This is a genomic window from Ketobacter sp. (genome assembly GCF_003671495.1).
Taxonomy (GTDB): domain Bacteria; phylum Pseudomonadota; class Gammaproteobacteria; order Pseudomonadales; family Ketobacteraceae; genus Ketobacter.
Genome location: NZ_RCHN01000034.1, coordinates 1 through 177,216, shown reverse-complemented (window position 1 = coordinate 177,216; position 177,216 = coordinate 1). Strand labels below are relative to the sequence as shown.

The window sequence follows — 177,216 nt, the reverse complement described above, 5'->3', positions numbered from 1 at the left end:
TGTTGCGTCGCAGTACGGTACCGGTAATCACGGATCAGATGCGCGTCGCCGATCTCATTCTGGATTTGCCGCGACATCGGGCTATGCGTGCGGGTCGTAAAATTAACCTAAGCCACAAAGAGTTTTGTCTGCTGGAGCTGCTTGTCCGTCGACAGGGTGAAGTGCTACCGCGTTCGCTGATTGCCTCGCAAGTGTGGGACATGAACTTTGATTCCGATACTAATGTGATCGATGTGGCCATCCGTCGCCTGCGCTCCAAGATAGATGACGATTTTGAGCCTAAATTGATTCACACGGTAAGGGGGATGGGCTACAAGCTGGAAGTGGATGACGAGCATGATGTGGAGTAGTCGTCTTGGCAAGCATCCACTATCGCTAACCGCCCGGGTGATGGCCTTTGTTGCCCTTGCCATTGGGCTAAGTCTTCTGGTGATTGGTTATCTGGTGGACAACGCGGTCAAGCGCCATTTCGCCGAACAGGACGCTGACGAGTTGGAGGTCATGACAAGGGCTGTGGATCGAGCCTTACGCAAAACGGGTGACGGCTCTTCACACTTGGGTGAGGCGTTGTCGCACGCGATATCGGGTCATCACGGTGTCTATTTTCAGGTCTGGGATAAGGAAAAGCGCCTGATTTACGGCCCCTCAGCGAACGATTTTGCAAAACCTATTAATACCTTTGCCCCGGTGTCCAGTATTCAGGTTGGCAACGTATATCACTGGCAGGGAGATGGGAAAACCTACCGGGGAACCATCACGCAAACCCAGGTGGGTGGCCAAGAATACTACATCGTTACCGCCATTGACATGGATGCTCATATCCAATTTCTGGAGAATTTTCGTCGTAGCTTATGGCTTATCATGTTACTCGCAGGCATGGTGACGCTATTGGCGGCCTGGTATGGTGTGCATCAGGGGCATGCGCCACTGCGCGGGTTGAGCGAAGCCATGCGTGAAATACAGGCTGATCGCCTGCATGTTCGACTTGATTCCGAGGCGGTGCCTGGGGAACTTCAAAATCTCGTTTCTTCATTCAATTTTATGCTTGGCCGATTGGAAGACAGTTTTGCCCGCTTGTCCCATTTCTCCGCCGACATCGCCCACGAATTGCGCACGCCTCTTACCAATATCATCACCCAGACTCAGGTCGTTCTGGGAAAGTCACGAGGCCTGGTTGAATACCGCGAACTGCACTATTCAAACCTGGAAGAATTGGAACGCTTGGCAAAAATGGTCAACGACATGCTCTGGCTGGCTCAAAGCGAGCATGGACTGCTTAAGCCGGTATGGGAGTCACTGGATATGGCTCAGGAAGTCCGTAAGCTATTTGATTTTTTTGAGGCGCTGGCAGAGGAAAAGCACATACAGTTAATGCTGGAAGGACAGGCGCCGAAAATTAAGGGTGATCGTGCCATGCTGCGGCGCGCCATGTCCAATCTGTTATCCAATGCGATACGCCACTCACCCGAGGGAGAAAGCGTGAAGGTTCGTCTGGATGTGTCGGACGAAGGGCAGGTTTTACTCAGCGTACAGAATACGGGGCCGGAAATTCCCGCAGAACATTTGCCCAGAATTTTCGACCGTTTCTACCGGGTTGATCCTTCACGTCAGCGCCAGAGTGAAGGGGCTGGATTGGGCTTGGCGATTGTTAAGTCCATCGTGGAAGCACACTACGGCAGTATCGACGTGTCTTCAGATTACGGTATGACCTCCTTTTCGATCTGCTTTCCACAAGCGGCTATTAATTGGGACTGCGAAGAAGGGGCTTTGCCATGAGTCTATTTTCCATCGGAAAATTAGCGCAAGCTGCACAAGTCAGCGTCGAAACCATCCGCTACTACGAACGCCGTGGCCTCATCACTCAGCCTCCAAAACCGGCTCAAGGATACCGCACTTATACCAAGGCCACCTTGGCACGGATTTTATTCATCAAACGTGCCCAGGAACTGGGCTTTACTCTGGAGGAGATCGAAAACCTCTTGGTACTGGGCGAATCCCATTGCTCGGAAGTCCAGGAGTTGGCGGAAAGTAAACTGGTCAGCGTGCGGTCAAAAATCAACGATTTGTGCCGCCTGGAGCGTGTTTTAGAGGGTTTAGTCACCCAGTGCCGCTCCAATCCCGACAACACAGCCTGTCCGATTGTGGAGTCGTTACAACCTGACAAAGACCTCTCCTGAGTCGGACTTGACTCCGTACCGAAGTACGGCGTTTACACTGGCTTCATTGAATGCATTCCATGGAGTCCGCCATGCCCGCAAACGACGAGTTCGCCAAAAATAATCTACCCCTGATCGGCGGGGTGCTGGCTGCTGTTGGCGCCAGCCTTTGCTGCATCGGCCCGTTCGTTTTACTCACACTGGGGATCAGCGGGGCCTGGATCGGGAGCCTGACTCTGCTGGAGCCCTATCGTCCCGTCTTTATCGCCATCGTGATGATGCTATTGGGTTGGGCGGGCTGGCAGATCCACCGGCCAGTTGAGGGCTGCGAGCCGGGCACCGCCTGCGCCGTACCGCAAACGCGAAAACGCCGACGGGTTATTTTCTGGATCATGGCCATCATCGCGTTGGTTCTTGTCACCAGCAGCTACTGGATTCCCCTGATGGTTTAAAAATGCGTTGCCCAAGACTGGAGTGAATCATGCACAAAATCACAATAGCCCTTGTATTCACCATCACCAGCCTGTCTGCCTGGGCTAAACCTCAGATTGTCACTCTGAACCTGCCAACCATGAACTGCGCCATGTGTCCGATCACGGTCAAGAAGGCCCTTAGCAAAGTAAAAGGCGTCACCAAGGCCGAGGTCAGTTTTGAACACAAGCAGGCGGTGGTCACTTTTGAGGATACTCAGACCAGCGCAGAGAAACTCATTGAAGCAACCACCAATGCCGGTTATCCATCAACCCTTGTGAAAACAGAAACGCCATGACCTCAAATGTGATTTTACAGTCGGAATTGACCTGCCCGGAATGTGGCCACAAGAAGATCGAGACTATGCCGACGGATGCCTGCCAGTGGTTCTATGAGTGCGAAAGTTGTCGCGCCGTGCTCAAACCAAAACCCGGTGATTGTTGTGTGTATTGTTCTTACGGTTCGGTACCATGCCCGCCTGTTCAACAAGAGGGGCGTTGCTGTTCTTAAAGAAGAACTCACATTGACATTGAACGGTTCAGGTCGGTTTGTTCGCGATGAAATCCCAACTGTCGTACCCCATGCCCAATGCGGTCATTAGCCAGATAATTATCACCACTCCGGCAGCCCATCGATTTTTGGGTACCTGAAATGGCGTTCGTTCTGTACACAACAGGCAGTTAAACCACACATCAACGGAATGTCGACAAACCAGCCAGAGGCTTGACTCTATAGCTACCATAGGGATTACTATTGAGATCGATTATCATTAGTAACAATCCCAAAAGAGATTTAGTCAATGCAGGCTCGTTGGATATTCCGTTTTACAGGCCCAAAGTTTTTTGTTCTGAACGTCACAGTAGTATTGCTGGCCTTGTCGTGGTTATATCCAAAGGCCAGTCAGGCGGAGATAAGCGACAGCAGCGTCGAAATGCGTCAATTGGCTCAGCTGGCCGAATACATTGCTGTGGATTACATGGAAGCCGTCAGGGATGGACAGGTGGTCAATGACGGTGAATATCAGGAAATGCTGGAGTTCTCCCAGCTCATTGTGACGAATATTTCTGAGGTTCAGGATAAATCAGCCGACGTTGGCGACCTGACAGGTCAGGCAAAGGCTTTACAAGCAGCTATCCAGAACAAACAGGCTATTGAAACAATTCGACAAATGAGTGGCAGCCTGCGGGGTACGTTGTTGGCACTGATGCCTCGGTCGTCCTTACCGCTTCACCTGTTGTCGAAAGCGACCGTCAAAGGGTTGTATGAGAGCCAGTGCGCTTCTTGTCATGGCGCAGCCGGTGGGGGCGATGGTGTGATGGCCGCACAGCTGGAGCCCGCTCCAACCGATTTCACCAGCAAAGAGCGAGCCTTGAATCGATCACTTCTGGGCCTGTACGATGCCATATCCAATGGCATAGACGATACCGCAATGCCGGCATTTACCCAACTGACGGAAGAGCAACGCTGGTCCCTGGCGTTCCACGTCGGCGGATTGGCATTTCAATCCGGCTCTGAGTTTACAGGCGAGGCACCCAGCGTCACCTTGTCACAGATGGTCAACCACACGCCGGCGCAACTCGCTGCAGAACATCCGGAGATGACGCAGCAGGCGATCGAACGGTTGCGCGCAAAGCCAGAACTGTTATTCCGGGAAACGACCAATCCTCTGAAAATCACCCGAGACCAACTGCTGCTAGCACAAGAGGCGCACCAGCGCGGCGATTATCAGAAAGCACAAGCACTGGCGGTCAGTGCTTATCTGGATGGCTTTGAATTGGTCGAAAACAGCCTGGATGCGCAGGATAAAGCGCTCCGCCAGACACTCGAAGCCGATATGATGGCTATAAGGCAATTATTGAAGCAGGCACAGCCTGAAGGCGTGGTGGAAAGTGCTGTGAGCCGGACACTGGCGCGGTTGGAGGATGCGGATCGATTGCTTTCAGAATCTACCTTGTCCAATGTGACCCTGTTCAGTGCCAGCTTGGTCATCCTGTTGCGGGAGGGGCTTGAAGCCTTGCTCGTGGTCATTGCCCTGGTTACTGTGCTAGTGCGAACCGGTCGGCGTGACGGACTTCGGTATGTGCATTTGGGTTGGGTAACGGCATTGGCGGCCGGTGTTGCGACCTGGGCTGCAGCGCAGTCCCTGGTCAGTATTAGCGGTGCCAGCCGCGAAGTCATGGAAGGGGTTGCGGCCTTTTTGGCGGCGGTTGTGTTGCTCTATGTCGGCATCTGGATGCACAGTAAAACCCATGCTGCCCAGTGGCAAGCCTATATTCAGCAGCACATCAACGCCCACCTGACTGCGGGTACCCTGTGGGGCCTTGCGCTGCTGGCATTTATTGCGGTTTATCGTGAAGTGTTTGAAACAGTCTTGTTTTATCAGTCCCTGCTGACCCAGGCTGCAGCCGCTCAATATTCATCCGTATTCAGCGGCTTTGTAGCCGGTACTGCTTTCCTGGCGATATTGGCCTGGTTATTGGTGCGTTATTCAGTGAAACTACCCATTGCCAGATTCTTTTCCGTCACCACCTACCTGCTGCTGGCCTTGGCATTTATCCTCATGGGTAAAGCGGTGTCGGCACTTCAGGAAGCGGATCTTGTTGGTATAACCCCATTGCCTGTCAGCTTTGACATTGATTGGGTCGGCGTAAAGTCCACCTGGCAGGGGATCTTGGCGCAATTGTCGGTACTGGGTGTTTTCCTGGTCTTTCTGGGGCTGGGAAGAAGGCAGCGGAAAAATGCCCCTGTTGCAGAACGTCCAGAAGATTTGTTGGACCCAGGTGTCAGCCGATCGAAACCGAAGTAGCCGACAAATTTCGCAATATGCCGCACTGCTCCACTGTCCGACGGTTTGTGCAGCTGCGGCGCAGCATTCTCAGTTGCTCGTTCAGCTTGGTGAGTTCCTGTATACGCGTCTCCACCTGCTCGATATGCCTATCCATCATCCGATTTACATCATCACATTGCGAACCGGGCGAACGGTTTAACGCCAACAACTGCCGGATCTCCGGCAAGCTGAGATCGAGGCTACGGCAGTGCTTGATAAACAGCAATCGCTCAACGGCAGATTCATCGTACAGACGAAAATTGCCTTCACTGCGTTCTGCTGAGGCAATCAAATGTTCCTTTTCATAATGCCGGATGGTTTGCACGGAGCAGCCAGTCACTTTCGACAGTTCGCCGATTTTCTTCATCTCTCAATATTCCGGTTGACTCTATTGTTATTATAGAGTTTATAGTTACCGTCCGTACATCCACAAGGGTTTTTTTGATGTCTGACCGGTGTAACGACGACTGCCAGGGTAGCAAGGCTACCAATGTATCTAGCGCTCGAATAGCGACCCCTGGCCCGTCAGTTCAACATGGCTATGTCAGTGAGTACCGGGTACCGAAAATGGACTGCCCCTCAGAAGAGGGCATGATCCGCATGGCGTTGGACGGCATTGAACCTCGTGTTCTGCTGGAGTTCGACACGCCCAACCGCAAGGTGCGTGTCTTCCATGGCGATAACGCAGCAGCCATCGAGGAGCGGCTGTGCGGCCTGGGGCTGGGCGCCACACGGGAAACGACCATCCTCGTTGCGGCAGAAGAGGTCGCTCAGGTACGTGCAGCGGAAGAAGCAACGGCTCAGGCCGAGTCCGGTATTCTGAAGTGGTTGCTGGCTATTAATGGCGTTATGTTCGTGGTTGAACTTACGGTAGGTTGGCTGGCGCAATCCACCGGCTTGATTGCCGATTCCCTGGATATGTTCGCTGATGCTGCGGTCTATGGCGTTGCACTCTATGCGGTGGGGCGCAGTCTTCGCACCAAGCTGCGAACGGCACATTTTTCCGGCTGGCTGCAGTTGATTCTGGCGCTAGGGGTCTTGGCTGAAGTCGGGCGGCGATTTGTCTTCGGCAGCGAACCCGTCTCCATTCTGATGATGGGATTTGGCGTGGTGGCCCTGGCAGCCAACGTCTGGTGTCTGTTGCTTATCGCAAAGAATCGGCATAGTGGTACACACATGAAAGCGAGCTGGATTTTTTCCGCCAACGATGTCATCGCCAATTCCGGGGTCATTCTCGCGGGTGTGCTGGTCGCCTGGACGGGGTCCCGTTATCCTGACTTGGTCATTGGTTTAATAATCGGCTCGATCGTGCTGAATGGTGCGCGGCGTATTCTGCAGTTGCGACATTAGTGGCGGACTCTGGTTTTTGCCTGTTGCTCGGTGTCATCCCGGCAAGTTCTTTTTAAGTTCAGTTCTGCGAGTGGTGTGAACGAGCCCTTTTTGTTTCAGTGCCTCAACCATGGCGTCCTTGATGACGCCATATTCGTCAGCGTAAAAGCCGTCATAAACCAAAATGTACGCCGTTGGTATGATGCAAACCATTAAGCGATCAGCCAAGCAGGTTTTGACAGAGCTGAAATAGCATTCTCTGCCAACGGTTCTTGCCGAGAACCTTTTCCTAACCATGCCCATAGGTCTGGGCGTCCTTGTGGAGGTGGTCGGGGTGTTCGAATTCCAGTGTTGAATGATTTATGTTGAATTCTTTATCTAGAGTCTTCTTGATCCGGTATTTAATGCTCTCAAGCTGATTCCAGGCGCTTTCCACAATGACTACATGGGCATCCAGTGAGGCATCGTGTTCGCCCATTTGCCAAAAATGTACGTGGTGAAGGTCAGCAACACCTTCGATGTTTGACAGGGTCCGAATGACGGCATCTGTATCGATATCCACAGGGCTGCCCAACATGAGTGTTCTGATGGTTCCGCCGATCTCTGTCAGACCCAGGTAAAGAATATAACCCGCGATCCCTATGGTGATTGCAGGATCAACCCACCGCATGTCGTAGAGTAGAATAAGAGCCCCGCCGATCACTACGGCGACTGACGCGAGTGCATCAGAAAGATTATGTAAAAACAGCGCACGGATGTTGACACTGTCTTTCTGCATCGAGTAGGTGAGCAAAGCTGTCAACGCATCTACTGCCAAGGCGATACCGCCAAGCCAGACGACCCACCAGCCCTTGATTTGGGGAGGATCAATTATCCGCAAGCCCCCTTCGTAGATCAGGTATATCCCAATAATGATCAACGTCGTGTAGTTAATGAGAGCCGCAACAACCTCGATACGTCCGTAGCCAAAAGTCATCTTTGAGTCGGCGGGGCGGCGCGCGATTTTTTGCGCAGCGAAAGCGATGACGAGCGAAGCCATGTCTGAGAAGTTATGCAAGGCGTCGGCGATCAGGGCGAGGCTGCCCGAAAAGATGCCACCCCCAATCTGAGCCAAGGTCAGGACACCGTTCGCCCAGATGGCTATGGCAACGCGTTTATCCTTGGTCTTGGCGGGCATATGTACATGTTCGTGGCTCACTGGATTTACCTCGTTGGGTGGTTATTCATGTAGATTGATATGCTTCATTTCACTCCGCGTTTGGTCATCGCGTTAATTTTCTTGATACTTTTTAGAAATTCCAAAAGGTTTTCTTCTGCATCTTTCCTGGTCGGGAACGGCCCGATATTTTGACCTTCCCGGGTTAAAAAATACCATTCACTGTTAATGGAGTGGATGCGATGCGTTCTAAAGAGTGGTACCGCCTTCGAGTCAGTTTTTCGATGATCGGGTGAATCACTCATAATCTTGTCCTGCCGTCATGACCTTGCCCAGTAATGCCATCCAAAACGGGTGGAAGTGGCTGTACAAGGTCATGAGTCACAGCGCCTGTTGGAGATGAATCATCAGGTGTAGAGGGAGCGAAAACTAAAAAAGAACCCGCCCGCATGAAGAAAGCGGGTTCTTTTTTCAGACAACCGTACTGTCCTCGGCACCGTCCTCGATCCGGATTGCACGATTGATATCGCTGATAAAAATGCGACCATCGCCGCGCAGTCCGGTATGAGCCTCGGTTTTCAGTACCCGGACGACCTCGTCCACGTACTGATCGTGACACACGATTTCCACCTTCACGTGCTTAACAAAATCCCCCGCGCCCTCAATTGGATTGGCAGCGCTGGTATTGACTTTGCTCCGTCCGAAGCCAAGAACATTGGCAACACTCATTCCGGTGACGCCCTGCACACGGTGCAGGGCCAAGGTCACGGCTTCCAGTTTGCGGTGTTTAATATAGGCTTTGATCTCTTGCATGACAGTCACTCCGGGTTAATGGGATTCGCTCATATCAGCGGGTTTGTCGGCAAACCAGTGATACAGTGCGGGTATTACTAACAGGGTCAGGATGGTGGCCGTCACCAGGCCGCCGACAACGACGGTGGCCAGTGGCCGCTGCACTTCGCTACCGGTGCCGGTGGCGAACAGGAGCGGGAAAAGACCCAAGGCGGTTGTGACGGCGGTCATAATCACCGCCCGTAATCTCGCACAGGCCGCCCGCACACTGGCTTCTGCAATAGACACCCCGTCCTTGACCAGCTCATTCAGGTAACTCACCAACACCAGCCCATTTTCCAGGGCGATACCAAACAGGGCGATAAACCCTACCGAAGCCGGCACCGAGAGGCTCTGACCACTTAGCCACAGACCGACAATACCGCCCACCAGTGCCAGCGGGATATTGAGCATGATCAGCAAGGCATTTCGCAGGGACCTGAAGTTGACGAACAGCATCAGAAACACCAACGCCAGGGTAATGGGCACTACGATCATCAGGCGCTTGTTGGCTTGCTGCTGGAGCTCGAACTGTCCGCCCCATTTGAGAAAATAGCCTGGCGGCAAATCCACCTGTTTGGCAATAGCGGCATCGGCTTCAGCCACGAAGGAGCCAATATCCCGGTCGCGGACATTGGTCTGGATGGTGATAAAGCGCTGGTTGTTTTCCCGGGTGATCTGGCGCGGCCCTACAACTTCCTCGATGGCAGCCAGTTCCTCTAGGGGAATACGCTGCCCGGCGGCATTTTCGATAATGAGCTGCCCGATGACATCGACTCGATTGCGTGCGGGCTCCTTAAGCCGCACATAGATGTCAAAGCGGCGGATACCCTCGAACACCTGTCCGGCCTCGCTGCCGCCAACGGCGACGCTCAGGGTGCGCTGTACATCGCTGACATTGAGTCCGTAGCGGGCGATCGCTTCCCTGTTTAGCGTAATGCGCAGTTGCGGTGTGCCACCGATTTGATCACGCTGTACATCCCGGGCACCCTGCACGGTGCGCATCACCTGTTCGATGGCCTGAGCCTTCTCCACCAGCACATCCAGGTCATCGCCAAAGAGTTTGGCGGCCAGTTCTGCCTTGGTGCCGGTCAGGAGTTCATCCACGGCTGCGGCAATGGGTTGTGTGAAGTTGAATTGCGCGCCGGGGAAATCCGCGAATTTTTCACTCATGGCCGCATACAGGCCATCCAGAGTCTCCGCGCTTTGCCATTCATCCTGGGGTTTGAGTGCAACGAATATCTCGGCGTTGTTCACCGGGTCGGCGTGGGCGCCGACTTCACCGCGGCCTATGCGCGATACCACCTGGGTGACCTCGGGAAATGCCTCGATCAACTGACGCTCGAAGACGCTGATAGTCGTTTCGGCTTTTTCCAGCGAGATAGAGGGCGCCATGGTGGCGCGGATCAGCAGATCCCCTTCATTGAAGCGTGGCACAAACTCGGATCCCAGTCTCGGGGCGATGATAATGCCGATGACGAGGACCACCGCTGCCAAGGTCACCGCAATCCAACGGCGGGCCACCATGGCCTGGACCAGGGGTTGGTAGCCTTTCAGCAGCACGCTGACAATGTCCTTGCGAGGCTTGTCAGGGTCTGTCTTGGGGCGTTTCATCAGTAGGGACGAGACCACCGGTGCCACGATCAAGGCAAAAAACAGCGAACCGAGCATCGCCACTGCCACCGTATAGGCCAGTGGCCGGAAAGTCGCGCCTTCCACCCCTTGCAGGGTGAACAACGGCAAGAACACGATAATGATAATGCTGATGGCAAACAGAATAGGGCGCGCCACTGTCTGACAGGCCCGCGCCACCAGGTGTAGGCGCGACTCGTCCGGGGAGGATTCCCGCAGCATCCGGTCGATATTCTCCACCACGACCACCGCGCCATCCACCATCATGCCGATGGCGATGGCGATTCCGCCCAGCGACATCAGGTTGGCGGAGATGTCGAAGAATTTCATGGCGAGAAAGGTGAAGCCGACGGAAAACGGAATCGAGAGTGCCACCACCAGGCTGGGCCGTAGGCCACCCATAAACGCCAACAGTACTAGGGCCACCAGAATAATGCCCTGCAACAGGGCATTGATCACCGTGCTCACCGCCGCTTTGACCAGTGTCGCCTGGTCGTAATAGGGTTGTACTTCGATACCGTCGGGTAGGTTGGCGTTGATCGTGGCCAGTTCTTCTTTGACGGCACCGATCACTTGGGAAGTGTTACTGCCGATCAGCTTCAATACCATGCCCACGACCACTTCGCCCTGACCGTCCTTGGTAGTGAGTCCGCGTCGAATTTCTCCGCCAATGTCCAGCTCACCCAGTTGATGGAGGTAGACGGGCGTGCCATCGATGGTTTTCACCACGATGTTGCGCAGCGCATCCAGGTCCGTGGCCAAACCCACGGAGCGTACGATGTACTCCTCGTCGTTTTTGACGATGAACTGTGCCCCCGCGTTGGCATTGTTGGCCTCGATGCGCTCTTTGATGTCGGGCAGCGACACGTCGTAGCGGATCAGCGCATCGGGGTCGATACGCACCTGGAACTGCTTGACCTCACCGCCGATGGAAAGGACTTCAGTGACGCCTTTCACCGTCTGCAGGTTGAACTTGACAATCCAGTCCTGGATCTCCCGCAACTCGGTGTTGCTGTACTGTCCACTGGTGTCCTCCAGCACATAGAAAAGGATCTGGCCGAGCCCGGTGGTGATGGGGCCCATCACCGGTTCGCCGAAGCCATCGGGAATGGCTTCCCGGGCCACCTGCAATCGTTCCCCCACCAGCTGGCGGGCGAAGTAGATATCGGTGCCGTCCTCGAAGTAGATATTGACCACCGATAAGCCGAAGTTGGAGATCGACCGCACATGATCCAGTTGCGGCAGGCCATTCATGGCGCTTTCGATGGGGTAGGTAACGTACTTCTCGACTTCCTCCGGCGCCAGGCCTTCCGTTTCCACAAAGACCTGCACCAACGCGGGTGAAATATCCGGGTAGGCGTCAACCGGTAAAGTCCGATAGGCGAAGTAACCGCCGATCAGCATTGCCAGAGAGATCACGACCACTAACAGCCGGTTCTCCAGCGCAAAACGAATAAGAGTTTGCATACTGTTCTCCCGCGATTAGTGGTTGTGACCGGATTCGAATTCACTTTTCTGCAGCTGTGCCTTGAGCACGAATCCCCCCTTGGCAACATAACGTTCGCCCGATTCCAGGCCAGTCAGGATTTCCACCGAGTCGCTGTCCCCGCGACCCAGCTTGGCCGGGCGAGGTTCCCAGTTGCCGTCGTGCTGCACGAATATCGTTGACTGGCCTTCAAGGTCGATAATGGCGGTTCTGGGGACCACGACCGCAGCGGAAAATTCACCTAGGGTGATTTGGCCTTCAACGAACATGCCCGGCTTCCAGTCATTATCCGTATTGGCCAGGAAGACCCGTGCCAAACCCGTACGCGTGGCCTCGTCCACCAAGGGAGCCACATAGTCCAGGCTGGTCTCCACAGGTGATGGACCGTGGCTGGTGGTTACCCGCACCGGCTGCCCTGTTTTTACCAGAGGTACCTGCTTGGGATAGAGGGCGATATCCACCCACAATGTGGACAGATCCGCCACCACAAAAGCGGTATCGTCGGGTGCCAGGTGTTCCCCCAAGGTGACGTGGCGTTTGATTACCACCCCGTCGATCAGGGATTTCAGCGGGAAGCGGGACAGGGTCTCGGAACTTTCGGCCACGGCGAGAATATCGTCGGCCTTGACCCGGTCACCGGTTTTTGCCCGCACCTCGACGATCTTGGCCGGAAAGCGGGGTGTGATATGGGCCACGGCTTCCTCGTTGAGTTTTACCTCGCCGGGCAGCGAGACTTGTTGGCGAATCACACCGGCTTCAGCGGTGGCGATTTCACCGCCAAATTCACGTAACAGGTCAGCGTTAAAGGTCAGCTCGGGCTCTTCCTCCTCATGACCTTCATGACTGGTGTCTTCGACATGATCGCCTTTATCCTCAGCATGATCTTCCTCGGCATGTTCCTCTTTCGAGTGTTGCTTTTCATCTGTGTGCTGAGCGCCTGCTTCAGTGTGAGAGGCTTGATCTGATGGGGCGGCGATTGTGCTTTGAGATGCCATGGCGGCTAGTAGAAGGCCGCCAATTAAATAATTCAGTAACTTGTTCATTGTGATTCATCCTGTGGCGAAAGAGACCCTTCATCATTGATGCTGTCCAGCGTAGGCAGGCGCAGATCGGACCGGAAATTACTGGCTCTGTCGGTGGGGTAGAGCGACTGGCGCTCCCCCGTGAGTGGCTGGCCGGTCAAGGTCTCCAGGGTGATAAGGGTTTGGTGAAAGTCAGTGGCGGCGGCAATGGCCTCGGTTTCGAAGGCCAGCAACTGGCGCCGGGCTTCCACCAGCTCCAGATAGGAGAAACGCCCGTCGCCGTAGCCTTCCTGAATCAGCGCGAGTGCCTGCTGGGACTCGGGCAGTATCTGCTCACGTAACAAGGTAGCCCGCTCACGGGCCTGATCCAGCCGGGCGAAGGCATTGCGCAGTTCCGTGAAAACCCTCACCCGGGTGGCCTTCTCTTCGAGATCCAGTTTTGTCAGGTTTTCCCGCGCGGCAGTGATGTTGCCTTGGTTTCGGTTAGAGACGCCAAGGGGCATGGAGAATGAAAAAACCAGACCGGTATCGCCGGTTCCCTCGCCCCGCCTGATGCCGGCGCCGACTTCGATGTCCTGCCGGCCCCGGGCAATGGCCAGATCCAGTTCAGCCTCGCGTAGCCTTTCGATGGTCATAAACCGTTGCAGCTGCGGTGCCTGTTCCAGCTGTCGCTGGATGCTGGCAAACTCAGGTGTCGGCGCCAAGGCGAAGAGTTCGGCCTCAACGTCAGTAAAATCCGCCGAGTTTTCGCCCCACAGGCTCGCCAACCGCCGTTTGGTGTTCTCCAGGCGCACGGTGAGATTGCTCACCGCCAGTTTGGCCTGCATCAAGTCCGTACGAGCGCGGCTCAGTTCGGCCCGACTGGCGCTGCCAGCATTAAACCGCCTTTGGGCAACGTTTTCTGCAGTGCTTGTATAGTCGACGACTTGCCGGGCAAAGACCAGCAAGCGCTGGGTTTGCGCCACTTCCAGGTAACGACTGGCCGCCGCTGACAATGCGTCCAGACGGGCAAGTTCGTAGTCGCGCTCAAGGGTTTGGCGGCGCCATTGGCCAACATCACGGCGCAGGGGGCGCTTTCCACCCATTTCAATGACCTGGCTGAGCGCCAGGGTGGTTTCCATGGTGTCGGTCCCTGAAAATTCGCCATTACCAGCGATATTCTCTACGTCGAGGGAAATCTGCGGGTTGGGCCGGAATCCGGCCTGGAGGGCCCGTGCCTCGGCCGCGCGAATATCGTAGGGATAGATCGCCAATTCGGGGTTGTCACTGAGCACCCGAGCGAACGCTTCAGAAAGTGTCAATGTCGTAGGGTCGCGGTCAGCGGCATGGGTAAGCCCGGATAGGCTTAGTAGCGCGCTGCAAAGCAGCAGGCGCGCTGTCCGGATTATCAGGCTTCGGCCTGAATCCGGACGCAAACGGATTAGCATGAACATGAATTACCTCACGTAAAGATTTTTGAAAAATCCTGGTGCCGGTCGAGAACCGGGAAGTGAGGTCAGGCTATGGGCGGGCGGAGTATCGCAGCGATGGGGGGGGAGGGGTGGTCGACGATGTAGGGTAGTGTAGCCCGGTTAGAAGACACGGTAGGCAGCGTGGGCAACTGCATCGACAGCAGCATATGGGAGCCATGACAATGGCAGGAGTGGCAATGGCCGGGCGGGGTATTGTGGTCTGAGCCCGGTGATAGGTTTGCCGCCTGAGTTGACTCACCGTCCCCTAAAATATCTGCCAACTCATGGGGTTCATGATCTGAATGGATGGGCAATACATCAGCGGTGATGGATAGTGATTGCACTACCATCAGCACGGCAAATAGTATTAGTGTCCAGTTTTTTGCCATTCGGCCATCAAGCGAGCTATGTGAAACGAAGCGCAGAGTCTAGCCCAAATAGGGCGATTCAATCAACCAGGGGGATTGTCGTTGTCAATAACGGGACTGGTTAATGGTCAGAAATGTTTGCTTTATCATGCCGCTTACTGGGGCCGTCTGTATTTTTGAGCAGGTGTGGCAGCCAGCGTAGATATGTGATCATGCCGAACAGTTCCACCAAAGACTGGAAGACAATGACCACGACGGCGGCACGCCAGGCTTCCGGCAATGACAGCGCCAGCGGCAGCATTACAAAAGAGTTGCGGGTGCCGAGGCTGAATGTAAGGGTGCGGCTGATAGTGGGTGTGAACCCGAATAGCTCACTGAGCCCCTTCCCGATGGTAGCGGCAGCAACCAGGTAAAGTACAAAGACCACGAGCACCGACCACAGACGGGCGTCGTTGCCGATAACCAGGCTGACCTGCGAGCCAGCGATCAAAAACACTACCAGTGCCAGCAGCGGCACGGGCAGCCATCCGAGCCAGTCTACAAGCCTATGCACCCGCCGGTGCATTTCCGACAACCGTTCGGTAATCCAGGCCAGGATCAGCGGGGTAACAATCAATCCGAAGAAAGCTGGCAGCAAGTGGCTGCTGACCGCTAACTCAATGGCGAAAGTGCCCATGAAAAGCCAGATATAAACCGGTAGCAAAATGAGCTGGACAATCAGGAGGATCGGTGCGGCCGCGATGGCCCGGGCACCGTCACCACCACCCAGATGGGTAAAGCTGATAAACCAGTCCGTACAGGGTACCAGCAGTACCAATAGTACACCGAGGCGAATAGCGGGATCGGCCGGTAACAGCCACAATAAAAGACCAACGACCATCGGTATCAGGATAAAATTGCCCGTCAGCAAAGCGGCCAAAAAGCGGCCATCACGAAATGCCAACCTGAGATGTATCAGTGGCACCTGAGTGAAAGTGGTGTACAGGAGAACGCCCAGGACTGGCCAGAGCAACAGCTCCCAATCTCGGGTCTGTTCTGGTGAGCTCCAGCCGATGGCCATGCCGGACAGGATGGCTACCAGATAAAGCCACACCTGATGTCGCTCCAGTTGTTCGTGCATTTTAAGCTGTTCTTGATGTTTTTCGAGGACACGATAATATCACTGGTGCGCAATGAACTCCCGGCATTCGCCCTGAGCACTTCGGCAGGCTCATTAAGGAGAACTGGAATCTCTTTAGGCGGTGTCGGGAGAGATTCGGTAGAATAGTCAGTGCCAGAATTTGACCTTTTTTGCCGGCAGTAGAGGGGATGGGCGCCTACACAGGATTGGTGGTTCTTTTACCCGGTTTGGTTTGGCTCAGACCCTGTTGAACGGGGCTATCGGTAAAAAAAAGAAATTATTTCCAAGTTATTTCTGAGCATGGTATTTTTCGTGGTATATGGAATTCGTCGATTTGTAACTATATGAAAAATAAGAAAAATAAATGATTATTTACAATCGAGTGGGAGTAAATTGAACGGGAGTATACCGTCGGCTATCTGATAACAGTTGTCCAAACCTGGGGGCGCAGGTATTGTTGCTGAATCTTTGATCCCGGTTCAGTCCACCCTTGAGGATACGTTCGATGAGCAGGCTCCCTCTCTCCCTGATAGTTGTGCTGGTTCTGGCGGCAAGTGGTTGTGGTGACAGTGACGATTCGACCCAGGCCGCGCAGACCGCAGCGGCGCCAAAAGCCGAAGCGCCCGCACCCAAGCCTGCGAAGGCGGCTACGGCCTCCCAGTATGCCGGGCCAGATATAGCCGGTCTGTACCTGGGGATGAGCCCGGATGAGGTGAAGGCCGTTCTGTCAGCCTACGACCCCGCCATGCGGGTTCAGGAAAGCAGCCAGTTCTTCGAATACAGCGCACTGGGAAAACGCTATAAAACCGAGCGCTTCCTGGTGCTCACCCAGGGGCAGATGCCTGGTGGCAGTGTGGTGCTCAGCGCAGGCTACACCTTTCCGCCGGAAGCGCCCCGTGTAGTGGCCATCACCCGAACTCACCGTCAAACCTCAGAACCCCTGACCCAGGCCGACTATGCCAAGGCACTGATCGAGAAGTACGGCACCCCGGTTGAAGATGTAAAGAACGACAGGGCCGGTGCGCAGGCAGAACGCATTCTGAAATGGAAACTGCCCGGCAGTGGCAACATCGATTGCGTACACAGTGCCTCCATCGGCAACGGGGTGCTGGATCGCTTTGTGAAAGACGGCAGGAAGATGGCAGTGGAAACGGTGACGCCGGCCTACGCAGCGCAATGCAATGGTGTATTCGAGTACACCCTGCGCGGTGAGCCGGTTACCCAGGCCAATGGAACCCTCTTCGATGTGCGGGCACTGGCCAAGTCTGAATTTGAGACGCAAGCCTGGGTGCAGCAACAGGTGGCAGAAAAATCCAAAACCGGTACCCAGGCGCCGAAACTGTGATGGCCAAACGGCAACTCTACAGCATCGGCTACGCCACCAAACCCATTGCGGTGTTTTTAGCGCAATTGCAGCAATATGGGATCAGTGCAGTGGCCGATGTGCGCTCCGTTCCCTATAGTAAAGCCTTCCATGACTATCATCAGGAAGCGTTTGCTGCCACTCTGAAGTCCAACGGCATCCATTACGTTTATCTCGGTGCCGAGTTGGGCCCCCGTTCCAGGGACGACCATCACTATGATGCCTGTGGTCAGGTGCAGTTTGATCGACTGGCTCAATCGCCGCTCTACCTGCAAGGGGTAGAGCGGTTGCAGAATGGCTTGGATAAGGGCTTGAATATCGCGCTGATGTGTGCGGAAAAAGACCCTGCCGATTGTCACCGCAGTTTATTGATCGGTTTCGACCTGAAGCGGCGCCTGGGGCTGGAGCTGGCCCACATCACCCACGACGGTGGTATCGAAACCCAACCACAATTGGAGCAGCGCATGGCGGAAACCCATGGTGCCGCTCAGGATCTGTTTGCATCGCCGGAGCAGTTGGTTGAGCTGGGTTGCCGGGCGCAGTCGAAACTGAAAGCCTATCGGAGACCCGAGTGAGCCACCAGGAGCAGGAAGATATACGCTGGATGCGACGTGCGTTGGAATTGGCGCGGCAGGCGGAACAGGAACAGGAGGTTCCGGTGGGGGCGGTCATCGTGCGCGATGGTGTGGTGTTGGGGGAAGGGTTCAACCAGCCCATCGCGCGTTGCGATCCTACCTGCCACGCCGAGATTGTTGCCCTGCGGCAAGCCTGTGCCAATGAGCGCAACTACCGCATTCCCGGGGCAACCCTGTACGTGACCGTGGAGCCTTGCTCCATGTGTGCCGGCGCGATTCTGCATGCTCGCATTGATCGGGTCGTGTTTGGGGCGGACGAACCCAAAGCCGGTGCGCTGATCAGTGCCCAGCGTTTCTTTGATCAACCCTTTGTGAATTACGCGGTGGCCTACGAGGGCGGTTGTCTGGCACAGGAATGCAGTGCCCTGATGAGTGATTTTTTTGCCGCGCGCCGTAAGCTGAAGCGTCAGTTAAAAGCAGACCCGCCGGCAGATCCCAAGCCCTAGTGCACCAGCCCAACGCGCATGGCCACCACGCTCTGTGGGGTGGGGGTGTGGCGGTGGTAATCCCGCTCCGTTGCCCACACCAGAGCCTCGTAATAACGGCGAATGTTACGCACGTACACCACCGACTGCGCTCCGGAACGGGCGCGCCCGTGGCGGGTCTGGCTGTAGACTTCGCGCCGCAGCAATAAAGGCAGTTTCTGGCGCACATCAAACCAGTTGTCCGGGTTCATGCCGTCTTTCTTGGCCAGGCGGCGGGCGTCCATCAGGTGTCCGTAACCCACATTGTAGGCGGCAAGGGCAAACCAGGTGCGATTGGGCTCGGCAATGGAGGCCGGCAGGCGCTGATAGAGTTTGTTGAAGTAGTGGGCGCCCCCCAGAATGCTCTGCTCCGCATCCCGCCGGTTGGTTACGCCCATCTCTTTGGCGGTGCGCTGGGTCAGCATCATCAGGCCGCGTACCCCGGTGGGCGAGATGGCGTTGGGGTTCCACAGGGACTCCTGGTAGCCAATGGCCGCCAGCAGTCGCCAATCCATATTCAACTCCTTCGCCACGGTTTTGAATGTATCTTCGTATTTCACCAGACGCGAATCCAGGTGCGCCAAAAAGGTACGCGCGCCCACGTAATCAAATGCCCGATGGCCAAAAAAGCGGATGCGTAGTTCTTCCAGCGCACCGCTCTCATTGACCTCATTGAAGAACAGTTCAGCGGAGGTGAACAGCGAGGCGTCCGTGGCGCTGGAGAAGGCCCAGGCCAGTGGCTCCGGGTCTTTGAGTTCGAACGAGCTGCTTAATTCAGGAAACACTGAGCGATAGGTGTTGAAGACATTGGAATCCACCACCGCGAAATCCGCCTGGCCGTCGTTGACCATGTTCAACAGGGTGAGGGCGGAGCTGTTGTGTTTTTCTTCCCAGGTTAATTCCGGGTAGTCCTGCTGCAATCGGGACAGGTTTTCCGAGTGGCTGCTGTTGGCGATCACCACCAGCTTTTTGCCCAGCAGGTCTTCCACCACCTTGGGAGTGGGCTGGTCCGAGTGAAAAATCAGTTGCTGGGTGATTTGCTGATAAGGGGAGGAAAAGCGGAACTCCCGGCTGCGTTGGGGGGTGACCGTCAGGCCGGCCGCGGCCATGTGGACCTCGCCCCGGCGCACGGCCTGCAACAGATCCCCCAGATCCGGGTAGGTGCGGACTTTCAGCTCAACGCCCAGAAATTCGGCATAGGCTTTGGCCAGCTCGAACTCAAACCCGGTGGGGCGATCCATCTCCTGATAATAGGTGGTGGGCCCTTCCTGGGTGGCCACGATCAGCTCTCCCGCCTGCTGAACCTGTTCCAGCAGCGGCAGATTGGGCTGGCACGCCGGAACCAGCAGGAATCCTGCAGCCAGCGCGGCGCCCATGATTGTTCTGATCAGCCATGTAATCGAGTTCATAATCCGAGTTCGTGTTGCTACTGAATCCCTGTCGCGTCGTTAGACGCTTGTCTGTCCCAATGGTGCCCAATGCAGTCAATGTTGACCCTGTTCCGCACATCCTGCGGGGTGAGCTAAATGCCTGTTTTATCCCGGTCCGCAAGGACAGGGGTCACAAAAGAGCAGTTAAACTGCTCAAAATTTGTATAAAAAGTGAACGAATTATATAGGCATCCCGGCCTGAAGTCGACTTCATTATGTAACAGATCGCATAAAGAGCCTGCTTTATATACAAATTGCGAATTTAAATGTGATGTATTTTACACTTGATCGGTTTTGCAGCCTTATCGGTCCTTGCCTACGCTTAAGTGATGGACTGAATCGACTGTGAGGGGCGTGATAAATGGCTGCCAATGTAAAGAACGTGGGCGCTTTGGCCGGTTTCGGCGTGGTACAGCTGGGCTACCTGGCCTGGGCTGTGGCGGGCTCAGACGGCATGATGGCAACCTTGGGCGGGGCGGTGGTGCTGGCGCTGATATCCGGTGCCGTGGCGCTGGCCGCGTTAAACCAGGGCGCGCGGGGTGAAGATAGCGTCAGTGCGTTCCTGCGGGAGGTGTTGTCCGGCAAAAAACGGCTGGATAGCCGTCTGGAGGAAGAGGGGCCGGTTGCCCTGGCCGTTAACGAAACCATGGCCCATTTTCAGGAAGTGTTTGAACGGGTGTCCGGCAATCTGGACCGCATCAAGGTGATGAGCCGTGAATTGAGCAAACTATCCGGTTCCGGCAGCACCAATATAGACCGTGAGATCCAGGAGGTGCTGGAGGCCACTTCCACCATGGGGGCCGCCGTACACGATGCCTCCCAGAATGCCGCCACCGCGGCCCAGGCCGCCCGGGATGCCAGCTCGGAGGCCGACAGTGGCCAACAGGTGGTGAACAACGTCACCAACGCCATCCATTCTCTGGCCGATGAGGTTGAGCGTGCTGCCACCGCCATTCAAAAGCTGGAAGCGGATACCGAATCCATCGGTGCCATCCTGGAAGTGATTCGGGGGATTGCGGACCAGACCAACCTGCTGGCGTTGAATGCCGCCATTGAAGCCGCCCGGGCCGGAGAACAGGGCCGTGGTTTTGCCGTGGTGGCCGATGAGGTGCGGACCCTGGCCCAGCGCACCCAGGAGGCGACCCAGGAAATCAATGACATGATCGCCCGGCTGCAGGATGGTTCGAAAAACGCGGTGGGCGTCATGGCGGAAGGGCGCAAGCAGGCCGAGCGCAGTGTGGAGCAGGCGTTAAAGGCCGGTGAATCGCTGCAGGCCATCACCGGGGCCATTGCCTCCATCAGTGCCATGAACGAGCAGATTGCGGCAGCCGTAGAGCAGCAGACCGCGGCCGCGGATGCCATCAACCGGACGCTCCACACCATGGGCGATGTGACAGCCGGCAAGGCCAACCACGGCCAGGAGCTGGGTCGGCTGAAGCAGGAGATCGAAAGCACCGCCGGCGAATTGGAAAACATCGTCAATCGCTACGTGGGTTAAGCCCATGGGGAAGCACTCCGGCCGCGGGGTGCTTCCTGTTCTCATTTCCCCGCCGTCCCGACTCTGCCGTCGATTGGCAGCACCAGGAAAAGCCGTTGCGCCTTTCTCCCCCCTGACACTTCCTTTATAATCCCGCCTTTCCGAATTCCACACCTATGACCAGCCGAGACCCTGATGTTACAACTTCGTGGTGCCCCCGCTTTATCGTCTTTCCGTCACGCCAAACTGCTCGCCGAGCTTCAGGCTCAAGTGCCTGAAATAAAAGATGTTTATGCTGAGTATGTGCACTTTGCCGAAGTCCTGGAGCCGTTGACCGCCCCCGAAAATGAAGTGCTGCAGACGATTCTTCAGTACGGGCCCAGCGCACGCGTACAGGAGCCAGCGGGCCAGTTGGTGCTGGTAGTGCCCCGCCCCGGAACCATTTCCCCCTGGTCATCCAAGGCCACCGACATTGCCCACAACTGCGGTTTGAGCAAGGTGCAGCGGCTGGAGCGCGGGGTGGCGTACTATCTGAGCGGGTCGCTGAGTGCCGAGCAGGTGCAAGCGGCGGCCACAGTGCTGCACGATCGCATGGTGGAAGCGGTGCTGACCGATCTGGATCAGGCCCAGGCGTTGTTCCGTCACGATCAACCGGCCCCCATGACCCAGGTGGACATTTTAAGCGGCGGCCGCGATGCCCTGGCGAAGGCCAACGTCGAGCTGGGTCTGGCCCTGGCGGACGACGAAATCGATTACCTGGTAGAAAGCTTCAACGAACTGAAGCGCAACCCCACCGACGTGGAGCTGATGATGTTCGCCCAGGCGAACTCCGAGCACTGCCGTCACAAGATCTTCAACGCTGACTGGGTGGTGGATGGCGAAGCCCAAAGCCATTCCCTGTTCAAAATGATCAAGAACACCTACCAGTGTGGGGGCGAGGGCGTGCTGTCGGCCTACGCCGATAACGCGGCGGTGATCGAAGGCCCGGTGGCGGGGCGGTTCTACCCCAATCCCCAATCCAAAGCCTACGAGTTCCATCAGGAGCCCGTGCACATCCTGATGAAGGTCGAGACCCACAACCACCCCACGGCCATCGCGCCGTTCCCCGGTGCCTCCACCGGTGCCGGGGGTGAGATTCGCGATGAAGGCGCCACCGGCCGGGGTTCGCGCCCGAAAGCGGGTCTGACCGGTTTTACCGTGTCCAACCTGAACATTCCCGGCTTCACGCAGCCGTGGGAAGGCAATTACGGCAAGCCCGGCCGCATCGTGTCCGCACTGGACATCATGATCGAAGGCCCCTTGGGCGGTGCCGGTTTCAACAATGAATTCGGCCGCCCCAACATCAACGGCTACTTCCGCACCTATGAGCAGAACGTCACCACGGTGAACGGGCAAGAAGTGCGCGGTTACCACAAGCCCATCATGATCGCGGGCGGTTACGGCAACATCAAAGCCGAGCACGTCGAAAAAGGCGGCATTCCCGTGGGCGCCAAACTGATCGTGCTGGGTGGCCCGGCCATGTTGATCGGCCTGGGCGGTGGCGCGGCCTCCTCCATGGCCACTGGCGCCAGTGCCGAGGATCTGGATTTTGCCTCGGTGCAGCGGGACAACCCCGAAATCGAGCGCCGTTGTCAGGAGGTCATCGACCAGTGCTGGCAGCGGGGCGAGGCCAACCCCATCAGTTTTATTCATGACGTGGGCGCGGGCGGTTTGAGTAACGCCATGCCCGAGCTGGTGAAAGACGGCGGCCGCGGCGGCAAGTTCGAGCTGCGCAACGTGCCCAACGACGAACCCGGCATGTCTCCGCTGGCGATCTGGTGCAACGAATCCCAGGAACGCTATGTGCTGGCGGTGGCCCCCGAGAACCTGGCGGAATTCGATGCCATCTGTAAGCGGGAGCGTTGCCCCTATGCCGTGATCGGTGAGGCCACCGCAGAAATGCACCTCACCGTGCATGACGACCACTTCGGCAACAACCCGGTGGATCTGCCCATGCCGGTGTTGTTCGGCAAGCCGCCCAAAATGCTGCGGGAATACAACCAGCAAACGGCAGAACTGCCCGCGCTGGATCTGTCGGGCGTGGATGTGAAAGACGCCGCCTACCGCGTGCTGCGTCTGCCCGCCGTGGCCAGTAAAAAGTTCCTCATCACCATTGGCGACCGCACGGTAACCGGCCTGGTAACCCGCGATCAGTTTGTGGGCCCCTGGCAGGTGCCGGTGTCCGATCTGGCGGTGACCACCACCACCCTGGACACCTACACCGGCGAAGCCATGGCCATGGGGGAACGCACCCCGGCTGCCTTGATCAACGCGCCCGCCTCTGGCCGCATGGCCATCGGTGAGGCCATCACCAACATCGCCTGCGCCCGCATCGGCAAGCTGTCAGACGTGCGCCTGTCGGCCAACTGGATGTGCGCCGCCGGTTACCCTGGTGAAGACCAGGCCCTGTTCGAGACGGTGAAAACCGTGGGCATGGAGCTGTGCCCCGAGCTGGGCATCACCATCCCTGTGGGCAAGGATTCCATGTCCATGCGCACCGTATGGGAAGACGCCGGCGAGCAGAAGAGCGTGACCGCGCCCCTGTCGCTGATCATCTCGGCGTTCTCACCCGTGTTGGACGTGCGCAAAACCGTCACACCGCAATTGCAAACCGGCACCGACAGCCGCCTGCTGTTGATCGACTTAGGCAACGGTAAGAACCGCCTGGGCGCCACGGCGTTGGCGCAGGTGTACAACCAGCTGGGTAACGATTGCGCCGACGTGGACAGCGGCGCACAGCTGAAAGCCTTCTTCAATCTGATTCAAGCCCTGTTGCAGGATGACAAACTGCTGGCCTACCACGACCGTTCCGACGGCGGCCTGCTGGCCACCCTGTGCGAGATGGCGTTCGCCGGTCACAGCGGCCTGAGTGTCGACGTGTCGGCACTGGGTGACGTGGTGCCCGCCCTGTTCAACGAAGAACTGGGTGCGGTGATTCAAGTGAGTTCGGCCGATGCAGCGGTCATCCTGGCGCAAGCCCAGCAAGCCGGGTTGAGCGCCTTTGACTTGGGTGCACCGGTGGATGGCGAGCAGGTCACCATCGCTCACAACGGCCAAACCGTACTGGCGGAATCGCGCATTGCGCTGGAGCAGGCCTGGGCCGAAACCAGCTTCCGCATTCAAAGCCTGCGGGACAACAGTGCCTGTGCCCAGCAGGAGTTTGATCAGATCGCCCGCGCCGATGACCCGGGCTTTTCACCCAGGCTGAGCTTTGATCCACAAGACAACGTGGCGGCCCCCATGATCAACACTGGGGTGAAGCCGAAGGTGGCTGTGCTGCGGGAGCAGGGCGTAAACGGCCACATCGAAATGGCCGGTGCCTTCCATGCGGCGGGCTTTACGCCCATCGACGTGCACATGAGCGACATCCTGACCGGCAAGATCACCCTGGATGACTTCCACGGCCTGGTGGCCTGTGGTGGTTTCTCTTACGGTGACGTGCTCGGCGCCGGTGAAGGCTGGGCCAAGTCCATCCTGTTCAACAGCCTGGCGCGGGATCAGTTTGCTGCGTTCTTCCAGCGCGACAACGCCTTTGCGCTGGGGGTGTGTAACGGCTGTCAGATGATGAGCAACCTGCATTCGCTGATTCCCGGTGCCGACTACTGGCCCCACTTTGTGCGCAACCAGTCCGAGCGCTTTGAAGCGCGGGTGAGCATGGTGGAGGTGCAGCAATCCAACTCCATTTTGCTGCAAGGCATGGAAGGCTCCCAGCTGCCCATCGCCGTGGCCCATGGCGAAGGCCGTGCTGAGTTCAAGGCAGCGGATCAAATCGCCCAGGCGCAGCAAGCGGGCGGCATCGCCCTGCGCTATGTGGACAACTGGGGCAGCGTGACCGAAACCTACCCGGCCAACCCCAACGGCTCGCCGCAGGGCATCACCGGCCTCACCAACGCCGATGGCCGCGTCACCATCATGATGCCGCATCCGGAGCGGGTGTACCGCACGGTGCAAAACTCCTGGTATCCAAAAGAATGGGGACAAGACGGCGTTTGGCTGCGATTATTCCGTAACGGACGCAAGTGGTTGGGGTAAGTTTAAACGCAATCTCCAGGTTTGAAGTGCAGGGTTCGCCTTGCACTTCTCCAACCCCGAATGGTGTCAAACCCAAGTCATGCTATAAAAATAACAAGAAGAGGTATCCAAGAATGCGCAGCCAGTTCTCTGTCGCCCTCCTGCTCTCATCAACATTTCTGCTCAGCGCCTGTGGCAACGATGCCCAGCGCCAGCAACTGGCGCAAGATCATGTGCGCAAACTCAACAAGGCCTCCGAATTCTTTTATGTCGAACACAAAAAGTGCCCCGAATCCCCCAATGATCTGGCGCGCCTGTTTACCGGCAAGGATGAGAACAGCACCGATTTCTCCAAAGACCCTTGGGGTAACGACTTTGTAATGTACAAGGCCCACAACGGCAAAGCCTGCCATTTCAAATCCCTGGGTGCCGATGGCAAAGAGGGTGGCGCCGGCATGGCGGCTGATATCCTGCAAACGGAAGTGGCAGGCTGATGTACAAACTGGTTTTCTTTGTTCCAGAGGAGCACAAAGAAGCGGTAAAAGCTGCAGTGTTTGCCACCGGTGCCGGGAAAATGGGCGACTACGAGGCCTGTTGCTGGGAAGTGCCGGGGCAGGGCCAGTTTCGCCCGTTGGCAGGTGCCAACCCGTTCATCGGTGCAACCGGTAACCTGGAAACCGTTGCAGAGTATCGCGTGGAACTGGTGTGCCACGATGATTTGATTCGCAAGGCGGTGGCGGCCCTGAAATCCGCTCACCCTTATGAAGAGCCGGCCTACGATGTGATCAGGCTGGAAAAGCTTTAGTGGGAATCTGCAGAACCCGGTTCCGTGCTTACATGGCGGCCCGGGTTTGGCTGGGGCGGTTGGCCCAGTAAATCACTTTTCGATTCAGGATCTGCGCATCAATGGGCTTGCACAGGTAGTCGTTCATGCCCGCCTGAATACACAGATGGCGGTCTTCTGACATGGCGTTGGCGGTCACTGCGATGATGGGAATGTTGTGGTAGTCCGCATCGGAATTGCGAATGCGGCGGGTGGCTTCAAAACCATCCATGATCGGCATCTGGCAATCCATTAACACCAGATTGATTCTGTGACGCTCCAGTTTCTCCAGGGCTTCGGCGCCATTGCTGGCGCTGACCACCTCATAGCCGTATTTTTTCAGCAGACCTTTTACCACCAGTTGGTTCACCGGGTTGTCTTCGACTACCAGCACTGTGAGGGTTTTCAGCTGAGGCTGACGGGCTTTGAAATGTTCGTTGTAGCGCTCGGTGAGTTCGTTGGTCTGGTAGTGGCAGGGGAGGGAAATGGTAAAGGTGGAACCGATGCCAGGTTGGGACACAAAGCTTATGCTGCCGCCCATTTTGTCCAGCAGGGATTTCACCACGCTCAAGCCAATGCCCAAGCCCCCGTAGCCTCGCTTGATGTTGCCATCACCGCGCCGAAAGGTTTCAAAAATCTGCTCCTGTTTGTCGGCTTCAACCCCAATGCCGGTATCCGAAACGCGGACTTCCAGTTGCAGCAGTCGGCTTTCAGGTTGGATGGCACTGCTGCTCAGCTGCACGTCGATCTGGCCTTCATGGGTGAATTTTACTGCGTTATCCAGCAGATTATTCAGCACCTGGCTTAAGCGTTCAGGATCGCCAAACAGAATCAGTGGGGTGTTCTCATCGATACTGACCGAAAGCTGAATGCCCTTTTTCTTGCAGCTGTCGATGAATAGCTTGTGTGAGCGGTCCACCAGTTCGTGAATCTTCAGCGGTTCGTTCTGAATGCTGAGTTTGCCAGACTGCAACTCGGTGTAGGCCAGCAGGCTGTCCACCATCATCATCATCTGGCGAGCCGAACGATCGGCAAAATTCAGGTAGGGGTTGGTGGATTCCGCATGGCCCCCGTACTGCAGATGCTGGAGGCAGCCGAGGACACCGTTCATGGGGGTGCGCAGCTCGTGGCTGATGGTGGCCAGGAACTCATCCTTCAGCAGGTTGGTTTGCCTCAGGTAGTCGTTCATTTCCTGCAGGTAGTGTTTGGCTTCCCGTTCACTTTTGGCCTTTTCCTTGTTGATCTGGTTCAGGCGCTCTGCCAGTGCAAACGACAGCACCACTATTTCCACAGCGGAACCGATCATAAACGAATTGGTGGTGAGGAAATTGGCCGGTATCCAACCCATCGAGGCAAAGGCCAGGGCAACACCGCCCCCCAACAGGGTGAAGTACGCCAACAGGAACAATTTTGCCGTGGAGTTACCTTTCAGGCTCTCCTGCACCGATGTGACCAACATGATCGCAGACACAAACAGTGCCAGCGCAATCACCGTGCGGATCACCACCTCGTAGGGCAGCACCAGGCTCACCAGAGCCGAGGCGGCTTCCAGCACCAGTAGTATGCAACACAGGTAGTACATCAATTGCGAGTTGCGTTGCAGATCCATCACTCGAATGCCAAATGCCACGATGAACAAACCAACGGCACTGACGGAAAACGGCAGCATGAATTCATTGATGCGGGGGTGTTCCGGCCAGATGTACTCGAACCCGTAGCCGGTCATACACAGTTGGAATGTCCCCAGGGAAAAGATGTAGGCAATGTAGTAGAAATAGGAGATGTCCCGCACCGTCGCCAGCAGGCAGAAATTGTAGAAGAACATCAAAAACAGGATGCCGAAATAGGTGCCCTCGGTGAGCAGGCGCGGCCGTTGCTGGTCATAGAAGGCAGAGGGCTCCCAGATCCGGATGGGCATGCGCAGGGAGCTTGTGCTTTTCACCCGGATGTAAATGTCCAGTTGATCCGCAGGTTGGAAGTCAACGGGAAAGATGAACCAGGTGTGGTCCATGGGCCGGGTATCAAAATGGCGGGCATCACCGGTCAGCCATTGCTGCACCAGTTTGCCGTTGCGCACCACGTAAAATTCCACTTCATCCAGCAGTGAATATTCCAATGCAAAAAAGCGCGTGGATTGGGGAGCATCGGCCGCCAGGTGAAAGCGCCCGTGTAACCAGAACGCCGAGCTGGAGTAACCCTTATTCAGAGCTTCATCAGAGCCTGGAGTGAACAGGTCGTCGTAGGTTTGCTCCAGCAGGCCGTCGATGGTCAGACTGGAAGAAGCGTCTTCCAGGTGGGAGAAATAACGATCACTGTGATCGACCGAGCCCAATTCCGCCAGGTCTACCGACGGGGAGGCATAACTGACTGAAACCAGCAGAAGAGTCAGTAGAAAACTAAGTGATTTCAGAAAAATTCCTGTGCCCAACATGCGCCCCGAAAACCCAGTACAGCTTCTTTATTGAGTGTAGCAGCGGCCTGCAGGGGTGGCCGCCGACGGGGGCAAAAAATTCGTGCTCAGGGTTTACGGTAGGGGGGTACCAGGTCCTCGCTGCGTACGGGATAAACGTCGCTTTTGCGATCTTCAAAATAGTGCTTGAGGGTGCGCTGAATGGTGGGAAAGGCCAGCTCCTGCCAGGGAATCTCATGTTCTTCAAAGAGTTGGGTCTCGAGGCTTTCCACTCCGACGCCGTATTGCCCGTCAATCACCTCGGCCCGGTAGAACAGATAGACCTGGCTGATGTGCGGTAAATTGAACACGGTGTACAGGCCGTGGATGTTCACCCTGGCCTCGGCCTCTTCGATGGTTTCCCGGGCCGCAGCTTGCGCGCTGGTTTCCCCGTTTTCCATGAACCCGGCTGGCAGGGTCCAGTAGCCTTTGCGTGGTTCAATGGCACGGCGGCACAGCAATACTTTGCCGTCATAGGTGGGCAAGGTGCCGGCGATAATGCGGGGGTTGATGTAGTGAATGATGCCACACTCGTTGCACACGTGGCGTTCCCGGTTGTCGCCTTCCGGGATGGTAAAAGACACTTCAGACCCGCACTCACTACAATATTTCATCTGTCTACTGACCACCATTGAACACGGTGGCCAGTATAAAGCTTCTGTCAGCGGAATCCCAATGGATAACGGAGGCTATCAGGCCCGGCGGAACGGTAAGACCTTGCCTTCCTCCACTTCCCGGGAAGGGGTATTCAGATACCCGGGGGTCGCGTTGCCAGCGGCTTCGTTCAGGGTCTGGCGCAAGCGATCAAAGGAGTCGTGCATCATGCCGGAAATGGCGATGCAGGCTGCCATGGGGCTCTTGGCGCGACGGCGTTCCATATCCACACGGAATTGCAGGCCGCGCAGCTTGCGACGGTATTTTTCGGGTGCTTCCTGAATCACGCGGTCGCACAGTTCAACTCGCAATCGTTCCAAAGCTTCTGGATCACGCTGTGCCATTTCCCTAAGCTTGTCGAACTCCGGTAAATCGTAGCTCATGGGTCGTACCTCTTTCAGCTAACCAATCACGCCTGGGTGTATTGGCTTCCTGCCCCCAATGTGAAAATTGTAAGAATGCGTGGGATGCCCAATAACTAATTAAGTTATAAAAATTTGCAATCCCTGAATCCTATACTACCCTTATCCGCCCGCTTGTATAGGCTTGAACTTTCCCCCCAACTCTGCCCGGCAGGCTGTTATTAACAGAATCTGTTTATAACCTTGGCAACTAAGGCTGAAAAATCAGCCATTTAAATTCACCCTGTATGCTTTGTTTCAGTGCGTAGTGATTTTGTGATGGTATAGATTATTTCGTTCTCAAATGGGCGGGTTTGCCACTTGAAACCGTTCACATTTCCCGGCATGTTGGAATAATTGTTGATCAATTTCAGATACCTGCGAATGCCCCGTCGATGCAGGCATCGACGGGTGGGTCGGCGGACCGGTTTGTACCCGCCCGGTCAGGTCAGATGAAGTAATCCAGGTCAGCTTGAATTAAGTCAGGTCAGTTTCAGAAAAAGGAGTCCCGATGGACTGGTTGTCCCGCATTCGCAGTCAGGCGCCGTTGCATCATCCTGGTGAACGAGCGCTGTCCGAGGCCGAAGCGGCGGTGTTGATTGCCATCACCGACCACGGCAACGCGCCGGAGGTGGTGCTGACCCGGCGTGCCGATCACCTGAGCAGCCATGCCGGGGAGGTGGCGTTTCCCGGTGGCAAGTGTGATCCCGAAGATGAGTCCGTATTCGCCACGGCGCTCAGGGAGAGCTACGAAGAGGTGCAGCTGCCGCCGGACCAGGTGGAACTGGTGGGCCCCATGCCGTTTTCCGTATCCAAAATGGGACTGAAAGTTGTGCCCGTAATCGGTATCATTCCCCACCAATTGGAGCTGGTGGCCAGCGAAGATGAAATCCACAGCATTTTTCGGGTGCCGTTACAGTATTTTCTGGAAACCCCGCCACCGGACTTCACCGAAAAAGAATATCAGGGCGTGCGCTACCGTATCCCCTGTTACAACTACGACGGCTATGTGATCTGGGGGCTGACCGCCTACTTCATCACGGATTGTTTCAACCGGATCTTTGATACCGGCTTCGAATTGAGAATGCCGCAGCTACAAACACCAAATGCAACACAATGAGGGGCGTGCATGATTTATCGTCTGGGTGACAAACAGGTGGAAATTCGGGGCGAGGATTACTTCGTCGCCCACAATGCCACGGTGATCGGCTCTGTGATTCTGGAAAACAACGCCAGTGTCTGGTTCAACTGTGTGGTGCGGGGGGATAACGACCCCATCACCATTGGTGCCGGTACCAACATCCAGGACGGATCGGTACTGCACACCGATGCCGGGGTGCCGTTGACCATCGGCAGCAATGTGACCGTGGGCCACAAGGTCATGCTGCACGGTTGCGAAATCGGCGACAACACCCTGATCGGCATTAATGCGGTGGTGTTGAACAACGCCAAGATCGGTAAAAACTGCATTATTGGCGCCAATGCCCTGGTGCCTGAAGGCAAGGTGATCCCCGATAACAGCATGGTGCTGGGATCCCCGGGCAAGGTAGTGAAAGAGCTGACGGAAAAGCATGAAATGATCATCCGCATGAGCGCTCTGCACTACGTGGAAAATTTCAAACGGTACAAACGGGACTTTCAGGTTGATGAGCGATTCCAGTAGTAAAGTGAAACCCGACATTGTGATGTCTCCCTGCGTGGGGGTCTGCGCCCTGGACGATGACGACGTCTGCATTGGCTGCCTGCGCTCCGGCCAGGAGATCACCCAGTGGGGCTATGTGGATAACGACGGCAAGCGGGCGATTCTGCGTAATGTGGAAGCGCGCCTGCGCCAGAGCAAATTTTAAGGAACCCCTATGACGACCATTGGTACGCCTTTATCGGACAGCGCCACCCGGGTGTTGATGTGTGGCTGTGGCGAGCTTGGCAAAGAGGTGGTGATTGAGCTGCAGCGCCTGGGGTGCGAAGTCATCGCCGTAGATCGTTACCCCAATGCCCCCGCCATGCAGGTGGCCCATCGCAGTCATGTGATCTCCATGCTGGACGGGGCGGCCTTGCGGGCAGTCATTGAGCAGGAAAAGCCCCACTACATTGTGCCGGAGATCGAAGCCATCGCCACCGCCACGTTGGTGGAGTTGGAGCAGGAAGGCTTCACGGTGGTCCCCACCGCCCGCGCGGCGCAGTTGACCATGAACCGGGAGGGCATCCGCCGCCTGGCTGCCGAAGAGCTGGGCCTGAAAACCTCACCCTATCGTTTTGCTGCCAGTAAAGACGAGTATCTGGCCGCCATCGACAGCATCGGACTGCCCTGCGTGGTGAAACCCATCATGAGCTCCTCTGGTAAAGGCCAGAGCACGGTCAAGACCAGCGCGGATGTGGAAGCGGCCTGGACTTATGCTCAGGAGGGCGGTCGTGCCGGTGCCGGTAAAGTGATCGTGGAAGGCTTTGTGGATTTTGATTTCGAAATCACGCTGCTAACGGTGCGTCACGAAGGGGGCACCACATTCTGCGAGCCCATCGGGCATCGTCAGCAGGACGGTGACTATCGGGAATCCTGGCAACCACAGCCCATGAGTGAGTCGGCGTTGCAGAAAGCGCAGCAGGTGGGGGCGGCCGTCACCGAAGCCCTCGGTGGGCGCGGCCTGTTCGGGGTGGAGCTGTTTGTGAAAGGGGATGAGGTGATCTTCAGCGAGGTCTCCCCACGCCCACACGACACCGGTTTGGTGACCCTTATTTCCCAGGATCTGTCTGAATTTGCCTTGCACGCCCGTGCCATTCTGGGCCTGCCCATCCCGGTGATTCGTCAGTTCGGCCCGGCGGCCTCGGCGGTGATCCTGAAGCAGGGCAAGTCCACGTGCATGCGTTATGGGAACCTGGCGGCGGCCCTGCGCCAGCCGGATACCCAGCTGCGCCTGTTCGGCAAGCCTGAGATCAACGGCAGCCGTCGGCTGGGTGTAGCGTTGGCTCTGGCGGAGGATGTACCGTCTGCCGTGACCAAAGCCTGCCAGGCGGCAGACGCAGTGGACGTGAGTTTTTAGCGCACACACCCAACAACGGTTTCCGCACAATCTGCTTTCGGGAGACGGTATGAATCCATCTGCAAATCCTCCAATGAAAATCGGTGTGGCGTTGGGCAGTGGTTCGGCCCGGGGTTGGGCCCATATCGGTGTGCTCAAACAGCTGCACGCCATGGGCATCGAGCCCCATGTGGTGGTGGGGACCAGTATCGGAGCCTTGGTAGGAGGCTGTTACGCTGCGGGCAAGCTGCAGCAGTTGGAAGACTGGGTGGTGAGCCTGGGCTGGCGGGACGTGGTGAGCCTGTTGGACGTCAAGCTCAGCGGCGGTCTGATCGAGGGGCGCAAGGTATTCCAGTTCTTCGATGAGCACATGCCGGACCTGAAGTTTGAGCAGCTGCAGAAAACCTTTGCCGCGGTCGCCACGGATCTGGAAACCGGGCGTGAGATCTGGCTGCAGCATGGCCATCTGGCGGAAGCCATTCGGTCATCCATCTCCCTGCCGGGATTATTTACCCCCTACAAGGCCCAGAACGGTCGCTTTCTGGTGGATGGTGGTCTGGTCAACCCGGTGCCGGTGTCCCTGTGCCGGGCCATGGGGGCGGACCTGGTGATTGCAGTCAACCTGAATGCGGAAATCGTGGGTAAGCACCTGCGGAATTCCCGCCGCCCCAGCGATGAGTTCGTGGAACAGACTCAGGATTCCGGTGCAGAGGAAAGCACCGAGCAAAAGCAGATTCGCCGGGCAGAGTCCGACTTCTTCCAGAAAGTATCGCAACTGTTCAGCGATGGTCAGCGGGATACCTCAGCCAATACCGAATCCGCCCCCGGGGTGATGGAGGTGGTGGCCACGTCCCTGAATATCATGCAGGATCGAATTACCCGCAGCCGCATGGCCGGCGACCCGGCGGACCTGGTGATTACCCCGCGACTGGCACATATTGGGTTGATGGAATTCTACCGGGCCGAGGAAGCCATCAAAGAGGGGGAGAACACCGTCCGTCTGGCTGAACGTCAGTTGCAGAATCTCCTGGGCGAGGAGCTTCATGAAGCGCAATGAGACCTGCTTCCCTGTTTTCCCGGGACGGTTAAACAGTTTATCGAACCCGACAGACAGCGCCTGCCCCTGACCGCCTTTGCAATCCGGGCAGTCAATCTATACTGTTGTTATTATTCATGGAATTACCCTATCTTTAGTCAGCCGGTAACAGGGGAGCCGCAGAGGTTATGTTAAAGCTGCAATTCAAGGATCAGCGTCAGCCACCGGTTTGGCTGGTGGAATCTGTGACCACCATCGGCTCAGACCCCAAAAATCACATTGTCATCAAAGAAGAGGGTGTTGAGCCCCAGCACGCTGAAATCCGCAAGGACGGCGACGCGCTCTACCTCACCGACCTGGGCAGCTTCCGTGGCACCAGTGTCAACGGCAGCAAGATCAAGGCGAATTTCCAGCTGCGCTCCGGCGATGCCATCCAGGTGGCCAGTGTGGAATTGATGATTCTGGACCCGCAGCAGGGCGCTACCGACAAAAAAGAGGCGCTGAGCCCCCGCAGCGAATGGACCATTATGGCGTTGTCGGGCCCTTTGAAAGGCAAGAGCATACCCATTCACGGTTCCATGGTGTTCGGTCGTTCCAGCAGTTGCGATATTCAGATCAGTGATGCCCACATGTCCCGTCGCCATGCCGAGATCAATCTCAAGCAGGGCGTGTTACGCCTGGTGGACCTGCAGTCCTCCAATGGCACCTGTGTCAATGGCAAAACCATTGGCGAACAGGTGCTGAAGCCGGGGGACAAGATCAGCTTTGATCATCTTACCTTTCTGGTGGCCGGCCCCTTGGGAGCCGGTGCGGCGGTACCGGAAGAGGAAGACGATGATGAGGCCACCGTATTCCGTGCAGCCCCGATTCCCCGGGCGCCAACGCCTCCCAAACCGGCCGCCACCAGTCTGCCCAAGACCAACGCCAAGGTGGAGCAGGCGGTGTCCGCTCCGCCCCCCAAGAGCAATGTCGGGATGATCATCGGCGGTATTGTGCTGGTGCTGGCCATCGCCGGCGGCGGCGTGTTTATGTTGCTGCAGGGGTAGCTTTCTTGCGGGCGGGCTTCATGTTCGTCACCCGGGCGGTTTTCACCAGATTGTCTTTGATCTGTATGGTTTCAAAGCGGTAGTTACCGATGGTGAAGCACAGGTTGTGTTCGGGAATGGTTTCCAGGTGCTCGGTGATCAGGCCGTTCACCGTCTTGGGCCCCTTGGTGGGCAGGTGCCATTTCAGGGCCTTGTTGACGTCGCGGATCGTGGCCAGACCATCAATAATGAAGGAGCCGTCTTCCTGGGGGTGGATATCCTGGCTGCTGGCGGCGTAATCGGTGGTGAATTCCCCCACAATCTCTTCCAGGATGTCTTCCAGGGTCACGATGCCCTGCACGTCACCGTATTCATCCACCACAAAACCCATACGGCGTTTCACTTTCTGAAAGTTCACCAGCTGGACGTGGAGCGGGGTGCCCTCTGGCACAAAATAGGGCTCCACCGCCTGCTGCATGATTTTGGCCTTGTTCAGGTCGTCGTCCATCAGCAGGCGACTGATCTTGCGCAGGTGCAACACCCCTACCGGAGAGTTGAGATCCGATTTGAAGACCGGCAACCGGGTGTGCTGGGTGGACTGCAGGGCCTTGATTATGTCGTCGGTATCCTCATCCAGGTCGATGCCAATGACCTCATGCTTGGGGATCATGATGTCGTCCACCGTGACCTCTTCCAGGTCAAGGATGCTGAGCAGCATCCCTTTGTGGCGGGTGGGCAGAATCGCGCCGGATTCCGTCACCACGGTGCGCAGTTCCTCCCGGCTCAGGTGATCCGAGCCAATTTCCTCCGCTTTCACCCCGACCATACGCAGCAGGCCGTTACTGATGGCGTTCACCAGCCAGACAAAAGGATAAAGCACCACCAGCAGGGGGCGCAGAATCAGACTGGCAGGAAAGGCAATCGCTTCCGGTTTGAGGGCCGCCAGGGTCTTGGGGGTCACCTCTGCGAACACCAGGATGACCAGGGTCAGCACGGCGGTGGCAATGGCGATTCCGCTGTCTCCCCACAGGCGTATGGCAATGATGGTGGCGATGGATGAGGCCAGAATGTTGACAAAATTGTTACCAATCAGGATCACGCCGATCAGTCGGTCCGGCCGGTTCAGCAGGTTATCCACCCGCAGGGCTGCACGGTCCTTGCTTTTCACCAGGTGGCGCAGCCGGTAGCGGTTGAGGGACATCATCCCGGTTTCCGAGCTGGAAAAGAAGGCGGACATCAGGATCAGGACGCCGAGGATGCCGAACAATATGGAGATAGGGATGTCGTTCAAAAGGTAAGCCCGTTATACGCGGTCCAAAATCACTTCCAGTACCACCTTGGAACCGAAGTAGCCCAGGGTGAGCAAGACAAAACCGGTCATGGTCCACTTGACCGCCACCATGCCACGCCAGCCCCACAGGTTGCGACCAAACAGCAGCAGCCAGAGAACCGCCCAGGCACCCAGGGCAAACACGGTTTTATGCAGCAGGTGCTGGGCAAAAAAATCGCTGACAAAGATAAAGCCGGTGCCGATGGCTAGGGTCAGCAGCACCATGCAGATGGAAATCAGATCGAACAGGGTGCTTTCCATGGTTTGCAGGGGTGGCAGCAGGGTCAGCAGGTCGTGCAGGTGGCGGTGCTTCAGTTGATAGTTCTGAATCCACAACAGGATGGATTGGGAGAGCGCCAGTGCCAGCACACAATAGGCCGAAATGGACAGCAGGATATGGGCGATGACCCCGGTGTTCAGGTGGGGGTTGGGGAGCCCGTGATCGGTGAACAGCAGCGCGATACAAAGGCCGACGATGGCCACCGGATAGGCGGGCGCCAGCAGGGATTCGATGTGGCGGTAATAGGCAACGATGGTGCCGGTGGCCGCCAGGACCAGGGAAAACAGCGCAGCCATGGTGGTGACGCCCAGCTGGACTCCGGCCTCCTGGAACAGCGCGTCAAACAGAAAGTAAAGGTGCAGAAGCCCACCCGCTGTGGCCATTCCCAAGAGCAAAGCGCGGTTTACCTGAACATCCGTCTTGAGGCTTTTTATGATTAGTACGGTGGACATGCCGTAGCACAGACAAGCCAGAATGCCTGCAAAGATCGCCAAATTCACGGCGTGCTTTAGCTCCTTACCCGTTTCGTGTAGGGGCTAAGTTTCTCACAAGGCTGTCAATAATGAAACTGGCTGCGTTATACTTGCCGTTTCAAGTTTTTAGTACGCGATGAAGATACCGTTATGTTTGATAACCTGACCGAACGACTCAGTAACAGCCTGCGCAGCGTCACCGGCAAGGCCCGGCTCACTGAGGACAATATAAAAGAAACTCTGCGGGAAGTCAGAATGGCCCTGCTGGAGGCGGATGTCGCCCTGCCGGTGGTCAAGGAATTCGTCGACAAAGTGAAAGAGCGGGCCGTTGGGCAGGAGGTCATGAAGAGCCTGAGCCCCGGTCAGGTCTTCATCAAGATTGTGAACCAGGAGCTGGTGCACATGATGGGGGATGCCAATGACGCCCTCAGGCTGAATGTGCAGCCCCCGGCAGTGGTGCTGATGGCCGGTCTGCAGGGGGCGGGTAAAACCACCACCGTAGGCAAGCTGGCCAAGTACCTCAAGGAGCGGGAGAAGAAAAAGGTTCTGGTGACCAGTGCTGACGTCTATCGCCCGGCGGCCATCAAGCAGCTGGAGACCCTGGCCGGTGATGTGGGGGCATTGTTCGTTCCCTCCAGCACTGAGGAAAAGCCCGTCGACATTGCCAACCGCGCCATTGCGGAGGCCCGCAAGCTGCATGCGGATGTGGTGATCATCGATACCGCCGGCCGTCTCGCCATCGATGAAGATATGATGAACGAGATCAAGGCCCTGCACAGTGCCATCAGCCCGGTGGAAACCCTGTTCGTGGTGGATTCCATGACCGGTCAGGATGCCGCCAATACCGCCAAGGCCTTTAACGATGCGCTGCCGCTCACCGGTGTGGTGCTGACCAAGGCCGATGGTGATGCCCGGGGTGGTGCGGCCCTGTCCGTGCGCCACATCACTGGCAAGCCCATCAAGTTCATCGGTGTGGGTGAGAAGACCGATGCCCTGGAGCCCTTCCACCCGGATCGAATCGCCTCGCGGATTCTGGGGATGGGGGACGTGCTCAGCCTGGTGGAGGAAGCCGAGCGCAAACTGGACAAGGACAAGGCCGACAAGCTGGCCAAGAAGCTGAAGAAAGGCAAGGGCTTCGATCTGGAAGACCTGCTGGAGCAGTTCCAGCAGATGAAGAAGCTGGGCGGCATGGCTGGCATGCTGGACAAACTGCCCGGTATGGGCGGTATGGCCCAGATGGCCCAGCAGGGCGGGGTGGCGGATAAAGAGTTGAAGAAGATGGAAGCCATCATCTATTCCATGACACCCCATGAGCGGCGCTTCCCGGATGTGATCAATGGCTCCCGCAAGAAGCGCATTGCCGCCGGTTCCGGCACCCAGATCCCGGATATCAACCGGGTGCTGAAGCAGCACAAGCAGATGCAGAAAATGATGAAGAAACTCACCGGCAAGGGCGCCAAGAACATGATGCGGGGCATGAAAGGCATGATGGGCGGCGGCGGTATGCCCGGTGGCGGTATGCCTCCGTTCAAGATGTAATCCGGCCAGCTGGCCGTTGCCTGGCGGGGTCTGCGGGCTCCGCTGTGGCATCCCGCGTAAAACCCTTTCATTTCCCCCCGAATTCCCTTAAAATCACGCGCCTCCCATGTCCTGCACACCCTCAATTTCCGGCAGTGGCACGGGCGAGAGCCTGTGGATTTAGCCCCTCTTGGCTCGAAAAGACGAAATAATTCAGTAGGTTACTGAACGCCAAAGGGCGCATTCAGGAGCCTGCTTTTACGTTGTAAAACGCTGAACAGATTGATTGTAAGAAGGAAAACGATACATGGTAACCATTCGATTGACTCGTGGCGGCTCCAAAAAGCGTCCTTTCTACCACCTGGTTGTAACCGATAGCCGTAATGCCCGTGATGGTCGTTACATCGAGCGAGTCGGCTTCTTCAACCCGCTGGCCAAGGGCCAGGAAGAGCGTGTACGCCTGGATCTGGCCCGTATTGAACACTGGGTAGGTCAGGGTGCACAGACTTCCGATCGTGTCGCTGCCCTGGTAAAAGACGCCAAGAAAGCCGCTGCTGCCGCTTAAGCAGTGGTGGATATGTCCGAATGGGTGGTGGTAGGCAAGCTGCTTGGGCCTTATGGCATCAAGGGCTGGATGAAAGTCTACTCGCACACTGAGCCCATGGACAATCTCGCAAACTACAACCCTCTCTGGCTGCATCGGGAGGGCAACTGGCAGCCCATTAACGTTGAGCGTGTTCAGCGGCATGGAAAGGGGCTGGTGGCCAAGATCGAAGGTTGTGACAATCGCGATCAGGTGCCGGCTTTCACTGGGTGTGAATTAGCTATCAAGCGTGAACAGCTGCCAGATCTCCAGGATGAGGACTTTTATTGGTCCGACCTGGAGGGGTTAACGGTGAAAACCCTGAGTGGTGACTGTCTGGGTAAAGTCAGTCACCTGTTCGAAACCGGCGCCAATGATGTGCTGGTGGTGCAAGGGGATGCCGACAGTCTGGATCGTCAGGAGCGCCTGATTCCCTATATCTGGGAAGAGGTGGTTCAGCAGGTGGATCTGGCAAAAGGCGAAATCACCGTGGACTGGGACAAGGATTTTTAGTGACCTGTTTGGCCAGGTACGAAATCGTCACCCTGTTCCCGGAGATGTTCTCCGCCATTACCGACTACGGGGTAACCGGTCGGGCCGTGAAGAACGGTTTGGTGGCGCTGGGGTATACCAACCCCAGGGATTTTACCCAGGATGTGCACCGCACGGTGGATGACCGCCCCTATGGCGGCGGGCCGGGAATGCTGATGTTGGTGGAGCCGCTGTTGGCCGCCATTGCCAGTGCCAGGGCCCGGTTGCAGGGGGTCGGTGTGGAGCAGCCGAAAGTGGTGTATGTGTCGCCCCAGGGCAAGCCTTTCAATCAGGCCGCTGCCGGGGAATTCAGTGCACGGCAGGGGGTGGTGTTCCTGTGCGGTCGCTATGAAGGCATTGATGAGCGTGTTATTGAAATGGCGGTGGATGAAGAGTGGTCCATCGGCGATTACGTGCTCAGCGGCGGTGAGCTGCCGGTGATGTCGATGATCGACGCCACCGTGAGACTGTTGCCCGGGGTGTTGGGGCACAAGGATTCGGCAGCGGAGGATTCATTCTTCCAGGGCTTGCTGGATTGCCCGCATTATACGCGGCCAGAAGTGTGCGATGGGCGCGAAGTACCGAAGGTGTTGTTGAGCGGGCACCACGGTGAAATCAGGCGCTGGCGATTAAAGCAATCGCTGGGGCGGACGTGGCAACGACGTCCGGATCTGTTGGAAGGCAGAGTGCTTTCCAAAGAGGAGCAAACGCTGTTGCAGGAATATTTGGATGAGCACGACTTGTCCTGAACGGTTTTATTAACGACGTGTATGTAGCGTCCCGTGATTCACACTCCGGACCCTACCTCTGGCGCGAACACTGAGGAAACTCTCATGAGCGGTAAAAACAAAATCATCCAGGCTATCGAAAATGAGCAGATGAAACAGGATCTGCCCACGTTCAGCGTAGGCGACACTGTGATCGTCAACGTTAAGGTAACTGAGGGTGATCGTACTCGTCTGCAGGCCTATGAAGGCGTTGTGATTGGCAAGCGTAACCGTGGTTTGAACTCCGGTTTCACTGTGCGCAAGATCTCCAACGGTGTTGGTGTTGAGCGTACTTTCCAGACTCACAGCCCTCTGGTGGACAGCATCACTGTTAAGCGTCGTGGTGCCGTGCGTCGTGCCAAGCTGTACTTCCTGCGTGAGCGTACTGGTAAGTCTGCCCGTATTCGCGAAAAGCTCAATTAATACGAGCCACTCGCAGATCAAAGCGCCTTTCGGGGCGCTTTTTTTATGCCTGCAAGAGGGGGAATGCCTTCGATTGGGGGGCGCTATTCCGCGGTGGCCTGGCGGTACAGTACTTTAACCCGGTTTAGTTGCTCTTCATCCGGTTGTACCAGATAGCCGATGGCATAGGTGGAGCTGACAATGGAGTCGATAACGGCCTGGGGTGATTCCACCATAAAAGGAATCTTGCCTTTGCCGCTGAACAGGTAGTAGGCGCGGTAACGTTTGAGTTTGGGCTGCGAGATGCCAATTACCGTGTCATAGAACTCCCGATAAGCATCGCTGCCCTGGGGCAGGTCAATGGCCAGGGGCTCGTGTTCAGTGCCCGGGTACAGGTGCAGGCGCCCCAGGAACACCCGGCGTACTTCCTTGTTGCTGAGGCTGGTCACCGGGTTGTCAAGATTGGTGATCACCACGATGTCGGCATGGCAGCGGACCGCCATCAGCAATAGGGCGGTCCCCAGCAGGAAAGTGAGTTGTCTGATTGGCCGAATCATCAAAACACCACATCCATCACAATCGTCATCAGGGTGGCGTTGTCCGGTGGGTCGGCATCGTTGAGGGGAAAGCCCTGGCCGGTGGAGCCCGCCAGGAAATCGAAATACTGGACCTCAAACTTGATGCAGGTGTTGGCCATGAAATCATAACGAACCCCCAGCGTGATGCTGCGCTCCTTGGCTTTGAAGCTTTGGATGCCGGCGCGGGTTTGCTCCAGCAGAGGCGCAGCAAACGGGTATTGGGCGGCGGCTTCATCAATCAGGGGCAGGGTGTCTTTATCCAGCGTGTTGTCGTAGGCGCTGAGGACGGTATAGGGGGTGAACTCGTTGTAGTGATAGAGCAGGGACACATACCAGCCGTCGGAATCATTGGCGAATCCGGAGTCCGGTGCCAGTACCCAGTACTTTTCCGCAATGATGCCCCAACTGTTGAAATCCCACTGGCCGCCGATGGCATGATACTGGTAATTGGTGCCCTCTGCGTACAGGGCGCTGCCGATCTCGTTGAAAATGGGGTCGCCGGTCAGTTCGCTGAGGTCCTCGTAATAGTCGACCGCGGTTTGCAGGCCTTCTGACCTGATATCCGTATGTTCAATGTGGAAACTGTAGCGCAACAGCCAGTCCAGGGATCTCAGGGTAAACGTGGCGCCGTAGGTGGGGTTGGACTCCACGGTGACGTCCCGGATTTCGCCTTCCACTTCTCCCACAAACAGCAGGATGTCCAGCTCCAGGTCATTGCTCATGTCCAGGGTGTACTGCAGGTCGGCACCATCGATGTTGCCCAGGGGTTGCAGCAGGTAGGTGTACACGTCAATGGGCGGGCGGGCCCAGGGGTAGGAATAGCCCACATCGCGGGTGCCGGAATAAATGTAATAGGAAGAGCGCAGGCGGCCCAGGCGCAGCTGCAGGTCCGGTGTGGCCTGATAGCTGAGGAACAGCCATTGCAGCTTGGGGTTGTAGGACTCCTCCCCACCCAGGGCCAGGCCGGAGCTGGAGACCTGGGTGGTGAACGCCAGGCGCTCAGTGAGGTTGCCCTGCAGCTGGATGCCCAGGCGGGTGTCGTTGTCGAAATCCCAGTTGTTGTCCGCTTCCCCGAACTGGTAGTCCTCGCGATTGACTTTGCCGACGCCGAGGGAGCCAAAGCCGGAGAACTGCCAGTTGTGGTCTCCATAGCTTGAGCAGGCAGTGAAAATGAGAATGAGGCCCAGCAGTATCCGCACGAGGGGTCCTGTTTTGCAGTGGTGATCTAACAAGAATAGACAAGGCCAGCGGTGCTGTCGTGATTCTGGCCCCGAAATCGGCATAAGGATCAACGGGCTGCTAGACTTAGGAGGGTAAACAGGCGGCGGGCCTGGGTTTTTCGGTGTGCGTAATGAAATTCAATCAAAACGCCAAAATTCGCCTACATATTCTTTCCATCGCGCTGATTGGTGGCCTGGGGTTTCTGTGCTATCTGCTGGCCAATGTGTTCATGGCCAGCCAGAACGAGCGCAGGTTGGATGAGTTGTTGAATCGACAGCACCCGGTCATCGAGCAGGTGCAGGCCCTGAAGCGGGATATCCAGGTCATTCGGGAGACCATGACCTCGGCGGTGGCGCTGGAAGACCCCTTCCTGGTGGAGGACTCTGAGGCGTTGTCCCGGCAGGTGGAGGCCCGCTTGCAGGCCATTGCGGAGATTGATCCTGAATTGCAGGTTTTTACCGCGAACCTGGGTGGGGTGTACCGGAATTATTATGATATCTCCCGCCAGTTGGCGGTGGACCTGATTGAGCATCCCGGGGAGTTGCAGCGTTATCAGTTGCGCATCGACCGTTCCCACCAGATATACGATGGCCTGATGGATGTGCTCGATCGAACCCTGGTGGAGCGGCAGACCAACTTCGCTCTGTTGCTCCGTCAAACCGACGCGGCGGTGAAAGAGGCCAATCTGTTCGGGGCGTTGCTGGGGGGCTTTGTGATTCTGGCCCTGTTACTCCTGGCCTGGATTATCTCGGTGCGGGTGTTGCGGGAGATCAACCGCACCAACCGCCTGAAGGATGAATTTCTCGGCACCATCAGCCACGAAATGCGCACCCCCATGAACGGCATTATTGGTTCGCTGAACCTGTTGTCGAAGGTGGACCTGACCGAGGATCAGCGGGTCTGGCTGGACGCCGCCACCCGCTCTGCGGGGGCTATGATGCTGTCCATTGATGATATTCTGGAACTCAGTGAAATCATGTCCGGGCGGGAGCAGGTGGAGGTGGCGGCCGTGCGTCTGCGACCGCTGCTGGACAAGCTCCTCGTCACCTACCGCCCGGAGCTGGAGAGCAAGGGGCTAACGCTTGAATGCCGCTTCGAGGAGGTGGTGGACCAGTTGCTGGAGTGTGACGAGAAGAAAGTGGGGCATGTGATTCGCCATTTGCTCAGCAACGCCATCAAGTTTTCACCGGAGGGGGAGATCGTGGTCTCGGTGTCCAGGATTCCGGCGTATCGCGGTTCGGCAGAGCGGGTCAGCGTTGTGATTCAGGACTCCGGCCCGGGCATTGATCCCCTCTTGATCAAAGAATTGTTCAAGCCCTTCCAGCAGGCGGATGGCTCGTCCCGGCGGCAGTTCCAGGGGATGGGGATCGGCCTCTCCATCTGTCGGGCCATTGCTCAGCTGTTGGGTGGGCATATTTATCTGGAGAACCGGGTGGGGGGCGGCCTGTCGGTGGAGTTTTGTTTTCCCCTGCGGTCTTCGCGGGTGTCGGCGCCGGCGCCGGATAAGACGCAGCCCCGGGTTGCGGTGCTGGATCGTGTGCCGTTGGTGCTGGTGGTGGAGGACAATCCGGTCAACCAGATGGTCATCAAGGGCTATCTCAAGCGCCTGGGTTGTGAGGTGATCACGGCCAACAATGGCAAAGAGGCGTTGGAGCTGGTGGGGCAACGTCCAGTGGATCTGGTGTTCATGGATTGTCAGATGCCGGTGATGGACGGTTTTGAGGCCACCCGCAAAATGCGGGAGATGGCCGAACCGGTGCGCAGTTTGCCGATTATTGCCGTCACCGCCAATGCCATGGATGCGGACCGGCGCCTGTGCCTGCAGTCCGGTATGGATGGTTACCTGAAAAAGCCAGTGGCCATGGACGACATCGAGTCGGAATTGAAGGCTTACGTCTCCCATGCTGCCTGAGCCCCGGGTGTGATGCCGTCCTATTTTCAGGGGCATCCGGTTTCAGGGCTATCTGGCTTCAGAGCCGTCAGGATTCAAACCGATACGGTAAAAATTCCCGCTCATTTTCATTGATGTGAATGCGCTTGCCGATGGGTGGGAAGGCCCGCTGCGGGCATTCCGTGCGTTCACACACCCGACAGCTCACCCCGATGGGCACAGCGGCTTCTTTGTCGTTGAGGTCGATGCCGGCGGCATAAATCAACTGCGGCGCGTGGGCAATCTCGCAGCCCAGTCCCACGGCGAAATTTTTCTGTGGCATCAGAAAGCCCCCTTCGGTGCGGCTGACGGTGCGGGCGATGCAGAAGTAGGTTTTGCCATCGGGCATCTGGGCCACCTGGCGCAAAATCTTGCCCGGTTGGGCAAAGGCCTCATGGACATTCCAGAGGGGGCAGGCGCCCCCCACCCGGGCGAAGTGAAAGCTGCTGGCGCTCTGCCGTTTGGAGATGTTGCCGGCGGCGTCCACCCGCAGAAAATAAAAGGGAATGCCCTTGGCGGTGGGCCGTTGCAGGGTGCTGAGGCGATGGCAGACCTGCTCGAAGCTGACGTTGAACAGGATCTGCAGGCGCTCGATGTCGTAGCGTTCCTGCTGGGCTTTGCGCAGGAAATCCTCATAGGGCATGAGCAGTGCGCCAGCGTAGTAGTTGGCCAGTCCCACCCGGCAGACGGCGTTGGATTCCGGGTTGGTGAAGCGGGCCTTGGCGATGATCTGGTCCAGCAGCGCCCCCTGTTCCAGCAGGCAGATCTGGTGGGCCAGGTGGAAGATCCGCTGCCGCAGGGACAGCAGCTTGGACAGGGTCAGACGGCGGCTGCGGGTATCAAACTGGCGCAGGCGGTCACTGTCCGCATCCACGATCACCTGAATGCCGTGTTGCTGCTTCAGGTACGCTATAAACTGGTTTTCTCCGCCGCCCCGGCTCATGCCCGCAGTGGTGAAGAGGGTTTCTGCGGCTCGATCCAGACCATCAAAATAATTGTTCTGATAGTAGAAAAAATCCCGGGTCTCCTCGTAGGGAAACTGAGGGCCTTCGATGGAGCGCACTGCCTCGTCGCCGGTGACGTCCTCCGCCAGCCCCACGTAGTTCTGCTGGGATTGGTGGTAGGACTGATAAAGGCTAAGGAAGTGGCGGGCGAACGCCGGAGAGCGGGTGACGATCTCCTTCAGTTCTGTCAGGGGCAATTTTTCATTTTCAAACAGGGGGTCCTCCAGGCAGTCCTTGATCTCCGCCACCAGGCGGTCATCTTCCTCTTCGGAAAAATGCGACAGGTCCACATCGAACACCCCCGCCAGCTTCAGCAGCACCTGAACCGTGAGCGGACGCTGGTCGTTCTCAATCTGGTTCAGATAGCTGGCGGAAAGCCCCAGCCGGCTGGCCAGTTCCGCCTGGCTCAGCGCAGTCTGCTCCCGCAGGCGGCGGATCTTGCTACCGAGGAACAGTTTACGTTTGCGCGGACTCATATGCGGGGTCTCATTTGCGGTTTCTGTTAATTTTGCGAATTCACAAAGTTTGCAAAAATTAATGAAGGTTTGCAAAGGGATTTGCAGGTGGGCACGTTTTTGGGTGGTTTTCTTTGCAATAGATCGGGCAGATTCCAATAATTTGCGGAAATGGTTGTTTGCAAAATTAACAAACTGACGGTGGAGAGGTGACTATGCCCGGATATGAGGCCCCCTTGCAGGATATGGAGTTTCTCTTGTTTGATGTGTTCGAGGCGCCCCGGTACTGGGCTCAGTGGCCGGCGCTGGCCGGCCAGCTGGACCCGGACACGGCCCGGGCCATGTTGGCGGAGGCCGGCAAACTGGCGGCCTCCACCCTGGCGCCCCTGAATCGCACCGGCGATGAGCAGGGTGTGCAGTGGGATAACGGCCGGGTGACCACGCCGCACGGTTTTGCCGCCGCCTATGAGGCATTCTGCGCTGCCGGGTTGACCGCGCTCACCGGCAATCCGAGCTACGGTGGCCTCGGCATGCCGAAATCCCTGTCGGTGCTGGTGGATGAAATGATGTATGCCGCCAACAGCGCGTTCAACCTGTACCCGGCGCTGTCTGCCGGCGCCTGTCTGGCCCTGGATGCCCACGGTTCCGAGACGCTCAAACAACGCTTTCTGCCCCATCTGTACAGCGGGCGCTGGAGTGGCACCATGTGCCTGACTGAGCCCCATGCCGGCAGTGACCTGGGGCTGATTCGCACCCGGGCTGAGCCGCAGGAGGATGGAACCTACGCCATCACCGGCACCAAAATTTTCATTACCGGTGGGGACCATGATCTGGCGGACAACATCATCCATCTGGTGCTGGCCAAGCTGCCGGATGCGCCGGCCGGTTCCCGCGGGATCTCCCTCTTCCTGGTGCCGAAATATGCGCTGCTGGATGGGGAGGAATTGGGTCCGCTGAACGGGGTGACCTGTGGTTCGGTGGAACACAAAATGGGCATCAAGGGCTCTGCCACCTGTGTCATGAATTTTGATGGGGCCCGTGGCTATCTGGTCGGAGAGGTCAATCGCGGGCTGCAGTGCATGTTCACCATGATGAACTGCGAGCGTTTGTCCATCGGCATTCAGGGGCTCGGCTGTGGCGATGCCTCCTATCAAACCGCCCGCGACTATGCCCGGGAGCGGCTGCAGGGGCGTGACAGCCGGCCGGGTCAGCCGCCAACCGCAGCAGAGCCAATCATCGTGCATCCGGACGTGCGCCGCATGCTGCTCACCATGAAGTCTTTGACGGAAGCGGGGCGGGCGTTTGCGGTTTATCTGGGCTTACAGCTGGACGCAGCGAAACATGGCCCGACGGATGAGCAAAAAGCATTGGCGGATGCCCGGGTGGCGTTGTTGACGCCGTTGGCCAAGGCGTTTTTTACCGACATGGGACTGGAGTGCACGGTGCTGGGACAACAGGTGCTGGGCGGCCACGGTTACATCCGCGAGTGGGGGCAGGAGCAGTTGGTGCGGGATGCCCGCATTGCCCAGATCTACGAGGGCACCAATGGTATCCAGGCCCTGGATCTGCTGCAGCGCAAGGTATTCAGCAACGACGGCGAATGGATGGAAGCCTATCTGGAGGAGATCCGTCGCTGTGCGGACGCGGTCCAGCAGGGCTCGGATGCGGGTTCTCTGCAGGGCGCGGCACACGCACTGCGCACCCGGGTGGCGCAGCTGCAGCAGCTTACCCGTCGCCTGCTGGAGCGGGGCAAGGCTTCCCCGCGGGAGCTGGGTGCCGCCGCCTGCGACTATCTGCATGTGGCAGGCTATGTGTCCTATGGGTATATGTGGCTGCGGATGATGGAGCGGGCTGAGGAGAGCAGCGCGAAATTCAAAACCGGGCTGTTCTATTTCAATCGCGTTCTGCCGCAGGTGGAAGGATTATTGGCCACACTGCAGACTGAGGCTTCGGATCTGTTCACGCTCGGTGCGGATGAATTCTAGGGGCGGGCTCAGAGTGCTTGCTTACAGTCCTTTGAGCAGCACACTGCCGCGGGGCTCTTTGTCCCGGGTCAGCGCCAGGCTTTTGATTTCCCCTTCCGACAAATTGATTTCCAGGGGGTCAAACCCGGGGATCAGCAGAAAGCCCTTGGCGGCTTCGCTCGGGTTCTCCAATTCAAATTTAACGGTATCGGAGCCGAAGTCGAACATGATCAGCTGATAGCGGCTGGAGGCGATGTTGGCAATGTAGCTGGGGATGACATTGCCGCGGTCGCTGCGGATCTGCACCAGGGTGTTGGCAGGCCAGGTGACCCGGGCCGTGCGGGACTGTCGGGATTGCACCCGGGCCAGGCTCTCCGAGAAATTCAACAGGTCGTTGGTGGCCAGGATGCGGTGAGGTGAAAAATCCTTGCTCTTGATGCGGAAGGTGTCGCCGTTGCCCACGATGTACACAGGGTGGTCGAAGCCGGCGGAGTCGATGGTGATTTCCAGGTTTTCGTCCGGAGCGGAGCCATCCATCATGTAGGCCAGCACGAATTCCGGCGTCGTATCCAGCATTTTGATGCTGCCACTGATCTTTTTCGGGGGCACGCCGCCGTTCTTGCCGGCGGCCGTTTGTTTGGCCTCTGCGGGGGTGGCTGGCTTGGTCAGGGGCAGGGCAGCGAACAGTTCGCTGACATGGCTGCGGGTGGTTTCCAGACAACGGTTGAGTTTGCCTAATTTGTCGTCGATCTGGCGGGCTTTCGGAGTGCTTTGGTTACCCTGGTAAGACTGGCTTTTGTTGAGGGCCGTGCGTACTGCGTTGCGCGTCTGCACGGCGGATTCGTACTGCCCACGGGCAACGGCGTACGTTTCCTGTGTCACCTGGGCGACGGTTTGGCTTTGTGCCGAGCGGCACTGTTCGATGCCCTTGGAAAGTCGGCTGTCGTATTCATTCAACTCCACCAGGGCCTGTTGCAGGCTGGCCTCGCTGACATCCACCCTCTGCTGCAGGCTGGTCATGCAGCGGTCGCCTGCCGCCAGGTTTTGGTCGGATCGGGATTTTTCCGGCCGGTTCGGGTTGGCCTCCAGCTCTGCCAGCGCCAGGGTCTCGGTCATGACCGCAGCGCGATGTTGGCGGGCGCTGCCCAGGGCGGCTTTGGCATCGTCCAGGGAGCGGCGATCACCGGGGTTGGCGGTGAGTCCCTGCAATGCGTTCTGGCACACAGCATTGTACGCTTCGCTTTCCTCCACCACGGTGTCGATGGCCGCAGTCAGGGCTTCCTGTTTCTGGCTGAAGCCGGTGATCTTTTTCTCCAGGCGCTCGCATCGACTGATCTGGTTGCGGGTGCTGAATTGGTCGGTCAGGCGTGGGGAGGTGGTCAGTGCCTCCTGCTTGAGTTCAACGAATTGCTGATAGCTGACTTTGGCCTGCTCCGGTTGCTTGGCCCTTAACTGTGCCTGGGCCTGATCGCAGGCGGCGATGGCGCGGTTGAGGATGGGGGTGCCCAGCTCAATTTCGATATCCTTGGACACCCGCTCGCAGAACTTCAGGTTGCTGTCCATGCCGCGTTTGTTGGTGGACAGAATGGTGTTGTTGATGCCAACCGCCCGTGCTTTCAGGGTTTCATATTGTTGCAGGGCGCGGCTGGCCTGGCTCAGGTTGCCTGCGGTAAGGGCATCCTTGGCTTCTGTGCAGTGATCAAACCCCTTCAGATACAGCGCAACCGCATCGTCAAAGGTGTCGGCCATGGCAGTGCTGCGTGCGATGGCCAATCCCAAGCCCAATCCCAAGCCGAGGAAGAAGACGGTCTTATTCAGCATGCTGATGAGTTACCTAATCCGGTTTAAAAAAAAGTGAAAACGTATGGATTAAGGTTAGACCAAGATGAGGGTGGCAAGCCCCAGGAACAGGAAAAAGCCCATGCTGTCGGTGGCAAATGTCAGCACTACCGAGGAGCCCATGGCAGGATCTTTGTGCAGACGGTCCAGCAGCAGGGGGACGCTGATGCCGATCAGAGCTGCCAGCAGCAGGTTGAGGGTGACCGCGGCCATCATCACCGCCCCCAGCAGGGGATTGCCATACAACAGCCAGGCGAACACACCCAGCAGGGAGCCCCACAGGGTGCCGTTGAGCAGGCTGATGACCAGTTCCTTGCGATACACATAGCCCAGGTTGCCCGCTTGAATCTGTTCCATGGCCAGGCCCCGGATCACCAGCGCCGCGGTCTGGTTGCCGGTGTTGCCGCCGACACTGGCCACGATGGGCATGAGGGTGGCCAGTGCCACCAGCTGTTCAATGGTGCCTTCGAACAGGCTGATAAAACGGGTGGCCAGAAAGGCGGTGAACAGGTTGATCACCAGCCAGGGCCAACGCTCCCGGGCGCCTTCCAGGATGGGGCCAAACAGGTCGGTATCGGCCTTCAAACCTTCCTTGGCCAGGGCCTGGCTTTCCGCCACTTCCCGCAGATAATCCATGATGGTTTCCACTCGCAGGCGACCGATCAGGCGGCGTTGCTCGTCCACCACCGGGGCCGAGATCAGGTCATAGCGCTCGAAGGCCTGTCCCGCATCCTCGGCGTCGTCGTTGGGGGCGAAGCTCACTACGTCGGTGTCCATGCAGTCGCGGATCATTACCTCACCGGGGTGGCGCATCAGTTCCACCAGCGGCACGATGCCCACCAGTTGCCGATGTCGGTTGATTACAAACAGCTTGTCGGTCTGGGGTGGCAGCTCCGGGGCGGAGCGCACCCGCTCAATGGCCTCATTGATGGTGGCCTGCTCAGCGATGGTGAGGCTGTCCCGGCTCATGTTGTCGCCCACGGTGCCTTCCGGGTAGGCAATGGTCTGAGTCACCCAGCGGCGTTCATTGGCTTCCAGGGCGTTGATAGCCTGTTGCAGGATGGCGGCAGGAATCAGGTCGTCAATCTCGGTGAGTTCGTCGCTGTCCAGGCATTCCAGGATGCTGAGGAGGCGTGGCACAGCGGTGAGATCAATCAGGTCTTCGGCCACCGCGTCGTTCAGCTCCAGCAGAACCCCGGCCGCGGTGGCATTGGGCAGTTCCGCCCACACGGTATGCCGTTTGTCCGCGGGCAGCATATTCAGCAGGTGGCCGATGTCGGCTTTGTTGAGTTTGTTCAATTCCCGCACCAGTGCCGCCCGTTGCTGCCGCTGCACCAGGTTTTCGATCAGGTCGGCACGTTGCTGTTGCTGGCGATGGGTGACGCTCTCCACCACGGTCTGGCGTTGGAGTTGCTCCAGCACCGGGGCTAATCGCGTGGCCAGTTTTTTCGGGCGCTCATCCGGTTGGGTCATACTGCTCGCCGACAGTGGTTGAGGTGTGCCTGATTGTACATCAGGCAGGATGACAGCATAGGGTTGCGCCCATAAAAAAGGCCGCGAGATGCGGCCTTGGGCTGGGTTCTGGGTGGCTTAGAAACGCCATTTACCCGACAGGCTCAGGCCTTCCAGCTCATAATCACTTTTATCCTGCAGCATCATCCATTCCAGGCCAACGCTAAAATCCCCCAGAGCCACATCGGCGCCCACACCGTAGGATAGATCCGATTCGGTGTAATCCAGGGGCTCGCCCCAGAATTCCAGATCCACTTTGGTGTAACCCAGAATCACATAGGGGAATACCATATCCGCGAACGTCATGCCGCCTTTAACGTAGAATCCCACCAGCTCGTCCACCTTCAGTGCTGCGCCAGGGACGTTGTCGTCACTCAGGCTGCGTCCAAAGCGACCTTCCAGCTGGAAGTTCTCATTCAGGCTGCCGCCAATGATGAAGGCCAGGCCATCCGGTTCCAGATCATCCAGGTCAGACGTGCTGAAAGTGTAAAGGTTGTATTGAGCACCGATATACAAATCATCAGCCAGAGCCTGATGGGAGCCACATACCAGCCCCGTGGCCATGGCTGCGGCGATCAGCGTTTTTTTCATGGGGAGTTCCTCGCTACCTTATGCCTTTTATTGTTCTGCAGTTGCGTGAGTTGTTCTGTGTGGCGTGCCTGATGTTGCAGCGGGATGTGCCGGTCGGCGCGCGTTACATGGGAATATAGTGGACTTATTGGAATAGGGCAAAAAGTTATTGACGGTTATAAGGACAAAAAGGGGCTAAATTGCCGCAACGACCGGGATGGGGTGATCGTTGCAGCTAGGTATGGGGGTCACTGGCGTGTGTTTTTTTCGTTTTCATCCATCACTTTGGATATATGTTGTCCATCCTCCAGGGTTTCGAACATATCAGAGGCCAGCTCACCCACTTTCTGGTTTATTTCGCGGATTTTCTCGTACACCATGCCGATGGTCTGCTGGTTTTTGTCGCGCAGCTTTTGGCGGTCCTCGTCCAGCAGGCCTGACCGCTCCAGCGCTTCAAAGGGCATGTCGGCGATGGACTTGTGGACATCCTCCACGGTGCGGGCGCCATTGTCGATGGCGGTTTGAATCATGTCCTTCAGCAGTTCGACTTTGTTCAATAATCCCATGTTGCAGCTTCCTGTGTTCCGGTTGTTCCCCATTCATATAGCATTAATGGGGAACAACCGGAAGGCATCATTTTGCTTTGGTGGGAAAAGAGTATTTCCAGACCCGCTGCAACACGGTGCCGTATTGCTTCCAGAACGGGCCGGTGTTGTAGGGCAGGCCGTATTTTTCGCAGATCGCCTGTACTCTGGGGCCCATTTCCTCGTAGCGGTTGGCCGGAATGTCGGGGAACAGGTGGTGCTCGATCTGGTAACTCAGGTGGCCACTCATGATGTGCAGCAGTTTGCCACCTTCCAGGTTGCTGGAGCCCAGCAGTTGACGGTAATACCATTCCCCTTTGGTTTCATTCTCGCACTCTTCTTCGGTGAACGCCTGGGCCTGTTCGGTGAAGTGGCCGCAAAAAATGATGGCCGAAGCCCACAGGTTGCGACCCAGGTTGGCCAGCGCATTTCCCAGCATGACTTTCCAGAAGAAAGGGCCGGCCAGGGCGGGGAAGAATACGTAGTCCTTGAATATCTGCTTGGCACCTTTGCGGAACAGGCCTTTCAGATAGGGCTTTTTTTCCTCCAGATCGAACGTGCCGTCACGTAAACGCTCGCTCTCCAGCTCGTGCAGTGCCACACCCCACTGGAAGAAAATACTCAAAGCCGCGAAGTACACCATCTGGATGCTGCGCAGTGGGTGCCAGGGGGTGTCGTCGGAGAGGCGCAACACGGCATAACCATAGTCACGGTCCTTGCCGATGATGTTGGTGAACGTGTGATGTTCGTAGTTGTGGGTGCGCTTCCAGGAGCCGGCATCGCAGGCCGTATCCCACTCAAAATTGCGGGAGTGCAGTTTGGGATCGTTGGTCCAGTCGAACTGGCCATGCATGACGTTGTGGCCGATCTCCATGTTGTCCATGATTTTGGAAACCGACAGCGCCGCCACGCCCAGCATGAAAGGCACGGGGGTAAAACTGAAATGGATCAGGGTGCGTCCGGCGATTTCCAGATAGCGTTGTACTCGAATGATGTTCTTCATGTAGTCCACGTCGGACTGCCCCAGGTCCGCCACGATCTCGGCGCGCAGATCGTCGAAATCTTTCTGCAGGCTGGCGAATTGCTCCTGGGTGAGGCGTTGGTTGCCTTGCGCTGCGTTGAAGCTGATGTTCTCGGGTCGTAATTGTTCTACGTTCGGTTGCGTCGCGGTGGTCATGTTGGCTACCTCGTCCTTATAGTTCGATGTCGACGTTGCTGACAGGAGTGGAGATGCAGATGCGGATGTCTTCCTCTGCATTGCCGGAGAGCTCTCCGGTCACCACGTTGCGCACCTGTCCTGATTTTTTCTTGCACTTGCAGGTGTAGCAGATGCCCATGCGGCAACCGGCGGTTGGGCTCAGGCCTGCATTCTCAGCCATGTCCAGCAGAGTGGCTGGCTGATCGGTAGTGGTTTCGGTGGCGCTGTCAGTGAAGCGCACGGTAACCGGTGCCCCGGCTTCCACTTTCAGGGGCGGCAGGCCAAAGGCTTCCTCGTGGACCCGGCAGAGGTCAAAGCCCGCCTCCTGCAGCAGGGATTTGGCGATCTCGCGGAATGGATGCGGGCCACACAGGTAAATGTTGCGGGGCTGGCTCTCCAGCAGCGCGGCAATGTGCTCGGCGCAGATGGGGGCTTGCGGCAGTTTGTGTTGGCTGTCGCTGTCGTCATAACTGGCGATCAGATGGCTGGACAGCCGCTGGTTGGTCTGGGTGAGCGCAAGGATCTCGCTGCCAAAGATAAAATCCTGGCGGGTGTTGGCGAAGTACAACAGTTTGGCCGCAACGGGCATCTGATTGGCGCTCAGCCAGCGCAATTGCGACATGATGGGGGTGATGCCGGAGCCGGCGGCAATGTATCCCACGCTGCCGTCCATCTCCTGCTCCAGGACAAAATCCCCGGCGGCCTGACTGATGCTGATGACGTCATTGGTGCCCAGGTGTTCGTGCATCCAGCCGGTGACTTTGCCGTTGGGGACTTTCTTGACGGTGATGGACAGGGTGCCATCGGTGCGCCACTGATAGGGAGAGGACGAAATGGTGAAGGTGCGGGTGCTGAGCACGCCGTTGATGCTCAGTGTGATGTGGATGTGCTGGCCCGCCCGGAACCCCTGCCAGTCGTCTGTGGGTTGCAGGGTCCAGGTTTTGGTGTCGGCGGTTTCCTGTTTGACGCCCACCACTTTGGCCTTGCACTCCAGGGCAGACCACATGGGGTCGACCCCTTCCAGCAAATATTCGAAATACTCACCGGCCCGGTTGGTATTGAACAGACTGCTGTTGATCCAGGTGCGGGCCTGTTTCAGGAATTTGCTTGTCGTTGAGTGCATGCTTGTGCCTCCCTCTCGGTAACTGTGTACAAGTGTGCACTATAAGAAAAACGAGTGTCAACAGGGATTGTGTTGAAATTATCATTATGGATAATAAATGCATATAAAACAGATATATATGATTTGTAAAATAGTGTTCATGTGTAAACCTAAAAAGGTTTTATGGAGCTTTTTGTAGCCGGTGAAGCGGATAATCGGAGGCGGAAATCTGGTCATGTTGGTGTGCTTCGGCGTACAATTGCGCACTGACATGAGGTGGGCTTATAAGAATGAAGAACCGTCAGGAACGGAAGTTACAGACCCGGCAGTCCTTAATGAATGCGGCGCTGGAGTGGGTTGAGGAAGGTCAGCATTTTTCCAGTTTGAGTATTCGGGAGGTCGCCAAGCGGGCCGGCGTGGTGCCCACCGCGTTCTATCGGCATTTCAAGGATCTGGATGATCTGGCCCTGAACCTGGTGGATGAGCTGAGCCTGGTGCTGCGGCAGTTGATGCGGGAGGTGCGCCAAAACCGCGTTAACCCCCAACATATCATCCGCGACTCCGTGCAGCAGTACTGTCAGTATGTGGTGACCCAGCGGGTGTTCTTTATGTTCATGTCCCAGTCCATGACCGGGGGCTCAATGATCATCCGCCAGGCGGTGCGCAGCGAGCTGCAATACTTCGCCAAGGAGCTGGTGGCGGATCTGCAGCGCTTCAATCTGCTCCCGCATCTGGACCCCACCATGATGGATGTGCTGGCGGACCTCACCATCTCGGTGATGGCGTTTGCCACGGTGCAATTGCTGGATCTGGCGGATGTCAGCTCTCAGGCCCGCCAGGATTTTGAAAACAAACTGGCGCGCCAACTGCAGCTTATTTATGTTGGGGCGGAGCACTGGAAGCCAGAGTCGTAGGGGGATTGTCCCCTCCGCGCTGATACAGTGTGACCCGATTGCGGCCGTCGGCTTTGGATTGATAGAGCGCCTCATCCGCCCGTGACAGCATGCTGGTAAAATGGTCGTCTGTTGTGGGAACGGTGACCATCACCCCGATGCTGACCGTCACCGGTACCGGCGCGTCTTTCACTGTGAATTCCATGGTTGCCACACATTCGCGAATTCTTTCCGCCACGGTGAGGGCACCTTCCTCGTCGGTCTCCGGTAACAACACGCAAAATTCCTCACCGCCGTAACGGGTGGGGCGGTCACTGGGCCAGCGCAGACCGCGGCGGATGGCCTGGGCCACTTCCCGCAGGCATTCGTCGCCGATCAGGTGGCCATAGGTGTCGTTAAATTGCTTGAAGTGGTCGATGTCCATCAGCAGGACGGCGATGGAGTGCTGGTAGCGACAGCAGCGCGCGTATTCCTCTTCCAGTACCCGATCCAGAAAGCGCCGGTTTTTGAGCCCGGTGAGCTGGTCGGTATCGCTTAACTCTTCCAGCTTGCGGTTCAGTTGCTCCAGTTCCCGGGTGCGTTCCTGCACCCGTTGTTCCAGCGAGTCGGTGGCCTGTTTCTGGATTTCCAGTGCCTGTTCCCGGGCGTGACGCAGTTCCCGTTCGGTGTTCAGCGCATCCTGCTGGGCTTCAAAGCGCATGCGCCTTTCCTGGTTGATGCGTTCAGCCAGCGCGAAGGATAACAGGGTGACTTCCAGGGCGGAGCCAATCTGGGTGGCGTAATCCGTCAACAGGTTCTTGGGTAGAAAATTGTATTTGCTGAGGGCCAGGAGGATGCCGCCGCCCAGCAGAGAGCTCCAGGCAATGGTGTAATACTTCGCTGACAGGCCACCGCTGTACCAACGAAACACCCCGCTGGAAAACACATAACAACAGACCACGCCGGCAAAGGGGATCAGGGTGCGAATCACAATGTTGTAGGGCAGCAGCAGTGCCATGATGATGATGACGCAGGCACCCCCGGCACACACGTATCCCAGGTAGCGGATGGGCCCACGCAGTTCATACAGACGCAGGAAGTTATGGGTGAACAGGGAGCCGAAGGCCACCGCCGCCGACAAGGTCACCAGGATGGCCTGATCGTTCCATTGGGTATAGTTGGGCCACAGGTACTGAAAGGCAAAACCACTGAGGCTGGCCAGAAACAAAGGCATGCTGCAGACGAATAAAACGTAATACAGGTAGTTGCGTTCGCCCACTGCCAGATACACGAACAGGTTGTACATGACCATCACAAACATGATGCCGTAATAGACACCGTGGATCAGGGTTTGGGTGCGGTCATAGTTGAAGAACGCGTGCTCTTCCCACAGGGTCAGTGGCACCTGAATAGAGCTGGAGCTGCGCACACTCAGGTACAGGGTCAGGGTTTCCTGTGCCTGCCATTGCAGGGGGATTACAAAATTGCGGTGATTGATGGGGCGCTGGTCGAACGGTAGCTTGTCGCCCAGATGCAGCACCTGCTGCTGTTGTTGGTCGATGATGAACACCGTCAGATAGTCCAGTACCGGGTAACTGATTTCCAGCAGACGGTTTATGCGCTCGTTGTCCCGGTTGCTGATGGTGACTCGCAGCCACCAGGTGGCGTCATTGTAACCGTGGTTGAACGCCTGCCGGGTGTTATGCTGCCAGGCTTCTGCCGGCAGGTTTTTTACATCCTCAATGGTGAGGGCGCTTGCCGTATCCTGGACATAATACAGATAACCCGCCAACGGCTGTTGCTGAACGGTGGCTTGCAGTTGGAACGCTTCGGCCGCCGGTGTGGTGCCCGGCAGGATCCACATCAGCAATAGCAATACCGTACACCATAGTCCGGCACCGGTTTGGTTGGCGATCCGCCCTGATCTGTTCATTATTCCCTATCCCAGCCTTCTGCCGTGGTGGCAGCCTGTTGTCGGTTTGGCAGCGGATGTTCTGTTGTCCGCCAGCACGGTGCAATTGCGTCCGTTTTGTTTGGCCTGATACAGCGCGGAATCGGCCTGCGCGATCAGTTGTTCCGGTGTGGGCTCCTGGTCCGGGTGCACCTCGGTGACACCCAGGCTGATCGAAACAGTGACCTGCGTGTCCCGCACCTTGAATGGCATGTTGTAGACCCCCTGCCGCAGTCGCTCTGCCACCGCCTGTGCGCAAGTCAGGGATGTTTCCGGCAGCAGGATGCAAAACTCCTCACCGCCGTAACGGGCGACCCAATCCACGCCCTCCCGCACACTCTCCGCCAATACACTCGCCACTGCTTTCAGGCAATCGTCTCCCACCATGTGCCCGTATTGATCGTTAAACTGCTTGAAGTGATCGATATCCAGCAGGATGACGGACAAGCCTCGCCCATAGCGCCTGCAGCGGGTGAGTTCCTCCAGCAGGACGCGGTCAAGGTAACGTCGGTTTTTCAAACCGGTCAATTGATCGGTGTCGCTCAACTCAGACAGCTGCCGGTTAAGATGTTCCAGCTCTGTGGTGCGTTCCTGCACTTTGAATTCCAGTTCTTCCGTGGCCTGCCGTTGAATCTGCAGGGCCTGCTCCCGCGCCATCCGGGTTTCCCGTTCCCCGCGTAACGCTTCACTCTGTGCTTCGGAGCGCAGGCGTCGCTCCTCATTGATGCTTGCCGCCAGCGCGAATGACAGCAGGATAACCTCCACCCCGGATCCCACCTGTAAGGTGTTTTCGGTGAAGACATTGGTGGGGACCAGGCCCAGTTTGTTGAGGCCCAGCACCAGGCCACCGCTGAGGAAGGCACACCAGCCCACGGTGTAGTAGCGGGCAGCCAGGCCGCCCCGATTCCACATCAGCAGGCCGAACACCAGGCCCAGGCAGCAGGACAGAATTGCCATGGGAATGAGCAACCGGATGACGCTTGGGTAACTCACCACCAGCGACACCAGCAACATGACCAGGATGCTGATCTGCTGGATACGAAACAGGGTCACGGCCCACTGACCCAGTTGTCTGACCTTAAGAAAGCTCTCCGTGAACACGGCGCCGAAAAACAGCGCCAGGCACAGTGGCACCACGATGGCGTGATCGTTCAGTTGCGGATGGTTGGGCCAGAAATACTCGAAACTGAAGCCTTTCAATCCGGCAATGAACAACGGCAGTGAGGAGACGAAGCACACGTACAGGATGAAGTTGCGTTCCCGTACCGCCAGAAAGACGAACAGGTTGTACAGGGTCATCACCGCCATCACACCGAAATAAAAGCCCTGCAACAGGCTCTCCACCCGCGTCCAGTCATAGTAGTGCTGCTTCTCCCACAGTGTCAGCGGAACCTGCACCGCGCTGTCGCTGCGAATGCGTAGATACACATCCTGCCGGCTGTCGGGCGGAAAGCGGAGTGGAATCACAAAATGGTTGGATTTGATGGGACGCTGGTGAAAGGGCAGTTTGTCCCCCAGGTTGAATGTCGTGGTGTGTTCGCCGGCCACTACAAATACCTGAACTTGATCCAGGTTGGGGTAGGCAATCTCCAGATACCGGGTGAACGTAGCCGGGGCTGAGTTCGACAGGGGAACCTTTAGCCACCAGGCGGAGCGGCTGTAACCCTGGGAGAAGTGCTGCCCGTTATTGCGCTTCCAGTCGTTGTCCGGAATGGTGAGGATGTCCTGCAACCGGAGCTGACCCGGGGCATCCTCCAGAAAGCGAATGGAGCTGGTGACCGCCGCCGAACCGAAGGCTGTCCCGCCAACATCCACGTTGGCCAGTGCCGGGTCAGACAACATAAAAAGCAGCACAACTAGAAGGGGCATGGTTTCCTGGTTCGGTTCCTTGAATCTATCTTATTGAAAGTGTAGTTCAGGGGGAGGAAATGTAACTTGATCCTATAAATTGTTGCCCGACTGTGTGGTTGCGCTGTAATGCTGTGTCGCGGCATTGTAGTTATATCAAGCGGGCGTATTATGGAGTTACAACAATAAGAAACGCAGTAGGTGGTCCTCTATGAAAGCTGTAACACTCGTGATTCTGGTTTCCGCACTGGTCGTAATTCTTGTTCGTGGCGCATTCAATCTCCTGATTTCTCCTTTTTTATCCGCGGTTTGCGAGGCGGATTAGCCCTTGTGGGCCCAGTTCCTGGGCCCCGTTTTTTCTTAGTACCCTCTGTTATGAAGCCCGGTATTTGATATGCTTTTGATCATACTTTTGATCAAGGTTGACTGCATTTATGGGCCTGACCGATTCCACCAGCCTGGTGAATCAGTACCTGGACGCCTGTTGGCTGGAACGGGGACTCAGTGACAACACCCTCAATTCCTATCGGCAGGACCTCATGGCCTACGCCAAATGGTTGGACGCGCAAGGGGAAATCAACATACTCAAGGCGTCCCACGGGGATCTGAACCGCTATCTGGCCCATCGCTATGAGCAGCAGTTCAATGCCCGCTCTACTGCCCGCTTCCTGTCTGCGGTGCGGGGACTGTATCAGTATTGCCTGCGGGAATCCCTGGTAGCGGTGGACCCCACCCTGCGGGTTGAAATGCCCAAATTGGGCAAACCCCTCCCCAAAACCCTGAGTGAAGCGGACGTGGAAGCCCTGTTGGCGGCGCCGGATCTGGAACAGCCCATCGGCTTGCGGGACAAGGCCATGCTGGAGTTGCTATACGCCTGTGGACTGCGGGTTAGCGAGCTGGTGTCGCTGACCACCTACGATCTCAACCTGCGCCAAGGGGTGATTCGCCTGATGGGCAAAGGCAGCAAGGAACGCCTGGTGCCCATGGGGGAGGAGGCGATCCGCTGGTTGCTGCAATACGCAAAGGAAGCCCGGCCGGAGCTGCTGCGCAACCCCGAAAGCGACGTCCTTTTCCCCAGCAACCGCGGTGACCAGATGACGCGGCAAACGTTTTGGCATCGGATCAAGCATTATGTCACGCTGGCGGGCGTGCAGGCGGCGGTGTCTCCACACACGCTGCGTCATGCTTTTGCCACCCATTTGCTGAATCATGGGGCGGATCTGCGGGTGGTGCAGTTACTGCTTGGACACAGCGATCTGTCCACCACCCAGATCTACACCCATGTGGCCCGGCATCGGTTGCAGGAGCTGCATCGGGAGCACCACCCCAGGGGGTGACCCTGTCCGGTGGGGTATTTTCATTACCCCTGGCTGGAACTTGTGGTCTATCTTGGGTCTAATGAAGCTGAAACCCAGCGCGACGAAACCCAGTACAGAGAGATGTGAATGTTTAAAGTAATGATGATGGTCGTCACCGTGGCGTTGTCACTGCCGGCGACCCTGTGGGCTGCAACCGATCAGGAAGTGATCAAAGGCACCTTTTCCATACGCTTTCCCCAAGTGCAGATCAGCAAGATCGAGAAAACCGCGGTGAACGGGATCTACCAGGTGGAGACCAGCAGCGGCGAGTTGCTCTATGTGTCAGGGGACAGCAAATACATCTTCACCGGGGATCTGCTGGATATCGGTGGCAATGCGACGGTCAATCTGAGCGAAAATTACCGCAGTCACCAACGGGTGGATGCCCTGAACAGCCTGCAGGATGCCGATCTGGTGGTGTATCCGGCGAAAGACGAAAAAAGCGAGGTGCTGGTATTCACCGACACCAGTTGTGGTTACTGCCGCAAGTTCCACACCGAAGTGGCCCAGATGAACCAGCTGGGGATCACGGTGAAATACGTAGCCTGGCCCCGCTATGGCCTGCAGTCGCCGGCCGGGCAGACCATGGTGAACGTCTGGTGCGCCAACGACCGCACCGATGCCATGACCAAAGCCAAATCCAATGAGTCTGTCGCGGCGCCCGCGGGCAAGGTTTGTGAGCAGAATACCATCCAGGACCAGATCAACCTCGGTCAGCAGATCGGGGTGCGAGGCACTCCTGCCGTGTACTCTATGGATGGGCGCCAACTGGGTGGTTACATGAAAGCAGGGCAGTTGGCCCAGCAGCTGGGAATCCAGTAAACACCCGGGGGCCTGCGTTGCCCCTTCCCGGGTGAGCGGGGCGCTGCCGCTCACCCAAAACCCTCCCTGCCTCCATTGACGATTCCCTGCCACATCAGTATTGTTCACACTCTTTGCTTCCCAGCTCCAAGTTAGTAACCATTTACACTCCATCGAAGGTGTTCTGTGACCGAATTTTCCCGAATCAAGCGGCTGCCGCCCTATGTGTTCAACATCGTCGGCGAGTTGAAGAAGCAGGCGCGCGCCCGCGGGGAAGACATCATCGATTTCGGCATGGGCAATCCGGATCAACCCACCCCCCAGCACATCGTCAATAAGCTGGTGGAGACGGTGCAGCGGGGGGATACCCACCGTTACTCCCAGTCCAAGGGCATTCCGCGTCTGCGCAAGGCGATCTGTGACTGGTATCAGCGCCGCTACGATGTGGCGCTGGACCCGGTGGAAGAGGCCATTGTCACCATCGGCTCCAAAGAAGGGCTGGCGCACCTGGCCCTGGCCACCATGAGCACAGGGGATACGGTTCTGGTGCCCAATCCGTCGTATCCGATCCACCCTTACGGGTTCGTCATTGCCGGCGCGGATATACGCCATGTTTCCATGCGGCCGGATGTGGATTTTTTTGAAGAGCTGGAAAAGGCGATCCGTGAAAGCTGGCCCAAGCCGAAAATGCTGGTGCTGAATTTCCCGGGGAACCCCACGGCTCAATGTGTTGATCTGGCGTTCTTTGAGCGGGCAGTGGAGATCTGCCGGGAGAACCATATCTGGCTGGTGCACGACCTGGCCTATGCGGACATCGTCTTTGACGGCTATCAGGCGCCTTCGGTGATGCAGGTGCCCGGCGCCAAAGACATTGCCGTTGAGTTTTTTAGTTTGTCGAAAAGTTATAATATGCCCGGCTGGCGCGTGGGCTTCTGTGTTGGCAACCCCACCCTGATCGGGGCGCTGGCCCGCATCAAGTCCTATATGGATTACGGCACCTTCACCCCGATTCAGGTGGCCGCCATCAGCGCCCTGGAAGGGGATCAGCAGTGTGTGGCGGAGATCCGGGACATGTACCAGCGCCGGCGGGACGTGCTCTGCGAAGGGCTGAATGCCATCGGCTGGCCGGTAGCGTATCCCAAAGCCACCATGTTTGTGTGGGCGCAGATTCCCGAGAAGTTCCGGGCTCTGGGCTCGCTGGAATTCAGTAAGCTGTTGTTGCAGGAAGCCAAAGTCGCGGTTTCGCCGGGGCTGGGTTTCGGAGAATACGGGGACGATCATGTGCGCTTTGCACTGATTGAGAATGAGCAGCGTATCCGGCAGGCGGTGCGGGGCATCAAGCGCCTGATGCAGTCGGCTTAACGTATAAATATAAATGAAGAGGTAAGTCAGTTGAAACCGGTTAACGTGGGTATCGTCGGTCTGGGCACCGTAGGAAGTGGAACCTTCAACGTGCTGTATCGCAACGCGGAAGATATTGCCCGCCGGGCGGGGCGTGACATCGTGGTGACCCATGTGGGTGCCCGGCGTGACAACCCCAATGCGGATACCAGCGGCGTCACCGTATCCCGCGACATTTTCGCGGTGGTGAACGACCCCAGCGTGGACATCCTGGTGGAGTTGATCGGTGGCACTACCGTCGCGTTTGAACTGGTGATGAAAGCCATCGAGAACGGCAAGCATATTGTCACGGCCAACAAGGCATTGATCGCCGAGCACGGTAACGAGATTTTTGCCGCGGCCCAGGAAAAGGGCGTCAATGTGGCGTTCGAAGCCGCGGTGGCCGGTGGTATTCCCATTATCAAAGCCATTCGTGAAGGCCTGTCTGCGAACCGCATCGACTGGGTGGCCGGCATCATCAATGGCACCGGTAACTTCATCCTGACCGAGATGGCCGAGAAAGGCCGCGATTTTGATGACGTGCTGAAAGAAGCCCAGGCGCTGGGTTATGCCGAAGCGGACCCCACCTTCGATGTGGAAGGCATCGACGCCGCCCACAAACTGACGATACTGGCTTCCATCGCCTTTGGTATTCCCCTGCAATTCCCCAAAATCTACACCGAAGGCATCACCCGGATCACCCGGGAAGACGTGTCCTACGCGGAAGAGCTGGGATATCGCATCAAACATCTGGGTGTAACCCGCCAGACGGAAAATGGGGTGGAACTGCGGGTGCATCCCACTTTGATTCCGGAAAGCCGCCTCATCGCCAACGTCAACGGCGTAATGAACGCGGTAATGGTGCAGAGTGACGCAGTGGGCCCGACCCTGTATTACGGCCCTGGTGCTGGCTCTGAACCGACGGCTTCGGCCGTGGTGGCGGACGTGGTGGACGTGGCCCGGGCCCTGACCACCGACCCCAACAACCGGGTGCCGCACCTGGCGTTCCAGGCGGATACCCTGTCCGACACCCCGATTCTGCCCATCGAAGACGTGGTGACCGGGTTCTACCTGCGTATGCATGTGAAGGATCAACCGGGCGTCCTGGCCAAGATCGCCGCTGCCCTGAGCGATTCGGACATCAATATTGAAGCCATCATCCAGAAAGACCAGGCGGATGAAAGCAGCCCGGTGCCGTTGATCATGATCGTGCGTCAGGTAGTGGAAAGCAAAATGAATAATGCGCTGGATAAGATCCGGGCCCTGGATGTGCTGGCAGACGACGTGGTGCGCATCCGGCTGGAAACCCTGGACTGCTGACCTGCGCCCCGAAATTTTAATGAGAGAATGTGTGGAACTGAATCATGAGTAAACGCTACACCGGACTGATTGATAACTATCGTGACTATCTGCCTGTTCAAGACGATACCCGTTTGATCAGTCTGGGCGAGGGCAAAACCCCGTTAATCCGCCTCAACAATATTCCGCGCCTGATCGGCAAGAACGTGGATTTCTACGTCAAGTACGAAGGCCTGAACCCCACGGGTTCCTTTAAGGACCGGGGCATGACCATGGCGGTGACCAAAGCAGTGGAAGAGGGCAGCAAAGCCATTATCTGCGCCTCCACCGGCAACACCTCCGCCGCCGCCGCTGCCTATGCCGCCCGTGCCGGGATCACGGCTTTTGTGTTGATTCCTGAAGGCAAGATCGCCATGGGCAAGCTGGCCCAGGCCATGATGTACGGCGCCGTTACCCTGCAGATCCGCGGCAACTTTGATGAAGGCATGCAGTTGGTGAAAGAAGTGGCTGCAGAAGCGCCGGTCACCATCGTGAATTCCATCAACCCCTTCCGCTTGCAGGGCCAGAAAACCGCGGCCTTTGAAATTGTGGAAGAGCTGGGTGCGGCCCCGGATTACCACTGTCTGCCGGTGGGCAATGCAGGGAACATCACGGCCCACTGGATGGGGTACACCGAATTCCACAAGGCCGGCATCTCCAACAGCCTGCCGAAAATGGTGGGTTATCAAGCCGCCGGCGCTGCCCCCTTCATGCGGGGTACCATGGTGGACAACCCGGAAACTGTGGCCACAGCGATCCGCATCGGACATCCCCAGAGCTGGGATAAAGCCTGGAATGTGCAGAAAGAATCCGGTGGCTGGTTCGATGAGCTGAGCGACCAGGAAATCCTGCAAACCCAGCGTCTGCTGGCGCAAAATGAAGGGGTGTTCTGTGAACCGGCTTCAGCGGCCTCCCTGGGGGGCGCCATTCGGGATGTGAAGAGTGGCAAAATCCCCGAAGGCAGCAAGATCGTCTGTACCCTCACCGGCAACGGCCTGAAAGACCCGGATACCGCCATTTCCCAATGCCAGAACGCCATCATGGAAACCATCGACGCCAAGCTGGCTTCCGTGAAGGAAAGCATTCTGCGGAACATGCAGTAACCTGCCCTGGGGGGAGAGAACACCTCCCCCCGGATTCCTGCCATGAAACAGATCAAACGCCGTAGCGCAACCACACCCCCGCAGTTTTCCTCTGAGATTCCCACCCTATTGCAGCGCATCTATGCCCATCGCGGTCTGTTGGCCGACAGCGATGTGGATCTGGCACTGAAAAACCTGTTGCCGGCCGCGGAATTGAAAGGCCTGGATGCCGCCTTGGATTTGCTGGTGGAGGCATTGGAGCAGCGACACAAGATCCTGGTGGTGGGGGATTTCGATGCCGATGGGGCCACCAGCAGTGCCTTGAGCGTACTGGCATTGCGTCGCCTGGGGGCGGCTGCGGTGGACTATCTGGTACCCAACCGTTTTGAGTACGGCTATGGCCTCACCCCTGAAATCGTGGCGGTGGCGCAACAGCAAGGCCCGGATCTGATCATGACGGTGGACAACGGCATCTCCAGTATTGAGGGGGTGCAGGCGGCCCGTGCCGCTGGCATCAAGGTCCTGGTGACGGACCACCACCTGCCGGGCCATCAATTGCCGCCGGCGGATGCCATCGTCAACCCCAATCAGCCCGGGTGTCCGTTCCCCAGCAAGAACCTGGCGGGGGTGGGCGTGGCGTTTTACCTGATGACGGCCCTGCGCACCCGGCTCAAGCAGTTGAACTGGTTCGAACGCCAGGGAATCAGTGAACCCAACATGGCGGATTACCTGGATATTGTGGCCCTGGGGACGGTGGCGGATGTGGTGCCCCTGGACCGCAATAACCGGATTCTGGTGCAGCACGGCCTGGCCCGCATGCGGGCAGGGCGCTGTCGCCCCGGTATCAAGGCGCTGGTGGAGGTGGCCAAGCGCCGCCTGTCCGGGCTGGTGGCCTCGGATCTGGGTTTTGCCGTGGGGCCGCGCTTGAACGCAGCCGGTCGGCTGACGGACATGTCCAAAGGCATTGAATGCCTGTTGCAGGAGGACCCCCGGCTGGCGGCCCGCTACGCTGCCGAACTGGATCAGCTCAATCATGAGCGCAAGGGCATTGAGGGGGACATGCAGCAACAGGCCCTCACCGCCCTTAAGCAACTGCACCTGGGCAAAGACGCGGATCTGCCCTGGGGCCTCTGCATCTACAAGCGGGACTGGCACCAGGGGGTGATCGGCATACTGGCGTCCCGCATCAAGGAACGCTTCCATCGCCCCACCATCGCCTTTGCCCCGGCGGATGGTGGTGAAATCAAGGGGTCAGCCCGCTCCATACCCGGCTTTCATATTCGGGACGCCCTGGACGCGGTGGCCAGCCGGCACCCCGGCCTCATCGTGAAATTCGGTGGCCACGCCATGGCCGCAGGGCTCAGCATCCGCGAGGAAAATCTACCGGCGTTCCAACAGGCCTTCGATGCTGAAGCCCGGCGGGTGCTGGTGTTGGAGGACCTGACCGGGGAGCTGCACAGTGACGGCGAGCTGTCTGAGCCGGAAATCGATCTGCCGGTGGCCCGCCTGTTGCGGGAAGCAGGGCCCTGGGGCCAGGGCTTTCCGGAACCTTTGTTTGATGGCTGCTTCGAGCTGCTGGATCAACGGATCGTGGGTGAAAAACACCTGAAACTGTCCATTGGTCTGCCCTCCAGCAAGCGCGTGGTGGACGCCATCGCCTTTAACGTGGATCTGGAGAAGTGGCCCAATCACAACCTCAAACAGGTCTACCTGGCTTACCGGCTGGATGTGAACGAGTTTCGGGGCGTGCAGAATGCTCAGCTGATGGTGGAGCACCTGGAGCCGGTGGCCAGCGGGAATGCCCCCAGGGGGCGTTGACCGGTTCAAATGTGCGACGCTAAACACGGGTTTTGTGGGAAATTACCAAAACCATAAAAAGAGTAGGAACTTTTTCACAATCTGCCATTTGCAGCCTGTTCAATTCGCGAACAGCACTTACACTGACTAAGGTAACAGTTTGTAACGAAAGTCTGTGCTTTGTAACAACACGCGAAAGGATTGCAAAAATGAATAAGCTGGTCAGTATTCGTAGTTTTTTGGTTGTCATCCTGGGGCTGGTATCCACCCTGTCTTCAGCCCGTACCATCAGTGACCTGGACGCCGTGCACAAGGCGGCAGAACAGCGCACTCTGGTGATGCGCATCGCCCGGGATCATGTGCAAATGGCAGCCAATGTGGATTACCAGGCCGCGAAAGCGGATCTGGAGTCCAGTCTGGAAGCCTTCGAACTGCTGTTGGGCCAGTTGGAGCATAATTCCCCCAATTCGACGATCAATCAGCGGGTGATGGACATCAAACAGCAATGGCTGTCGTTCCGCAGTACCGCTTTGGCCAGCCCCGATGCGGATTCCGTCTTGACCCTGATTGAAGAAAGCAACGAGCTGTTGCTGAGCACCGACATTCTGATGCGCGATTGGCAGGCCCGCCTGCCGCACCACTATGGCCATCGCATCGACCTGGCGCAGCAACAAAGCATGCTGTCCGAACGTATCAATCTGCTGTACCTGGCCAAGTACATCGACGTTAATGCCGACTGGATTGAAGAGGAGATGGGGCACACTGTCGCGGCCTATGAAGCCGGTATGGCCGAGCTGCGCATGGACTCCCAGGATGCTGCAGTGGACCCTCTGATCGTGTCGCAACTGTCCAGCAACTGGGAATACGCCAAACTGGGCCTGGAACAGTTTTCCAACGGCAAGTATGTGCCGGTGGTGATGAGCGTGACCCTGACCAGCATGATTCAGCAGACCAATACCCTGGCGGACGCCTATCATATTCGTGACCGCATCGCCATGAACGGTGGACGGGTACTGGCAGAATCCAGCCTGGCGGCGAACATCGCCCACTGATTCCGCACCGGTTTCCTCAGCAAAACAAAAAGCCCCGCCATGGATGAGCGGGGCTTTTTGTTTGTTGCACTAGTGGTGTGCTGCGGCAGGGTGTTTGGAGCGTGCAGGGCGTTGAACTAACGGCCTTTGAACACCGCTTCCCGACGTTCCACGAAGGAGTTGACCCCTTCCGCTGCATCCTCGCTCTGCATCACCGGCTTCAGGTCCGCCATGAACTGCTTGACGCAGGCATCCTGGTCGTGAGGGTTTGCGGCGCTGAAGCGGGTGGCCTTCAATACGCCCTGAACCCCCAGCGGGGCGGCCTTGGCCACGCTGGTGGCGATTTCCATGGCTTTGTTGAATTGCTCGCCGGGTTCCACCAGCTCCTGGATCATGCCCCAGCGATAGGCTTCTTCGGCGCTCCAGCGTTCACCGGTCAGCAACACCCGTTGGGCGTTGCCCCAACCGGCTTCCACGGGCAGGCGCAGGGTGGCACCGCCACAGGGATACAGGCCCCGTTGCACTTCCAGCATCTGGAATTGGGTGTCGCGGGCGGCCACACGGATTTCAGTGTTCAGCAGTATTTCCACACCCCAGGTGAAGCAGTAACCCTGCACGGCAATGATCACCGGCTTGCTGTGACGATCACCGGTCAGGCCCATGGGGTCGATCTCATCGGGGCCCACCGGGAAGGCATTGCCACTGCCGAAAATGGGTGCCCATTTATCCAGCTCCACGCCGGCGGTGAAATGCTTGCCTTCTGCATAGAGTACGGCAACCCGCAGCTCCGGGTCATCGTTCAGGCGTTTCAGTGCCTTGCCCATGTCATGGTACATCTCCGGTGACAAGGCGTTGTACTTCTCCGCACGGTTGATGCGAATCAGCAGAATGTGTCCCTCAGTTGTGGTCTCTATGTGTGCCATAGCGTCCTCGTGTCAGTTGTCGTTATTGGATCAGAAAAATTCGTTCTGCATGGTGCGGCAGGTGTCGTCAGCGTTCTGCAGCAGGGTGCTCCAGTGCTGGATTTTGGGCAGCTCCCAGCGGAAGAAGAAGCGGCAGGCGTGCAGTTTGCCTTGATAGAATCCAGAGCTTGAGCCGGTCTGCAGGCCTTTCATCGCTGCGCTAGCTTGCCACAGCCAGAGCCAGGCCACAACGACGTGGCCGGCCAGGCTTAAAAAGGCGGAGGCGTTGGCCAGGCCGATGTCCGGCCCTGCTTTTTGTAGCTGGCTACCCAGGTTCTGGATGGTGGTCTGCATCAGCTGCAGCGCTGCCTGCAATTGCTCACAGTACTCATTCAGCTCGGCAAATTCTGCGGCCTGCTGCAAGGTGTTATTGATTTCACCCAACAGGGTCTGCAGCCCCAGGCTGCCGGACTGCCACAGTTTGCGCCCCAGCAGGTCCATGGCCTGGATGCCATGGGTGCCTTCGTGAATGGGGTTCAGGCGATTGTCGCGATAGAACTGCTCCACCGGGTATTCCCGGATGTAACCGGCTCCCCCCAGGATCTGGATGGCCAGGGAGTTGGCCTTGGGGCCGAATTCAGACGGCCAGGATTTGACGATGGGGGTCAGCAGGTCCAGCAGTTCCTGCAGCGGTTTGCGCTGCTGCGGGTCGTTGCAGATATCGATGCGGTCGATCAGGTGATTGGCATACAGACACAGGGCGATCGCCGCCTCGGCATAGGCCTTCTGGGCCAGCAGCATGCGTTTTACATCGGCGTGCTCAATGATGGCAATGGGCGGCGAGGCCGGGTCCTTGTTGCTGGGGTGGCGCCCCTGGGGACGCTCCCGGGCATAATTCAGGGATTCCACATAACCCCGATAACCGATCACAGCGGCACCCAGGCCCACACCCACCCGGGCTTCGTTCATCATCATGAACATGTATTTCAGGCCCTGGTGGGGCTCGCCGATCAGGTAGCCCACACATTGGTTTTGCTCACCGAAATTGAGCACGGTGGAAGTGGTGCCGCGATAACCCATCTTGTGCAGCAGGCCCGCCAGCTGGACGTCGTTGCGCTGCCGGGGGCGGCCCTGTTCGTCCACCTGCCATTTGGGTACCAGGAACAGGGAGATGCCCTTCACGCCGGTGGGGGCCCCTTTGATCTTGGCCAGCACCAGATGCACGATATTGTCGGTGATGTCCTGATCCCCACCGGAGATGTACATCTTGTTGCCCTTCACCAGGTAGTGCCCCTGATCGGTGGGGGTGGCAGTGGTTTTGATGTCCGCCAGGGACGAACCGGTGTCCGGCTCCGTCAGCGCCATGGTGCCCGCCGCCTGACCGCTGCGCAGCAGGGGCAGATAGGTGTTTTTCAGTTCTTCGCTGGCAAAATGCTGGATTAAATTGGAGGCGGCCAGGGTCAGGAACGGATAAGCGGAGCTGGAAGGATTGGCGGCGGTGACGTAGCCGGTGCAGGCGGCGGCCACCACGTGGGGCAATTGCATGCCTCCGTCTTCAAAGTCCAGCCGCGCCGTGAGCAACCCGGCGTTGACAAAATGATGGAAGGCCGCTTTGACTTCGGGAATGGTGTGCACCTTCTCCCCGTCAAACCAGGGCTCTTTTGCGTCCGCCAATTGGTTGTGGGGGGCGAAGTATTTCTCCGCCACCTGCTCCGCGGTGTCCAGGGTCTGGCTAAAGGTTTCGCGATTGTGATCGGAGTAGCGGGGGCTCTTCAGCAGACTTTCTGTGTCCAGCATTTCATAGAGGCAGAATTCCAGATCCTGGCGTGATAACAGGGGCATGTGTTCCTCCCGGCGTTGGTCGGTTTGAATGGGGCGTAGCTCGGCGCTGATCAGCAGGCCGTTTCACAGGCCGACTCGAATTAATTGTAGGAAAAAGGGGGATCATATTTGCATTGTCCTGTGGAGTGTGTAATTGTCATTTATGACTAATTCAAGGCTAAATTCGACAGTTATGATCAAAGTACGCATTCTCGGGTTCGACTACGCTTTTGCCACCGCCATCACGGGTGTCATTGACCTGCTCTCCACTGCAGGCACCGCCTGGAACTATTTTGCCGGCCGCAATATGGAGCCCAAGTTCGACGTGCAACTGGCGACCCGTGAGGGCCGCGCCATCCGTTGCCTGAACAATATCGTGATTCAGGCGCACTGCGGATTTGAGCAGATTGGTGCAGCGGATGTGATCCTGGTGCCGTCCATCGGTGGTGACGTGGACAAAGCCCTGGACACCAACCGCGATCTGATTGAGGTGCTGAAAGCATACGCCAGTGGGGGCACCCAGATCATCAGCAATTGCACCGGAGCGTTCTTTCTGGCCGAGGCGGGTATTCTGGATGGCCGCAAAGCCACTACCCATTGGGCCCATGCTGAGCGTTTCAAAGCCCGTTACCCCGGTGTGCAACTGGTGCCGGAGCAGTTGATCACCACCGACGGCCAGGTGTTCTGTTCCGGTGGCGGCACTGCCTGGTTTGATATGGCGTTGTATCTGATCGAACTGTACATCGACCATGAAACCGCCATCGAATCCGCCAAGGCCATGGTGCTGGACACCGGGCGCCATTCCCAATTGAGTTACTTTGCCACCCATCACAATAAGTATCACAGTGATGAAACCGTCAAGGCGGTGCAGGAGTGGATCGACGAGCACTATGCGGAGGATTTCTCCCTGGCCTGGTTGGCAGAGCAGTATGCCATGAGCCCCCGCACCCTCATCCGCCGCTTCAAAACCGCTACCGGGGAGTCGCCACTGGCGTACCTGCAAACCGTACGCATCGAGGTGGCCAAGAAGTTCCTGGAAGTCAGCGCCCAGACCATCGCCGAGATTACCCAGCGGGTGGGCTACGAAGACGTATCGTCTTTCTCCAAGATGTTCAAGCGCAAGGTGGGGCTGTCACCGCGGGAATATCGTGGCCGGTTCAGCAAAGCCACCCTATAGTCAGGGTACAGGCACCCGCGCCATTTTGTTTATCCGATGGAGTGGTGTTGGGCTATAGTTAGTGCGTATCGTTTTGATTGGGGCTTCAATGTTCACCGTATCCAGCGCTGGGGCGCTGCGCTACTGCTTGGTGTTTGTGTGGGTGCTGATGGGGCACTGCGCACTGGCGACGGCCGCGCTTAACATCACTGATCCTGACTTCGAGTCCGTGCCCATCGGCGGTGATCATGTGAAGATCGAGTATTGGCGGGATGCCCATGGCGGATTGGCGCTGGAGGATGTCCGTCGCGGCAGTGGGTGGGCGCCCTGGCACGGTGGAATACCGCACTTCGGCTTTGACGCTGCCGCTTACTGGCTGCGATTTTCCCTCACCAATGCGACCCGCTCCGACATTGATGGCATTCTGGATGTGGCGTTTGCCTCGCTGGATAGCATCGAAATTTTTGTCATACCCGGATTGTCACAGCAGGATTCCCGGCACTCTATCCGGCACTATGTGATGGGGGATCGCCTGCCGTTTTCCCAACGCCCCATTCTGAATCGCTATTTCTCGGTGCCGCTTCCGCTGCTGGCCAACGCCAGAACCGAAGTGATCTTACGGGTGCAATCCGATAACACCCTGATGCTGCCCATGACCCTTTACCAGCGCCCGGCCTTCTATCAACAGCGGCAGCGGGAACTGATGGGCCATGGCCTGTACTTCGGCGTGCTGCTGGTGATGGTGTTGTACAACCTGTTTATTTATCTGAGCGTGCGGCATACCGCGTATTTGTACTATGCCGGGTCGGTGGTGGGGGTGGCATTGTTTATGGCGGCCCTGGAAGGGGTGGGCTTCCAGTACCTGTGGCCTGCGTTCCCGTCCATGAACCAATGGATGCTGTTGGTGAGCGTGGGGTTGTACGGCGTCTGCGCCATGGCGTTCACCCAATCCCTCCTGCATCTGCGTTCGGCCAATCCCCGCTGCAATCAATCGGTGCTGATACTGGCGGTGGCCTTTGCCTTTGCTGGTGTCAGTGTGTTTTGGGTGCCGTTCCAGTGGGCCGCATTGCTCTGTGCCGCCGTTTGTGTGGCCAGCGCCGTAGTGGGGGTGATGGTGGGGATAACGACTTTGCGGCGCGGGCAGATCGAAGCCCGCTACCATATTCTGGCCAATCTGGTGATATTGGTGGGTGGACTGGTGTTCCTGGCCCACAAGCAGGGGTGGCTGCCGCTCACCCGGTTGACCGATAACGTACTGCAGATCGGCTTTATGTTTCTGGTGGTGTTGTTTTCCTTCGCTCTGGCGGATCGCATCAACCAGGAACGGCGCCAGCGTTTTGCGGCCCGTCGCCAGGCGCTGCGCAATGAACAGCGGGCCCATGATGAGCATGAACGGTTTTTGCAGGCGGAATACGAGGCCAAAGTGCATGAGCTGAATGCCCAGCAGCGATTATTTGAAGAGCAGGCGGAAAGCCGTGCCAAGAGCGAGTTTCTCGCCACCATGAGTCATGAGATCCGGACCCCCATGAACGGCGTGCTGGGAATGGCGGATCTGCTCACGGACACCCGGCTGGACCCGCAGCAGAAACAATACCTGGATGTTATTCGCAAGTCGGGCAAGGCCTTACTCAAAACCATCAATGACATCCTCGATTACTCGAAGATCTCTGCCGGCAAAATGGAGTTGGAGATCATTGAACTGAACATGGTTTCCCTGTGTGAAGAGGTGGCGTCTGAATTTCTGGCACGAGCCAAACGCAAGCAACTGGAATTCTATGTGACCCTGGCACCGGAACTTCCCTCCGGAGTGCGCGGTGACCCCACCCGGCTCAAGCAGATCCTGCGTAACCTGCTGAACAATGCGTTCAAATTCACCCAACAGGGGCGGGTGCGTTTGCATGTCAGGCTGGAACGGGAGACCGAGAACCCGGAGCAGCGACGCCTGGTCTTTGAGGTTCAGGACACAGGGACAGGCATTGCAGCGGATAAATTGGACACGCTGTTCAAGCCCTTTGTGGAGGAGGAGGTGTCCTATACCCGGCAGGCTGGGGGAACCGGATTGGGGCTCACCATCAGTCAATATCTGGCAGGGTTGATGAACGGCGAAATCCAGGTGGAGAGTGTCCCCGGGTGGGGCAGTTGCTTCCGGCTGGTGGTGGCCTGCGAGGCCGACCCGGGGCCGCTCCTGGGGCATAAGCTGCCACAATCCCTGCGGGGCCAGCGTATTCTGATGACCGGTGGCGCCCATCAGTACCAAGAAGACATGGCAGAATTCCTCCGCTACTGTGGCGCCCTGGTACAGGTGGAAACCCGCACCGAAACGGCCCTCAACCGGCTGCAGGTTCTTGCAGAACCGGCGTTCGACCTGGCCATTGTCGACCTGGCCTTCGCCAAACGGGTGCAGCACAGTGGTCTGACCGAGCTTGCCCCCATGTTGTGCCTGACGCCCTTTGGCTGGGCCCCAGTGGGGGAGGAACTCGACCAGTTCATCAGCTGGCACTGGATGACCCGGCCCCTGGTGATTCAGCAGGTTCACCCCATTGTTGTGGGCCTGATTCAGGGTACCCATCAAACGGTGGCCCCAAAGCCATTATCCCCCAGGTCCAGCGTTGGACGTTTTGAAGGGCGGCGCGTGCTGGTGGCTGAGGATAATCACGTCAACCAGTTGGTGGTGTCCAAGATGCTGGACAAACTGGGGGTTGCCCACGATCTGGTGTCCCACGGGCGGGAGGCGCTGGAACGCCTGACCCGGGACTACCAGGCCTATGATCTGGTGCTGATGGACTGTGAGATGCCGGTGATGGACGGATTCGATGCTACCCGGGGCTTCCGACAGCAGGAATCCAAGCTGCATCGGGCCCACAAGCCGGTGATCGCCCTTACGGCCCATGTGCTGCAGGAGGAGCGCCAGAAAGCCCGCAATGCCGGGATGGATGAGGTGCTCAGCAAACCCCTGGAATTCCGGGCTCTGGAAGCGCTGATGGAGCGATATTTCACGGCAACCGGTAAAGCTGTTTAGATTGGCTGGATACTGGGTCCATTGCCCGGTAAAATACGCGCCTTTCGACCTCAATAGCGTATTTTCCCGGAAAGCCGAAGCCCATGGAAATCAATCCAATACTCAATAAAATCAAAGACCTTCAAACGCGCGGTGACGCGTTGAGGGGGTATCTTTGACTTCGATCTGAAATGTGAACGTTTGGATGAAGTCAATCGCGAACTGGAAGACCCCAACATTTGGAACGACCCGGAGCGGGCCCAGGAGTTGGGGCGGGAGCGGGTCTCCCTCGATCAAACCGTTACCATACTGAAGAATCTCAAATCCGGTGTCATTGATCTGGCGGAATTGCTGGAGATGGCCGTGGAAGAGAACGACGAAGCCTCGGTGCAGGAAGTGGAAACCGAGCTGGACAAGCTGGAAGCGGATGTGGCCCGTCTGGAGTTCCTGCGCATGTTCTCCGGCCAGATGGACGCCAACAATTGTTATCTCGACATCCAGGCCGGCTCTGGCGGCACCGAAGCCCAGGACTGGGCCAATATCCTGCTGCGCATGTACCTGCGTTGGGGCGAGCGTTCCGGCTTCAAAACCGAGTTGATTGAAGTCTCCGATGGGGAAGTGGCGGGCATCAAAAGTGCCACTATCCATTTTCAGGGCGAATACGCCTACGGTTGGCTGAAGACCGAAACCGGTGTGCACCGACTGGTGCGTAAATCCCCCTTTGATTCCGGTAACCGCCGCCATACTTCGTTTGCCTCCGTATTCGTTTCGCCGGAGATCGACGACAACATCGACATCGAGATCAACCCGGCGGATCTGCGCATCGACGTCTATCGCGCCAGCGGTGCCGGTGGTCAGCACGTAAACCGGACCGAATCGGCGGTGCGCATCACGCACCTGCCCTCGGGCATCGTCACCCAGTGCCAGAACGATCGTTCCCAGCACAAAAACAAAGATCAGGCCATGAAACAGTTGCGGGCGAAACTGTACGAAATGGAAATCCAGAAACAGAACGCGGAAAAGCAAGCCATGGAGGACGCCAAGTCCGACATCGGCTGGGGCAGCCAGATCCGTTCATATGTACTGGACCAGTCCCGCATCAAGGACCTGCGCACCGGTGTGGAAAGCTCCAACCCCAACGCCGTGCTGGATGGGGATCTGGATCAGTTTATCGAAGCCAGTTTGAAAGCTGGGCTGTAACCAATTTAAGGCATCACCATGACAGACAAGCAAAAGCAAGCACCTGTGGAGCAGGATGAAAACAAACTCATCGCCGAGCGTCGGGCCAAACTGGCCAGCAAGCGGGAGAAAGGGAATGCCTTCCCCAACGGGTTCCGCCGTGAGCATTATTGCGGTGACCTGCAGGCAGCCTATGGCGACAAAACCAAACCGGAGCTGGAAGAACTGGCGGTGCCGGTGAAGGTGGCGGGTCGCGTCATGTTGAACCGCGGCGCCTTCATCGTGATTCAGGATATGAGTGGCCGTATCCAGTTGTATGTGGATCGTAAAAGCCTGGCCAAAGACGTATTGGACGATATCAAAACCTGGGATCTGGGTGACATCGTAGGCGTTACCGGCACCCTGCAGAAATCCGGCAAAGGGGATCTGTATGTGCACATTGAAACCTGCGAGCACCTGGTAAAATCCCTGCGCCCGCTACCAGACAAGCACAAGGGGCTGGCGGACCAGGAGATGCGCTATCGCCAGCGCTATGTGGATCTGATTGTGAACGAAGACGTGCGCGAAACCTTCCGCGTGCGTTCTGCCGTGGTGGAAGGCATTCGTGACTATCTGCGTACCCGCGGCTACCTGGAAGTGGAAACCCCCATGATGCAGGTGATTCCCGGTGGTGCTTCGGCGCGTCCGTTTGTGACCTTCCACAACTCCCTGGATATGGAACTGTTCCTGCGTATCGCCCCGGAACTGTACCTGAAGCGACTGGTGGTGGGTGGTTTCGAGCGTGTGTTCGAAATCAACCGCAACTTCCGCAACGAAGGCCTCTCCACTCGCCATAACCCGGAATTCACCATGGTGGAGTTCTATCAGGCCTACGCTGATTACAAAGACCTGATGGATCTCACCGAGGACATGCTGCGCACCATCGCCCTGGACGTGCTGGGCAAAACCGACGTGGAATACCAGGGTGAAACCTATGACTTTGGTTCGCCGTTCACCCGTATGTCGGTGTTTGATTCCATCCTGCATTACAATCCGGATCTGACCGCCGCGGATCTGCAAACCATCGAAGCGGCGACCGCCGTGTGCAAGAAGCTCAACATCGATGTCAAACCCAGCTACGGTCTGGGCAAACTGCAGATCGAGATCTTTGAGGAAACGGTGGAGCACCGATTGAAGAACCCCACCTTCATCACCGAATACCCTACAGAAGTGTCTCCGTTGGCCCGTCGCAGCGACGCCAACCCCTTTGTGACCGACCGCTTCGAGTTTTTTGTGGGCGGGCGTGAGCTGGCCAATGGCTTTTCGGAACTGAATGACCCCGAAGATCAGGCTGAGCGCTTCCGCAAGCAGGTGGAGGAGAAAGACGCCGGTGACGATGAAGCCATGCACTTCGACGCGGACTACATCGCGGCGCTGGAGTACGGTATGCCGCCCACCGCCGGGGAAGGCATCGGCATTGACCGTCTGGTGATGTTGTTCACTGACTCGCCTTCCATTCGCGATGTCATCCTGTTCCCCCATATGCGTCCCCAGGGTTAACCACGGCTCGCCTGCGGGCTTTGCCGAGCACTCTCCTGACCTTTTTCTGCTACCCTTAAGGCATGAGAGAGCTCCGGCAAAACCCGCTTATACCCGCCATCCTCACCCAGTTGCGTCGTAACCTGCACACCGCGCCAGCGACGCCTTTCGGCATTCACCACCTGTTGGCCAGCCTGTCCCGGCACCCTTGTCTGGCGGCGCTGGATGATCGCAGTGAGCTCAGTCTGTTCAAGAAAAACTTCCTGTTGATGAACGGCCTGTATCAACTGCAGGGCTCATTGTGGGATGAAGAGCAACTGCGGCTACAGATCGCCCCCTTGGATATACGCCTTCACAGTGCGCAGCCGACACAATCAAGCCAACGTCTTCCAGAGCCAGAGGATCCCATGCGGGAATACTATCTGGACTGGGGCCACTATCATGAGACCACTCGAGAGGATGTGGTGGCGCTGTTGCAAGGGTTCTGGCGCCGACTGGACCGCGGGGAACGCCGGCAGGCCCTGGTCACACTGGCGTTGGGGGAGGGGGCCTCTGCCACGGACATCAAGCAGCGCTATCAACGGCTGGCCCGCCAGCATCATCCGGACCGGGGGGGCGATCAGGCCCGCTTTATGGAAATCCGGGCAGCGTATGAGCTGTTGCGGCCCTGAAGGGCGCCTGCCACCCCAATTCATATCAGCAGGCGCGTTTAGCAGGCATAAAAAAAGCAGGCTCAGGAGCCTGCTTTTCTGGATCTGATTCTAGAAGACTAGATTAGATCGCAACGATGTTCTCAGCCTGAGGACCTTTCTGGCCCTGAGTTACTGTGAACTGAACGCGCTGACCTTCAGTCAGGGTACGGAAACCGGAACCTTGAATAGCGCTGAAGTGTGCGAACACGTCGGGGCCGTTATCCTGTTCGATGAAGCCGAAACCTTTGCTTTCGTTGAACCATTTAACGGTACCAGTAGTAGTTGACATAGTCTTATCCTATTTAAACATTTCTAGATTTGCCTTATCAGGGCGGTTTAGCTGAGAAGAGATGGTGTTACTTATGATTAAAAGGACGAGGTTCTACTGATGGGACTTCGTAACGATTGAACATAAATATCTAGCCGTACTTTCCTAGCTACCGTTGAGCATATACGGATTAGGGGGAATGTCAACGATTCAATTCAGGGGCAGGGCAGCACTCCAGTGGTGCATATATGAAAGTGCTGTAACATAGGCAGAAATACGATAGCAATCAACAGGATGAGCGCACCATGAAGGGTCTTGAAAACCCCTATGACCAGCTTGGCAGTCGCGTGCTGACGGCGTCCGGGTTGAATATGCAGGCCGTGTTCCCGGTGGATGCCCTGCCGCACGCCCTGCGCCAGTCTCTGGCAGGCTTCCTGGACGACGATGCGGACACCGGTTCATTGTTGCTGTTGGGCAATGGCGGTGCTGATTTCTGGCGGGCCTTACCCCCTGACTCATGGGTCCACCCTGATCCATTGGATCATCGTTCACAGCAGGTGGCCATCGCCTATCTGGAACAGGCCTATCCCGGGCGGCGATATCGCGTGCTTTACCCTTCCAGCCTGGCCGTAGGGTTGCAGCAGCTGGGCCGGCTAGCGGGATGGCACGGGGATTCGCCTCTCAAATTGGGAATCAATCCGGTCTTTGGGTTGTGGTACGCCTATAGGGCCCTAATGTGGGTGGAGGGGGCACTGCCGGTGACGACGTCCCCGGTGTTCGATTCACCCTGTGGCCAGTGTGTCAGCCGCGAATGTATCCAGCACTGTCCGGCGGACGCGCTGTCGGATTCCAGCCGCTACCTGCAGCGCTGTGTCGATTACCGCCTGGCGGCTGAGTCCGCTTGTCAATCCAATTGTCTGGCGCGCCTGCATTGCCCGGTGGCACCCGAGCAGCGTTATTGCGCAGAGCAGATCCGTTATCACTACGCCCAGTCCTACGAAACGCTGGTGCGTTGGCGCCAATGAGGGCTTTTTGTTTCATTGCCCCAACGCTGTTAAAATGGACCAAATTCCGCGGGCTCGCGGTAATTGCGAGGTTTGATGTGACTTCCCCAGTTGTTTCAGGCGTCGAAAATTCATTGATTGAAAGAGAGGAATGAGTATGGAGATCCAGAAAGGCCGGGTAGTCGGAATGCATTACACATTGCGCAATGAAGAAGGTGAAATCATTGACACCTCGGAAGGGCGTGAGCCGCTGATGTTCCTGCAGGGGTTTGGCAACATCATCCCCGGTTTGGAATCTGAGCTGGAAGGCAAGCAACTGGGTGATGCACTGGACGTGGTGGTGGAGCCGGAAAACGGCTACGGTGTGCGTCACGAGCAGTTGATCCAGAAGGTGCCCCGCGAAGCGTTCCAGGTGGACGAGCTTCAGGTAGGTATGCAATTCCAGGCGCAAACCGAGCAAGGTCCGGTTCCGATCCGTGTGGTCGAGATCGAAGGCCAGGAAGTGACAATTGACGGCAATCATGAACTGGCGGGCGTACGTCTGCACTTTTCCGTCAGCATTGAGTCTGTGCGGGACGCTTCTGAAGAGGAGCTGGCTCACGGCCACGTGCACTGATCCATTGCCCTGAGTGTTGAAAAAGCCCGGCCATTGCGTCGGGCTTTTTTGTGCTGACAGCAGCAACTCATAATCCTCAGTTATAGCCTTAGAGAAACATGCTCTAGCGAAACGCCCCGCCTCAACCTTCGTTATCTCATTCAGAATCTATACTCACAAGATCCACCTGCGGTTCTCGCCGCTCTTATTTTACCGGGCAAAGTCCGCAGTGCAGGTTGTGCAAAGCAGTACCGTAAGTATTAATTGAATTGGTGTAGTGTTATGAGTGCGCGGGCAAAAGCGCTGCTGCTGTGCGCTTGGGTGTGGTCGCAACCGGTCTGGTCCTTGGACTGGTGTGGCACACTGCTAATCATCCCCGGACAGATCCAGTCCAACTTCATGATTGTGGATGGGGTACTGCGTGGGTACGGCCTGTTTGTGCCGCGGAACGTAAAACAGGACATGCCGTTGATTCTGGATTTTCATGGCTTCGGTTCCAATCATCGGCTGGAGGCGCAGAATTCCTGCTGGCGCTCGCTAGCGGAAAGAGAAGGAGCGGTCGTGGCCTATCCCCAGGGGCGTCATCTGGTGCCGGCCTGGGCGTCCGGTGACTATTGCTGCCCTGGCGGTGATGCAGGCGACGCGGCATTTGCGCGGATGTTGGCGTCCTGTTTAAGCCGGAACCTTGCCAAGGTGCTGGGCACCACACCGGATGCCGGTAAAGTCTACGCCGTGGGGTTATCCAACGGTGGAGCCATGGCCGGACGCCTGGCCTGCGAGTCATCGGACGTTTTTTCCGGTGTGGCGGTCACCTCGCAGAGCTTCCCGTTCAGAGACGTGGGGCAGTGTCGGCAGGTAAGCGCAGATGGTACAGACAAGCCGGCAGTACCGGTAGTGGAAGCCAGGGGCACGATGGATGTGATTGTGCCCTATGTGTATAGCTGGGGCTTTTCTGTTCCGGCCCGGCACAGTGTGGAGCGCTGGCGTCGTGCCATGGGATGTCTGGATCAACCGGTATTTGAAGACCTCTGCGATCGGCCCGGCAGCGGCCCGGATTGCGAGTTCGGCCACAGCGGGTGCCAAAGCTACTATCAGTGTGAGCACAACGCAGTAGTGTCGCAATGCACGTTAATCGATGGTCACCTGCTTTATAAAAATAACCACGATTACAGCCCCTGCGACGATGCCTGGTTTGAATTCCAACGCTATCATCTGGTCAAACCCCGGTGGCTTCAATATAGTAGGGAGCACTGATTCTCTCAGGGTGTTCCGTTTTGTTGCAACGTTCCCGTAATCTGGTGGCGGCCCTGGCGCCGTTCGGACTGATTCTGGCATTGGCGATCTGGTCCATGTCTCCGCTGGGAATGTCGTTGGAACAACGCCTGGGCCTGGATGTGCTATTCAAAATTCGCGGCGCCGAACCGCCACCGGACAGCGTAGTGGTGGTGGCGATCACGCGCAACAGTGCTCGGGCCTTGGGGTTGTCGGAGAAACTGTACCAATGGTCCCGCCAGTCCCACGGGGATCTGGTGCAGCATCTGGCGCAAGCGGGCGCGCGTCATATTGTGTTCGACGTGTTTTTCGAAACCGGGCGTGAACCTCAGGGTGATGACGCTTTCCGCCGCAGCATCGCCAGGGCCGGTAATGTGCTGCTATTCTCCCGTTCGGAAAAAGAGCAGGTAGCCGGCGTTACCAAAGAAACCTTTATCGATCCCTATACCCCCTTTCAACAAGCTGCGCTGGACACTGCGCCACTGATTCTGCCCAAGGTGCCGGCGCGGGTCAGTCGATTTTTTCTGCGCCATCCTTCCTTTTCCAATGTGCCGACGCTACCGGCCCGGGTCTGGCTATTGCAACAGAGTGATCCGGCAGCGGCAGAGCAACGGCTCCTGGCCATGCGGCCGGACCCGCTGTTGAATCTCTTTGGCCCGCCGCGCACCATCACCACACTGGAGTTTTCTGACATCATCAATCAGGTGCCCGCGGCCCTCAATCAGGTGCGGGGGAAAACCGTGTTTGTCGGGTACTCGGCAGAGGATCAGCCGGATCAGCGGGATGGTTTCTATACCTCGTTCACCAGCGGAGAGGGATTGGATCTGGGGGGCGTGGAGCTGGCGGCCACCGCCTATGCCAATCTGGTTACCGATACCTGGCTGCGGGAATGGCTGCCATGGAAGAATGGGCTCCTGGTGCTGTTGGTGGGGGCCATCAGTTATGTGCTGGCACGCTTTACTGCACCGTTGTTGGCGGCATTGTGCGTGGGTGGGGTGGCGAGTGCGATGACCCTGATGATCTGTTTGGCGTTCTCTCGCTTGCACCTCTGGTTGCCCTGGTTTCACACGGTGGTGTTGGCCGTGCCCTTGTGTGGTGGCCTGGGTATGTGGTTGCGCAGTCGGGAATTGTTCAGTCAGAAGCAACGCCTGCAATGGGCGTTTGGCAAATACCTGCCCCGAGATGAACTGGAGCGCCTGGTGTCCCAACAAGGTTTGCCGGCCGTGCGCGATTATCACAATAGTGTGTGTATGGTGACGGACGCAGAGGGGTATTCACGGCTATCGGAGACGCTGACCCCGGTGGCGTTGGCGGAATTGATGCAGTCCTACTACCAGGCGATTATTCCCCCCATTCGCCGTTCTGGCGGCATCATATCCGATGTGGCCGGCGACGGGGTCATTGCCCTGTGGTTGCATCTGGAGCGTCACACTGCATGGCGCACGTTGCAACCGGTGGTGGAGGAAATCAATCGCAATATCGAACAATTCAACGCACAACATGAAGGCAAGGCGTTGCCCACCCGGCTGGGTATTCATTGTGGTGAAATCGCCATGGGCCATTTTGGGGCCATGGACCATCACGAATTCCGGGCTATGGGGGACATTATCAATACCACGTCACGCTTGGAAGGCGCTAACAAGCAGCTGGGAACCAAAGTGCTGGTCAGTGAATCCTGCCTGGATGTGGAGGATGATACCCTGCGCTACCTTGGGCGCTTTCAGTTTGTGGGCAAGCAGACACCTTTGCGTATCTTCACTCTCAAACAAAACCCTGACCCGGTGTTGCTAAAGCAATATCAATTGGCGGTCATGAAGTTGGAAGCCGGTCATCAGGCAGCGGCTGAAAAGCTGTTTGAATCCATTGTGCGTTATTATCCTGAGGACGGCCCCACACAATTTGTTGTGCAAAATATAAGCAAGGTTGGCGAGCAGGGTATCATTCCGTTTTCGTCAAAATAGTTTTTGCCAAATTGGTTCGTTTCTCTCCGGTAATATTCACAGCTGCCTAGATTTGGATAACGAAAGCCATCACAATGGGCCAGGGTTTTAAGAGTGTGGCTGACTTCCCTGCCGGTTGGGGAACCTCTCAGAATACCTTTCGCCGAACTTCTTTGTAATGTGACCGTGTTGGACTGCAGTGATGGTTCGAACCTGCTGTCAGATGCAGAATGGTCGCGATCTGCTATACCTGCGAGTGGGGAGACTTGCGTGCGAACTTCAATATTTGTGTTTCTGTGGTCTTTGGCGACCCTACCCGCTGTGGCAAATGCCTGTGAGGAATGGGCGGCCATGGTGGTCTCCGCAAACGGTTATGTGGTGGTAAAGAGCGGTGGGGCGACTGCATCGTCGCCAGACCCGAACGCAGTAAGCCCTGCCCGCGCGGATAGCGTGGTCTGCCCGGGGCAGCAACTTGAAGTGGGACGCAACAGCCGTGCGGCCATTTATCTCAGCAATAATAGCTTTGTCAGGCTCAGCGAAAACACCGTGATGTCCTTTCCGGCGACGCAAAACGAAGGCAGTTTCTGGGTGGAGCTGAAGCAGGGTGTGAGCCATTTCATCAGTCGCATCACCCTGCGTTTCGGCGTCAAAACCGCGTACACCAACGCCGTGGTGGATGGTACCGAATTTTTAGTGAGCGCCCATTCCGATCGCACCCAGGTCAGTGTGGTGGAAGGTTCGGTTTCTGTGACCATCGGCCAGCAGGGCATCCAGGTGCCGGTGGCGGCGGGAGAAGGCGTGGTGGTGGACGGCAGTCCCCAGTTCAAACGCATTCAACTGTCCGCCACTGAGTCGGTGGATTGGGCTGTGTATTTTCCACCGCTGGTAGTAGTGGATGAGCTGACTACGTCACAGCATTCCACTGCGCTGCAACAAGCGAAGCAACACTTAAGTCAAAGCCGCCCTGATCTGGCCATACAAACATTGGAAGCCATTACCGAGCCGGATTCAGCCATTGCCGTTGCCTTGGCCGCGAGCTATTTGTCCGTGGGCCATGTTGCCCGCGCTGAGCAGGCCATCAGCCAGGTGCAGTCAGCCCAGGCCCAGGCGTTGCGTAGCCTGATGGCGGTGTTAACCAATCAGCCACAACAGGCAGTGGCCATTGCTGCCGGGTCAGAGGCCCGTACACTCTCCCAGCACTTGGCGCGCTCCTATGCCTATCAGGCCAATCTGGAAATGCCGAGAGCCCTGCAAGCTGCCCGTGAGGCCAGTGCCCAATACCCGGATCAGTCTGCCGCCTGGGTGCGGCTAAGTGAACTGCAAGTGGCCATGGGGGATGTGGGTGCCGCAGCGGATTCCATTGCCAAGGCCAGGCAACTTACGCCGCAAGATCCTGCGGTGCTGGTGCAGTCCGCCTATGTGGATCTGTTCAATAACCGCTTCCAGGAGGCCGAGGCACAGTTCCGCCAGGCGATCGCCCGGCATTCAGAAGATCCACAGGCCCGCTTGGGTTTGGGCCTGGTGCTGTTGCGCCAGGGCGATCTGGAAGCCGGCCGCAAACAGCTGGAATTTGCAGTCAGCCTGGACCCTGCCCGCAGCGTGTTGCGCAGCTATCTGGGGCGGGCCTATTTCGAAGAGAAGCGGGATGACGAAGCCTCGGTACAATGGGCATTGGCAAAGCAATTGGACCCGGAAGATCCGACGGCGTATTTTTATGAGGGGGTGCGCAAGCTTTATAGCAATGATCCCATTGCGGCCATTGAGGAACTGGAAAAATCCCGTCAGTTGAATGATGAGCGAGCCTTGTATCGCTCCGAAACGTTGCTGCAGAGCGATGAGGCGAGTCGCAGTGCGGTGTTGGCGCGGGCGTATGATGAGGTGGGGTATGATCATGAGGTTCTGAGAGAGGGGCGGAGATCACTCAAGAAAGATCCAACCAACTCTGACGGCCATCGGCTACTGGCTGACGATTATCGTGATAATAGTCGATATGAGTCGGCACGGGGCTCTGAAACATTACAATCCCAGTTGCTGCAGCCGCTTACCGCATTCCCGTTGCAGCCGCAACTTAGTGAGACCGGGATTTCTTATGTTGAAGGCACCGGCCCCCAAAAACCTGGATATAACGAGTTTCATTCGCTGTTTACCAGAGATGGACCTTACGGAGCTGTTAACGGTTTTGTTGGTAGCGATGGTACCTGGGCAGATGACCTCGTAGGTTCCTTTATCGCTGGGCCACTGGCGATAAGTCTTGGCCAGTATCATTTTGAGTCTGATGGCTGGCGGGACAACACATCTCAAGAGCAAGATATATATGATGCGTTCGTTCAATGGCAAGCAACGGATAAGCTTAGTATGCAGGCGGAGTATAGGTCTTTAAGTTGGGATTTTGGGGACTTGACTCCGGAGCTACAATCTACTTCGGGGGAAAACGAAGGTGAGCGATTAGATCGAAAAACCTCTAGGTTTGGTTTGAACTACCAGTTCAGTACAAAGGATGTCATTCTCCTTTCGTTATCCAACAGAGAATTGGACGATAATACTGATTCTTCACTATCGTTTCTCTCTCGCGAGGAAAGAAATGAAAGTGAACTGGATTCTGTAGAGTTACAATATATTAAAGTTTTGCATCGACATAAACTCATTGTCGGAGCATCTTACTTTGAGCTTGAGGATTCAATTGACATTTGGGACAGTGCAAGTGCACCAGCAATGCCGGGCGTAACAGCCGTGTTTGACCGGCAGAATGACACAAGCACGTCCCCAGAAGTGGTCAATGTCTACGCATACTATTCATACGTTTTCTCAAATTTCGAAATTGATTTTGGCCTAACATACGCAGAGCTAGGAAGAGAGATTAATGCTCAAGTTGACCAGAGTTTTCTATTTGTGGATGCCAACGGTTCGGTAGTGGGAAGCATTCCACAACCAAGCGGCTCCGATTCTATGAACTCGGATGTGGAAAAACTCTCTCCTAAAATAGGGTTGTCCTGGGTATCAAACCCCATAGAATTTAAGTTTGCGGCGTATCGTGGATTTCGGTACTTACCAAAGTTGGATCAATCGATAGAGCCAACTCTGTTTTCTGGATTCTACCAATTGTTCGATGATCCGCTGGCATCAACTTCTGAAACTATAGCGGCTGAACTTAATTACAGCTCTGCGGATAACTGGGTGTCGGGGATAAGTGTGTTAAGGCGATTTGTTGATTATGACGAGATCTATCTCTCTCCCGCTATCGCTCTGGAACATGAGAATATCGAGTTCGACGAAAACCTCGCAAATCTCTACTTCGTGATTACCCCGGTCCAGGCTTTGTCGCTAAGTGCTCAATTGGATTGGGAGCGCCGAGATTATGAGGATTTTGGGTTCGCTGTAAGTCGTGTGGACTTTATTGATCTTTATTCGGTTCCGATTGCTATTAACCTGTTTAACGCTCAGAAAACCTCATTTAAGATCGAGCAGGTGTATTACAAGCAAAGATATAAGGAGAATGACTTCACTTCAATGACCGAAGATAATACCTGGGTTACCAATATGTCCATTCGTAGAACGTTCGAAGGTTTGAGGGGGGATGTTTCCTTTGGTGTTAGAAATTTGTTGGATGAAAAAACTGAATTTGTGAATTTTGATGCATCGACATTGCAATTTTATCCTTCCCGGTTTTGGTACGCGGCAGTAAACATTAATTTATAGGAGATAAATATGAAAATTCCCGTCAACAGATCAGCCTCTATTGCGACCGTGTTGCTTTCGTCTTTAGTGACAAGCTGTGTGACAGCGGAAAGCATAGTGGTAAATCAACCGAAGACAAATCCATCCGTCAAGCCTATTAAGGAAGCTAGTACCGACGAATACATGCCATTTTTCGTGGCTTTCAAGAAGGATGGTACGCCCGTAATCTATTCACGCGATGGTGTGGCGTTAGAAAACCGACCCCTTAAGTTCCCTTTGACAACATCCAAAGTCTATAACGTAAAAACCTATACGTTCGGTGCAGTAGAGGGATCTTGCGACGTATTTTGGATGTACGGCTCAGCCGGAGGAATTACCGGTTTTACGCCTGAGGTGTGTAAATACTTTGTTAATACTCCCAAGTAGCCAGTTGGAGGGGCGGGCTTAAATGTGTCGTTCCCGTTCCCTCCGTCATCCTGCGTCGTAAATCAACTTAGTTCCGATCTGCCAATTCTTATCGATTCAAAACAGCAAGATCCGCCGGGTAGTGTTAACGCATTCCCCATCACACTCGCCGTCTCCACACACACCATCTCGCGATAACTCTCCTCCCCAAATTGACTTAACCCCCGCCCTTTTTCGATCCACGGATTCCATACCACGGCGGATTTCGCCGTACTCGACGATACCTGGATCTCGCGGTTCCACTGCCGGTCGCGGACCACAATCAACTCCGGCGTGTCCACATAAATTCGATCCGTCTCTTGCCCGATCTGAATGGGGGTGTCCTCGGCTTTTTCCCGCCAATCGTCCAGGGTGTCAATGAACGTCACACCCTCAAGCTGGCCGATTTCCGTTTGGTTCACATCGCTGATGGCAAAATAGCTGTGCAGGGCCTGGCTGAAATGGAGAGTTTGATCTGAATTGTTCCTCGTAGTGAGGGTGAGCTGCAGTTCAGCGCCGACGACCATTTCCAGGCTCAGCTCCACTCCATTGGGAAAGGGCGCAGGCCACGTGTTGGTGGGGAATTGAAATCTCAGGGTCACGCCGTCTTCGTTGCTGGCCACTGAATCCAATAGCCAGGGTTTATCCCGCACCCAGCCGTGGGCGGGAAGCGTTCCCGCGGGCAAATGTTGTTGCACGGCGCTTGGATTGCGGCGGGGGCCTCCGAACCAGGGCCAGCATACGGGGATGCCGCCGCGTACTGACGTGCCGCGTTTGAATTCCGCCAGTGGACTTAACCAGATGATGGGCTTGTCTCCGGTTGGGGTGTATTCCAATAGTTGTGCGCCCTGCAGGGCCACCAGGGCAGTGGCCTTGGGGTGTTGGATGCGGATGCAGGGCAGCTCGTCGATCTGGCACAGAATTGCGGTTTGGTTTTCCATAGAGACACATCAAAGCAGGGTTTGGCGTTCAGTCTATCACTCAATGGCGGACTGTTAAATTCGTACAAGTCCTGGCGCAGTGTTGGCTTTATTGTGGAGACGACCAACCAATAACAAGAAGAGTCAAACAATATGAAACCGATACGATCTGTGTGCGGCCTGGTTGTCGTGCTGTTGGTGTTGATGCTGTCTGCCTGTGGTGGTGGCGTCTCGGGTGTGGAGGGGCTGTACGTGGCCAAAACCGAGGATGGGTTGAATATCAAAATGCGCCGTTATCGGCCTTCTACCGATCATCGCTTCCGGTCCTCGCAACCGGTGCTGTTGTTTCCGGGGATCGTGAACAACTTGAATCAATTCGATGTGCGTTCCCCGCTCTGGTTAAACAGTTACCACTATCGATTGCCGGCGGATGCACCCCAATGGGCACTGAACGATCCCACCATTCAAAAGGATAACCTCAAGCTGTACAGTCTGGCCCATTACCTGTATTTGCGGGGATACGATGTGTGGCTGGCCAATTTTCGTGGTACCGGGCGGGGTGATTTTCAGAGTGACGACGGCCACCCCAATACTACGCTGGATGTGTGGTGCAGTCTGGACTATCCCGCCGCGGTGGACAAAGTGCGGGCCGTCACCGGTAAGAAGCCGGTGATCGGTGGCTTCAGCACCGGCGCCATGTGTGCTTATCAATACCTGCAGGGTTCCACCATGGATGCCCGAGTGGTGAAAGCCGGGGACTACCTGCCCCACGTTAAGAGTGACCCGCTGTTGGCGGCGCAACGGAATCGGCAGGTGGCGGGCTTTTTGGGGTTGGACCCGGCCGGAGCACCGGACTTCGCCTATAACTTCCTGGTAGACAGTCCGCTGGGTTGGGATCTGCTGGCGTTGGAAGCGAAGATGGATCTGGATGCGGTTCTACCGGTGGTGTTGTCGTTGTTGCCGCCGGTGATTGTGTCCGGAGCGACGGATCTGATCTTCAAAACCATTGCCAATATGGCGAATGCTTTCCCGGTGTTGCTGCCCAACTGGATGGATCTGTTTGGCGCGATTCAGGTTTGGAACACATCGAACACCAATGGCTATGTGGAAGACTTTATGGTTCGCCTGGGCTTGTCCGGGTTTTATGTGGGTAACTTCGCGCAGTTTGCGGATTGGGGGGTGAACGGTTTCGAGGTCCGGGAGCACTGGCAGAACGGATATGAAAACCGCCGGAAGCGGATGGCTGAAGATCGCGCGCAAGGGGATGGCTATCATTACTACAACGATTATATGCACTTGTTGACAGTGCCGGCCTATGCAGTGTTTTCGGAAAGCAATGGTGGGGTCAATTCAGCCCGCATGACGGAGTTACTGTTTGGCGGTAAAACCTATCACCCCCTGGACGGCTACAAAATTATTCCCGGTACCGCTCACCTGGATGTGGTGGTGGGGAATACAGCGCCGACCCTGGTGTTCCCTGCGCTGGCGGATTGGTTGGATTCACTGCAGCTGTAACGCTCCGCTCATGCCGCATTCATGCTCTATTTTACACCACCACGAATGAGAAGGGCCTGAACACTCAGGCCCTTCTCATTGGCTTCCGCCACCCAAGATCCTGAGTCGTTCCGAGCGTTGAAAGACAAACGATGGCGTCATCCCCAGCATACTGCGAAAGGTATGATTCAGATGGGATGAGTCGGTAAAGCCGGCGGCGTGGGCTGCCTCTGTCAGACTGTTCCCCTGTGCCATTAAGTTAGCGGTGACAAACAGCCGATGCCACAGGCGATAACGTCGAAGGGGAACACCGGTAAACCGTTTGAACCAGCGATTCATTTGCGATGGACTGAGGTCAACCTGCTGTGCCAGCCAGTGCGCGGGGAGGTTGGCCAGGGGGTCATCGCGGATCAATTGAATCAGCCTGCAGACCTTTTGCTGCGCCGCCTGCTGAGCGTTGCTCTTAAATGTTTGCTCCTTGCTGGCAAAGACGGTGTGCAGTAGCACGCCATAGGCATCTTCCGGTACAAACTCTTCCATAAATATCGACTTGAACAGGCGGATCTGCTCTGCCTCGATTCGGCTGTCCAGAAAAATATCACCCAACTTGTTCTGCATCTGCGGCATCAGAAACGCAAGGTCATGGCCCATTGGGTCAAGATAGCAGTTCACCATCGTCTGTTCCTGAGGGTAGGCACCAAAGTGCGTACCGGCGGGAATCAGTGCCGAGCGTGTGAGCGTGGTCTGGCCGCTGGCATAGTCGTGAATCCGGAACGGCTTTTCCAGGCCGATGAGCAGGGTGGTCGCCGCGGGTGTGAGGTCCGGCACCGGAGGCAGCTCACCCAGATAGAGGGTACGTTGGGTCCATAGATACAGCAGGATGGGGTCAGTGGGCATTGAGGGCGTCATTGGGCGATATTTTTGTTGTTGTTATGGGGCATCTCCGAACCTTCAGAAGCGACAAGGCTCGTATACGAACATGGATGATGCTTGTTTTGGAGCAATTATAAGTTTGTATGATCGAATTTGTTCGAATCTCTAAATATAGTAACAATTTTAATAGGTCTAGAAATGGGTGCGTCTCTCAGGGTATACATTTATAGAACTCGTGGGTTCTTGTCAGATGGTCAACCTTTTGCTACTGTTTTTCGAAACCCAATAGTCACAACCCACCGGTGCAGTTATGCCTACCCCACAAGAATTAGAACGCATCAAGCAAGGCCCTCAAACACCCCAACAACGTGTGTGGTGGGATCGATATTCACACCAGAAACTTCAACAATGGCGCCAGGTCTGCGATGAGCAGGCGGATGCCTGTACGGCATTGATCAAGCGCGGCCGCCCCTCCGATATGCTGGATCAGGTGGAAACCCGCGCCGCCAGTGAAGGCGATGTCTTTCAGGTGTTCCTGGATCATTGCAACCGGGTTCCCGGCTGGGTGGACTTTGACATCATGGAAGACGCGGCCCGCATTTTTAAACGTTATGCGCCGCTGCAAGGCCTGGTGTTGCTGTGCAGCAGCCTGGTTGAAGGCTACGCCTTCAACAAGCCTTCTCAGGTGTTGGTGGCCACCGGCCGGTTGCAGAAAGACGTGACCCGCCGCATTTATGAAACCGGGCAATTGCTCCATAACATGGTGGGCGAAGGCAATGTGGCTCCGGGGTCCGCGGGTCATCGCACGCTGATGGAAGTGCGCCTTATTCATTCATCGGTGCGCCAGTTCCTGTGGAATTCAGGTAAATGGGACGCGGAAAAATACGATCAACCCATCAACCAGGAAGACATGGCGGGCACAGTGCTGGAGTTCGATTTCATGGTGGCCCGCGGCATCGAGCGGCTCGGTGTGAAACTGAGTTATGAGGAAAAGTGCCTGATGCAGTACTTCTGGCGTTACGCCGGCCATGTGTTGGGCGTAAAGGAAGCCTTGCTGCCCGCCAGTCTGGAAGAACAGGAGATGCTGGCCCTGCAGCTGGTGACGCATCTCTACAACCCGACACCGGACAGCGAAAAGCTGGCCAAAGCATTGTTGCGGGATATGGCAAAAGAGCCGCCGTTCCATCTGCCGGAGGGGTTGTTAATTGCCTTCAGTGAGTTTCTGGTGGGGCCTGTCGTGGCCAATGATATCAACATGCACGCCACACCGGCGGACCGCTTGAAAGTGCGACTGATCCGGGAGGCCATCAGTGTCGCGGCCAAGGGGCGTCATGTGGCACCCAATGCATTGCAGAAGGTGTTAGAGCAGCTGAACCACCGCATGCGCCGCAAAAATATCTTTGATGGCCTGGGGGGTGACCCGTCCCAGTTTGCCTTTCGCAGCCTGGCCTGACGAAATTGGTCATGTTTTGACCTGTGGCTTCAGCCGCAGAACAGTATTAGGTTTTGAAGAATAGGATTTAATTTAATAAAAACAGCAGGATATTGGATTGGTGAAAGTTGGCAGGGCCATTGCAATACCTATATCAGCAGCGAAACAGACCATAACGCTGTCCAACTTCTTGCTGGGAGCCCTATCCTACATCCCCCGTAGGTGGGGCTTTTTTTTATCCCCCTGTTTAAAAAATGATACAAAAACAACGCGTTAACCGGACATTCATCATGAATTGACGGGCGCTTTCGCGTATTATGGCGGGCCATATCAATGGACCGGTTGTCTGCCCCATGTCAGAAGAGAACTCGATCAACTATCGTGGCCGCAAAGCCTCCCGCGCCCGCAGCGAGCAGCGCCGCAAGGCGATTCTGGAAGCCGCCCTGCGTATTGTGGTGAGTGATGGGGTGCGAGGGGTGCGTCACCGTGCGGTGGCCAAAGAGGCGGATGTACCGCTTTCCGCCACCACTTACTATTTCAAAGACATCTCCGATCTGATTGCCGACACCTTCACCCTGTTTGCGGAAAACGCCATGAGTGACGTGGTGCAACCCATTTACCAGCATGTGGGTGAGTTCCTGCAGCAGCACAAAGGGGAGGTGGGGCACAGCGCCGAGGTCACCAATCAATTGCTGGAAAGCCTGTCGCGGTTGATTGTGGGTTTCCTGAAGCTGGAGCTCACCGAGAAGCGCGATCATATGATTGCCGAGCAGGCCTTCAAGCACGAGTGTCTGCGGGATGCCCGCCTGCGCAGTATTGCGCAAACCTATTTCGATCACCTGATGAATGAGATGGTGGAGTTGTGTCGGGTGATCGGTGTGGAGGATCCGGAGATTGCCGGAGAGCTGCTGATGGGCACGATCTTCCGCATTGAGCACGAGGCACTGATGGTGCCCGCTGACCAGTTTGATGAAGACAAAGCCTGCAAGATGATCAAGCGGCAACTGGCCGCGTTCCTGCCACAACCTTGACACCATTCGCATGGCCACGGGGGATAACATGTCACCAGAACAAGTGAAAATGGAGCCCAGTTGGAAGCAGCATTTGTTGCCACAGTTCCAGGCGGATTACATGCAGCAATTACGTCAGTTTCTGCTGCAGCAAAAGCAAGCGGGCAAGGTGATCTACCCTAAAGGTGACGAATATTTCAATGCCTTCAACCTGACGCCTTTCGATCAGGTGAAAGTGGTGATCATCGGGCAGGACCCCTACCACGGCCCCGGCCAGGCCCATGGCCTGTGTTTCTCCGTGCAGCAAGGGGTGGCGTTTCCTCCGTCACTGCAGAATATTTTCAAGGAAATCCACGCCGACCTGGGATTGCCGATACCCAAAAACGGGTGTTTGACTCATTGGGCGGAGCAGGGTGTGCTGCTGTTGAATGCGGTACTGACAGTGGAGCAATCCAAAGCGGCGGCGCACCAGGGTAAAGGCTGGGAACAATTCACCGACGCGGCGATTAAAGCGCTGAATGATCAGCGCGAAGGCATTATGTTTCTGCTGTGGGGCAGCTACGCCCAAAAGAAAGGCCAGATCATCGACACGCGCAAACATTGTGTATTGAAAGCGCCTCACCCATCCCCTTTATCTGCCCATCGCGGCTTTTTCGGCTGCCGCCATTTCTCCAAAGCCAATCAGTATCTGGAATCCATCGGCCAACCCCCCATCGACTGGTCGGTGCCAGCATAATTCCAGTCAGCCTTTATCCAGCTGACGATATTGCCGTGGCGACAATCCGGTGACTTTTTTGAACAAGCGGGAAAAGTACTGGGGGTCTGCGTAGCCCAATTCACTGGCCACATGACTGACGGGCTGGTTGCCGATATCCAACAGATAGCAGGCCCGTTCCATCTTCAGATGAATAAAGTGCTGAATGGGTGAGTAACCGGTGAGTGCTTTGTAGCGTTTGGAAAAATGAAACTTGGACAGGTGGGCGGCGTCGGCCAGGGCGTCCAGATCCAGCTCCCCTGACAGGTTGGCCATCATCAGGGTCTGAATGGTTTCCAGGTTAATGGGTTGGCGGGCTTGCAGGGACTGGCCGGAGGTCAGCAGGGCCAGGTAGGTGAGGGCCTGCTTGAGGGTCTGGGAGGCATGAATCAGGGCTTTCATGTTGTAGCCGGTTTCCCGCACGCTGAACAGGGCATCAAAATCGCTGATGATTTTGGGGTGCAGACCCACATTCACCACACACATTCCCTCCGTTAGCCCTAAATTCGCAATATAGTCCAGAGCCTTGCTGCCGGCGAAGTGCACCCAGCGCAGGCTCCAGGGTTGGCTGTCTGCCGCTCGGTAGTGGTGGCGGATGCCCCTGGGCAGCACAATCAAATCCCCCGGGTTCACCGCAGAAACACTGTCGCCGACGTGGACTTCACCGCGCCCATCGCTGCAATACATCAGCAGGTTATCTTCGTGCTCCTGGCGCGACATGGTGTGGCCCGACGCGCTTGGGTATAGTCCCATGCCATTGATATACAAGGCTTCGGTCAGGGGGTGGCGGGCCAGTTGCACACTGGCGAAGAGAGGCACAAAGAAGCGGATGGCCCCGGGCTGGAGGGGCCATCCTGAGGAAACCGGCATTGTATTCTCCTGCTATGAGGGGTAAGTGTAAAAAGCAATATAGTCCATGTTGTAAGCAATATCGTCAATGGTAAGCGACCCTGGGCTATGCTACAACTACAGGATTGAATGCAGCTCAGAATGACAGCCCAGAATAAAAAGGAATCGTTATGTCCACCTCAGTGTCCCGCCCGGTAAGTCCAGTAAAAGTCCAGCAACTGATTAATGGTGAATTTCATCTAAGCCAGGCCAAGGACTGGATTGATGTCACCAACCCCGCCACCCAGGACGTGATCGCCCAGGTGCCCTGTACTACCGCCGCTGAAATGCAGCAGGCCATCGCGTCAGCCAAGGCTGCCTTCAAGGTCTGGAAAGAAACTCCGGTGCCGGCGCGGGCCCGTATCATGCTGAAGTACCAGGATCTGTTGAAAACCCATCACGATGAACTGGCGGAGATTCTGGCGAAGGAGACCGGCAAAACCTTTGAAGACGCCAAAGGTGATGTGTGGCGGGGCATTGAAGTGGTGGAGCACGCGGCCAACATTCCTTCCCTGATGATGGGGGAAACGGTGGAAAACGTGGCCACCAAGATCGACACCTATTCTTACACACAACCCTTGGGGGTGTGTGCCGGAATCACGCCGTTCAACTTTCCCGCCATGATTCCCCTGTGGATGTTCCCGCTTGCCATCGCCTGCGGCAATACATTTATCCTCAAGCCTTCGGAGCAGGACCCCATGACCCCCATGCGCCTGGCGGAGCTGTTCCTTGAAGCCGGGGCACCGAAAGATGTATTGCAGGTGGTGCACGGCCGCAAGGAACAGGTGGACGCATTGTTGACGGACCCGGAAATCAAGGCGATTTCCTTCGTGGGTTCGGTTCCCGTTGGGCAGTATATTTACCAGACCGGTACCGCCAATATGAAGCGGGTGCAGGCCTTTGCCGGTGCCAAGAACCACATGGTGGTGATGCCCGACGCCAATCGCGACCAGGTGGTGAATAATATTGTGGGCGCATCCTGTGGTGCCGCCGGTCAGCGTTGCATGGCCATCAGTGTGGCGGTGTTGGTTGGGGCCGCCAAAGAGTGGATTGGCGACATCAAAGACGCGTTATCCAATGTCCGCCCCGGTGCCTGGAACGATCCACAAGCAGCCTATGGCCCGTTGATCAGTCCGCAGGCCCGGGATCGTGTCCTGAGCCTGATTGCCAAGGGCAAGTCGGAAGGTGCCACCTGTCTGCTGGATGGCAGTGAATGTGTGGTGGAGGGGTTTCCGGATGGCAACTGGGTTGGCCCCACATTGTTCACCGATGTGACGCCACAAATGAGCATTTACAGTGAAGAAATTTTTGGCCCGGTGTTGTGTGTGCTGTGCGTGGATACCCTGGAGGACGCCATTGCGCTGATCAACGAGCACCCCTGCGGTAACGGCACCTCCATTTTTACCGCCAGTGGTGCTGCGGCCCGCAAATACCAGCACGAAATAGAAGTGGGGCAGGTGGGTATCAACGTGCCGATTCCGGTACCGCTGCCGTTCTTCTCCTTCACCGGTTGGAAAGCCTCGTTCTACGGCGATCAACACGCCTACGGTAAGCAGGCGGTGCGCTTCTATACCGAAACCAAAACCATTACCGCCCGTTGGTTTGAATCGGATATCGAAGCCAGCGGCCCGAACATGACCATCCACTTGAAATAATCGACTATGGATTTCGATCTCAACGACGATCAGCGGGCATTTCAGGAGGCGGCCAGGCAGTTTGCCGCCACCGAGCTGGCGCCCCATGCGGCGCAATGGGATGCAGACGCGTTCTTTCCCGTGGAGGTGATCCGCAAAGCAGGTGAGCTGGGCTTTTGCGGGATCTATTCTCCAGAAGCCGCCGGTGGTATGGGGCTGTCCCGGCTGGATGCCCATCTGATTTTTGAGCAGCTTGCTTACGGCTGCACCTCAACGGCAGCGTTCATCACCATTCACAATATGGCCACCTGGATGGTGACCTCTTTTGGTCATGAGGCCTTGGTTCAGGCGTGGGGCAGTGCACTGTGCAGCGGCGAGAAAATCGCTTCCTACTGCTTGACGGAACCCAATGCCGGTTCCGATGCGGCCTCTCTCAAAACCAGTGCGCAGTTGGCAGGGGATTACTATCTTCTGAACGGCAGCAAGTGTTTTATCTCCGGAGCGGGGTCCACGGATGTCTTGGTGGTGATGGCGCGCACCGGCGAGCCCGGTGCCAAAGGCGTGTCCTGTTTTTTGGTGGAAGCCAATTCAGAGGGCATCAGCTACGGCCGTAAAGAAGAAAAAATGGGTTGGAATTGCCAGCCCACCCGAACCATTTCTTTCGATCAGGTTAAGGTGCCGCGCGCCCATCTGATTGGCCAGGAGGGGGATGGTTTCAAGTTCGCAATGAAGGGCTTGGACGGCGGTCGCATTAACATCGCCACCTGTTCCCTGGGCACCGCGCAAGCGGCACTGGACGCGGCGCAACGCTATATGCATGAGCGCAAACAGTTCGGTAAATCCCTGGCGGAATTTCAGGGTCTGCAATTCAAGCTGGCGGACATGCTCACGGAATTGGTGGCGGCTCGGCAGATGGTACGGCTGGCGGCGGTGAAACTGGATCAGGGTGATCCGGAGGCCACGGTCTATTCCGCCATGGCGAAACGGTTCGCCACCGATGTGGGGTTTGCGGTGTGCAATGATGCCCTGCAGATTCACGGTGGTTACGGTTATATCAAAGAGTATCCCCTGGAGCGTCACGTGCGCGACACCCGGGTGCATCAGATCCTGGAAGGCACCAACGAAATCATGCGCGTCATCATCGCGCGCAGGGCGTTGATGGAAGGGGCAACGGAGGTAATTCAGTGACAGACAGTGTTGTATTTGAAACTCTGGCAGCGGGCAATGGCCAGTCCATTGGTGTGGCCACACTCAATGTGGAAAAGAAACTGAACTCCCTCAATCAGGATATGGTGGCGCTGTTAACAGAACAGTTCACCCACTGGCAGCAGGATGACAAGATTGCCTGTGTCTGGTTGCAGGGAGCGGGGGAGAAAGCCTTTTGTGCCGGTGGTGATGTGAAATGCCTGCGGGATCGCATCGACGCAGTGGGGCCAAAGGACGCCTTGCCTTACGTGCAGGCCTTCTTTGAAAACGAATATCGGTTGGACTACCTGATCCACCGTTACGCCAAACCCATCATCTGTTGGGGCCACGGCATTGTGATGGGCGGGGGAATCGGGTTGATGTCCGGTGCGTCCCATCGGGTGGTGACGGAAACCTCGCGTATGGCCATGCCGGAAATCACCATAGGCCTGTATCCGGATGTGGGGGGCACCTGGTTTTTGAATCATGCTCCCGGCCGCACCGGATTATTCCTGGGATTGACCGGCGCCAATTTCAACGCCGCCGATGCACTCTTTGTCGGGATGGCGGATCGCTTTGTTCCGAGTGCGCAAAAAGCTGCGGTATTGGCGGCTCTGCAGCAACAGGAGTGGAGTCAATCGGCTGTTGAAAACAGCGCCCGGGTGAGCGCGGTCTTGCGGGAGTTTGAAGCGCTGTCCCAGTTGCCTGCTGGCAACGTGCGTAAGCACTACGACCTGATTCAGGCGGTCACCGATGGCGATACCACGGCTCAGGTGGTGCACAATATTCTCGCCATTGAATCCGAAGAAAAATGGCTGCAGAAAGCGGTGGCCACCCTCAAGGCCGGTTGCCCTACCACCGCGCACCTGGTGTTTGAGCAATTGCGGCGCGGTAAGAAATTATCGCTGGAGGGCGTGTTCCAGATGGAATTGGTGATGTCCCTGCAATGTTCGTTGCATCCGGATTTTCCCGAAGGTGTGCGGGCCTTGCTGGTGGACAAAGATGGCGCGCCCAAGTGGCAACATGAGTCGGTGGATGCCGTGAGTGCTCAGTGGATAGCGGAGCACTTCGAGATGCCCTGGGCGCAAGGTGGGAATCCGTTGGCGGATTTGTCGTGAGCAAAAACGGGTTCGTGGGAACAGGATTAGGAGCAAGCTAATGGCAACAATCGGTTTTATCGGCGTGGGCAATATGGGTGGACCCATGGCCATCAATTTGGTGAAGGCCGGCCACCAGGTCAAGGTATTTGATCTGTCAGCGGAGTTGAAGGCCAAGGTAGTGTCTCAGGGAGCGGAAGGGGTGGACTCACCCCAGGCAGCGGTGGCCAACGCGGAGTTCGTGATCAGCATGCTGCCCTCCGGCCCCATTGTGGAGAGCCTCTACATCCACCAGGACAAGCTGCTGGATGCCATCAGCGATACGGCTTTGGTCATCGACTGCTCCACCATCGCGCCGGAGAACGCCATCAATCTGTTCAAAGCGGCCGATGCGAAAGGCATCACCACTTTGGATGCGCCGGTGTCCGGTGGGGTGGGTGGTGCCACAGCCGGTACCCTGACCTTCATTGTGGGGGGCGATGACGATGCCTTCGCACGGGCCAAGCCGATTCTGTCCGCCATGGGTAAGAACGTGTTCCATGCCGGCGGCCACGGCGCCGGGCAAACGGCGAAAATCTGCAATAACATGTTGCTGGCCATTCACATGGTGGGCACTGCGGAGGCCCTGCAATTGGGCGTGGACAACGGCCTGGACCCGAAAGTGCTGTCGGACATCATGCTGCAAAGCTCAGGCCGTAACTGGTCGCTGGAACTCTACAACCCTTATCCCGGGGTGATGGAAACGGCTCCCGCCAGTCAGGACTATGCCGGTGGATTTCAGGTGAATCTGATGAACAAGGATCTGGGGCTGGCCATGGAGGCGGCGCTGAAGAGCCAATCCACGACGCCTATGGGCACGCTGGCCAAGAGCCTGTATTCCCAGCACGGCCGCAATGGCTGGGGGATGAAGGATTTTTCCAGCATCCAGCGTTGGTTCGACAAGGCGGAGTGAGTATAGCGCGGCCTCCCAGCCACCTAACCCGGCGCCATAAAAAAGGGGGCCAAATGGGCCCCCGAGCTTTCGAGTCGTAAATCGTTAGCTGGCCTGCAGCATGGCCATGGCGGCCTCCATCTCGGCATTCAGATCCTCATCGGCGCTGTCGCCGATGTTGGGGTCCAGCCCCACCCGGCCAAAGGCGGTAACGTCCGCCCAGTTCAATTTGGTGATGTAGGGGTGATCCGGTTTGTTCAGGTAGGTCTGCAGATTGGCCACCATCACAATGTCCACGTAATCCGGTTTGTCGCTGCCGGTATCGCGGTTGAACTTGCGGTAGTTGGCGGGTACGTCCACCAGCTCTTTCGGGAACTCCCAGGATTGCAGGATCTTGACCCCCACCTTGGGGTGGATGGAATGAATCACCTTTTGCAGGGTGATGGGATCATTCAGGCGGTCGGATTCTTCTGCATAGGTGAGAATGGGCAGTACGCCGATCTCATGCACCAGCCCGGCCAGGGTGGCCTGATCCGGTTTCAGGTTGGTGTAGTGCTTACAGATGACGTTGGCAATACCGGCCACTTCGGTGCTGTGATGCCAGGATTCCCGCATGGTTTTGTCAATCAGATCCGAGGTGGCCTGGAACATCTGCTCCATGGCCAATCCGGTCACCAGGTTGGAAATGCAGGTGATGCCCAGGCGGGCGATGGCCATCTGCACGTCTTCAATCTCGCGGGAACCGCGCATGATCGGGCTGTTGGCCACCTTGATGATGCGGGCCGTCATGGCGGCATCGTTATTGATCACCTTGGCCAGGTCACTGGCGGAGGCGTTGGCATCTTCTGCCACTTCCCTGGCTTTCAGAGCCACTTCCGGCAGGGTGGGCAGCACCAGCCGATCGTTGTCGATAAGTTCGTTGATCTCCTGCAGGGTGACTTCTTCAATACTCGCCATCAGCAGCTCCACATCCTATGCCATAAACAGATTTCGTTTGAACCTATTTAAGTTATAGCATAGGGCAGCGGAAGCACTCGGATTTCACAGCCATCATTTTGTTCTAACTGCAGATTTTCTGATTCCGATCGCTCGGTTTTCAGAGTGGTAAGCACTTTGAGTGTGCGGTCACTCACCTTTGCCACGCTGAGTACGGTGCCCTGGTAGCCAGCACTGAGGATTTTATCGCCCACCCTGACCTGCTCACAGCCGTGAATTTCCAGGGGGAACACTCTCACTTTGGTCTGGCCGCGGTAGTGGATGCGGGCCACGATCTCCTGGCCTTTGTAACAGCCTTTTTTGAAGTTGATGCCCTGTATCAGGTCGTAATTGATTTCCTGGGGAATCCACTGCTCCGACTGGTTGGCGGTAATGTGAACAACTCCTGCGTTGATCTGGCTCAGCATCCAGGCGTTGTCACCCACCACCGTTACCGATTTCTCCTGCGCTCCCTGCAATAGCGCCTGTGCCGCCGCGGGCTCAAGAATGCCTAATGTGCCTAGCTCCGGAAGGGTAAACACCGTGGCGATCAATGGGCTCAGTTCGGGCGCTGAGCCACCACCCAGGGCGCACAGCAACAGGTTAGGCTCCGGGCTGACGTCAGCCTTGGAAAACATGGCAAATTTGGAGAGTACCTGTACCGTGCCGGCCACCTGGTCTGAGGGCAACAGCAACAGATAGTCGGCGTCCTGTTTTACGCAGATGAACGTGGCCTGGGCTCGGCCTTTGGCGTTACAGTGCGCACCCAGTACCGCCTGTTGATCACCCATCTGGTTGATATCGCAGGTGACCTGCCCCTGCAGAAAACTGCCGGCTTCCTCACCACTGACCCGGATCAGCGCCAGGCAGTCCAGCAGGGCAAGATAGGGTTCCCCGCTTTCGACGACGCGGGCTTCCTGTTCCAAATCATGGATATAGGTTCCACCGGGAACCTGATGTTCGATGCTTGTATACTCCGACCACATGGATTGAATCCCCCTGAACTGCGTGTTGGTGCGGCTGTGCATGCCATGATACGGCTGCCGGGGGCAAATGTCAGTGCTAGTTGAATGGGTATGGTTTATTTATAATGCGCCACTTGATTGGAGTGGTTATCAATGTCTGAACAGAATTTGAATGCAGAAGAACATATCCGCCGCCTGCGCTGGCATTGCCGCCGTGGGATCAAGGAAGTAGAGGTGTTGTTGGTGCCGTTTTTTGAAGAGCGCTACACCCAGCTCAACCCGCAAGATCAGCAACGGTTTGAGCTGCTGCTGGAGCAACATGACGTGGATATGTTCGAGTGGTTCACCCATCGCTCCAAACCGGAGGACCCCGACCTGGCACATATTGTGTCACTGGTGTTGAGCCGTGTGGGTTCCTGATCTGGAGCTGACGCCGTCGCCGTCGTTTGTGCTGGTGCTGGTTGCCCTGCATGGCAGTGTGATCGCAGCGTTGTTACTGCTGCCGCCGGTATTTCTGTTATTGCTGCCGATCCTCATCCTGTCCGGTCTGGTGAGTGTGGCCAAGTATGGTCTGTTGCTGCTCCGACGTTCGGTGCGACAGGTCTGGTTGACAGAGCAGGGCTGGTTCATTCGTTATCACGATCAAGGGGAGGCGGGGCCATTCGAACTCACCGCCAATTCCCGTCTGGGACAACGCTTTATCCGTGTCAGTCTGAAGGCCAGTCCGCAAGGTTCAGCGGTGCGTCATGTGCTGCTGACGCCGGGCATGGTGGGGCCAGAACACTTTCGCCGTCTGCAGGTGTTTCTGCGCTGGGCACCGGACAAACAATCCCTCCCAGCGGCGCAGACGACCAATCAATAAAAATCCACGCTCAGACAACACTTCAGTGCCGGTAGCTACCCGGCGACAACCCGGTCCAGCGGCGAAATGCCCGATGGAATGTGCTGTCATCAGCGAAGCCAGTGCGCGATGCGATCTGGGTGATGGGCAAAGTGGTTTTGCACAACAACTCTATGGCCATGTCCTTGCGTACATAATCCAACAGCATTTGATAACTCAGGTTACGCTCCGCCAGCCGACGCTGTAATGTGCGGCCGGAGCAGTTCATGCGCTTGGCCACTTCATTGATGCCCGGTGCGCCATCGATCAGCATCTGGGTCACATGGGTACAGATTTCCCGGGCGATGCGATCCTCGGAACGCAACTGCATCAACAGATTCACCGCGCGACTTTCCGACAGGTTAAACAGGTTCTGATCCGTCAGGTTGGAATGATAACTCAAACTGTCCAGTCGTAAATCAAACCGATCCTCGGGCTGGTTGAAGAGCAGTTTGGTGGATTGGAAAATTTCATTCACCACTGCATCCCCACAACACTGCTCATTCTGCAGATAAAGTGTGCGCGGTACATTGTTGGTGTTGAAGGTCATCTGGTCGGCCACACTGTACCAATAAGCAGTCATGTATTCGATCACATGGCGATGGGGGCGCGGGCCCTGGTAGCGAAACACCGTACGCAGGCATTCCTCGTCGGTTTCCATTTCCAGGCGAATGAAGTCGAACGACAGCGGCAGAAACTTGCTGACGGAATCCATCACCTGGTTAACGTCTTTCGCTGTCATGGACAGAAAATAGTACACACCAATGTGAGCAGGAAAACCTGATCCACCCATGCGCATGCCAAAGGCTGGATCTTGCGTGATCTGTTCTCCGGCAATGAGCGCCCGTTCGTACAAAGACAGTGGTATGCGACCATTGATCCGGTAGTCCTGGCTGGACCGTACATTAAGATGTTCGCAGAGTGTTTCCGTCGGGTATCCGAGTTTTTCCAGATACTGAAACACCGCGTTGTAAATTTCAAATGCGACTGTTGGGGCAGGCATAATACATCCCTCAAGCGCAGCCAATAACCTTCCATGACTGCAAAAAAATGACTCGCTTTACGCGCTTTGAATGGTTGGCGCGCTTTACTTCGTGACCAAACTTCTCAGCTGGGTCAGTTGTTTTTGGTTCGTGGTTCAGTATGGCACGACCGTGTCGTAATTGGCCAGTCGAAATCTTGAAACACTTCCTATTGCCGCTGTAACCTGCCTGCCATCGTCGCCTCACTCTGTTGTTGGATTTTGATCCAGTGATGAGCACACGAAAATAAAAAGAAAGTCGAGGAGAGGGAATGTGATTGCAAGTGCAGAAAAATCATTTAGGTTGAAGATATTGCTGATGACCGTGGGCTTGCTTGGTTTGCAAGTCAGCGGTTGCGGTGGAGACTACAGTGGTGAAGACGGTGCTGATGGGGATGTGTCCGCAGCCCTGAATCCAACCACCTCGCCAGTGGAGTCCAGCGATAATTCAGGTGCTTTAGAACAGTATTTTGAGCAGTACATCGAACCGCAAATGAGTTACTGCGGAGTCTGCCACACCCCCGGTGGGGTGGCCGACACCGACGAAGGCGATCGCTTCCTGTTGCTGGGCAGCCAGAGCCACTACAACAGCTTCGAGCAGGCCTGGATGGATCTGGGCGGTGGTGTCGAAAGCAATTTGTTGCTGGTGGAAAACGCCCTGGCGTCCGAGCCTCATTCCGGTGGTAAAACCTGGCCCCAGGGCAGCGAGATTTACGGCCGGGTGGCCACCTTGCTGAGTTGCTGGGATCAACCGGAAAGCTGCCCGCTGACCACCACCGATCCTACGGACCCAACCGATCCTGCGGACCCGCCCACCACGCCCAATGGTTTCCCCTTGCTGGGCAGTTCCCATGGTAACCATGTCTGGAACGCATTCTGTGAAACCGCAGCGGATGATGCAGCCCTGCCCGCCGACCCGCGCACTTTGATTGTGGAAGGGGTCAATGAGGAGAAAGCGGTTTATTTCAATTCCTTCTATCAGGACTGCCACGTCAATTTGCCGGAGAAAGATCAGGCTCCGAAAACCTGTGGCGATTACAAAGCTCGTGTGGCGGCGGGGGATTACTTTGCTAATCAGCGCGCAGCCATGACGAACCTTTCCGTGCCCTCCAATGTGCTCAATAACCTCTGGAAAGCCTGGGGCCTGAAAGAGCGGCCAGCGAATTTTGATCAGCTGTTGACGGAGCGCTACGGTTTCAACCCGGCACCCTATCCCAACCCTTATCCGCTGCCCGGTGAAGATCCGGTTAACAGCAACGGCGGCAGTGGCCAGTTACCCATGGGTTTGATCCAGGGGCGTGATGATGACGGCAACTACAACGGGCGCATCAGCATGAACTGCTACATCTGCCATGGTGGACAAATTGGTCACCAGTCTGATGGTGAAGGTTTGGGCCCGATCCCGGGCATGGGCAATACCAACACCGACATGATGATTTTAATGCGGGATATTTCCCGGGGATTGGTCGGTGGTCTGCTGCCTATTTCCCTGAACAATACCCGTGGCACGTCCAACGCGGTGGGTGCATTCGACATGCTCACCCTGGTGTGGGATGTGGATACCCTGTCGCTGGCCCCCAACCCCATCAAGTTGCCGTTCAATCATTCCTATCACGGCAATCAGGACATGCCCAACTGGTGGAACTCCAGTCACCGACCGCGCAAATTCTTTGATGGTGGTTTGTCGGTGGATGCCACCCGTATCGATATGGCCGCAGCCGATCAGGTGAATCTGTTGCAAAGCGGTGCCAAGCGCCGGGCTGTGACGGAGGAGTGGGATCAGTTCCTGCAGGCTTATGTGGATGCCCAGGTGGCACCGGCGTTCCCCGGTGAGATTGACGAAGCGCTGGCCAGCCAGGGCGCTATTATTTTCCATCAGCGGGATCTGTGGGCAGGCACCGACAACGCGGCCATTCCCCGGCCGGAAGGTAACGGTTCCTGTGCCGGTTGCCATGGCGCCTATTCCCCCCGTTTCGTGAACGACCCTGCGTTTCTGGAGGACCCGGCCCTGGAAGGTGTTGCCTCATACCTGGTGCCCCTGGACATCATCGGTACGGATCCGGCGCGGGCGTTGTCCATTTCGCCCGAAGTGCGTGAAGTGTTCAAGAGTACCTGGTGGGGCTACCCCGATGGTGTGGATGGATATGTGCCTCCCGGTGAAAAAGGTGCGTTGAAGGAATACCTGGATGACTTTGCCTATCCCATCATTAATCCGGAAGGACGACCTGTGCAGGGCCTGTGTGGCTGGGAAGAAAAGGTCGGCTATCTGGCACCGCCGCTGTATGGGGTGTGGGCGTCATCCCCATATTTCCATAATGGTTCCGTTCCCACCCTGCGCCAGGTGTTGAAACCGGAGGAGCGTCCTGCGATCTGGAAACGTATGGATTCTCCGGTGGAAGGCCGGGTGAAAGGCTACGACATGAGTCTGGCAGCCTATGATCTGGAAGAGCAGGTGGGCTGGAAGTATGAGGAGTTTTGCAGTCGCCTGGACACACCTGCGGAAGAATGCAGTGGCGATAACCGGGTGATCAACAATCTTCTGTACCGGTGGCTGGACAGCGTAAAAGACGATATCTGGATCTTTGGGTTCCTGAGCAAACCCTATGGCACCCAAAGTCAGATTGATCGACGCAAGATCTTCAACACCCACGATTTCAGCAACAGCAATACGGGGCATGAATTCACCGGTGTGTTGTCAGAAGCCGAGACCCGCGCGGTGATCGAGTATCTGAAAACCCTGTGATGATGTTGCGATCTGCATTCACTGTATTGTGCTTGGCCGTTGTCTTCCTGTGGAAGGCAACGGCCTTCGCCCAACCCATCCCTAACTTTGATTTGCCCCTGCTGGATAGGGCTGGAACCCTGAGCCTGGCAGACGTCAAAGGCAAGGTTGTGTATCTGGACTTCTGGGCCTCATGGTGCGGGCCCTGTGCGGTGTCCCTGCCGGAGTTGGAAAAGTTGCGGCGCCGGTTTCATCCCCAGGGATTCGAAGTGGTGGCCATCAACCTGGACAATTCGCAGGAAGATGCGCGGCGTTTTCTCCGGGATAAACAAATCAGCTATCCCATTTTATTTGACCGTCAACAGCGGACCCCCGAACAGTTCGGCGTGGCGGGCATGCCCACGGCGTTCCTGCTGGACCGGCAGGGTCGCTTGAGGGAAACCCATACCGGATTCAAACCGGGGGATACGGAAAAACTCACGAAGATGATTCAGCAACTATTGCAGGAAGAGGGGAGTTAATGACGAGACATTATCGTTGGCTAGTGGCCTGTTGTGTCAGCGCCGGTTTATTAGCCGGGTGTGAAACCGCGCCGGTAAAAGCCTGGCAGCGGGGTGACCTGGCCCGTACCGAAATGGCCTGGCAACCGGACCCTATGGAGTCTGCGTTTCGGGATCACGTATATACGTCTAAAGAGGGCGCTTCCGGCGGTGTGGGCACCGGCGGTGGTGGTTGTGGTTGTTACTAGTAAAGAGAACGCATGAATAACAATAAAAGAAATCCCGGGGCATTGGCTGCGTTGACTGGGGCGGCGCTGGCGTTGCCGGCCATTGCGCAACTGGCACAGGCGGCGGAAATGCCCACCAAAACAGAAATCGGCTATCGCTATTCCGATTACCAGGAAGACGATGTGGACGCCGACAAGGTGCTGGTGGGCAGCACAGAACGCTACGACATCAATACTCATCAGTTTAAACTGGTGGCGCCGCTGGGGGAGCGTACCTCGCTCACTGTGGATGCCATGTATGAAACCATGACCGGTGCTTCGGCCATGAGTGTGGTGCAAACACCCCAGGGTGAATCCATGCTGATCATGACCGGAGCCAGCATCAAGGAAGAGCGCACCGATGTGTCGGCTGAGTTACGTCGCTACGACAATGCGGGCAGCAAAGCCGTCGCTTTCGGCTACTCCACCGAGGACGATTATGAGGCCATCAATGGCAGCCTGGATATGGAGCGGGATAGCGCCGATGGCGTCACCACCTGGTCCGGAGGGCTCGGGTTCTCCTATGATGAGTTGGAGCCGGTCCAGGAACCGGGCATCAACCGGGTCACCTCGGAAGACCGCTGGTTTATCAATGGTTATGTGGCGCGGGCCAAAGTGCACAGCCCGGTGTGGCAAACCCAGGTGGGTCTCTATCTTGGACTGTACGACGGCTATCTGGATGACCCCTATCGCAGCCGCGATATCCGCCCCGACAGCCGGCAGCAGGTGGCGATATCCGCCCGTTCCCGTTATTTTCTCACCGGCATAAAGGCGGCCCTGCACGCCGATTACCGCTATTACTCCGATGACTGGGGCGTTGCCGCCCATACCCTGGAGTTGGCCTGGCATCAGACCATCACCACCGGGTTGCGGGTTTCACCCCGAATCCGCTACTACTCACAAAGCCAGGCGGATTTTTATGTGGAAGCGGACAGTGGAACCCGGGACGGGGATCAGTCATCGGACTATCGCCTGTCGCCCTATGGTGCCATCGCCTATGGCTTGGGATTGGGATACTATCAACCCAATTACAGCCTGCTGCTGTATGTTGAGCAGTACGACAGTGATGCTGATTACGCGTTGAAGTCGGTGTCCACTGCCAATCCGTTCCTGGTGGATTACACCTTGATGACCGTTGGAATGGATTATCGTTTTTAAGTTCCGCCAATAAAGTGATCATCAGCAAGAGGGGGTACAGGTGCCGAAGCGGGAATACCACAAGCATGCCTTCCACGCCATGGGCTCCCCCTGCACCCTGCACCTGTACCTGGACGCGACCGCCAACGCGGATGCCGTGATCCAGACCGTGGAGTGTGAGGTGCTGCGCCTGGAACAGAAATTCTCCCGCTATCGTAACGACAGCCTGGCGGCTGACATCATGCAGGCCGCCGCCCGCGGTGGGTCCATCGAAGTGGATGCCGAATCCGCGGGCTTACTGGATTATGCGGCCACGCTTTGGCAGCAGAGCGACGGTTTGTTTGATATCACCTCCGGCCTGTTGCGGCGGGTGTGGGATTTCAAGTCCGGGCGCGTTCCCAGCGCGCAGGCAGTGTCAGACATTCTGCCCCACATCGGCTGGGACAAGCTGGACTGGAACAATCCAGTACTGGGCTTTCCCCACGCCGGCATGGAAGTGGACTTCGGTGGCTACGTGAAGGAATACGCGGCCGACAGTGCGGCGGCGGTGGCCCGGCAGCAAGGGGTGGAGCATGGCCTGATTGAATTGGGCGGCGATATCCGGGTGATCGGGCCCCATCCGGATGGCAGACCCTGGCAAGTGGGGGTGCGGCATCCCCGACTGGAAGGGGCGGTGTTGGCGCAGGTGGCCCTGGAGCAGGGCGCTGTGGCCAGCAGTGGGGATTATGAGCGGGCCATGGTGGTGGATGGCAAGCGTTATGGCCACATCCTCAACCCCAAGACCGGTTGGCCGGTGCGGGGGTTGATGGCGGTCACGGTGCTGGCAGAGCACTGCCTGCTGGCAGGCACGGCCTGTACCGTTGCCATGTTAAAAGGTGAAGAAGGCCCGCCCTGGCTGGATCAGCTGGGGCTAACCTGGATGGCCATGGATGAGCACGGCGCGGTGCTGGGGAATCTGGCCTGAATCAGGGTGAGTCGGCCCAGGCATCCGCCGCGTAATTGCCGGGCACCAGTAGCGTATCCCGCGCTTCAGCGGCGGTGTCGGGGTAATCCAGGGTGTAGTGCAGACCACGACTTTCTTTACGGGCAAGGGCGCAGCGGATGATGAGTTCGGCAATCTGCACCAGGTTGCGCAATTCGATCAGGTCGTTACTCACCTTGAAGTTGCCGTAATATTCCAGGATCTCCTGCTTCAGCAGATTGACCCGGTGAGTGGCCCGTTGCAGGCGTTTGTCGGTGCGCACAATGCCAACATAGTCCCACATGAAGCGTCGCAGCTCTTCCCAGTTGTGGGAGATCACCACCGCTTCATCGGAGTCGGTCACCTGGCTTTCATCCCAGCTGGGAATGGCGGGCATATCTGGCGCCGATCCCAACAAATCCCCGATATCCTTGCTGGCGGAAATGGCAAATACCATGCATTCCAGCAACGAGTTGCTGGCCATGCGGTTGGCGCCGTGCAGCCCGGTGAAAGCAGTCTCGCCGATGGCATACAAGCCGCCCAGGTCGGTGCGGCCGCGCAGGTCCGTCAGCACCCCGCCGCAGGTGTAATGGGCTGCCGGCACCACCGGGATGGGTTCCTGGCAGATGTCGATACCCAGGCTTTTGCAGCGATCGTAGACCGTGGGAAAGTGACTGCGGATGAAGTCCTTGGGCTTGTGGCTGATGTCCAGATACAGGCAATCCACCCCCAGCCGTTTCATCTCATGGTCAATGGCGCGGGCCACAATGTCCCGGGGAGCCAGTTCGCCCATCTCATGGAATCGATCCATAAAGCGTTCGCCGCTGGGCAACCGAAGCAGGCCGCCTTCACCACGAATGGCTTCAGTGATGAGGAAGGAGCGCGCTTCCGGGTGGTAAAGGCAGGTGGGGTGGAACTGGTTGAACTCCATATTGCCCACCCGACAACCGGCGCGCCAGGCCATGGCAATGCCGTCGCCGGTGGCTACGTCGGGGTTGGAGGTATATAAATAGGCCTTGCTGGCACCGCCGGTGGCCAGCAGCACGAACTTGGCTTCGTGCACTTCCACCTCGAGGGTTTCATTGTTCAGCACATAAGCCCCAAATACCCGTTTGCCCCGCAACCCCAGCTTCTGGCTGGTGATCAGGTCGATGGCGACACGGGATTCGAACAGGCTGACGTTCTCCTGCTGCTGGACCTTCTCGATCAGGGTACTGGAGATGGCAAAGCCGGTGGCGTCTGCCGCATGGATCACCCGCCGGTGACTGTGGCCACCTTCCCGGGTCAGGTGGTATTCGCGCCGGCCGTCGTCGTGGATTTCCCGGGTGAAGCCCACGCCCTGGCGGATCAGCCAGCGAATGGCGTCGGGACCGTTCTCCACGGTAAAGCGTACGGCATTCTCCCGGCATAAGCCGCCCCCCGCTATCAGGGTGTCATTGATGTGGGCCTCCACGGAATCCCCTTCATCCAGCACCGCCGCCACGCCGCCCTGGGCATAAAAAGTGTTGGCGGCGGTGAGTGGCCCCTTGCTGAGTACCCCCACCTTGCTGAAGGGGGCCAGGTGCAGGGCGGCTGTCAAACCGGCAGCGCCACTGCCGATGATCAGAATATCGTGCTTGAATCGAGTCATGGAGGTCTTTCCGGCGGATCACCGCCAAATACTGTTATAAAGGCTGCCTGTTGGGCCGCGAAAAGGGCTATTATAGCGCCACAACCCCGGTGGCGCGCCAGTTTATACACGGAGAGTCCACGCCAAGCGGGCATTCCGCCCAGATGCGGAAAACACAACCCGGGCGGCAGGGTCGCGGAACTTTGCCCGCTGCTACGGGTCTTTATACATATGCTCCCGTAAATCGTAGTTGGGGGCCGGAATGGGGAGTTTTGATAAATGGCTGAGCGTCATCCCGATCAGCTGTTGGTAGAGCGTGTACAGAAAGGTGATAAAAGAGCCTTTGACTTACTGGTAAAGAAATATCAACACAAGGTTCTGGCCGTGATCAGCCGCTTTGTGAGAGACCCGGACGAGGCCATGGATGTGGCACAGGACGCCTTTGTAAAAGCGTATCGGGCTCTGGATCGTTTTCGCGGAGACAGCGCGTTTTATACCTGGATCTACCGCATTGCCGTGAACACGGCCAAGAACCATTTGGTATCGAAGGGGCGCAGGCCACCGGACACGGATGTGGAAGTCAGTGACGCAGAATACTACAGCGGTGGCGATGCCTTGCATGAATCCGCCGATCCCGAGAAAGAGTTGATGCGGGATCAGCTGGAGCAGGTTGTGTACGAGGCATTGCGTGAATTACCTGATGATTTGCGAACTGCGGTGACATTACGCGAATTTGATGGTCTTAGTTATGAAGAAATTGCGGAAGTCATGGATTGCCCGGTAGGGACAGTCCGATCCCGGATCTTCCGGGGGCGGGAAGCAATCGATAAGCGTATCCAGGCCATGCGGGTGTGAACCTGTACTGCCCGGGTCATAAAGTCACAAAGTAAGTATCAAGCAGGCTAAAGAGCAGGTTAAAAGGTTATGAGTATGGGTAACAAAGACCTGGACAGGAACGCGGAAGAACTCTCGGCGTTGATGGATGGTGAAGTCAGTGAGCTGGAATTGCGACGGGTGCTGAACAGCATCGAACAGGACCAGGCATTATGCCGGAAGTGGAGTCGCTACCAGTTGGCCAGTGCGGTGATACGCCGTCAGACCGGCGGTCAGGCGCAATCCTGGATGGATGTGGACATCTCCGCCCGGGTCCAAATGGCCCTGGAGCAGGAGCCCGAGCTCTCCACCCCCAAAGCAGGGCGCAATGCTGTCGCCACCTTTTTAAGTAAGCCTCTGGCCAATGTGGCGGTGGCCGCGTCGGTGTCGGCGGCGGTGATCCTGGGTTGGCAGAATTTTGCGGCAGGGCCGTCCGTGCAGCAGGTGCCCGCGGTGGCGTCCTCATCCGTCACCCTGACCCCGCGGGCCCTCACCAGCAACAGCCCCATTATGGCGGTTTCCCAAAGCAACGCCGGAGCCAGCGTTAACCGCGTCATGCAGCCGGAGATGATTCGCTACAACCCTGAGCTGGATGATCGTCTGAACTACTACCTCCTATCCCATTCCAGTAATGCGGCCGTCAATACCGCGGCTGGCGTCACACCCTATGCCCGAGTAGTGACCATCAAACCGTCCCAGAAGAGCGCGCCTGCGGTTAATGCGGGGCAGTAGCGGCATGATCAGCTGGTGCTTCAGGTTGTCCCCCCTGATACTGATGGGGGCGTTGCTGGTTCCGGTGGTTTATGCGGCGGACCAGTCGGCACAGGACTGGTTGATTGCCAAGCTGGAAACCGGCAAGCAATCCAGTTTCAGTGGCCACTCCGTGTTGTTGTCCGGCGGCCAGCTGGTGTCTCTCAAGGTCTACCATGCGCCCATTGAAGGTGAGGTGTGGGAGCGGGTGGTGCACATGAGTGGTGAGCCAGCCGAAATCATCCGCAAGGGCAGTTCGGTTTACTGCCTGCATCCCCAGCAGTCCACAGGTATGGCGGTGAACTCCCCCATTCGCCGCTGGAATGCCCTGGAGAAGGGTATGCAGTCGGTCTCCCGGTATTATCGCTTCGAACGCTCCGGTATGGAGCGGGTGGCGGGCCGGGAGGCGATGCGCCTGAACCTGGAGCCCATGGACAGCCATCGTTACGGCTACAGCCTGTGGGTGGATGCCGAATCCGGTGTGCTGTTGCGCACCCAGACGTTGCCCCCCAGCGGTGATCCGCTGGAGGTGTTTGAATTCGTCAACATTGAGCTGGACCAAACCCTCAGCGCTGGGGATTTTGAGCCCGGGGCAGGCCTGAACCGCAACCTGGCGGAGGGTGATATGCCCGTCCAGGGCAGCCAGACGCCGGCCCAGCACTGGACTCCGCAGTGGTTGCCAGAGGGTTTCGTGGAATCCCAGCGGGTAGCCCGCTTCCAGGGGCAGGGTGAGGTCACTACCCGGGCCTATACCGACGGTCTGGCCTCCTTTACGGTGTTCCATGAGCCCCGCCAGCAACCCATCAACGAGAATTCCAGCATGCGAGGCGCCACGGTGGCCGTGCATCGCAACCTGCCCGGAGCCATGATCACCGTGGTGGGGGAAATCCCCCTGGACACTGCTGAGCGCATCGCTGCCAGTGTAAAACCCTTGGCTGATGCCCACTGATTGGATACAGTGAGGCTTCATTCTCTCCCTGTGGCGAAGTCATGATTGAAGAAACCGGCCGGGTGGTGGCCACAGACCCAGGATTCGCCTGGGTCGAAACAATCCGTCAGTCTGCCTGTGACAGTTGCTCGGCGAAAGCAGGGTGCGGTCACAGCTCGTTGGCCAAGCTGGGACGAAACGCCATTCATATGCAGGCACTGTGCGACATCGATGTGGCCATTGGCGACCAGGTGATTGTGGGCGTGCCGGAAGAAATCATGGTGAAGAGCTCCCTGCTGGCTTACCTCATGCCCTTGCTGGCCATGTTGGTGGCGGTGCTGCTGGCAGACGCCGGTTGGGGGGAGGATCTGATTACTGCCCTGGCAGGATTGGCCGGGCTGGCGCTGGGCTTTGTTGCGCTGCGCTGGCATTTCCACCGCAATCGACACGATGAACGCTATCAACCTGTGGTACTGCGCCGACTCTGCGGCGGGCCTCAATAGCCGGGATTATTTCCTTATTTGTCAGACAGTTAATGCGGCGGTATTCATCTAATGCAAGGATGAGTGAAAATCGGTAGAATTGCCGCAGTTTTTCCCTATGACCCCTTTATTTGAAGTACACCGCGCCTGTGACAGACATCAGCCACATCAGAAACTTTTCCATTATTGCCCACATCGACCACGGCAAATCCACATTGGCAGACCGCTTTATCCAGGAATGCGGCGGCCTGACTGAGCGGGAGATGGCGGCACAAGTGCTTGATTCCATGGATATTGAGCGCGAGCGTGGGATCACCATCAAAGCCCAGAGCGTGACCCTGTATTACAAAGCCCGCAACGGCGAAAAGTACCAGCTGAACTTCATTGATACGCCCGGGCACGTGGATTTCTCCTACGAGGTGTCCCGCTCCCTGTCGGCCTGTGAAGGCGCCCTGTTGGTGGTGGACGCCGGTCAAGGGGTGGAGGCCCAGTCGGTGGCCAACTGCTATACCGCCATCGATCAGGGGCTGGAGGTCATGCCCGTACTGAACAAAATCGACCTGCCCCAGGCGGAACCGGAGCGGGTGAGCCAGGAGATTGAAGAGATCATTGGCATCGAAGCCACGGACGCCGCCCAGGTGAGCGCCAAGACCGGAATCGGGGTGCCTGATCTGCTGGAGCGCCTGGTGCATACCATCCCCGCTCCCCAGGGTGACCGCGATGGTAAATTGCAGTGCCTGATCATCGATTCCTGGTTCGATAACTACCTGGGCGTGGTGTCGTTGATCCGGGTAGTGCACGGCCGCATTCGTAAAGGCGAGAAGATTCTGGTGAAATCCACCCGCCGTGACCATGTGGTGGATGCCGTGGGAGTGTTTACCCCCAAGCAGCTGGAAACCGACGTGTTGGAAGCCGGCGAAGTGGGCTTTGTGGTGGCCGGCATCAAAGACATTCACGGAGCGCCGGTGGGGGATACCCTGACCCATTCGAAAACGCCGGATGTGCCCAGCTTGGCCGGGTTCAAGCGGGTCAAGCCGCAGGTTTATGCGGGCCTGTTCCCGGTCAGCTCTGATGATTATGAGCATTTCCGGGATGCCCTGGGCAAGTTGAGCCTGAATGACGCCTCCCTGCAGTACGAACCTGAAACTTCGGATGCATTGGGCTTTGGCTTCCGTTGCGGGTTCCTGGGCATGCTCCATATGGAGATCATTCAGGAGCGCCTGGAGCGGGAATACGACCTTGACCTGATCACCACTGCCCCCACAGTGGTCTATGAGCTGATGCTCAAAAGTGGTGAAGTGGTGCTGGTGGACAATCCCTCCGACCTGCCGGACCCGTCTAAGGTGGAGGAGTTCCGCGAACCCATTGCCGACGTGAATATCCTGGTGCCTCAGGAGTTTCTGGGCAACGTCATCACGCTCTGCGTGGAAAAGCGAGGGGTGCAGAAGAATATGCAGTTCATGGGCAAGCAGGTGGCGCTGCATTATGAGATTCCCATGAGTGAGGTGGTGCTGGATTTCTTTGATAAGCTGAAATCCACCAGTCGCGGCTATGCGTCGCTGGATTACACCTTCAAGCGCTTTGAGCCCAGCAATCTGGTGCGGGTGGATGTGATGATCAACGGCGAAAAAGTCGATGCCCTGGCCATCATCTGTCACCGGGATCAGGCTGAATACCGCGGCCGGGCCCTGACCGAGCGCATGAAGGAGCTGATTCCCCGCCAAATGTTTGATGTGGCCATTCAGGCCGCCATCGGCAGCAAAATCATCGCCCGCCAAACTGTGAAGGCCCTGCGCAAGAACGTACTGGCCAAGTGTTACGGTGGTGACGTCAGCCGCAAGCGCAAACTGCTGGAGAAGCAAAAAGAAGGTAAGAAGCGCATGAAACAGGTCGGCCGGGTGGAAATTCCCCAGGATGCGTTCCTGGCAGTGTTAAAGGTGGATAAGTAAAGAATGGATTTTGATTTTGCAATTGTTCTGGTGGCGTTGGTTGCCTTCACGGGGTTTTTCTATTTACTGGATCTGCTGGTACTGAAACGCAAGCGCAGTGCTGAAGAGGCCGCGCCCCAGTGGGTGGAGTTTCCGGCCTCTTTTTTTCCTGTGCTGGTGATTGTGCTGGTGCTGCGCTCGTTTCTGGTGGAGCCGTTCAAAATCCCCACCGGTTCCATGATCCCCACCTTGCTGGTAGGGGACTACATCCTGGTGAACAAGTTTGCTTATGGCCTTCGGTTGCCCATACTGGGCACGGAAATCATCCCCATTGGTGAGCCAAAAACCGGCGACATTATGGTGTTCAAATACCCCGAAAACCCCAGTATCAACTACATAAAGAGGGTGGTGGGTGTGCCCGGTGATGAAGTTCGTTATGAGAACAAGGTCATCTATTTGAACGGAGAGCCCGTCAATCAGCTGCTGGAAGCCCAACTTCCACCCGCTCAACCGCAAATTAAAATCTATAATGAGACACTGGGTGGCATTGAACACGACATTATGATCACCCTGGAACGGCCCGCTGAACGCGCCAAAACCTGGACTGTGCCGGAAGGGCACTACTTTGTGCTGGGAGATAACCGCGATAACAGCCGGGACAGCCGCTTCTGGGGGTTCGTGCCCGATAAGTATGTGGTCGGCAGGGCCTTTGCCATCTGGATGAGTATGCCGGGGTGGGTGCCCAGCTTTGAACGCAACCGTTTTGTGGAATAGACAGCGGGCTTCCGTTAGAGGTTATCACCATGCGCATGGACAAAAACAAGCAGATCGGCTCCTCAATGTACGCAACCATGTTCATCATTCTGGTGCTGATTTTCATTGCCGTCACGGCCATGAAACTGTGGGCGCCTTATTTTGATGATATGGCGGTGAAAACAGCGCTCAAGAATATCGCTGAGGAAGATACCACCCGCAGCATGGGCCCCAAGGAAATCCGGACCACCTTCAACAAGCGCCTTCAGGTCAATGGGGTGGAGCTGTCGAAGGATGAAATCATCATTCAGAAAGAAGACGGTGAGGTCACCATTCAGATCGTGTACGAACGCCGTGTTCCCCTGTACGGCAACATAGATGCCGTGCTGAGTTTCGATCACAGTGCCACCGTGCAATCCAAGCGTTGATGGACAAACACCTCACAGAGCTCTGCCGCACCATCGACTACCAGTTTCAGCGCCCGGAGCTGCTGGAACTGGCACTGACCCACCGCAGTTGTAACGGATCACACAATAACGAACGTCTGGAATTCCTGGGGGATTCCATCCTGAATTTCGTCATTGGCGAAGCGCTCTTTCAGAAGTTTCCCCAGGCCAGAGAAGGTCAGCTCAGTCGTTTGCGGGCCAGTCTGGTGAAGGGCGTAACCCTGACCAAAGTAGCCAAGCAGCTGCAGTTGGGGCCTTGCCTGCAATTGGGGCCGGGGGAGATGAAATCCGGCGGTCATCGTCGGGATTCCATTCTGGCAGATGCGGTGGAAGCCATTATCGGTGCGGTGTATCTGGACAGTGGCATGGTGCAGGCCAGGCAACTGGTGTTGAACTGGTTCCAGCAGCGTCTGGACGACATCACGCTGGAAGATACCACCAAAGACAACAAGACCCGCTTGCAGGAGCTGCTGCAGGCGCGCAAGTTGGGCTTGCCGGATTACGATATCGTGGATGTGTCGGGCAAATCCCATGCCCAGAATTTTGTTGTGAGTTGCAACGTGACTGAACTGTCTTTGTCCGCAGTGGCGGAAGGGCAGAGTCGACGCCAGGCCGAGCAGATTGCCGCTGGCAAGGTCCTGGCTGAACTGGAAGGTGATGAACATGTCGGATAATACGCGCTGTGGCTACGTGGCCATTGTGGGGCGGCCCAATGTGGGCAAATCCACCCTGATGAATCATCTGTTGGGGCAGAAAATCAGTATCACCTCCCGCAAACCCCAGACCACCCGTCACCGTGTCCTGGGCATTAAAACCGAAGGCAATGTGCAGGCAATCTATGTGGATACACCCGGCATCCACCAACAGGAACCGCGGGCCATTAACCGTATGATGAACCGTGCTGCCACCGGCTCGGTGAAAGACGTGGATGTGATTGTGATGGTGGTGGATGCCCTCAAGTGGAACGAGGGGGATGATCACGTGCTGCAGAAGCTGCGTTCCAACCGGGCGCCGGTGATTCTGGCCATCAATAAGCTGGATTCCATCGAGGACAAAGCCGCGTTGCTGCCCCATATTGAATCCCTGTCGCAAAAGCGGGACTTTGCTGCCATCGTTCCGATCTCGGCCCTGCGTAATCGCCAGCTGGAACAGTTGGAAGCCGAAATACACCAGCGCCTGCCGGAAAGCGAGTTCTTCTATCCCGAAGACCAGATCACGGACCGCTCCATGCGTTTTCTGGCGGCTGAAGCGGTGCGGGAGAAACTCATGCGGCAACTGGGCAAGGAGTTGCCTTACTCCTGCTCGGTGGAAATTGAAGAATTCGAATGCGAAAACAATGTCTGGCACATCAGCGCCCTGATCCTGGTGGAAAAAGCCAGCCAGAAGCGCATTGTGATTGGTGATAAAGGCGACCGCTTGCGCAAGGTAGGCACCGAGGCGCGACAGGACATCGAAACCCTGATGGATGCCAAGGTCATGCTCAAGCTGTGGGTGAAGGTCAAGAGCGGATGGTCGGACGACGAACGAGCCCTGCGTAGCCTGGGCTACGACGATGGCCAATACTGATCTGGGCTATCTGCTGCACAGTCGTCCCTACCGGGACAGCAGTGTCATCGGCGATTTTCTGCTGCAACATCATGGTCGGGTTTCGTTGCTGTACAAAGGCGTACGCAAAGCCGGTAAGCAGGGCGCCAAAGGCCGCCTGCTGCAGCCTTTTTCGCCTCTAGCGGTGGGGTTTGAGGGGCGCAATGAGCTGAAATCCGGTCGCCTGTTGGAAGCAGCCGGACCATCGGTGTTTCTGGTGGGAGCCCAGTTGTACAGCGGCCTGTATATCAATGAATTGCTGGTCCGTCTGCTGCATCGGGAAGAGGCCAGCGCCCCGTTATTTGCCTTTTACCAGCAGGTGATTCAGGCGTTGCGGACGGAACCCATCGAACCCATTCTGCGCCGCTTCGAACGGCAGTTGCTCGCCGAGCTGGGATACGAGCTGACCCTGCTGTGGGATGCTGAGGGCGAGGCCATTCGCTCACAACAGCATTACCTTTATGTGCCGGACCAGGGGTTTGTCCCCACCTCGCCGTTGACCCTGGAGCAACCGCTGCGTACCCGCTGCTTCAGTGGTGAGCACTTGCTTGCCATCGAGCGTCACGCTTATCATGATTCGGAGGTGGCGCAAGCGGCGAAAAGGTTGAGCCGGCTGGCGTTGGCGCCTCATTTGGGGGACAAACCCTTGCATAGCCGCGAGTTGTTCAAGCAGCTGTCACCCTGACATCAACGATCATTCATCCTGAACCAGGCGATAAAGCTTAAATATTCCAATTCAGGCATTACAGTTCAGTCATCAACATGCAAAGGTTATCTTCGTGCAGAATCAACACAAGCGAATTCTATTGGGTGTGAACGTGGATCATATTGCCACCTTGCGGCAGGCCCGAGGTACGCGCTATCCGGACCCGGTCCAGGCAGCCATGGTGGCCGAAGAAGCCGGAGCCGACGGCATCACCGTGCACCTGCGGGAAGATCGGCGGCACATCCAGGAACGGGATGTGCGGGTGATGATGGAGACATTGCAGACCCGCATGAATCTGGAAATGGCGGTGACTGAGGAAATGATTGAATTTGCCTTGTCGGTGGCGCCCGCCCACTGTTGCCTGGTGCCGGAAAAGCGGGAAGAACTGACCACCGAGGGTGGCCTGGACGTGGCCGGGCAGCTGGACCGGATTCAGGATGCGGTCTCCCGTCTGGCGGCAGCAGGCATCGAAGTATCCTTGTTCATTGACGCTGACGAAGAGCAAATCAGGGCGGCCAAACAATCCGGTGCTCCGGTCATCGAGATCCACACCGGCGCCTACGCGGATGCTGAAACCGAACAGGCCCAGTTGGCAGAGCTGGAGCGGATTAAAAAAGGAGTGGCATTGGGCAGTCGCCTGGGGTTGGTGGTGAACGCCGGTCACGGGTTGCATTACCACAACGTGGAGCCCATCGCCGCCATTGCCGATATTAACGAGCTGAACATTGGCCACGGGATTGTGGCGCGTGCGCTGTTCAGTGGGTTGGGTGAGGCGGTGAGAGAGATGAAACGGCTCATGTTGCAGGCCAGTCGATGATTGTCGGCATCGGCACCGATATTGTGACCATCAGCCGCATGGACGACAAGTTGTCCAGCAATGGCAACCGCTTTGCCCAGCGCTTGCTGACCGAGTCGGAGTATGCGGAGTTTGAAAGCAAGCAGAATGGTGCGGCCTATCTGGCTAAACGCTTTGCCGCCAAGGAAGCCGTGGTGAAAGCCATGGGCACCGGGTTTGCCGATGGCATCACCTGGAAGCAGATCACCGTATGCAATGATGAAAAGGGCGCACCTTTCATTGAGCTCACGGGCCCGGCCCATGAAAAAGCCAAGGCGCTGGGGGTGGCGCGGGTGCATTTAAGCCTGTCGGATGAAAAAGAACACGCCGTGGCGTTTGTGATTCTGGAGTCCTAGCCCGCGATCAGTGGGCCGCCATATCCCGATTCTGTTCACACCATTCAATCACCCGGTCCACTTCGTTGAGCAGGGAGCTGGCCAGTACCCGAACCGCGTCGAAGTTCTCCAGCTTGAGATTTTCTTCCAGGGCCTGGGAGGCCTCCTGCAGGTAGGGCACGCCGGTATAGCGGGTGGCGCCATGCAGTTTGTGGACGACCTCCTGCAGGGTTTCAAAATCCTCATCCTCCAGCAGTACCCGGATGCTGTCTTTATCCTTCAGCAGGGATGCAAACAGCATCTCCAGCATTTCCTCCGCCAGGTCCTCTTTGTTGTTGGCCAGCTTCAGGCCCAATGCCATATCCACCGGTTCGTGAGCGGCGGGGCTGGCGGGTGTTTCCGGCTCCGCCTCTTCCTCGGCCTGCAGATTGACACCGGTCCACTTGTGGATGATGTGCATTAACTGGGCTTCGTTGATGGGCTTGGTGACGTAGTCGTCCATCCCGGAATTGAGCAGGGCATGCTTCTCACTGGCCAGGGCGTGGGCGGTTACGGCGATGATGGGGGTGTGGGTCTCCCGGGCCTCCATAGCGCGAATACGACGGGCCGTTTCGACACCGTCCATCACCGGCATCTGAATGTCCATCAATACCAGGTCGAAGCTGCGTTGCTCGATCTGGTGCAGGGCCTTCATGCCACTGTCGCAGGCGGTGACCGATACGTTCAGGTCTTCCAGCAGGGCGCACAGCAGTTTCAGGTTGGCCGGGTTGTCGTCCACGGCGATGATGTTCAGGTCGGCGGCGGTCAGCGCCTCCAGGGACGCCGTGACTTTGTCGCTTTCCCGGGCACCGGTATCGAAGGCATCGGATTCCAGCAGGGCTCCCAGTACCTCATAGGCTTTTTGCTGGCACAGGGGTTTGGTAATCAGGGGCAGCTGCTTGCCTTCCAGCAGCTCCGCCAGGGTGGTCTGGTCCGCCGGGTTGCCATGCAGCACGATGGGAATGCCATGGTGGTTCAGTTTGCACAATTGGGTGACATCGGTGTACTGGGGTTTCTGGGCGTTGACCCCCAGGATCACCGCATGGGGCAGGGTGCTGTCCCGGGAACGCAGCAGGTTGGTCAGTGCCCCGATATCAGAGTACTCCAGCACCTCGATCTTGCGTTTTTGCAGGGTGTTGCGCAGGTTGGCCCGCACCGTGGCGTTGGCGTCGCAGATGGCGATCTTGCAGCTTTGGTTGATGATCAGCGGTACGTAGGCGGCATCCTTGTTGTGGACCTTGGCGCGGAAGGTGAACCAGAATGTGGAGCCTTGGCCCGGTTCGCTCTCCAGGCCGATTTCCCCCCGCATCTGCTCCACCAGGTGTTTGGAGATCACCAGCCCCAGACCGGTACCCCCAAAACGGCGGGCGGTGGTGGTGTCGGCCTGGCGGAAGGCGCTGAACAGGGCCCGCTGCTGTTCCTTGGTCAGGCCGATGCCGGTGTCGGACACGGTGACCTTGATGGTGGCCATGTCGTCCTTCTGGTCGTCCAGCATTACCCGGATCACCACTTCCCCATGTTCGGTGAACTTGATGGCATTGTTCACCAGGTTGGTCAGGATCTGCTTCAGGCGCAGGGGGTCGCCGATGACCCCGGTGGGCACGTCGGAATAGAACAGGCTGACCTGTTCCAGGTGCTTTTCGTAGGCCAGGGGGGCCAGCATGGTGAGCACGTCCTCCACCACCTCCTGGAAGTTCAGGGGAATCTGGTCCAGCACCAGTTTGCCGGCCTCGATTTTGGAGAAGTCCAGGATGTCGTTGATGATGGAGAGCAGGCTTTCTGAGGACTTTTGGATAGTGTCCAGATAATCCCGTTGGGTCAGGGAAATATCGCTTTTCAACAATAGGTTGGTGAAGCCGATGATGCCGTTCAATGGGGTGCGGATTTCATGGGACATGTTGGCCAGGAACTCGGACTTGATGCGGCTGGCCTCCAGTGCCTCTTTGCGGGCTAGGTCCAGCTCGATGTTCTGGATTTCGATGGTTTCCAGGGTTTCCCGCAGGTCTTCGGTGGCCTGGTCCACGTTTTGTTGCAGCTCCTGCTGGCCTTCCAGGATGGAGGACCCCAGCTGGTTGAGCGCAGACTGCAGGGCCCGCAATTCACCGTAGGCATCCTCTTTCAGCCTTACTTCGAGGTTGCCGCTGCCCATATCCGTAAGCGCATTATTGATGCCTTCCACCACCCGGCCAATGCCGTTGGCAAAGCGCAGGGCCACGGCGCCGCTGACCGCCAGGGCCAGGATCAAAAGCACGACGGTGTACAGCAGGCTGCGGTATTTGGCGATGACCAGGTTGGAGCGGTCAATCTCCACTTCCAGCCAACCGGCATTGGCTTCGCCTCCTGCCAGGGGATGGTAGGAGGAGGCCGGGAAAATGGGATGAATGACCCGCAGGGTGGTGTCGGTGAGTCGGTGGGTGGCATGTTTGTAGCCCGGGTCTGGCAGCAGGGCGACGCCTTCCGGCAGGGGGCGCATTTTGGGGCCGGCGCGGGTGATCAGGGTGCCGTCCACTTCATGAATCGCCACCGAGCGTACGTTGTCCTCTTCCAGAATGCGTTGGGCGTAGAACGGCAGGGTGTGGCCCTGACGCTGGGTCATGCTTTCAAAAATGCCATGGGAAAACGCGGCGGCGATCATTTCGCCCTGGTTCTCCAGGGATTCGTCCAGTTCACTGAAACGCTGCAGGGTGAACAGGCTCGCCAGCACCAGGCCGATGACCAACACCGGCACCAGACTGATGGTCAGTGCTCGGGAGCGTAATCCCATGCCTTTCAATAGGTTAAATCGTTCTTTTGGCTTCACGTTGTGCGACCGATGGCTTTCTGATCAGTATAGCCATCTTCTCCTTATCCAGTCCCTGTGCTGTGGCGGCGCGGTAATAAAAAATCAGTAATATTATGCGTCTTGCACCCGTGCAGGGTACAATAAGGCCCCGCTTAAACAAACAGTTAATCGGAACAATGCATTATCCCACGATTGAAGATTTTGTAGGAAATACGCCACTGGTGCGTTTGCAGCGCCTGCCGGGGGACACCAGCAATACCATTTTGGTCAAGCTGGAGGGGAATAACCCCGCTGGTTCCGTAAAAGACCGGCCGGCCCTGAGCATGATCCAGCACGCAGAAGAGCGGGGGCACATCAAGCCCGGCGATACCCTGATTGAGGCCACCAGTGGCAACACCGGGATTGCCCTGGCCATGGCGGCGGCCATCAAGGGCTATCGCATGGTCCTGATTATGCCGGACAACATGAGCGCAGAGCGTCGGGCGGCCATGTCCGCTTACGGTGCTGAGCTGATTCTGGTGTCCAAAGAGCAAAGTATGGAAGGTGCACGGGATCTGGCGGACCAAATGCAGCGGGAAGGCAAAGGTCTGGTGTTGGACCAGTTCGCCAATCAGGATAACCCCCTGGCCCACTACGACAGCACCGGCCCCGAGATCTGGCGGGACACCGAAGGCTCAATTACCCACTTTGTCAGCGCCATGGGCACCACGGGCACCATTATGGGCACGTCCCGCTACCTGAAGGAAATGAATCCAGACATCCAGATCGTTGGCCTGCAGCCCCGGGAAGGCGCTTCCATTCCCGGAATTCGCCGTTGGCCGCAAGAGTACCTGCCCAAGATTTTCGACGCGTCCCGGGTGGATCAGGTGATTGATATCGGCCAGCAGGACGCCGAAGTCACCATGCGTCGCCTGGCCAGCGAGGAGGGCATCCTGTGTGGCGTATCTTCCGGTGGGGCAGTGGCCGGGGCGTTACAGTTATCCAGCCAGTTGGAGAACGCCGTCATCGTGGCCATCATCTGCGATCGTGGCGATCGCTACCTCTCCACGGGCGTGTTTGACCCGGCCTGATCATGAATGTACTGGTCTTTGATATAGAAACCGTTCCGGATGTCGAGGGCGGCAGGCGTGTCTTCGGTCTTGACGGCCTGGAGGATGCGGCTGCGGCGGAAGCCCTGTTCAATCTGCGGCGCCAGGAAACCGGTAACGATTTTCTGCGTCACCACCTGCAGCGCATTGTCGCCATCTCCGCTGTGTTCCGCTCCCGCGACCAGATTGCGGTCTGGAGCCTGGGGGATGAACAGGCGGATGAAAAAACCATTCTGGAAAAGTTCTTCGCCATCATCGAGCGTTATTCCCCCACCCTGGTGAGTTGGAATGGTTCCGGCTTTGACCTGCCAGTGCTGCATTACCGGTCTCTGCTGCATGGGGTGGCCAGTCCGCGCTATTGGGATCAGGGCCAGGATGACCGCGATTTCAAATGGAACAATTATTTAAGCCGCTATCACGATCGCCATACCGACTTGATGGACCTGCTGGCACTGTACAACAACCGGGCCTTTGTACCCCTGGACCAGATGGCGGCGTTGCTGGGCTTTCCCGGCAAGATGGGTATGAGCGGCGCCAAGGTCTGGGATGCGTTCCAGGCTGGGGATATTGAGGGCATCCGCAATTACTGTGAGACGGACGTGCTCAACACCTGGTTGGTGTACCTGCGTTTCCAATTGATCCGCGGGGTCATCATGGAGGAAGGTTACCGGATGGAGCTGACGTTGGTGCAGGACTACCTGCAGCGGGAAGAGCGCCCGCATTTCAAAGAATTTTTGCAACAATGGCAGGCTGCGGGCGTCACACCCCGGAGCCCAGGCCCGGCGGCGCAATAACCCGCGGTCATCGGTGCAACCGGTTGCAATAAGCAAGATGAATTAAGATTAGTTAAGGTTCTGCTGTACATGGCCAGAAGAAAACGCAAACAATCCCTGCCCGTCGACCCGGTGACCATCGACATCACCGCCTTGAGTCATGACGGCCGGGGTATCGGTCGCATTGAGGGCAAGACTACCTTTGTGGACAGTGCCCTGCCGGGCGAAACCGTTCGCTTCGTGTATACGCAGAAGCGCGGCAAGTTCGATGAAGGTCGCGCCGTGGAAGTGCTCCAGGCCAGCCACGACCGGGTTGCGCCCCGTTGTGCCCAGGCGGATATTTGTGGCGGCTGTAGCCTGCAGCACATGAGCCCGCAGGCCCAGATTGAGATGAAGCAGGGCGTGCTGCTGGAACAGTTGCAGCACTTCGGTGCGCTGCAGCCGCAGGAAGTGTTGCCGCCTATGACCGGCCCTATTTACGGTTACCGCCGTAAAGCCCGTCTGGGGGTGAAGTTCGTCATCAAGAAAGAGGCGGTACTGGTGGGCTTCCGGGAAAAACGCAACAGCTTTCTGGCGCAGATCGATCAGTGTCATGTGCTGGCGCAAGAGGTGGGCCTGCGGTTCCCGGAACTGAAGGCGCTCATCATGTCCCTGGACGCAAAGAATGCGCTGCCCCAGATCGAAGTGGCGAAGGGGGATGATAGCGTTGCCCTCATCGTGCGGCATCTGGAACCATTGAGCGAAGCGGACCAGCAGCGCTTGCAGGCCTTCTGTGAGCAGCATGCATTGCAGCTTTATTTGCAGCCCGGCGGCAACCACACTGTGCACAAGGTGTGGCCTCAGGGAGAGGAACGCCTGCACTACCGCCTGCCCCAGTTTGATCTGGAAATGAAATTCCATCCCACGGATTTCACCCAGGTAAACCAGGAGATCAACCAGGACATGATTGCCCGGGCGCTGGAGTTCATGGACGTGCAGCCGGGCGAGCGTATCCTGGATCTGTTTTGTGGCCTGGGGAATTTCACTCTGCCACTGGCCACCCGGGCGGCGCAGGTGGTGGGCGTGGAAGGGGATGACGCCATGGTGGTGCGGGGGCGGGAGAACGCTGCGCACAATGGCTTGGATAATGTGGCGTTTTACGGGGCTGACCTGACCCAGCCGTTCGATGACCAGCCCTGGGGGCAAGGTGGCTTCGACAAAATCTTGATTGACCCGCCGCGTTCCGGCGCGTTGGAGATCGTCTCGAAGATGACGGTGTTCAAACCCCGGCGCATCGTGTATGTGTCCTGCAATCCCGCCACCCTGGCGCGGGATGCCGGTGAGTTGAAGAAGCAGGGTTACAAATTACTCAAGGCGGGTGTGATGGATATGTTCCCCCACACCACCCACGTGGAATCCATCGCCGTATTTGAACCGGAATAATCTATGGTAACGGTACGCAATCAACAGGTAATTCGTGAAGACGGCAGCGTTGATCTGGATGCCTGGATCAGCCGTCTCAAAGACAAGGTGGAGATCAGTGACGAAGCCGGTCTGCGGGCGGTGGTGTTGTACGCCCAGGAGCTGGAAAACGCCGCCGTGGCGCGCGATGACGCCCGCTGGGAGAGCAGTAACAGTTTTCACACCGGGTTGGAGATAGCGGAGATCCTGGCGGAACTGCACCTGGATACTGATGCCCTGAAAGCAGCGGTGATCTATCGGGCGGTGCGTGAGGGCAAGGCTTCCCTGGGGGATGTGAGTAAACGGGCTGGCGGCAACATTGCGAAACTGATTGAAGGGGTGTTGCGCATGGCGGCCATCAGTGCCGTTATGAATCCGGAAAACGCGGTGGTGTTGGGACAGGCAACCGACCAGCTGGACAACCTGCGTAAAATGCTGGTGGCCATGGTGGACGATGTCCGGGTGGCGTTGATCAAGCTGGCGGAACGGACCTGCGCCATTCGGGCGGTTAAAAACGCGCCGGAGGAACGTAAACAGAAGGTGGCGCGGGAGGTGTTTGATATCTACGCGCCCCTGGCCCATCGCCTGGGTATCGGTCATTTGAAGTGGGAGCTGGAGGATCTTTCCTTCCGTTACCTGCAGCCGGATGCCTATATGCGCATCGCCAAACTGCTGGATGAAAAACGGCTGGACCGGGAAGACTACATCCGCAAGGTGGTGGACCAGTTGCATGGCGCGCTGGCCCGGGTGGGCGTGGAATCGGACATCAGTGGGCGTGCCAAGCACATCTACAGCATCTGGCGCAAAATGAAGCGCAAGAACATCGACTTTTATCAGGTTTACGATATCCGTGCCGTGCGGGTGCTGGTGCCGGACATTCGTGATTGTTACGCCGCCTTGGGCGTGGTGCACAACATCTGGCAGCATATTCCCCGTGAATTCGATGATTACATCGCCACGCCCAAAGAGAACGGCTATCGTTCGCTACACACCGCTGTACTCGGTCCGGAAGGCAAGGTGCTGGAAGTGCAGATCCGCACCCACGATATGCACGATGAGGCGGAACTCGGCGTATGCGCCCACTGGCGTTACAAAGAAGGCAGTACCGGCAAGAGCGACAGCTATGACGGCAAAATCGCCTGGCTGCGGCAGGTACTGGAATGGCAGGAGGAACTGGGGGACAGCGCGGTCAGCAGTGTGTTGTCCCAGTTCAGCGAAGACATCATCGACGAGCGGGTCTATGTGTTCACCCCTGAAGGTCATGTGGTGGATCTGGCACAGGGGGCGACGCCCCTGGATTTTGCCTATCACATCCATACCGAAGTGGGGCACCGCTGCCGTGGCGCCAAAGTCAACGGGCGCATCGTGCCGCTGAATTACCAGTTGCGTACCGGCGAGCAGGTGGAAGTACTGAAAGGCAATGAATCCCGCCCCAGCCGCGACTGGTTGCAACCAACCCTCGGCTTTTTGGGCACCAACCGGGCCCGGGCCAAGGTGGTTCACTGGTTCAAACTGCAGGACCGGGATCGCAATATCGAAGGCGGCCGGGATCTGCTGGAAAAAGAATTCAAGCGTCTGGATGTGGGCAAGCTCAACCTGGACCGGGTGGCGCAATCCCTCAACCTGAAAACGGCAGACGACATCTATGCGGCGGTTGGCGCCGGCGATCTGCGGGTCAGCCAGGTGTTGAACAGCATTCAGGAGTTCGATAACGAGGGTGGTCAGCAGGAATTGCTGCCGTTGGATATCCGCAAGCCGCGGGTCAATCCCATCACCTCCGAATTCAGCATCAACGGGGTGGACAATCTGATGACGTCCATTGCCGGCTGCTGCAAGCCGGTGCCGGGCGATGAGGTCGTGGGTTACATCTCGGTGGGGCGCGGTGTCACGGTACACCGCAAACACTGTAAGGAACTGCAGCGATTGATGGAAATCCACGGTGACCGGGTGGTGGATGTCACCTGGTCGGCGGAAGCCGGCCGCACCTATCCGGTGGAAGTGTTCATCAAGGCCTACGACCGCCAGGGACTGTTACGGGACATCACCCTGGTGTTGGCCAATGAGCGGGTTAACGTGACGGCCATCAATACCAAATCCAACCCTGCGGATAACACCGCTACCATGCAGGTGACCATGGAAATCAACAGTCTTGCCGGGTTGGGGGATGTGCTGGGTCGTATCAATCAACTTTCAAATGTCATCGAGGTGCGCCGGTCGCACCAGGGGCCAGCCAGCAATGAGAAGTCCAGACATTGATCTTCGCACCGCCACCCCCCTGGAGCGGGTGCGCTATCTGATGGCCCGCCTGCGGGAGCCGGAATACGGCTGCCCGTGGGATCTCAAACAGACCTACGAAACCATCGTGCCCTTCACCATCGAAGAAGCCTATGAAGTGGCGGACACCATCGCCCGGGGGGACTTCGACCACCTGCGGGAAGAGCTGGGCGATCTGCTGTTCCAGGTGGTGTTTTACACCCAAATGGCTGAGGAAGAAGGCCGCTTTGAGTTTGATGAGGTGCTGGCCGAACTGGAACAAAAGCTGGTGCGCAGGCACCCTCACGTATTCCCGCAAGGCACTCTGGAAAGCAGAATAGAGCCGGGCCAGACCATCTCTGAACAGGCCATCAAAGCCAACTGGGACAGCATCAAGCAACAGGAAAAGGCGGCCAAGAACCAGTTGGGGGAATCCATCCTGGACACCATGCCTGGCGGTATGTCGCCCTTGAAACGGGCGCACAAACTGCAAACCGTGGTGGCGAAAAAAGGTTTTGACTGGCAGGAACCGGAACGGGTGATGGCCAAGCTGGAAGAGGAACTCGGTGAACTGGGGGCGGAGGTATACGGTCATGCTCCCACGCGCCTGGTCGCGGACGAGTTAGGGGATCTGATGTTTTGTTGTGTGAACCTGGCGCGGCACTACAAACTGGACCCGGAAGTGGTCATGATGAAGGCCAACCAAAAGTTCGAGCAACGCTTTCGCGCCCTGGAACACGCCCTTAAACAACAGGGCGTGTCTCTGGAAGAGGCCAGCCTGGAACAGATGGAATTGGAGTGGCAGCGGGCAAAGTTGACCGAAGGAGATGCCGATGACTGAACTGGTGGATAAATTCGGTCGCCGGGTTAACTACCTGAGAATTTCCGTCACCGACCGTTGTGATTTTCGCTGCGTGTACTGCATGGCGGAGGAAATGACGTTCCTGCCCCGCAATCAGATTCTGTCCCTGGAGGAAATCCAGCGCATCGCGCGGGTGTTCGTGGCGCTGGGTGTCCGCAAAATTCGCCTCACCGGTGGGGAGCCGCTGGTGCGACGTAATGTGATGTCCCTGGTGCAGCAATTGGGGCAACTGCCCGGATTGGATCAGTTGGTGATGACCACCAACGGCTCCCAGCTGGCCACCTCGGCACCATTGCTGAAACAGGCCGGGGTAAAACGGATCAATGTCAGCCTGGACAGCCTCAACCCGGAGCGCTTTCGCAACCTGACCCGCACCGGCGACCTGTCCCGGGTATTGGCGGGATTGGAGGCGGCACTGGCGCAGGGGTTTGAGAGCGTCAAGATCAATGCGGTGATCCTGAAAGGCCGCAATGATGACGAGATCGTGCCGCTGGTGGCGTTTGCCCGGGATAACGGAATCGACATTACCTTCATCGAGGAAATGCCACTGGGGCACATTTCCGAGCATCAGCGTGATGAATGTTTTATGCCTTCGGATGAAGTGCGTAGCCGCATCGAGGCCCATTACCAACTGCACCCCACCACCCACAACAGCGGCGGCCCGGCCCGTTATTACCGCTTTGAAGACAGCCCCAGCAAGGTGGGTTTCATCTCCCCCCACAGCCACAATTTTTGTGGTGACTGCAACCGGGTGCGCCTGACCGCCGAAGGCCGACTGTTGCTGTGTCTGGGGAACGAGCATTCTGTCGACTTGCGTCAAGTGGTGCGCAGTACCGATGACGATACCCTATTGAGACAGGCCATTGTGGATGCCATGGGGCTGAAACCCGAGCAGCATTATTTTGACCTGCAGGACGAACCACAGATCGTTCGTTTTATGAATATGACCGGGGGCTGACAACGCCTCTGATTTTCTTTGAAAGAGACAACAGGACTCGCGTGACCATGACTGCAGCAGCCGAATTTATTCCCGTAAAAGTCGCCGTATTGACCGTGTCGGATACTCGCACAGAAGCAACCGATACCTCCGGCAATCTGTTGGTGGAGAGCGTCACCGGTGCCGGCCATGAAGTAACGGACAAACAAATCTCCCTGGATGATGTGTATCAAATCAGAGCCATTGTGTCGGGCTGGATTGCGTCGCCGGAAGTGGAGGCGATTTTGATTACCGGGGGCACCGGATTCTCCGGTCGCGACACCACACCGGAGGCGGTCGCGCCGCTGTTTGATAAGCAGATCGAGGGCTTCGGCGAAGTGTTTCGGCACATCTCCTTCAACGAGATCGGTACTTCCACTGTGCAATCCCGGGCCTTGGGGGGCTTGGCCAACAACACTGTGATTTTCTGCATGCCGGGCTCCACCAATGCCTGCCGCACGGCTTGGAATGGCATTATCCAGCAGCAACTGGACGCCACCCACAAGCCCTGTAATTTCGTCAAACTCATTACCGAGCGCCGGCTCAGCGTCGACGCCTGTGAGACCCGCGGATGAGTCATTGTGACAAACCGGGCTTGATGCCCATGGAGGAGGCTCTTGAGCGCCTTCTGCAATCTGCCGTTCCCACTGACGCCACCCAGCAGATTCCCCTGGCACAGGCGCTGGGCCGGGTTTTGGCGCAGGATGTGGTGTCGGATGTGCAGGTGCCCCCGGCCGATAACAGCGCGATGGACGGCTACTGCCTTAGGCATGCGGATTGGATTGCCGGTACAGAATATCCTGTATCCCAGCGCATCGCCGCTGGCCAGGCACCAGCGCCACTGCAGCCTGGCACCGTGGCACGTATTTTTACCGGGGCGGAGCTGCCCGCGAACGCCGACACCGTTGTCATGCAGGAGGATGTGACCGCCACCGCGGCCGGCGTCAGCGTCCATGTCACGCCCAACGCCGGGGACAATGTGCGTCCGGCCGGCCAGGACATCCAGCAGGGTCAGCGGGTGCTGGCCGCGGGAACCCGTTTGCGCCCCCAGGAGTTAGGCCTGCTGGCCTCCGTGGGAGTGGCTCATGTGGAAGTGTATCGGCCTCTGAAAGTGGCGGTGTTGTCCACCGGGGATGAACTGGTTGAGCCCGGTACCCCGTTGGCTGCCGGCCAGATCTATAACTCCAACCGTTACACCTTGATTGGGTTGGTGCAGGCTCTGGGCATGGAGATCCTTGATCTGGGCGTGGTGCCCGATGGGGCCGCTGCAACAGAATCGGCGTTCGTGCGTGCTGCCACGGAAGCCGATGTGGTGATTTCCAGCGGCGGGGTTTCCGTGGGTGAAGAGGATCATGTCAGGGCGGCACTGGAAAAACTGGGGCGTCTGTCCTTCTGGAAGCTGGCCATCAAGCCCGGCAAACCGTTCACGTCCGGTGCCATCATGGATACCCCGTTTGCGGGTTTGCCCGGTAACCCCGCGGCGGTATTTGTAACGTTTGCTTTGTTGGTGCGGCCCTGGTTGCTTAAACTGCAGGGAGCCAACTCGGTTTTGCCCACGGAAGTGCAGGTGCCTGCCGCGTTCAGCACGCGCAAGCCCGGCAACCGCCAGGACTACTTGCGTGCCCGCCTGGTAACAAACGGGCAGGGGCCGCAGGTGGAAATCTATCCTAATCAGAGCTCAGGCGTATTGACCTCTGCCTGCTGGGGCAACGGGTTCGCAGTGATCCCGCCCGGTACGGTGGTACAGGAAGGGGATTCCGTGCGCTTTCTGCTATATGACTCCGTATTGTTCTAGTCGTACAGGCTGCCCGCGCACGGATTGTCGATGGGATTACTTACGGAACTGGGCCAACTTGCTGATGTAGGTTTCCATGGCCTGGTCAGAGGACATGCCCTTGAGTTTTTCCCAGGCGCCGTACTTGGCGCGGCCGACAAAGTCGGTAAGACCCGGTTTCTTGCCTTTGACATCCCCTTCGGTAGCCTGTTTGAACAGGGCATAGAACTCCAGTTTTAGGTTGTTATCCGGCTTGAAGTCGCCTTTGCCGGATTGAACAAAATCCACTGCGTCTTGAAATTGTTGTTTAAGTTCGCTCATGAAAATGGTCACCTGTTGTCGTTGTTGTGGCCATCATTATAGGGATTCCCCTGCGGGATGCATCCGTCAATGGTGTGGTGCGGTGGTCAACCAGTGGGTTCATGTCCATTGGCAATGGTGGCGTAAACGGTTATGGGGAATTTGTCTAAGAGAAAACTGGCGCAATGGGCCGGCAACGTGCAGGATGTAATGAGAAACACAGCCAGTTGGAGCGTATCTTATGGATTCCGTGTACTACTCAATGTGTAACTTATTCAAGCAGTTAGGATTACCCAATGAGCCGGAAAACATTGACGAATTTATCAGTCGGCATCGGGCGCTGTCCGATGGCGTGCGCATTGAGCAGGCTCCTTTCTGGAGCGACTCCCAGGCTCAATTCCTGAAAAGCGCCATTGAAGAGGATTCAGAGTGGTGCGAAGCCGTAGATCAACTGGATGCCAGGCTGCGTTACTGATCGGTGGTGAGCCCCGGCATTTATCATTTTCTTTCCATCTTTCATTAAAATTGTGGCTGGATGGCCGGTCATGACCATTTTGTCGTGTGCGCTTGTGGACGTCCTACACTCGGGCAATTAGCATTAAGCGTTTTGAAAGACCGCAGCCCCACAGCACCACTAGAAGTGTGAAATATGAAACAACTACTGCAACTCAAACTTGGCGACCTCAATTTAGGCTCGCTCAATACCGCTCCGCTCAAACGCCCCTATGTGGCCCTGATGATGGATGTCATCGGCCGGGGTCTCGAAGCCTCCAGTCAGGTGGATGCCAATATCAAGAGGGAAGTTCAAAAGCTGCCGGATGGGTTCATGTTCGATATGCGTGCATTGCCCAGTGGCCCCTGTTTTGTGATGGAAAAAAACGCTGATGGCAACCTGAGCTATATTGGCAGTGAAGCCCCCCGCAAACCCGATGTGTCCCTGAAATTCAAGCACCTCAATCACGCGTTTCTGGTGTTGTCCTTCCAGGAGGGCACCGCCCGGGCCTTTGCCAACGATCGCATACTGGTGGACGGTGAAATCGCCCATGCCATGAAGCTGGTGCGTTGCCTCAACCGAATGGAAAGCCTGATTCTGCCGAAATTTGTGGCCGTCAGGGCACTGAAACGATACCCGCAACTGTCGCTGAAACAGAAACTGGCCGGCGGTGGCAAAATTTACTCGCGCTTAGCAAAGAATCTGGTTTGGGGTTAATACCATGACAAAATCCTATTATGAATTTTTCTGTCCGGTCAAAATTGTGGCCGGCAACGCCGCTCTTGAGCACATCCCCCACGAGTTGCGGACTCTGGCTGCTGCACGGCCTATGATCATTACCGACAAAGGCGTGCGCGGTGCGGGTTTGATTGACCATGTGCTCGGTGCCTTCGCAGAAAGTGGCATGGATGTGGTGGAAATCTACGATGACGTGCCACCGGATTCGTCCACCACGGTAGTCACTCAAATCGCCAAGCTGTATCGCGACAGCGGTTGTGATTCCATCATTGCCGTGGGCGGTGGTTCGGTGATTGATACCAGTAAAGGCGTGAATATCCTGGTGTCGGAAGACGGGGAAGACCTGACGGCGTTTTCCGGAGTGGGGGTGTTGACCAAACCACTGAAGCCCTTCTTTGTGGTGCCCACCACGGCGGGTACCGGGTCTGAAGTGACGCTGGTGGCGGTGATTGCCGATCCGGAGAAGGGCGTGAAGCTGCCCTTTACCTCCTATTTCCTGCTGCCCAACGCCGCGGTTCTGGATCCCCGCATGACCCTCACCCTGCCGGCCCACATCACGGCCATGACTGCCATGGATGCCATGACCCACGCGGTGGAGGCATTCACCGGCATGGGCAAGAATCCCATCAGTGATGCCTATGCAGTGTCCGCCATCAAAAAAATCAGTGAAAACCTGATGCAGGTGCTGAACACGCCGGACGACGCCGACGCGCGGCTGGAGCTGGCCCAGGCCTCCACCATGGCAGGCATTGCCTTCTCCAACTCCATGGTGGGCTTGGTGCATTCCCTGGGGCATTCCCTGGGTGCGCTCTGCCATCTGCCCCACGGCCTGTGCATGAATCTGTTCCTGCCCTATGTGCTGGAGTACAACCTGGCGGAGCGGGGGGACGTCATTGGTGAGTTGCTGCTGCCGTTGGCGGGTGCGGAGGTCTATGCCCGTACTCCGGCCGCTGATCGTGGCCGGGCGGCCATCAATACCCTGCGCGAGATCCGCGACGAGCTGTACCGCCGTTGCAAGCTGCCCCGCAGTCTGTCAGAAACCGGCAAGGTAAGCCGGGACCAGATTCAGAAACTGGCCGAGATGGCCCTGGACGACGGGTCGATCATTTTCAATCCGGTGGAAGTGGATCTGGATGATGCAATTTCAGTGCTGGAGAAAGCCTGGTAAGGCGCTGGACTGGAGAGGTGTCGTTGGTAGGAGCCCGTTCAGCATCCATAACCTGATCTGGACGGGCATCCTCTGATGATTGCGTGGAGCGCTGCGATGATTGCGTGAAGCGCTGCGGCTCAATCGAGCACAACGGCAAGCCGGGGCTTACAGCGCGCTTTCAAACTCCTGGCGGTTCAGGGTGGGGCCCTGGAAATTGGCCTTGCGGGTTTGGGTGCCAGGCTTGTACTCCGCCAGTTTGCGCTGGATATCTTCCTTGTTCACCATGACCACCTGCTTTGGCATTGATGCCCGGGCTTGAATCTTTTTCTTCTTCAAGTGAGTCTGAATCAGTTTGATCATGCTGAGTAACCTCGATTAACCTCAATTAACCGCTCGTATAACCGTACAACTAGCCTTATCAGCCTCAGGGGATACCCGAATGGGTTTGGTATGCTGAGCGCTGTTTGTTTTTTTCGTTTAGCGGTTTGTTGTAGTTAGTGTAAATTGCGCTGTCGAAGTGGAGTAGCGGCAACCTTCAAAAGTGTTAAGAGTGTCAAAATCTGACAGGGGTGGTCGCCAACAACTGTGAACCCGGTAGCAAAAGCGCCTGGATACGGCACTGATTGACGAATTTTGACAGTCTGTTCATTAAACAATATTGGTTAGGGGGGGGCTGGTTTTTGGCTATGGATCGCAATTTCGATGACCTGGCGTTGCAGTTTTCCCAGCGGATCTACAGCGGCACCAAAGGCAGTGTTCGGCTGGCGGTTCTGGAGCGGGATCTGCAGGAGGTCATGGGTGACCGCCTGGCGCAGCCGCTGAGGGTGCTCGATGCCGGAGGGGGTGAGGGGCAGTTCTCCCGCAAACTGGCGCAAGCCGGCCATCAGATCACACTTTGTGATCACTCCCGTGTCATGGTGGATAATGCCCGGCAGGCGGCGCAGGCTGAACAGCTGGACCAGCATTACACCTTTATCTGCGATGCCATCCAGCGGTTGCCGGCACCGGCTCACCCGTACGACCTGATTCTGTGTCACGCGGTGTTGGAGTGGGTGCAGGATTGGCAGGGTCTGCTGGCCATTCTGCAGGGCTGGCTGACACCCGGAGGCTATCTCTCCCTGATGTTTTATAATCGCCATTCCACGGTGTTCCGCAGTCTGGTGCGGGGTTATTTTGATCGCGTGAGCAACGACCAGGTGCAGGGCAGTGGCAAGGGGTTGACACCGCTCTATCCGCTGGAGCCTGACCGCGTGGTGGGTTTCCTGGCGGAGCAGGGTTGGCAGATAGATTGCCAAAGCGGGGTGCGGGTGTTTCATGATTATATGCACAAAGACATCCAGAGCCGGCGTTCTGCGGAAGACATTATCGCCTTGGAAAAGCGCTTTTCCCGGCAGGAACCCTATCGTTCCCTGGGGCGCTACTACCATGTCATGGCACGGCAGGCGGAATCGTCTTGAGCCACAGGCCAGCACTCAAACCATCCATCATCAGGGGGCAAAATGGATAAATTCATGAAACTGGTACCGGTTCTGTTGCCGCTGGCGGTCGTGGTGGCGCTCAGTTTTCCGGTGCTCGCACTCGGTGTGCGCTTTGGCTGGTGGGGCCTGGCACTGGCACTGCCGCTGTTGGCAGGGGCGGCACTCACGGCAGCGATCATGCTGGCGTTGGCCGGGGTGGCTGTACTCCTGGCGTTGCGCCGGCAATACCGGCAGGCCACCCAACAGGGTATCTGGGTAATCCTGGTACTGGCGGTACCGGTGGCCATGGTCTTCCATTTTGGCCTGAAGGCCAGCCAGGTACCGGTGTTGTATGACATCGCCACCACCTGGGATAACCCGCCGCCGATCTCATCGCAACGCCCGCCGGGGGCTAATCCGCCGCAGTCCGCTGCGTCGAATCGTGAGCCCCAGCAGGCGTTCTATCCTGACCTGGGGCCACTCACGCTGGCGGAGGACAAGGCCAAGGTTGTGGCCAGAATCCAGCAGGTCGCCGCTGAGCTGGGTTGGCAGGTTGTGGCAGTGGACGCCGATCTTGGCCTGGTGGAAGCCACCGACACCACGTTCTGGTTCGGCTTTGTGGACGATATCACCGTTCGCGCTACCGGGTTGGCGCAAGGCGGCACGCAGGTGGATGTGCGTTCCGTGAGCCGGGTTGGCAAGAGTGATCTGGGTAAGAACGCAGAGCGAATTCGCGCCTTTTTAGCTGCATTACGTGTCTAACCTATTGATGTTGTGCAATAAATTGTAATCGGGCCTGTCCCGGGCCTGGTTCTAAGCTATGATTTAATGAACTTGGGGCCTTGCTTAGTATGATCATTTGACCGTTTTTTTATGAAGCCAATCCGTTACAGCAGGTTGCCTGGAAGCAGGCGCAATACCCGTTGCTGCACAATCGTATCGGGGATGATGGCGTTATTGATGACGCTGCTGTTCGGTTGCGGCGCCGCCTATGGCCTGCCCCAGTCCCCCTCCAGCCAATCCCATTTTCCCATCGTGTTGCCCGCCAAACTGTTGCATGACCCCACCGGCCGTCTGCAGATTGAGGATCTGTTGCAACGACCCATGGATGATGCCTGGCAGCCGGTGGGCGCGCCCATTGTTAACCTGGGATTCAACACCGACGCGGTCTGGATTCATGTGCGGATTCCGTCTTTTGTGCAGGGCGATCAGTATCTGCTGGAAGTGGGCTATCCCCTGCTGGATCAACTGGATCTCTATTTCCTGAACCAGGGAGTGGTGGTGAACCGAACCAGCACCGGCGATCAGCGTTCGTTCTGGCAGCGACCGATCTGGCACCGAAATTTTGTGATGGAGATGCCGGCGGTGGAACACGGCTCGCTGGAACTGTATCTGCGGGTGCAAAGCGAAGGTTCAGTGGAAATCCCATTGCGGGTCTGGAGCCGGGATGCCTTCTGGAATGTGGAACAGGGAACCTTGCTGATGAAGGGCGCCTTTGTGGGGGTGCTGTTGGTGATGATCCTGTACAACACCTTCGTGTTTCTGGTGGTGCGGGATCAAAGTTATCTGTATTATGTGGGGTATGGTGCGGCCATCCTGTTGTTTCAGGCCTCTATGGATGGTCTGGCCTATCAGTATCTGTGGCCTGAGCTGAAAGGTTGGCACCAAACCAGCCTGATTCTGTTCATCGCCTTTGCCGCCGTGTTCCGCTGCATGTTCACCCTCTCGTTCCTGGACCTGTCACGGCGTTGGCCGGCGGCGGCCTGGTTGTTGGCGGGCGTGGTGGCGGTGGCATTACTGCTGTGTTCGGTCTCCCTGTTTGTGCCCTATAACCTGGCGGTTAAGCTGGCCACGATCCTGGTTTTGCCGAGCACCCTGATCTGTCTGGTCATCGGTTCGGTATTGCTGTACCGAGGTTTGCGCAGGGCGCGCTACTTTGTGGCCGGTTGGCTGGTGTATTTTGTGGGGGCCGCTCTGTTCTCCCTGTCGAAAATGGGGCTGATCCCCGTCACCATCTTGACGGAATATCTGCTGCAATTCGGCGTTACCCTGGAAATCGTGCTGTTCTCCATGGCGTTGGCGGACAGCATCAACCTGGAACGGCATGCCAAGCAGAAAGCCCAACGGCAATCCATCCAGAACCTGGAGCGTTATCGATCACTGTACGAGAACGCAGCCGAAGGCATTTACCAAAGCGACCTGGAAGGTCAGTTGATTGCCGTAAACCCGGCCATGGCCGCCATGCTGGGATACACCAACCCTCAGGAGCTGATTGAAGATTTCGCCCGTCGTGAAGTGACGGATTTTCTCAGCGAATCCGATTACCGTGGTCTGACGCACAACATCATGGAGAAGGGGCGGGTACATCACTTTGAGATGAAAGGCTTTCGTCGGGATGGCCAGGTCTGCTGGCTGTCGGTGTCGGCAAAAGTGATCTCAGGAGCGGAGTGGGGCCGCGACGCCATAGTGGAAGGGTTTGTTTTCGACATTACCCAACGCAAGCGCAATGAAGAGCAATTGATGTTTTTGTCCCGCCACGACCCCCTCACCGGGCTGGTGAACCGACGGGAGTTTGAAAGCCGTTTGCACCAGGCCCTGGAGGAGGTTCACCACCAGGGTGAACACCATACCTTGCTGCTGCTGGACCTGGATCAATTCAAACTGGTCAACGATACCTGTGGCCACGTGGCCGGTGATGAGCTGTTGCGTCAGGTGACCCTGATCCTGCGTCAGCTCACCCGTGGCGGCGATGTTCTGGCCCGGTTGGGGGGCGATGAGTTTGCCATCCTGCTCACCAACTGTGAGGAGGCCAACGCCCTTAACGTGGCGGAAAAAATTCGGGCCCAGATCCAGGCCATGCGCTTTGATTGGGATGGTCGGGTATTCAACCCGGCGGCCAGTGTGGGGCTGGTGCACCTGGTGCCCGAGTTGGAAACCGTGAAAGATGTGATGAATATGGCAGACGCCGCCTGCTTAACTGCTAAGAATTCCGGCCGTAACCGGGTTCACGTTTATGATCCCAAGGATACCCAGCTGGCATCCCACCAGACGCAACTGGAATGGGCCTCCCGCATCTCCGAGTCCATCGAACATGACCGGTTCCAGCTTTACGTACAGCCTATCGTGGCGTTGTCCGGTGATGCATTTGGCGGCAAAAGTTATGAGGTCTTGCTGCGGCTGCAATATGACAAGGAAATCGTCTTCCCCGGAACCTTCCTGCCAGCGGCGGAACGCTACAATCTTATGCCCCAGGTGGATCGCTGGGTGGTAAGGACCCTGTTCCGCTGGTTGAACGAAAACCCATTGAAGCAGCACAGCATTGGCGATATTTCGGTGAACCTTTCCGGGCTTACTCTGGGTGACAAGGAGTTTCCGGGGTATTTGCGGGAACAGTTCAAACGCTATGACATTCCGCCGGAAAAAATCTGCTTCGAGATCACCGAAACCATCGCGGTGACCAATTTGTCCTCCACCCTGAAATTCATTGAGGAGTTCCGTGCCATCGGTTGCAGTTTCTCCCTGGATGATTTCGGCAGCGGTTTTTCGTCTTACGGGTATCTGAAAAATCTGCCGGTGGACTACCTGAAAATTGATGGCGCGTTCATCAAGGATATGGTGGGCAGTGAGATTGATCGTGCCATGGTGGAGTCCATCAATCGCATCGGGCATGTGATGGGCAAGAAAACCATCGCCGAGTTTGTTGAGAATGACGATATCGCGGAACTCCTGCAGCGCATCGGCGTGGACTATGCCCAGGGCTATGGCATATCCAGGCCGTTTCCCATTGATGAGATCGAAGCCATCAAATCCGCCGGTTAATCACCAAGTTCATCAATGATGTACCTCAATCACTCATACTGAGATCCTCCATCACCGCTTTCAGAAACCGGGCTGCCTCGCCGCCGGTAATCACCCGATGGTCAAAGCTCAGGCTCAGCGGCAGGAAGCGATGACTGGCAAACGCGATGCCGGTATCCACCACGTTGCTGTAGATTTTGCCCGCGCCGAGGATGGCCACCATGGGGGGGACCACGATGGGGTTGCCATAGCGGCCGGCGATGGTGCCGTAGTTGGACAGGGTGATGGTGGCGCCACTCATTTCACTGGGGGGAATGGTGCGCTTTTTTACATCCTGGCGCAGGTGGTTCATACCGTCACGCAAGTCACCCGCTTCCCGCGTTGCCACATCCCGCAGGACCGGGACGAACAAACCATCCGGTGTATCCACTGCGATGCCCAGGTCCACCTTTTCAATGACCCGGAAGGTATCGTTGCTGCTGTCGTACCAGGCATTGAGATTGGGTTCCTGTTTACAGGCATTGGCGATGGCCCGCACCAGTCGCAGAGTAATGTCTTCCTGCGCCTGCCAGTGATCAATGTCCACGTCGTCGTTGATGGTGACTCGCACCACTTCCGCGTGGGCCTTGGCCATGTTGCGCGCCATGCTGCGGCGCACACCCTTCAGGCTCTGGGCTTCCCCCAGGTCCTGGGTCAGGCGGGCGGCCCGCTCCACGTCATCACTGGTGATCATGTGATGGTTGCCGCTGCCGGAGATCTTGCTCAGATCCACGTTCAGGCGTTTGGCCAGGGCACGAATCGCTGGCGTCGCCAGGGGCACCGTGGGGCCGGGCCGATAAGGGCTGCCGATGACAAACTGTTCGCGCTCGGAATGCTCGCTGGCGGACTCCATCTTTCCGACGACGGTGCCGGTATCTTCCTGCTGTTCCCCGACAAACTCCAGCAGGGGTTCGCCGGTGTGAATCAGGTCGCCTGCGTCCCCGAAGCAGGCGGCGATGACGCCATCCTGAGGCGCAGGAATGTCGACGATGGCTTTGGCGGTTTCCACCGAAACGATGATCTGGCCGGTGCTGACCTGGTCCCCGGGTTGGATGTGCCATTCGACGATTTCCGCTTCCTGCAGGCCTTCTCCCAGGTCCGGTAGTTTGAAGTATTTCATGCGACCTCCAGAGTGTGGATGGCGGCGTCCACAATGTCGCTGGCGCTGTTCATGTAGACGTTTTCCCGCTGCAGATAGGGCATGGGAGTGTCGAAACCGGTGACCCTGGCGATGGGGGCCTGCAGGCTATGGAATGCCTGCTCCTGAATGGCGGCACAGATTTCCGCAGCCACGCCACAGTGTCGTGCCGCCTCCTGGATGATGACGCAGCGTCCGGTTTTCTGCACTGAGGCCACCAGGGTGTCGATGTCCAACGGGCTGATGGTGGCCACGTCTATGACTTCGGCGGAGACACCTTGTTGATGCAGTTTGTCGGCGGCCTGCAGGGTTTCGTGCACCATGGCGCCCCAGCTGATCAGGGTGATGTGTTCGCCCTGGCGCAGGGTGTAGCAGGTATCCAGGGGCAGGCCCACGCCATCGTCATAGATTTCCTGCTTCACCATGCGGTAAATGCGCTTGGGTTCCAGAAAGATCACCGGGTCCGGATCTTCAATGGCGCTCAGCAACAGCCCATAGGCGCGCGTGGGCGAGGAGGGGATCACCACCCGGATACCGGGAATGTGGGCGAACAGGGCTTCGGTGCTTTCCGAGTGATGTTCTGGTGCGTGGATGCCGCCACCGTAGGGCGCCCGCAACACCATAGGACAGGTGAGGCGGCCCCGGGTCCGGTTACGCAGGCGTGCAGCATGGGACACAATGTGTTCCATGGTTGCATAGATAAATCCCATGAACTGGATTTCCGCCACCGGGCGCAGTTGCTGTGCCGCCATGCCAACGCTGATGCCGGCAATCAGGGTTTCCGCCAGCGGCGTATCCATTACCCGCTTATGGCCGAAGCGATCCTTGAGGCCCACGGTAGCGCGGAACACACCGCCGTTGGTGGCCACGTCCTCTCCCAGTACCACCACATTGGGGTCGGCGTCCATGGCCCGGTGCAGGGCCATATTGATGGCTTCAATCATGGTGACCACATGAGGTGTCTTGGTGTCCACCGGTTTGTGTTTTTGGTTCAGGTCGGCAATTTTTTCGTGCATGCCCATGATCATTTACCTCCCAGTCGGGCCATTTTTTCCAGCGCCCGTTGTTTTTGTAATGCCAGGTGAGCAGGGGTCTCTTCAAACAAATAGTCGAACAGATCCGCCACCGGCTGGGCCGGTTGCGACAGATAGGTTTTCACCGCTTGCTCTACTTCCTGCTTGCAGTGTTCCTGCAGTGCCTGTTCCTGATCTTCATCCCACAAGTCGCTTGCGTGCAGATAGGTCTGCAGGCGTTTGATGGGTTCCCGTTTCCAGGCCTCGTTCACTTCCTCGTGGGAACGGTAGCGGGTGGCGTCGTCGGCGGTGGTGTGATCCCCCAGGCGGTAGCTCACCGCCTCGATCAGTGTGCCACCTTTACCGCTGTGGGCTTTGTTCACCGCGTAACGCACCGCATCATAGACGGCACACACATCGTTGCCGTCCACCTGAAAACCCTCGATGCCGGCGGCGACGGCTTTCTGGGCAATGGTTTCCGCGCCGGTCTGGATGTTGCGAGGCACGGAAATGGCCCACTGGTTGTTGTTCACCACCATCACCATGGGCAATTGCCACACGCCCACCAGGTTCATGGCTTCGTAAAAATCGCCGCGAGAGGTGGCGCCTTCACCGCAGGTCACCAGGCTACAGCGCTTTTCGCCGCGGATTTTCATGGCGCTGGCCACCCCGGCGGCGTGGGTGACTTGCGTAGCAATGGGAACGCAATTGGGAAAATCCTGTTGTGCAATTCCGGAGAAGTGGTTGGCCCATTCGTTGCCACCCCAGTATTGCATTTGCTGATGGAGGGGAATGTCGCGCAGGTACTGGGTGGCCTGATCCCGATAGTAAGGCAGAAATACGTCATCTTTTTTCAGTGCCAAGCCGATTCCGGTGCCTATGGCCTCCTGACCCAGGCACGAGGCGTAGGTGCCCATTTGGCCGGTGCGTTGCAGGGCAACCACCCGTTGATCGAAGGTGCGGATCATCACCATGGTGCGATAGCTTTTCAGCAACAGTTCATCGCTCACAGATTCGGGTAACGAGCCCACCACAGCACCGTTCGCGTCGATCATTTGTTTTTGTTGGTAAGGTGTTTTCGTGTACTGCATGGCTTAGGCCCCTCCGTGTGTTTCGTATAGAATCTCTTCCGCCATCAGGTCGGCCACGGTGGACGGCGGCAGGTTTTCAACGCAGGATCGGCTGAAAATGTCGTAGAGTGTTTCGCTGATACCCCAGGTCTTGTTGGCGATAGTCTGTTGGGAGGCATGGTGTTTTGCCGTGCCCATACCCATCCCCATACTCATGCCAAGGGAAACCTGAATCAGTCCACCGGCATTGATCACGTAGTCCGGTGCGTACAGGATGCCCAGGTCGTGCAGGCGTTGACCAAGCTCCGGTGCAGCCAATTGATTGTTGGCAGAACCGGCGATGATGTCGCAATTCAGTTCTTGGATGCTGTGCTCGTTGATCACCCCACCCAGGCCGCAGGGCGCCAGAATATGGCAGTGGGCGGAACAAAACTGATCCGGTGCCAGGGGCTCGGCGTGAAACGCATTGCGTGCCTGATTGACTTTTTTCTCATCCAGATCCGCCACCAACAATTTGGCGCCTTCCTCGTACAGCAGGGAAGCCAGATGGAATCCCACGTTGCCGATGCCCTGAATGGCCACCGTCAGCCCCTTCAGTCTGGCGCTGCCGTAACGTTGCAGGGCGGCGGCTTTCATGCCGGCGAGCACACCCAGAGCCGTGTTGGGGGAGGGGTCAAGGCCGTCGCTCAGATTGCCGGAGACATAAGGCGTAACCCGGCCCACTTCATCCAGGTCTTCCAGTGTGGTACCGCTGTCGATGGCGGTGATGTAACGGCCACCCAGCTCATTCACAAAACGGCCGAAGGCGTTATACAGCGTGCGGCGATTAAAGGGCTCTTTGGGTTTCAGGATCACCGCTTTGCCTCCACCCTGGGGCACTTTGGCCAGCGCTGATTTATAACTCATGCCGCGAGCCAGGCGGATGACGTCGTGAATCGCGTCCTCATCGGTGGCGTATTCAAGGCAACGACAGCCACCCAAAGCGGGGCCGAGTTTGGTGTTGTGGATGGCGATAATGGCTTTGAGCCCGTTGGCGGGATCGGATTTGAAATGCAGTTCACCCAGGTGTGCCTGCTCGATGATGTCGAACATACCTTGCTCCTTCCAAACGTGAGTGGGGTAGCACTCGTGGTTTTTCCGGTGCGTATTGCTGACTGGATCGCAGCGCGCAATACGAACAACGATGTGGTGTTACTGAAAAATATAATGTATTTGCGGAAGGTTGCCGAGGTAAAAAAGTCGGTATTTGTGGCGCTATGGTTGTTGGGGCTCTCTAACTTGTTGAAAAGCTTTGGGAACCATCACAAACTGATTTTGTACAAAAAATGTGAAGAGGAGGAAGCAACGAAAGTGCAGCAGGATTTTAATAACTGCGCCCGATTAAAGAAAACATTCATATAACCGGGCGTCTGGTTTTTCAGGCAGGGTTTCAGTAGTCGAAATCGGTTTTCAGGTCCACTTCCGGATAACCGGGGATGGTGATCGACGTGCGGGATATACCCAGTTGTTCGCCTTTGGTTTCCGGTTCGCCAAAACGATAGATGGATGCCGGAATTGCCGTCAGCACATCATCGTGATACTTCCGTTGTGCCGCCTGTACCGCTTCCTGGCGTTGTTGATAAGCCGACCAGTCTTTGGCTCCGTGGCGTTTCTGCAGGAAGGTCTCGCACCACTGGGGAGACAGCATCACGCCACTGGCATTGTTGCCGCCGAAACCTTTGGCATTGATCAGTGCCCCCTGGAAGTGTCGCGCACCATAGTCACGATGCTGATTGCTGAGGGACAGATTAGAGCGTTGTACGTCATCGGCAAAACCTTGCACTGTGGTAATACCCGGCAGGATCTGGTGATCGAAAACCCCCAGTGCCGCCGCGATCTGGTCGCCACCGGCCACACCGATGGAATGCCCCAGAAAACACTTCACCGCTGCCAGCGGCCATTCTGCAATGCCAAAGGCTTCGGCCAGGGTGTTGAGAATATGGGATTCAGTTTGCCGGTTTTGCGGCGTGCCGGTGCCGTGGGCCATGGCAAAGGTCTGGTTAAGGGCAGCGTTGGAGCCCAGGGCCTGGCTCAGGCAATCCAGCGCCCGTCCGACGGTAAGATAATTACCAATGCCGGGTGCGGAAATAGAACGCTTGATGCCGTCGGCGTGGATAAATACTTCGGGCACTGCCGCGTAGATTGAAGCACCCAACTCCAGGGCCAGGCGGTCACTGCACAGCACCACAAACTGTGATGCTTCTGCAATGGTGAAGCCGCAATTGTTGCCGAAGGGGCGACAGGCCCGGCGATAATCCACTTCGCCTTCTGCTACGCCGTCCAGTTTGCGCAGACCTTCATCGTCCGCCAGCGCGCTCATGGCGCGGTAACCTTCCATGACTTCCGGCAGGATCGGGGCTTCGCTGGCACCCACCAAGGCAATTTCCGCGCGGCCGCTTTGGATGTCCTGAATACCCATGCGCAGGTTGTAGAGGAATGTGGCACAGGCCCCGGCCATGGCGCCGGTATTACCCACGTTGCCCAGCACGTAGGCGTTGACGAAGTCTGCCGTCATATCCGAGAAGCCCATGGGGCATTGTTTGGAGCTGACCCGCTTACCCTGAAGATTGCTGCGCAGCATGCCACCGGTGCCGTATTCGTCCAGCTGCCCCATGGCACTGCTGGCGTAAACGCTGATCTTTTGCGGGTCCACTTTCTGTTGAATCAGGTCCCAGGGGATGCCGGTGGAACGCAGCGCGTCGGACACCGCATAGGTGGCCAATTGCAAACCGCGGGGATGGTTGCGGGAACTGTAGGTGTCGCCCGGTTCAAAACCACTGGGGATTTGACCGGCCGCCCGCACCGGGTAGGGTTGGGTATCTTCCAGCAAAATGCGCGTGGCGTCGTCACAGACCACGGTGGCTTCGTCCCCGTTCAGGGTTACGTGCCAGTTGTCCGGGATGGCATTGGGCAGATCTTTCTTGCGCAGTTTGAAAATCAGCTCTTTATTCTGGCCATCCATTTTTACCGGCTTTTGCAGGCTTACCCGCTCCACATCGAAATGGCTTTTTTCAATTTTTCGAATCAGGGTGCCCGCCAGAATCTCGTCCTGGCTCAGGGTTTTCTCGCCACCGTTTTTCATCAACACGGCAAGGCTTTGCAGGCATTCGGCTTGGCGGGCCTGATCAAGACTGTCGAACACCATGCGCTGATAGCCATGATGGAACGACGACCGTCCAGCGGCATTAATGCCACCAAATCCGATGATTAAGGGTAACGCTTTCAAAGTGTGACTCCATGTGCCTGCGGGAATGTATAGCCTGTCTATTGTAGGGAGTGTGAAAATCCCCGCTAGACCAAGCGGTCACAATTGTTTGTCTAAAGTGAAACCATTTGTAAAAGTGTAAAAAGGTATGTCTGGGCGGGGTTGCGAGGCGCTGAATCAGCGCCTCGCTAATGCGCTTAGAGGGACTGGATTACAGAGGATCTGGGTCAGAGGATCTCGATGGCCATGGAGGTGGCTTCTCCTCCGCCGATGCAGAGGGAGGCAACGCCTTTCTTGCCGCCACGTTGCTTCAGCGCATGAATCAGGCTCAGGATGATGCGGGAGCCGGTTGAGCCCACCGGGTGACCCAGGGCGCAGGCACCACCGTGCACATTCACTTTCTCGTGGGGAATATTGTGCTTCTGCATGGCCAGCATGGTGACCATGGCAAAGGCTTCATTGATTTCAAACAGATCCACATCCGCTGCACTCCAGCCGGTTTTCTCAAACAGGGATTGCAGGGAACCGATGGGGGCCAGCGTGAACTCGGACGGGTGCTGGGATTGGGTGGAGTGGGCCACGATGCGGGCCAGTGGCTGCAGACCTTTGGCTTTGGCCACCGATTCACGCATCAACACCAGTGCCGAGGCACCATCGGAAATGGAGGAGGCGTTGGCGGCGGTCACGGTGCCGTCTTTGGCAAAGGCTGGGCGCAAGGTGGGGATTTTTTCCAGATTGGCGTTGCCCGGCTGTTCGTCCTCAGACACCACGACTTCACCTTTGCGAGTCTGCACGGTAACCGGCACGATTTCATCTTTGAAATTGCCGTTGGCGATGGCCTGTTGGGCCCGCTGCAGGGAGGCAATGGCAAACTCGTCCATGGCTTCCCGGGACAAGCCCTCCTTGTCCGCTACTTCCTGGGCGAAGGAACCCATCAAGCGACCGGTTTTGGCATCTTCCAGGCCGTCCAGGAACATGTGATCCTTGATCTCGCCGTGACCCATGCGGTAGCCGGCGCGGGCTTTTTCCAATACATAGGGCGCGTTGGACATGCTTTCCATGCCGCCGCTCACCATGATGTCGTTGGTGCCGGCTTTGATCAGGTCGTGGGCCAGCATGGTGGCTTTCATGCCGGATCCGCACAGCTTGTTGATGGTGGTGCAACCGGTGGCTGCCGGCAGGCCGGCATCCAGGGCCGCCTGGCGGGCAGGGCCCTGCTTCAAGCCGGCGGGCAACACACAGCCCATGATCACTTCCTGCACGTCTTCCGGGGCGATACCGGCACGGGCAACGGCCTCACGAATGGTTATTGCCCCCAGCTCGGTGGCGGTGACGGAAGCAAGTGAACCCTGAAAGCCACCCATCGGGGTGCGGGCGCCGTTAACAATGACAACTGCATCTTCGCTCATGGTGTGTAGTCCTAATTCGTCTAGTGAAGTCGATACGACAAAGCAGGCATTTTACCCAGAAACGGCAGGTGGTGCGAATGATCAAATACGCCAAATGGAGTAGAGGGTCAGCTGGATTTATTCAATACGGGACTTGTGGATTTGGCTGCGCGCTGGGTGGCGCTCTTGACCTGGCTGCGCTGGTGGCTGAGGAAAGTGAGGAATGAATCCTCCCGGATGGGCTGGCTGTAGTAGTAACCCTGTGCCACGTCGCATTCGCATTCCTGCAGGTATTTGATCTGGTCCAGGGTTTCGGTGCCTTCGGCGATAACCGACAGGCCCAGGCTGTGCCCCAGTTGGATGATGGCGTCCACAATGGTGCCGTTGTCCGGGTCCTCCAGCATGTCCTGGACGAAGGCGCGGTCAATTTTTACTTCATCCATGGGCATTTTTTTCAGATAGCTGAGAGAGGAATAGCCGGTTCCAAAATCGTCGATGGCCAGTTGTACTCCGATCTCTTTCATCTGTTTCAGCAGGCGGATGGCCAGATCCACATTTTCCATGACTGCGGTTTCGGTAATCTCCAGCATCAGGTGTTGCGGAGGGATGCCGGTTTCCCGCACCAGTCGTTTCACCGTGTTGACCAGGTCGGACTGGTGGAGCTGAATGGCACTGACGTTCACGGAAATGGTGAGGTTGTGGAAGCCCGCTTCCAACCAGCGCCGCAGGGCATGGCAGGATTGTTTCAAAACCCATTCGCCGATGGCGACGATGGCGCCGGTGCGCTCGGCCAGGGGAATAAATTCAATCGGGGAGATCATGCCCCGCTCCGGATGATGCCAGCGTACCAGCGCCTCAGCACCGCGTACGTCGCCCGTCACCAGGTTGACCTGGGGCTGAAACACCAGTTGCAGTTCGTTGTCTTCCGCCGCCGTGGCCAGTTGGCGTTCCAGCACTTTGGTTTCCCGAATGCGTTGATCCACATTGGCCACATAAAACTGATAATTGTTGCCGCCCTGGGATTTGGCCAGCTGCATCACGTTCTCTGCATTCTTCAGCAGTTGATCGGCGGTGGCGGCGTCGTGGGGGTAGATAGTGATGCCAATGGTGGCCGACAGACTGATGTTGTGATTATCCAGGCGGAATGGGCGCCGCACACTGTCCAATACTTTCTGCGCCACATCCGCTGCCTGGTAGTGGTTATCCAGGTTGGGAATCACCATGGCGAAGACATCACCGCCCACCCGCGCAATGGTGTGGGTGGGGTCCAGGTCTGCCCGGAAACGATCCGCCAGCGTCAGCAGTAATTTGTCACCGGCGTGATAAGAATGCAGCAGGTTAACGGATTTGAAATCATCCAGCGCGCAATAGAGCACTGCGAACATATCGTCCTGGTGATTGGCGTCCTGGATGGATTGTTCGATTCGGCGCAGCAACATGTTGCGGTTGGGCAGTTCGGTCAGCATGTCGTAATTGCTGAGCCGCTCCACGTGGGCTTCCGCCACCCGACGTTTGCTGTTGTACTTCTCGATGGCTTTGAACAGGTCGTTGATCTTCTGAACCCAGGCCCCCAGCTCGTCATCTTCATGTCCCCGTGGCGCATCCAACTGGTTTTGCGCCGGACGCATGGGGTCAATCTCCTCCAGCGAACTCAGCAGCGAGGTCATGGGGCGGGCAATCAAACCCTGGAATATCAGGTATAAAACGGAGCCGAATACAATGGCCTGGGTCAGTCCGGAGAGGATGATGGTTTTGCTGCGCTCGATAAATTCATGGGCTGCGCCGGAAGGATCCAGGCTCACTTCCAGGTTGCCGAACAGCTCATTGCGCCCCTGGTTTTCGGCGCCCGGGGCGATGCCCCGCAGTTCCAGGGTATAACTCAGCTCCTGCCCGAAAATCGAGGAAATCAGAGAACGATAGGGAATGATGTTTTTATTGCGGAATTCTGACGCCAGGGGCGGTTTTTCGGGAATGGATACAGCCGCGTAAAAGACAGCGTTGTTGCGGAACAGACCCTGCACCACCTGCTCCGCCAGAATCTCATCCTTGTTGTAGGCAGCCTGGGTGGCCGGTTCTTTCATCATGGCCAGGATTTGCTGGGCTTCGGTTTCCAGGCTTTTACGGGCCTGACGTGCATCCAGCATGATTTGTACGATACTGAGAAGAAGACCCATGAGCAGGGCAGTGCCCATGACGGCAAAGAAGAGTTTGTTGGAAAGTCGGCTATTAAGTTTACCCTGCATGGATCGCTTCCAAGTCGAGTGGCCGTTTATTATTCTAGTGTTATTAGGAAGAGTATTAATTATAACCAGTTAGAAAGTCAAAGGTTTGCATGGGCTTTTTAACGATATTTTAAGAGACGAGGGATGTGAGGTCGTACCTATACATACTGTTTGCCCTGCTGGCGCTGTTGGGATCGCCCTGGTGCTCTGCTGAAGGGGCCATGGGTGAAAGCCCGCCACCGGATCCTACCGAAGCCTCAGAGCCCAGTGCGGGGCCTGGCGGTGTCAGTCAGCCGCCGGTGTCCTCCAAAATCGCCCGCCGGGAACTGCAAACTTTGCTGGATGAGGGGCTGCGCATGCTGGCGCCGGAATTGGTGGAGCAGGGCACTTTTTTTCCCTTTGTTGCCATGCTGGGACACGATAATGAAATTCGCCTGATCGGTACACCGGTCTCATTGCGGGACGGTCACCCTGAACGCGCGATGGAATCCCTGGTGAAAAAAACCCACCAGTTGGCCAGTGAGCGTCGTATACGGGCGGCAGGCTTTTTCATGGATTATCTGGCCACCCGCACCGATACTGAAACCTCGCAGCCGGGTATACGGGTGGAGCTGAATCATATCCATCCCGATACCCTTTCGGTGTTCATTCCGTATATGATTACCTCCGATAAAAAGCTCCGGCTGTTGACGCCGCAATACAAGAAAGGAAAAAACCTTGTCTTTGCGAATCCCTGAACATTCGCCACAACCTGTCTCGTCATGATCAAACATTCCCTGGATCGGGTGCAAACCAGCTTGCGCAAAGGCCTGTTCACCGGCTTGCGCTGGGCAGGCCACCGCCCTGGCAAGGTCATTCAGAACCTGCATTACGGGCGGGATGCCGGGCAGTCCCTGGATATTTACCTGCCGCGGGATTCGCTGCGCGGTACCCAGATGGTGTTCCTGCACGGCGGTGGCTGGCATTCCGGCAATAAAGCGGAGTATGCCTATCTGGGCTCGGCCATGGCAGCCTATGGCATCACCTGCGCGGTGGTGGGTTATCGCCTGTACCCGGCGGTGCGCTATCCGCTGTTCATAGAAGATGTAGCCCACGCCATTGCCTGGTTGCGACGGGAGGGACCCCGTTATGGATTCGGCGCGGCACCGCTCTACCTGATGGGGCATTCCGCCGGCGCTCACATCGCCTGCATGGTGGCTTTGGATGAACGTTACCGGGCCCTGGCCGGGCTGGCGCAAGCCGATATCGGCGGGGTCATCGGATTATCCGGTGTGTACCGTTTCCGGCCCGAGGTTTCTCCGGTGTATTCCGATATCTTTGCGCCGGCACAACCGGGCTTCGAAGCGGTCAAACCCATCAACTATGTGGGTGAAGGCAAGGTGCCGATCCTCATGTTGCACGGTGATCGGGACAAGGTGATTGGTTCTCGCAATGCCCAGCAGATGTTGCAGGCGGCGCAGGCGGTGGGGCAGCCGGTACAACTGCACCTGCAAGCGGGTTATGGCCACGTGCGGCCGATCTTTGATTTTCTGCCCTTTATGCCCAATCACCAGCGCACCATGTCCCTGTTGCTCTCGTTTATGGCGGGAACCTCGCAATGAAAATTCTGATCACCGGGGGCACCGGTTTTATCGGCAGCCATTATGTGCGCCACCTGAGCCAGACCCGGCCGGACGTGAAAGTATTTTTCAGCGGTCGCAACCTGGTGTTGGGCAATCAACTGGCAGCCGCCACCGGCGCCCATTATTACCGCGGAGATTTGCAGGACGTGCCCCTGGTCAAGCTCATCTGCAAGGATATGGATGTGGTAGTGCATTGCGCCGGCCGCTCCGGTGTGTGGGGCGAGTACGTGGATTACTACCATGCCAATGTCCAGTCCACGGAGCATGTGCTGGCAGCCGCAGTGGATGCCGGAGTGCAGCGGTTTGTGAATCTGGGCACGCCCAGTGTCTACTTCGATTTCAATGACCACCTTAACGTGACAGAAGATTTTCTGCCGCCGCGATTTGCCGATCATTACGCCCGCACCAAATACCAGGCGGAAACCCGGGTCATGCGCGCTCACAGCGAACAGATGAAAACCCTGTCGCTGCGGCCCCGTTTTGTGGTGGGGCCCGGCGATCACAGCATTCTGCCCAGACTGATCCGCAGCCATCAGGCCGGACGCCTGACCCAGGTGGGGGAAGGCCGCAACATCATCAGTATGACCAGCATCGGCAATCTGATGTTGGGGTTGGATTGCGCCGTGTTCGGCCCCGATGATGTCTGTGGTGATGTCTATAACCTGAGTGACCCCCAGGCGGTGAACTTTTGGGATCTGGTGAACCAGCTGATGCCGCAGGTGGGCTTGCCCACGGTCACCCGCAAGGTAACCTATGGCGTGGCGTTTACCCTGGCGTCCGCGGTGGAGGCGTTCTACCGGTTGCGGCGCTCGGAGCAGGAGCCCGACCTGATGCGCCACAAGGTCGCCGTCATGGGCAATTCCTTCACCCTGAACATCGAGCGTGCCCGCCGCAAGCTGGACTATGAGCCCCAAACCGACATCAGCGAAACCCTGGCGGCGTTTGCCCAATGGTGGAATAGCCGATCAGCCTAGGAGAGAGAGCGGATATATCTGTATAATGTCCGCCATGTTCAAGACCACTGGATATCCAAAACATGACGAATGATCCGCTCGGCGACCTCAGTATGAAGCCTGCCCGCGATGAGTTGGCACAACGACAGAGCTCTCGGGGCAAACCCGCGAAAACCCATTCCCCGAAACCTTCCCGCCCGGCAGCCGGTGCAGCCCCATCCAGCCAGGCAGGACTATGGTCTGTTTTAATCGTGTTGATCGTGTTCAGTGCCGGGGGCGGCTGGTTCCTGTGGGACAAAATCGAGCGCCTGCAAAGCAGCCTGAAAGCCTCCACCGCCAATCTGGCAACCGCGGAGCAGGCGTTGTCCCAGCTGCAGTCGAACCTGGAAAACCGGGACAACACTCTCAGCAAATCCGGCGACCAGATGGTGGCCGATATCAAATTGCTGGACAGCGAGGTGCGCAAGCTGTGGGATCTCTCCAACAAAAAGAACCGCCCCGAAATTGAAGGCTTGGTCAAGGATGTGAAGGCGTTGCAGGGCGAGTTGAAGTCCAGCAGCAGTTCCATTGGCAGTCTCAGCAAAAAGGTCAGTGCCTCTGAGGAACAGCACGCAGCGTTGAAAAAGCAACTGGGTGAGATCAAGGAAAGCAGTGCGACCCTGGCCAAGACTTCGGAGACGTTGAAGAAAGACCTGCAACAGATGAAATCCATCCTGGGCAATGCCGCGGATTTTGATGACCGGATCACCAGCCTGGAAGTGGCCATCAAAGCCATTGATGCCCATCGCAGCCAGCTTAACGGGCGTCTGGAAAAGCTGGATAAAGAAGTGGGTGCATTGATGAGCGGCGCTTCCGGCACCTGAGTGCCTGAACTGTGATCAGCTTCTCAGATGTCATGGGTTCCTAACTCGGTTAATCTACCCAAAGGTCCATTACTGTCTATAGTGAAGGTAATCCTTTCGTTCCGCCGGGAGCCCTAAATCCATGTCCGAAGCCGTCGAAAATCAGATGGATGCCGATTCTGAGAGCCAAACCCGAATCCTGCTCATCGATGATTCCAAGGTGATGAGAAAGTCCGCCGTCAAGATGCTGGGGGCGGACTTCGATGTGGTGGTGGCTGAGGATGGCCAACAGGGCCTGGATATGATTCACGACGATTCCAGCATCCAGGTGGTGTTCACCGACCTCAACATGCCGAAGATGAACGGCTATCAGTTGCTGGAAGCCATCCGTACCTCCCAGGATGAAGGCATTCGAAACCTGCCGGTGATCGTGGTCACCGGCGCTGAGAACGATGATGAAGCCAAGGAACAGGCCCTGCAGCAGGGCGCGACGGATTTCATCACCAAGCCGTTCAACTCTACTGACCTGAAAGCCCGGGCCCATGCCCATGCCACCTACCAGCGCAACACCCGAACGTTGCAGGAAGTGGCCAGTGTAGACACCCTGACCGGCCTCAGCAATGAACGCAGCTTCAAGGAACACCTGGAAAAAGACCTGTCCTTTGTGGCCCGCCATAATCACGATATCGCCGTGATGCTGGTGGAAGTGGATCGCTTCAACGACCTGTTCCTTAAGATCGGCCGCAAGGGGGCCGACAGCCTGGTTCAACAGATCTCGAAAGTGCTGCTTAAAAATGTGCGCAAGGAAGACGGGGTTGGCCGCATTGGCCTGTCGCGCTTTGCCATTTCCCTGCCCACTGCCGGCCCGGATGGCGCATCCCGTCTGGCGGAAAGAATCTGCCAGACCATCGCCGGCTTTAAAGCCAAGTTACGGGGCGAGGTACTGGAAATCAGCGTGTCCATCGGGCTCTATGTGCCCGGTGACAAGGGCTCCGACCTGTACGCCCAGTGCATGGCGAAAACCGAGCAGGCGTTGCAGCAAGCGGCCTCTGCCGGTGGTAACCGGGTGCACGCCTTGATTGAATCCGCTGACCGGGTCAAGGACAGTGGGCTGCAGGATGTCACTGACTTTTCCCTTGATGGCCTGTTGGCGACTCTCACGGCGGAAGGCGCGGAGGCCATCGAAGATCAAATTCCCCTGGCCATGCAGCGTTTACTGCCCTTGTGGCAAGCCCTGTCGGTGGAACAGCGGGCGGCTCTCCTGTCGCAGATCGAGAGCGCGTAAACGGTCTAAACACCCCTCTGTTCGTGCTCCGCAAAAGCGTTTCACATCGCCGGAAAACTTGCTAGAATGCGCGCCTCTCAACATCATGCGCTAGTGGTGAAATTGGTAGACACGCCAGATTTAGGTTCTGGTGCCGAGAGGCGTGGGGGTTCAAGTCCCTCCTGGCGCACCATCTGTTCCTCCTATTTTCCCTGTCGTATGATAAAGCATAAAGTGGCAAAAACTGCCATTATATGATTTATGTTAACCATGAAATGGCAGTGTATAACCATATCTTATTGTTTTTAATAAAAATTTCTAGCCAGACAGCGTTGCGCAGCTCTTTCAAGAGTCGGCCTAGAAAGTCCCGACGTTTTCATAAGCGTTCGTGCGGCCCTATGCACCATGTCTCTGGGGATGACTGCGAAGCTACTTTCACGGGTGCATATTGGATTGCAGTTTTCGATTGGGGTAGTGACTTCGGGGTTGGGTCGTTGGTGGTGCAGGTTTGAAATCCGACGCTAACGCTAAGTTGTTTTCTGAGTGCTGGAGTGTCAATTTGTTATTGTATTTGTTGTTGTTTTTGTGGTTTTCTGGCTTGGGTGGTGATGTCTCTAGCACGAAACTTAAGCCAACAGAAAATACCTTTTATTGGGGCGATGAATTAGTTGGGCTAGTTTGCACGTTGGCTAAGGTTCAAATACCAAATGAGGCCCTTAATTATTGATTTTGTTGATTAAAGGCCATATCTGTAATAAGCTAAGAAAGCCCTTTAGCGTTTTAGACTACCAAGAATCTAGTCTAGTCGGGCGTTTAGCCAGACTCAAAATTATTGCGTGGCATTGCTGTTGCGGAAGATGATTTTATATTTTCCCCACTCCTTTCGCTTTGCAGCTCCAGTCGCGGAGAAAATATAAAATCATCTTCCGCGGCATCTTAGTAAAGGGCAAATTTAGTGTTGGAATTTCCATGCATTTGGCGCATTTCTTATCAACTTCGTTATCCATATCTAATCAAGAAATAATTACCTTTTCGTCTTCGGCTCCTAATCGCTACAAAGTCTACAGCATACCCAAAAGAACTTCTGGCAAAAGAACGATTGCTCATCCGGCAAAGAAGCTCAAATTAGTGCAAAGATTGTTATCTAATCACCTATCAACAATTCTCCCTGTTCATGAATCTGCATTTGCATATAGAAAAGGTTTAGGCATCAAAGATAACGCCCAATATCATATGAATGGGCGATATCTACTGAAGATGGACTTCCAAAACTTTTTCCTAAGCATTGTTCCTGAGCTTCTGTTCATTACTCTAAAAAAGAACGCTATCGAATTTTCAGAAGAAGACGAATTTTTAATGAGCCGGCTTTTGTTCTGGCGGCCAAGTAAGTCGAGTTCTGGGAAGCTGGTATTGAGTATAGGTGCTCCAAGTTCGCCACTAATTTCAAATTTTATTATGTTTCAGTTCGATCAAGAGATGGCTGCAAAATGTAAATCAAAAGGTGTTAGGTATTCCCGATATGCAGATGATTTAACATTTTCAACGAATGTAAAGGGAGCGCTTTTTGATTTGACTTCACTAGTTAAAGAATTGCTTGAAAAGCATCTTTTAGGATATATCGCCATAAACGAAACCAAAACTGTATTTTCGTCGAAGGCACACAATCGGCACGTAACAGGGGTGACATTAACTAATGATGGCCAGCTTTCCATAGGCCGTCAGAGAAAGCGATTTATTTCAAGTTTAATACACCAGTATTCCCTTGGAAAACTTCCTGCTGAAGACCTGAGTTATTTGCAGGGTCTGATTGCGTATGCGAATGACATAGAGCCGGTGTTCGTCAAGCGAATGTCTAAGAAATACTCTCCTCAAACTATGGATCAGCTAATCAAGGGTGTGAAATGAATGCTCGTAAGAATAGTTCAATCAGAGCACTGGAAAGAAGGGCTTCTTCTGGTGAGCTCAAATCCACTTTCCAGCTTTACGAGTATTACAGAGAGGGAAAGTATGTCGAAAAAGACTCTGAAAAAGCTAACTACTATGCAGAGAGTGCGTTATCCCTGTTTGATAGCGGCGAGCTGACCATTGAATCTATGAAGATGGTTAGCTTTCGGGGTTTTGAATCCGAAACCATTCATTTTAATGACAAAGACTCCGGTAAGCTTACAGCTATTGTGGGCGTTAATGGTGCGGGGAAGACTGCAATTCTTGATGCCTTGCAAAAAGGTATGAGTTGGTTGGCCAAAAGGGTTTCCACTCAAGGAGGTACTGGGGACCTAATAGAAGAATCCGATATCAAGATTTCGTCAGAATATACATCGGTCATCGTCCGTTTTTCTATCTCCTGTGGTACTACGTTTGAACTCGAAATGTCCAGAGCGATTGAGGGAAGCAATACATCAAGGAAAAATTCGTTAACAGAAATTAATCTACTGGCCGATATGTATAAACTGGCCAGTGATAAAAATAGTGGATTTGGGTTGCCAATTTTGGCCTGTTATTCAGTTGAGCGGGCTACCGAGATAAAGTCGAAGGATATAGGGCAGTTTGGGCAAATATCAAATTGGACGCGAAGCTCAAAGGTCAGCGGGTTAAAGGGTTCCTTGAATGGTGCGGCGGATTTTAAGTTGTTCTTTTCATGGTTTAAAGAGTTGGATGATATAAAAAATGCCAATACTTCGCGTGAGCTGGAGTTGCTTGTATCAAAAGTAAAGAAGGCATTTGATGAAAGAGTGAATGATGATCCGGATGCAGCTAAAGATGAATCTGGCGAAGCACTTCTCACTTTGAAGAGTCAGTTAGAATCATTGCGATCGGGTTTGGGTGAAGATGGAAAGCTCAAAGCGGAAAAAATTCTAAGCACAGTATGTGATGCAATATATGCCTTCCTTCCAGGCGTTGGAAATTTGAGAATTCAACGAGAGCCAACACTCGATATGCGGATAGATAAGAATGGAACTAATTTAAGTGTCCTTCAGCTGTCTCAGGGTGAAAAGTCAATGTTGGCTTTGGTTGCCGATATTTCGCGTCGCTTAGTGTTGTTAAATCCAGGTCATAGCAGCCCTTTAGAAGGAGGCGGTGTTGTATTAATTGATGAAATAGATTTGCATCTTCACCCCGAATGGCAGCAACAGATCATCCCTAAACTGACATCTACATTTCCCAATATTCAATTTATTGTAACAACACATAGCCCTCAGGTTCTCACGACCGTTGATTCAGAATCCATACGGGTTCTTGATAATGGCAAAATTTATAGCGCCCCTCATGGTACAAAGGGTGCAGACTCTGCGCGATTATTAAAAAGGGTGCTGGGTGTAGACCCTCGGCCAGTTGATGATGAGAATGTGAGAGACCTGAAAGAATATAGAGATTTGGTTTACAAAGACAAGTGGGGTGAAGAAGAAGCTGTGAAGTTACGAAGGAAGTTGGATGCAGCTTTTAATGGTGAAGAGCCTGAATTGACAGAGCTCGATCTGTATATTGAAAACCGAGAATGGGAAATGGGAATTGAAAAAGATATTTAAGTCCCCTGGTCCAAACGCGTTGACTGAATTTGCAGGTAGAAATCCTAATGAAAACTGGGACTCTTTCAGAGCGGAGAATGCTGGCAATTCGTATAAAGAGATATTAATGCGGGCCTTGGGAGATCAAGGGTTTATTTGTGGCTATTGTGAATTGGAACTAAATGTCGAAAGTTTTCCTAGACCAAAAATCGAACACTTTCATCCAAAGTGTGATACCAGCAACGCCGAAAAAAACTGGAGCTTGGATTGGAATAATGTTTTTGTTGTTTGCGCTGGAGGAGAGCAAGCAGATAAAAAATTATATCCAACTCCAGCGAACTTAAGCTGTGATGCACATAAAAATTATTTGGATACTTTGCGAAAAATACTGATTCCTCCCGAAGGCCAATTGCTGAACCCCTTAGACATGTTGGAATGCCCATGTCTTTTTTCGTTTAATAAGGGTACTGGTGAGCTTGGAGTCGCAGAGTTTCTCACTATGGAGGATGAGCGTTATGATTTGGTCGACAATACGCTCAAAATATTGAATCTGAATTGTGAAAGGCTCAAATCTCACCGGCGGGAAGTTTTGAAGTCGTATAATCGGGAAATTAAGAAAGCAAGAATGAGTGGAGATGCAGATTTCCATTCTAAGCTAGCGGAAAGATGGTTCAGGAAAAAGTGGCCTAGTTTTTTTACTACTAGAAGGTTGTTGCTGGGTAAGCATGCAGAAGAATTTCTTTATCACAATGAGTGATTGGCTTGGGAGATAAAGGATAGTGGTATACGGTGCTTTTTATGAGGACATAAAGATAACGGTATGAGCGGCGGTGTATGTTAGGCAGACATTATGCCACCGTAATTGAAAATGAACTGGGTTAAAGCCGCTTTTCAGTCCCTCATGTGTAGGATCTCCGAAACGACAATCAGCGCTTCATAAAAAATTAGTCGTAGGGAAGCTACTTGTTAATGTAATTTGTTGATGTTTATTGATATTGACACTTTATGCTTTCCCCCACACCCGTCGTCTCCATTGACTGGCGAGCCCGCTGCCCGCTCACCAAGGTCACTGACTGCGTCATCCCATACAGTACACTGCGCTCCTGAATCCAGGAGAGTCATCCATGTTAAGACGCATTCAGCCGAAACGAGTCAAGCACCTGATTGCCAACGTGGGGGAGCGGGTCCTGCGCCCCCATACCCTGATTACTGCGGGGAAAACCCCCTATAATGTGGTGGCTGACAACGGGCTGGTGCGTCTGCGCCACTATCGCCGCAGTGGAGAGCCGGCAGCCAGGTACCCTGTTCCCCTGGTGATCGTGCCGCCACTGGCGGTCAATATGCTGATTTACGATTGGTTCCCGGAGCGCAGTTTTGTGCGGTATTTCCTGGAACAGGGCTTCGATGTTTATCTGATCGACTGGGGCAGCCCCGATCGCCGCCATGCCCGTTATACCCTGGCCACTTACGTCACCAAACTGTTGCCGGAATGCCTGCAGCAGGTTCGCCAACACAGCGGTCAGCGGACGCTGTCTCTGCACGGCTGGAGCATGGGGGGTGGATTTGCCCTCTGTTACCAGGCATTCAGTGGCGATACGGACATTCGCAACATTGTGACCGTGGGCACGGCGCTGGATGGCCACGCCAACGGACAGATCGGGCGCCAGTATGCGGCCCTGAACCGGGCATTGAAGGCCGTGGGGGTGAATTTTCGCCGCCTGCCGTCCAGTGTCACCTATGCACCGGCCTGGATAAACGCCATCGGCTTCAAGCTGTCGGACCCCATCAGCAGCGTGCAGGGTTACGTGGACCTGATCCGCAACCTGGATGATCGGGAGTTTGTCATCCAGCACGCCAACCAGAGCGCCTTCATGGATAACCTGGAAGCGTATCCGGGAGGGGTGATCCGGGACTGGATGTACAGCATCTGGCTGGAAAACGAGGCGGCCCGGGGTTATGTCAGCCTCGGCCACCGGCGTGTCTACCTCAAGGATGTGTCCGCTAACCTGCTGGCCCTGGCGGGCACCAGCGACAAACTGGCCAATGAACACTGTTGCCGGCCCATTATGGAACTGGTGGGGAGTGCGGATAAAACCTTCCTGCGTTGCCCGGGCGGGCACACCGGCATTCTGAGTGGCAGCCGTGCCCCTGAACAGGCCTGGCCACAAACTGCAGAATGGTTGGCCGCCCGAAGTTGTGTAATTGACGACCATCAATAACACTAAATAATGTTACATTAATTCTGTTAAAATCCCTGTACCTGGATTCTGTTTTATATTACATTGATTGGTGTAACATAAAACAATGAAACAGAGGGAAACCTATGACAGCTGCGATTCTTCCTGTACGCCGCAACCTTCAGTTCTTTTTGCCCAAAGACCGAATCAACGACTGGAACGGTGGCGGTGCCCACTGGACCCAGTTTATGAACACCCTCTCTCTATTTTTCCCGGCTGGCGAGCGCTTCTTCATCCAGAGCGTGCGTAATTACCGCAATGATGTGAAGGACGCGGAGCTGAAAAAAGCCGTGTCTGCGTTCATTGGCCAGGAGGCCTTCCACACCCGCGAGCACGAGGAATACAACGAAGCCATGGTCGAGGCAGGTATTCCGCTGCAGGAGATGGAAGCCAGCGTGCAGAAACTGCTGGATTTTCTGCATGAGCGCGCACCGCGCCCCATCCAGTTGGCAGTGACGGTTGCCCTGGAACACCTCACGGCCATGCTGGCCAATATCGTAATGGAAGACGATCGCTTTATTAAAAACTCCGATCCCCATTATGAAGCCCTGTGGAAGTGGCACGCCATGGAAGAGACGGAGCACAAAGGTGTCTGTTACGACGTCTACGAAGAGGTGGTGGGTAAAGGCCCGGCGGCGTATGCCCTGCGATCAGTGGTGTTCGTGGCCGCCAACGTGATTTTCTGGAGCCTGTTCTATCGCTATTACTACCGGGTGGTGAAAAGCCGTGGTGAGCACAAGAACCTGTCCGGCTGGATGAAATCCTTCCGCTACCAGTTCGGCAAGCGTGGTGTGTTTCCGTCCCTGATCGGCGAATGGCTGAGCTTCTTCAAGCCCGGTTTCCACCCTTGGGACATCGACAACAGCCACCTGCTGGATGAAGCTGAAGACCTGATGCGGCTGGTGGATGGCTTTGCAGAGCAAGCCAACCTGGTGCCCAACAAAGGCAGTGCGGCAGCCGCCTGATCCCGGTTTCAACACCGGTATCGACGGACCTTAATAAAAGCCCTCCCAGGCCGTGCCGGGAGGGTTTTTATTTGCCGTCCTTTTCTCGGGCGATGCGTTCGATGATTTTTTCCAAACGGTCTGAAAGCAGGCGGCTGGCAGCGTTCTCCATGGCCCGGGCCAGCTCCGCATGGACCGCCATTTCCGCCAGGGGGCGCAGCCGCCACACCAGATCCGCCAGCTTGGGAAATTCCTCCTTGGGGGGCAGGTCCTCGGTCTCGTAGTTCGACAGTACATGGTCGCCCACCAGGCGGACCAATTCGTTCGCCACCCGTTCCACGTTGCCCCGCAGCATGCGCACGATGTCCAACAGTTCTTCCAGGGGAATCCCAGTGGCCACCAGCTCTGCACCGGCCCGCAGTGTCCGCATGCTGCGAACCCGCACCATGGTGCCCTCCGGCCGCATCAGATCCAGGTCAGCCGCTCGGGCCAGAGCCTCCGGTGTCAGGTAGGCCCCGAACATCTTGATCAGTTCCGTCATGGGCACCAGCTGCTGCTCCTCGTCGGTCCAGGGGCTGGTCATGGCCGATTCCAGGCCCATCAAATGGCGCAGGTCGATGCCGTTTTCCAGGGCATCGATCAGGTCTTTGATGCTGTTGAGGGAGTAGCCCCGGTCCAACAAGCCGGCGATGACCCGCAGACGGGCCAGGTGGCTGGTAAAGTAGTAGCCCTTGCGGCCCCGCAGCTCCGGTGGTGGCAGCAGCCCCCGATCCTGATAGGCGCGGATGTTGCGCACCGTGGTATCGGAGGCCCGGGCCAGTTCGTCAATGGTGAATTCCTTATCCTGGGGCAGCTCAGTGGTTTTTTTGGCCGGAGCTGCCAGTCCGGGAAGGTGCTGTGCAATGTAGTTAAGCGTCTTGTGTGGCAGTTTCATTCTTGTCCTGGTGCCAGCCTTTATCAAATCAGTCCGGGATTATGCCACAGATCGGTATGGGCTTCAGTTCAGGGTGATTTCACCATTGTCACCGAGGCTCAATGCCACGTTCTTGCGTCCGGCCACGGGGAAGTCCAACACTTCATCCTGTTCCGGGTCATCCAGCAGGCCATCACAGGTAAAGGCAAAGGTGTACGCGCCCGGGTCTACGGGGCCCACATAGAAACGCTGGGATTCGTCAACGTACACCGAGGTCACCGGCTCTACGGACGCGTCTTCCTGGTCCATGTCGTCAGGGATCACATTGCTGCCGCTGTACACGTATACCACGGGGACATCATCGTCATCGCCGAGTCCATCGGTATCGCACAGGTTGTAAAGGGCCGTGGCCACAATGCCGTTCACATAGGCGTGCTGGTCGTCGCGTTTGATGTGCAGCACCGGTTTCAGTTTGTACTGATTCACGGCGTGCTGGACGATGGATTTGCGCAGGTCCCAATCGATGATGTACGCCACGGAGCCGTTGGCGTCTACTCTGAAACTGCCGCTGGTTTTCAACTCATTTTTGTTGGCAGGCAGCTCCAGGTCCGAGGTGGAGTCGTCCTCCCAGACGATGTAGGCGCTGTCGTTCACCAGGCTGAAACGGACCCACTGGTAGTCTCCGGAGGTGACGCTGTCGCTGTGAAACAACTGGGACAGTTGGCCGCCGCTGAGGGAGAGCAGGTCTACGGTGAGGGTGCCGTCCACGGGGTCCACCTCGGGGCCGCTCAACTCGATGCGCTTTTCGTCGCTGCCGGAGCGTTTCAGGTGCAGGCCGTCGATGGTGATCCAGACGGCCTTGGCACCATCCACGGGTGCATCGGTAATGCTGAGGGTGAGGGCGCCTTTGCCGGCATAGGCATTGTCGTTATCACTATTGCTGCCGCCGCCACCGCAGGCGATCAGGCCGCTGATCAGTGCCAGTGCACCTATGAATCTGACTGAGTTGTACATGTTGTTGCTTCCCCACGTGCCGGGCACGCTTCCTTTGGTCTGATAACAGTGTGATTTTCTGATTTATGGAATTCAGGAGGCCGGGCTTGCGGCCAGCCTTTTGTCGTTCATGCGCACCACGTTTTTTTCCACTTTAATGGTGCTGACAGTGACCTGCTGGCCACTGAAGGCCGCCACTCCGGTAACGGCATCAATGCTGTAATCATCGGTAATGTCGTTGACGCTCACTCCCGCGTTGCGGCCGGCCACGGACAATTGCGACCCCGGTCGGTTGTGGCCCCAGCCATGGGGGATGCACAGCACCCCCGGCATGATGGCGTCGGTGAGTTGCGCCGGTATTTCGATTTCCCCCACCCGGCTGCTGACGATGATGACGTCCCCGTCCTGTACACCCAGACGTTTGGCATCATCATGGTGAATCAGGGCGTTGCATCGATTCTTCCCCTTCACCAGGCGCTGGCTGTTGTGCATCCAGGAGTTGTTGCTGCGCACATCGCGACGGCCGATGAGGGCGAAGGAGTCCGGTGCCTGTTTGGTCTTCTTATCCAGGCGCTGTTGCAGCCGCACGATGTCTTTCATGAACAGCTTCGGCACCAGGTTGATGGTCTTGCCCTGGGTGGCCAATCGTTCCGGAAAACAGGGTTCCAGCGGCCCCAGGTCGATACCATGGGGGTACTGTTTGAGTTTCTTCAGGCTCAGTCCACTGGTGTTGTGGCGGGTATGGCGGCTGTACGGGCTGACATCCAGCAGGCGACTGGCCCGGCTGCCGGGAAAGCGTCGATACACAAACCGGGTCATGCGGGACTTTAGATACCCCATGGTCTCCGGCTGCTGGCCGTAGGGTCCGGCTTTCAACGCCAGATTGAGCAGACCCTCGTCCCCCAGTTGTTTGATGGCCAGGTATTGGGCTTCGCTGGCGGCCCATTTGAGGGGTGAGTGGGATTGCAGGCGCCGGGTCAACTCATTGAAGATCTGCCAATCATGGCGGGTATCCGGCATGGGCTTGTACAGGGGCGGTGAGTACTTGGCCGTGTTGCGCACGGTGACCATGTTCAGCACCAGGTCATAGTGGCCATGTTCCAGGGGCCCGGTGGGGGGCAGAATAATATGGGCGTGGCGGGTGGTTTCATTCAAATAGAAGTCAATGGCCACCATGAAATCCAGTTGCTGCAGGGCTTTGTCCACCTTGCGCCCATTAGGCAGGGACAGCACCGGGTTGCCGGCACTGGTCACCAGCGCCTTGATCTGGCCCTTGCCGTTGGTGAGAATCTCGTCCGCCAGGGTCGAGGCGGGGAATTCTCCGCCGAACTCGGGGTATTTGCGCACCCGGCTTTTCCTGGAATTGAAGCTGCCGGTCTGTCCGGCCACTTCTGCCAGTCCGGGCAGGTCCACCGCCGGGCGGGTGAACATCACGCCGCCGGGCTCATCCAGGTTCCCGGTGAGGGTGTTCAGCAGGGTGATGAGCCAGTTGGTGAGGGTGCCGAATTCCTGGGTGGACGCCCCCATGCGGCCATAGAAACAGGCACCGGGAGCACTGGCAAACGCTACCGCCAACTGTCGGATGTCCCGGGCTTTGAGGCCGGTAACGCGAGCAACTTTCTGGGGCGTGAAGCCCACCACCATGTTTTTGACAATATTGAGCCCCTGCAGATGGTTGGTGAGGCGCCCGGTATCAATCAGGTCCTGCCGGAACAGGGTGTGCAGCATGGCCATCAGCAATAACGCATCGGTTCCGGGGCGGATGAAATGGTGTTCATCCGCCAGTTCGGCGGATTCGGTACGGCGGGGATCGATGACGATGAAACGCCCCCCGCGTGCCTGCAACGCCTTGATGCGGTCTTTGAAGCCCGGTGCCGTCATCAGGCTGCCGTTGCTGGCCATGGGATTTGCCCCCAGGCAGATCATCAGGTCGGTGCGGTCGATATCCGGCACCGGCAGCAGCAATTGGTTGCCGAACATTTTCATGGCCACCAGCATGGGCGCCAACTGGTCCACCGAGGTGGCGCTGAAGCGATTGGCGGTGCCAAGGGCAGACAAAAATGGCATCAGGGTAAGCATGCTGCCCATGTTGTGGATGGTGGGGTTGCCCAGGTAGATGCCGACGGCGTTCTGGCCGTACTTGGCCTGCACGTTGCGCAGCCGTGATGCCACTTCGTTGAAGGCGTTTTCCCAGCTGATCTGCTCCCAGCCGTCCGGGGTTTTCAGCATGGGGTATCGAAGTCGGTCAGGGTCTTCGTGCAGGTCCTGCAGGGCTACCGCTTTGGGGCAAATATGGCCTTTGCTCAGCGGGTCTTTGGGGTCGCCTTTGATGGCAAGAATGTGGCCCTGGTCGTGGGTGATCTCAATGCCGCACATAGCTTCACACAGGTTACAGGTGCGCAGATGTTTTTGCGGGTGGGGCATGTGCAGTCCTTTATGTTCGTATGATCTTCACCGGATAAACGCCATGTTACCCGCTGCTGAGGGCTTCCGGAAGGAAGCGGCCCCGCAATTCCAAACTTTTTATCGGCGGGCTCGTCAGGACCGGCCCGTGCTGGCATAGGGTGCCCAACCCAGGATAAAAAGTCTACAAATCGACTTTGGAAGCTGGCCGAAAATAATTCGTTGTCCTGTTCTCACCAGCGGTGTAGATTGGGCTAGCCTGATTAGGGATTGCAAAATGGTATGCAGCTCAGGCTGTTAAATGTAAGCAAGCGCTAACCGAAAAATCGGTCAGAAAAATGAGCCCAATTTATCGGTTTCAACCCTTGCTTATGGGAGTTTTTGCGGTCTATTATCAGGGTCTCGACTGCCCGATCGCACGAAATGTCTTGCCTTCCAATTTATTCTCCTCAGCTATGGTGAAGCAGGGTTTTTTTCGCGATCGGGTAGTTCGATTCCCTCTTTTTTCCTCACTTTTTCTTAGTCAAGTTATTGATTTTCATCCGTTTGGCGCTTTCTGGCTATGGTGAGTCCGTCTGCCAGGGTCAGCAGGCTCAAGTCGATGCGCTGGTCGTTTTTCAGCTTCATATTCAATGCCCGCAGGGCTCGGGTATCGGCATCGTTGACGGACGTGTCTGCCACCCGCCCACTCCACAGCATGTTGTCCAACAGGATCAGTCCGCTGGGCCGGATCAGGGACAGGCAAGCCTCATAATAGAGGTCATAGTTTTCTTTATCCGCGTCGATGAAGGCCAGGTCAAACGCGTCTTGCTGCCCCGATTCCTGTAACGCATTCAAGGTGTCCAGTGCCGGTGCCAGCACCAGTTTGATCTTGTGGTCCACTCCAGCCTGTTGCCAATAGCGCTGAGCCATGCCGGTCCAGGTGGGGTCCAGGTCGCAGCAGATCATTTCACCGTCCTCTGGGAGTGCCCTGGCCATGCACAGGCTGCTGTAGCCGGTGAAGGTCCCGATCTCCAGAATGCGGCGGGCACCAATGAGCTTGACTAACAGAGCCATGAACTGGCCTTGCTCCGGCGCAATTTGCATGCGCGCCATCTCATCACCTGCGGTTTCCTCCCGCAGGGCTCGCAGCAGCTCATCATCGCGCACGGAATGCTCAAAAACATAATCATGGATGGCCATCAAATCGAGAGTGGGTTGGTTGGACACGATGAACTCCTTGCGGCGCTGAAAGTGGGTTGGGTTCAGTATTGCGAGCTGGCTCAAACAATCATTCTCTATGATCTTTTCTGCCATTGGGTATGCGAGACAAACTATATTAAATGTCTCGCAGTCAGTCGGTACACAATAATAACGTTTCTTTTTACTGAAATTTCGGAGGGATTCCAATGTCTGCCATTCAACCCGTTACCCGGGAAGCGCTGATCGCTCAGCTGGAAGATATGAAGGGGCAGGTGATTGATCCCCAGGCGGGCATTTTCGGCCCGGACAGCATGTTCTGGCGAGTGGTGCGTCATTCCGCCAGTTTTATGGGCGCCGGACGGGCGGTGTTGCTGCAGACAGCACACCCCTGGATTGCCAATGGCGTCAAGCAGCATTCCCGTACCCTCAATGATCCCATCAGTCGTTTTCGCGGCACCTTCACCAATGTGTTCACCATGGTCTTCGGAAACCTGGACCAGGTGGTGGAAAGCGCCCTCAGGGTACACGAGATTCATCGCAAGATTGTGGGCAAGGTGGAAGAGGACTCCGGAGCCTTTGCTGCCGGCAGCCGTTACATGGCCAACGAGATCAATGCCATGATCTGGGTGCACGCCACATTGTGGGAAGGGGCGGTGAAAATGTACGAGACCTATGTGGGCACCCTCAGCAAAGAGGACAAGGAACAGTATTATCTGGAGTCCAAAATGTTTGCCTACTTGTTTGGCATACCGGAAGACGCCTTGCCCCCCAACTGGGATGAATTTTTAGAGTACAACGAGAAAATGTGGTACTCGGATCAGCTCAACGTGCAGGCGGCGGCCAAGGAAATTGCCAAGTTCCTGTTCTCCATCCACAAGCCCCTGCGCCCGATGATGAACCGCTACAAGGTCGTGACCTCCATGCTGATGCCGGAGCCGGTGCGGGTGCAATACGGATTGCCGGAGGACACCCCGGAAAACCAGGCGATTTTCCAACGTAACCTGCGCATCGTGCGACGGGTATATCCCTTGCTGCCTCGCCACTTGCGCTATTTGCCACCGTACAACGAGGCCATGCGGAGACTGAAAGGAAAGCACAGCCCCGGCCTGATTACCGGTGGCTTGAACAGACTGGTGTTAGGCCAGGCGTCCCTGGTATCTGCTTGACGTCAAAAGCGCCTGAGGTCAAAAACGTGGGTTACGTTTCTTCCGTAACCCACTGAATGAGCTGTTCTCCCTCAGCGTTGATCTGTAGCCACTGATCCGGATCGTCGCCTTTGGTCCAGGCGCTTTCCACACAGCGTACTTCGCGGTTCAGTGCGGCAAATGCCGCCCGTCCCATGTCCACATCGTCGCGCCAGGGTGTGTCTTTGCTGTCAATCCAGATGGACGTGAATCCGGTGCGGCCGGCATTCAGCACCACCATGCCATGGCCGTCGCTGCCGGCCTGGCCACAGCGAAACTTGCAGCCTTTCTTGCTGCTGCGAACCACCTCAAAGTGGTTGAACGCGGAGCTCAGCCAGTCCGTAATGGCCGCCACGTCGTTGCACGCCACATAGATTTCCAGATCATCCAGGTAGGAAAGGGATTCATTGCTCATAAGAGGTTTATTCCAGGGCCGGGTCCAATAAATTCACCAGGATCTGCTCGTACACCTTGGTCAGTATATCCAGATCATCCGCTTTGATGCGCTCATTCAGTTTGTGGATGGTGGCGTTGCAGGGGCCAAGCTCCACCACCTGGGCACCGGTGGGGGCAATGAAACGGCCGTCAGAGGTGCCACCGGATGTGGACAGCTCCGGCTCCACGTTGGCTTCTGTGCGAATGGCACTGACCACGGCCTGCACCAGGTCGCCGCGTCCGGTGAGAAAGGGTTCTCCGTACAGGGTCCACTCGATCTGGTATTCCAGGCCGTGGTCGTCGAGGATTTTATGGGTTTTCTCTTTAAGCGAGTCGGCGGTGTTTTCGGTGGAAAAGCGGAAGTTGAACACAACGTCCACGTGGCCCGGTATGACGTTGGTGGCACCCGTGCCCCCGTTGATGTTGCTGATCTGGAACGAGGTGGGTGGGAAGAATTCGTTGCCGTTGTCCCAGTGGGCGCTGGCCAGGGCATCCAGAGCCGGTGCCACCTGGTGAATGGGATTGCGGGCCAGGTGCGGATAGGCCACATGCCCCTGGATACCTTTGACGATCAGCTTGGCGCCGAGAGAACCGCGGCGGCCATTCTTGACCACATCGCCCACCCGGTTAGTACTGGAGGGCTCGCCCACCACGCACCAATCCATTTTTTCCCCCCGCGCCTCCAGATGCTCCACCACTTTCACGGTGCCGTTGATGGAAGGGCCTTCCTCGTCGCTGGTGATCAGGAAGGCGATGGAGCCTTTATGGTCCGGATGCTCAGCCACGAAGCGCTCGCAGGCGGTCACCATGGCCGCCAGGCTGCCTTTCATATCGGCGGCACCCCGCCCACACAGCATACCGTCCTTGATCACTGGCTCAAACGGGGGATACTCCCAATTGTCCACCGGGCCGGTGGGCACCACGTCGGTGTGCCCTGCGAACGCCAGCACGGGTCCCTGGTTGCCGCGCCGGGCCCAGAAGTTGTCCACCTCGCCAAAGCGCAGCCGTTCCACCTCGAAGCCAATGGCGGACAGCCGTTCGATCATGATGTTCTGGCAGTCGCAATCGTCAGGGGTGACGGAGGGCTGGGCGATGAGTTGTGTGGCCAGTTCTAACGTAGGCGACAGGTCGGACATGGATCAGGTTACCCCGGATGGTCAAATGGCCCGCTATGATACCAAACAGCGAACCAGTTTACCGAGTAATTACCGGGAGCAGGGCTAGTTGAAGCCCTTGGCAGTCTCGACTTCCTCCACCGCCAGGGATTTACGGCCTTCGTAATACTTGTTCCATTCGATTTTGATGGCCCGCAGATTACCCTGGGTGGCTTTGGGGAAGGGTTTGATGGCTTTCAGGTCCACCCCCGCCTGCATCAGGGTGAGTGCGGCCAGCTTGATTTCCGGCAACGTCATATCGCGGCCGAAATAGAGGATGTTGGCGTCGGCCTCCGGCTGTTCATCCTCCCGGTAGGGCAGCACGATGAAGCCGATTTCCTTCAGTGCCAGCTCCACGATATGGCTGTCAACGGTGAGCGGGATGCCCTTGATCAGCATGCGGGACTCCACGGTGTGGGATTCCAGTAACCGTTCACGGGCCTGGTGGGCCTGCTGTGCCCGCAGGATATTGGGGTTACCGCTGACCCAGCCAAAGCTGATGAGTTGTTGCATCAGGGCCAGTTCTTCCTCCTTGGGAGGGCGCAGTTGCGCCAGGATCAGCGTCAGCTTGTCCAGGTGGCTGTATTTCCATTGCTCCATCTCGGCCAGGTCGTTGTCTTTTTCTGCCAGTAAATCAACCTGTTGGCTGCGGATGACATTGGCGTAGATGGCGACACCCAGCATGATCAGCAGCAGGGTGACGTTGACGGCAATACCGGCAATGGACTTCAGCGGCAGCAGTTTCACCGCCGCGGCCAGGCCGATACCCAGCAACAGTAAAATCCAGGGCAACAGGTAGGGTAGTGCGCTCATAGTGTCCTAAAAATTCATTGAATTTAATGAATTAGTATAGACAACTCAGGAAGAACGCTAGGCCCGTTAGGCTAATGGAAGATTATTTTCCGAAAAACGCTGCGTAGTCCTGATCTTTGAAGCCCACGCTGGTTTTCTTCCCGGCAATGGTGACCGGGCGCTTGATGAGGGTGGGGTGCTCAACCATGAGACGCACGGCGCTGGTTTCATCCACGCTGCCTTTTACCGCGTCCGGCAATTGGCGCCAGGTGGTGCCGCGCTTGTTGAGGAGGGTCTCCCAGCTTTGGGTTTTCAGCCAGCCGCGGATCATGGCTTCATCAATGCCGTCTTTGCGAAAGTCGTGGAACTGATAATCGATGCCATTGGACTCCAGCCATTTGCGGGCTTTCTTGACGGTGTCGCAATTGGGGATGCCGTAGAGGGTTATGGTGGTCATAGAAATTCTCGTGATGGGCAGGTCTTGTATTTAAAGCGAACTACAAGGGTGCAGCATAAGGGGAGTGAGTCAACCGATTCAAGAACGTCAGCGGCAGGGACGCCGCTGTCGAGGCCCACGGATGGGTATACGGCGTTTCTTGAATCGGCTGGCTTGCCTCCCACCGCGATACGGGAAGCAAAACGGCTATCAGTCAGTAATCCGCAGCAGCTCGTTGATCCCCACTTTGCCGCGCGTTTTCTCATCCACTTTCTTCACGATGATGGCCGCGTAGAGGCTGTATTTGCCACAGGCGGAGGGCAGATTGCCGGATACCACAACGGAGCCGGCTGGCACTTTCCCGTAGTGGATTTCGCCGGTTTCGCGGTCATAGATGCGGGTGCTCTGGCCAATGTACACACCCATGGAAATCACAGAGCCTTCGCCCACCACCACGCCTTCCACCACTTCTGAGCGGGCGCCGATAAAGCAGTTGTCCTCGATGATGGTAGGGCCCGCCTGCAGTGGTTCCAGCACGCCACCGATGCCCACACCGCCGGACAGGTGGACGTTCTTGCCGATCTGGGCACAGGAGCCCACGGTCGCCCAGGTGTCCACCATGGTGCCGCTGTCCACGTAGGCGCCGATATTGACGTAGGAGGGCATCAGCACCACGCTGGGGGCAATGTAACTGCCGGCGCGGGCCACCGCGGGGGGGACCACCCGTACGCCGGATTCCTTGAACTGTTCCGCACTCATGTTGGCGAACTTGGAAGGAACCTTGTCGTAATACTGGGTGAACTGGCCATTAATGGGCGCATTGTCATTAATGCGGAAGCTCAGCAGCACGGCTTTTTTCAGCCATTGGTTCACCACCCATTCGCCATCCAGCTTTTCGGCAACGCGGGCCTCACCGCTGTCCAGCATGGCCAGGGCATCGTTCACCGCGGCTTTAACACTGGCATCCACACTGGTGGGGGAGATGCTGGCTCGGTTGTCGAACGCAGTTTCAATAATGGATTTCAAGTCGGACATCTAGGTTCTCCTGTTATTGGCTGTCCTGATCAGGATTGGACAAAGTGTTTGATTCGTTCGGCGGCTTCGATGCACTGGTCCAGGGGGGCCACCAGTGCCATGCGCACCCGGTTCTCACCGGGGTTGATGTTGTCCACCGTGCGGGAAAGGAATTGCCCCGGTAAAACCGTAACGTGCTGTTGCTGGAACAGGCCGCGGGCGAATTCAGTGTCTGTAACCGGTGTCTTTGGCCACAGATAAAAGCTGGCATCAGGCCTTTGTACGTCCAGCACCCCGTCCAGAATGCTCAGTACGGAATCGAACTTTTGCTGATAGATGCGGCGGTTTTCCTGCACGTGCGCCTCATCGTTCCAGGCGGCGATGCTGGCCAACTGATGTTGCACCGGCATGGCACAACCATGATAGGTGCGATACTTCAGAAAATCCGCCAGGATGTCAGCATCGCCGGCCACAAATCCGGAGCGCAGCCCCGGCAGGTTGGAGCGTTTTGACAAACTGTGGAAGACCACGCAGCGTTTGAAGTCCGTGCGGCCCATGCTGTTACAAACCTGCAGCAACCCCACCGGTGGCGCAGCTTCGTCGAAATAGATTTCCGAGTAACACTCGTCCGAGGCAATCACGAAGTCGTATTCGTCCGCCAGCGCAATCAGTTTGCGCAACGTGGCAGCGTCGGTGACTGCGCCAGTGGGATTACCCGGGCTGCACAAAAACAGCAGCTGGCAGCGCCGCCAGACCGACTCGGGCACCGCGTCGTAATCCGGGATGAACTGATTCTCCGGCTGGCACGGCAGGAAGTGTGGCGTCATACCCGCCAGATAAGCGGCCCCTTCGTATATCTGATAGAACGGGTTGGGGGACACCACCAGGCCGTCGATATGGGTGCGGTCCGCCACCACCTGGGTAAACGCAAACAGGGCTTCCCGGGTTCCGTTGACCGGCAGCACCTGGGTGTTCGGGCACAGGCCCGCTGCATCCAGTGCAAAGCGCTTGTCGGCCCACTGGGCGATACTTTGCCGCAGTTCGGGAATGCCTTTGGTGGAAGGGTACACCGCCAGCTTGTCGATGTTGTCGATAATGCTCTGCTTAACAAACGCCGGGCTGGTGTGCTTGGGCTCGCCAATGGACAGGGCAATATGGCGCCGATCGCCGTTGTGGGTCACGCCCTGGAAGAGTTGCCCCAGTTTTTCAAATGGATAGGGTTGCAGCTTGTGCAAATCGTTATTCATGCTCAGGGTGCCGTTTGGTCTAATTTTTCCTTGATGTCCGCTTTGATCCGCTCACAGAGTTCCGGGTCCTTGATCATGTCCCCGTTCAGGTCGGTAATGTAAAACACGTCCTCGACCCGTTCCCCCAGGGTGGCAATGCGGGCATTGTGCAGGGACACGTTATTCTCCAGGAAGATGCAGCCGACTTCCGCCAGTAAGCCGGGCCGGTCCAACGCCACCAGCTCCACAACGGTATGCTCTTTTTCAATGTCGTTGCTGATGACCACTTCGGTGGGAATGTTAAAGTGTTTTAAGGCCCGTGGCATGCGTTTGTGAACGATTTCCGGGTACTTGCTTGGATCTTTAAGGGCCTTCTGCAGTTTTCTGACGATCTGCTCCACGCGGGCCTGGTCGTCACCGATGTCGGTGCCGTTTTCCTCCAGAATGATATAGGTATCCAGGCTGAAGCCGGTGGCGGAGGTGATGATCTTGGCGTCGACGATGGTCAGGTTCAGTTGGTTCAGGGCGGCCACGGTGGCGGCAAACAGGTTGGGGGCGTCCTTGGTATAGATGAACACTTCGGCGGCGCCATGGTAGTTGCGGTCGTCCGTTTTCCCCAGCAGCACCATGGGCACATCCTGGCTCGGGTGGTTGAGCATGGCTTCGGTGTGCCGCGCGACGTCGCCATAGGTTTCCCGCAGAAAATAATCGTCGCCCAGGCTGTCCCAGAGTGTGTTCACGGTGGTTTCGCTGATGCCGCGGTTGGAGAGCAGAGCCATGGCCCGTTCCTTGGTCTCTTCAATCCAATCCTCCCGGTTGCCCGGGTTTTCCAGGCCCCGCCGCAGGGCGCGCCGGGTCTCGGCATAGAGTTGCCGCAACAATGCGCCACGCCAACCGTTCCACAGTTTGGGGTTGGTGGCGCGGATGTCGGCCACCGTTAATGCATGCAGGTAATCCAGCCGCACCTGATCGCCCACTTTGCAGGCAAACTCGTGAATGACGTCCGGGTCTGAAACATCCTTCTTCTGTGCGGTGAGCGACATCAGAAGGTGATGCTCCACCAGCCAGGCCACCAGGTTCGCATCCCACTTGCTCAAGCGATGGTGAATGCAGAAGTTATAGGCATCCAGTGAACCCAACTCGGAATGATCGCCACCGCGGCCCTTGCCCAGATCATGGAATAATCCGGCGATGTACAGCAGCTCGATCTTGGGAATGCGGTGCACGATGTAGTGGGCGATGGGAAAATCTTTCTTCACCTCCTGGTGCCGGAACATACGCAGGTTGCGCAGCACATGGAGGGAGTGAGCGTCCACCGTGTAAATGTGGAACAGGTCATATTGCATTTGTCCGATGACCTGGCCAAAGGTGGGAATGTAATTACCCAGAATCCCGTAACGTTTCATGCGGTAGAACTGGGTGTAAATCTTGTTGGGGGAGCGCAGCAGTTCCATAAACATGGAGATGTTGCGGATGTCGTTACGAAAATGCTCATCCACCAGGTGGCGATGGTCCCGGATCAGGCGAATGGTGGAGGCACGGATGGCCTCGATCTGCTCGTTCTGGGCCAGGATCAGAAACACCTCCATCAGGGCGGAGGGATAAAACTCGAACACCTTGTCGTGGGTGACTTCGATAAAACTGTTGTGGATCTGGAAGCGGCTGTTGATGGGGGTGATCACCTCGGGTTCGTCTGCCCGCAGGATGGCCTCATCAAAATGCTGCAACAGCATGTCGTTCAGCTGGGAAATGGACAGCGCTACCCGATAATAGCGCTTCATGAACTTTTCCACCGCCAGTGCGGAGCTGGAATCCTTATAACCCAGCATCTCCGCCACCGCTTTCTGATAATCAAACAGCAGCCGGTTTTCACCGCGGCCGGTGATCAGGTGGAGGGCGTAACGCACTTCCCACAGAAAAAGATGCCCGGAGTTGAGGATGTCGTATTCATCTGAGGTGAGAAACCCGTGGCTCACCAGGTCGCTGAGCCGCCGGGCGTCAAAGTAGCGCTTGGCCACCCAGCCGATGTTCTGGATATCCCGCAGGCCGCCGGGTGCACTCTTGATGTCCGGTTCCAGGTTGAATTCCGTGTTGCTGAACTTGTCGTAGCGGGCGATCTGTTCTTTCCACTTGGCCGTGAAAAATGACTTGGCATCCCAGATGTGGTCGGGGCCAGTGCGTTCAATCATTTCTTCCGCCAGCTCCGGTGCTCCGACGATGGTGCGGGCTTCCATCAGGTTGGTGGCAATGGTGATGTCTGACTTGGCCAACTCAACGCATTGGTCCAACGTACGTACGCTGTGCCCGACTTCCAGCCCGATGTCCCACAGCTGGGTGACAAAGGCCGACAGGTCTTCGTGATAAGCCTGGGCCGAAGCATCGCTGCGCAGCAGGATCATGAGGTCGATATCGGAGTGGGGGTGCAGCTCGGCCCGGCCATAGCCACCCACGGCCAGCAGCGCAATGTCGGGACAATTGGAGCAGTTATAATGGTTCCAAAGCTGTTGCAGCAGCTTGTCCATGACCCAGGCACGGCGGCGGATGATGAGCTTGATGTTTTCCAGGCGCCGAAAGCGCTGGTTGAGCACGGCATCGGCATCCTTCATGGCCTGCTTGAAGGCCAGGGCGATGGCGCCTTTTTCGGCTACCAGTTGCTCAAACCGCGTCTGCTCAAACAGCTCCGAATCGTGCTTCAACTCGGTGACGAGAGGGGTTTTCATAGTGGCTTAGAGGCCGCTTTCCTCTGAGCGCAGGGTCAGCACTTCATAGCCGGTTTCCGTAACCAACACGGTGTGCTCCCATTGCGCAGACAGTTTGTGGTCCTTGGTTACCACAGTCCATTTGTCTGGTAACAGTTTGGTAAAGCGCTTGCCGGCGTTGATCATCGGCTCGATGGTAAAAATCATACCGGCCTGCAACACTTCCCGGGTGCCCGGTTTCCCGTAGTGTAGCACCTGGGGTTCTTCGTGAAAGCCTTCACCAATTCCATGGCCACAGTACTCACGGACCACCGAGTAATGATTGCTCTCCGCATGCTTCTGGATGGCGGCGCCGATGTCCCCAAGGTGGACGCCGGGTCTGACCATCTTGATGCCCAGGTACAGGCACTCCTGGGTGACACTCACCAGTCTTTGTGCCTGGATGGAGGGTTCGCCCACAAAGAACATCTTGCTGGTGTCCCCGTGGTAGCCATCCTTGATGACCGTGATGTCCACGTTGATGATGTCACCTTTTTTCAGGACCTTCTTGTCGCTGGGGATGCCGTGACAGATGACGTGATTGACCGAAGTGCAGATGGACTTGGGAAAGCCTTTGTAATTCAGGGGGGCAGGAATGGCGTGCTGTTCCTGCACAATATAGTCATGACATATCTTGTCCAGCTCGCCGGTGGTGACCCCTGGCTGAATATAATCGCCAATCATTTCAAGGACTTCGCCCGCCAGGCGGCCGGCAATGCGCATCTTTTCGATTTGTTCGGGGGTCTTGATGATAATGCTCATGTAATTGAAAACCGTTCCAAGTCAGCTCTGGCGGGGCAAAGGCGGGTATTGTACATGGCCGCGGCAGCAGGATATACCCCTGAACAATGTGGTGATTTTGCCGTCGAGGTTACCGATTGAGTTGTTGTGGGCATGGCTTTGTGGTATAAAGCGCCGCTCTAACTAAACCCTAAACCACACATGTTCCGACACATGCATCAGGGTGCCCGGTTTGCCGCACGGCAGCGGGGTTGATTCATGGGGAACATGGAGGCTTAACCCACTGAAAA

The 177,216-nt window shown here is 56.7% G+C and carries 156 protein-coding genes, 1 tRNA gene and 1 pseudogene; 101 read left to right on the top strand and 57 right to left on the bottom strand.

Going from position 1 to position 177,216, the window contains the following annotated elements; translation table 11 throughout:
* The 7 genes from D9N14_RS17065 to D9N14_RS17035 form a co-directional block, all read left to right on the top strand.
* A partial coding sequence (locus tag D9N14_RS17065) for a winged helix-turn-helix domain-containing protein (RefSeq protein ID WP_290581931.1) occupies positions 1–350 on the top strand: 350 nt, incomplete at its 5' end.
* Positions 328–1,776, top strand: coding sequence for a heavy metal sensor histidine kinase (locus D9N14_RS17060; RefSeq protein ID WP_290581929.1), 1,449 nt, complete (start codon positions 328–330; stop codon positions 1,774–1,776). The genes D9N14_RS17065 and D9N14_RS17060, both read left to right, overlap by 23 nt.
* Positions 1,773–2,177 carry an Hg(II)-responsive transcriptional regulator gene (gene merR / locus D9N14_RS17055; protein WP_068435007.1) on the top strand — a complete coding sequence of 135 codons (405 nt, stop codon included), beginning with the start codon at positions 1,773–1,775 and terminating at the stop codon, positions 2,175–2,177. The genes D9N14_RS17060 and merR overlap by 4 nt, the downstream gene beginning before the upstream one ends.
* Before the next feature lie 71 nt (positions 2,178–2,248).
* The gene (locus tag D9N14_RS17050) at positions 2,249–2,608 is read left to right on the top strand and encodes a mercuric transporter MerT family protein (protein ID WP_290581925.1); all 360 of its coding nucleotides are present in this window, start codon (positions 2,249–2,251) and stop codon (positions 2,606–2,608) included.
* 29 nt (positions 2,609–2,637) lie between these two features.
* Complete coding sequence (gene merP, locus D9N14_RS17045; RefSeq protein ID WP_290581923.1) at positions 2,638–2,925, top strand: mercury resistance system periplasmic binding protein MerP; 288 nt, start codon at positions 2,638–2,640, stop codon at positions 2,923–2,925.
* Positions 2,922–3,137, top strand: a complete 216-nt coding sequence (locus D9N14_RS17040; RefSeq protein WP_290581921.1) for a GDCCVxC domain-containing (seleno)protein — start codon at positions 2,922–2,924, stop codon at positions 3,135–3,137. The genes merP and D9N14_RS17040 overlap by 4 nt, the downstream gene beginning before the upstream one ends.
* A gap of 289 nt (positions 3,138–3,426) precedes the next feature.
* On the top strand, positions 3,427–5,433 hold the full coding sequence (locus tag D9N14_RS17035; protein WP_290581918.1) for a cytochrome c/FTR1 family iron permease: 2,007 nt from the start codon (positions 3,427–3,429) through the stop codon (positions 5,431–5,433).
* Here the strand turns inward: D9N14_RS17035 and cadR are convergent.
* Positions 5,411–5,821 carry a Cd(II)/Pb(II)-responsive transcriptional regulator gene (cadR, locus tag D9N14_RS17030; protein WP_290581916.1) on the bottom strand — a complete coding sequence of 137 codons (411 nt, stop codon included), beginning with the start codon at positions 5,819–5,821 and terminating at the stop codon, positions 5,411–5,413. The genes D9N14_RS17035 and cadR overlap by 23 nt on opposite strands.
* A 77-nt stretch (positions 5,822–5,898) precedes the next feature.
* On the opposite strand from cadR, the gene D9N14_RS17025 reads away from it, so the two are divergent.
* On the top strand, positions 5,899–6,804 hold the full coding sequence (locus tag D9N14_RS17025; RefSeq protein WP_290581914.1) for a cation transporter: 906 nt from the start codon (positions 5,899–5,901) through the stop codon (positions 6,802–6,804).
* A gap of 268 nt (positions 6,805–7,072) precedes the next feature.
* Here the strand turns inward: D9N14_RS17025 and D9N14_RS17020 are convergent, their stop codons facing one another.
* The 7 genes from D9N14_RS17020 to D9N14_RS16990 form a co-directional block, all read right to left on the bottom strand.
* Entirely contained in the window at positions 7,073–7,981 is a 909-nt protein-coding gene (locus D9N14_RS17020; RefSeq protein WP_290581912.1) for a cation diffusion facilitator family transporter, read from the bottom strand.
* A gap of 44 nt (positions 7,982–8,025) precedes the next feature.
* Positions 8,026–8,244, bottom strand: a complete 219-nt coding sequence (locus D9N14_RS17015) for a DUF6316 family protein (protein WP_290581910.1) — start codon at positions 8,242–8,244, stop codon at positions 8,026–8,028.
* Positions 8,245–8,410: 166 nt separating this feature from the next.
* Positions 8,411–8,752, bottom strand: coding sequence for a P-II family nitrogen regulator (locus tag D9N14_RS17010; RefSeq protein ID WP_290581908.1), 342 nt, complete (start codon positions 8,750–8,752; stop codon positions 8,411–8,413).
* Positions 8,753–8,767: 15 nt separating this feature from the next.
* Positions 8,768–11,869: an efflux RND transporter permease subunit gene (locus D9N14_RS17005; protein WP_290581907.1), complete on the bottom strand. Its 3,102-nt coding sequence runs from the start codon at positions 11,867–11,869 to the stop codon at positions 8,768–8,770.
* A gap of 15 nt (positions 11,870–11,884) precedes the next feature.
* Positions 11,885–12,931 (bottom strand): efflux RND transporter periplasmic adaptor subunit, encoded by a 1,047-nt coding sequence (locus D9N14_RS17000; protein ID WP_290581905.1) that lies wholly within the window; start codon positions 12,929–12,931, stop codon positions 11,885–11,887.
* A complete protein-coding gene (locus D9N14_RS16995; RefSeq protein WP_290581903.1) occupies positions 12,928–14,343 on the bottom strand; it encodes a TolC family protein in 1,416 nt (471 codons plus the stop codon). Before D9N14_RS16995 ends, D9N14_RS17000 begins: the two co-directional genes overlap by 4 nt.
* Positions 14,344–14,850: 507 nt before the next feature.
* Positions 14,851–15,849 carry an arsenic resistance protein gene (locus D9N14_RS16990; RefSeq protein ID WP_290581901.1) on the bottom strand — a complete coding sequence of 333 codons (999 nt, stop codon included), beginning with the start codon at positions 15,847–15,849 and terminating at the stop codon, positions 14,851–14,853.
* A gap of 505 nt (positions 15,850–16,354) precedes the next feature.
* On the opposite strand from D9N14_RS16990, the gene D9N14_RS16985 reads away from it, so the two are divergent.
* The 3 genes from D9N14_RS16985 to tadA are packed head-to-tail and all read left to right on the top strand — an operon-like array spanning position 16,355 to position 18,293.
* Positions 16,355–17,194, top strand: a complete 840-nt coding sequence (locus D9N14_RS16985) for a hypothetical protein (protein WP_290581899.1) — start codon at positions 16,355–16,357, stop codon at positions 17,192–17,194.
* The gene (locus tag D9N14_RS16980; RefSeq protein ID WP_290581897.1) at positions 17,194–17,787 is read left to right on the top strand and encodes a DUF488 family protein; all 594 of its coding nucleotides are present in this window, start codon (positions 17,194–17,196) and stop codon (positions 17,785–17,787) included. Before D9N14_RS16985 ends, D9N14_RS16980 begins: the two co-directional genes overlap by 1 nt.
* The gene (gene tadA / locus D9N14_RS16975) at positions 17,784–18,293 is read left to right on the top strand and encodes a tRNA adenosine(34) deaminase TadA (protein ID WP_290581895.1); all 510 of its coding nucleotides are present in this window, start codon (positions 17,784–17,786) and stop codon (positions 18,291–18,293) included. Before D9N14_RS16980 ends, tadA begins: the two co-directional genes overlap by 4 nt.
* On the opposite strand, the gene mltF is transcribed toward tadA, so the two are convergent.
* Positions 18,290–19,720, bottom strand: coding sequence for a membrane-bound lytic murein transglycosylase MltF (gene mltF / locus D9N14_RS16970; protein ID WP_290581893.1), 1,431 nt, complete (start codon positions 19,718–19,720; stop codon positions 18,290–18,292). The two genes, tadA and mltF, sit on opposite strands and share 4 nt — an antisense overlap.
* A 382-nt stretch (positions 19,721–20,102) precedes the next feature.
* On the opposite strand from mltF, the gene D9N14_RS16965 reads away from it, so the two are divergent.
* The 4 genes from D9N14_RS16965 (at position 20,103) to D9N14_RS16950 (ending at position 26,073) form a co-directional block, all read left to right on the top strand.
* On the top strand, positions 20,103–21,239 hold the full coding sequence (locus D9N14_RS16965; RefSeq protein ID WP_290581891.1) for a methyl-accepting chemotaxis protein: 1,137 nt from the start codon (positions 20,103–20,105) through the stop codon (positions 21,237–21,239).
* Positions 21,240–21,413: 174 nt separating this feature from the next.
* Complete coding sequence (gene purL, locus D9N14_RS16960) at positions 21,414–25,289, top strand: phosphoribosylformylglycinamidine synthase (RefSeq protein WP_290581889.1); 3,876 nt, start codon at positions 21,414–21,416, stop codon at positions 25,287–25,289.
* Between the two features lie 113 nt (positions 25,290–25,402).
* A complete protein-coding gene (locus D9N14_RS16955; protein ID WP_290581887.1) occupies positions 25,403–25,762 on the top strand; it encodes a type II secretion system protein GspG in 360 nt (119 codons plus the stop codon).
* Positions 25,762–26,073, top strand: a complete 312-nt coding sequence (locus D9N14_RS16950) for a YqfO family protein (RefSeq protein WP_290581885.1) — start codon at positions 25,762–25,764, stop codon at positions 26,071–26,073. The genes D9N14_RS16955 and D9N14_RS16950 overlap by 1 nt, the downstream gene beginning before the upstream one ends.
* 28 nt (positions 26,074–26,101) lie before the next feature.
* Here D9N14_RS16950 and D9N14_RS16945 read toward each other — a convergent pair whose 3' ends face one another.
* The 3 genes from D9N14_RS16945 to D9N14_RS16935 form a co-directional block, all read right to left on the bottom strand.
* Complete coding sequence (locus D9N14_RS16945; protein WP_290581883.1) at positions 26,102–28,522, bottom strand: hybrid sensor histidine kinase/response regulator; 2,421 nt, start codon at positions 28,520–28,522, stop codon at positions 26,102–26,104.
* A gap of 86 nt (positions 28,523–28,608) precedes the next feature.
* Positions 28,609–29,154, bottom strand: a complete 546-nt coding sequence (locus tag D9N14_RS16940; protein WP_290581881.1) for an NUDIX hydrolase — start codon at positions 29,152–29,154, stop codon at positions 28,609–28,611.
* Between the two features lie 78 nt (positions 29,155–29,232).
* Positions 29,233–29,577 (bottom strand): DUF3135 domain-containing protein, encoded by a 345-nt coding sequence (locus D9N14_RS16935; protein ID WP_290581879.1) that lies wholly within the window; start codon positions 29,575–29,577, stop codon positions 29,233–29,235.
* Positions 29,578–30,106: 529 nt separating this feature from the next.
* Here D9N14_RS16935 and D9N14_RS16930 point away from each other — a divergent pair.
* From D9N14_RS16930 to D9N14_RS16905, 6 genes are all read left to right on the top strand, one after another.
* The gene (locus tag D9N14_RS16930) at positions 30,107–30,715 is read left to right on the top strand and encodes a CoA pyrophosphatase (RefSeq protein ID WP_290581877.1); all 609 of its coding nucleotides are present in this window, start codon (positions 30,107–30,109) and stop codon (positions 30,713–30,715) included.
* Between the two features lie 9 nt (positions 30,716–30,724).
* Positions 30,725–31,258, top strand: coding sequence for a gamma carbonic anhydrase family protein (locus D9N14_RS16925; protein WP_290581876.1), 534 nt, complete (start codon positions 30,725–30,727; stop codon positions 31,256–31,258).
* Positions 31,242–31,442: a DUF1289 domain-containing protein gene (locus D9N14_RS16920; protein ID WP_290581874.1), complete on the top strand. Its 201-nt coding sequence runs from the start codon at positions 31,242–31,244 to the stop codon at positions 31,440–31,442. Before D9N14_RS16925 ends, D9N14_RS16920 begins: the two co-directional genes overlap by 17 nt.
* Positions 31,443–31,451: 9 nt before the next feature.
* Positions 31,452–32,633: a formate-dependent phosphoribosylglycinamide formyltransferase gene (gene purT, locus D9N14_RS16915; protein ID WP_290581872.1), complete on the top strand. Its 1,182-nt coding sequence runs from the start codon at positions 31,452–31,454 to the stop codon at positions 32,631–32,633.
* 49 nt (positions 32,634–32,682) lie between these two features.
* Positions 32,683–33,669 (top strand): patatin-like phospholipase RssA, encoded by a 987-nt coding sequence (rssA, locus tag D9N14_RS16910; protein ID WP_290581870.1) that lies wholly within the window; start codon positions 32,683–32,685, stop codon positions 33,667–33,669.
* 167 nt (positions 33,670–33,836) lie between these two features.
* Positions 33,837–34,694 (top strand): FHA domain-containing protein, encoded by an 858-nt coding sequence (locus D9N14_RS16905; RefSeq protein ID WP_290581868.1) that lies wholly within the window; start codon positions 33,837–33,839, stop codon positions 34,692–34,694.
* Here D9N14_RS16905 and D9N14_RS16900 read toward each other — a convergent pair.
* Both D9N14_RS16900 and D9N14_RS16895 read right to left on the bottom strand, forming a co-directional pair.
* A complete protein-coding gene (locus tag D9N14_RS16900) occupies positions 34,675–35,964 on the bottom strand; it encodes an HlyC/CorC family transporter (RefSeq protein ID WP_290581867.1) in 1,290 nt (429 codons plus the stop codon). The two genes, D9N14_RS16905 and D9N14_RS16900, sit on opposite strands and share 20 nt — an antisense overlap.
* Positions 35,965–35,976: 12 nt before the next feature.
* A complete protein-coding gene (locus D9N14_RS16895) occupies positions 35,977–36,735 on the bottom strand; it encodes an inner membrane protein YpjD (protein WP_290581866.1) in 759 nt (252 codons plus the stop codon).
* Positions 36,736–36,906: 171 nt separating this feature from the next.
* Here D9N14_RS16895 and ffh point away from each other — a divergent pair, with 171 nt between their 5' ends.
* From ffh to rplS, 5 genes are all read left to right on the top strand, one after another.
* Complete coding sequence (gene ffh, locus D9N14_RS16890; RefSeq protein WP_290581864.1) at positions 36,907–38,295, top strand: signal recognition particle protein; 1,389 nt, start codon at positions 36,907–36,909, stop codon at positions 38,293–38,295.
* Positions 38,296–38,581: 286 nt separating this feature from the next.
* Positions 38,582–38,839, top strand: coding sequence for a 30S ribosomal protein S16 (rpsP, locus tag D9N14_RS16885; RefSeq protein ID WP_290581862.1), 258 nt, complete (start codon positions 38,582–38,584; stop codon positions 38,837–38,839).
* A 12-nt stretch (positions 38,840–38,851) separates the two neighbouring features.
* Entirely contained in the window at positions 38,852–39,370 is a 519-nt protein-coding gene (gene rimM / locus D9N14_RS16880; RefSeq protein ID WP_290581860.1) for a ribosome maturation factor RimM, read from the top strand.
* Complete coding sequence (gene trmD / locus D9N14_RS16875) at positions 39,352–40,137, top strand: tRNA (guanosine(37)-N1)-methyltransferase TrmD (protein ID WP_411267951.1); 786 nt, start codon at positions 39,352–39,354, stop codon at positions 40,135–40,137. Before rimM ends, trmD begins: the two co-directional genes overlap by 19 nt.
* A gap of 84 nt (positions 40,138–40,221) precedes the next feature.
* A complete protein-coding gene (gene rplS / locus D9N14_RS16870) occupies positions 40,222–40,578 on the top strand; it encodes a 50S ribosomal protein L19 (protein ID WP_290581856.1) in 357 nt (118 codons plus the stop codon).
* An 83-nt stretch (positions 40,579–40,661) separates the two neighbouring features.
* Here the strand turns inward: rplS and D9N14_RS16865 are convergent, their stop codons facing one another.
* Both D9N14_RS16865 and D9N14_RS16860 read right to left on the bottom strand, forming a co-directional pair.
* A complete protein-coding gene (locus D9N14_RS16865; protein WP_290581854.1) occupies positions 40,662–41,114 on the bottom strand; it encodes a hypothetical protein in 453 nt (150 codons plus the stop codon).
* Positions 41,114–42,334, bottom strand: a complete 1,221-nt coding sequence (locus tag D9N14_RS16860) for a hypothetical protein (protein WP_290581853.1) — start codon at positions 42,332–42,334, stop codon at positions 41,114–41,116. Before D9N14_RS16860 ends, D9N14_RS16865 begins: the two co-directional genes overlap by 1 nt.
* 152 nt (positions 42,335–42,486) lie before the next feature.
* On the opposite strand from D9N14_RS16860, the gene D9N14_RS16855 reads away from it, so the two are divergent.
* On the top strand, positions 42,487–44,268 hold the full coding sequence (locus tag D9N14_RS16855; RefSeq protein WP_290581852.1) for a response regulator: 1,782 nt from the start codon (positions 42,487–42,489) through the stop codon (positions 44,266–44,268).
* 67 nt (positions 44,269–44,335) lie between these two features.
* On the opposite strand, the gene D9N14_RS16850 is transcribed toward D9N14_RS16855, so the two are convergent.
* Positions 44,336–45,766: a short-chain fatty acyl-CoA regulator family protein gene (locus tag D9N14_RS16850; protein ID WP_290581850.1), complete on the bottom strand. Its 1,431-nt coding sequence runs from the start codon at positions 45,764–45,766 to the stop codon at positions 44,336–44,338.
* A 194-nt stretch (positions 45,767–45,960) separates the two neighbouring features.
* On the opposite strand from D9N14_RS16850, the gene D9N14_RS16845 reads away from it, so the two are divergent.
* Positions 45,961–47,730: an acyl-CoA dehydrogenase C-terminal domain-containing protein gene (locus tag D9N14_RS16845; RefSeq protein WP_290581848.1), complete on the top strand. Its 1,770-nt coding sequence runs from the start codon at positions 45,961–45,963 to the stop codon at positions 47,728–47,730.
* A gap of 21 nt (positions 47,731–47,751) precedes the next feature.
* Here the strand turns inward: D9N14_RS16845 and D9N14_RS16840 are convergent, their stop codons facing one another.
* The 6 genes from D9N14_RS16840 to D9N14_RS16815 all read right to left on the bottom strand — a co-directional run bounded on the left by D9N14_RS16840 (position 47,752) and on the right by D9N14_RS16815 (position 54,535).
* Positions 47,752–49,530 (bottom strand): hypothetical protein, encoded by a 1,779-nt coding sequence (locus tag D9N14_RS16840; RefSeq protein ID WP_290581846.1) that lies wholly within the window; start codon positions 49,528–49,530, stop codon positions 47,752–47,754.
* 54 nt (positions 49,531–49,584) lie between these two features.
* Complete coding sequence (gene mgtE, locus D9N14_RS16835) at positions 49,585–51,021, bottom strand: magnesium transporter (RefSeq protein WP_290581844.1); 1,437 nt, start codon at positions 51,019–51,021, stop codon at positions 49,585–49,587.
* Positions 51,022–51,138: 117 nt separating this feature from the next.
* Positions 51,139–51,651 (bottom strand): outer membrane beta-barrel protein, encoded by a 513-nt coding sequence (locus tag D9N14_RS16830; RefSeq protein WP_290581842.1) that lies wholly within the window; start codon positions 51,649–51,651, stop codon positions 51,139–51,141.
* Between the two features lie 227 nt (positions 51,652–51,878).
* A complete protein-coding gene (locus D9N14_RS16825) occupies positions 51,879–52,196 on the bottom strand; it encodes a hypothetical protein (RefSeq protein ID WP_290581839.1) in 318 nt (105 codons plus the stop codon).
* Positions 52,197–52,263: 67 nt separating this feature from the next.
* A complete protein-coding gene (locus tag D9N14_RS16820) occupies positions 52,264–53,391 on the bottom strand; it encodes a fatty acid desaturase family protein (RefSeq protein ID WP_290581837.1) in 1,128 nt (375 codons plus the stop codon).
* 16 nt (positions 53,392–53,407) lie between these two features.
* Positions 53,408–54,535: a flavin reductase family protein gene (locus D9N14_RS16815; RefSeq protein ID WP_290581835.1), complete on the bottom strand. Its 1,128-nt coding sequence runs from the start codon at positions 54,533–54,535 to the stop codon at positions 53,408–53,410.
* Between the two features lie 269 nt (positions 54,536–54,804).
* Between D9N14_RS16815 and fabR the strand changes: the two genes are divergently transcribed.
* On the top strand, positions 54,805–55,428 hold the full coding sequence (fabR, locus tag D9N14_RS16810) for an HTH-type transcriptional repressor FabR (protein ID WP_290581833.1): 624 nt from the start codon (positions 54,805–54,807) through the stop codon (positions 55,426–55,428).
* On the opposite strand, the gene D9N14_RS16805 is transcribed toward fabR, so the two are convergent.
* Both D9N14_RS16805 and D9N14_RS16800 read right to left on the bottom strand, forming a co-directional pair.
* On the bottom strand, positions 55,388–57,319 hold the full coding sequence (locus D9N14_RS16805; RefSeq protein ID WP_290581831.1) for a diguanylate cyclase: 1,932 nt from the start codon (positions 57,317–57,319) through the stop codon (positions 55,388–55,390). The genes fabR and D9N14_RS16805 overlap by 41 nt on opposite strands.
* 6 nt (positions 57,320–57,325) lie before the next feature.
* Entirely contained in the window at positions 57,326–59,206 is a 1,881-nt protein-coding gene (locus D9N14_RS16800; RefSeq protein ID WP_290581829.1) for a diguanylate cyclase, read from the bottom strand.
* A gap of 413 nt (positions 59,207–59,619) precedes the next feature.
* Here D9N14_RS16800 and xerD point away from each other — a divergent pair, with 413 nt between their 5' ends.
* The 7 genes from xerD to D9N14_RS16765 all read left to right on the top strand — a co-directional run bounded on the left by xerD (position 59,620) and on the right by D9N14_RS16765 (position 67,993).
* Positions 59,620–60,522: a site-specific tyrosine recombinase XerD gene (gene xerD / locus D9N14_RS16795; RefSeq protein ID WP_290581827.1), complete on the top strand. Its 903-nt coding sequence runs from the start codon at positions 59,620–59,622 to the stop codon at positions 60,520–60,522.
* A gap of 108 nt (positions 60,523–60,630) precedes the next feature.
* Positions 60,631–61,365 (top strand): DsbC family protein, encoded by a 735-nt coding sequence (locus D9N14_RS16790; protein ID WP_290581825.1) that lies wholly within the window; start codon positions 60,631–60,633, stop codon positions 61,363–61,365.
* Between the two features lie 165 nt (positions 61,366–61,530).
* Complete coding sequence (alaC, locus tag D9N14_RS16785) at positions 61,531–62,706, top strand: alanine transaminase (RefSeq protein ID WP_290581824.1); 1,176 nt, start codon at positions 61,531–61,533, stop codon at positions 62,704–62,706.
* A 30-nt stretch (positions 62,707–62,736) separates the two neighbouring features.
* Positions 62,737–64,044, top strand: coding sequence for a homoserine dehydrogenase (locus tag D9N14_RS16780; protein ID WP_290581823.1), 1,308 nt, complete (start codon positions 62,737–62,739; stop codon positions 64,042–64,044).
* 44 nt (positions 64,045–64,088) lie between these two features.
* Positions 64,089–65,165 carry a threonine synthase gene (thrC, locus tag D9N14_RS16775; protein WP_290581822.1) on the top strand — a complete coding sequence of 359 codons (1,077 nt, stop codon included), beginning with the start codon at positions 64,089–64,091 and terminating at the stop codon, positions 65,163–65,165.
* Between the two features lie 42 nt (positions 65,166–65,207).
* Positions 65,208–66,962, top strand: a complete 1,755-nt coding sequence (recJ, locus tag D9N14_RS16770; protein WP_290581821.1) for a single-stranded-DNA-specific exonuclease RecJ — start codon at positions 65,208–65,210, stop codon at positions 66,960–66,962.
* A 188-nt stretch (positions 66,963–67,150) separates the two neighbouring features.
* Positions 67,151–67,993, top strand: a complete 843-nt coding sequence (locus D9N14_RS16765) for a hypothetical protein (RefSeq protein ID WP_290581820.1) — start codon at positions 67,151–67,153, stop codon at positions 67,991–67,993.
* A 116-nt stretch (positions 67,994–68,109) separates the two neighbouring features.
* On the opposite strand, the gene D9N14_RS16760 is transcribed toward D9N14_RS16765, so the two are convergent.
* Together D9N14_RS16760 and D9N14_RS16755 are read right to left on the bottom strand one after the other, a co-directional pair.
* On the bottom strand, positions 68,110–68,895 hold the full coding sequence (locus D9N14_RS16760) for a crotonase/enoyl-CoA hydratase family protein (protein ID WP_290581819.1): 786 nt from the start codon (positions 68,893–68,895) through the stop codon (positions 68,110–68,112).
* Positions 68,896–68,925: 30 nt separating this feature from the next.
* The gene (locus tag D9N14_RS16755; protein WP_290581818.1) at positions 68,926–70,716 is read right to left on the bottom strand and encodes an acyl-CoA dehydrogenase; all 1,791 of its coding nucleotides are present in this window, start codon (positions 70,714–70,716) and stop codon (positions 68,926–68,928) included.
* 172 nt (positions 70,717–70,888) lie between these two features.
* On the opposite strand from D9N14_RS16755, the gene D9N14_RS16750 reads away from it, so the two are divergent.
* The 5 genes from D9N14_RS16750 (at position 70,889) to D9N14_RS16730 (ending at position 78,217) form a co-directional block, all read left to right on the top strand.
* The gene (locus D9N14_RS16750) at positions 70,889–71,872 is read left to right on the top strand and encodes a GlxA family transcriptional regulator (RefSeq protein ID WP_290581817.1); all 984 of its coding nucleotides are present in this window, start codon (positions 70,889–70,891) and stop codon (positions 71,870–71,872) included.
* Between the two features lie 88 nt (positions 71,873–71,960).
* Positions 71,961–74,870, top strand: a complete 2,910-nt coding sequence (locus D9N14_RS16745) for a hybrid sensor histidine kinase/response regulator (protein ID WP_290581816.1) — start codon at positions 71,961–71,963, stop codon at positions 74,868–74,870.
* A gap of 83 nt (positions 74,871–74,953) precedes the next feature.
* A protein-coding gene (gene prfB, locus D9N14_RS16740) for a peptide chain release factor 2 (RefSeq protein WP_290581815.1) occupies positions 74,954–76,049 on the top strand; the annotation gives its coding sequence in 2 pieces (ribosomal slippage) (positions 74,954–75,025 and positions 75,027–76,049; 1,095 coding nt in all).
* A gap of 18 nt (positions 76,050–76,067) precedes the next feature.
* Positions 76,068–77,567, top strand: a complete 1,500-nt coding sequence (lysS, locus tag D9N14_RS16735) for a lysine--tRNA ligase (RefSeq protein ID WP_290581814.1) — start codon at positions 76,068–76,070, stop codon at positions 77,565–77,567.
* A 62-nt stretch (positions 77,568–77,629) separates the two neighbouring features.
* Positions 77,630–78,217: a DNA-J related domain-containing protein gene (locus D9N14_RS16730; RefSeq protein WP_290581813.1), complete on the top strand. Its 588-nt coding sequence runs from the start codon at positions 77,630–77,632 to the stop codon at positions 78,215–78,217.
* Between the two features lie 103 nt (positions 78,218–78,320).
* On the opposite strand, the gene D9N14_RS16725 is transcribed toward D9N14_RS16730, so the two are convergent.
* Complete coding sequence (locus D9N14_RS16725) at positions 78,321–78,527, bottom strand: cold-shock protein (RefSeq protein WP_101893162.1); 207 nt, start codon at positions 78,525–78,527, stop codon at positions 78,321–78,323.
* A 284-nt stretch (positions 78,528–78,811) separates the two neighbouring features.
* On the opposite strand from D9N14_RS16725, the gene D9N14_RS16720 reads away from it, so the two are divergent.
* From D9N14_RS16720 to D9N14_RS16695, 6 genes are all read left to right on the top strand, one after another.
* Positions 78,812–79,531, top strand: coding sequence for a hypothetical protein (locus D9N14_RS16720; RefSeq protein WP_290581812.1), 720 nt, complete (start codon positions 78,812–78,814; stop codon positions 79,529–79,531).
* 136 nt (positions 79,532–79,667) lie between these two features.
* Positions 79,668–80,126, top strand: coding sequence for a peptidylprolyl isomerase (locus D9N14_RS16715; RefSeq protein ID WP_290581935.1), 459 nt, complete (start codon positions 79,668–79,670; stop codon positions 80,124–80,126).
* Positions 80,127–80,387: 261 nt separating this feature from the next.
* The gene (locus D9N14_RS16710; protein WP_290581811.1) at positions 80,388–81,359 is read left to right on the top strand and encodes an alpha/beta hydrolase family esterase; all 972 of its coding nucleotides are present in this window, start codon (positions 80,388–80,390) and stop codon (positions 81,357–81,359) included.
* A 20-nt stretch (positions 81,360–81,379) separates the two neighbouring features.
* Complete coding sequence (locus D9N14_RS16705) at positions 81,380–83,338, top strand: CHASE2 domain-containing protein (RefSeq protein WP_290581809.1); 1,959 nt, start codon at positions 81,380–81,382, stop codon at positions 83,336–83,338.
* Between the two features lie 330 nt (positions 83,339–83,668).
* The gene (locus D9N14_RS16700) at positions 83,669–87,013 is read left to right on the top strand and encodes a FecR domain-containing protein (protein WP_290581807.1); all 3,345 of its coding nucleotides are present in this window, start codon (positions 83,669–83,671) and stop codon (positions 87,011–87,013) included.
* A 9-nt stretch (positions 87,014–87,022) separates the two neighbouring features.
* Positions 87,023–87,418 carry a hypothetical protein gene (locus tag D9N14_RS16695; RefSeq protein ID WP_290581805.1) on the top strand — a complete coding sequence of 132 codons (396 nt, stop codon included), beginning with the start codon at positions 87,023–87,025 and terminating at the stop codon, positions 87,416–87,418.
* Between the two features lie 62 nt (positions 87,419–87,480).
* Here the strand turns inward: D9N14_RS16695 and D9N14_RS16690 are convergent, their stop codons facing one another.
* Positions 87,481–88,377, bottom strand: coding sequence for a D-hexose-6-phosphate mutarotase (locus tag D9N14_RS16690; RefSeq protein WP_290581803.1), 897 nt, complete (start codon positions 88,375–88,377; stop codon positions 87,481–87,483).
* Positions 88,378–88,509: 132 nt separating this feature from the next.
* Here D9N14_RS16690 and D9N14_RS16685 point away from each other — a divergent pair, with 132 nt between their 5' ends.
* Complete coding sequence (locus D9N14_RS16685) at positions 88,510–89,871, top strand: alpha/beta hydrolase (protein ID WP_290581801.1); 1,362 nt, start codon at positions 88,510–88,512, stop codon at positions 89,869–89,871.
* Positions 89,872–89,946: 75 nt separating this feature from the next.
* On the opposite strand, the gene D9N14_RS16680 is transcribed toward D9N14_RS16685, so the two are convergent.
* Positions 89,947–90,747, bottom strand: a complete 801-nt coding sequence (locus D9N14_RS16680; RefSeq protein WP_290581799.1) for a helix-turn-helix domain-containing protein — start codon at positions 90,745–90,747, stop codon at positions 89,947–89,949.
* Between the two features lie 286 nt (positions 90,748–91,033).
* Between D9N14_RS16680 and D9N14_RS16675 the strand changes: the two genes are divergently transcribed.
* From D9N14_RS16675 to ung, 3 genes and pseudogenes are all read left to right on the top strand, one after another.
* On the top strand, positions 91,034–92,176 hold the full coding sequence (locus D9N14_RS16675) for an oxygenase MpaB family protein (RefSeq protein WP_290581797.1): 1,143 nt from the start codon (positions 91,034–91,036) through the stop codon (positions 92,174–92,176).
* A 296-nt stretch (positions 92,177–92,472) separates the two neighbouring features.
* A pseudogene (locus D9N14_RS22710) lies at positions 92,473–92,743 on the top strand (TetR/AcrR family transcriptional regulator); the annotation flags it as partial.
* Positions 92,744–93,214: 471 nt separating this feature from the next.
* Positions 93,215–93,901, top strand: coding sequence for a uracil-DNA glycosylase (gene ung, locus D9N14_RS16665; RefSeq protein ID WP_290581793.1), 687 nt, complete (start codon positions 93,215–93,217; stop codon positions 93,899–93,901).
* Positions 93,902–93,907: 6 nt separating this feature from the next.
* Here ung and D9N14_RS16660 read toward each other — a convergent pair whose 3' ends face one another.
* A complete protein-coding gene (locus D9N14_RS16660) occupies positions 93,908–94,789 on the bottom strand; it encodes a helix-turn-helix transcriptional regulator (protein ID WP_290581791.1) in 882 nt (293 codons plus the stop codon).
* 149 nt (positions 94,790–94,938) lie between these two features.
* On the opposite strand from D9N14_RS16660, the gene D9N14_RS16655 reads away from it, so the two are divergent.
* Genes D9N14_RS16655 through mmsB form a run of 4 tightly spaced genes read left to right on the top strand, consistent with a single transcriptional unit; the run spans position 94,939 to position 99,675 of the window.
* Positions 94,939–96,462, top strand: a complete 1,524-nt coding sequence (locus tag D9N14_RS16655) for a CoA-acylating methylmalonate-semialdehyde dehydrogenase (protein WP_290581789.1) — start codon at positions 94,939–94,941, stop codon at positions 96,460–96,462.
* A 6-nt stretch (positions 96,463–96,468) separates the two neighbouring features.
* Complete coding sequence (locus tag D9N14_RS16650; RefSeq protein ID WP_290581787.1) at positions 96,469–97,629, top strand: acyl-CoA dehydrogenase family protein; 1,161 nt, start codon at positions 96,469–96,471, stop codon at positions 97,627–97,629.
* Positions 97,626–98,744 (top strand): enoyl-CoA hydratase/isomerase family protein, encoded by a 1,119-nt coding sequence (locus D9N14_RS16645; RefSeq protein ID WP_290581785.1) that lies wholly within the window; start codon positions 97,626–97,628, stop codon positions 98,742–98,744. Before D9N14_RS16650 ends, D9N14_RS16645 begins: the two co-directional genes overlap by 4 nt.
* A 40-nt stretch (positions 98,745–98,784) precedes the next feature.
* Entirely contained in the window at positions 98,785–99,675 is an 891-nt protein-coding gene (gene mmsB / locus D9N14_RS16640) for a 3-hydroxyisobutyrate dehydrogenase (RefSeq protein WP_290581783.1), read from the top strand.
* An 84-nt stretch (positions 99,676–99,759) separates the two neighbouring features.
* Here the strand turns inward: mmsB and D9N14_RS16635 are convergent, their stop codons facing one another.
* Both D9N14_RS16635 and D9N14_RS16630 read right to left on the bottom strand, forming a co-directional pair.
* Positions 99,760–100,611 (bottom strand): HDOD domain-containing protein, encoded by an 852-nt coding sequence (locus D9N14_RS16635; RefSeq protein WP_290581781.1) that lies wholly within the window; start codon positions 100,609–100,611, stop codon positions 99,760–99,762.
* Positions 100,612–100,658: 47 nt separating this feature from the next.
* Positions 100,659–101,615, bottom strand: a complete 957-nt coding sequence (locus D9N14_RS16630) for a YgfZ/GcvT domain-containing protein (protein ID WP_290581779.1) — start codon at positions 101,613–101,615, stop codon at positions 100,659–100,661.
* A gap of 132 nt (positions 101,616–101,747) precedes the next feature.
* Between D9N14_RS16630 and D9N14_RS16625 the strand changes: the two genes are divergently transcribed.
* Both D9N14_RS16625 and D9N14_RS16620 read left to right on the top strand, forming a co-directional pair.
* A complete protein-coding gene (locus D9N14_RS16625) occupies positions 101,748–102,014 on the top strand; it encodes a succinate dehydrogenase assembly factor 2 (RefSeq protein WP_290581777.1) in 267 nt (88 codons plus the stop codon).
* Complete coding sequence (locus D9N14_RS16620) at positions 102,001–102,456, top strand: protein YgfX (RefSeq protein ID WP_290581775.1); 456 nt, start codon at positions 102,001–102,003, stop codon at positions 102,454–102,456. The genes D9N14_RS16625 and D9N14_RS16620 overlap by 14 nt, the downstream gene beginning before the upstream one ends.
* A gap of 22 nt (positions 102,457–102,478) precedes the next feature.
* Here D9N14_RS16620 and D9N14_RS16615 read toward each other — a convergent pair whose 3' ends face one another.
* A complete protein-coding gene (locus tag D9N14_RS16615; RefSeq protein ID WP_290581774.1) occupies positions 102,479–103,477 on the bottom strand; it encodes an AraC family transcriptional regulator in 999 nt (332 codons plus the stop codon).
* Between the two features lie 337 nt (positions 103,478–103,814).
* Between D9N14_RS16615 and D9N14_RS16610 the strand changes: the two genes are divergently transcribed.
* The 5 genes from D9N14_RS16610 to D9N14_RS16590 are packed head-to-tail and all read left to right on the top strand — an operon-like array spanning position 103,815 to position 109,084.
* On the top strand, positions 103,815–106,238 hold the full coding sequence (locus D9N14_RS16610; RefSeq protein WP_290581772.1) for a hypothetical protein: 2,424 nt from the start codon (positions 103,815–103,817) through the stop codon (positions 106,236–106,238).
* Positions 106,239–106,270: 32 nt separating this feature from the next.
* Positions 106,271–106,738 carry a TlpA family protein disulfide reductase gene (locus tag D9N14_RS16605; protein ID WP_290581770.1) on the top strand — a complete coding sequence of 156 codons (468 nt, stop codon included), beginning with the start codon at positions 106,271–106,273 and terminating at the stop codon, positions 106,736–106,738.
* Complete coding sequence (locus D9N14_RS16600) at positions 106,738–106,965, top strand: DUF4266 domain-containing protein (RefSeq protein WP_290581768.1); 228 nt, start codon at positions 106,738–106,740, stop codon at positions 106,963–106,965. The genes D9N14_RS16605 and D9N14_RS16600 overlap by 1 nt, the downstream gene beginning before the upstream one ends.
* 12 nt (positions 106,966–106,977) lie before the next feature.
* Positions 106,978–108,141, top strand: coding sequence for a DUF3570 domain-containing protein (locus D9N14_RS16595; protein ID WP_290581766.1), 1,164 nt, complete (start codon positions 106,978–106,980; stop codon positions 108,139–108,141).
* A gap of 40 nt (positions 108,142–108,181) precedes the next feature.
* Positions 108,182–109,084, top strand: coding sequence for an FAD:protein FMN transferase (locus D9N14_RS16590; RefSeq protein ID WP_290581764.1), 903 nt, complete (start codon positions 108,182–108,184; stop codon positions 109,082–109,084).
* A 1-nt stretch (position 109,085) separates the two neighbouring features.
* Here D9N14_RS16590 and nadB read toward each other — a convergent pair whose 3' ends face one another.
* Entirely contained in the window at positions 109,086–110,711 is a 1,626-nt protein-coding gene (nadB, locus tag D9N14_RS16585) for an L-aspartate oxidase (RefSeq protein ID WP_290581762.1), read from the bottom strand.
* A 258-nt stretch (positions 110,712–110,969) separates the two neighbouring features.
* On the opposite strand from nadB, the gene rpoE reads away from it, so the two are divergent.
* The 12 genes from rpoE to acpS all read left to right on the top strand — a co-directional run bounded on the left by rpoE (position 110,970) and on the right by acpS (position 120,331).
* A complete protein-coding gene (rpoE, locus tag D9N14_RS16580) occupies positions 110,970–111,545 on the top strand; it encodes an RNA polymerase sigma factor RpoE (protein ID WP_290581760.1) in 576 nt (191 codons plus the stop codon).
* 69 nt (positions 111,546–111,614) lie between these two features.
* Positions 111,615–112,295, top strand: coding sequence for a sigma-E factor negative regulatory protein (locus tag D9N14_RS16575; protein WP_290581758.1), 681 nt, complete (start codon positions 111,615–111,617; stop codon positions 112,293–112,295).
* 4 nt (positions 112,296–112,299) lie between these two features.
* The gene (locus D9N14_RS16570; protein ID WP_290581756.1) at positions 112,300–113,262 is read left to right on the top strand and encodes a MucB/RseB C-terminal domain-containing protein; all 963 of its coding nucleotides are present in this window, start codon (positions 112,300–112,302) and stop codon (positions 113,260–113,262) included.
* Positions 113,263–113,303: 41 nt separating this feature from the next.
* Complete coding sequence (locus D9N14_RS16565; protein WP_290581754.1) at positions 113,304–113,744, top strand: SoxR reducing system RseC family protein; 441 nt, start codon at positions 113,304–113,306, stop codon at positions 113,742–113,744.
* A gap of 128 nt (positions 113,745–113,872) precedes the next feature.
* On the top strand, positions 113,873–115,672 hold the full coding sequence (gene lepA, locus D9N14_RS16560) for a translation elongation factor 4 (RefSeq protein ID WP_290581752.1): 1,800 nt from the start codon (positions 113,873–113,875) through the stop codon (positions 115,670–115,672).
* A gap of 3 nt (positions 115,673–115,675) precedes the next feature.
* On the top strand, positions 115,676–116,425 hold the full coding sequence (lepB, locus tag D9N14_RS16555; RefSeq protein ID WP_290581750.1) for a signal peptidase I: 750 nt from the start codon (positions 115,676–115,678) through the stop codon (positions 116,423–116,425).
* 29 nt (positions 116,426–116,454) lie between these two features.
* A complete protein-coding gene (locus tag D9N14_RS16550) occupies positions 116,455–116,832 on the top strand; it encodes a DUF4845 domain-containing protein (RefSeq protein ID WP_290581748.1) in 378 nt (125 codons plus the stop codon).
* Complete coding sequence (gene rnc / locus D9N14_RS16545; protein WP_290581745.1) at positions 116,832–117,524, top strand: ribonuclease III; 693 nt, start codon at positions 116,832–116,834, stop codon at positions 117,522–117,524. Before D9N14_RS16550 ends, rnc begins: the two co-directional genes overlap by 1 nt.
* Entirely contained in the window at positions 117,508–118,416 is a 909-nt protein-coding gene (gene era / locus D9N14_RS16540; protein WP_290581743.1) for a GTPase Era, read from the top strand. The genes rnc and era overlap by 17 nt, the downstream gene beginning before the upstream one ends.
* Positions 118,403–119,119: a DNA repair protein RecO gene (recO, locus tag D9N14_RS16535; RefSeq protein WP_290581741.1), complete on the top strand. Its 717-nt coding sequence runs from the start codon at positions 118,403–118,405 to the stop codon at positions 119,117–119,119. The genes era and recO overlap by 14 nt, the downstream gene beginning before the upstream one ends.
* A gap of 94 nt (positions 119,120–119,213) precedes the next feature.
* The gene (gene pdxJ / locus D9N14_RS16530) at positions 119,214–119,957 is read left to right on the top strand and encodes a pyridoxine 5'-phosphate synthase (protein ID WP_290581739.1); all 744 of its coding nucleotides are present in this window, start codon (positions 119,214–119,216) and stop codon (positions 119,955–119,957) included.
* On the top strand, positions 119,954–120,331 hold the full coding sequence (gene acpS / locus D9N14_RS16525) for a holo-ACP synthase (RefSeq protein ID WP_290581737.1): 378 nt from the start codon (positions 119,954–119,956) through the stop codon (positions 120,329–120,331). Before pdxJ ends, acpS begins: the two co-directional genes overlap by 4 nt.
* 7 nt (positions 120,332–120,338) lie before the next feature.
* Here acpS and D9N14_RS16520 read toward each other — a convergent pair whose 3' ends face one another.
* Positions 120,339–123,113: a response regulator gene (locus tag D9N14_RS16520; protein ID WP_290581735.1), complete on the bottom strand. Its 2,775-nt coding sequence runs from the start codon at positions 123,111–123,113 to the stop codon at positions 120,339–120,341.
* 131 nt (positions 123,114–123,244) lie between these two features.
* Here D9N14_RS16520 and cysM point away from each other — a divergent pair, with 131 nt between their 5' ends.
* From cysM to glp, 8 genes are all read left to right on the top strand, one after another.
* Complete coding sequence (gene cysM / locus D9N14_RS16515) at positions 123,245–124,201, top strand: cysteine synthase CysM (protein WP_411267949.1); 957 nt, start codon at positions 123,245–123,247, stop codon at positions 124,199–124,201.
* Between the two features lie 2 nt (positions 124,202–124,203).
* Complete coding sequence (locus tag D9N14_RS16510) at positions 124,204–125,013, top strand: 3'-5' exonuclease (protein WP_290581731.1); 810 nt, start codon at positions 124,204–124,206, stop codon at positions 125,011–125,013.
* 69 nt (positions 125,014–125,082) lie between these two features.
* Entirely contained in the window at positions 125,083–126,414 is a 1,332-nt protein-coding gene (gene rlmD / locus D9N14_RS16505; RefSeq protein WP_290581729.1) for a 23S rRNA (uracil(1939)-C(5))-methyltransferase RlmD, read from the top strand.
* A 3-nt stretch (positions 126,415–126,417) separates the two neighbouring features.
* Complete coding sequence (gene relA / locus D9N14_RS16500) at positions 126,418–128,688, top strand: GTP diphosphokinase (protein WP_290581727.1); 2,271 nt, start codon at positions 126,418–126,420, stop codon at positions 128,686–128,688.
* On the top strand, positions 128,669–129,526 hold the full coding sequence (gene mazG, locus D9N14_RS16495) for a nucleoside triphosphate pyrophosphohydrolase (RefSeq protein WP_290581725.1): 858 nt from the start codon (positions 128,669–128,671) through the stop codon (positions 129,524–129,526). The genes relA and mazG overlap by 20 nt, the downstream gene beginning before the upstream one ends.
* Positions 129,513–130,505 carry a GTP 3',8-cyclase MoaA gene (gene moaA, locus D9N14_RS16490; protein ID WP_317622636.1) on the top strand — a complete coding sequence of 331 codons (993 nt, stop codon included), beginning with the start codon at positions 129,513–129,515 and terminating at the stop codon, positions 130,503–130,505. Before mazG ends, moaA begins: the two co-directional genes overlap by 14 nt.
* A 41-nt stretch (positions 130,506–130,546) precedes the next feature.
* A complete protein-coding gene (moaB, locus tag D9N14_RS16485) occupies positions 130,547–131,098 on the top strand; it encodes a molybdenum cofactor biosynthesis protein B (protein ID WP_317622635.1) in 552 nt (183 codons plus the stop codon).
* A complete protein-coding gene (gene glp / locus D9N14_RS16480; RefSeq protein ID WP_290581719.1) occupies positions 131,095–132,318 on the top strand; it encodes a gephyrin-like molybdotransferase Glp in 1,224 nt (407 codons plus the stop codon). Before moaB ends, glp begins: the two co-directional genes overlap by 4 nt.
* A 36-nt stretch (positions 132,319–132,354) precedes the next feature.
* Here the strand turns inward: glp and D9N14_RS16475 are convergent, their stop codons facing one another.
* On the bottom strand, positions 132,355–132,618 hold the full coding sequence (locus D9N14_RS16475) for an acyl-CoA-binding protein (RefSeq protein WP_290581717.1): 264 nt from the start codon (positions 132,616–132,618) through the stop codon (positions 132,355–132,357).
* Positions 132,619–132,838: 220 nt separating this feature from the next.
* On the opposite strand from D9N14_RS16475, the gene D9N14_RS16470 reads away from it, so the two are divergent.
* The 3 genes from D9N14_RS16470 to D9N14_RS16460 all read left to right on the top strand — a co-directional run bounded on the left by D9N14_RS16470 (position 132,839) and on the right by D9N14_RS16460 (position 134,996).
* Positions 132,839–133,072, top strand: coding sequence for a DUF2789 domain-containing protein (locus D9N14_RS16470; protein ID WP_290581715.1), 234 nt, complete (start codon positions 132,839–132,841; stop codon positions 133,070–133,072).
* Positions 133,073–133,246: 174 nt separating this feature from the next.
* Positions 133,247–133,807, top strand: coding sequence for a hypothetical protein (locus D9N14_RS16465; RefSeq protein WP_290581712.1), 561 nt, complete (start codon positions 133,247–133,249; stop codon positions 133,805–133,807).
* A gap of 4 nt (positions 133,808–133,811) precedes the next feature.
* On the top strand, positions 133,812–134,996 hold the full coding sequence (locus tag D9N14_RS16460; protein ID WP_290581710.1) for an iron-containing alcohol dehydrogenase: 1,185 nt from the start codon (positions 133,812–133,814) through the stop codon (positions 134,994–134,996).
* A 147-nt stretch (positions 134,997–135,143) separates the two neighbouring features.
* On the opposite strand, the gene D9N14_RS16455 is transcribed toward D9N14_RS16460, so the two are convergent.
* The gene (locus D9N14_RS16455; RefSeq protein ID WP_290581708.1) at positions 135,144–135,338 is read right to left on the bottom strand and encodes a hypothetical protein; all 195 of its coding nucleotides are present in this window, start codon (positions 135,336–135,338) and stop codon (positions 135,144–135,146) included.
* Positions 135,339–135,664: 326 nt separating this feature from the next.
* On the opposite strand from D9N14_RS16455, the gene D9N14_RS16450 reads away from it, so the two are divergent.
* The 3 genes from D9N14_RS16450 to D9N14_RS16440 all read left to right on the top strand — a co-directional run bounded on the left by D9N14_RS16450 (position 135,665) and on the right by D9N14_RS16440 (position 140,254).
* The gene (locus D9N14_RS16450; protein WP_290581706.1) at positions 135,665–136,435 is read left to right on the top strand and encodes a methyltransferase domain-containing protein; all 771 of its coding nucleotides are present in this window, start codon (positions 135,665–135,667) and stop codon (positions 136,433–136,435) included.
* Positions 136,436–136,489: 54 nt separating this feature from the next.
* Positions 136,490–137,197, top strand: coding sequence for a DUF1499 domain-containing protein (locus tag D9N14_RS16445; protein WP_290581704.1), 708 nt, complete (start codon positions 136,490–136,492; stop codon positions 137,195–137,197).
* A 198-nt stretch (positions 137,198–137,395) separates the two neighbouring features.
* The gene (locus tag D9N14_RS16440; protein WP_290581702.1) at positions 137,396–140,254 is read left to right on the top strand and encodes an EAL domain-containing protein; all 2,859 of its coding nucleotides are present in this window, start codon (positions 137,396–137,398) and stop codon (positions 140,252–140,254) included.
* A 25-nt stretch (positions 140,255–140,279) separates the two neighbouring features.
* Here the strand turns inward: D9N14_RS16440 and D9N14_RS16435 are convergent, their stop codons facing one another.
* The 4 genes from D9N14_RS16435 to D9N14_RS16420 form a co-directional block, all read right to left on the bottom strand.
* Entirely contained in the window at positions 140,280–141,392 is a 1,113-nt protein-coding gene (locus D9N14_RS16435; protein WP_290581700.1) for a dihydrolipoamide acetyltransferase family protein, read from the bottom strand.
* A complete protein-coding gene (locus D9N14_RS16430) occupies positions 141,389–142,354 on the bottom strand; it encodes an alpha-ketoacid dehydrogenase subunit beta (protein ID WP_290581933.1) in 966 nt (321 codons plus the stop codon). Before D9N14_RS16430 ends, D9N14_RS16435 begins: the two co-directional genes overlap by 4 nt.
* Before the next feature lie 80 nt (positions 142,355–142,434).
* Positions 142,435–143,514: a pyruvate dehydrogenase (acetyl-transferring) E1 component subunit alpha gene (gene pdhA, locus D9N14_RS16425; protein WP_290581698.1), complete on the bottom strand. Its 1,080-nt coding sequence runs from the start codon at positions 143,512–143,514 to the stop codon at positions 142,435–142,437.
* A 3-nt stretch (positions 143,515–143,517) separates the two neighbouring features.
* Positions 143,518–144,585 carry a Leu/Phe/Val dehydrogenase gene (locus D9N14_RS16420; RefSeq protein WP_290581696.1) on the bottom strand — a complete coding sequence of 356 codons (1,068 nt, stop codon included), beginning with the start codon at positions 144,583–144,585 and terminating at the stop codon, positions 143,518–143,520.
* Here D9N14_RS16420 and D9N14_RS16415 point away from each other — a divergent pair.
* A complete protein-coding gene (locus tag D9N14_RS16415) occupies positions 144,544–144,894 on the top strand; it encodes a hypothetical protein (RefSeq protein ID WP_290581694.1) in 351 nt (116 codons plus the stop codon). The two genes, D9N14_RS16420 and D9N14_RS16415, sit on opposite strands and share 42 nt — an antisense overlap.
* Before the next feature lie 28 nt (positions 144,895–144,922).
* On the opposite strand, the gene D9N14_RS16410 is transcribed toward D9N14_RS16415, so the two are convergent.
* From D9N14_RS16410 to D9N14_RS16400, 3 genes are all read right to left on the bottom strand, one after another.
* Positions 144,923–146,758, bottom strand: coding sequence for a beta-ketoacyl synthase (locus D9N14_RS16410; protein ID WP_290581692.1), 1,836 nt, complete (start codon positions 146,756–146,758; stop codon positions 144,923–144,925).
* A gap of 206 nt (positions 146,759–146,964) precedes the next feature.
* Entirely contained in the window at positions 146,965–148,146 is a 1,182-nt protein-coding gene (locus D9N14_RS16405; protein ID WP_290581690.1) for an acetyl-CoA C-acyltransferase, read from the bottom strand.
* A 107-nt stretch (positions 148,147–148,253) separates the two neighbouring features.
* Positions 148,254–150,368, bottom strand: coding sequence for a GGDEF domain-containing phosphodiesterase (locus D9N14_RS16400; RefSeq protein WP_290581688.1), 2,115 nt, complete (start codon positions 150,366–150,368; stop codon positions 148,254–148,256).
* A gap of 125 nt (positions 150,369–150,493) precedes the next feature.
* Here D9N14_RS16400 and D9N14_RS16395 point away from each other — a divergent pair, with 125 nt between their 5' ends.
* The 11 genes from D9N14_RS16395 to D9N14_RS16345 all read left to right on the top strand — a co-directional run bounded on the left by D9N14_RS16395 (position 150,494) and on the right by D9N14_RS16345 (position 161,736).
* Complete coding sequence (locus D9N14_RS16395; RefSeq protein ID WP_290581686.1) at positions 150,494–151,084, top strand: hypothetical protein; 591 nt, start codon at positions 150,494–150,496, stop codon at positions 151,082–151,084.
* A gap of 24 nt (positions 151,085–151,108) precedes the next feature.
* Positions 151,109–151,948: an alpha/beta hydrolase gene (locus tag D9N14_RS16390; protein WP_290581684.1), complete on the top strand. Its 840-nt coding sequence runs from the start codon at positions 151,109–151,111 to the stop codon at positions 151,946–151,948.
* Entirely contained in the window at positions 151,945–152,943 is a 999-nt protein-coding gene (locus D9N14_RS16385) for an NAD-dependent epimerase/dehydratase family protein (RefSeq protein WP_290581682.1), read from the top strand. The genes D9N14_RS16390 and D9N14_RS16385 overlap by 4 nt, the downstream gene beginning before the upstream one ends.
* Positions 152,944–153,005: 62 nt before the next feature.
* On the top strand, positions 153,006–153,785 hold the full coding sequence (locus D9N14_RS16380; protein ID WP_290581680.1) for a hypothetical protein: 780 nt from the start codon (positions 153,006–153,008) through the stop codon (positions 153,783–153,785).
* A 121-nt stretch (positions 153,786–153,906) separates the two neighbouring features.
* Positions 153,907–155,049: a PleD family two-component system response regulator gene (locus D9N14_RS16375; RefSeq protein ID WP_290581678.1), complete on the top strand. Its 1,143-nt coding sequence runs from the start codon at positions 153,907–153,909 to the stop codon at positions 155,047–155,049.
* A gap of 87 nt (positions 155,050–155,136) precedes the next feature.
* A tRNA-Leu gene (locus D9N14_RS16370) sits at positions 155,137–155,221 on the top strand.
* Positions 155,222–155,997: 776 nt separating this feature from the next.
* Entirely contained in the window at positions 155,998–156,933 is a 936-nt protein-coding gene (locus D9N14_RS16365) for a retron St85 family RNA-directed DNA polymerase (RefSeq protein ID WP_290581676.1), read from the top strand.
* Complete coding sequence (gene ptuA, locus D9N14_RS16360) at positions 156,930–158,555, top strand: retron Ec78 anti-phage system effector ATPase PtuA (protein WP_290581674.1); 1,626 nt, start codon at positions 156,930–156,932, stop codon at positions 158,553–158,555. The genes D9N14_RS16365 and ptuA overlap by 4 nt, the downstream gene beginning before the upstream one ends.
* Positions 158,539–159,291, top strand: coding sequence for a retron system putative HNH endonuclease (locus tag D9N14_RS16355; protein WP_290581672.1), 753 nt, complete (start codon positions 158,539–158,541; stop codon positions 159,289–159,291). Before ptuA ends, D9N14_RS16355 begins: the two co-directional genes overlap by 17 nt.
* Before the next feature lie 367 nt (positions 159,292–159,658).
* Entirely contained in the window at positions 159,659–160,753 is a 1,095-nt protein-coding gene (locus D9N14_RS16350) for an alpha/beta fold hydrolase (protein WP_290581670.1), read from the top strand.
* A gap of 104 nt (positions 160,754–160,857) precedes the next feature.
* On the top strand, positions 160,858–161,736 hold the full coding sequence (locus D9N14_RS16345) for a metal-dependent hydrolase (RefSeq protein ID WP_290581668.1): 879 nt from the start codon (positions 160,858–160,860) through the stop codon (positions 161,734–161,736).
* A 67-nt stretch (positions 161,737–161,803) separates the two neighbouring features.
* Here the strand turns inward: D9N14_RS16345 and D9N14_RS16340 are convergent, their stop codons facing one another.
* From D9N14_RS16340 to D9N14_RS16325, 4 genes are all read right to left on the bottom strand, one after another.
* Complete coding sequence (locus D9N14_RS16340) at positions 161,804–162,649, bottom strand: MerR family transcriptional regulator (RefSeq protein ID WP_290581666.1); 846 nt, start codon at positions 162,647–162,649, stop codon at positions 161,804–161,806.
* A 63-nt stretch (positions 162,650–162,712) separates the two neighbouring features.
* Positions 162,713–163,642: a DUF4382 domain-containing protein gene (locus tag D9N14_RS16335; RefSeq protein ID WP_290581664.1), complete on the bottom strand. Its 930-nt coding sequence runs from the start codon at positions 163,640–163,642 to the stop codon at positions 162,713–162,715.
* 72 nt (positions 163,643–163,714) lie between these two features.
* Positions 163,715–166,045 (bottom strand): molybdopterin-dependent oxidoreductase, encoded by a 2,331-nt coding sequence (locus D9N14_RS16330; RefSeq protein WP_290581663.1) that lies wholly within the window; start codon positions 166,043–166,045, stop codon positions 163,715–163,717.
* Positions 166,046–166,552: 507 nt separating this feature from the next.
* Entirely contained in the window at positions 166,553–167,206 is a 654-nt protein-coding gene (locus D9N14_RS16325) for an O-methyltransferase (protein WP_317622638.1), read from the bottom strand.
* A gap of 206 nt (positions 167,207–167,412) precedes the next feature.
* Between D9N14_RS16325 and D9N14_RS16320 the strand changes: the two genes are divergently transcribed.
* Positions 167,413–168,372: an oxygenase MpaB family protein gene (locus D9N14_RS16320; RefSeq protein ID WP_290581661.1), complete on the top strand. Its 960-nt coding sequence runs from the start codon at positions 167,413–167,415 to the stop codon at positions 168,370–168,372.
* 31 nt (positions 168,373–168,403) lie between these two features.
* Here the strand turns inward: D9N14_RS16320 and D9N14_RS16315 are convergent, their stop codons facing one another.
* The 8 genes from D9N14_RS16315 to map all read right to left on the bottom strand — a co-directional run bounded on the left by D9N14_RS16315 (position 168,404) and on the right by map (position 176,947).
* Entirely contained in the window at positions 168,404–168,805 is a 402-nt protein-coding gene (locus D9N14_RS16315; RefSeq protein WP_290581659.1) for a hypothetical protein, read from the bottom strand.
* A gap of 7 nt (positions 168,806–168,812) precedes the next feature.
* Positions 168,813–169,961: a succinyl-diaminopimelate desuccinylase gene (dapE, locus tag D9N14_RS16310; protein ID WP_290581657.1), complete on the bottom strand. Its 1,149-nt coding sequence runs from the start codon at positions 169,959–169,961 to the stop codon at positions 168,813–168,815.
* An 84-nt stretch (positions 169,962–170,045) separates the two neighbouring features.
* Positions 170,046–170,792: a hypothetical protein gene (locus D9N14_RS16305; protein ID WP_290581655.1), complete on the bottom strand. Its 747-nt coding sequence runs from the start codon at positions 170,790–170,792 to the stop codon at positions 170,046–170,048.
* 82 nt (positions 170,793–170,874) lie between these two features.
* Positions 170,875–171,228 (bottom strand): ArsC family reductase, encoded by a 354-nt coding sequence (locus tag D9N14_RS16300; RefSeq protein ID WP_290581653.1) that lies wholly within the window; start codon positions 171,226–171,228, stop codon positions 170,875–170,877.
* Positions 171,229–171,417: 189 nt separating this feature from the next.
* On the bottom strand, positions 171,418–172,242 hold the full coding sequence (gene dapD, locus D9N14_RS16295) for a 2,3,4,5-tetrahydropyridine-2,6-dicarboxylate N-succinyltransferase (protein ID WP_290581651.1): 825 nt from the start codon (positions 172,240–172,242) through the stop codon (positions 171,418–171,420).
* 29 nt (positions 172,243–172,271) lie between these two features.
* Positions 172,272–173,468, bottom strand: a complete 1,197-nt coding sequence (gene dapC / locus D9N14_RS16290; protein ID WP_290581649.1) for a succinyldiaminopimelate transaminase — start codon at positions 173,466–173,468, stop codon at positions 172,272–172,274.
* Between the two features lie 2 nt (positions 173,469–173,470).
* The gene (locus D9N14_RS16285; protein WP_290581648.1) at positions 173,471–176,167 is read right to left on the bottom strand and encodes a [protein-PII] uridylyltransferase; all 2,697 of its coding nucleotides are present in this window, start codon (positions 176,165–176,167) and stop codon (positions 173,471–173,473) included.
* A gap of 6 nt (positions 176,168–176,173) precedes the next feature.
* Positions 176,174–176,947, bottom strand: coding sequence for a type I methionyl aminopeptidase (map, locus tag D9N14_RS16280; RefSeq protein WP_290581646.1), 774 nt, complete (start codon positions 176,945–176,947; stop codon positions 176,174–176,176).
* Between the last annotated feature and the right edge of the window lie 269 nt (positions 176,948–177,216).

Coding starts and splice junctions, on each gene's coding strand:
- D9N14_RS17060 (WP_290581929.1), top strand. CDS start 328: ATGACGAGCATGATGTGGAGTAGTCGTCTTGGCAAGCATCCACTATCG.
- merR (WP_068435007.1), top strand. CDS start 1,773: ATGAGTCTATTTTCCATCGGAAAATTAGCGCAAGCTGCACAAGTCAGC.
- D9N14_RS17050 (WP_290581925.1), top strand. CDS start 2,249: ATGCCCGCAAACGACGAGTTCGCCAAAAATAATCTACCCCTGATCGGC.
- merP (WP_290581923.1), top strand. CDS start 2,638: ATGCACAAAATCACAATAGCCCTTGTATTCACCATCACCAGCCTGTCT.
- D9N14_RS17040 (WP_290581921.1), top strand. CDS start 2,922: ATGACCTCAAATGTGATTTTACAGTCGGAATTGACCTGCCCGGAATGT.
- D9N14_RS17035 (WP_290581918.1), top strand. CDS start 3,427: ATGCAGGCTCGTTGGATATTCCGTTTTACAGGCCCAAAGTTTTTTGTT.
- cadR (WP_290581916.1), bottom strand. CDS start 5,821: ATGAAGAAAATCGGCGAACTGTCGAAAGTGACTGGCTGCTCCGTGCAA.
- D9N14_RS17025 (WP_290581914.1), top strand. CDS start 5,899: ATGTCTGACCGGTGTAACGACGACTGCCAGGGTAGCAAGGCTACCAAT.
- D9N14_RS17015 (WP_290581910.1), bottom strand. CDS start 8,244: ATGAGTGATTCACCCGATCATCGAAAAACTGACTCGAAGGCGGTACCA.
- D9N14_RS17010 (WP_290581908.1), bottom strand. CDS start 8,752: ATGCAAGAGATCAAAGCCTATATTAAACACCGCAAACTGGAAGCCGTG.
- D9N14_RS17005 (WP_290581907.1), bottom strand. CDS start 11,869: ATGCAAACTCTTATTCGTTTTGCGCTGGAGAACCGGCTGTTAGTGGTC.
- D9N14_RS17000 (WP_290581905.1), bottom strand. CDS start 12,931: ATGAACAAGTTACTGAATTATTTAATTGGCGGCCTTCTACTAGCCGCC.
- D9N14_RS16995 (WP_290581903.1), bottom strand. CDS start 14,343: ATGTTCATGCTAATCCGTTTGCGTCCGGATTCAGGCCGAAGCCTGATA.
- D9N14_RS16990 (WP_290581901.1), bottom strand. CDS start 15,849: ATGCACGAACAACTGGAGCGACATCAGGTGTGGCTTTATCTGGTAGCC.
- D9N14_RS16985 (WP_290581899.1), top strand. CDS start 16,355: ATGAGCAGGCTCCCTCTCTCCCTGATAGTTGTGCTGGTTCTGGCGGCA.
- D9N14_RS16980 (WP_290581897.1), top strand. CDS start 17,194: ATGGCCAAACGGCAACTCTACAGCATCGGCTACGCCACCAAACCCATT.
- mltF (WP_290581893.1), bottom strand. CDS start 19,720: ATGAACTCGATTACATGGCTGATCAGAACAATCATGGGCGCCGCGCTG.
- D9N14_RS16965 (WP_290581891.1), top strand. CDS start 20,103: ATGGCTGCCAATGTAAAGAACGTGGGCGCTTTGGCCGGTTTCGGCGTG.
- purL (WP_290581889.1), top strand. CDS start 21,414: ATGTTACAACTTCGTGGTGCCCCCGCTTTATCGTCTTTCCGTCACGCC.
- D9N14_RS16955 (WP_290581887.1), top strand. CDS start 25,403: ATGCGCAGCCAGTTCTCTGTCGCCCTCCTGCTCTCATCAACATTTCTG.
- D9N14_RS16950 (WP_290581885.1), top strand. CDS start 25,762: ATGTACAAACTGGTTTTCTTTGTTCCAGAGGAGCACAAAGAAGCGGTA.
- D9N14_RS16945 (WP_290581883.1), bottom strand. CDS start 28,522: ATGTTGGGCACAGGAATTTTTCTGAAATCACTTAGTTTTCTACTGACT.
- D9N14_RS16940 (WP_290581881.1), bottom strand. CDS start 29,154: ATGAAATATTGTAGTGAGTGCGGGTCTGAAGTGTCTTTTACCATCCCG.
- D9N14_RS16935 (WP_290581879.1), bottom strand. CDS start 29,577: ATGAGCTACGATTTACCGGAGTTCGACAAGCTTAGGGAAATGGCACAG.
- D9N14_RS16930 (WP_290581877.1), top strand. CDS start 30,107: ATGGACTGGTTGTCCCGCATTCGCAGTCAGGCGCCGTTGCATCATCCT.
- D9N14_RS16925 (WP_290581876.1), top strand. CDS start 30,725: ATGATTTATCGTCTGGGTGACAAACAGGTGGAAATTCGGGGCGAGGAT.
- D9N14_RS16920 (WP_290581874.1), top strand. CDS start 31,242: ATGAGCGATTCCAGTAGTAAAGTGAAACCCGACATTGTGATGTCTCCC.
- purT (WP_290581872.1), top strand. CDS start 31,452: ATGACGACCATTGGTACGCCTTTATCGGACAGCGCCACCCGGGTGTTG.
- rssA (WP_290581870.1), top strand. CDS start 32,683: ATGAATCCATCTGCAAATCCTCCAATGAAAATCGGTGTGGCGTTGGGC.
- D9N14_RS16905 (WP_290581868.1), top strand. CDS start 33,837: ATGTTAAAGCTGCAATTCAAGGATCAGCGTCAGCCACCGGTTTGGCTG.
- D9N14_RS16895 (WP_290581866.1), bottom strand. CDS start 36,735: ATGTCCACCGTACTAATCATAAAAAGCCTCAAGACGGATGTTCAGGTA.
- ffh (WP_290581864.1), top strand. CDS start 36,907: ATGTTTGATAACCTGACCGAACGACTCAGTAACAGCCTGCGCAGCGTC.
- rpsP (WP_290581862.1), top strand. CDS start 38,582: ATGGTAACCATTCGATTGACTCGTGGCGGCTCCAAAAAGCGTCCTTTC.
- rimM (WP_290581860.1), top strand. CDS start 38,852: ATGTCCGAATGGGTGGTGGTAGGCAAGCTGCTTGGGCCTTATGGCATC.
- rplS (WP_290581856.1), top strand. CDS start 40,222: ATGAGCGGTAAAAACAAAATCATCCAGGCTATCGAAAATGAGCAGATG.
- D9N14_RS16865 (WP_290581854.1), bottom strand. CDS start 41,114: ATGATTCGGCCAATCAGACAACTCACTTTCCTGCTGGGGACCGCCCTA.
- D9N14_RS16855 (WP_290581852.1), top strand. CDS start 42,487: ATGAAATTCAATCAAAACGCCAAAATTCGCCTACATATTCTTTCCATC.
- D9N14_RS16850 (WP_290581850.1), bottom strand. CDS start 45,766: ATGAGTCCGCGCAAACGTAAACTGTTCCTCGGTAGCAAGATCCGCCGC.
- D9N14_RS16845 (WP_290581848.1), top strand. CDS start 45,961: ATGCCCGGATATGAGGCCCCCTTGCAGGATATGGAGTTTCTCTTGTTT.
- D9N14_RS16840 (WP_290581846.1), bottom strand. CDS start 49,530: ATGCTGAATAAGACCGTCTTCTTCCTCGGCTTGGGATTGGGCTTGGGA.
- mgtE (WP_290581844.1), bottom strand. CDS start 51,021: ATGACCCAACCGGATGAGCGCCCGAAAAAACTGGCCACGCGATTAGCC.
- D9N14_RS16830 (WP_290581842.1), bottom strand. CDS start 51,651: ATGAAAAAAACGCTGATCGCCGCAGCCATGGCCACGGGGCTGGTATGT.
- D9N14_RS16825 (WP_290581839.1), bottom strand. CDS start 52,196: ATGGGATTATTGAACAAAGTCGAACTGCTGAAGGACATGATTCAAACC.
- D9N14_RS16820 (WP_290581837.1), bottom strand. CDS start 53,391: ATGACCACCGCGACGCAACCGAACGTAGAACAATTACGACCCGAGAAC.
- D9N14_RS16815 (WP_290581835.1), bottom strand. CDS start 54,535: ATGCACTCAACGACAAGCAAATTCCTGAAACAGGCCCGCACCTGGATC.
- fabR (WP_290581833.1), top strand. CDS start 54,805: ATGAAGAACCGTCAGGAACGGAAGTTACAGACCCGGCAGTCCTTAATG.
- D9N14_RS16805 (WP_290581831.1), bottom strand. CDS start 57,319: ATGAACAGATCAGGGCGGATCGCCAACCAAACCGGTGCCGGACTATGG.
- D9N14_RS16800 (WP_290581829.1), bottom strand. CDS start 59,206: ATGCCCCTTCTAGTTGTGCTGCTTTTTATGTTGTCTGACCCGGCACTG.
- xerD (WP_290581827.1), top strand. CDS start 59,620: ATGGGCCTGACCGATTCCACCAGCCTGGTGAATCAGTACCTGGACGCC.
- D9N14_RS16790 (WP_290581825.1), top strand. CDS start 60,631: ATGTTTAAAGTAATGATGATGGTCGTCACCGTGGCGTTGTCACTGCCG.
- thrC (WP_290581822.1), top strand. CDS start 64,089: ATGAGTAAACGCTACACCGGACTGATTGATAACTATCGTGACTATCTG.
- recJ (WP_290581821.1), top strand. CDS start 65,208: ATGAAACAGATCAAACGCCGTAGCGCAACCACACCCCCGCAGTTTTCC.
- D9N14_RS16765 (WP_290581820.1), top strand. CDS start 67,151: ATGAATAAGCTGGTCAGTATTCGTAGTTTTTTGGTTGTCATCCTGGGG.
- D9N14_RS16760 (WP_290581819.1), bottom strand. CDS start 68,895: ATGGCACACATAGAGACCACAACTGAGGGACACATTCTGCTGATTCGC.
- D9N14_RS16755 (WP_290581818.1), bottom strand. CDS start 70,716: ATGCCCCTGTTATCACGCCAGGATCTGGAATTCTGCCTCTATGAAATG.
- D9N14_RS16750 (WP_290581817.1), top strand. CDS start 70,889: ATGATCAAAGTACGCATTCTCGGGTTCGACTACGCTTTTGCCACCGCC.
- D9N14_RS16745 (WP_290581816.1), top strand. CDS start 71,961: ATGTTCACCGTATCCAGCGCTGGGGCGCTGCGCTACTGCTTGGTGTTT.
- lysS (WP_290581814.1), top strand. CDS start 76,068: ATGACAGACAAGCAAAAGCAAGCACCTGTGGAGCAGGATGAAAACAAA.
- D9N14_RS16730 (WP_290581813.1), top strand. CDS start 77,630: ATGAGAGAGCTCCGGCAAAACCCGCTTATACCCGCCATCCTCACCCAG.
- D9N14_RS16725 (WP_101893162.1), bottom strand. CDS start 78,527: ATGTCAACTACTACTGGTACCGTTAAATGGTTCAACGAAAGCAAAGGT.
- D9N14_RS16720 (WP_290581812.1), top strand. CDS start 78,812: ATGAAGGGTCTTGAAAACCCCTATGACCAGCTTGGCAGTCGCGTGCTG.
- D9N14_RS16715 (WP_290581935.1), top strand. CDS start 79,668: ATGGAGATCCAGAAAGGCCGGGTAGTCGGAATGCATTACACATTGCGC.
- D9N14_RS16710 (WP_290581811.1), top strand. CDS start 80,388: ATGAGTGCGCGGGCAAAAGCGCTGCTGCTGTGCGCTTGGGTGTGGTCG.
- D9N14_RS16700 (WP_290581807.1), top strand. CDS start 83,669: ATGGTGGTCTCCGCAAACGGTTATGTGGTGGTAAAGAGCGGTGGGGCG.
- D9N14_RS16695 (WP_290581805.1), top strand. CDS start 87,023: ATGAAAATTCCCGTCAACAGATCAGCCTCTATTGCGACCGTGTTGCTT.
- D9N14_RS16690 (WP_290581803.1), bottom strand. CDS start 88,377: ATGGAAAACCAAACCGCAATTCTGTGCCAGATCGACGAGCTGCCCTGC.
- D9N14_RS16685 (WP_290581801.1), top strand. CDS start 88,510: ATGAAACCGATACGATCTGTGTGCGGCCTGGTTGTCGTGCTGTTGGTG.
- D9N14_RS16680 (WP_290581799.1), bottom strand. CDS start 90,747: ATGCCCACTGACCCCATCCTGCTGTATCTATGGACCCAACGTACCCTC.
- D9N14_RS16675 (WP_290581797.1), top strand. CDS start 91,034: ATGCCTACCCCACAAGAATTAGAACGCATCAAGCAAGGCCCTCAAACA.
- ung (WP_290581793.1), top strand. CDS start 93,215: ATGTCACCAGAACAAGTGAAAATGGAGCCCAGTTGGAAGCAGCATTTG.
- D9N14_RS16660 (WP_290581791.1), bottom strand. CDS start 94,789: ATGCCGGTTTCCTCAGGATGGCCCCTCCAGCCCGGGGCCATCCGCTTC.
- D9N14_RS16655 (WP_290581789.1), top strand. CDS start 94,939: ATGTCCACCTCAGTGTCCCGCCCGGTAAGTCCAGTAAAAGTCCAGCAA.
- D9N14_RS16650 (WP_290581787.1), top strand. CDS start 96,469: ATGGATTTCGATCTCAACGACGATCAGCGGGCATTTCAGGAGGCGGCC.
- mmsB (WP_290581783.1), top strand. CDS start 98,785: ATGGCAACAATCGGTTTTATCGGCGTGGGCAATATGGGTGGACCCATG.
- D9N14_RS16635 (WP_290581781.1), bottom strand. CDS start 100,611: ATGGCGAGTATTGAAGAAGTCACCCTGCAGGAGATCAACGAACTTATC.
- D9N14_RS16630 (WP_290581779.1), bottom strand. CDS start 101,615: ATGTGGTCGGAGTATACAAGCATCGAACATCAGGTTCCCGGTGGAACC.
- D9N14_RS16625 (WP_290581777.1), top strand. CDS start 101,748: ATGTCTGAACAGAATTTGAATGCAGAAGAACATATCCGCCGCCTGCGC.
- D9N14_RS16615 (WP_290581774.1), bottom strand. CDS start 103,477: ATGCCTGCCCCAACAGTCGCATTTGAAATTTACAACGCGGTGTTTCAG.
- D9N14_RS16610 (WP_290581772.1), top strand. CDS start 103,815: ATGACCGTGGGCTTGCTTGGTTTGCAAGTCAGCGGTTGCGGTGGAGAC.
- D9N14_RS16600 (WP_290581768.1), top strand. CDS start 106,738: ATGACGAGACATTATCGTTGGCTAGTGGCCTGTTGTGTCAGCGCCGGT.
- D9N14_RS16595 (WP_290581766.1), top strand. CDS start 106,978: ATGAATAACAATAAAAGAAATCCCGGGGCATTGGCTGCGTTGACTGGG.
- nadB (WP_290581762.1), bottom strand. CDS start 110,711: ATGACTCGATTCAAGCACGATATTCTGATCATCGGCAGTGGCGCTGCC.
- rpoE (WP_290581760.1), top strand. CDS start 110,970: ATGGCTGAGCGTCATCCCGATCAGCTGTTGGTAGAGCGTGTACAGAAA.
- D9N14_RS16575 (WP_290581758.1), top strand. CDS start 111,615: ATGAGTATGGGTAACAAAGACCTGGACAGGAACGCGGAAGAACTCTCG.
- D9N14_RS16570 (WP_290581756.1), top strand. CDS start 112,300: ATGATCAGCTGGTGCTTCAGGTTGTCCCCCCTGATACTGATGGGGGCG.
- D9N14_RS16565 (WP_290581754.1), top strand. CDS start 113,304: ATGATTGAAGAAACCGGCCGGGTGGTGGCCACAGACCCAGGATTCGCC.
- lepB (WP_290581750.1), top strand. CDS start 115,676: ATGGATTTTGATTTTGCAATTGTTCTGGTGGCGTTGGTTGCCTTCACG.
- D9N14_RS16550 (WP_290581748.1), top strand. CDS start 116,455: ATGCGCATGGACAAAAACAAGCAGATCGGCTCCTCAATGTACGCAACC.
- rnc (WP_290581745.1), top strand. CDS start 116,832: ATGGACAAACACCTCACAGAGCTCTGCCGCACCATCGACTACCAGTTT.
- era (WP_290581743.1), top strand. CDS start 117,508: ATGAACATGTCGGATAATACGCGCTGTGGCTACGTGGCCATTGTGGGG.
- recO (WP_290581741.1), top strand. CDS start 118,403: ATGGCCAATACTGATCTGGGCTATCTGCTGCACAGTCGTCCCTACCGG.
- acpS (WP_290581737.1), top strand. CDS start 119,954: ATGATTGTCGGCATCGGCACCGATATTGTGACCATCAGCCGCATGGAC.
- D9N14_RS16520 (WP_290581735.1), bottom strand. CDS start 123,113: ATGGGATTACGCTCCCGAGCACTGACCATCAGTCTGGTGCCGGTGTTG.
- cysM (WP_411267949.1), top strand. CDS start 123,245: ATGCGTCTTGCACCCGTGCAGGGTACAATAAGGCCCCGCTTAAACAAA.
- D9N14_RS16510 (WP_290581731.1), top strand. CDS start 124,204: ATGAATGTACTGGTCTTTGATATAGAAACCGTTCCGGATGTCGAGGGC.
- rlmD (WP_290581729.1), top strand. CDS start 125,083: ATGGCCAGAAGAAAACGCAAACAATCCCTGCCCGTCGACCCGGTGACC.
- relA (WP_290581727.1), top strand. CDS start 126,418: ATGGTAACGGTACGCAATCAACAGGTAATTCGTGAAGACGGCAGCGTT.
- mazG (WP_290581725.1), top strand. CDS start 128,669: ATGAGAAGTCCAGACATTGATCTTCGCACCGCCACCCCCCTGGAGCGG.
- moaA (WP_317622636.1), top strand. CDS start 129,513: ATGCCGATGACTGAACTGGTGGATAAATTCGGTCGCCGGGTTAACTAC.
- glp (WP_290581719.1), top strand. CDS start 131,095: ATGAGTCATTGTGACAAACCGGGCTTGATGCCCATGGAGGAGGCTCTT.
- D9N14_RS16475 (WP_290581717.1), bottom strand. CDS start 132,618: ATGAGCGAACTTAAACAACAATTTCAAGACGCAGTGGATTTTGTTCAA.
- D9N14_RS16470 (WP_290581715.1), top strand. CDS start 132,839: ATGGATTCCGTGTACTACTCAATGTGTAACTTATTCAAGCAGTTAGGA.
- D9N14_RS16465 (WP_290581712.1), top strand. CDS start 133,247: ATGAAACAACTACTGCAACTCAAACTTGGCGACCTCAATTTAGGCTCG.
- D9N14_RS16460 (WP_290581710.1), top strand. CDS start 133,812: ATGACAAAATCCTATTATGAATTTTTCTGTCCGGTCAAAATTGTGGCC.
- D9N14_RS16455 (WP_290581708.1), bottom strand. CDS start 135,338: ATGATCAAACTGATTCAGACTCACTTGAAGAAGAAAAAGATTCAAGCC.
- D9N14_RS16450 (WP_290581706.1), top strand. CDS start 135,665: ATGGATCGCAATTTCGATGACCTGGCGTTGCAGTTTTCCCAGCGGATC.
- D9N14_RS16445 (WP_290581704.1), top strand. CDS start 136,490: ATGAAACTGGTACCGGTTCTGTTGCCGCTGGCGGTCGTGGTGGCGCTC.
- D9N14_RS16440 (WP_290581702.1), top strand. CDS start 137,396: ATGACGCTGCTGTTCGGTTGCGGCGCCGCCTATGGCCTGCCCCAGTCC.
- D9N14_RS16435 (WP_290581700.1), bottom strand. CDS start 141,392: ATGAAATACTTCAAACTACCGGACCTGGGAGAAGGCCTGCAGGAAGCG.
- D9N14_RS16430 (WP_290581933.1), bottom strand. CDS start 142,354: ATGATTGAAGCCATCAATATGGCCCTGCACCGGGCCATGGACGCCGAC.
- pdhA (WP_290581698.1), bottom strand. CDS start 143,514: ATGCAGTACACGAAAACACCTTACCAACAAAAACAAATGATCGACGCG.
- D9N14_RS16415 (WP_290581694.1), top strand. CDS start 144,544: ATGCAGTTCACCCAGGTGTGCCTGCTCGATGATGTCGAACATACCTTG.
- D9N14_RS16420 (WP_290581696.1), bottom strand. CDS start 144,585: ATGTTCGACATCATCGAGCAGGCACACCTGGGTGAACTGCATTTCAAA.
- D9N14_RS16405 (WP_290581690.1), bottom strand. CDS start 148,146: ATGAGCGAAGATGCAGTTGTCATTGTTAACGGCGCCCGCACCCCGATG.
- D9N14_RS16400 (WP_290581688.1), bottom strand. CDS start 150,368: ATGCAGGGTAAACTTAATAGCCGACTTTCCAACAAACTCTTCTTTGCC.
- D9N14_RS16390 (WP_290581684.1), top strand. CDS start 151,109: ATGATCAAACATTCCCTGGATCGGGTGCAAACCAGCTTGCGCAAAGGC.
- D9N14_RS16385 (WP_290581682.1), top strand. CDS start 151,945: ATGAAAATTCTGATCACCGGGGGCACCGGTTTTATCGGCAGCCATTAT.
- D9N14_RS16380 (WP_290581680.1), top strand. CDS start 153,006: ATGACGAATGATCCGCTCGGCGACCTCAGTATGAAGCCTGCCCGCGAT.
- D9N14_RS16375 (WP_290581678.1), top strand. CDS start 153,907: ATGTCCGAAGCCGTCGAAAATCAGATGGATGCCGATTCTGAGAGCCAA.
- D9N14_RS16365 (WP_290581676.1), top strand. CDS start 155,998: ATGCATTTGGCGCATTTCTTATCAACTTCGTTATCCATATCTAATCAA.
- ptuA (WP_290581674.1), top strand. CDS start 156,930: ATGAATGCTCGTAAGAATAGTTCAATCAGAGCACTGGAAAGAAGGGCT.
- D9N14_RS16350 (WP_290581670.1), top strand. CDS start 159,659: ATGTTAAGACGCATTCAGCCGAAACGAGTCAAGCACCTGATTGCCAAC.
- D9N14_RS16345 (WP_290581668.1), top strand. CDS start 160,858: ATGACAGCTGCGATTCTTCCTGTACGCCGCAACCTTCAGTTCTTTTTG.
- D9N14_RS16340 (WP_290581666.1), bottom strand. CDS start 162,649: ATGAAACTGCCACACAAGACGCTTAACTACATTGCACAGCACCTTCCC.
- D9N14_RS16335 (WP_290581664.1), bottom strand. CDS start 163,642: ATGTACAACTCAGTCAGATTCATAGGTGCACTGGCACTGATCAGCGGC.
- D9N14_RS16330 (WP_290581663.1), bottom strand. CDS start 166,045: ATGCCCCACCCGCAAAAACATCTGCGCACCTGTAACCTGTGTGAAGCT.
- D9N14_RS16325 (WP_317622638.1), bottom strand. CDS start 167,206: ATGGCCATCCATGATTATGTTTTTGAGCATTCCGTGCGCGATGATGAG.
- D9N14_RS16320 (WP_290581661.1), top strand. CDS start 167,413: ATGTCTGCCATTCAACCCGTTACCCGGGAAGCGCTGATCGCTCAGCTG.
- D9N14_RS16315 (WP_290581659.1), bottom strand. CDS start 168,805: ATGAGCAATGAATCCCTTTCCTACCTGGATGATCTGGAAATCTATGTG.
- dapE (WP_290581657.1), bottom strand. CDS start 169,961: ATGTCCGACCTGTCGCCTACGTTAGAACTGGCCACACAACTCATCGCC.
- D9N14_RS16305 (WP_290581655.1), bottom strand. CDS start 170,792: ATGAGCGCACTACCCTACCTGTTGCCCTGGATTTTACTGTTGCTGGGT.
- D9N14_RS16300 (WP_290581653.1), bottom strand. CDS start 171,228: ATGACCACCATAACCCTCTACGGCATCCCCAATTGCGACACCGTCAAG.
- dapD (WP_290581651.1), bottom strand. CDS start 172,242: ATGTCCGACTTGAAATCCATTATTGAAACTGCGTTCGACAACCGAGCC.
- dapC (WP_290581649.1), bottom strand. CDS start 173,468: ATGAATAACGATTTGCACAAGCTGCAACCCTATCCATTTGAAAAACTG.
- D9N14_RS16285 (WP_290581648.1), bottom strand. CDS start 176,167: ATGAAAACCCCTCTCGTCACCGAGTTGAAGCACGATTCGGAGCTGTTT.
- map (WP_290581646.1), bottom strand. CDS start 176,947: ATGAGCATTATCATCAAGACCCCCGAACAAATCGAAAAGATGCGCATT.